The 230,686-nt window shown below is 54.4% G+C and carries 211 protein-coding genes, 1 tRNA gene, 3 rRNA genes, 1 other RNA gene, 3 pseudogenes and 1 other annotated feature (2 of these 220 cut by a window edge); of the genes and pseudogenes, 101 read left to right on the top strand and 118 right to left on the bottom strand.

Features of this window, described 5'->3' with window-relative positions; genetic code table 11:
* Together guaA and guaB are read right to left on the bottom strand one after the other, a co-directional pair.
* Positions 1–1,337, bottom strand: partial view of a glutamine-hydrolyzing GMP synthase gene (guaA, locus tag ENTCL_RS06230; RefSeq protein WP_013365266.1) — the 5' portion only. The gene continues 241 nt to the left of window position 1, outside the view; only the first 1,337 of its 1,578 coding nucleotides appear in the window; it begins with the start codon at positions 1,335–1,337; the stop codon falls past the left edge of the window.
* Between the two features lie 68 nt (positions 1,338–1,405).
* Positions 1,406–2,872 (bottom strand): IMP dehydrogenase, encoded by a 1,467-nt coding sequence (gene guaB / locus ENTCL_RS06225; protein WP_013365265.1) that lies wholly within the window; start codon positions 2,870–2,872, stop codon positions 1,406–1,408.
* Between the two features lie 161 nt (positions 2,873–3,033).
* Here guaB and xseA point away from each other — a divergent pair, with 161 nt between their 5' ends.
* On the top strand, positions 3,034–4,407 hold the full coding sequence (gene xseA, locus ENTCL_RS06220; protein WP_013365264.1) for an exodeoxyribonuclease VII large subunit: 1,374 nt from the start codon (positions 3,034–3,036) through the stop codon (positions 4,405–4,407).
* On the opposite strand, the gene ENTCL_RS06215 is transcribed toward xseA, so the two are convergent.
* From ENTCL_RS06215 to yihU, 9 genes are all read right to left on the bottom strand, one after another.
* On the bottom strand, positions 4,404–4,619 hold the full coding sequence (locus ENTCL_RS06215) for a zinc ribbon domain-containing protein (protein ID WP_013365263.1): 216 nt from the start codon (positions 4,617–4,619) through the stop codon (positions 4,404–4,406). The two genes, xseA and ENTCL_RS06215, sit on opposite strands and share 4 nt — an antisense overlap.
* Before the next feature lie 51 nt (positions 4,620–4,670).
* Positions 4,671–5,705, bottom strand: coding sequence for a Gfo/Idh/MocA family oxidoreductase (locus ENTCL_RS06210; protein WP_013365262.1), 1,035 nt, complete (start codon positions 5,703–5,705; stop codon positions 4,671–4,673).
* Between the two features lie 63 nt (positions 5,706–5,768).
* On the bottom strand, positions 5,769–7,322 hold the full coding sequence (locus tag ENTCL_RS06205; protein ID WP_013365261.1) for a peptide MFS transporter: 1,554 nt from the start codon (positions 7,320–7,322) through the stop codon (positions 5,769–5,771).
* A 361-nt stretch (positions 7,323–7,683) separates the two neighbouring features.
* Positions 7,684–8,571, bottom strand: coding sequence for an aldose epimerase family protein (locus ENTCL_RS06200; protein ID WP_013365260.1), 888 nt, complete (start codon positions 8,569–8,571; stop codon positions 7,684–7,686).
* The gene (locus ENTCL_RS06195) at positions 8,561–9,928 is read right to left on the bottom strand and encodes an MFS transporter (protein ID WP_013365259.1); all 1,368 of its coding nucleotides are present in this window, start codon (positions 9,926–9,928) and stop codon (positions 8,561–8,563) included. Before ENTCL_RS06195 ends, ENTCL_RS06200 begins: the two co-directional genes overlap by 11 nt.
* A gap of 101 nt (positions 9,929–10,029) precedes the next feature.
* Complete coding sequence (locus ENTCL_RS06190) at positions 10,030–11,460, bottom strand: MFS transporter (RefSeq protein WP_013365258.1); 1,431 nt, start codon at positions 11,458–11,460, stop codon at positions 10,030–10,032.
* Positions 11,461–11,528: 68 nt separating this feature from the next.
* A complete protein-coding gene (locus tag ENTCL_RS06185; RefSeq protein ID WP_013365257.1) occupies positions 11,529–12,539 on the bottom strand; it encodes a zinc-dependent alcohol dehydrogenase in 1,011 nt (336 codons plus the stop codon).
* 25 nt (positions 12,540–12,564) lie between these two features.
* Positions 12,565–13,443, bottom strand: coding sequence for an aldolase (locus ENTCL_RS06180; RefSeq protein ID WP_013365256.1), 879 nt, complete (start codon positions 13,441–13,443; stop codon positions 12,565–12,567).
* Positions 13,444–13,474: 31 nt separating this feature from the next.
* Positions 13,475–14,359 (bottom strand): sulfolactaldehyde 3-reductase, encoded by an 885-nt coding sequence (yihU, locus tag ENTCL_RS06175; protein ID WP_013365255.1) that lies wholly within the window; start codon positions 14,357–14,359, stop codon positions 13,475–13,477.
* Positions 14,360–14,529: 170 nt separating this feature from the next.
* On the opposite strand from yihU, the gene ENTCL_RS06170 reads away from it, so the two are divergent.
* Together ENTCL_RS06170 and ENTCL_RS06165 are read left to right on the top strand one after the other, a co-directional pair.
* The gene (locus ENTCL_RS06170; RefSeq protein ID WP_013365254.1) at positions 14,530–15,426 is read left to right on the top strand and encodes a sugar kinase; all 897 of its coding nucleotides are present in this window, start codon (positions 14,530–14,532) and stop codon (positions 15,424–15,426) included.
* A gap of 37 nt (positions 15,427–15,463) precedes the next feature.
* Entirely contained in the window at positions 15,464–16,240 is a 777-nt protein-coding gene (locus ENTCL_RS06165) for a DeoR/GlpR family DNA-binding transcription regulator (protein WP_013365253.1), read from the top strand.
* Positions 16,241–16,594: 354 nt separating this feature from the next.
* On the opposite strand, the gene der is transcribed toward ENTCL_RS06165, so the two are convergent.
* The 10 genes from der to ENTCL_RS06115 form a co-directional block, all read right to left on the bottom strand.
* The gene (gene der / locus ENTCL_RS06160) at positions 16,595–18,073 is read right to left on the bottom strand and encodes a ribosome biogenesis GTPase Der (protein WP_013365252.1); all 1,479 of its coding nucleotides are present in this window, start codon (positions 18,071–18,073) and stop codon (positions 16,595–16,597) included.
* Between the two features lie 85 nt (positions 18,074–18,158).
* Positions 18,159–19,337: an outer membrane protein assembly factor BamB gene (gene bamB, locus ENTCL_RS06155; protein ID WP_013365251.1), complete on the bottom strand. Its 1,179-nt coding sequence runs from the start codon at positions 19,335–19,337 to the stop codon at positions 18,159–18,161.
* Between the two features lie 10 nt (positions 19,338–19,347).
* Positions 19,348–19,968 carry a YfgM family protein gene (locus tag ENTCL_RS06150; RefSeq protein ID WP_013365250.1) on the bottom strand — a complete coding sequence of 207 codons (621 nt, stop codon included), beginning with the start codon at positions 19,966–19,968 and terminating at the stop codon, positions 19,348–19,350.
* Between the two features lie 33 nt (positions 19,969–20,001).
* Positions 20,002–21,276 (bottom strand): histidine--tRNA ligase, encoded by a 1,275-nt coding sequence (gene hisS / locus ENTCL_RS06145; RefSeq protein ID WP_013365249.1) that lies wholly within the window; start codon positions 21,274–21,276, stop codon positions 20,002–20,004.
* A gap of 94 nt (positions 21,277–21,370) precedes the next feature.
* Positions 21,371–22,492 carry a flavodoxin-dependent (E)-4-hydroxy-3-methylbut-2-enyl-diphosphate synthase gene (ispG, locus tag ENTCL_RS06140; protein ID WP_013365248.1) on the bottom strand — a complete coding sequence of 374 codons (1,122 nt, stop codon included), beginning with the start codon at positions 22,490–22,492 and terminating at the stop codon, positions 21,371–21,373.
* 26 nt (positions 22,493–22,518) lie between these two features.
* A complete protein-coding gene (gene rodZ / locus ENTCL_RS06135; RefSeq protein ID WP_013365247.1) occupies positions 22,519–23,535 on the bottom strand; it encodes a cytoskeleton protein RodZ in 1,017 nt (338 codons plus the stop codon).
* Between the two features lie 268 nt (positions 23,536–23,803).
* The gene (rlmN, locus tag ENTCL_RS06130) at positions 23,804–24,970 is read right to left on the bottom strand and encodes a dual-specificity RNA methyltransferase RlmN (protein ID WP_013365246.1); all 1,167 of its coding nucleotides are present in this window, start codon (positions 24,968–24,970) and stop codon (positions 23,804–23,806) included.
* Positions 24,971–25,147: 177 nt separating this feature from the next.
* The gene (ndk, locus tag ENTCL_RS06125; RefSeq protein WP_013365245.1) at positions 25,148–25,579 is read right to left on the bottom strand and encodes a nucleoside-diphosphate kinase; all 432 of its coding nucleotides are present in this window, start codon (positions 25,577–25,579) and stop codon (positions 25,148–25,150) included.
* A gap of 158 nt (positions 25,580–25,737) precedes the next feature.
* Complete coding sequence (pbpC, locus tag ENTCL_RS06120) at positions 25,738–28,062, bottom strand: peptidoglycan glycosyltransferase PbpC (protein ID WP_013365244.1); 2,325 nt, start codon at positions 28,060–28,062, stop codon at positions 25,738–25,740.
* Positions 28,063–33,015 carry an alpha-2-macroglobulin family protein gene (locus ENTCL_RS06115; protein WP_013365243.1) on the bottom strand — a complete coding sequence of 1,651 codons (4,953 nt, stop codon included), beginning with the start codon at positions 33,013–33,015 and terminating at the stop codon, positions 28,063–28,065.
* Positions 33,016–33,195: 180 nt separating this feature from the next.
* Between ENTCL_RS06115 and sseA the strand changes: the two genes are divergently transcribed.
* On the top strand, positions 33,196–34,041 hold the full coding sequence (sseA, locus tag ENTCL_RS06110; RefSeq protein WP_013365242.1) for a 3-mercaptopyruvate sulfurtransferase: 846 nt from the start codon (positions 33,196–33,198) through the stop codon (positions 34,039–34,041).
* A 35-nt stretch (positions 34,042–34,076) separates the two neighbouring features.
* On the opposite strand, the gene sseB is transcribed toward sseA, so the two are convergent.
* The 11 genes from sseB to trmJ form a co-directional block, all read right to left on the bottom strand.
* Positions 34,077–34,853 (bottom strand): enhanced serine sensitivity protein SseB, encoded by a 777-nt coding sequence (sseB, locus tag ENTCL_RS06105; RefSeq protein ID WP_013365241.1) that lies wholly within the window; start codon positions 34,851–34,853, stop codon positions 34,077–34,079.
* A gap of 98 nt (positions 34,854–34,951) precedes the next feature.
* On the bottom strand, positions 34,952–36,238 hold the full coding sequence (pepB, locus tag ENTCL_RS06100; protein ID WP_013365240.1) for an aminopeptidase PepB: 1,287 nt from the start codon (positions 36,236–36,238) through the stop codon (positions 34,952–34,954).
* A gap of 53 nt (positions 36,239–36,291) precedes the next feature.
* Positions 36,292–36,492 (bottom strand): Fe-S cluster assembly protein IscX, encoded by a 201-nt coding sequence (gene iscX / locus ENTCL_RS06095; protein ID WP_013365239.1) that lies wholly within the window; start codon positions 36,490–36,492, stop codon positions 36,292–36,294.
* Positions 36,493–36,503: 11 nt separating this feature from the next.
* Positions 36,504–36,839: an ISC system 2Fe-2S type ferredoxin gene (gene fdx / locus ENTCL_RS06090; protein WP_013365238.1), complete on the bottom strand. Its 336-nt coding sequence runs from the start codon at positions 36,837–36,839 to the stop codon at positions 36,504–36,506.
* Between the two features lies 1 nt (position 36,840).
* Positions 36,841–38,691: a Fe-S protein assembly chaperone HscA gene (gene hscA / locus ENTCL_RS06085; RefSeq protein WP_013365237.1), complete on the bottom strand. Its 1,851-nt coding sequence runs from the start codon at positions 38,689–38,691 to the stop codon at positions 36,841–36,843.
* Between the two features lie 14 nt (positions 38,692–38,705).
* The gene (gene hscB / locus ENTCL_RS06080) at positions 38,706–39,221 is read right to left on the bottom strand and encodes a co-chaperone HscB (protein ID WP_013365236.1); all 516 of its coding nucleotides are present in this window, start codon (positions 39,219–39,221) and stop codon (positions 38,706–38,708) included.
* Positions 39,222–39,299: 78 nt separating this feature from the next.
* Positions 39,300–39,623: an iron-sulfur cluster assembly protein IscA gene (gene iscA, locus ENTCL_RS06075; protein WP_013365235.1), complete on the bottom strand. Its 324-nt coding sequence runs from the start codon at positions 39,621–39,623 to the stop codon at positions 39,300–39,302.
* A 16-nt stretch (positions 39,624–39,639) separates the two neighbouring features.
* The gene (gene iscU, locus ENTCL_RS06070) at positions 39,640–40,026 is read right to left on the bottom strand and encodes a Fe-S cluster assembly scaffold IscU (RefSeq protein ID WP_013365234.1); all 387 of its coding nucleotides are present in this window, start codon (positions 40,024–40,026) and stop codon (positions 39,640–39,642) included.
* A 26-nt stretch (positions 40,027–40,052) separates the two neighbouring features.
* Entirely contained in the window at positions 40,053–41,267 is a 1,215-nt protein-coding gene (gene iscS / locus ENTCL_RS06065) for a cysteine desulfurase (RefSeq protein WP_013365233.1), read from the bottom strand.
* 115 nt (positions 41,268–41,382) lie between these two features.
* Positions 41,383–41,874 (bottom strand): Fe-S cluster assembly transcriptional regulator IscR, encoded by a 492-nt coding sequence (iscR, locus tag ENTCL_RS06060; RefSeq protein WP_013365232.1) that lies wholly within the window; start codon positions 41,872–41,874, stop codon positions 41,383–41,385.
* 232 nt (positions 41,875–42,106) lie between these two features.
* On the bottom strand, positions 42,107–42,835 hold the full coding sequence (gene trmJ, locus ENTCL_RS06055) for a tRNA (cytosine(32)/uridine(32)-2'-O)-methyltransferase TrmJ (RefSeq protein WP_013365231.1): 729 nt from the start codon (positions 42,833–42,835) through the stop codon (positions 42,107–42,109).
* A 118-nt stretch (positions 42,836–42,953) separates the two neighbouring features.
* On the opposite strand from trmJ, the gene suhB reads away from it, so the two are divergent.
* The gene (gene suhB / locus ENTCL_RS06050) at positions 42,954–43,757 is read left to right on the top strand and encodes an inositol-1-monophosphatase (RefSeq protein ID WP_013365230.1); all 804 of its coding nucleotides are present in this window, start codon (positions 42,954–42,956) and stop codon (positions 43,755–43,757) included.
* 39 nt (positions 43,758–43,796) lie between these two features.
* Here the strand turns inward: suhB and ENTCL_RS06045 are convergent, their stop codons facing one another.
* Positions 43,797–44,777, bottom strand: coding sequence for a nickel/cobalt transporter (locus tag ENTCL_RS06045; protein WP_013365229.1), 981 nt, complete (start codon positions 44,775–44,777; stop codon positions 43,797–43,799).
* Positions 44,768–45,406 (bottom strand): DUF1007 family protein, encoded by a 639-nt coding sequence (locus ENTCL_RS06040; protein ID WP_013365228.1) that lies wholly within the window; start codon positions 45,404–45,406, stop codon positions 44,768–44,770. Before ENTCL_RS06040 ends, ENTCL_RS06045 begins: the two co-directional genes overlap by 10 nt.
* Positions 45,407–45,529: 123 nt before the next feature.
* Here ENTCL_RS06040 and csiE point away from each other — a divergent pair, with 123 nt between their 5' ends.
* Positions 45,530–46,810, top strand: coding sequence for a stationary phase inducible protein CsiE (gene csiE / locus ENTCL_RS06035; protein WP_013365227.1), 1,281 nt, complete (start codon positions 45,530–45,532; stop codon positions 46,808–46,810).
* Here the strand turns inward: csiE and ENTCL_RS06030 are convergent.
* The 4 genes from ENTCL_RS06030 to ENTCL_RS06015 all read right to left on the bottom strand — a co-directional run bounded on the left by ENTCL_RS06030 (position 46,789) and on the right by ENTCL_RS06015 (position 53,644).
* Complete coding sequence (locus ENTCL_RS06030; protein ID WP_013365226.1) at positions 46,789–47,940, bottom strand: 3-phenylpropionate MFS transporter; 1,152 nt, start codon at positions 47,938–47,940, stop codon at positions 46,789–46,791. The genes csiE and ENTCL_RS06030 overlap by 22 nt on opposite strands.
* Positions 47,941–48,012: 72 nt before the next feature.
* Positions 48,013–48,861 carry an aldose 1-epimerase gene (locus ENTCL_RS06025; RefSeq protein WP_013365225.1) on the bottom strand — a complete coding sequence of 283 codons (849 nt, stop codon included), beginning with the start codon at positions 48,859–48,861 and terminating at the stop codon, positions 48,013–48,015.
* Complete coding sequence (locus tag ENTCL_RS06020) at positions 48,861–50,297, bottom strand: sugar porter family MFS transporter (protein WP_013365224.1); 1,437 nt, start codon at positions 50,295–50,297, stop codon at positions 48,861–48,863. The genes ENTCL_RS06025 and ENTCL_RS06020 overlap by 1 nt, the downstream gene beginning before the upstream one ends.
* A gap of 71 nt (positions 50,298–50,368) precedes the next feature.
* A complete protein-coding gene (locus ENTCL_RS06015; protein ID WP_013365223.1) occupies positions 50,369–53,644 on the bottom strand; it encodes a DUF5107 domain-containing protein in 3,276 nt (1,091 codons plus the stop codon).
* 114 nt (positions 53,645–53,758) lie between these two features.
* Here ENTCL_RS06015 and ENTCL_RS06010 point away from each other — a divergent pair, with 114 nt between their 5' ends.
* The 6 genes from ENTCL_RS06010 (at position 53,759) to ENTCL_RS05985 (ending at position 61,473) form a co-directional block, all read left to right on the top strand.
* Positions 53,759–54,952, top strand: coding sequence for an ROK family transcriptional regulator (locus ENTCL_RS06010; protein WP_013365222.1), 1,194 nt, complete (start codon positions 53,759–53,761; stop codon positions 54,950–54,952).
* Positions 54,953–55,294: 342 nt separating this feature from the next.
* Positions 55,295–56,278, top strand: a complete 984-nt coding sequence (locus ENTCL_RS06005; RefSeq protein ID WP_013365221.1) for an autoinducer 2 ABC transporter substrate-binding protein — start codon at positions 55,295–55,297, stop codon at positions 56,276–56,278.
* A 103-nt stretch (positions 56,279–56,381) separates the two neighbouring features.
* Entirely contained in the window at positions 56,382–57,881 is a 1,500-nt protein-coding gene (locus ENTCL_RS06000; protein ID WP_044611908.1) for a sugar ABC transporter ATP-binding protein, read from the top strand.
* A complete protein-coding gene (locus ENTCL_RS05995; RefSeq protein WP_013365219.1) occupies positions 57,874–58,863 on the top strand; it encodes an ABC transporter permease in 990 nt (329 codons plus the stop codon). Before ENTCL_RS06000 ends, ENTCL_RS05995 begins: the two co-directional genes overlap by 8 nt.
* A 1-nt stretch (position 58,864) precedes the next feature.
* Positions 58,865–59,818 carry an ABC transporter permease gene (locus ENTCL_RS05990; RefSeq protein ID WP_013365218.1) on the top strand — a complete coding sequence of 318 codons (954 nt, stop codon included), beginning with the start codon at positions 58,865–58,867 and terminating at the stop codon, positions 59,816–59,818.
* A gap of 17 nt (positions 59,819–59,835) precedes the next feature.
* On the top strand, positions 59,836–61,473 hold the full coding sequence (locus ENTCL_RS05985; protein WP_013365217.1) for an FGGY-family carbohydrate kinase: 1,638 nt from the start codon (positions 59,836–59,838) through the stop codon (positions 61,471–61,473).
* A 95-nt stretch (positions 61,474–61,568) separates the two neighbouring features.
* Here the strand turns inward: ENTCL_RS05985 and ENTCL_RS05980 are convergent, their stop codons facing one another.
* Complete coding sequence (locus tag ENTCL_RS05980; protein ID WP_013365216.1) at positions 61,569–62,063, bottom strand: DUF2569 domain-containing protein; 495 nt, start codon at positions 62,061–62,063, stop codon at positions 61,569–61,571.
* A gap of 221 nt (positions 62,064–62,284) precedes the next feature.
* Between ENTCL_RS05980 and ENTCL_RS05975 the strand changes: the two genes are divergently transcribed.
* Positions 62,285–62,752 (top strand): DoxX family protein, encoded by a 468-nt coding sequence (locus ENTCL_RS05975; RefSeq protein ID WP_071841380.1) that lies wholly within the window; start codon positions 62,285–62,287, stop codon positions 62,750–62,752.
* A gap of 50 nt (positions 62,753–62,802) precedes the next feature.
* Here the strand turns inward: ENTCL_RS05975 and glyA are convergent, their stop codons facing one another.
* Positions 62,803–64,056 carry a serine hydroxymethyltransferase gene (gene glyA / locus ENTCL_RS05970; RefSeq protein WP_013365214.1) on the bottom strand — a complete coding sequence of 418 codons (1,254 nt, stop codon included), beginning with the start codon at positions 64,054–64,056 and terminating at the stop codon, positions 62,803–62,805.
* Positions 64,057–64,370: 314 nt separating this feature from the next.
* Here glyA and hmpA point away from each other — a divergent pair, with 314 nt between their 5' ends.
* The 5 genes from hmpA (at position 64,371) to dtpD (ending at position 72,745) form a co-directional block, all read left to right on the top strand.
* Positions 64,371–65,561: an NO-inducible flavohemoprotein gene (gene hmpA / locus ENTCL_RS05965; protein ID WP_013365213.1), complete on the top strand. Its 1,191-nt coding sequence runs from the start codon at positions 64,371–64,373 to the stop codon at positions 65,559–65,561.
* A 188-nt stretch (positions 65,562–65,749) separates the two neighbouring features.
* Positions 65,750–67,288 carry a lysine decarboxylation/transport transcriptional activator CadC gene (gene cadC, locus ENTCL_RS05960; protein WP_013365212.1) on the top strand — a complete coding sequence of 513 codons (1,539 nt, stop codon included), beginning with the start codon at positions 65,750–65,752 and terminating at the stop codon, positions 67,286–67,288.
* Between the two features lie 364 nt (positions 67,289–67,652).
* Positions 67,653–68,990 carry a cadaverine/lysine antiporter gene (gene cadB / locus ENTCL_RS05955; RefSeq protein WP_013365211.1) on the top strand — a complete coding sequence of 446 codons (1,338 nt, stop codon included), beginning with the start codon at positions 67,653–67,655 and terminating at the stop codon, positions 68,988–68,990.
* Positions 68,991–69,071: 81 nt separating this feature from the next.
* Entirely contained in the window at positions 69,072–71,216 is a 2,145-nt protein-coding gene (gene cadA / locus ENTCL_RS05950; RefSeq protein ID WP_013365210.1) for a lysine decarboxylase CadA, read from the top strand.
* A gap of 62 nt (positions 71,217–71,278) precedes the next feature.
* The gene (dtpD, locus tag ENTCL_RS05945; protein ID WP_013365209.1) at positions 71,279–72,745 is read left to right on the top strand and encodes a dipeptide permease DtpD; all 1,467 of its coding nucleotides are present in this window, start codon (positions 71,279–71,281) and stop codon (positions 72,743–72,745) included.
* 60 nt (positions 72,746–72,805) lie between these two features.
* On the opposite strand, the gene glnB is transcribed toward dtpD, so the two are convergent.
* The 5 genes from glnB to purL all read right to left on the bottom strand — a co-directional run bounded on the left by glnB (position 72,806) and on the right by purL (position 81,251).
* Positions 72,806–73,144, bottom strand: a complete 339-nt coding sequence (gene glnB / locus ENTCL_RS05940) for a nitrogen regulatory protein P-II (protein WP_003860685.1) — start codon at positions 73,142–73,144, stop codon at positions 72,806–72,808.
* Between the two features lie 67 nt (positions 73,145–73,211).
* The gene (gene glrR, locus ENTCL_RS05935; RefSeq protein WP_157865578.1) at positions 73,212–74,546 is read right to left on the bottom strand and encodes a two-component system response regulator GlrR; all 1,335 of its coding nucleotides are present in this window, start codon (positions 74,544–74,546) and stop codon (positions 73,212–73,214) included.
* A complete protein-coding gene (gene qseG, locus ENTCL_RS05930) occupies positions 74,546–75,247 on the bottom strand; it encodes a two-component system QseEF-associated lipoprotein QseG (RefSeq protein ID WP_275248997.1) in 702 nt (233 codons plus the stop codon). Before qseG ends, glrR begins: the two co-directional genes overlap by 1 nt.
* A 17-nt stretch (positions 75,248–75,264) precedes the next feature.
* Positions 75,265–76,701 carry a two component system sensor histidine kinase QseE/GlrK gene (gene qseE / locus ENTCL_RS05925; protein ID WP_013365206.1) on the bottom strand — a complete coding sequence of 479 codons (1,437 nt, stop codon included), beginning with the start codon at positions 76,699–76,701 and terminating at the stop codon, positions 75,265–75,267.
* 662 nt (positions 76,702–77,363) lie between these two features.
* A complete protein-coding gene (purL, locus tag ENTCL_RS05920; RefSeq protein WP_013365205.1) occupies positions 77,364–81,251 on the bottom strand; it encodes a phosphoribosylformylglycinamidine synthase in 3,888 nt (1,295 codons plus the stop codon).
* A 256-nt stretch (positions 81,252–81,507) separates the two neighbouring features.
* On the opposite strand from purL, the gene mltF reads away from it, so the two are divergent.
* A complete protein-coding gene (gene mltF / locus ENTCL_RS05915; protein ID WP_013365204.1) occupies positions 81,508–83,058 on the top strand; it encodes a membrane-bound lytic murein transglycosylase MltF in 1,551 nt (516 codons plus the stop codon).
* Here mltF and tadA read toward each other — a convergent pair.
* Together tadA and yfhb are read right to left on the bottom strand one after the other, a co-directional pair.
* Positions 83,055–83,585, bottom strand: coding sequence for a tRNA adenosine(34) deaminase TadA (gene tadA / locus ENTCL_RS05910; RefSeq protein ID WP_044611907.1), 531 nt, complete (start codon positions 83,583–83,585; stop codon positions 83,055–83,057). The genes mltF and tadA overlap by 4 nt on opposite strands.
* Before the next feature lie 19 nt (positions 83,586–83,604).
* Positions 83,605–84,267, bottom strand: a complete 663-nt coding sequence (gene yfhb, locus ENTCL_RS05905) for a phosphatidylglycerophosphatase C (RefSeq protein ID WP_044611906.1) — start codon at positions 84,265–84,267, stop codon at positions 83,605–83,607.
* Between the two features lie 246 nt (positions 84,268–84,513).
* On the opposite strand from yfhb, the gene ENTCL_RS05900 reads away from it, so the two are divergent.
* Together ENTCL_RS05900 and ENTCL_RS05895 are read left to right on the top strand one after the other, a co-directional pair.
* Positions 84,514–85,362 (top strand): MurR/RpiR family transcriptional regulator, encoded by an 849-nt coding sequence (locus ENTCL_RS05900; RefSeq protein WP_013365201.1) that lies wholly within the window; start codon positions 84,514–84,516, stop codon positions 85,360–85,362.
* A 56-nt stretch (positions 85,363–85,418) separates the two neighbouring features.
* Positions 85,419–85,679: a YfhL family 4Fe-4S dicluster ferredoxin gene (locus ENTCL_RS05895; protein WP_013365200.1), complete on the top strand. Its 261-nt coding sequence runs from the start codon at positions 85,419–85,421 to the stop codon at positions 85,677–85,679.
* Here the strand turns inward: ENTCL_RS05895 and acpS are convergent.
* The 12 genes from acpS to rseD all read right to left on the bottom strand — a co-directional run bounded on the left by acpS (position 85,676) and on the right by rseD (position 95,062).
* Complete coding sequence (acpS, locus tag ENTCL_RS05890) at positions 85,676–86,056, bottom strand: holo-ACP synthase (protein ID WP_013365199.1); 381 nt, start codon at positions 86,054–86,056, stop codon at positions 85,676–85,678. The genes ENTCL_RS05895 and acpS overlap by 4 nt on opposite strands.
* Positions 86,056–86,787 carry a pyridoxine 5'-phosphate synthase gene (gene pdxJ / locus ENTCL_RS05885; protein ID WP_013365198.1) on the bottom strand — a complete coding sequence of 244 codons (732 nt, stop codon included), beginning with the start codon at positions 86,785–86,787 and terminating at the stop codon, positions 86,056–86,058. Before pdxJ ends, acpS begins: the two co-directional genes overlap by 1 nt.
* A gap of 11 nt (positions 86,788–86,798) precedes the next feature.
* On the bottom strand, positions 86,799–87,527 hold the full coding sequence (recO, locus tag ENTCL_RS05880) for a DNA repair protein RecO (protein WP_013365197.1): 729 nt from the start codon (positions 87,525–87,527) through the stop codon (positions 86,799–86,801).
* A gap of 10 nt (positions 87,528–87,537) precedes the next feature.
* The gene (era, locus tag ENTCL_RS05875; protein ID WP_013365196.1) at positions 87,538–88,443 is read right to left on the bottom strand and encodes a GTPase Era; all 906 of its coding nucleotides are present in this window, start codon (positions 88,441–88,443) and stop codon (positions 87,538–87,540) included.
* Positions 88,440–89,120, bottom strand: a complete 681-nt coding sequence (gene rnc, locus ENTCL_RS05870; RefSeq protein ID WP_013365195.1) for a ribonuclease III — start codon at positions 89,118–89,120, stop codon at positions 88,440–88,442. Before rnc ends, era begins: the two co-directional genes overlap by 4 nt.
* Positions 89,121–89,343: 223 nt before the next feature.
* Positions 89,344–90,318 (bottom strand): signal peptidase I, encoded by a 975-nt coding sequence (lepB, locus tag ENTCL_RS05865; RefSeq protein WP_013365194.1) that lies wholly within the window; start codon positions 90,316–90,318, stop codon positions 89,344–89,346.
* Positions 90,319–90,334: 16 nt separating this feature from the next.
* Entirely contained in the window at positions 90,335–92,134 is a 1,800-nt protein-coding gene (gene lepA, locus ENTCL_RS05860) for a translation elongation factor 4 (protein WP_013365193.1), read from the bottom strand.
* A gap of 185 nt (positions 92,135–92,319) precedes the next feature.
* Positions 92,320–92,799: a SoxR-reducing system protein RseC gene (gene rseC / locus ENTCL_RS05855; protein ID WP_013365192.1), complete on the bottom strand. Its 480-nt coding sequence runs from the start codon at positions 92,797–92,799 to the stop codon at positions 92,320–92,322.
* Positions 92,796–93,749 (bottom strand): sigma-E factor regulatory protein RseB, encoded by a 954-nt coding sequence (rseB, locus tag ENTCL_RS05850; RefSeq protein WP_013365191.1) that lies wholly within the window; start codon positions 93,747–93,749, stop codon positions 92,796–92,798. The genes rseC and rseB overlap by 4 nt, the downstream gene beginning before the upstream one ends.
* On the bottom strand, positions 93,749–94,399 hold the full coding sequence (gene rseA / locus ENTCL_RS05845; protein ID WP_013365190.1) for an anti-sigma-E factor RseA: 651 nt from the start codon (positions 94,397–94,399) through the stop codon (positions 93,749–93,751). Before rseA ends, rseB begins: the two co-directional genes overlap by 1 nt.
* 31 nt (positions 94,400–94,430) lie before the next feature.
* Positions 94,431–95,006, bottom strand: a complete 576-nt coding sequence (gene rpoE / locus ENTCL_RS05840; protein WP_006176728.1) for an RNA polymerase sigma factor RpoE — start codon at positions 95,004–95,006, stop codon at positions 94,431–94,433.
* Positions 95,003–95,062: a rpoE leader peptide RseD gene (gene rseD / locus ENTCL_RS23595; RefSeq protein ID WP_237325151.1), complete on the bottom strand. Its 60-nt coding sequence runs from the start codon at positions 95,060–95,062 to the stop codon at positions 95,003–95,005. Before rseD ends, rpoE begins: the two co-directional genes overlap by 4 nt.
* Positions 95,063–95,428: 366 nt before the next feature.
* Between rseD and nadB the strand changes: the two genes are divergently transcribed.
* Positions 95,429–97,048 carry an L-aspartate oxidase gene (gene nadB / locus ENTCL_RS05835; protein WP_044612074.1) on the top strand — a complete coding sequence of 540 codons (1,620 nt, stop codon included), beginning with the start codon at positions 95,429–95,431 and terminating at the stop codon, positions 97,046–97,048.
* Here nadB and trmN read toward each other — a convergent pair.
* Entirely contained in the window at positions 97,033–97,770 is a 738-nt protein-coding gene (gene trmN / locus ENTCL_RS05830; RefSeq protein ID WP_013365188.1) for a tRNA(1)(Val) (adenine(37)-N(6))-methyltransferase TrmN, read from the bottom strand. The genes nadB and trmN overlap by 16 nt on opposite strands.
* Positions 97,771–97,901: 131 nt before the next feature.
* Between trmN and srmB the strand changes: the two genes are divergently transcribed.
* Positions 97,902–99,236 carry an ATP-dependent RNA helicase SrmB gene (srmB, locus tag ENTCL_RS05825; protein ID WP_013365187.1) on the top strand — a complete coding sequence of 445 codons (1,335 nt, stop codon included), beginning with the start codon at positions 97,902–97,904 and terminating at the stop codon, positions 99,234–99,236.
* 26 nt (positions 99,237–99,262) lie between these two features.
* Here srmB and ENTCL_RS05820 read toward each other — a convergent pair whose 3' ends face one another.
* Entirely contained in the window at positions 99,263–100,147 is an 885-nt protein-coding gene (locus ENTCL_RS05820; protein WP_013365186.1) for a LysR family transcriptional regulator, read from the bottom strand.
* A 104-nt stretch (positions 100,148–100,251) separates the two neighbouring features.
* Here ENTCL_RS05820 and eamB point away from each other — a divergent pair, with 104 nt between their 5' ends.
* Entirely contained in the window at positions 100,252–100,839 is a 588-nt protein-coding gene (gene eamB / locus ENTCL_RS05815) for a cysteine/O-acetylserine transporter (protein ID WP_013365185.1), read from the top strand.
* 109 nt (positions 100,840–100,948) lie between these two features.
* On the opposite strand, the gene grcA is transcribed toward eamB, so the two are convergent.
* The gene (gene grcA, locus ENTCL_RS05810; RefSeq protein WP_013365184.1) at positions 100,949–101,332 is read right to left on the bottom strand and encodes an autonomous glycyl radical cofactor GrcA; all 384 of its coding nucleotides are present in this window, start codon (positions 101,330–101,332) and stop codon (positions 100,949–100,951) included.
* Between the two features lie 318 nt (positions 101,333–101,650).
* On the opposite strand from grcA, the gene ung reads away from it, so the two are divergent.
* Complete coding sequence (gene ung, locus ENTCL_RS05805; RefSeq protein ID WP_013365183.1) at positions 101,651–102,340, top strand: uracil-DNA glycosylase; 690 nt, start codon at positions 101,651–101,653, stop codon at positions 102,338–102,340.
* 31 nt (positions 102,341–102,371) lie between these two features.
* On the opposite strand, the gene ENTCL_RS05800 is transcribed toward ung, so the two are convergent.
* Together ENTCL_RS05800 and ENTCL_RS05795 are read right to left on the bottom strand one after the other, a co-directional pair.
* Positions 102,372–103,706 carry an IS4 family transposase gene (locus tag ENTCL_RS05800; protein WP_013364229.1) on the bottom strand — a complete coding sequence of 445 codons (1,335 nt, stop codon included), beginning with the start codon at positions 103,704–103,706 and terminating at the stop codon, positions 102,372–102,374.
* Between the two features lie 107 nt (positions 103,707–103,813).
* Positions 103,814–104,872, bottom strand: a complete 1,059-nt coding sequence (locus tag ENTCL_RS05795) for a tRNA/rRNA methyltransferase (protein ID WP_013365182.1) — start codon at positions 104,870–104,872, stop codon at positions 103,814–103,816.
* Positions 104,873–105,076: 204 nt separating this feature from the next.
* On the opposite strand from ENTCL_RS05795, the gene trxC reads away from it, so the two are divergent.
* From trxC to ENTCL_RS05770, 5 genes are all read left to right on the top strand, one after another.
* Entirely contained in the window at positions 105,077–105,505 is a 429-nt protein-coding gene (trxC, locus tag ENTCL_RS05790; RefSeq protein ID WP_013365181.1) for a thioredoxin TrxC, read from the top strand.
* A 69-nt stretch (positions 105,506–105,574) separates the two neighbouring features.
* The gene (gene tapT / locus ENTCL_RS05785) at positions 105,575–106,273 is read left to right on the top strand and encodes a tRNA-uridine aminocarboxypropyltransferase (protein ID WP_044611905.1); all 699 of its coding nucleotides are present in this window, start codon (positions 105,575–105,577) and stop codon (positions 106,271–106,273) included.
* 35 nt (positions 106,274–106,308) lie between these two features.
* On the top strand, positions 106,309–108,957 hold the full coding sequence (locus ENTCL_RS05780; protein WP_013365179.1) for a bifunctional acetate--CoA ligase family protein/GNAT family N-acetyltransferase: 2,649 nt from the start codon (positions 106,309–106,311) through the stop codon (positions 108,955–108,957).
* Between the two features lie 125 nt (positions 108,958–109,082).
* Complete coding sequence (gene pssA / locus ENTCL_RS05775) at positions 109,083–110,438, top strand: CDP-diacylglycerol--serine O-phosphatidyltransferase (protein ID WP_013365178.1); 1,356 nt, start codon at positions 109,083–109,085, stop codon at positions 110,436–110,438.
* A 44-nt stretch (positions 110,439–110,482) separates the two neighbouring features.
* On the top strand, positions 110,483–110,803 hold the full coding sequence (locus ENTCL_RS05770; protein WP_013365177.1) for a YfiM family lipoprotein: 321 nt from the start codon (positions 110,483–110,485) through the stop codon (positions 110,801–110,803).
* A gap of 3 nt (positions 110,804–110,806) precedes the next feature.
* On the opposite strand, the gene ENTCL_RS05765 is transcribed toward ENTCL_RS05770, so the two are convergent.
* The 8 genes from ENTCL_RS05765 to rluD all read right to left on the bottom strand — a co-directional run bounded on the left by ENTCL_RS05765 (position 110,807) and on the right by rluD (position 122,227).
* Positions 110,807–112,105, bottom strand: coding sequence for an MFS family transporter (locus tag ENTCL_RS05765; RefSeq protein WP_013365176.1), 1,299 nt, complete (start codon positions 112,103–112,105; stop codon positions 110,807–110,809).
* Between the two features lie 266 nt (positions 112,106–112,371).
* Positions 112,372–112,487: ribosomal RNA gene (rrf, locus tag ENTCL_RS05760) — 5S ribosomal RNA — on the bottom strand.
* A 65-nt stretch (positions 112,488–112,552) separates the two neighbouring features.
* Positions 112,553–115,455 (bottom strand): 23S ribosomal RNA (locus ENTCL_RS05755).
* 194 nt (positions 115,456–115,649) lie between these two features.
* Positions 115,650–115,725 (bottom strand) — tRNA-Glu (locus tag ENTCL_RS05750).
* A gap of 86 nt (positions 115,726–115,811) precedes the next feature.
* A 16S ribosomal RNA gene (locus ENTCL_RS05745) occupies positions 115,812–117,351 on the bottom strand.
* The 16S, 23S and 5S rRNA genes sit together here with 1 tRNA gene alongside, the layout of an rRNA operon.
* Before the next feature lie 465 nt (positions 117,352–117,816).
* Positions 117,817–120,390 carry an ATP-dependent chaperone ClpB gene (clpB, locus tag ENTCL_RS05740; RefSeq protein WP_013365175.1) on the bottom strand — a complete coding sequence of 858 codons (2,574 nt, stop codon included), beginning with the start codon at positions 120,388–120,390 and terminating at the stop codon, positions 117,817–117,819.
* A 128-nt stretch (positions 120,391–120,518) separates the two neighbouring features.
* Positions 120,519–121,250 carry a purine nucleoside phosphorylase YfiH gene (gene yfiH, locus ENTCL_RS05735; RefSeq protein ID WP_013365174.1) on the bottom strand — a complete coding sequence of 244 codons (732 nt, stop codon included), beginning with the start codon at positions 121,248–121,250 and terminating at the stop codon, positions 120,519–120,521.
* Positions 121,247–122,227: a 23S rRNA pseudouridine(1911/1915/1917) synthase RluD gene (gene rluD, locus ENTCL_RS05730; protein ID WP_013365173.1), complete on the bottom strand. Its 981-nt coding sequence runs from the start codon at positions 122,225–122,227 to the stop codon at positions 121,247–121,249. The genes yfiH and rluD overlap by 4 nt, the downstream gene beginning before the upstream one ends.
* Before the next feature lie 130 nt (positions 122,228–122,357).
* On the opposite strand from rluD, the gene bamD reads away from it, so the two are divergent.
* The 4 genes from bamD to pheA all read left to right on the top strand — a co-directional run bounded on the left by bamD (position 122,358) and on the right by pheA (position 125,119).
* Positions 122,358–123,095 carry an outer membrane protein assembly factor BamD gene (bamD, locus tag ENTCL_RS05725; RefSeq protein ID WP_013365172.1) on the top strand — a complete coding sequence of 246 codons (738 nt, stop codon included), beginning with the start codon at positions 122,358–122,360 and terminating at the stop codon, positions 123,093–123,095.
* Positions 123,096–123,373: 278 nt separating this feature from the next.
* Positions 123,374–123,706 (top strand): ribosome-associated translation inhibitor RaiA, encoded by a 333-nt coding sequence (gene raiA, locus ENTCL_RS05720; protein WP_013365171.1) that lies wholly within the window; start codon positions 123,374–123,376, stop codon positions 123,704–123,706.
* A 104-nt stretch (positions 123,707–123,810) separates the two neighbouring features.
* Positions 123,811–123,936 (top strand) — a sequence feature (Phe leader region).
* A complete protein-coding gene (gene pheL, locus ENTCL_RS23590; protein ID WP_121497579.1) occupies positions 123,812–123,859 on the top strand; it encodes a pheA operon leader peptide PheL in 48 nt (15 codons plus the stop codon). It overlaps the preceding feature by 48 nt.
* A gap of 22 nt (positions 123,937–123,958) precedes the next feature.
* Positions 123,959–125,119 carry a bifunctional chorismate mutase/prephenate dehydratase gene (pheA, locus tag ENTCL_RS05715; protein WP_013365170.1) on the top strand — a complete coding sequence of 387 codons (1,161 nt, stop codon included), beginning with the start codon at positions 123,959–123,961 and terminating at the stop codon, positions 125,117–125,119.
* Between the two features lie 101 nt (positions 125,120–125,220).
* Here pheA and tyrA read toward each other — a convergent pair whose 3' ends face one another.
* Both tyrA and aroF read right to left on the bottom strand, forming a co-directional pair.
* Complete coding sequence (gene tyrA / locus ENTCL_RS05710) at positions 125,221–126,342, bottom strand: bifunctional chorismate mutase/prephenate dehydrogenase (protein WP_013365169.1); 1,122 nt, start codon at positions 126,340–126,342, stop codon at positions 125,221–125,223.
* Between the two features lie 10 nt (positions 126,343–126,352).
* On the bottom strand, positions 126,353–127,423 hold the full coding sequence (gene aroF / locus ENTCL_RS05705) for a 3-deoxy-7-phosphoheptulonate synthase AroF (RefSeq protein ID WP_013365168.1): 1,071 nt from the start codon (positions 127,421–127,423) through the stop codon (positions 126,353–126,355).
* Between the two features lie 346 nt (positions 127,424–127,769).
* Between aroF and yfiR the strand changes: the two genes are divergently transcribed.
* Genes yfiR through ENTCL_RS05695 form a run of 3 tightly spaced genes read left to right on the top strand, consistent with a single transcriptional unit; the run spans position 127,770 to position 130,076 of the window.
* Positions 127,770–128,363, top strand: a complete 594-nt coding sequence (gene yfiR / locus ENTCL_RS22730) for a regulatory sequestration protein YfiR (RefSeq protein ID WP_013365167.1) — start codon at positions 127,770–127,772, stop codon at positions 128,361–128,363.
* On the top strand, positions 128,356–129,576 hold the full coding sequence (dgcN, locus tag ENTCL_RS05700) for a diguanylate cyclase DgcN/YfiN (RefSeq protein ID WP_013365166.1): 1,221 nt from the start codon (positions 128,356–128,358) through the stop codon (positions 129,574–129,576). Before yfiR ends, dgcN begins: the two co-directional genes overlap by 8 nt.
* A gap of 17 nt (positions 129,577–129,593) precedes the next feature.
* Positions 129,594–130,076, top strand: a complete 483-nt coding sequence (locus ENTCL_RS05695) for an OmpA family protein (protein WP_013365165.1) — start codon at positions 129,594–129,596, stop codon at positions 130,074–130,076.
* Positions 130,077–130,083: 7 nt separating this feature from the next.
* Here the strand turns inward: ENTCL_RS05695 and ENTCL_RS05690 are convergent, their stop codons facing one another.
* From ENTCL_RS05690 to ENTCL_RS05680, 3 genes are all read right to left on the bottom strand, one after another.
* The gene (locus ENTCL_RS05690) at positions 130,084–131,448 is read right to left on the bottom strand and encodes a PepSY-associated TM helix domain-containing protein (RefSeq protein WP_013365164.1); all 1,365 of its coding nucleotides are present in this window, start codon (positions 131,446–131,448) and stop codon (positions 130,084–130,086) included.
* Positions 131,449–131,501: 53 nt separating this feature from the next.
* A complete protein-coding gene (locus tag ENTCL_RS05685) occupies positions 131,502–131,855 on the bottom strand; it encodes a DUF2946 domain-containing protein (protein ID WP_044612073.1) in 354 nt (117 codons plus the stop codon).
* Between the two features lie 187 nt (positions 131,856–132,042).
* Positions 132,043–132,894 (bottom strand): phage repressor protein CI, encoded by an 852-nt coding sequence (locus ENTCL_RS05680; protein WP_013365162.1) that lies wholly within the window; start codon positions 132,892–132,894, stop codon positions 132,043–132,045.
* A 271-nt stretch (positions 132,895–133,165) separates the two neighbouring features.
* Here ENTCL_RS05680 and ENTCL_RS05675 point away from each other — a divergent pair, with 271 nt between their 5' ends.
* From ENTCL_RS05675 to ENTCL_RS22715, 17 genes and pseudogenes are all read left to right on the top strand, one after another.
* Complete coding sequence (locus ENTCL_RS05675) at positions 133,166–133,501, top strand: DUF5347 family protein (protein WP_013365161.1); 336 nt, start codon at positions 133,166–133,168, stop codon at positions 133,499–133,501.
* A gap of 66 nt (positions 133,502–133,567) precedes the next feature.
* Positions 133,568–133,783, top strand: coding sequence for a DUF2732 family protein (locus ENTCL_RS05670; RefSeq protein WP_013365160.1), 216 nt, complete (start codon positions 133,568–133,570; stop codon positions 133,781–133,783).
* Positions 133,783–134,007: a TraR/DksA family transcriptional regulator gene (locus ENTCL_RS22725; protein ID WP_013365159.1), complete on the top strand. Its 225-nt coding sequence runs from the start codon at positions 133,783–133,785 to the stop codon at positions 134,005–134,007. The genes ENTCL_RS05670 and ENTCL_RS22725 overlap by 1 nt, the downstream gene beginning before the upstream one ends.
* Positions 134,004–135,977 carry a replication endonuclease gene (locus ENTCL_RS05660; RefSeq protein WP_013365158.1) on the top strand — a complete coding sequence of 658 codons (1,974 nt, stop codon included), beginning with the start codon at positions 134,004–134,006 and terminating at the stop codon, positions 135,975–135,977. Before ENTCL_RS22725 ends, ENTCL_RS05660 begins: the two co-directional genes overlap by 4 nt.
* A 103-nt stretch (positions 135,978–136,080) precedes the next feature.
* Positions 136,081–136,263, top strand: coding sequence for a hypothetical protein (locus ENTCL_RS05655; RefSeq protein WP_013365157.1), 183 nt, complete (start codon positions 136,081–136,083; stop codon positions 136,261–136,263).
* 156 nt (positions 136,264–136,419) lie between these two features.
* A complete protein-coding gene (locus ENTCL_RS05650) occupies positions 136,420–136,623 on the top strand; it encodes a tail protein X (RefSeq protein WP_013365156.1) in 204 nt (67 codons plus the stop codon).
* The gene (locus tag ENTCL_RS05645) at positions 136,614–136,820 is read left to right on the top strand and encodes an HP1 family phage holin (RefSeq protein ID WP_013365155.1); all 207 of its coding nucleotides are present in this window, start codon (positions 136,614–136,616) and stop codon (positions 136,818–136,820) included. The genes ENTCL_RS05650 and ENTCL_RS05645 overlap by 10 nt, the downstream gene beginning before the upstream one ends.
* The gene (locus ENTCL_RS05640; protein ID WP_013365154.1) at positions 136,817–137,323 is read left to right on the top strand and encodes a lysozyme; all 507 of its coding nucleotides are present in this window, start codon (positions 136,817–136,819) and stop codon (positions 137,321–137,323) included. Before ENTCL_RS05645 ends, ENTCL_RS05640 begins: the two co-directional genes overlap by 4 nt.
* A pseudogene (locus tag ENTCL_RS05635) lies at positions 137,323–137,667 on the top strand (Rz-like lysis system protein LysB); the annotation flags it as partial. The gene ENTCL_RS05640 and the pseudogene ENTCL_RS05635, both read left to right, overlap by 1 nt.
* On the top strand, positions 137,591–137,860 hold the full coding sequence (lysC, locus tag ENTCL_RS23945; RefSeq protein ID WP_237325062.1) for an Rz1-like lysis system protein LysC: 270 nt from the start codon (positions 137,591–137,593) through the stop codon (positions 137,858–137,860). The pseudogene ENTCL_RS05635 and the gene lysC, both read left to right, overlap by 77 nt.
* The gene (locus tag ENTCL_RS05630) at positions 137,844–138,311 is read left to right on the top strand and encodes a phage tail protein (protein ID WP_013365151.1); all 468 of its coding nucleotides are present in this window, start codon (positions 137,844–137,846) and stop codon (positions 138,309–138,311) included. The genes lysC and ENTCL_RS05630 overlap by 17 nt, the downstream gene beginning before the upstream one ends.
* Positions 138,312–138,397: 86 nt before the next feature.
* On the top strand, positions 138,398–139,033 hold the full coding sequence (locus ENTCL_RS05625) for a phage baseplate assembly protein V (protein ID WP_013365150.1): 636 nt from the start codon (positions 138,398–138,400) through the stop codon (positions 139,031–139,033).
* Positions 139,030–139,377 carry a GPW/gp25 family protein gene (locus tag ENTCL_RS05620; protein WP_013365149.1) on the top strand — a complete coding sequence of 116 codons (348 nt, stop codon included), beginning with the start codon at positions 139,030–139,032 and terminating at the stop codon, positions 139,375–139,377. Before ENTCL_RS05625 ends, ENTCL_RS05620 begins: the two co-directional genes overlap by 4 nt.
* A 3-nt stretch (positions 139,378–139,380) precedes the next feature.
* The gene (locus ENTCL_RS05615; RefSeq protein WP_013365148.1) at positions 139,381–140,289 is read left to right on the top strand and encodes a baseplate assembly protein; all 909 of its coding nucleotides are present in this window, start codon (positions 139,381–139,383) and stop codon (positions 140,287–140,289) included.
* Positions 140,282–140,893, top strand: a complete 612-nt coding sequence (locus ENTCL_RS05610; RefSeq protein WP_013365147.1) for a phage tail protein I — start codon at positions 140,282–140,284, stop codon at positions 140,891–140,893. The genes ENTCL_RS05615 and ENTCL_RS05610 overlap by 8 nt, the downstream gene beginning before the upstream one ends.
* Positions 140,890–141,906, top strand: coding sequence for a phage tail protein (locus ENTCL_RS23435; RefSeq protein WP_013365146.1), 1,017 nt, complete (start codon positions 140,890–140,892; stop codon positions 141,904–141,906). The genes ENTCL_RS05610 and ENTCL_RS23435 overlap by 4 nt, the downstream gene beginning before the upstream one ends.
* Positions 141,907–141,908: 2 nt before the next feature.
* Positions 141,909–142,343, top strand: a complete 435-nt coding sequence (locus tag ENTCL_RS22715) for a tail fiber assembly protein (protein ID WP_013365145.1) — start codon at positions 141,909–141,911, stop codon at positions 142,341–142,343.
* Here ENTCL_RS22715 and ENTCL_RS05595 read toward each other — a convergent pair.
* Both ENTCL_RS05595 and ENTCL_RS22710 read right to left on the bottom strand, forming a co-directional pair.
* Entirely contained in the window at positions 142,315–142,917 is a 603-nt protein-coding gene (locus ENTCL_RS05595) for a tail fiber assembly protein (RefSeq protein WP_013365144.1), read from the bottom strand. The two genes, ENTCL_RS22715 and ENTCL_RS05595, sit on opposite strands and share 29 nt — an antisense overlap.
* Positions 142,917–143,324, bottom strand: a complete 408-nt coding sequence (locus tag ENTCL_RS22710) for a phage tail protein (RefSeq protein WP_238981795.1) — start codon at positions 143,322–143,324, stop codon at positions 142,917–142,919. Before ENTCL_RS22710 ends, ENTCL_RS05595 begins: the two co-directional genes overlap by 1 nt.
* 88 nt (positions 143,325–143,412) lie before the next feature.
* Here ENTCL_RS22710 and ENTCL_RS05585 point away from each other — a divergent pair, with 88 nt between their 5' ends.
* The 9 genes from ENTCL_RS05585 (at position 143,413) to ENTCL_RS05550 (ending at position 149,727) form a co-directional block, all read left to right on the top strand.
* Positions 143,413–144,006: a recombinase family protein gene (locus tag ENTCL_RS05585; protein WP_013365142.1), complete on the top strand. Its 594-nt coding sequence runs from the start codon at positions 143,413–143,415 to the stop codon at positions 144,004–144,006.
* Between the two features lie 58 nt (positions 144,007–144,064).
* Entirely contained in the window at positions 144,065–145,255 is a 1,191-nt protein-coding gene (locus ENTCL_RS05580; RefSeq protein ID WP_013365141.1) for a phage tail sheath protein, read from the top strand.
* A gap of 12 nt (positions 145,256–145,267) precedes the next feature.
* Entirely contained in the window at positions 145,268–145,786 is a 519-nt protein-coding gene (locus tag ENTCL_RS05575) for a phage major tail tube protein (protein ID WP_013365140.1), read from the top strand.
* Positions 145,787–145,841: 55 nt separating this feature from the next.
* Positions 145,842–146,123: a phage tail assembly protein gene (locus tag ENTCL_RS05570; RefSeq protein ID WP_013365139.1), complete on the top strand. Its 282-nt coding sequence runs from the start codon at positions 145,842–145,844 to the stop codon at positions 146,121–146,123.
* A gap of 32 nt (positions 146,124–146,155) precedes the next feature.
* Positions 146,156–146,275 (top strand): GpE family phage tail protein, encoded by a 120-nt coding sequence (locus tag ENTCL_RS22705; RefSeq protein WP_013365138.1) that lies wholly within the window; start codon positions 146,156–146,158, stop codon positions 146,273–146,275.
* Complete coding sequence (locus ENTCL_RS22380; RefSeq protein ID WP_013365137.1) at positions 146,268–147,902, top strand: hypothetical protein; 1,635 nt, start codon at positions 146,268–146,270, stop codon at positions 147,900–147,902. Before ENTCL_RS22705 ends, ENTCL_RS22380 begins: the two co-directional genes overlap by 8 nt.
* Before the next feature lie 18 nt (positions 147,903–147,920).
* Positions 147,921–148,388 (top strand): phage tail protein, encoded by a 468-nt coding sequence (locus ENTCL_RS05560; RefSeq protein ID WP_013365136.1) that lies wholly within the window; start codon positions 147,921–147,923, stop codon positions 148,386–148,388.
* Positions 148,388–149,464 carry a phage late control D family protein gene (locus ENTCL_RS05555; protein WP_013365135.1) on the top strand — a complete coding sequence of 359 codons (1,077 nt, stop codon included), beginning with the start codon at positions 148,388–148,390 and terminating at the stop codon, positions 149,462–149,464. Before ENTCL_RS05560 ends, ENTCL_RS05555 begins: the two co-directional genes overlap by 1 nt.
* Before the next feature lie 74 nt (positions 149,465–149,538).
* A complete protein-coding gene (locus tag ENTCL_RS05550; RefSeq protein ID WP_044612070.1) occupies positions 149,539–149,727 on the top strand; it encodes an ogr/Delta-like zinc finger family protein in 189 nt (62 codons plus the stop codon).
* A gap of 114 nt (positions 149,728–149,841) precedes the next feature.
* Here ENTCL_RS05550 and rplS read toward each other — a convergent pair whose 3' ends face one another.
* The 5 genes from rplS to ffh form a co-directional block, all read right to left on the bottom strand.
* Positions 149,842–150,189, bottom strand: a complete 348-nt coding sequence (rplS, locus tag ENTCL_RS05545) for a 50S ribosomal protein L19 (RefSeq protein ID WP_006178051.1) — start codon at positions 150,187–150,189, stop codon at positions 149,842–149,844.
* A gap of 40 nt (positions 150,190–150,229) precedes the next feature.
* Positions 150,230–150,997, bottom strand: a complete 768-nt coding sequence (trmD, locus tag ENTCL_RS05540) for a tRNA (guanosine(37)-N1)-methyltransferase TrmD (RefSeq protein WP_013365133.1) — start codon at positions 150,995–150,997, stop codon at positions 150,230–150,232.
* 45 nt (positions 150,998–151,042) lie between these two features.
* Positions 151,043–151,591, bottom strand: coding sequence for a ribosome maturation factor RimM (gene rimM / locus ENTCL_RS05535; protein ID WP_013365132.1), 549 nt, complete (start codon positions 151,589–151,591; stop codon positions 151,043–151,045).
* A gap of 18 nt (positions 151,592–151,609) precedes the next feature.
* Positions 151,610–151,858 carry a 30S ribosomal protein S16 gene (gene rpsP, locus ENTCL_RS05530; protein ID WP_013365131.1) on the bottom strand — a complete coding sequence of 83 codons (249 nt, stop codon included), beginning with the start codon at positions 151,856–151,858 and terminating at the stop codon, positions 151,610–151,612.
* Positions 151,859–151,973: 115 nt separating this feature from the next.
* Positions 151,974–153,335: a signal recognition particle protein gene (ffh, locus tag ENTCL_RS05525; RefSeq protein ID WP_013365130.1), complete on the bottom strand. Its 1,362-nt coding sequence runs from the start codon at positions 153,333–153,335 to the stop codon at positions 151,974–151,976.
* Positions 153,336–153,499: 164 nt separating this feature from the next.
* Here ffh and ENTCL_RS05520 point away from each other — a divergent pair, with 164 nt between their 5' ends.
* Together ENTCL_RS05520 and ENTCL_RS05515 are read left to right on the top strand one after the other, a co-directional pair.
* Positions 153,500–154,291, top strand: a complete 792-nt coding sequence (locus ENTCL_RS05520) for a cytochrome C assembly family protein (RefSeq protein ID WP_013365129.1) — start codon at positions 153,500–153,502, stop codon at positions 154,289–154,291.
* Between the two features lie 18 nt (positions 154,292–154,309).
* Positions 154,310–155,596 (top strand): HlyC/CorC family transporter, encoded by a 1,287-nt coding sequence (locus ENTCL_RS05515; RefSeq protein ID WP_013365128.1) that lies wholly within the window; start codon positions 154,310–154,312, stop codon positions 155,594–155,596.
* Positions 155,597–155,647: 51 nt separating this feature from the next.
* Here ENTCL_RS05515 and grpE read toward each other — a convergent pair whose 3' ends face one another.
* Positions 155,648–156,241, bottom strand: a complete 594-nt coding sequence (grpE, locus tag ENTCL_RS05510) for a nucleotide exchange factor GrpE (protein ID WP_013365127.1) — start codon at positions 156,239–156,241, stop codon at positions 155,648–155,650.
* Between the two features lie 122 nt (positions 156,242–156,363).
* On the opposite strand from grpE, the gene nadK reads away from it, so the two are divergent.
* The 3 genes from nadK (at position 156,364) to bamE (ending at position 159,480) form a co-directional block, all read left to right on the top strand.
* The gene (gene nadK / locus ENTCL_RS05505) at positions 156,364–157,242 is read left to right on the top strand and encodes an NAD(+) kinase (RefSeq protein WP_013365125.1); all 879 of its coding nucleotides are present in this window, start codon (positions 156,364–156,366) and stop codon (positions 157,240–157,242) included.
* Between the two features lie 85 nt (positions 157,243–157,327).
* Entirely contained in the window at positions 157,328–158,989 is a 1,662-nt protein-coding gene (gene recN, locus ENTCL_RS05500) for a DNA repair protein RecN (protein WP_013365124.1), read from the top strand.
* Positions 158,990–159,138: 149 nt separating this feature from the next.
* Positions 159,139–159,480, top strand: a complete 342-nt coding sequence (gene bamE / locus ENTCL_RS05495) for an outer membrane protein assembly factor BamE (protein WP_013365123.1) — start codon at positions 159,139–159,141, stop codon at positions 159,478–159,480.
* A 41-nt stretch (positions 159,481–159,521) separates the two neighbouring features.
* On the opposite strand, the gene ENTCL_RS05490 is transcribed toward bamE, so the two are convergent.
* Together ENTCL_RS05490 and ENTCL_RS05485 are read right to left on the bottom strand one after the other, a co-directional pair.
* The gene (locus ENTCL_RS05490; protein WP_013365122.1) at positions 159,522–159,809 is read right to left on the bottom strand and encodes an RnfH family protein; all 288 of its coding nucleotides are present in this window, start codon (positions 159,807–159,809) and stop codon (positions 159,522–159,524) included.
* Positions 159,799–160,236, bottom strand: coding sequence for a type II toxin-antitoxin system RatA family toxin (locus ENTCL_RS05485; protein ID WP_013365121.1), 438 nt, complete (start codon positions 160,234–160,236; stop codon positions 159,799–159,801). The genes ENTCL_RS05490 and ENTCL_RS05485 overlap by 11 nt, the downstream gene beginning before the upstream one ends.
* Before the next feature lie 148 nt (positions 160,237–160,384).
* Here ENTCL_RS05485 and smpB point away from each other — a divergent pair, with 148 nt between their 5' ends.
* The 3 genes from smpB (at position 160,385) to ENTCL_RS05475 (ending at position 162,838) form a co-directional block, all read left to right on the top strand.
* Entirely contained in the window at positions 160,385–160,867 is a 483-nt protein-coding gene (smpB, locus tag ENTCL_RS05480) for an SsrA-binding protein SmpB (RefSeq protein ID WP_013365120.1), read from the top strand.
* A gap of 162 nt (positions 160,868–161,029) precedes the next feature.
* Positions 161,030–161,392, top strand: a transfer-messenger RNA (tmRNA) gene (ssrA, locus tag ENTCL_RS22700).
* Positions 161,393–161,596: 204 nt separating this feature from the next.
* Positions 161,597–162,838 (top strand): integrase, encoded by a 1,242-nt coding sequence (locus ENTCL_RS05475; protein ID WP_013365119.1) that lies wholly within the window; start codon positions 161,597–161,599, stop codon positions 162,836–162,838.
* A 63-nt stretch (positions 162,839–162,901) separates the two neighbouring features.
* Here ENTCL_RS05475 and ENTCL_RS05470 read toward each other — a convergent pair whose 3' ends face one another.
* Positions 162,902–163,783 carry a hypothetical protein gene (locus tag ENTCL_RS05470; protein ID WP_013365118.1) on the bottom strand — a complete coding sequence of 294 codons (882 nt, stop codon included), beginning with the start codon at positions 163,781–163,783 and terminating at the stop codon, positions 162,902–162,904.
* Positions 163,784–163,908: 125 nt separating this feature from the next.
* Here ENTCL_RS05470 and ENTCL_RS22695 point away from each other — a divergent pair, with 125 nt between their 5' ends.
* From ENTCL_RS22695 to ENTCL_RS05460, 3 genes are all read left to right on the top strand, one after another.
* Positions 163,909–164,121 carry an AlpA family transcriptional regulator gene (locus ENTCL_RS22695; protein ID WP_013365117.1) on the top strand — a complete coding sequence of 71 codons (213 nt, stop codon included), beginning with the start codon at positions 163,909–163,911 and terminating at the stop codon, positions 164,119–164,121.
* Between the two features lie 26 nt (positions 164,122–164,147).
* Positions 164,148–165,662, top strand: coding sequence for a YfjI family protein (locus ENTCL_RS05465; protein WP_013365116.1), 1,515 nt, complete (start codon positions 164,148–164,150; stop codon positions 165,660–165,662).
* A gap of 242 nt (positions 165,663–165,904) precedes the next feature.
* Positions 165,905–166,603, top strand: a complete 699-nt coding sequence (locus tag ENTCL_RS05460; RefSeq protein WP_013365115.1) for an inovirus Gp2 family protein — start codon at positions 165,905–165,907, stop codon at positions 166,601–166,603.
* 320 nt (positions 166,604–166,923) lie between these two features.
* Here the strand turns inward: ENTCL_RS05460 and ENTCL_RS23585 are convergent.
* Positions 166,924–167,156, bottom strand: a pseudogene (locus ENTCL_RS23585) (IS3 family transposase); the annotation flags it as partial.
* 350 nt (positions 167,157–167,506) lie between these two features.
* On the opposite strand from ENTCL_RS23585, the gene ENTCL_RS22685 reads away from it, so the two are divergent.
* Together ENTCL_RS22685 and ENTCL_RS22680 are read left to right on the top strand one after the other, a co-directional pair.
* Positions 167,507–169,306: a hypothetical protein gene (locus ENTCL_RS22685; RefSeq protein WP_013365114.1), complete on the top strand. Its 1,800-nt coding sequence runs from the start codon at positions 167,507–167,509 to the stop codon at positions 169,304–169,306.
* Between the two features lie 138 nt (positions 169,307–169,444).
* Positions 169,445–169,777 (top strand): annotated as a pseudogene (locus ENTCL_RS22680) (tyrosine-type recombinase/integrase); the annotation flags it as partial.
* Between the two features lie 178 nt (positions 169,778–169,955).
* On the opposite strand, the gene ENTCL_RS05455 reads toward ENTCL_RS22680, so the two are convergent.
* From ENTCL_RS05455 to ENTCL_RS05430, 6 genes are all read right to left on the bottom strand, one after another.
* Positions 169,956–172,742 (bottom strand): hypothetical protein, encoded by a 2,787-nt coding sequence (locus tag ENTCL_RS05455; protein WP_013365113.1) that lies wholly within the window; start codon positions 172,740–172,742, stop codon positions 169,956–169,958.
* A 5-nt stretch (positions 172,743–172,747) separates the two neighbouring features.
* Entirely contained in the window at positions 172,748–173,068 is a 321-nt protein-coding gene (gapS6a, locus tag ENTCL_RS05450) for a GapS6a family protein (RefSeq protein WP_013365112.1), read from the bottom strand.
* 386 nt (positions 173,069–173,454) lie between these two features.
* On the bottom strand, positions 173,455–173,937 hold the full coding sequence (locus tag ENTCL_RS05445) for a hypothetical protein (RefSeq protein ID WP_013365111.1): 483 nt from the start codon (positions 173,935–173,937) through the stop codon (positions 173,455–173,457).
* Between the two features lie 14 nt (positions 173,938–173,951).
* A complete protein-coding gene (locus ENTCL_RS05440) occupies positions 173,952–174,407 on the bottom strand; it encodes a hypothetical protein (protein ID WP_013365110.1) in 456 nt (151 codons plus the stop codon).
* Between the two features lie 15 nt (positions 174,408–174,422).
* Positions 174,423–175,193, bottom strand: coding sequence for a hypothetical protein (locus ENTCL_RS05435; RefSeq protein ID WP_013365109.1), 771 nt, complete (start codon positions 175,191–175,193; stop codon positions 174,423–174,425).
* A gap of 940 nt (positions 175,194–176,133) precedes the next feature.
* Positions 176,134–176,475, bottom strand: coding sequence for a hypothetical protein (locus tag ENTCL_RS05430; protein ID WP_013365108.1), 342 nt, complete (start codon positions 176,473–176,475; stop codon positions 176,134–176,136).
* A gap of 490 nt (positions 176,476–176,965) precedes the next feature.
* On the opposite strand from ENTCL_RS05430, the gene ENTCL_RS05420 reads away from it, so the two are divergent.
* The 4 genes from ENTCL_RS05420 (at position 176,966) to ENTCL_RS05405 (ending at position 184,930) form a co-directional block, all read left to right on the top strand.
* A protein-coding gene (locus tag ENTCL_RS05420) for an IS3 family transposase (protein WP_157865528.1) occupies positions 176,966–178,074 on the top strand; the annotation gives its coding sequence in 2 pieces (ribosomal slippage) (positions 176,966–177,227 and positions 177,227–178,074; 1,110 coding nt in all).
* Between the two features lie 874 nt (positions 178,075–178,948).
* On the top strand, positions 178,949–181,714 hold the full coding sequence (locus ENTCL_RS05415) for a class I SAM-dependent DNA methyltransferase (protein ID WP_013365105.1): 2,766 nt from the start codon (positions 178,949–178,951) through the stop codon (positions 181,712–181,714).
* Positions 181,714–183,759: a DEAD/DEAH box helicase gene (locus ENTCL_RS05410; RefSeq protein ID WP_013365104.1), complete on the top strand. Its 2,046-nt coding sequence runs from the start codon at positions 181,714–181,716 to the stop codon at positions 183,757–183,759. The genes ENTCL_RS05415 and ENTCL_RS05410 overlap by 1 nt, the downstream gene beginning before the upstream one ends.
* Entirely contained in the window at positions 183,752–184,930 is a 1,179-nt protein-coding gene (locus ENTCL_RS05405) for a GIY-YIG nuclease family protein (protein ID WP_013365103.1), read from the top strand. Before ENTCL_RS05410 ends, ENTCL_RS05405 begins: the two co-directional genes overlap by 8 nt.
* A gap of 333 nt (positions 184,931–185,263) precedes the next feature.
* Here the strand turns inward: ENTCL_RS05405 and ENTCL_RS05400 are convergent, their stop codons facing one another.
* A complete protein-coding gene (locus ENTCL_RS05400) occupies positions 185,264–186,349 on the bottom strand; it encodes a Shedu anti-phage system protein SduA domain-containing protein (RefSeq protein WP_013365102.1) in 1,086 nt (361 codons plus the stop codon).
* A gap of 879 nt (positions 186,350–187,228) precedes the next feature.
* Here ENTCL_RS05400 and ENTCL_RS22675 point away from each other — a divergent pair.
* On the top strand, positions 187,229–188,314 hold the full coding sequence (locus ENTCL_RS22675) for an ImmA/IrrE family metallo-endopeptidase (protein WP_013365100.1): 1,086 nt from the start codon (positions 187,229–187,231) through the stop codon (positions 188,312–188,314).
* 11 nt (positions 188,315–188,325) lie between these two features.
* Here ENTCL_RS22675 and ENTCL_RS05395 read toward each other — a convergent pair whose 3' ends face one another.
* The 4 genes from ENTCL_RS05395 to ENTCL_RS05380 all read right to left on the bottom strand — a co-directional run bounded on the left by ENTCL_RS05395 (position 188,326) and on the right by ENTCL_RS05380 (position 191,888).
* Positions 188,326–189,255: an alpha-glutamyl/putrescinyl thymine pyrophosphorylase clade 3 protein gene (locus ENTCL_RS05395; protein ID WP_013365099.1), complete on the bottom strand. Its 930-nt coding sequence runs from the start codon at positions 189,253–189,255 to the stop codon at positions 188,326–188,328.
* Positions 189,245–191,026: a thymidylate synthase gene (locus ENTCL_RS22375; protein WP_013365098.1), complete on the bottom strand. Its 1,782-nt coding sequence runs from the start codon at positions 191,024–191,026 to the stop codon at positions 189,245–189,247. The genes ENTCL_RS05395 and ENTCL_RS22375 overlap by 11 nt, the downstream gene beginning before the upstream one ends.
* Positions 191,027–191,417: 391 nt before the next feature.
* Entirely contained in the window at positions 191,418–191,648 is a 231-nt protein-coding gene (locus ENTCL_RS05385; RefSeq protein ID WP_013365097.1) for a helix-turn-helix domain-containing protein, read from the bottom strand.
* A 51-nt stretch (positions 191,649–191,699) separates the two neighbouring features.
* Entirely contained in the window at positions 191,700–191,888 is a 189-nt protein-coding gene (locus ENTCL_RS05380; RefSeq protein WP_420805093.1) for a helix-turn-helix domain-containing protein, read from the bottom strand.
* 171 nt (positions 191,889–192,059) lie between these two features.
* On the opposite strand from ENTCL_RS05380, the gene ENTCL_RS05375 reads away from it, so the two are divergent.
* From ENTCL_RS05375 to ENTCL_RS05360, 4 genes are all read left to right on the top strand, one after another.
* Positions 192,060–192,308: a helix-turn-helix domain-containing protein gene (locus tag ENTCL_RS05375; protein ID WP_013365095.1), complete on the top strand. Its 249-nt coding sequence runs from the start codon at positions 192,060–192,062 to the stop codon at positions 192,306–192,308.
* A 331-nt stretch (positions 192,309–192,639) separates the two neighbouring features.
* Positions 192,640–193,866, top strand: a complete 1,227-nt coding sequence (locus tag ENTCL_RS05370) for a trans-sulfuration enzyme family protein (protein ID WP_013365094.1) — start codon at positions 192,640–192,642, stop codon at positions 193,864–193,866.
* The gene (nhaC, locus tag ENTCL_RS05365) at positions 193,866–195,305 is read left to right on the top strand and encodes a Na+/H+ antiporter NhaC (RefSeq protein ID WP_013365093.1); all 1,440 of its coding nucleotides are present in this window, start codon (positions 193,866–193,868) and stop codon (positions 195,303–195,305) included. The genes ENTCL_RS05370 and nhaC overlap by 1 nt, the downstream gene beginning before the upstream one ends.
* Positions 195,306–195,537: 232 nt before the next feature.
* A complete protein-coding gene (locus ENTCL_RS05360; RefSeq protein WP_013365092.1) occupies positions 195,538–196,746 on the top strand; it encodes an IS256 family transposase in 1,209 nt (402 codons plus the stop codon).
* Positions 196,747–196,805: 59 nt separating this feature from the next.
* On the opposite strand, the gene ENTCL_RS23580 is transcribed toward ENTCL_RS05360, so the two are convergent.
* From ENTCL_RS23580 to ENTCL_RS05305, 13 genes are all read right to left on the bottom strand, one after another.
* The gene (locus ENTCL_RS23580; RefSeq protein ID WP_157865527.1) at positions 196,806–197,279 is read right to left on the bottom strand and encodes a hypothetical protein; all 474 of its coding nucleotides are present in this window, start codon (positions 197,277–197,279) and stop codon (positions 196,806–196,808) included.
* 219 nt (positions 197,280–197,498) lie between these two features.
* On the bottom strand, positions 197,499–197,681 hold the full coding sequence (locus ENTCL_RS23575; protein WP_157865526.1) for a hypothetical protein: 183 nt from the start codon (positions 197,679–197,681) through the stop codon (positions 197,499–197,501).
* Between the two features lie 409 nt (positions 197,682–198,090).
* Complete coding sequence (locus ENTCL_RS05350; protein ID WP_013365090.1) at positions 198,091–198,759, bottom strand: EAL domain-containing protein; 669 nt, start codon at positions 198,757–198,759, stop codon at positions 198,091–198,093.
* Between the two features lie 84 nt (positions 198,760–198,843).
* A complete protein-coding gene (locus ENTCL_RS05345; protein WP_013365089.1) occupies positions 198,844–199,857 on the bottom strand; it encodes a fimbrial protein in 1,014 nt (337 codons plus the stop codon).
* 13 nt (positions 199,858–199,870) lie between these two features.
* On the bottom strand, positions 199,871–202,372 hold the full coding sequence (locus ENTCL_RS05340) for a fimbria/pilus outer membrane usher protein (protein WP_013365088.1): 2,502 nt from the start codon (positions 202,370–202,372) through the stop codon (positions 199,871–199,873).
* An 11-nt stretch (positions 202,373–202,383) separates the two neighbouring features.
* Positions 202,384–203,061 (bottom strand): fimbrial biogenesis chaperone, encoded by a 678-nt coding sequence (locus ENTCL_RS05335; protein WP_013365087.1) that lies wholly within the window; start codon positions 203,059–203,061, stop codon positions 202,384–202,386.
* Positions 203,062–203,108: 47 nt separating this feature from the next.
* Positions 203,109–203,624 carry a fimbrial protein gene (locus ENTCL_RS05330; protein WP_044611900.1) on the bottom strand — a complete coding sequence of 172 codons (516 nt, stop codon included), beginning with the start codon at positions 203,622–203,624 and terminating at the stop codon, positions 203,109–203,111.
* A gap of 111 nt (positions 203,625–203,735) precedes the next feature.
* Positions 203,736–204,260 carry a helix-turn-helix transcriptional regulator gene (locus ENTCL_RS05325; protein WP_013365085.1) on the bottom strand — a complete coding sequence of 175 codons (525 nt, stop codon included), beginning with the start codon at positions 204,258–204,260 and terminating at the stop codon, positions 203,736–203,738.
* Between the two features lie 459 nt (positions 204,261–204,719).
* A complete protein-coding gene (locus ENTCL_RS05320) occupies positions 204,720–207,905 on the bottom strand; it encodes a response regulator (RefSeq protein ID WP_013365084.1) in 3,186 nt (1,061 codons plus the stop codon).
* On the bottom strand, positions 207,905–208,534 hold the full coding sequence (gene evgA, locus ENTCL_RS05315) for an acid-sensing system DNA-binding response regulator EvgA (RefSeq protein ID WP_013365083.1): 630 nt from the start codon (positions 208,532–208,534) through the stop codon (positions 207,905–207,907). Before evgA ends, ENTCL_RS05320 begins: the two co-directional genes overlap by 1 nt.
* A gap of 147 nt (positions 208,535–208,681) precedes the next feature.
* On the bottom strand, positions 208,682–208,768 hold the full coding sequence (mgtU, locus tag ENTCL_RS24100) for a magnesium transporter protection protein MgtU (protein ID WP_418112726.1): 87 nt from the start codon (positions 208,766–208,768) through the stop codon (positions 208,682–208,684).
* Positions 208,769–208,786: 18 nt separating this feature from the next.
* On the bottom strand, positions 208,787–211,519 hold the full coding sequence (gene mgtA / locus ENTCL_RS05310) for a magnesium-translocating P-type ATPase (RefSeq protein ID WP_013365082.1): 2,733 nt from the start codon (positions 211,517–211,519) through the stop codon (positions 208,787–208,789).
* A 156-nt stretch (positions 211,520–211,675) separates the two neighbouring features.
* Positions 211,676–212,371, bottom strand: a complete 696-nt coding sequence (locus ENTCL_RS05305; RefSeq protein ID WP_044611899.1) for an MgtC family protein — start codon at positions 212,369–212,371, stop codon at positions 211,676–211,678.
* A 467-nt stretch (positions 212,372–212,838) separates the two neighbouring features.
* Here ENTCL_RS05305 and ENTCL_RS05300 point away from each other — a divergent pair, with 467 nt between their 5' ends.
* Both ENTCL_RS05300 and ENTCL_RS05295 read left to right on the top strand, forming a co-directional pair.
* Positions 212,839–213,069 carry a (4Fe-4S)-binding protein gene (locus ENTCL_RS05300; RefSeq protein ID WP_044611898.1) on the top strand — a complete coding sequence of 77 codons (231 nt, stop codon included), beginning with the start codon at positions 212,839–212,841 and terminating at the stop codon, positions 213,067–213,069.
* 17 nt (positions 213,070–213,086) lie between these two features.
* Positions 213,087–213,359: a GNAT family N-acetyltransferase gene (locus ENTCL_RS05295; RefSeq protein ID WP_013365079.1), complete on the top strand. Its 273-nt coding sequence runs from the start codon at positions 213,087–213,089 to the stop codon at positions 213,357–213,359.
* 116 nt (positions 213,360–213,475) lie between these two features.
* Here the strand turns inward: ENTCL_RS05295 and hdeB are convergent, their stop codons facing one another.
* The gene (hdeB, locus tag ENTCL_RS05290; RefSeq protein WP_044612065.1) at positions 213,476–213,793 is read right to left on the bottom strand and encodes an acid-activated periplasmic chaperone HdeB; all 318 of its coding nucleotides are present in this window, start codon (positions 213,791–213,793) and stop codon (positions 213,476–213,478) included.
* 229 nt (positions 213,794–214,022) lie between these two features.
* Here hdeB and ENTCL_RS05285 point away from each other — a divergent pair, with 229 nt between their 5' ends.
* Positions 214,023–214,667 carry a LysE family transporter gene (locus ENTCL_RS05285; RefSeq protein ID WP_420805089.1) on the top strand — a complete coding sequence of 215 codons (645 nt, stop codon included), beginning with the start codon at positions 214,023–214,025 and terminating at the stop codon, positions 214,665–214,667.
* Positions 214,668–214,721: 54 nt separating this feature from the next.
* Here the strand turns inward: ENTCL_RS05285 and ENTCL_RS22670 are convergent, their stop codons facing one another.
* Both ENTCL_RS22670 and stpA read right to left on the bottom strand, forming a co-directional pair.
* On the bottom strand, positions 214,722–214,880 hold the full coding sequence (locus tag ENTCL_RS22670) for a YqaE/Pmp3 family membrane protein (protein WP_013365076.1): 159 nt from the start codon (positions 214,878–214,880) through the stop codon (positions 214,722–214,724).
* A 146-nt stretch (positions 214,881–215,026) separates the two neighbouring features.
* Entirely contained in the window at positions 215,027–215,428 is a 402-nt protein-coding gene (gene stpA / locus ENTCL_RS05275) for a DNA-binding protein StpA (RefSeq protein WP_013365075.1), read from the bottom strand.
* A 659-nt stretch (positions 215,429–216,087) separates the two neighbouring features.
* Here stpA and alaE point away from each other — a divergent pair.
* Positions 216,088–216,525 carry an L-alanine exporter AlaE gene (gene alaE / locus ENTCL_RS05270; protein ID WP_013365074.1) on the top strand — a complete coding sequence of 146 codons (438 nt, stop codon included), beginning with the start codon at positions 216,088–216,090 and terminating at the stop codon, positions 216,523–216,525.
* A 33-nt stretch (positions 216,526–216,558) separates the two neighbouring features.
* Here alaE and ENTCL_RS05265 read toward each other — a convergent pair whose 3' ends face one another.
* A complete protein-coding gene (locus tag ENTCL_RS05265; protein WP_013365073.1) occupies positions 216,559–216,903 on the bottom strand; it encodes a DUF2002 family protein in 345 nt (114 codons plus the stop codon).
* Between the two features lie 227 nt (positions 216,904–217,130).
* On the bottom strand, positions 217,131–218,483 hold the full coding sequence (gene pdxR / locus ENTCL_RS05260) for a MocR-like pyridoxine biosynthesis transcription factor PdxR (protein WP_013365072.1): 1,353 nt from the start codon (positions 218,481–218,483) through the stop codon (positions 217,131–217,133).
* Between the two features lie 85 nt (positions 218,484–218,568).
* Here pdxR and ENTCL_RS05255 point away from each other — a divergent pair, with 85 nt between their 5' ends.
* The 12 genes from ENTCL_RS05255 to emrB all read left to right on the top strand — a co-directional run.
* Complete coding sequence (locus ENTCL_RS05255) at positions 218,569–219,000, top strand: carboxymuconolactone decarboxylase family protein (protein WP_013365071.1); 432 nt, start codon at positions 218,569–218,571, stop codon at positions 218,998–219,000.
* A gap of 179 nt (positions 219,001–219,179) precedes the next feature.
* On the top strand, positions 219,180–219,419 hold the full coding sequence (gene nrdH / locus ENTCL_RS05250; protein ID WP_013365070.1) for a glutaredoxin-like protein NrdH: 240 nt from the start codon (positions 219,180–219,182) through the stop codon (positions 219,417–219,419).
* Positions 219,416–219,826, top strand: coding sequence for a class Ib ribonucleoside-diphosphate reductase assembly flavoprotein NrdI (gene nrdI, locus ENTCL_RS05245; RefSeq protein ID WP_013365069.1), 411 nt, complete (start codon positions 219,416–219,418; stop codon positions 219,824–219,826). Before nrdH ends, nrdI begins: the two co-directional genes overlap by 4 nt.
* Positions 219,799–221,943, top strand: a complete 2,145-nt coding sequence (gene nrdE, locus ENTCL_RS05240) for a class 1b ribonucleoside-diphosphate reductase subunit alpha (protein ID WP_013365068.1) — start codon at positions 219,799–219,801, stop codon at positions 221,941–221,943. The genes nrdI and nrdE overlap by 28 nt, the downstream gene beginning before the upstream one ends.
* 9 nt (positions 221,944–221,952) lie before the next feature.
* A complete protein-coding gene (gene nrdF / locus ENTCL_RS05235; RefSeq protein ID WP_013365067.1) occupies positions 221,953–222,915 on the top strand; it encodes a class 1b ribonucleoside-diphosphate reductase subunit beta in 963 nt (320 codons plus the stop codon).
* A 357-nt stretch (positions 222,916–223,272) separates the two neighbouring features.
* The gene (gene proV, locus ENTCL_RS05230) at positions 223,273–224,475 is read left to right on the top strand and encodes a glycine betaine/L-proline ABC transporter ATP-binding protein ProV (RefSeq protein ID WP_013365066.1); all 1,203 of its coding nucleotides are present in this window, start codon (positions 223,273–223,275) and stop codon (positions 224,473–224,475) included.
* A complete protein-coding gene (gene proW / locus ENTCL_RS05225; RefSeq protein WP_013365065.1) occupies positions 224,468–225,532 on the top strand; it encodes a glycine betaine/L-proline ABC transporter permease ProW in 1,065 nt (354 codons plus the stop codon). Before proV ends, proW begins: the two co-directional genes overlap by 8 nt.
* 68 nt (positions 225,533–225,600) lie before the next feature.
* Positions 225,601–226,596 (top strand): glycine betaine/L-proline ABC transporter substrate-binding protein ProX, encoded by a 996-nt coding sequence (gene proX, locus ENTCL_RS05220; protein ID WP_013365064.1) that lies wholly within the window; start codon positions 225,601–225,603, stop codon positions 226,594–226,596.
* 148 nt (positions 226,597–226,744) lie between these two features.
* A complete protein-coding gene (locus ENTCL_RS05215; protein ID WP_013365063.1) occupies positions 226,745–227,929 on the top strand; it encodes an MFS transporter in 1,185 nt (394 codons plus the stop codon).
* A 278-nt stretch (positions 227,930–228,207) separates the two neighbouring features.
* Positions 228,208–228,738, top strand: a complete 531-nt coding sequence (mprA, locus tag ENTCL_RS05205) for a transcriptional repressor MprA (RefSeq protein ID WP_013365062.1) — start codon at positions 228,208–228,210, stop codon at positions 228,736–228,738.
* Between the two features lie 127 nt (positions 228,739–228,865).
* Positions 228,866–230,038, top strand: coding sequence for a multidrug efflux MFS transporter periplasmic adaptor subunit EmrA (emrA, locus tag ENTCL_RS05200; RefSeq protein WP_013365061.1), 1,173 nt, complete (start codon positions 228,866–228,868; stop codon positions 230,036–230,038).
* 15 nt (positions 230,039–230,053) lie between these two features.
* Positions 230,054–230,686, top strand: partial view of a multidrug efflux MFS transporter permease subunit EmrB gene (gene emrB, locus ENTCL_RS05195; protein ID WP_013365060.1) — the 5' portion only. Its footprint extends 915 nt past the window's final position; 633 of the gene's 1,548 nt are visible here — the first part of the coding sequence; its start codon is at positions 230,054–230,056; the stop codon falls past the right edge of the window.

Genomic DNA, 230,686 nt, shown 5'->3' with positions numbered 1-230,686 from the left:
TGGCTTACTTTGTTGTACAGGTCAGCTTTGTGCAGCTCTTCGATGAAGATAGCGTCCGCACGACGCAGCAGGTCGCAGTACTCTTTCTTCACTTCGCCCAGCACGCGCACGCCCAGACCTGGCCCCGGGAACGGGTGACGGTACAGCATGTCGTACGGCAGACCCAGCTCCAGACCAATCTTACGCACTTCGTCTTTGAACAGCTCGCGCAGCGGTTCGACCAGCCCCATCTTCATCTCTTTCGGCAGGCCGCCCACGTTGTGGTGAGATTTGATGACGTGCGCTTTACCGGTGGCGGAGGCCGCGGATTCAATAACGTCAGGGTAGATAGTGCCCTGCGCCAGCCATTTCACGTCTTCCAGCTTCAGCGCTTCTTCGTCGAACACTTCAACGAACACGCGGCCAATGATTTTACGTTTGGCTTCTGGATCGTTTTCACCCGCCAGCGCGTCGAGGAAGCGCTTCTCGCCTTCCACGTGAACGATGTTCAGACCGAAGTGGTCGCCGAACATGTCCATCACCTGCTGGGCTTCGTTCAGGCGCAGCAGACCGTTGTCGACGAAGACGCAGGTCAGGTTTTTACCGATAGCGCGGTGCAGCAGCATCGCGGTCACGGAGGAGTCAACGCCGCCGGACAGGCCGAGGATCACCTTATCATCGCCAACCTGCTGGCGGATGCGCTCAACGGCGTCGTCGATGATTTTAGCCGGAGTCCACAGGGCTTCACACTGGCAGATGTCGCGCACGAAGCGCTCCAGCATGCGCATACCCTGACGGGTGTGGGTCACTTCCGGGTGGAACTGCACGCCGTAGAAGCGTTTTTCTTCATTCGCCATAATGGCGTACGGGCAGGTTTCGGTGCTGGCAACGGTTACGAAGCCCGCCGGGATGGCGGTCACCTTATCGCCGTGGCTCATCCACACGTCCAGCAGCGGTTTGCCGTCTGCGGTCAGCGCGTCTTCGATACCGCGAATCAGGGCGCTGTCGGTTTTCACTTCAACCTGCGCGTAGCCGAACTCACGCTCGTTAGAGCCTTCTACGTGGCCGCCCAGCTGCATCGCCATGGTCTGCATGCCGTAGCAGACGCCGAATACCGGCACGCCAGCGTCAAACACGTACTGCGGCGCGCGCGGGCTGTTGTCTTCGGTGGTGCTTTCCGGGCCGCCGGAAAGAATGATGCCGCTTGGGTTGAATTCGCGAATCTGTGCTTCCGTAACATCCCAGGCCCACAGCTCGCAGTACACGCCAAGCTCACGCACGCGACGCGCTACCAGCTGGGTATACTGAGAGCCGAAATCCAGGATGAGGATACGATGTTTATGAATATTTTCCGTCATTGACGCTAATTCCGAGGCAAGTGAAACAGATTAAATAAATCGCCCGACGCGAGGTCGGGCGAAGAAAATCAGGATCCCAGACGGTAGTTCGGGGACTCTTTGGTGATGGTCACGTCGTGAACGTGGCTTTCCTGAATGCCCGCACCGCTGATGCGTACAAACTCCGCCTGTGTACGCAGCAGGTCAATGGTACCACAGCCGGTCAGCCCCATACAGGAGCGCAGGCCGCCCATCTGCTGATGGATAATCTCTTTCAGGCGGCCTTTATAGGCGACGCGGCCTTCGATACCTTCCGGCACCAGCTTGTCGGCGGCGTTATCGGTCTGGAAGTAACGGTCGGAGGAGCCTTTGGACATCGCGCCCAGAGAACCCATACCGCGGTAAGATTTGTAAGAACGGCCCTGGTAGAGTTCGATTTCGCCCGGGGATTCTTCAGTACCGGCCAGCATGGAGCCAACCATCACGGCAGCGGCGCCTGCGGCGATTGCTTTAGCGATGTCGCCGGAGAAGCGGATACCGCCGTCGGCGATTACCGGAATACCGGTACCTTCCAGCGCTTCAACCGCGTCGGAAACGGCGGTGATCTGCGGAACGCCCACGCCGGTCACGATGCGGGTGGTACAGATGGAGCCAGGGCCGATGCCGACTTTCACCGCGCTACAGCCCGCTTCAGCCAGCGCGCGAGCGCCGGCGCCGGTCGCCACGTTGCCGCCGATGATCTGCAGGTCAGGGTATTTCGCACGGGTTTCGCGAATGCGCTGCAGCACGCCTTCGGAGTGGCCGTGAGAGGAGTCGATCAGCAGCACGTCAACGCCTGCCGCCACCAGCGCGTCAACGCGCTCTTCGTTGCCCGCACCGGCGCCAACCGCCGCACCGACGCGCAGACGGCCATGCTCGTCCTTACAGGCGTTCGGTTTACGTTCTGCTTTCTGGAAGTCTTTTACGGTGATCATGCCGCGCAGATGGAAGCTGCCGTCAACGACCAGCGCTTTCTCAACGCGTTTTTCGTGCATTTTCGCGAAGACCACTTCGCGGGCTTCACCTTCGCGAACGGTGACCAGACGCTCTTTCGGGGTCATGTAGACGCTGACCGGCTGGTTCAGGTCGGTCACGAAGCGCACGTCGCGGCCGGTAATGATACCGACCAGCTCGTTGCCTTCGGTCACTACCGGGTAACCGGCAAAACCGTTGCGCTCGGTCAGCTCTTTCACTTCGCGCAGGGTGGTGGTCGGCAGCACGGTCTGCGGGTCAGTCACCACGCCGGACTCATGCTTTTTCACGCGCTTCACTTCTGCAGCCTGGCGCTCGATAGACATGTTTTTGTGGATAAAGCCAATGCCGCCTTCCTGTGCCAGGGCAATAGCCAGGCGCGCTTCGGTCACGGTGTCCATTGCCGCAGAGAGCATAGGAATGTTCAGGCGAATGGTTTTCGTCAACTGCGTGCTGAGATCGGCAGTATTCGGCAGAACGGTGGAGTGAGCGGGAACGAGGAGGACGTCGTCAAACGTCAGTGCTTCTTTAGCGATACGTAACATGGGCAATATCTCTGACCTGGGGGTAGTTAAATATTGCCGTGGCATTATACAGAGCGTAATCGGTTGCATCCACACTTTTTTGCAAATAATGCTTGCGCTTGTTCCTCAGCGGGTTATATTCGACTGAATAACCTGCTGATTTAGAATTTGATCTCGCTCACATGTTACCCTCTCAATCCCCCTCAATCTTTACCGTCAGCCGCCTTAATCAAACGGTTCGTTTGCTGCTTGAGCAGGAAATGGGACAGGTCTGGATCAGCGGAGAGATCTCTAACTTCACGCAGCCGTCATCCGGCCACTGGTACTTTACGCTTAAAGACGATAATGCCCAGGTCCGCTGCGCGATGTTTCGCAACAGCAACCGCCGGGTGACGTTTCGTCCGCAGCACGGCCAGCAGGTGCTGGTTCGCGCCAATATCACCCTGTATGAGCCGCGCGGCGACTACCAGATTATCGTCGAAAGCATGCAGCCTGCGGGCGAAGGCCTGCTGCAGCAGAAATATGAGCAGCTAAAAGCACAACTCTCGCAAGAGGGGTTGTTCGACCAGCAGTGCAAACAACCGCTGCCCTCGCCGGCCCGCTGCGTCGGGGTGATTACCTCCAAAACTGGCGCGGCGCTGCACGATATTTTGCACGTACTGAAGCGCCGCGACCCTTCCCTGCCGATTATTATCTACCCAACCGCCGTGCAGGGTGACGATGCGCCGGGGCAGATTGTGCGCGCCATTGAGCTGGCGAACGCGCGCCAGGAGTGCGACGTGCTTATCGTCGGGCGCGGCGGCGGATCGCTTGAAGACCTGTGGAGCTTTAACGACGAGCGCGTGGCGCGGGCGATATTCGCAAGCCTCATCCCCGTGGTGAGCGCCGTCGGCCACGAAACGGACGTAACCATTGCCGATTTCGTGGCGGATTTACGCGCGCCGACGCCATCGGCCGCAGCAGAAGTGGTGAGCCGCAATCAGCTGGAGCTGTTGCGCCAGCTGCAGAACGGACAGCAGCGGCTGGAGATGGCGATGGATTATTTCCTCGCCAACCGCACCCGCCGCTTTACCCAGCTTCACCATCGCCTGCAGCAGCAGCATCCGCAGCTGCGTCTGGCGCGCCAGCAAACGGTGCTGGAACGCCTGCGCCAGCGGATGTCCTTCGCGCTCGATAACCAGCTCAGGCGTGCCGGCCAGCGCCAGCAGCGCATCACCCAGCGCCTTAATCAGCAAAACCCGCAGCCGCGCATTCATCGCGCGCAGACACGCATTCAGCAGCTGGAATACCGTCTGGTGGAAAACGCGCGCGCCCGTCTGAGCGCCACCCGCGAGCGGTTTGGCAACGCCGTCACCCATCTGGAGGCGGTCAGCCCGCTGTCCACGCTGGCGCGCGGCTATAGCGTGACCACCGCGATGGACGGTAATGTGCTGAAACAAACCAAACAGGTGAAAGCCGGCGATCTGCTCACCACCCGCCTGTCCGACGGCTGGGTGGAAAGCGAAGTGAAAGGTGTGACGACGGCGAAAAAAACGCGCCGGAAAAAACCGGTTTAAACCGGTACGAACTCGACACGTTTTTTAGAGATTAAACCATGGCCGTGCTGGCAGAAATAATCCACCGCGCCGCACGCTTTTAACACCTGGAGCGGCTTGTGGCACTCCGGGCAGCGGGCTTCCAGCGGAATATCTTTATTGCAGCGATCGCAGTGCGCCACACCGTTTTGCGGTTCCAGCTCCGCATGGCAATCCGGGCAGGTTATCGACATGGTGACTCCTTTACAGAAAATTCATACTGTACTGATGTTAACACGATGCGCTCAATGAGGGCCACGCAGCTGTTGCTGTAGGCGCAGCAGGCATTCAATCTCTTCAAGCCGGCGCAGCGTCGTGCGCGCTACCTCCTGCGGATCGCGTTCAAACAGGCTTTTCGCGCCCAAAATGTGTTCCGCCAGGCAGTGCTCGTAAATCGTTCCTGGAATGCTCCAGCGTTCAGTATCGTCGCCATTCATCAGCGCCAGCACGTCTTCTGCGCCGCGCCGATCGTGGCTGATGATGCGCCCATCGCGCAGATAGAGCCGTAACCCTTTCTGGCCGCCTGACGGGCCTGCATATTTGTTGAGCCAGATATCCACCGGCACGCCGCTGATATGCCCCTGAAGATGCGCTTCCCCCTCCGCGGTGGTCAGATCGCCTGTGGCGATATCGCGCCCCAGCCGGTCTTTGGCGCTCATCAGCCGCAGGGCCATATCATCACTCCCGCCAAGATAGCGTAGCGTTTCGCGCAGCATCGCCAGCACGTGGGTGCCAATATCCACAATCACGCCATCAGGATGACGGAACGTACGCGTATCCGGCTCGCCGGTGGCGAAATTGAGCGCTATCGGTTCCCCGGCCGCGTTAAACCCGCTCGGCTCCTGAAGGAATCCTTCGATTCTGACGATGTCGGAAACGTTGCCGATCGGCACATGCTGTACCGCCCCGAGACGCGCCATCCAGTGATCGAGCGCCAGCACGCGAGAGGCGACGCCGGGCATCGCCAGCCAGGTTTTCAGTTTTGCAATTTGGGCAAGCGTGGCGACTATCGGTTTTTCGACCACAATACGCGGGACAGGCGCGCGCAGAACCTGTTCAAGCACCTCCAGATGATGCAGGGATCCGGTGGTAATAAACAGGGTATCAAGGGGCTCAGAGAGAAGTTCAGCAAGCGTCGCGCAGCGCGTTACGCCTGCAGGCCGCCTGGCGGGCTGGAGATCAAAACCGAAACAGCGTAGCGAATCGCCAAACAGATGACGTAATGCGGGCAGGTATGCCGTTTCAACGACGGCGCCAAGCCCGATAAACCCTAACTGCATATTCCCTCCTCGTGTCGTAAAACGCCGGGACATCACGCATGCCCCGGCCGAGTCGGGTTGCTATCAGGCGCTTGTTACCGGCTTTTGCTCAGTTTTGGTTTGCGCATTTTCCAGCATACGGCGAACCGGAACAATGAGGACAATCAGTACCGCCGCACAAATCAGCAGCGCGACGGAGCAACGCGCGAAGAGATCCGGCAGCATATTGAGCTGATCGGCTTTCACATGGCCGCCGATCAGACCCGCCGCCAGGTTACCCAGCGCGCTGGCGCAGAACCACAGGCCCATCATCTGACCGCGCATTCTTTCCGGCGCCAGCAGCGTCATGGTCGCCAGGCCAATCGGGCTCAGGCACAGCTCGCCAAGCGTCAGCATCAGGATACTGCCCACCAGCCATAGCGGCGATACGCCCGCTCCGCCATTGTGCAGCACGTTCTGCGCGGCCAGCATCATCAGGCCAAAGCCCGCTGCAGCGCACAAAATGCCGATGACGAACTTAGTAATGCTGCCCGGACGAATATTCATGCTCGCCAGCTTCGGCCATGCCCAGCTGAAGACCGGCGCCAGCAGGATGATAAACAGCGCGTTGACCGACTGGAACCACACCGCGGGGATTTCAAAATCACCGATCATGCGGTTCGTATAGTCGTTGGCGAACAGGTTAAACGACGTCGGTTTTTGCTCAAATGCCGACCAGAAGAAGGCGGCGGATACCAGCAGAATAAAGCAGACCAGCAGCCTGGCGCGCTCTTTTCGCGTCAGGCCCGCAAACGCGAACAGCCAGATAAAATAGAGGGCGACGGACGCCGCAATGACGTAAACCAGCACGCTGGCCACCGCCACCGGGTTAATCACAATCACGCCCTGGGCTATCAGCGTAATAATAACCGCGACCCCAACCGCCAGCGCCAGCAGCCAGCCGCCAACGCCGTTTTTCTTCGCAATCGGGCTGTTCCAGGTGGAGTCGAGGCCGACTTCGCGGTCATAGCGCTTCATCGCCGGTACGGCAAACAGGCGGAAGATGACCAGCGCCACCAGCATCCCGATACCGCCGATACCAAAGCCCCAGTGCCAGCCGTGCGTTTTAATCAGCCAGCCGGAGATAAGCGGCGCGATAAACGACCCCATGTTGATGCCCATATAAAACAGCGAAAAACCGCCATCGCGACGCGCATCGCCTTTTTTATACAGCGTCCCCACCATGACCGAGATACAGGTCTTGAACAGACCAGAGCCGAGCACAATAAACATCAGGCCGATAAAGAACAGGTTGTTCCCCATCACCGCAGAAAGCGCAATCGACAGGTGGCCGAGCGCTATCAGAATCGAGCCGTACCAGACCGCTTTCTGCTGACCGAGCCAGTTATCCGCCAGCCAGCCGCCCGGCAGCGCGGCAAGATACATCGCGCCGGCAAAAATACCGACGATCGCCGACGCGTTTTCGCGCGCCAGCCCCATGCCGCCGTCGTACACGGTGGCCGCCATAAACAGGATCAGCAGCGGGCGAATGCCGTAAAACGAGAATCGCTCCCACATTTCGGTGAAAAACAGCGAGCCAAGGGGATAAGGATGACCGAAGAAAGTTCGGCTTTCTTTTTGATTTACAGAGGATTGCATAATTCTCCCGAAAAAGTATGTCGTCGTGCCTGTGAGCACCGCGATGTACGCCGGTCAGTGATGTACCTGACCGATTTTTTACATACGGCGAAATGTTATTTAACTATTTGATAACTTAGCACCAGTATTGTCTAGTACCAGGAGGGAGACTTTAAGATGAAAATTCGACAATTGTCTACTTTCTTAGATTTAAACGTGGTCCAAAAGGAATAGTGATTGACATCGCGCGCAGACGGCAGAGGTCCGCTGCGGGCAAAAAAAAGCCCGCGTCAGGCGCGGGCTTCAGGGGCGATTAGCAAACGTTATTTGCTTTTGTTTGTTAAAACAACACGTCGAAAACTCAACGCATTAATATCCCCATTCACTCCGCATTTTCGGCAATGAAGGTCCAGAAACTTTCAATAACCAGAGGCTTTTCCGGGTGAACAAACTGCGGAGTTTTGTTAATTGCATTTGGTGCCTGAGTCATCGGGTTGACACAAGTGGCATCCGGTTGCTTGTCAAAAATCACCAGACTCTGCGAACCTGAAGTCATCTCCATGCGTAATCGGCCTGGCCAACTCAACGTGGCATGAATACCCTGCTCAAAACCAAAGCAGTCATCCCACGGACCGGGTTGCGGCGATACTCTGTTCCCTGACGGTAATTCATCGTTGCCTGCTTCTTCCTGCCAGTCAGGGGAAAAAGAAACCCGTAGCTCATTTCCCTGGCCCAATTTTTTGTTGAACCAGGGATGCCAGCCCGCCGACGCAGGAAAACTGTCTCCAATCGCATGAATTTCAAGCCTGAGCGCAACCGTATTCTCCGCCAGGGCGATCGTCTGCAGGATCTCACATTTCCAGGGCCAGGGTGCACCTGGATGGCAGCGCAATATCAATGTCTCAGATGTCTGGCTAACAATATCCCATGATGAATAACACGCCATTCCATGCAGTGCATGAGGTGGCTTATTGGCAGGCAGGATATAAGTTTCATCTCCCACTCGCAGGGTGGAATACCCTAATCTTCCTACCCAAGGAACCATCGGAAAACAGCCATACTGAAAAGCACGGCGTTCGGAATGCCACTGCCTGAGTACCTCGGCCCCAAACGCCTGCAAGGATGTTATCCTCGCTCCATCCTGAGGCACGACGCAGAGTTTTATCTGTTCATTTTCAAGCATCACAGGTATTCCCGTCGGCCCCGGCCAGGGAGTATCAAAAGCCTGCATTAATGCCCGTTGATGTTTATCATTTCCTTTATCGCTCATGAGGTTGTTTCCTTGTATCGAATCCAGAATCAGTGAATGTACTTACAACGTTTTCGTTGAGATGTTGTGGCTTAATCAACCAAGTGCAGGTAAAGGAAAGGACAGAGATCACCAGTAAAAAACTTGCTACGTACCCCGGTTTCCCATCGCCAAGTGCCAGCAGGCTGGAGGCAATTAATGGGCTTAATCCCCCCAGAATGGCTGATAATTGGTAAGCAAAGGAAAGGCCGGTATAGCGGACGCTTGTACCGAACATACGTGCAAACATCGTTGGCTGAACGGCAAACATCATGGTTGGACCAAGGCTATAACCCAGAGTCATACTGCACCAGATAATCAGCGTGCTTTTTGTTCCCAATAACATGAAAAATGGGAAAGCGAAAAGTACGCAAAAACCAGCACCTATCAGGTAAATAAGTCGTTGCCCAAAGCGGTCGGAAAGCCATCCCATCAGCGGACAGCACAACGTCCCAACTACCGACGCAATGAGCATCCCTGTCAATGGTATATCTCTGGACAAGGCCAATTGGCTAGATATATACACAATACCAAACGCGTTGATGATATTAGATGAGACGCTTTCAGCCAGTCTGGCTCCTGTGGCTAAAAGAATATTGCGCGGGTGTTTACGAAATAGCTCAATTAATGGCAGCGATGCTTTTTCCTGGGATTTAGACTGCTGGCGTTTTCTGAAATCCAACGTTTCTTCGGTGTGCAAACGAATAAACATACCGACGATCAACATCACTGCAGATAACCAAAATGGAATACGCCATCCCCACGAAAGAAACTGTTCCTGAGTGAGGAAGTAATCGCAAAGCGTAAAAACCCCCGTTGCCAGCATAATGCCAACAGATGCAGCCATTTGGGGTAAAGATCCAAGGAACCCGCGTTTTTCCTCCGGTGCGGATTCGATGGTCATCAGAGCAGCGCCTCCGTATTCACCTCCTAGTCCAAACCCCTGAATCAGGCGAAGTAACATCAACAACAAAGGAGCCCAAATGCCAATGTCCTTGTATACAGGAAGAAATCCTATTAAAAATGTTGATGTTCCTATAATACCCAGCGTCCAGATAAGCGTTATTTTTCGACCAACCTTATCGCCAAAATGACCGAACACAATCCCCCCCAACGGGCGGGATAAAAAACCTACACCAAACGTTGCGAAAGAGGCAATTAAACCAATTAAGGGGTCGCTGTCAGGAAAAAATAAAGGCGCAAAAACAAGGCCCGCAGCAGTACCAAAAATAAAAAAGTCATACCATTCAAGTAGCGCGCCAGCAAAACTTCCAATTACTACACGGCGCATTGCTTTACCAGATAATCCTTTGCTCGGTTCACGTAATCTTTCAGACATAATTTCCTCTCCGCTACGGCGAGAAATCTGTAGTGCGGGCACCACAAATAATAGAAAGTCGCGTTCGATGGCGCACCGGTGCATACCGGTACGCGATTATTTTATTTTTCCAACTCTGCCAGAACCTGAGCATCCTCAGCATCCACATTCACACTAAGCGGCTCCCACTTGATTAATACACAGGTCAGGAATCCCAGGAACGGTATGATTGCCAGCCAATAGAATGCGTCTGTTTTCAGTGCTCCCCACAACATAGGCCAGAAAATCAGCCCCGCGATAGCACCTGTACGCATAATGGCGCGAGCAAATCCCACCCCAGTAGGACGAATTACGGGTGGATACGACAGCGTCGCAATAGTCATACCTAACCCACCAGGCCCCGCAGAGTGGAAAAAGATGATAGCGCCCAGCAGCCCCAAAGAAAGCCATGGATTCGTCGTCGATAACATACCCAACGCAACTAATGCCAGCGAGACAACGGCAAAACCATACATCGACTGCAGTCGAGTGCCGAAGCGTTGAAGGATCAGCGACCCTATCAGCCCACCAGAGATACCGCACAGCGCATTCACTACAGCTGAACCTGCCAGCGCACCAGTCAATCCACCGCTCAATATACCTGCCAACGTCAGCGGCAGATAAAGGCCAACCGCGTTGTACTGCCATGCCTGCATAGTGGCAACAACACAACCAAGGATGGTACGTTTACGATACCGGCTGTTGAACAAGATCCTGTAGCCACCTCGTAGCTCATTTTCTTGTTTTTCTGACACCTGTGCTGTCGATTGTTCCTCCACCCTTGCATGGACACCGTAGCGTTTTTTCAGGATTCGGCAGGCTTCATCATCATAGCGTCCCACCCGTGCAGCCCACATCGCAGACTCACCGATAAAGAAGTAGCGCAGGATCATAATAATGACGGCGAACAACGAACCGATAAAGATCCCGTAACGCCAGAGCTGCTCTTCTGAAATACCCGCAAACAGAAGAGGCAACAGAACCAGATATACGACCGTTGTTGATACATACCAGGCCATCTGCCAGAGATTAACGGATGTGCCTGTTTTTTTTGATGCTGAACCGCGCAGCTCCGCCACCGCATTTGTCGCCAGAGGGAAATCGATCCCCAATCCAAATCCCATAATGACGCGACATACCAATACCCACCAGATGTTCGGCGCAACGGACACTAATGCAGCCCCCAGGGTGCAAAGCGTCATCCCGATCAAAAAAGCGCGTCGCTGACCGAAGCGATTGATAACATAGTTTGACAATAGTCCGCCGATTAGCGCGGCGACTAGCACAGAGGCATTGACTGTCGCAGCAAGTCCGGGAGATATGCCAAACTGAGCTGCTATGTATTTATTCCCAAACCCGACCATCGCGGCCTGATAGGCATCAATCAGAATGCCACCCAGAGCGATAAGGATAACGCCTATATTAGCATGCACTGCTGAGTTTTTATTAACAATATCAATTACATCCTGAGGTCTACCGATAGTATAAAGTGCAGGGTTCGAGAAATGACTCATCACTGTATCCCTTTTTAGAGTTGTAGAGCGGCGCTGCATTTCACAGCGCCGGACAGAGGTAAGGACAATCAGGCATCAGCAAACTGCAGTAACACTTTTATTGAGTCATTCTCCTGAGCCCGCTCAAAGGCCCTGGCGGCCTCGCTAACGGGATACAAATCAGTCACCAGATCGCTGGAATCAAAACGACCATCAGCTAACCACTCAATCACCGCATCGAAATCCTCTGGCAGATACATACCGGAACTGAGCAAGTCGCGTTCAAATCGCTGCATCATGGGCAGCGGAATCTCACGTGGACCACTCGGTACCCCCATACAAACGATGGTTCCACCCGCAATCACCCGCGTGCAGGCTTCAGTTAGCGTGCTCTGTGCGGCGACAACATCAATAGCGCCGGTAAATCGGGCATCATTATCCAGTTCACCAGGAGCGTAAACGTCTGCAGCCCCCAGTTTTAGCGCCAGCGCCCGCTTCGCCCCGTCAGGTTCAATGACAGTAATTTTGCCTGCTCCCATGATGCGGAGCGCCTGCACAATGGAAAGCCCGATGGTCCCAGCGCCAATAACCAGCACACTCTCCATGGCAGTTTCCGGCATTCTGCTGACACAATGACGCGCGCAGGCCGCTGGCTCAGCAAATGCCAGCACTTTTAACGGCAGTGAAGGCGGCGCAACATGACAGTTACGTGCAGGAACAACGTGCAAAGAGCGAGCAAAACCTGGAGCGCGAAAACCAGCTACCTGTGGAGGTTCGCAGAGATTAAAGCGCCCTGCTTTACAGGCGCGGCATTCCATACAGGCCATGGTAGGATCGACAACCACATGATCCCCGACGTTCACCGTTGTCACCTCACTGCCCACCTCTATAATCCGTGCGGCAATTTCGTGCCCCGGCACCACAGGTGGTTTAGCAAATGGGTGTTTGCCTTGTAGTACATGTAAATCAGAACCACAAATACCGTAAAAAACCGGCGCAATACGTACTTCATGAGGCTTAAGTGCCTGGCGTGGCTGCTCTATGCACTGGGTCGTCACTTTCCCAATGTCAGAAAATAAAACTTGTGTAACCTTGTCCATTTTTATTCTCCAGCGACGTTCGAAATTAGCGTTGAGACATACACTCATCGACAATATCTGCCAGCTTCTGCAGCCGGGGGACTGATACTTCACGCAGTACAGTGTCTGGATCCTGCGCGCCGATCACTGATGCCCAGATAGCACGTCCAGCCAGGAAGCCTGACGCTCCTCCCATCATCGCAAGACGCACGGCGCGGCCAAAATTGTCAGCTTCAACTCCCGTTGAAAGAATGACCCATGGCATTTTTATTTGCGTGCTCAGCTTTTTACAGGCCTCAATAACGGTTTGGTCGTCCCCTTTGCCGAACAGCGGCATTTCAGCTTTATAGAGGTCCGCACCGGTACTACCTAATTCAGTTGCTGCAGCGACAATTGCGGCCTCACGATCGAACGACAGCCCACGGCGAGGAGGTCTGACAACGGGTTCAATGATGCTCACCAACCCCGCGCTACGACAGCGTTCAACATACTTCTCAACCATTGCCAGTCGTTCCTCTGCGGGTTCGTCTTCACGCCACAGCACCAGCAGCTTCATCGCCTTACCACCCATAGCGCGGATGGCATGTGGGTCGACCGACATATCGATTTCCACACTGTCGACCGGTACGCCATTACCAGCATAAAAATAATCTGCAGAGGCGATAAGCCCGCAGGATTCAGCCGCCGCGCCCTGTTCAACAATTTGATCAAAACAGAATTGCTTGTCAGCCAGTACTGCCGATGCATAGGGTGAAAGAATACGGGTTGCGGCAACTTTAAAATCTGTGAGCACACGGTCCGAAACAGGTTTCTGCTGACCTGCGGCGACAAACATCTGTCGCATAGCTTCACGCTGATCAACTGCCAGCATGGCGAAGCCACCGTTAGGACGAGAAATATCTTTAAGGGTATAAGGGGAAGTCATAATTACTCCTGTCATTGTCGATTTTTGTACATCAATTAAATAACCCAGCCTGCTGGCGCATTTGTGTTAGCAATGCACTCCAGTCCTGACGACCACGCCCGCTGATGCTGGCTGAGTGATAATAGGTTTCTGCTACCTGCCCCATGCCTAATGGAACTCCGGTTTGTTTTGCAACATCGACGGCGATTCGCAGATCTTTCAGCGCCAGATCCACCATAAAAGCTGGGGAAAGGTCGCCTTTTAAAACCTTACCGGGCCACGTTGTCGTAAAGTGGCCTTTACCTGCGGCGGTACCGCTCATCACCTTGATTGCTACCGCTAAATCCAGGCCCAGTGATTCGCAGAGTACTGCGGCTTCAGAAGAAAGCGCATTCAGCGCAATACTCATATAGTTGTTGATGAGTTTGACGCGGATTCCCATCCCTGGCCCACCGGCCGCAATCAGCTCAGACCCCATACACATCAATACAGGACGGGCCCGTTCGACGAGCTCGGGTGTGCCTCCTGCTAAAATCAGCAACGTACCGTCTTTTGCGTTATCAGACGTTCTACCTACGGGGGCATCCATCATCGCAATGCCTTTTTCCTGCATGTCATGAATCAAAGCATCTGTTTGCAACGGGTGAATAGTGGACATATCAATGACGAGTGCGTCCGGCGACAGTGTGTGGACTGCACCGTCCTCACCTAACAAAACCTGCCTGACAATGTCCCCATTTGGCAGCATAGTAATGACGATGTCCGCGTCTGAAGCGGCATCCTTTGGGGTTTGTGCAGGGGTGGCGCCTTTCTCTACAAGCTCCGCTACTGCATCCTGATTAATGTCAAAAACACATAAACGATACCCTTTCAGCAGCAGATTACTGGCCATTGGGCTGCCCATTTGGCCGAGTCCAAGAAAGGCGATATTTGTCATGATTGGCTCCTGCGATTTATGACCAAAAAGTTACATTCATAGAGTAATCACCGTCTTTTTTGATCATATTTGTAATTTAAAGTCAAAAACAAGACACATGTCACTAATTGGATCATTTATGTAATTAAAATGAACACAAGCTGACTTAATCAATAAAGGAATAGACAGATATGACCAGAATTGCATGCGTGGGAATTGCCGTTCACGACCGGATTTACTCAGTCGATACCCTGCCGACAGGGGGAGGAAAATATCAGGCCAGCCGCTATATGGAGGTGGGTGGAGGCCCGGCATCTACTGCTGCTGTGGCTATCGCGCGACTCGGAGGAGTGGTCGATTTTATAGGTCGCGTGGGTGATGATGATTGCGGCAATAAACTCATTGCCGAACTTCAACGATGGGGAGTCAATACACAATGGTGTCGTCAGTATCCTAACGCGCGTTCATCACAGGCAACCATTATCGTGGACAAGGAGGGCGAGCGCGCCATCGTTAACTACCCCAGCCCAGATTTACCTGTCGATGCCCAATGGCTGGAGGCGGTGGATTTTTCGGAATATGACATCGTTCTGGCAGATGTACGCTGGCATGAAGGTACGCTTAAAGCCTTCAGCATGGCGCGTGAAGCACGTATTCCGACGCTTCTGGATGCCGACGTAACCACTCAGGACATTACACCGCTGGTGGCTCTCGCCGATCACGCTGTTTTCTCAGCTCCCGGGCTCAGACTTATGACGGCGACATCCGATAGTCGCGATGGCCTTCAGCAGGCCGCAACGTGTACTGAAGGAAAGGTTTATGTCACGCAAGGACATGAAGGAGCGCTGTGGATGGACGATGAACATTTTTGTCATTTTCCAGCGTTTTCGGTTAATGTTATCGATACAACCGGTGCCGGAGATGTTTTCCATGGTGCAATGGCCCTGGGAATTGCCGAAAAAATGACGACAGAACAGGCTATTCGCTTTGCCAGTGCCGTAGCAGCATTAAAATGCACTCAGCCCGGTGGACGCGCCGGAATTCCCGACCGTGAGCATACTGAATCATTTTTGTCATTTTTTCGGTAATATCAGCGGTATTTTACCGAGACTAACAGGAGAGTTCATGAGCATCATCGAACTGACTGGTAATCCGAGACACGATCTGCTCGTTCAGTACATTGCTGAGCGTGGCTACATGAATATTGAAGAGCTCGCACAGTTGCTTGATGTATCAACACAGACTGTGCGACGTGATATTCGTAAACTCAGCGAGCAAGGATTAATCACGCGCCATCATGGTGGCGCAGGTCGGGTTTCCAAAGGGATAAACACATCGTTAGAACAACGTGAGATGTTCCTGGCCCAGGAAAAATGCGCAATGGCAGAGGCCATCGTCGATTATCTCCCTGAACACTGTACCGTATTCATTACGGTTGGTACGACTGTCGAGGCTGTTGCGCGTGCCTTACTGGAACGAAAAGATCTGCGGATTATCACCAATAGTCTTCGTGTTGCTCATATTCTTTATAAAAATCCAGAACTAGAAGTCATGGTGCCAGGTGGAACACTGCGATCGCACAATGGCAGTATTGTCGGCCCGGGTGTCGTCAGTTTTATTGAAGGGTTCAGGGCAGATTATCTTATCACCAGTATTGGTGCGATAGACAAGGACGGTACGTTGCTCGAATTCGATGTTAATGAAGCGATAGTAGCGAAAAGTATGATTGCTCATGCACGCCATACGTTGCTTGTTTCTGACCACACCAAATTTGATGCATCAGCGGCAGTCTCTATTGGTAATGCGCGCGAAGTGACGGCATTCTTTATGGATACCCAGCCACCAGCGTCATTCACTCAATTACTTGCTCAAGAAAAGGTTGAACTCATTATTGCCGAATAAGCCAGATGCCTTCTGAAATTCGAAATCAATAATTCCTATCCCGTTTAACCGTGGTCAAGATGCAAGGCATGGGCAATATTTGCCTGTGCCTGCTGTTATTCGCCTTCATACAGACAGGATATCGGAAAAGACTATCCCAATGAGTTTAACATCGAATCAGTCATAAGATTTACTGCATACGACGACTATCCCGCTCCCTGTGTACGCGCGCCTCTTCTCTACCAGAAAAACACCACCTGCCTTTGAGAACTGATCCAATGACGTCAAAAGGAACAATGGGTCACTAATAACAAAAAAGCCCGACGCAATGCGGGCTTCAGGCTTTTATGAACGCAGATGATGTTCAGTGAATAATCACTTGCTTTTCTTAATGTGTTTAATCAAACGCTTACGCTTACGCATCTGGTTCGGCGTCAGGGTGTTTCGCTTGTTGGCGAACGGGTTATCCCCTTCCTTGAACTGAATGCGAATCGGCGTACCCATGACGTCCAGCGATTTGCGGAAGTAGTTCATCAGGTAGCGTTTGTAGGAGTCCGGCAGGTCTTTCACCTGGTTGCCGTGAATAACCACGATCGGCGGATTATAGCCACCGGCGTGGGCATATTTCAGCTTCACGCGACGGCCGCGCACCAGCGGCGGCTGGTGATCTTCTGCCGCCATGTTCATGATGCGGGTCAGCATTGCGGTGCTGACGCGGCGGGTGGAGCTGTCGTAGGCTTCACGAACGGATTCGAACAGGTTGCCTACGCCGCTGCCGTGCAGCGCCGAAATGAAGTGCACGCGGGCGAAATCGATAAAGCCCAGACGGTAGTCGAGGGTCTCTTTGACCTGCTCCTTCACTTCCTGGCTCAGACCGTCCCACTTGTTGACCACGATAACCAGCGAGCGGCCGCTGTTAAGGATAAAGCCGAGCAGGGAGAGATCCTGGTCGGAAATGCCTTCGCGGGCATCAATAACCAGCAGCACCACGTTGGCGTCTTCAATCGCCTGCAGGGTTTTGATTACGGAGAATTTTTCCACCACATCGGTGATTTTTCCGCGCTTGCGCACCCCGGCGGTGTCGATAAGTACGTACTCACGTTCATCGCGCTCCATCGGAATATAGATGCTGTCGCGCGTGGTGCCCGGCATGTCGTACACCACAACGCGATCTTCGCCGAGGATACGGTTAGTTAGCGTTGACTTACCTACGTTCGGACGGCCAACGATGGCGAGCTTGATCGGCAAATCCTGTGGATTGAAATCGTCCTCCGGCTCTTCAGCCTCTTCGCCGTTTTCATCAGCCTCAAACTGCGCCCAGTATTCAGCGTCTTCATCCACTTCTTCCGCCGGGTCGACGTCTTCCATCCACGGCAGCAGCACGTGCTCCAGCAGGCTGGTGACGCCGCGGCCGTGGGAAGCGGCGATCGGATAGATCTCGCCCAGGCCCAGCGACCAGAAGTCGGAAACCGCCTGATCGGGATCGATACCGTCGGTTTTGTTCGCCACCAGGAAGGTTGGCTTTTCACGGGCGCGCAGATGTTTGGCGATCGCTTCATCCGCCGGCATCAGGCCCGCGCGCGCATCGACCATAAACAGCACCACGTCGGCTTCTTCAATCGCCAGCAGCGACTGCTCCGCCATACGGGTTTCCACGCCCTCTTCGGTGCCATCGATACCGCCGGTATCGATACAGATGAACTCGCGGCCTTCCACTTCAGCACGACCGTACTTACGGTCACGAGTCAGACCCGGAAAATCCGCGACCAGCGCATCTCGGGTGCGCGTCAGACGGTTAAACAGCGTGGATTTTCCTACGTTTGGGCGCCCGACAAGCGCGACCACAGGTACCATGATAAAAACCTCTTAAAAACGTAAAACAGGAAAACGGCCCCTGTAGCAGACAGGAGCCGTTTAAATTAATGCACGACCGCCGTTATTAACGCGTAATCGAATACAGCGTGCCGTCTTTCGCCTGAATCAGCAGTCGACCGTCGGCCACAACCGGATCGGTCTGGAAGCCGGAGCTGTCCACTTCCTGCTGGGCCACAAAGCGGCCATCCTGCGGGTTGAGCCAGTGCATATAGCCTTCGCTATCGCCAACCACCAGGCTTCCATTATACAACACCGGAGACGTCAGCAGACGGTGCAGCAGATCGCTTTGCGTCCACAGCGTTACGCCGCCGTCGGTAGAGAGCGCCAGAATGCGGTCATTTTGATCCACCAGGTAGATACGGTTGCCGTCGATGACGAAATCATTCACCGAACCAAGCTCGCGCTTCCACATAATCTGGCCGCTACGCAGATCCAGCGCCGTCAGGTTGCCGTTATAGGCCAGCGCGTACACCACGCCGTTAACCACGACGGGCGTCGTATCCACATCGCTCAGACGATCGATTTCGGTCGGGCCGGTGGCCTGAGAAATACGCTGCTGCCAAATCATCTGGCCCTGCTGCATCAGCACTGCGCTGACGCGGCCGTTGTCGCCGCCCACAATCGCAGCGCCATAGGCCACCGCCGGTGCGGATTCGCCGCGCAGGGACAGCGATGGCATGTCCAGGTTAACCGTCCACTTCACCGCGCCGTCGCTTTCGTTCAGCGCCTGCAGCTGTCCGTTGCCGGTATGAACCAGCACCATACCGTCGCTCACCACCGGACGAGATACCGCTTCGCCGGCGACGCGGGTCTGCCAGGCGACAGAGCCGTCGCTGGTATTCAGCGCGTAAACCTGCGCCTTCTCAGAGCCGACGTACACGTGGCCGCCGGAAACCGTCAGGCCGCCGGACAGCAGCGCCGGAAGGTGCGAGAACCAGCCGTCTTTTTCCGCCAGGTTCACGGACCAGACTTCTTTACCGCTGTCCGCGTTTAACGCCTTCACGGTGCCTTTACGATCGGCGGCATACACCACGCTATCGGCAAACGTCGGGTGCAGGTTGGAATAGAAATCGCCAATACCGCTACCGACGGAGGTGCTCCATGCGGTAGACGGAGTAAACTGGTTTTCCACCTTCGGCAGCGGAGACATTTTGACCACATCTTCTTCGCTGTTAAACAGTGAACAACCGCTCAATAACGTAACAGAAAGCAGTCCTGGCAAAAGTAATTTACGCAGTTGCATCGGGTCCCTCTCAGATGGACAAATTATTCATTTTCATGCGCATCATTTCGCTGAGTGCTGGCGAAGCATCGCTTTTCACACCCGCTTCCCAGGCGGCGCGAGCCCCCTGCTTATCGCCTTTACTCAACAGAATTTCGCCGCGTAAATCTGCAACGATCGCCGTCCAGCCTTCCCCTTTAATACCTTCAAGGGTTTTCAGCGCGGCGTCAGGTTGTTTCATCTGCAGCTGAACGCGGGCAAGACGCATGTTGATAACGGATTTAAGGTTATCGTCAGATGCGGCCGCCAGCCCCTGCTGCAGCTGTTTTTCGGCATTTTCCAGCTGGTTCTTATCAACGAACTGCTGTGCCAGTTCCAGCGACGCGAATGCGCCGTAGGTATTTTTTTCAGCGGCGGCGAATTTTTCCGCCGCGCTCAGCGCGTCAGGTTTGCCGCTGCTCAGCGAAGAAACCGACTGCTCATAGGCCAGAGAAGCGTCTCTGGCGTTATTTTCCTGATGCGACGTCCAGTAACGCCAGCCCACCAGCGCACCTACCCCCAGGATCACACCTACCGCCAGTGCTATGCCGTTCTCCGAAAAGAAACGCTTGATGGCATCGACCTGATCGTTTTCGTTACTGTAGATTTCCACGCAATCCTTCTCCTGAATATAATATTCGGGCAATTAACCCAGCAGTGTGCGCAAATGCGCGGCAACGCTATCCTGCGCTACGGTCGTCTGCTCGCCAGAGCGCAAATCTTTCACCACCACGGAGCGCTCGGCAATTTCTGATTCACCCAGCACCAGTGCGACGCGAGCGCCCCACTTATCGGCACGGGCGAACTGCTTCTTAAAGTTACCGCCGCCGTGGTTGGTCATCAGCTTGACGCCCGGCAGTTGGTCGCGCACGTCTTCCGCCAGACGCATTGCGGCGGACTGCGTGTCGTTACCAGCGGCAACCAGGTATATATCGACAACAGGATCGGCTTTAAATTCCGGGTTAACTGCCTGAACCAGCAAAACTAATCGCTCAAGGCCCATCGCAAAGCCAACGGCTGGCGCCGCGCGGCCGCCCAGCTGCTCCACCAGGCCGTCATAGCGACCGCCCGCACAGACCGTCCCCTGCGAGCCCAGGCTGTTGGTGACCCACTCGAACACGGTACGGTTGTAGTAGTCAAGGCCGCGCACCAGGCGCTGGTTGACAGTATACGCGATGCCCGCCGCGTCAAGCAGCGCGCAGAGACCGGAAAAATGTTCGCGAGAATCGTCGTCCAGATAATCGCCCAGCGCCGGCGCGTTATCCAGCAGCGCCTGCACGTCCGGGTTTTTGGAATCCAGCACGCGCAGCGGGTTAGTGTACATGCGGCGTTTGCAGTCTTCGTCGAGCTTGTCTTTGAACTGCTCAAGATACGCCACCAGCGCTTCACGGTAGTTCGCGCGGGCTTCCAGAGAACCAATCGAATTCAGCTCAAGGCTGACGTGCTCAGAGATGCCGAGCGCGCGCCACCAGCGGGCGGTCAGCATAATCAGCTCGGCGTCAATATCCGGCCCCTGCAGGCCAAACACTTCGCAACCCAGCTGATGGAACTGACGATAGCGCCCTTTCTGCGGACGCTCGTGGCGGAACATCGGGCCGATGTACCACAGACGCTGTTCCTGATTGTACAGAAGACCATGCTCAATGCCGGCGCGTACGCAGCCCGCAGTCCCTTCCGGACGCAGCGTCAGGCTGTCGCCGTTGCGGTCCTCAAAGGTATACATCTCTTTTTCAACCACGTCGGTGACTTCACCGATCGCGCGTTTGAATAACGGGGTCTGCTCTACAATCGGTAAACGGATTTCGCTGTAACCGTAGCTGCCGAGCACCTCTTTCAGCGTGCCTTCAATGCGCTGCCAGAGAGCGGTTTCGCCCGGCAGATAATCGTTCATGCCGCGGATGGCTTGAATGTTTTTTGCCACGTTTATTCTCTTTATATATACAAAAATGAACCCAGACGCTTAGGTAGCGCCGCGGGTTCAATCATACACGGGAAGCGTATCGCTTCCCAACACGTTATTTTGCGTCAACCTGCTGAACGTCTATCCGGCGCGCTTCATCAAGCATGCTTGCTTTTGCGCGGATGCGGGCCTCCAGCTGGCTGATCATATCGTCGTTATCCAGCCGGTCTTTACGCACGCCGTCTTCATACAGGCCGCTTTTCTTATTGCCGCCCGTTACGCCCAGCGTCGACACCAGCGCTTCGCCAGGCCCATTCACCACGCAGCCGATAATGGACACGTCCATCGGCGTGATAATGTCTTCCAGACGCTGCTCCAGCGCATTCACGGTGCCGATAACGTCGAACTCCTGGCGCGAACAGGTCGGACAGGCGATGAAGTTGATCCCGCGGGAACGAATACGCAGCGACTTCAGGATATCGAAACCGACCTTGATCTCTTCCACAGGATCGGCCGCCAGCGAAATACGCAGCGTATCGCCGATCCCTTCGGACAGCAGCAGGCCGAGGCCGATCGCCGATTTCACCGCGCCCGCCCGGGCGCCGCCGGCTTCGGTGATCCCCAGATGGAGCGGCTGATCGATCTGCTTCGCCAGCAGGCGATACGATTCAACCGCGAGGAATACATCCGACGCTTTTACGCTGACTTTAAACTGAGAGAAGTTCAGACGATCGAGATGATCGACGTGGCGCATGGCGGATTCGAGCAGCGCCTGCGGCGTCGGCTCGCCGTACTTTTCCTGCAGATCTTTTTCCAGCGACCCGGCGTTTACGCCGATGCGGATCGGAATGTTTTTATCGCGCGCGCAGTCGACAACCTGGCGAATACGCTCTTCGCTGCCGATATTGCCCGGGTTGATGCGCAGGCAGTCAACGCCGTATTCCGCCACTTTCAGGGCGATACGGTAGTCGAAATGGATGTCCGCCACCAGCGGAACGCTGACCTGCTGCTTGATAAGCTTAAAGGCTTCCGCCGCATCCATCGTCGGTACGGAAACACGTACGATATCCGCCCCGACGCGCTCCAGCGCTTTAATTTGGTTAACCGTCGCCTCCACATCGGTGGTGCGCGTATTGGTCATAGACTGTACGGCGATGGGAGCCCCATCGCCAACAGGCACGTTCCCAACGTAAATACGTGTCGATTTTCTACGTTGAATGGGGGCCTGGTTATGCATGAAAAATCTCCCGCGTTACGCGTTTATCACTGTGCCGGAGAAGCTTCGGCATTCAGCGTGAAACGCGCAACCTGGTTAGTTCTGATAAAGCGGCTCAAATCGACCGGTTTACCCTGGAACTGAATCTGTACCGCCGCCGGCGCGCCAATCTTAAGCTTATACGGCGCCTGGCCGGCTAAGTTAAGCGTACCGCCTTTGCGCTGCAGGCCGCTGAACAGCTTTTTGCCCGTTGCGTCAGAGACTTCCAGCCAGCAGTCGGCGTTAAAGTTCATCACCAGCGCGTTAGGGTCTGCCGCCGGAGAAGTGATGCCCGCCTGGCTGGTCGGCAGCGGCGCGCCGTTGGCCGCAGCAGCGGCCGGTGCGGTCGGCGCCGGATCGACGTTCGCCTGAGACGGCGCAACCACAGCGCCGGCCTGCGCGTTTGCCGCCGGGGCTGGCGCCGCATTGGCTTGCGCCGTCGCGGCAGGCGCAGCATCCGCTGAGGTAGCCTGCGGCGCAGCGGCATTTGCATCCGGCGCCTGGCTCTGGGCGGCGCTGGTGTCCAGCGGCACGTTCTGGCTGCTGCCGCTGTCGTTAGTGTTCAGCTCGGCGCTTGACTGATCGGCCATGCTGGTGATCTCTTCCTGCTGCGCTTTGTGGTTTTGCCACCACCAGGCGCCGGTCAGGCCAACCACCACAAACAGCACCAGCCAGGTGAAGCTCATCAGCCAGCCATCGCGTTTTTTACGGCGTTTACCTAAGGCGAAGGTCTGCATCGGCGCAACTTTGGCGGCCTTAACCGGCGCCTGTTTCGCCATCATCGGCAGCAGCTCTTCCTCCGGAATATGGACAAGGCGTGCATAGGAGCGGATATAGCCACGCAGGAACGTTGAGGCGAGGTCGGCAGGGGCCTTATCGTCTTCAATATCGCGAACCGTGGAAACCTTCAGGCATAAGCGTTCAGCGACGGCTTGCTGGCTGAGTCCGAGTTGTTCACGGGCATTACGCAGGCGCGTTCCCGTGGTCTGTGCTGCTTGTGAGTCTTGAGTGGCTTCAGTATTCATTCGCTACAGCTGCTGGTACGTAAATTTAAGGTTCTGGTGTCGGAAACCCGCACCCCGAAACATCTGCTCGGTAAACGTAAGATAAACAGTATAAGACTGCCAGGTGAGCGATGACAAACCCCGCGCCCGACCTGTTTTTTACCCCGCTACATACTGCCTCAATCATGGCGGAAACGCACCGTAATTATTAACCGCATCAGTACGTTTCGCCTACTCCTTAAACATATTACCTGCCGCGCGCCATCCCGGACGCGCGGACTACGGTTTATCAGACCGCCTTGACGGCGATCGGTTCACCCTGCATACGCTTACGCATTGTGCGCTTGGTACGGTCGATAACATCGCCGGCCAGCTGACCGCAGGCGGCGTCAATGTCGTCGCCGCGGGTTTTACGCACAATGGTGGTGAAACCGTAATTCATCAATACCTTCGAGAAACGGTCGATACGGCTGTTGGAGCTGCGGCCATACGGCGCGCCCGGGAACGGGTTCCACGGAATCAGGTTGATCTTGCACGGCGTATCTTTCAGCAGTTCCGCCAGCTGATGCGCGTGCTCGGTACCGTCGTTCACATGGTCCAGCATGACGTATTCAATCGTCACGCGTCCCTGGTTGGCGTTCGATTTTTCCAGATAGCGACGCACGGCCGCCAGGAAGGTCTCAATATTGTACTTTTTGTTGATCGGTACAATTTCATCGCGAATTTCATCGTTCGGCGCGTGCAGGGAAATCGCCAGCGCGACGTCAATCATATCGCCAAGCTTATCCAGCGCCGGAACAACGCCGGAGGTGGAGAGCGTGACGCGGCGCTTCGACAGACCGAAACCGAAATCATCCAGCATGATTTCCATCGCCGGAACCACGTTAGTCAGGTTCAGCAGCGGCTCGCCCATCCCCATCATCACCACGTTGGTGATCGGGCGCTGACCGGTGACTTTCGCCGCGCCGATAATTTTCGCTGCGCGCCACACCTGGCCGATAATTTCCGACACGCGCAGGTTACGGTTAAAGCCCTGCTGCGCGGTCGAACAGAATTTGCACTCCAGCGCGCAGCCCACCTGGGAAGAGACGCACAGCGTGGCGCGATCGTCTTCCGGGATGTATACGGTTTCAACGCGCTGATCGCCCACCGCAATCGCCCATTTGATGGTGCCGTCGGAGGAGCGCTGCTCTTCCACGACGTCCGGCGCGCGAATTTCGGCGACCTCTTTCAGTTTACCGCGCAGCACTTTGTTGATGTCAGTCATCTCATCAAAGTTATCGCAGCAGTAGTGATACATCCATTTCATCACCTGATCGGCGCGAAACGGCTTCTCGCCGAGATTATGGAAAAACTCGCGCAGCTGCTGACGGTTTAAATCCAGCAGGTTAATTTTGGCATCTTTATTCGGTACCGTCAGAGCGGCGTTATCAGGCGTGACAATTTGTTCAGACATAATCTATTCCGGCCTCGTTATTACACGTTATGGCCCCTGGAGGGTTGAAAAAGAAACGCCCCGGTGAGCATCTGCTCGTCCGGGGGCGTGGCATTGTACAAATTCTGCTGCACAGATGCCACGCCTGCACGCGGCATTTGCTAAATAAAGTGTAAACCTAATTACACTTGTGCGCGATTAGCGGGTGCGCGGGCACACTTCGCCTTCGCCGAAGAAGTAGGCGATTTCGCGTTCAGCGGATTCAACGGAATCAGAACCGTGGGTGCCGTTTTCGGTCAGGCTGTCGGCATAGTCTGCGCGCAGGGTGCCTGCCAGCGCGTTGGCCGGGTTGGTGGCGCCGAGGATTTCGCGATGACGACGGACGGCATCTTCACCTTCCAGCACGGTGACAACGATAGGACCAGAAGTCATGAAGCCAACCAGACCGTCGAAGAACGGCTTGCCCTGGTGCTCGGCGTAGAAGCCAGCCGCTTTCTCAGACGTCAGGTGCAGCATTTTGGTGCCAACGATTTTCAGCCCTGCGGTTTCGAAACGCGCAAAGATATTGCCGATAACGTTTTTTGCCACCGCGTTTGGTTTAATGATGGAAAAAGTACGTTCGATAGCCATGTTTACCTCTGTATGATGTTCTGTGTAGCGCTTACGCGGTTTAGGTTGTGGCGCGGATTATAATGACCCACACGCGGTTTGCCTATGGACATAGATAACATTTTTTTAAAATAAGATGAGTTTCAGCAACACTTATCGTCTCTGCGCCAAAACGCGTCTTATTGCAGGGTAAAGCTGGCGGTCGCCACCTGCCCTGCCTCATCCATCACCACCAGCTGATATTCGCCGGGCTGCTCCAGCGATAGCGTCGTCGCGGCTCCGCGGCTTTCCGTCGGCTCGCCGTTGACAAACCACCAGCGTCGTCCCTCTCCCCCGGTGGTCTGCAGCGCCAGCGCGGCGCGATTTTCGCCCGGCAGGCGTTTGATGACCGCGCCATCGCGCACGCCGGAGAGCGTCAGCGGAATAAGATCCTGCTGGTGCAGCGGCGGACAGGTCGTCGACGCCGGAGGCAGCCTGGCTGCGCGCCGCTCGCTGACGGGCAGCCAGGGTTCCAGCGGCAGCGGCCAGACGTCGAGCGTTGACGCTTTCGCGCCCGGACAATCGGCGGCGACGCGCGCCCCTTTTTCATCCAGCCAGACCGGGAAGCGGATCCCCCGACTCCCCTCCTGATCGGGTAACAATAGCGTCGGCGGCTGGCTGTCGTCCAGCAGCCATGTCGATAAACGGCGGCGGCAGTTGCTGTCGCCTGCAGGAAGCGCCTGGCCGCCCGGCCAGCAGACGGTCGCGGCGCTCACCGAAGGGGGACGCGGGTCCGTCGGCAGCCCGTTTTTTACGCTCGCCGCCCGCGCCAGCAGCAGATTGCTGACCTGATTGAGCAGCGGTATCGCGCTGATAAAGCCAAACTGCCCCACCACCGGCGTACCGTCCGGCCTGCCGGTCCAGATGCCGATAACATAGCGGGCGTTAACGCCGATGGCCCAGGCATCGCGATAGCCGTAGCTGGTGCCGGTTTTCCACGCCAGCGGCACCGTCTGCGGCAGCGAGGCGTCCGGCAGCGGCTGTTCTTCTCCGGCAAGAATGCGGCGAACGATCCACGCGCTGCCGGGCGACAGCAGCGGTCGCTCAATGAGCGGATCGCTCGCCAGCATGCGCAGCCGCCCGGCTTTCCCCTGGCGGGCGAAAGCGCTGTAGGCCGCGGCGATATCCGCCAGACGCGCCCCCGCGCCGCCGAGGATCAGCGACAGGTTCGGCTCCGCGCCGTTGGGCAACAGCAGCGGCAGCCCGGCGTTGCGCAGGCGAGCGGCAAACTGCTTTGGTCCATAGGCTTCCAGAACCTGCACCGCCGGTAGGTTTAGCGAGCGCACCAGCGCGTCGCTCATGCTCACCGGGCCGTGAAAGCCGCTGTCGAAGTTGCCCGGGCGGTAGTCGCTAAAACGCCGCGGTACGTCCTGCAGCAGCGACGCCGGATGGATCAGCCCATCATCCATCGCCAGGCCATAGATAAACGGCTTCAGCACCGATCCCGGCGATCGCACGGCGGTGACCATATCGACATGGCCGAACCGGCTGTCGTCGGTAATGTCCACCGACCCCACCCAGCCGCGCACCTTCATCGACGTATGATCGATAACGATCATCGCCAGCGAGCTGCGCGGCGGCAGGCGGGATTTCCAGTTCAGCGCCAGCTCTTCCAGCTGACGCTGCAGCGCGGCATCAAGGGTGGTGACCACCTTTTCATCCCGGCTGCTGGCCAGCATTTTGCGGGAAAACAGCGGCGCCAGCTGCGGCATCTGCCGCGGGAACAGCCACACCGGCTCCTCCCGCGCCTCATCGACCTGCCGCGCCGACCAGATGCCCTGAGTCTGCATCCGCTGCAGCACTTTGTCCCGCGCGGCCTGCGCCCGCAGCGGCCAGCGGTCGGGACGCAGACGGCTCGGCGCCTGCGGCAGCACGGCCAGCAGCGCGGCTTCGGAATAGCTCAGCCGCGCGGGCGGTTTGCCGAGATACGCCCAGCTCGCCGCCCCAACGCCCTGCAGCGTGCCGCCAAACGGCGCCCGGTTGAGGTACAGCGTCAGGATCTGGCGCTTATCGAGGTGCCATTCCAGCTGCAGCGCGCGCCACAGCTGGCGGAACTTACCGCCAAAGGTACGGGGATGAGGGTCGAGCAGGCGCGCCACCTGCATCGTCAGGGTGCTGCCGCCGGAGATAACCCGCCCGGCGCGCAGATCCTGCCAGGCGGCCCGCATCACCGACAGCGGATTAACGCCGGGATGATCCCAGAACCAGCGGTCTTCGTACTGAATGAGCGCCTGTAAATAGCGCGGCGAAACGTCGTCAATAGCGACCGGATAGCGCCAGATCCCTTCGGCGTCGGCAAACCGCCACAGCGGCGTGCCGTCCTCGGCCACCACCACCCGGGCAGGCGCAACCTCTTTGAGCGGCAGCGGCCACAGGCGGTCAGCCGCCAGCACCGCCAGCCAGAGCAATACGAGCGCTCCCGCCAGCCGCAGCCAGCGGGAAGTTTTCAGGCGCCGAAAACGCATTTACGGCACGACGATCAGCGGGCCGCTGGCCGCACCCGTCGCCCGCCACTGCGGCACGTACATCGACTCCACCTGCGGCACCGGCACCTGATAAGCGCCCGGCGTCACCGCGCGCGCCAGATACACCAGCGTTACCGGCTGGTAAGGGCTGACGGCCACGGCGGCGACAAAGCGATCGTCGCGAAACTCGATGTGCTGAATATCCGCCTGCTGCATCTGACTAAGCAGGTTCTGCACCTCGCTGCCGTTCTCCTGCAGGCTGGCGCTGCTGTTCGCCAGGTTCTGGTTTTCCAGCTCAAGCCCGGCGGGCAGCAAATCAACCACCAGCGCATCCGGCACGTTCTGGTTCGCTTTAACCTGCAGATGAACCAGCACCAGCTCGCCGCTGCGCAGCGCGGAGAGCGATTTCGGCTGCCCGTCAGCGCCAAGGTACTGGCGCTCAATCTGCAGCACATTGCTGGCGGACGGCGGAGCTGACGCCGGATAGCCGCTGCTGTCCAGACGCAGCCACAGCGGCTGCGTGCCGGTATTCGTCACCTTCAGCGACGCCAGCTGGTCAGCATCCAGCGTGCGCCACTGCGCCTTATCGCCGTGCAGCGGCGCCGCGTCCAGCGAGGTCTGCGCCTGCCAGTCGCCCGGCAGGTCCTGCAGCCCTTTCGCCGCAAGGAACAGGGCGTTCATCTCCTGGGTGGAAAGCCAGCGCTCGCCGAAGGCCTGCTGCGACAACGTGTTCAGCAGCGCGTTCTGCGCCTCCGGCAGCAGTTTATTCTCTTCAAGCAGGCTCAGCATCAGCGCGTTATCGCGAAGCTGGCTGCCGTAATCCGCCATCCACTGGTTTTTATCCTGGCGCGCGGTGGTCAGCGCCAGCTGCAGCGCCTGAGCGCTGCGCGGCGCATCGCCCATGGCCTTCAGCGCCAGGCCGAGCTGCAGCAGCGGCAGCCCGGCTTTGGCCTGCGCGTGACGCTCCCAGATTTCGCGCAGCGCGCCGAGCGGCGCCTTCTGCTGACGCGCCAGCACCAGCGCGGCATAAGACTGCACGGCAAAGCGGCTGGCCTGGGCGTCGTCGCTGTAGCGAATGGTCATCAGCCCCGGTTCCTGCAGGTAGCGCAGCAGGCGGTTATTGCCCTTCGCCAGCGCTTCAGCCGGTACGCTGTAGCCCTGCTCGCCGGCGCGGACGAGGAAGTCCATCACGTAGGCCGTCAGCCAGTACTCTTCCGGCCCCTCTTTATCCCACAGCGCAAAACCGCCGTCGTCGCGCTGCATCTGCAGCAGGCGGGAGATACCCAGATCGACCGCCGCCCGACGTTTGTCGTCGCTGTCGCCGACGATGCCGAGGGATTTCAGCTGCGCGGCATTGGTGTACAGCGACGGGAACAGGCCGCTTGCGGTCTGCTCAAGGCAGCCGTACGGGTAAGCCTTCAGCTCGCGGATGTAGCGCGAGAGGTTCAGCGGCGGTTTACCGCTGAACAGCAGCTGCCCCTGCAGCGTCGCCGGTGAGAAACCCGTCACCTGCTCAGCGGGCGCCGTCCAGCTTTCGCCAGGCTGTAGCGCCGCGCCGGAATTCACCGTCTGCGCCGGGAATGCCGGGCGCACGCCGAGCGTCCACTGCTTATGGAACGGCGCAAAGGTTTCGCCCGGCAGGGCCAGGCCATCAACGGTGGCCTCCACCCGGCCATCGCCAAAGCCTTCCGCCGCGCTGACCGGTACGAACAGCGTCATGCGGGCGCCAGGCGCCAGGTTTACCGGCTGCGGCTGCGCGCTCTCCAGCGACAGCAGCCCGCTGGCGGCAAGCTTCACGCTCAGCGTCTGCGGTTTGTCCGTCAGGTTGGTCAAATCCAGCGTCAGGCGCGTCGTATCGCCACCGGCGATGAAACGCGGCATATTCAGCTCGGCAATCACCGGCGCGGCAACCACCACTTTGCTGTCGCTGCTGCCAAAATCCTCTGCGGTCCACGCCTGCGCCATCACCCGCAGCTCGCCGTTAAAATCGCCGATCGGCAGGGTGACCGTTCCCTCGCCGTTGTCATCAAGCTGCACCGGCTGCGCCTGCTCGGCGATAATCGTCACGTGGTTGACCGGCGGTTTGCCGCCGCGCTTGAGCTCGTCGCCATCGCCGCCGAAACGCAGGTTCGCCAGACGCCCCTGTCCTTCAATCACCTGACCGTAGATATCATAGATATCCGCGCCGTAGCGCTTCTGGCCGAAAAACGCGTTCCACGGATCCGGCGTGGCGTAATCGGTAATGTTCAGCACGCCGCTGTCGACGGCGGAGACCAGCACGTTAACCTGCTTCGGCGCCGGTCCCTCTTTGGCGCTGGCTTTCACCTTCACCGTCAGCGGCTGGTTCGGACGCATTTTCACCGGCGCGTCGAGCGTAAGGTTCAGGCGGCGGTTTTCATCGCCGAGCGGCAGATGCAGCAGCCCGACCGCGCGCTTCGGCGTTGCGGATTTGGACTTATCCCCCGGACGGATCACCAGCGTGCTGAGGTAAAGATCGTGGCGGTTCCAGCTTTTATCGACCGGAATGGCGAGATCCATCCCTTCGGCGGGAACGTCTATCTCCTGCCACCACAGCGGCCCTTCGCTGGACTCCACCATCGCATAGCCTTTACCGGCCGCCGGTGCGGCGATATGCAACCTGATGGTCTCTCCCGGTTTGTACGCCGGTTTATCGAGCTTCATGGTGACGCGGTCAGGACGCGCCGCGCCGCTGCCGTCGCTGTTATCCTGCCAGCTGTACCCGGCCCAGAAGCGGACGCTGCTGAGGGTATCGTCCGGCGCTTTCACCTCCAGGCGGTAGGAGCCCCACTCTACCGGGAAGCTGACCTTACCGGTTTCATCGGCTTTCAGATCCAGCGACTGTTCGCCCTCCACCAGATCCTTTTGATCGAACTGCGACTGCCAGCCGTCGCTGTCAGACCAGTTCCAGTAGTAGTCGCGGCGCTCGCGGATCAGGCGCACCTGCAGCCCGGAGACCGCCTTTTTCTGTCCGCTGGCATCGGCATAGACGATGTCGAAACCGGCATTGCTGTTTTCATCCACCATCGGCTGATTCACGGTGGTGTCGGTACGGTAGTCATACACCGCTTTGCTGGCGAACGCCGGACGGATGCCCGGCAGCGTTTCGGCAGGCCAGATAGCCTGCTCAACGCGGCGGGTGACGGGACGGCCCCCGGACTCCAGCAGGCTGGCCTGCAAAATCACCTGCAGCGGCGAATGGGTCTCCTGCCACTGGCTCTGCGTTTCCACCTGCCCGCGGCCTTTGTCGTCGAGCGTCAGTTGCACCTCATCCAGGGTGCGGGACAGGTTGTCTTCGGCGATATCGCCAAACTGGAATCCCGGCAGCGCGGCGACCGCGTCACGCAGCGGACGCAGGAACAGTTTCCCCTGCAGCGCATTGCCGCTGGCAGGCGCTCCGTAGAGGTAGTAGCCCGCGACGTCAAAGCGAACGTCGGCATCCGGCGCCACCGGCAGCTTCTGCGGCGTCAGGCTGAGCGCCATCCGCTCCGGCATAAAATCCTCGACGTGGAAATCCCACTCGCGCTTCTGGTTGTCGCCCGCGCTGGCGCGAATATGCCACATGCCGGTCGCCGCGCCGCTGTCAAGCGGGTAAGTAAACGCGTACAGACCGTTCACCGCCTGGCTCATGACCGTCCGGATAACCTGCCCGTCAGGCTGCACCACCTCCAGCTTCACCGGCTGGTCGGCCAGCGGCTTGCCGTCGCTGTCGCGCAGCAGGCCGTTGAGGATAACCGTCTCGCCGGGGCGGTAGAGGTCGCGCGGGCCGAACATGAAGAACTGCTTGCTGTAGCCCGGCGCGCCCGCAATGTCGAACTCCGCCAGATCCAGCGCCGGAAGCTTGAGGTCAAGCAGCGTGGTCTGCCCGTCTTTACGCGCCAGCAGCAGCGCCGCCTCTTTATCCGTCTGCAGGGTCACGTGCCCCTGGGCGTCGCTGTTCGCCTGCGCCAGCACCTGCCCCTTGTCGTTCAGCAGCTGGACGTCGATAGCGGACTGCGCGGCGCCGTTTTCGAGGCTTTGGGTGAACACGTCAAGGCGGTTACGGTAGCGGTGCGCCGAAACGCCGATGTCGCTGAGGGTAAACAGGGTCGCGGCGTTGCTGTAGCTGTAGTGCCCGGCCTGATTCATGACCGCCACATACACCCCGGCCTGCTGCAGCGGTTTGATGTCGCTGAGCGGCAGCAACAGCTTTTCGCGGGTATTGCGCTGCGGGTTGAGATCGAAGCGCCCGGTATAGACCAGGTCCGCCATTTTCAGCAGCTCGTCCGACTCCCAGTTGGTCAACGCGCTGCGGTACTCCCACTGGCTGACGAACGCCGCGAGGGATTCCGGCTTAATGCGAAAGAAGTTGATATCCACATTGTTGACGTTAAGGGCCATCACCGGCAGCCCGGCCACCACCTTGCCCGGCAGCAGCGAACCGCGGCTGGCAAAGCCTACGCTGGGGGCAATATCGCGGGTCGTGAAGGTTTTCTCCACGCTCTGGCCAAGGGTCGCTTTATTCACCGCCGCCAGTTCCGGATCGACGGTAAGCACCAGATTGCGCTTCGGTTCAAGGTGGCGCAAACGTAGCTCTTTCAGGTTCGGGGCAATTTCCCAGGCGCCATCGACTTTGCCGCTCTTTTTATCCACCAGGTGGACGCGGCGCGAGAAGTCCTGATTCGGGTCCAGCGGAATGGAAAAAGTGAGTACCAGCGTGGCGGCGCCGTCAAGCTGCACCTCGGAGGCGTCAAGCAAAGTCAGCGCTTTGCCCTGACTTTGCTGCGCCAGCTTTTCCAGCTGCGCGCTGTCGGGCTTCGCCGGCGCTTTTGCCTGCGACGTCGGAGCCGAATCAGCCTTCCCGGCGGTCTGTGGTTTATCATTATTATCACAGCCGACGAGCGAGAATGTGGCGACAAGCGCCAGCGTCAGCGCCGCTAAACGGAACGGTTTCATCCTTATAACCCCTGGGCCCGGTGAGCCTGCTATTTGCGTCAACACAGTATTATGCGGAATGTCTGATTTTACCAACAGGCTTAAAAGTCTGATTTTGATTGCAACTCTGAAAGAGGACACCTTGTCCACTCAGGCAAAAACGCCGACAATCCGATTCACAACAGGTAAAGGGAGGCAACCATGACCACCGCTTATTTTGTCGCCGCCGACTGGCTGGCGGAACATATTGATGACCCTGAAGTGCAGATTATCGATGCGCGGATGGCGCCGGCCGGACAGGAGCACCTTCGCGATATGGCCGCGGAATATCGCGACGGTCATCTGCCCGATGCGGTGTTTTTCGATATTGAAGCCCTGTCCGATCACACCAGTCCGCTGCCGCATATGATGCCGCGTCCGGAGGCCTTCGCCGTCGCCATGCGAGAGCTCGGCGTCAACCACGACCGGCACCTGGTGGTGTATGACGAGGGCAACCTGTTTTCCGCCCCGCGCGCCTGGTGGATGCTGCGCACCTTCGGCGTGGAAAACGTCTCCATTCTGGCGGGCGGCCTGGCGGGCTGGAAGCGCGACGAGCTGCCGCTGCAGCAGGGGAACGTCGCCCTGGCGGAAGGGGATTTCGAGGTGAAATTCAACGCCGACGCCGTCAGGCGGCTGACCGACGTGCTGGTAGCCAGCCACGAAAACAGCGCGCAGCTGGTCGACGCCCGTCCGGCGGCGCGTTTTAACGCCGAAGCCGACGAGCCGCGTCCGGGGCTCAGGCGCGGACATATCCCCGGCGCCCGCAACGTCCCATGGAGCGATCTGGTCATTAACGGCGAGCTGAAAACCACCGACGAGCTGGAGGATATCTTCCGCCGTCAGGGCGTGGCGCTGGATAAACCGATTATCGTCAGCTGCGGTTCCGGGGTGACCGCGTCGGTCGTGGCGCTGGCGCTGGCCACGCTTGAGGCTGAAGATGTGACGCTGTATGACGGCTCCTGGAGCGAATGGGGCGCGCGCGGCGATCTCCCCATTGAACCGGCCTGATACGAACAGGGGCGACATCGTGTCGCCCCTGCTGTTTAAATGATGCGGTTGGTTTTGAAATCGCGCAGAAAGCCGCCCCAGCGGCGCTCGTAAAACGGCGCGATATGCTCGGTGATAAAGTGGCTGATACCCTTTTCCCCTTTCACTACCCGGCAGATATCAATCGGTTCGTCGCCCGGCAGCGTGTCGGTCGCCACGCTGCCCGCCGCCTGGATTATCTCCTCAATCTCACCGTCCGCCTCAATGCCGATCAGCAGAACCGGTGTCTCCTCCTGACGCTCTTTGACAGAGCACAGGAAAGCGCGCTTCACCGGCTTGAGGGTTTTAAACAGCGTGGTCAGGGAGTCAATCATCTGCGCGGGCGGCTGCGCCACTTCGGAAAGCAGCAGCGTTTCGCCGCCCTCCAGCACCTCCTGCGTGCTGAGCGGGTTGCCCTCGTCGCCGATCAGGTGGCTGATTTCGCGCGGCGTAAACTCTTTGCCTGTCGGAAGTTTGGCGTTGAGGAACAGCGTCTCGCCCAGCGTCATTTCAAACAGGGTGCGCACCGGCATCGCCACAAACGCCTGCTCGTCCTCTACGGCTTCCTGCAGGGCCGCCAGCGAGGTAAAAAACGGGATAACCGAGGTGCCGTCGTCTTTTTCCCAGTGCTGCAGATCCAGCGCGCTGTCGTCGACAACCTGCTCGCCTTCGGCGGCGGTTCCCGGTACCCAGACGGTGGATTCCAGCAGCGTGCGGAAAAATGCCGGACGGTGCGCGGGCTCCGTCGCCGCCTTTTCCAGCAGAGTCTCTAATTCGTTTTTGGTTTCTGACATAGTTTGGCTACTTCAAGATAAAGCCGGGTGGCGCTACGCTTACCCGGCCTACAAAACCCGTAGGCCCGTGCAAGCGCAGCGCCGCCGGGCAAAGACAATTACTCTGCGGTCAGCAGGTTCGCAATCGTACGCACGCCAAGCCCGGTCGCACCGGCGGCCCACTGCTCAACCGCCGCTTTGCGATAGGCCGCGGAGCAGTCGATGTGCAGCCAGCCCTGCTGATAGTTCTCAACGAAGTGAGAAAGGAAACCGGCCGCGGTGCTGGCGCCCGCCGGGAAGGCGGCGCTGGCGGTGTTGTTCAGCTCGGCAAAGTTCGACGGCAGCTGGTTGCGGTGGAATTCCGCCAGCGGCAGGCGCCAGAACGGCTCGTTTTCCGCCGCCGCGCTCGCCATCAGGCGGGACGCCAGCGCATCGTCAAAGCTGAACAGCGCGTGGTAGTCGTTACCCAGCGCGGTTTTCGCCGCGCCGGTCAGGGTCGCGGCGTCAATGATGAACTGCGGCTTCTGCGCGGAGGCGTCAATCAGACCATCGGCCAGCACCAGGCGGCCTTCCGCGTCGGTGTTCATCACCTCGACGTTTTTGCCGTTACGGTAGCGGATAATGTCGCCAAGCTTGAAGGCGTTGCCGCTGACCATGTTGTCGGCGCAGCAGAGGTACATCTTGACGCGCTTATTGAGGCCGCGGGTAATGGCAAACGCCAGCGCGCCGGTCACCAGCGCCGCGCCGCCCATGTCGGACTTCATGGAGTCCATGAACGCGCTCTGCTTGAGGCTGTAGCCGCCGGAGTCAAAAGTGATGCCTTTCCCCACCAGGCAGGCGTACACCGGCGCATTGGCGTCGCCGGTCGGGTTGTAGTCGAGCGCCAGCAGCACCGGCGGGCGCTCTGAACCACGTCCCACGGTGTGAATGCCGAGGTAGTTCTGCTCGCGCAGGTCTTCGCCTTTGGTGATGCGGTAATGCACCTTGTCGCAGGCGACACCGCACAGCAGATCGACCGCGCGCTGCGCCAGCTGCTCCGGCCCCAGCTCTTCGGCCGGCGCGTTGATGGTGTCGCGCACCCAGTCGATGATGGCAAGGCGGTTTTCCAGCTCTGTTTGCTGCGCCGCGTCGAGGTCAGCCCAGTCGACTTTACGGGTGCCTTTCGGGCCTTTATAGCCGGCCCAGAACGCCCAGCTGCGATCGGTATCCCAGCCTTCGCCGCAGAGGGAGACATGCTTGATCCCCAGGCCGTCGACTTTACGCGCGGCGCGCTGAATCAGCCCCAGGTCGTCTTTGCCGTTCAGGTGCAGGGTGATGCCGTCGGTATTCACGCTCCAGGTGGCTTTTTCGCCCCAGCGCGCATCGGCAGGCTCGGTAGAGAGCGTAATCTTCATCGCTTCGGTCATTTTATTTATCCTTATTAGCAAACGGGCCGCCTGAAGGCAGCCCGCTAAGTGATTTACTCTGCTTCATCTAACCAGACTAACAGAATCGCCTCCAGAATTTTTTCATTGGATGCGTTTGGATCGTCCTCAAAATCCTCCAGATCGCAAATCCACTGATGCATATCGGTGAATCGCACGGTCTTAGGATCGAGATCCGGGAAAGCGTCGTACAGCGCCTCGCCGATTTCCCGGCTGTCAGTCCACTTCAGTCCCATACTAACCTCTGTTAATGCTCGCGCGCATGGTTGATTGTGTAACGCGGAATTTCGACCACCAGATCTTCGTCGGTCACGCGCGCCTGGCAGCCTAAACGGCTTTCCGGCTCCAGCCCCCACGCTTTGTCCAGCATGTCGTCTTCGTCTTCCGTACTTTCCGCCAGGGAGTCAAACCCTTCGCGCACGATGCAGTGACAGGTGGTGCAGGCGCAGGATTTCTCGCAGGCGTGCTCAATCTCAATGCCGTTGCGCAGCGCAACGTCGAGGATGGTTTCACCGGTATTCGCTTCCAGCACAGCGCCATCCGGACACAGGTCCTGATGAGGCAGAAAAACAATCTTTGGCATATTAAACCTCGTCCACGGACTGGCCTTTCAGCGCCATACGAACGGACTGGTCCATTCGGCGTGCGGCAAAGTCCTGGGTTTGTGTGTCGATATTTTTAATCGCTTCTTTAATGGCTTCCGGGTCATTTCCCGCGGCGGCGGCCTGCAGGCGCGCGGCCGCGTCGTCAATCGCCTGACGCTCGTCGGCGTTGAGCAGCGCGGCATCTGCCGCCAGCGCGCCGTGCAGGCTTTCCAGCACGCGCGCCGCTTCCACTTTTTGCTCGGCGAGCATACGCGCCTGCACGTCCTGCTCGGCGTAGCTCATCGAGTCCTGAATCATGCTGGCGATTTCGCCATCGGTCAGGCCATAGGAAGGCTTCACCTGAATTGAGGCCTCAACGCCGGTGGATTTCTCCATCGCCGTCACGCTCAGCAGGCCGTCGGCATCCACCTGGAAGGTAACGCGAATATGCGCCCCGCCCGCGGGCATCGCCGGAATACCGCGCAGCGCAAAGCGCGCCAGCGAACGGCAGTCCTGCACCAGCTCGCGCTCGCCCTGCATCACGTGGATGGACATCGCGGTCTGGCCGTCTTTAAAGGTGGTGAACTCCTGCGCGCGGGCCACCGGGATGGTGGTATTGCGCGGAATGACCTTCTCCACCAGGCCGCCCATGGTTTCCAGCCCCAGAGAGAGCGGGATAACGTCGAGCAGCAGCATTTCGCTGTCCGGCTTGTTGCCGACCAGAATATCCGCCTGAATCGCCGCGCCGATAGCGACCACTTTGTCCGGGTCGATGGAGGTCAGCGGCGTACGGCCAAAGAATTCGCCGACGCGTTCGCGCACCAGCGGCACGCGCGTAGAGCCGCCGACCATCACCACGTCGATGACCTCTTCGGCCTCAACGCCCGCATCTTTCAGCGCGCGGCGACAGGAGAGCAGCGTACGCTTGACCAGCGGAGCAATGAGCGCGTCAAACTGGCTGCGGGTAATTTTCCCCCGCCAGCCGGCGATATCGACCGTCACCGCATCCGCATCGCTAAGCGCGATTTTCGCCGCGATGGCGGCATCAAGCAGTTCACGCTGCAGACGCGCGTCGCTGCGGTCAGCTATCCCCACCTGCTCGCGAACGTAATCCGCCAGCAGGTGGTCAAAATCGTCGCCGCCGAGCGCGGAGTCGCCGCCGGTGGCCAGCACCTCGAACACGCCGCGGCTCAGGCGCAGAATCGAGATATCAAAGGTGCCGCCGCCGAGATCGTAAACGGCAATCACCCCTTCCTGCCCGGAGTCGAGACCGTAGGCAATCGCCGCCGCCGTCGGCTCGTTAAGCAGGCGCAGCACGTGCAGCCCCGCCAGGCGCGCCGCGTCTTTGGTGCCCTGACGCTGAGCATCGTCAAAATAGGCCGGAACGGTGATGACCACGCCGTCAAGCTCGCCTGCCAGCGCTTCGGTCGCGCGGGCGGCCAGCGCCTTCAGGATGTCGGCGGAGATACGTACCGGGTTAAGCAGACCCGCGGCGGTCGCCAGCATCGGCAGACCGTTAACGCTTTCCTGCAGCTGGTACGGCAGGTGCGGGTAGCGCGCCTGCACATCGGCCAGCGAGCGGCCCATCAGGCGCTTCACGGAGCTGATGGTATTGGCCGGATCCTGCGCGGCGGTGGCGCGCGCGTCGTAGCCCACGATGTGGCCCTGGGCCTGATAATGAACCACGGATGGCAACAGATGGCGCCCCTGGTTATCAGGCAGCGTTTCGGCCTGACCGCTACGCACGGTCGCGACCAGAGAATTGGTGGTGCCTAAATCAATGCCTGCGGCCAGACGACGCTGGTGCGGCGCGGCGCTCATGCCAGGCTCACTAATTTGTAATAAGGCCATAATTGCTTCCGAAATTAAAAATCGAGCAGCTTTTCTTCGAGTTGTTCTGCAGAGCTACGCAGTTTATCGAGAAAACGCAGTTTGCGCACGGTATCCGCCGCCGCGTTCCACGCCTCATTATTCAATTGCTCGACCATCAGCTGATGGCGCGCGTCGAACATCGTTTTCACGCGCTGGATAAAGGCGGTAAGACGCGCCTCGTCCTGCGCTTTCTCGATGTCCTCAAGCTCTTCGCGAAGCGTCAGCTGCTCCATCAGAAATGCGGTGTCGCGTACCGTGTGCTGCTCGCTTGCCAGGTCAAAGCCATGCAGCGACAGCAGGTATTCTGCGCGGGTAAGCGGATGACGCAACGTCTGCCACGCCTGGTTGATGGTCGCTGATTGCTGTACCGCGGCCAGCTGCTCCGCCTGCGTGCCGCTGGCGAATCTGTCCGGGTGGAATTGCCGTTGCAGATCCTGGAAACGGGCCGCCAGAGCCTGGGTATCAATCGGGTAATGGGCAGGTAACCCAAAAAGGGTGAAGTAATCCATAACAATTCCAGGGATAGCCAGTTAAAGCAAACCCCACGCACAGCTTATCTGCGGTGGGGTCTCTTGGGTGATACGCGATTAAACGTTGAAGCTTTCGCCGCAGCCGCACTCATCTTTGACGTTCGGGTTGGTAAATTTAAACCCTTCGTTAAGGCCTTCTTTTACGAAGTCCAGCTGAGTGCCGTTGAGAAACTGCAGGCTTTTGCCATCGACCACCACCTTCACGCCTTTGTCTTCGAACACGGTATCTTCATCAGCCGGCTCGTCAACAAACTCCAGTACGTAGGCCATACCAGAACAGCCGGAGGTACGCACGCCTAAACGCAGGCCAAAACCTTTACCTCGGTTGGCCAGGAAGGTGCTTACTCGCGCGGCAGCGCTGTCGCTAAGGGTAATCGACATAACAACCTCAACTTAATTATTTTGCTTCACGTTTGCTTTTATAGTCCGCAATAGCGGCTTTGATCGCGTCTTCTGCCAGAATCGAGCAGTGAATCTTCACCGGCGGCAGTTCGAGTTCTTCAGCAATATCGGTGTTCTTGATAGCCTGCGCTTCGTCCAGCGATTTGCCCTTCACCCATTCGGTGACCAGCGAGCTGGAGGCGATAGCGGAACCGCAACCGTAGGTCTTAAAGCGCGCGTCTTCAATGATACCTTCATTGTTGACTTTAATCTGCAACTTCATGACGTCGCCGCATGCCGGCGCGCCGACCATCCCGCTGCCGACGTTTTCGTCGCTGTTGTCAAACGAACCGACGTTGCGCGGATTCTCGTAATGATCGATAACTTTTTCGCTGTATGCCATGGTGAATTCTCCTTATTGGGTACCGATTAGTGATGTGACCATTCGATGGTGTTCAGGTCCACGCCCTGCTTGAACATGTCCCACAGCGGAGAGAGTTCACGCAGACGACCGATGGATTTCTGCACCAGTGCGATGGTGTAATCAATCTCTTCTTCGGTAGTAAAACGACCTAAAGAGAAACGGATTGAGCTGTGCGCCAGCTCGTCATTCATCCCCAGCGCGCGCAGCACGTAGGACGGCTCCAGGCTTGCGGAGGTACAGGCGGAACCGGAAGAAACGGCCAGGTCTTTCAGCGCCATGATCAGCGACTCGCCTTCAACATAGTTGAAGCTGACGTTGAGAATATTCGGCGCGCCCTGCTCCAGAGAGCCGTTCAGGTAGACTTCTTCGATATCTTTGATGCCGTCCCACAGACGGTTACGCAGACCGCGCAGACGCGCCATCTCGGTATCCATCTCTTCTTTCGCGATGCGGTAGGCTTCGCCCATGCCGACGATCTGGTGAACAGGCAGCGTACCGGAACGCATGCCGCGCTCGTGACCGCCGCCGTGCATCTGCGCTTCGATACGGATACGCGGTTTGCGACGCACGTACAGCGCGCCGATGCCTTTCGGGCCGTAGATTTTGTGGCCGGAGAAGGACATCAGATCCACTTTCAGCTGGCTCAGATCGATAGGCAGTTTGCCCACGCTCTGGGTGGCGTCAACGTGGAAAATGATGCCGCGCGCACGGCACATTTCGCCGATGGTCGCGATATCCTGCACCACGCCGATTTCGTTGTTCACGTGCATGATGGAGACCAGGATGGTGTCGTCACGCATCGCGGCTTCGAGCTCTTTGAGATCGATAATGCCGTTGCGCTGCGGCGCCAGGTAGGTCACTTCAAACCCTTCGCGCTCCAGCTGGCGGCAGGTATCCAGCACCGCTTTGTGCTCGGTTTTGCTGGTGATGATGTGCTTGCCTTTTTTCTGATAGAAGTTGGCAGCGCCTTTAATCGCCAGGTTGTCGGATTCGGTCGCGCCAGAGGTAAAGACGATTTCGCGCGGGTCGGCACCGACCAGCTCGGCAATCTGATTGCGGGCGATATCGACCGCCTCTTCAGCCTGCCAGCCGAAACGGTGAGAGCGGGAGGCCGGGTTACCAAAGGTTCCGTCCAGCGTCAAAAACTGCATCATTTTCTCGGCAACACGCGGGTCCACCGGCGTGGTTGCGGAGTAATCGAGATAGACTGGTAATTTCATTGCTCTTTAAACTCCGTACATCACTCAATGCAAGGAATCAGGCAACCGGCTTGATGTACGACCGAGTACACAGGGCGCTGATTGCCCTGGCCTGATTCTGAAATCTTTATCGTTATTACGCGCGCAGTTTGACGTCAATGGCGTCCTGCGTACGGGTGCTGCGATGTGAATCATGCGCATGCTGACGGCCGGAGACATCCAGCACTTCCTGGTTATTGACCAGTTCACCTAAGGTGATATTGTTCAAAAAGCCGGTCAGACGATCGCTCAGATCGCGCCACAGCGCGTGGGTCAGGCACTTATCGCCGCCCTGACAGCCGCCTTTACCCTGACAACGGGTGGCGTCAACGGATTCGTCTACCGCGCTGATGACTTCGCCAACGGCGATGCTGCCGGCATCTTTGCCCAGCAGGTAGCCGCCGCCCGGGCCGCGTACGCTGGAAACCAGGCCATTTTTGCGAAGTCGAGAGAACAGCTGTTCCAGATAGGAAAGAGAAATTCCCTGACGCTCTGAAATATCTGCCAACGGAACCGGGCCCGCTTCGGAGTTGAGCGCAACGTCCAGCATCGCGGTCACGGCATAACGCCCTTTAGATGTCAGTCTCATGTCTTACTTAACCTCAAACTCGCCCCTGCCCGGGGTTGTTATTAAAATGGGGGTATTGCATAGCAGGGGCAAGTCTGACATTCCTGACTAAATTGGTCAACTATTTACTTGACTGTTTTAGTCAGGTATTTAACCTTCTGTGCCGTTTTTTGTCGGGTGGCGCTGCGCTTACCTGACCTACAAAACCGTAGGCCCGTGCAAGCGAAGCTCCGCCGGGCAACGACGCGCACAATTACTCTTTATTCTTCTGCTCAATCGACGCCAGAATGCCGCGCAGGATGTTCAGCTCCTGGCTTTCCGGCCGGGCGCGGGTGAACAGGCGGCGCAGCTTGTTCATCACCTGGCCGGGATGGTTAGCGCGGATAAAGCCGGTTGCGAGCAGCGTCTGCTCCAGATGGCCGTAAAAGCGCTCGAGGTCGTCCACCAGCGGATACGGCGTCTCTTCGTGCTCCGCCTTATCGCCGTTCTCCTGCGCCGCCAGCCACGCCATACGAACCTCATAGGCGATAACCTGAACCGCCATCGCCAGGTTCAGCGAGCTGTACTCCGGATTGGCGGCGATCGCCACGTGGTAGTTGCACTTCTGCAGCTCATCGTTGGTCAGACCGACGCGCTCGCGGCCAAAGACCAGCGCCACCGGGGCATGTTCAGCTTCCGCAACGCTTTTCAGCCCGCACTCGCGCGGGTCGAGCATCGGCCACGGCAGGGTGCGTGAGCGGGCGCTGGTGCCAACGACCAGGCTGCAGCCCGCCAGCGCGTCATCCAGGGTATCGACGATCTGCGCGTTGCCGATAACGTCGCTGGCGCCAGCCGCGAGCGCGATGGCCTGCGAGTCCGGTTTCACCAGCGGATTCACCAGCCACAGATTGGTTAAGCCCATGGTTTTCATTGCGCGGGCGACAGAGCCCATATTGCCGGTATGCGAGGTTTCGACCAGCACGATTCGAATATTTTGCAGCATAGTTTTTCTGTGTCTGAAGAATATTCGGCCATATTACCATAAACGGAAGACAGATTCCGATCCCGCTGCTATACTCTGCGCCGTTTTCCCGTTCTTTAACATCCAGTGAGAGAGACCGATGCATCCGATGCTGAACATCGCCGTGCGCGCAGCGCGCAAGGCGGGTAATTTAATTGCCAAACACTACGAAACTCCAGATACCGTAGAAACCAGCCAGAAAGGCAGCAATGATTTTGTGACCAACGTCGATAAAGCCGCAGAAGCCGTTATTATCGAAACCATTCGCAAATCTTACCCACAGCACACTATTATCACCGAAGAAAGCGGTGAACACACAGGTGAAGATCAGGATGTTCAATGGGTTATCGATCCACTGGATGGCACTACCAACTTCGTAAAACGTCTGCCGCACTTCTCCGTATCCATCGCCGTACGCATTAAAGGCCGTACTGAAGTTGCCGTAGTTTACGATCCGATGCGCAACGAACTGTTCACCGCTACCCGCGGCCAGGGCGCACAGCTCAACGGTTACCGCCTGCGCGGCAGCAACGCCCGCGATCTGGACGGCACCATTCTGGCGACCGGCTTCCCGTTCAAAGCCAAGCAGCACGCCACCTCCTACATGAATATCCTCGGCAAAATGTATACCGAGTGCGCCGACTTCCGCCGCACCGGCTCTGCTGCGCTGGACCTGGCCTACGTTGCCGCTGGCCGCGTTGACGGCTACTTCGAAATCGGCCTGAAGCCGTGGGATTTCGCCGCAGGCGAACTGATCGCCCGCGAAGCAGGCGCGCTGGTCTGCGATTTCACCGGCGGTCACAACTACATGATGACGGGCAACCTCGTTGCCGGTAACCCGCGCGTAGTGAAAGCCATGCTGGCGAACATGCGCGACGAACTGAGCGACGCGCTGAAGCGTTAATCTCAGTAATGCCCGGTGGCGCTAACGCCACCGGCAAAATCAAAACGGCCTCATCCCTCTTCCCACGGGCACCGCGCTCACCCACATTATCACCGCTGCAACCACTAATATCACACCGCCGGCCAGCGCCAGCGTCGTCCAGCCAATCTGCCGCCACAGCGCGGGCGCTTTATGACCGCTCATCCGTACCGCTATCCGACGAAAGCTGTGCACCAGCAGCGCCAGCGATGAAATCGTCAGCGAGGTGCCTGCCGCCATCGCCAGCGCCGACGCCACACCCCAGGCAAAAACGCCGATCACCTTACTGAACAGCAGCACCATAATGGCGCCGGAACACGGACGCATGCCCATCGACAGAACAATCATCAGCCGGGCGCGCCAGTCGCTATCCGACGTCATCTGCTGCGGATCCGGCATATGCTGGTGCCCACAGCCGCAGCTGGCGTGGTGAACATGATGGGGAGTGAAGGCGATAAAGGTAGGTTTGCGCAGCAGGAGACGCAGCTTTTTTAGCGCCCGCCAGCAGAGCATCAGCCCAAGCAGGCCCACCAGCGCATAGCTGCCCTTCTCCAGCCAGAAGCTGCTGAGATGCAGCTCCCGCGCGGGCAGCGCCAGCAGGCTCAGTACGATAACGGTCAGGCCGATCGCCACCAGCCCCTGCAGCAGGGAGGCGGCAAGGGTCAGCCCGATGCTGGCCTTAAGCCTGGAGGGATGGGTCGCAAGCCAGGTGGCGATCACCACTTTGCCATGCCCTGGCCCTAAGGCGTGCAGCACGCCGTATACAAAGCTGAATATGAGCAGAGACCCGCCCGCTCTGGCCGGGTTTTGCGCCACCGCCTGCAGCAGGCCGCTCATCTGCTGATTCACCTCCCGCTGCCAGAGAATGCTTTTCAGCATCACCTGCGGCCAGAGATGCCACAGCCACGCGCCGCCCGCCAGCACGGCCAGCAAAAACAGCGCCAGCGGCCAGAGGTGCGCCCAGCGCGGCGAACGGCGGGATACCGGAGTCATTAAGGACATTGCAACGTCACCTGCTGTGCGAATTGTTTCCCGAGATCCATATCCTCCGGCGGCGCGTCGGCTTTATCCAGCGACAGCGCGTAGGCGGTGAGATCCTGGCCTGGCTTTGGCGTATGCACCTTCACCTGGCACCCGGCGGGCATTCCCGCGGCGAGGGAAACGTCGGCGTCCTTGTCGTAATGCATATCGACAAAATAGGTCGGGTCGAAGGTTGCGAACTGGTAGCGCTGCCCGGCCAGCGGCTGCGGCGTCGCCAGCGGCAACGTAAAGGTCAGCACCGCCTTATGGCCCTCGCGGGAAAGCCCATAGGCAGGGGGCAGATTGTTGAACTTCACCTTCTCTTCGCCGTGCCAGACTTCGCTGAAGTAGTGCTGGCCGAGCACGTTCGCCATCACTTCCGCCGCCAGCTTCTTCCATACTTCATCGCCCGGCTTTGCGTTACCGGCGTCGTACAGCAGGTCGGCAGAGGTGATTTCATCCATCGTCCAGCGCATCTTGATCGCCGTAAGCATCCCGTTTTCAGCCACCAGCTGGCTTTGCAGGGCGATAAAACTGTGCGGATGCGCCGCCGCGTTCCACGATAAAACCATGCAAAAAGCCGTCGTCGCGCTCAGTTTCACTCTCTTCATCGCTTCCTCAGTGAAAAATTCTGTGACCTTCCCCAGCATTCCTTACGCAAAGATGGCTCCACCCGCTTTCGCATCCGCATCCTTTGGCTATTCTTATCGAAAATCGCCACTGGACTCTGACAGATGATGACCCTGAGTGAACCGCCATCTGTGCTTTCCAGTCCACAGCGCCGCTGTCAGATCCTGCTGATGCTGTTTCTGCCAGGGCAGTCCGTGACGCAAGAATACATTGCTCGGGCCAATAACGTCGATGACGAGATGGCCCGGATGGATATTGCCGAGACGCGCCATGAGGTACAGCGCTATCACCGACTCAACATCGTGAAGCAGGCAGACGGCAGCTACAGGATTGAAGGCACCATACTTGATCAGCGCTTATGCCTGCTGCACTGGCTGCGCCGCGCCCTGCGCCTGTGCCCGCAGTTTATTGCGCACCAGTTTACCCCGGTGCTTAAAACGCAGCTTAAACAGTCGTCCATTTCGCGAATACTGTATGACGACACCAATCTGTATGCGCTCGTCAACCGCTGCGCGCGCAGCCTTCACCGGCAGTTCGACGGCCGGGACGTCGCCTTCCTGCGGCTCTATCTGCAGTATTGCCTGCTGCAGCAGACCCCGCAAAACGCGCCGCAGTTTACGGTGCTGCAGCGCCGCTGGGCGCAGGCCAGCGCCGAGTTTCAGGTCGTGGCCGATATTGTGCGCCACTGGCAGCGGCGCACGCTGCAAACGCCGCATCCGGACGAGCATCTGTTCCTTGCGCTGCTGTTTATGATGCTAAAAGTACCGGACCCGTACCGCGACCAGCATATTCAGGATATCCGCCTGACGCGCACCATCAATCAGCTGATCGACCGCTTTCAGCTGCTCTCAGGCCGTCAGTTCGCCGACCGCCAGGGGCTGCGCAACCAGCTGTATGTGCACCTGGCGCAGGCGATGAACCGCAGTCTTTACGGCGTGGGAATAGACAACACCCTGCCAGACGAAATTCATCGGCTGTACCCCCGGCTGATGCGCACCACGCAGGATGCCATGGCCGGATTCGAGGCCGACCACGCGCTGCGCTTTTCGATGGAGGAGATGGGGCTGATTGCGGTGATTTTTGGCGCCTGGCTGATGCAGGAAGACTCTCTGCATGAGAAGCAGGTGGTGCTGCTGACGGGAGACGATCCCGACCACGAGCAGCAGATAGAGCAGCAGCTGCGCGAGCTGACGCTGCTGCCGATCAGCATCAAATATCAGACGCTGCGCGAGTTTCAGCAGGACGGCGCGCCGAAGGGCGTATCGCTGGTCGTCACGCCCTACTCGACCTCATTGCCGCTGTTCTCCCCGCCGATTATTCACGCCGGGGAGCGGCTGAGCGACAACCAGTGCCAGCACATTTGTCAGATGCTGGAGGCCGGCTGAGCGGCCACCTTAGGCCGCAGCACCATCGCAGGCAGCGCCACCAGCGCCATCACCCAGAATACGCCGTGCCCCAGGTACTGATAGAGGAAACCGGCAAACACGGTCATCACCGCGATGCTGCCGCCCATGGCGACCGCAGAGTACACCGCCTGCAGGCGGATAACCTCGCTGCCCTGGCGTGCGGCGATATAGCGCATTGCCGCCAGATGGCAGACGGTGAAGGTGCCGCAGTGCAGGATCTGCGCCACGATAAGCCACGGCAGTTCCGTGGTCCAGCCCATGATTCCCCAGCGAACAACGCCGCAGACCGCGGACAGCAGCAGCAGATCCCTGGCGCTGAAGCGGCGAAACACCTTTTTGCTGGCGGCAAAGATAATGACCTCCGCCACCACGCCGAGCGACCACAGGTAGCCCACCGCCGACGCCGAATAGCCCGCCCCCTGCCAGTAGATGGCGCTGAAGCCATAGTAGGCGGCATGCGCCCCCTGCAGCAGACAGACGCAGGCAAGAAAACGCCAGCTTTGCCGCACCAGCGTCGCCCATGCCTGCCAGCCCGTCGACGCCTGGTGGCGGGACTCTCCCTGCGGCATTACCGACGGGCGCAGCAGCATGCCGAGCAGCATGGACGCCACGCCGAGACTCAACAGCAGCAGTATTACGTGATAATCAAACAGGCTGACCAGTTTCCCCGTCAGCGCGGAGCCGATAACAAAAGCAATCGACCCCCACAGCCGCACCCGGCCATAGTCCATGGTTATCTGCTTTTGCCAGGTATTGGCCAGCGCATCGGTCAGCGGCACCAGCGGCGAGAAGAACAGGTTGAAGCCCACCATCACCACCATCAGCCAGGCGACCGAGGTCCCGGCCCAGAAAGCGAGGATAAACAGCAGCGTCAACAGCGCCAGCACCCGCAGCGCGGTAATCAGCCGGGAGGGGTCGCTGACCCGCGGGGCGATCAGCAGGCTGCCCAGAAAACGGGCCACCAGCCCTGCCCCCAGCAGGATGCCGATCGTTTCCGGCGTCAGCCCTAACCCTTTGAGCCAGACGCTCCAGAAAGGCAGGAAAATGCCGTAGCTAAAGAAATAGGTGAAATAACTGAGCGCCAGCCAGCGCGTTGAAAACAAAACCATGACATCCTCCCAAATGGTGGCGATAGTCTGGCGACAAACGCGTCGGCTGGCAAGTGGCCAATTAACAAGGAATTAACACGAATCTGCGGCAGAATTGACCGCAATCGTCATCGACAGGCTCGTTTCCTCCCCCTGCTGCAGCAGCACCAGCCCCGGCTGCCCCGGCATGCGGTGGGCGTTCACCGGGTGGCTCTGCGGCTCCAGGCACAAAAATGACTGACCGCACATTCTAAAAAGCATTAACCACTGAGCTTGCGACATAAGTGTGACTTCCATCTCATTATTTCGCACAAATGCGCGGCCGCTCCACCCCGAGTAACAGATGTTCAGCCATTCGTCCCGCCCGAATTGCCCGGCGCTGAAATCGACATGCGCCGGTAGAGTTTCCTGCCACGCCTGCGGTAAATGCCGCTCCCCTTCTGGCCAGTAGCCGCTGGCGCAGAACTGCGCCGTGCTGTGCGCATCGAAATAAAACCAGGGATGGAAACCCAGCCCGTACAGCATCGGCGCCGGAGCGCAATGCGTGAGCGTCAGCCGGGCATGAAGCGCGCTGTCGATCAGCGCGTAACTCAGCTGCGCCCGATAGTCGAACCCGCAATCATCATGGCTGCTAAGCGTCATCACGCAGGCGGTTTCGCTGCAAGACTCCACCTGCCAGGCCTTAAGCCAGCCGTCGCCGTGAAGAAAGAAATCGCTGTCCCGGGGGCTTGCCGGTAGCGCAATGGTACGCCCATGCAGCGAAAAGCGGTTCTCCGCGACCCGGTTCGCCAGCGGAAGCATAGGAAACAACGCGCTCATCCCCGTCGGGTCCTGCAGCACCGGCCGCTGATGCGTCAGCGAATACAGCCGCTGCACGACGCCGCCCTGCGGATCAACGCGCATCCGCAAATGCGCGTTTTCCAGTGTAAACACCGCCGCCATCAGCGGGCCTGCTCGCGCCCGACGCCGCGTGCGGCGGTATGCTGCTGCGCCAGCTGCGCTTCCAGCGCCTCCAGGGTGACGCCTTTGGTTTCCGGTACATTACGCAGAATATAGACATACCCGGCCGCGCAGATAACGCCATACAGCAGGAAACTCCCTGCCGCGCCCAGCCCGGCGTTAAGCAGCGGGAAGGTGTAGGTCAGCAGGAAACAGGCGATCCACAGCGCCAGCGTCCCCAGCGACATCGCCAGACCGCGCACCCGGTTAGGGAAAATCTCGGACAGCAGCACCCAGGTCACCGGCGCCAGCGTCAGCGCATAGATGGCGATAGCCGCCAGCACCAGCAGCAGTACCGGCCAGCCCATGATGCCCAACGCATAGGCGCCTGCAATCAGCACATAGATGATAGTCAGGCCGAAAGCGCCCAGCAGCATCAGCTTGCGACGCCCCAGTTTGTCCACCAGCGGCAGTGCGGCGATAGTAAAGACCAGGTTGATAATGCCGGTCGCCACGATGGATTTGAGCGTCCCGTTGATGTCGAATCCGGCAGAGGCGAAGATCTCCTGCGCATAGTTGAAAATAACGTTGATCCCGCACCACTGCTGGAACACCGCCAGTACCATGCCGATGATGACGATCGGCTTCACCTGCGGCGCCAGCAGCGCGGAGTACGACACCTTATGGTTGTCTTTCTCCAGCGTCTGGGCGATTTCCTGTAAGGTCCGATCGGCATAGTCGGCAGACCCTACCCGCGCAAGCGTGGCGCGGGCGCGCTCCGGTTTTCCGGCCTTCATCAGCCAGCGGGGCGACTCCGGCACAAAGAACATCAGCACCAGGAACGCCAGCGCAGGCGCCAGCTCGGCGCCAAACATCCAGCGCCACCCCGTTTGCCCGTTCCAGGTATCAAGAATCATCTGCTGCGTCGCGCCGCCGGGCACCGGGTCGGCGATCATCAGGTTCACCAGTTGCGCCGCCAGTACGCCGATAACGATAGTCAGCTGGTTTACCGCCACAAAGCGGCCGCGCTTTTCCGCCGGACTCACCTCCGCGATATACAGCGGGCTTAGCGCCGAGGCCAGGCCGATCCCCACGCCGCCCACAATGCGATAGACCACAAACATATCAAAGCTGCTGGCAAGCGCCGTTCCCCATGCGGAGGCGCTGAATAAGATAGCAGAGAGGATCAGTGGCAGCTTGCGCCCTAAGCGATCGGCGCACCAGCCGGAAATCAGGGCGCCGAACACGCAGCCTGCCAGCGCGGAGCTCATCGCCCAGCCGGACTGCGCCGGATCGGTAATAGAGAAATACGCTTCATAAAACGGCTTCGCGCCGCCGATCACCACCCAGTCATAACCAAACAATAAACCACCGCAGGCGGCGACCAGACAGATAGTCCAGACGTAGCCCATTTTGAGATGTGTCTGCGCGTTATTCATAATGATTCCTCTTTAAGGGAAACGCAGGGAACAGTAGGTTGTGGGCGGAGTCTTGTCCGCCCGTTCAGGTTTCAGGCAAACAAACCGCTTTCCAGCGCATGACGGATAAGGTGCGCTTTATCATGGGCCGGGTTGATCGTCAGTAGCTGCTGCATGGCCTGCGACGAGGCGGCAAGCTCGCCAAGCCCCAGGCGGCCCAGCGCCTCGATAAACAGGCAGTGCTGCTGGTGATGCTGCGCGGCGGGCGTGTCGAGCACCACCAGATCCGGCAGCGACACCGCGAAGAAATCGGCCTCGGGAACGTCATCGCGGTGATGGGCGACCCAGCTCAGGAAGCTGTGAAAATGGCGTTCCGCTGCCTGCGCATTGCCGCTGGCGCGCAGCGCCATCCCCTGCCAGAAGAGATAATCGGCCGGCTGGTCGTTATAGTAGCGCCCGGCGGCAAGCGTTGAGCCGCCGAGGGCCGCCCGCTGGAAGTACGCCTGAGCCTGCGCGGCGTCGCCGGTTTGCGTCGCGCAATAGCCAAGCAGATACCAGATATCGTTATCCGTCTGCCCCGGCAGGCGTCCCTCGCCCAGGTTGTGCGGGTAGCGCAGCGCATCCTCCAGCAGCTGCGTCGCGAGCGTGAACTCGCCGCGGGCGATAGCCTGCAAAGCGCGGTGCTGCTGGTTAAGCAGATACTGTCCCGTCACCTTGCCTTCACCGCCCTCCCACGGATGAAACTCGCGGGACTGCAGGATCTGCGCGGCGTCGTCATAGCGGCCCAGGCTGTTCCACAGGCTTAACAGCTCAGCGGTCAGATCGTCGCGCCTGAGGGCAACGTCGCGGCGGGATTCCAGCACGCTGAGCCGGGCGCAGATGTCTGTTGCCGTTAATTTCTTAAGATAATCCAGCTCAAAGAGGAAGCGGGCATTGTCCGGCTCGGCGTCAACCGCGCTTTGCAGGCTTGCTAACGCCGCGCGCGCGTCGTGCTGCTTATTCCAGGCATAAATCCCCAACAGGCGGTGCGCAGGCGCATAGTCCGGTACCTGCGCTAAGGTTTCGCGCCAGCAGGAGACCGCCTCGTCATAGCGACGCTTGCTGTACCAGAAGCAGCCGAGCAGGTAGACGGCAAAGGCGCTGTCGCCCAGAGTTTGCAGCATCTGCACTTCATCGAGCGTATTCGGGAAGCGCACCCGCCGGGCATGACAGCGCTCTGCTGCCGCCACCAGCGCCTGACGCGCAGCCGCATCCTTTGACAGCGAAGCTCGCCATAGCAGCGGCAGCGCTTCCTGGCTGTCGAGCAGCATAAGCATTTTTTCCGCCGCCTCGCGCTGCCCGATGGAGAGAAGCCAGCCGGCCAGCAGGCTGGCGTTGATACCCCGCTGTCCGGTCACCTGCAGCAGCGCTTCTTGCGACGCGTCATCCTGAGCAATTACCCAGCGGGCGCAGTGCAGCGCATAGCTGAGCGGATACTGTTCAAGGCTGCGGCGGATAAAATCCAGCGCTTCGTGTTCACGGCCGCACTGAGCAAGCGCCAGCGCCTTGAGCCCCATCGCCTGATGGTTACCGGCATTCGCCTGCAGGCTGGTGTTCACCTTCTCCAGCGCATCCGCAGCATCTCCCCGCTTCATCGCCAGCCGGGCCAGCGCCCCGAACGCCGCGTCGCGGCAGTTGCCGCTCCAGGACGCTTTGTAGTAGCAGTCCCAGGCGCCATCGTCGTCGCCCTGGCGCTCCAGCGCCGTTGCCAGCAGCATACTGGCTTCGCCGTCGCGCGGATTCTTATTGAACCGGTGAGCGCGCACCAGCGCGGCGCGCGCGCGCTGCTCCGACTGCGCCCAGTCCGCGCCGTTGAGCGCCAGCGTGCCCAGCGCGACGTTATTGCGATAATCATGCGGATCGAGCTCAACAGCGCGGCGATAGTAGTCGGCCGCATAGCGGCTGGCATGGTTGTACTGCTCCAGATGCTGGCCGATAAAATAGAGCTCGTCGCTGTTGGTGATGTTCTCCGGCATCGCCGGTGCGGTCGCGGGCTCAGGCAGCGGCGTCTCCTGCGCCAGATGCTCCTGATAGCGCAGCAGCATCTGGCCCGCCGCCGATGTCACCGTCATGGTCAGCCGCTGCGGGCAGCCGTCCGGCAGCGCCTGCTGCCAGCTCTCGCCGGGCTTCAGCGTCAGGCGGGTTTCAAAAATCACCAGCCCATCGGCGCTCAGCTCAATGGCAATATCATCCAGCGGCGCGATGGCGTAAAGCCCCAGTTGCAGCTGCTGCGCATCGCGCACCAGCTTTATCGCCATCCGGGTGTTCGCGTTTTGCACCATTCCCAGCTCGCTGTAGGGCAGGAAATTCTGCACAAAAATTTTCTCCTCAAAGGGAGCAAGCCAGGTAAAGTCAGGCTGGTTGTCGGTGAAGACGCCGGTCATGAGCTCAATATAAGGGCCGTTCTCATCGGTCAGGTTTCTGTCCCAGGCCTGGCCAAAATCGCCGTAGCCCCAGCTCCACTGTTTTTTACCCGGCGAGACGTGGTGATCGGCTACGTGCAGCAGACCGCCTCTTTCTGCATGGTGATACGCGCCGACAAAATCGTAAGCCGATTTTTCCGCCATATACGAGGTGGGCACCGGCACGTTTTTATACCGGGAGATGTCGACACCCGCCGAGTAGTCGACTTTGTAGTAAGTCCCTGTGGCAATCGGAAACGCGGAGACGTCGCGTTTGCCGTGATCGAATACCGCGGTCACGTCCGGCGGAAAAACGCTTTGATGCGCATCGCCCCCTTTCACCGCGGGGTTCGCCCACCACAGGAAGTGACGCGGCGTGGCGTTGCCGTTAAACACTTTGCCGGTTATCTCGATCAGCGCGCGGTCAGGGTAAAGGGTAAACCCGGTCATCACCTGCAGGCCGCGCATCGGCTCCGCCTCCCCCATCCAGACGGTTTGCGCGCCGTTCTCGTTTTCCTGAATCGTAAAGTCAACCGGCATAAAGGTTGTCGGACGATGGTGCTGCGGCCAGTTGAACTCGATGCCGCCGGAAATCCACGGCCCCAGCAGCCCGACCAGCGCCGGCTTCACCACTTCGTTGTAGTAAACGAAATCCCGCTGCTTCACTTTGTCATAAGCGCGGTGGATACGTCCCCCCAGCGCTGGCAGCAGCATGATACGAATGAAGTCGTTTTCCATCCATATCGCCTGGTAGTCGCGCATCTCGCGCTCGCCGGTCAGCGTGTCGATAACGCCATAGGGATAGACGGCGCCGGACGATCCCTGATAAACGCGCTTTTCAAGGAACATGGGATTGAGATCTTCAGCGCCCGTCGTCCACGTCGGTAATGAGACTGTTTCCTGCCAGACCTTAACTGAACCGTACATACCGCTCTCCACTAAATGAAGTAAAGTAAAAAAATGGAATACGGTGAGTTTATATTGCTGATTAGCTGCTAAAATGCGCAATGTTCACGCAATACAGTTAAGGGAGTTAAGTATATGTTGCGACCTGGTCTCAATAACGCGCGGGTTCGCGAGGCGAATAAAGCGATTTTTCTCTCGCACCTGTGGCGAGAAAAACAGCTGAGCAAATCGCAGCTCGCGCAGCTTACCGGTTTGTCGATTCCGGCGGTCAGCAATATTCTCGAAGAGCTGCTTGATGAAGGACGCATCAGCCACTCAGCTGAAAAAATGAGCTCGCGCGGACTCAACAGCGGCAGCTATCAGGTACCCGGGCACGGCCCGTGGACGCTGTGTATGACGGTCTCCCCGACCAGCATTGAGTGCCAGCTGGCCGATGCCCGGCTGCTGGCCGTTGGCGAACATCAGCGCGTCGCCGTTGACGCTCCGTCTCCCGCAGCGCTGTTAAAAGCCATTGCCGACTGCTGGCGACGCTATAATCAGCGTTACCCGACCCAGCACATCAATCTGGCGCTGGGTGTTCATGGACAGGTAGATCCGGTCACCGGCGTGTCGCAAACCATGCCCCAGGCGCGCTGGAAGGCGCCGGTCGAGATGAAGTATCTGCTGGAAGAGGCGCTGGGAGTACAGGTCAGGCTGGATAACGACTGCGTCATGCTGGCGCTGGCGGAAAAATGGCAGAATCGCGCGGCGCAGCAGGATTTTTGCGTGATCAACGTCGACTACGGCATTGGCTCCTCGTTCGTCATAAACGATCAGATCTATCGCGGCAGCCTGTACGGCAGCGGACAGATTGGGCATACCATCGTCAACCCGGATGGTACAGCCTGCGACTGCGGCCGCTACGGCTGCCTCGAAACGGTTGCCTCCCTGAGCGCGCTGAAAAAGCAGGCCAGAGTGTGGCTCAAAACGCAGCCCGGCGCAGAGCTGTCGCCGGAGCAGCTGACGACCCAGGCGCTTATCCGCGCCTGGGAGGAAGGCGACGTTCGTGTTCAGGCGTGGGTTGAAAACGCCGCAAACGCCATCGGTCTGAGCCTGTACAACTTTCTGAATATCCTGAATATCAACCAGATATGGTTGTACGGACGCAGCTGCGCCTTCGGGGACAGCTGGCTCAGCACCATCATCCGGCAAACGGGCTTTAACCCCTTTGACCGGGATGACGGCCCGCGGGCGAAAGCCACCCACATCGGTTTCGGAACCCTGAATCGCGCACAGCAGATTCTGGGCATCGGCTACCTGTATGTGGAATCGCAGCTGAACGAACGGTAATCCCCTGGCCGGAATGCCGTCGTCGCTTTGCTCGATTCAGTTCACAAAATAGAAACATTTTTAGCGGCGACGACTCCCGATGGGCGAAATATAGCGCCGTTGCAACCGTCAAATGATAATTAAATGTTAAATCAAAGTTTCATAACTCTTGATTTGCAACATTATAGACCTTACAAAAAGTACAACAATAATAAAAATTAACCGTTATTTAACACTAATTTATCCAGATAATCACACCGTTGGGCATTTATCACATTTTTTCAAACTGCGATTCTTCCCCTCTTCCCTTCGTTGATAACCTTCTCCCCGTGACATGCCTCTGTCTTCCCAAAAGGTACAACGATGAAATTCAAACTCGCATTACTCAGCGCAACTCTGGTTTCTGCATGCATGTTGTCCGGTACATCCTTTGCGGCGGAAAAGTATGAAATCGCAGTGGTGGCGAAAGTCACCGGAATTCCCTGGTTTAACCGTATGGAAGTCGGCGTCAACGACGCCGCGAAAAAGCTCGACGTCAACGCCTATCAGACCGGGCCTTCTACCCCGGATCCTGCCCAGCAGGTGAAGGTTATTGAAGATCTGATCGCCAAGAACGTTAACGCAATTATCGTGGTGCCAAACGACGCGAAAGTGCTGGAGCCGGTGCTGAAAAAAGCGCGCGATAAGGGCATCGTCGTGTTGACCCACGAATCCCCGGATCAGCAAATCGGTCAGTGGGATATCGAAACTATCGATAGCCAAAAATACGCGCAGGCCAACGTTGATGAGCTGGCGAAGGATATGGGCGGCAAAGGCGGTTACGCCATTTATGTTGGCTCCTTAACCGTGCCGCTGCACAACGCGTGGGCTGATGCCGCCATCAAGTACCAGAAAGAAAAGTATCCGGATATGTTTGAAGTCACCTCGCGCCTGCCGGTGGCGGAAAGCATCGATAAGTCCTATTCCACAACGCTTGATCTGATGAAAACCTATCCGCAAATGAAAGGGATCATCGGCTTTGGCTCTCTGGGCCCCATTGGCGCAGGCCAGGCGGTGCAGAAAAAACGCGCTAAGGATAAAGTCGCCGTCGTCGGCATCGCCATGCCGGGTCAGGCAGCGCCTTACCTGATGCGCGGCGATATCAAAAAAGCGCTGCTGTGGGATCCGAAAGATGCCGGCTACGCGCTGGTGACGGTCGCCGACCAGCTGCTGAAGGGCAAAGCCGTAACGCCCGATCTGACTATTGACGGTTTAGGGAAAGCCGATGTCGACATGGATAAGAAAGTGATCCGCTTTAACAAGATCCTCGAAGTCACGAAAGACAACGCACAATCGCTCGGTTTCTAAGGCCCTCAGCCAACACCAGGGAACCACAATGCCGGCCGTCTGGCCGGCAATATCGCTAAGACGCACAGTCGCGCCCTTCGGGGCGCTCGCAGGGGTATTGTCCATGACAGACACCACCGCATTTATCACTCTTGAGAATATCAGCAAACAATTCCCGGGCGTGCTGGCGCTGGATAACGTGAACCTGACGCTAAAAAAAGGGGAGGTCCACTGTCTGGCGGGGCAGAACGGCTGCGGTAAAAGCACCATTATAAAAGTGATCTCCGGCGTCTATCAGCCGGAGAAAGGGGCGCAGATTCAGCTCGACGGTAAGCTGTTCCACCATCTGACGCCGCAGCTCTCCGCCCATTACGGTATTCAGGTTATCTACCAGGATCTTTCGCTATTTCCTAACTTCAGCGTGGCGGAGAACATTGCCGTCAACCGCTACCTGCCGGGCGGGGATATCTGGGTCCGCCGCGGCGCCATGAAGCAGCAGGCGCTGGCGGCGATGAAGCGCATCGGCGTGACCATCGATCCGGATAAAAAAGTGGAAAAACTGTCGATTGCCGACCGCCAGCTGGTCGCTATTTGCCGCGCTATCGCCGCGGACGCCCGGCTGGTTATCATGGATGAGCCGACCGCTTCGTTGACCCGCCAGGAGGTTAACGGCCTGCTGCGGGTGGTCAACGAGCTGAAAACCGCAGGCATTTGCGTGGTCTTCGTCAGCCACCGCCTCGACGAGGTAATGGAGGTGGCGGACCGCATCAGCGTCATGCGCGACGGTAAACTCGTCGGCACCTTTCCGGCCCAGGCGCTCGACAGCCACGAGCTGGCCTTCCAGATGACCGGACAGCGTTTTCACTACAGCCCGCTGGCCGAAAAACCGCCGGTGGAAAGCACGCCGATGCTGGAGCTGCGCAACCTCAGCCGCAAGGGAAAATACCGCAACATCAGCCTGTCGCTTAATCGCGGCGAAATTGTGTCGATCGTCGGTCTGCTGGGCGCCGGACGCACCGAGCTGTGCCTGAGCCTGTTCGGTATGACGCATCCGGAAAGCGGCGATATCCGCATTAACGGCGAGCGGGTGACGTTTCGCAACAACCATGACGCTATCCGGCGCGGTATCGGCTACGTCTCGGAGGACCGCCTGACCCAGGGGCTTATCATGGAACAGTCTATCTACGATAACACCATCGTCACGGTGTTCGATAAGCTCCATACCCGCAGCGGCCTGCTCGACCATGATAAAGCGCAAACGCTGGTCGCCGACCTGATTCGCGAGCTGAACATTAAGGTCTCCGATCCGCAGCTGCCGGTAAAAACCCTGTCCGGCGGCAACGCCCAGCGCATTGCCATCGCCAAGTGGGTGGCGACGCATCCGCGGATACTGATTCTCGACTCCCCGACCGTCGGCGTCGATATCGCCAATAAAGAAGGTATTTATCAGATAGCCCGCAGCCTCGCGGAACAGGGGATGGCGGTGCTGATGATCTGCGATGAAATCCCGGAAGCGTATTACAACAGCCACCGAGTGCTGGTGATGCGCCGCGGCGAGCTGGTCGCGGAGTTTAATCCCCATCGCTGTAGCGAAGCGGAGATTGCTGAGGTGGTCAATGAATAACGTACGTCTCTCCCGTCTGGTCGGGCAACATGAATTCTGGCTGGGGCTGCTGGTGGTCGCGCTGGCGGTTGGCCTGAGCGTGGGAACCGACGAGTTTCTTTCGCTCGGCAACCTGACGGACGTCGCCACCAGCTATGCCATCCTCGGCATTCTCGCCTGCGGGCTGTTCGTGGTGCTGATTTCCGGCGGTATCGATATCTCCTTTCCGGCGATGACGGCGATCGCCCAGTACGTGATGGCAAGCTGGGTCATCGCCCACGGCGGCAACTTCGCGCTGGCGCTGGCTATCGCCATCGCAGTCGGGCTGCTGCTCGGGCTGCTCAACGGCTTTCTGGTTTACTGGCTGCGCGTTCCGGCAATTATCATCACCATCGCCACCCTGAACGTCTACTACGGGCTGCTGGTGTACGCCACGAAAGGCACCTGGCTGTACGGCTTTCCGGACTGGTTCATGGCCGGCATCAACTGGTTCTCCTTCACCGCGGCGGACGGCTACGACTACGGCCTGACCCTGCCGCTGCTGTGCCTGGCGGGCACCATCCTCTTTACCGCCGTACTGATGAACCGCACCCGCCTTGGCCGACAAATTTACGCCATGGGCGGAAACCGCGATGCGGCGTCGCGCCTGGGGCTGAACCTGCTGAAGCTGCATTTTTACGTCTACGGCTACATGGGCATTCTTGCCGGTATCGCCGCCGTGGTGCAGGCGCAGATAACCCAGTCGGTGGCGCCCAACTCGCTGCTCGGTTTCGAGCTGACGGTGCTGGCGGCGGTGGTGCTCGGCGGCACCAGCATGAGCGGCGGGCGCGGTACGCTTATCGGCACCCTGCTCGGCGTTGTCCTGCTGGCCTTTTTGCAAAACGGCCTGACGCTGCTCGGCGTCTCCTCTTACTGGCACACCGTCTTCAGCGGCGCCATTATCCTGGTCAGCATCAGCGCCACGGCCTGGAACGAAAAACGCAAACTCGCAAGGGAGCTTTGAGATGAACGCGTTCGCAAGACTCTTACCTGGAGATGCCATCATCCGCCTGCAGTGCGTGATTATTATCGTGGTGGCCGTCGTCTTTTCGGCGCTGCTGGGCAGCCGTTTTTTCAGCATCGCCAACTTCCAGTCTATCGGATCGCAGCTGCCGATCCTCGGCATGCTGGCGCTGGGCATGGGGATCACCATGCTGACCGGGGGCATTAACCTGTCGATTATCGCGGGCGCCAACGCCTGTTCGCTGGTGATGGCGGCGGTGATCGTCAGCCATCCCGATAACCCCCTCTTTCTGCTGCTGGCGCTGCTGGCTGGCGCAGCGGTAGCGGTGGCGATCGGCACGCTGAACGGCGCGCTGATCGCCTGGGTCGGCGTATCGCCGATCCTCGCCACCCTCGGCACCATGACGCTGATCTCGGGTCTCAATATTTTGCTCTCCAACGGGACGGTGATCTCCGGCTTCCCGGCGGCTATTCAGTATCTCGGTAACGCGACGATAGCGGGCATTCCGGTCGCCCTGCTGCTCTTTTTGCTGGTGGCGGCACTGCTGTGGGTGCTGCTTGAACACACCACGCTCGGGCGCAGCCTGTATCTCGTCGGCTCGAATGAGCAGGCCACGCGCTACAGCGGCGTCAACACCGTACGGGTGCAAATTTCCGTCTACGTCATCTCCGCGCTGCTCGGCTGGGTGGCGGCCATACTGATGATGGCGAAATTCAACTCGGCGAAAGCGGGATACGGCGAATCGTATCTGCTGGTCACCATTCTGGCCTCCGTTCTCGGCGGTATTAACCCGGACGGCGGCTTTGGGCGCATCGTCGGCCTGGTGCTGGCGCTTATTGTGCTGCAAATGCTGGAAAGCGGCTTTAATTTGCTGGGGATCAGCAGCTATTTGACCATGGCGCTGTGGGGCGCGGTGCTGATCCTCTTTATCGCATTACAGAATCGTAAAGCCTGATTTCAGGAGAAAAAATTATGGCGAGTTACTTCATTGGTGTGGATGTAGGAACCGGAAGCGCCCGTGCAGGCGTGTTTGACCTGAGCGGCAGAATGGTCGGCCAGGCCAGCCGGGCGATTGAGATTTACCGCCCGCAGGCCGATTTCGTTGAGCAGTCGTCGGATAACATCTGGCAGGCAGTCTGCAACGCCGTACGCGATGCGGTCAACCAGGCCGACATCAACCCGATTCAGGTGAAAGGGCTGGGTTTTGACGCCACCTGTTCGCTGGTGGTGCTGGATAAAGAGGGCAAACCGCTGACCATCAGCCCGTCCGGGCGCAGCGAACAGAACATCATTGTGTGGATGGATCACCGCGCCATCACCCAGGCCGAGCGCATCAACGCCCTGCATCACCGGGTGCTGGACTACGTCGGCGGGATCATTTCCCCGGAAATGCAGACCCCGAAACTGCTGTGGCTGAAACAGCATATGCCGAACACCTGGGCAAACGCCGGCTACTATTTCGACCTGCCGGACTTCCTCACCTGGCGCGCCACGGGCGACGATACCCGCTCGCTGTGCTCCACCGTCTGTAAGTGGACCTACATGGGCCACGAGGATAAATGGGATGCCAGCTATTTCCGCCAGATTGGGCTTGAGGATTTACTCGACCACGACGCGGAGAAAATCGGCCGCTATGTGAAAACCATGGGCGAACCGCTCGGCCACGGCCTCACGCAGCGCGCCGCCAGCGAAATGGGGCTTATTCCGGGAACCGCGGTCAGCGTGTCGATTATTGACGCCCATGCCGGTACCCTCGGCACGCTGGGCGCCAGCGGCGTCTCCGGCGAGGTAGCGGATTTCGACCGTAGGATAGCGCTCATCGGCGGCACCTCAACGGGGCATATGGCCATCTCGAAGCAGGCGCGCTTTATTGGCGGCGTGTGGGGTCCCTACTATTCGGCGGTGCTGCCGGACTACTGGCTTAACGAAGGCGGGCAGTCGGCCACCGGCGCGCTTATCGACCATATCATTCAGTCGCATCCCTGCTATGAAACCCTGCTTGCGCAGGCGAAAAGCCAGGGACAGACCATTTATGAAGTGTTGAACGCGCTGCTGCGTAAAATGGCCGGAGAGCCGGAGAATATCGCCTTCCTGACCCGCGATATCCATATTCTCCCCTACTTCCACGGCAACCGTTCGCCGCGGGCGAACCCGACCCTGACCGGCGCTATAACCGGCCTGAAGCTGTCGCGCACCCCGGAAGATATGGCGCTGCAGTATCTGGCGACTATTCAGGCGATTGCGCTGGGCACCCGCCATATTATCGAGACCATGAACCAGAGCGGCTACACCATCGATACCGTGATGGCGAGCGGCGGCGGCACCAAAAACCCGGTCTTCGTCCAGGAGCACGCCAACGCTACCGGCTGCGCGATGCTTCTGCCGGAGGAGAGCGAGGCGATGCTGCTCGGCGGCGCGATGATGGGCACCGTCGCGGCGGGCGTGTTCGACACCTTCCCGGAAGCGATGTCGTCCATGAGCCGTATCGGCAAAACGGTGACGCCGCAGACCAACAGCATCAAGCGGTACTATGACCGTAAGTATCAGGTGTTCCACGAAATGTATCAGGATCACATGAAATACCGGCAGCTGATGCAGGAGGATGCATGAGTCGTGGATGGTTGCGGGTTGGGAGCATCCGCTAAACGCTGCGCGATGAGTGATAAAAAGGCTTCTCAACGGAAGCCTTTTTATAGTGCGCGGGCCTAACGGCAAAATACCGTATTGATTCGCCGGGAGTAGAGGAAATAAGGGATCCAGACGGCCGCGCCAATCACCGGGAACAGCGCGTTGCGGATGTCGTTGCCGTCGATATATGCGCCATACAACCACGCCGGAACCACGACAAAATAGAGCATATAGGCCACGCCCAGCAGATAGTATGCGACCAGCACTTTGCGAATGCCCTTCTTGCGCCGGAAGAAATACCAGCTGGCGGTCAGCGTCATCACCGCATCAATCAGCATCACCGCGACGCCGCCGATGGCATACCAGCTAATTATCCCGGTTTGCCGCAGAAAGTTAATAATGGCGCCAATGAAGGCATAAAACCCGTACGGGATACACAGGATATTGATAATCAATCCCGCCGCCGGTAAATACAGCAAACCGTTAATTTTTTGCTTATCGAGCGTTTCACAGCTGTCGCACAGTCCGGACTCTTTATTAGCCTCTTGTTGCCGACAATTTATACACTGCATATCTGTTCCCTTGCCAATATAAAAGAGGCGATCTTACACACCGCCGCTGACGTATGCAGGAGGCCGCGAAATAAAAAAATAATGTCACGCCGCCGGGAACTCCTCCTGCCGCCTGCAGCATAAATTGCAGAGAATTTACCTTTATGAATGATATTTACGCGAATCCCAACGCCTTCAGGCCGTTGATGCGCGGTTGACAAGAGAAATGGCGAGACGGGGGATTGTGTATTAACGTTATGTTATCTCTCTCACAAAAAGAGCCTGCTATGAACGCTATCCGCTATTTCGAGTTTGGACAATCGCGCCATCTGATGCTGCTGATCGCCCGCATTTTGATCGTTGTGCTGTTTATTATTTTTGGCATTCCGAAAATGACCAGCTTTAGCGGGACCGTGCAGTATATGACCTCGCTTGGCGCGCCCGCGCCGATGCTCGCCGCGATCGTCGCCGTCGTGATGGAGGTGCCGGCCGCTATCCTGATTGCGCTTGGCTTCTTCACCCGTCCTCTGGCGGTCATTTTTGTTTTCTATACGCTGGGCACGGCCTTCATCGGCCACGCGTTCTGGCACATGAGCGGGAATGACGTTATCCCGAATATGATTAACTTCTACAAAAACATCAGTATTGCCGGCGGGTTCATTCTGCTGGCGATAACCGGCCCCGGCGCAATATCGCTCGATCGCCGATAAAGACAAAAAAGGCCGCATCAGCGGCCTTTTTTATCGCGACTCAGCGCAGATTATGCGTAAACCGGGAAACGGGCGCAGATATCCAGCACTTTCCCTTTGATGCGCTCAATAGTGGCTTCATCGTTGATGTTGTCCAGCACATCGCACATCCAGCCCGCCAGCTCTTTGACTTCCGCTTCTTTAAAGCCGCGGCGAGTCACCGCCGGAGAACCGATACGGATACCGGAGGTCACGAACGGGCTCTTCGGATCGTTCGGCACGCTGTTTTTGTTCACGGTGATGTTGGCGCGGCCCAGGGCAGCGTCAGCTTCTTTACCGGTCAGGTTCTTATCAACCAGATCCAGCAGGAACAGGTGGTTTTCAGTGCCGCCAGACACCACTTTGTAGCCGCGGTTCAGGAACACTTCCACCATCGCTTTGGCGTTTTTCGCTACCTGCTGCTGGTAAACTTTAAACTCTGGCTCCATCGCTTCCTTCAGCGCGACCGCTTTCGCCGCGATAACGTGCATCAGAGGGCCGCCCTGAGCGCTAGGGAAAACGGCAGAGTTCAGTTTTTTGTACAGCTCTTCGTCGCCGCCTTTCGCCAGGATCAGGCCGCCGCGCGGACCCGCCAGGGTTTTATGGGTGGTGGTGGTGACAACGTGAGCATGCGGAACCGGGTTCGGGTAAACGTCTGCGGCGATCAGGCCTGCGACGTGCGCCATGTCAACGAACAGGTATGCGCCGATGCTGTCGGCGATTTCGCGCATTTTTGCCCAGTCAACGATACCGGAGTAAGCAGAGAAGCCGCCGATGATCATCTTCGGTTTGTGGGTCTGCGCCTGCTTCGCCATGTCTTCGTAGTCAATTTTACCGGACTCATCGATACCGTAAGGGATGATGTTGTACAGCTTGCCGGAGAAGTTAACCGGGGAACCGTGAGTCAGGTGGCCGCCCTGCGCCAGGTTCATACCCAGAACGGTGTCGCCCGGCTGCAGCAGCGCGGTGTAAACCGCGAAGTTAGCCTGAGAGCCAGAGTGCGGCTGCACGTTGGCATAGTCTGCGCCAAACAGCGCTTTGGCGCGGTCAATCGCCAGCTGCTCAACGATATCCACATATTCGCAGCCGCCGTAGTAGCGCTTGCCCGGGTAACCTTCAGCATATTTGTTGGTCAGCTGAGAACCCTGCGCCTGCATTACGCGCGGGCTGGTGTAGTTCTCGGAGGCGATCAGTTCAATGTGCTCTTCCTGACGTACTTTTTCCTGCTCCATAGCCTGCCACAGTTCGGCATCATAATCGGCAATGTTCATTTCACGCTTTAACATCCGCATCTCCTGACTCAGCTAACAGTAAAATTTTTAAGCCCTGATGGACAACGGCCAACAGTATAACTGATTAGTTCTGCGATAACAGGTCTTGACAAACGAATTTACGCAATCGTTTTCGTCCAGTCAGCACAAGGGGTTGAGGAATCAGCGCCTTGCCATTTTCAACGGATTTCTTTTCAGGTTTGTGATGCAAATAATTCATGTTGCAACGAACATCATGCAAAGCGACAAAGAACCATTTACAACGCAGGGGTATTTTCATAAGATGCATTTAAAATACATCATTATGATAACACTGGAAGGAAGTTGCTATGCTTGACGCCCAAACCATCGCCACCGTAAAAGCCACGATCCCCCTGCTGGTCGAAACCGGTCCTAAACTCACCGCCCATTTCTACGATCGCATGTTTACGCATAACCCGGAGCTCAAAGAGATTTTCAACATGAGCAACCAGCGTAATGGCGACCAGCGCGAAGCGCTGTTCAATGCCATCGCGGCCTACGCCAGCAATATTGAAAACCTGGCGGCCCTGCTGCCTGCGGTAGAGAAAATCGCGCAGAAACACACCAGCTTCCAGATCAAACCCGAGCAGTACGGCATCGTCGGCGGCCACCTGCTGGCGACGCTTGACGAGATGTTCAGCCCGGGCCAGGAGGTACTGGATGCCTGGGGCAAAGCCTACGGCGTGCTGGCGAACGTGTTCATCAACCGTGAAGCGCAGATCTACAGCGACAACGCGGGCAAAACCGGCGGCTGGGAAGGCACCCGCGCGTTTCGCATCACCGACAAAACCCCGCGCAGCGCCCTTATCACCAGCTTTGAGTTTGAGCCGGTAGACGGCGGCAGCGTGGCCGACTATCAGCCGGGCCAGTACCTCGGCGTCTGGCTGAAGCCCGCAGGGTTCACGCATCAGGAAATCCGTCAGTACTCCCTGACCCGCAAACCCAACGGCAAAGGCTATCGCATCGCGGTTAAACGCGAAGACGGCGGCCAGGTTTCTAACTGGCTGCATAACGACGCGCGCGTTGGCGATATCGTTCAGCTGGCCGCCCCGGCGGGCGACTTCTTTATGGCCGTTGACGCTGATACCCCGGTGACGCTGATTTCCGCGGGCGTTGGTCAGACCCCGATGCTGGCGATGCTCGATACGCTGTCCAGAGCCGGTCATACCGCCGAGGTCAACTGGTTCCATGCGGCGGAAAATGGCGATGTCCACGCGTTTGCCGGGGAGGTCAGCGCCCTCGGCGAAACGCTACCGCGCTTCACCTCCCATACCTGGTATCGCCAGCCGACGGCGGACGACCGCGCTCACGCGCGCTTTGACAGCGAAGGGCTAATGGCGCTCAGCCAGTACGAAGGGCGGTTCAGCGCGCCGGGCATGCAGTTTTATCTGTGCGGCCCGGTCGCCTTCATGCAGTTCGCCGCCAGACAACTGCTGGCGTTAGGCGTAACGTCAGAGAACATTCATTACGAATGCTTTGGCCCGCATAAGGTCCTGTAACTCCCCCTCTTCATTTATATACCGGGCAGCATCATCCTGAGGCTGCCCGCGCTATCGCCGCATTTTTACCCGCTTTCACGCCGCAAAACCCGCCGATAACGCCAAAGGCCATGGACCTTGTCAAAAAAATGCGGGGAGGAATTGTGTTATGATTGCGGTTTTCCCGATTTGTCTTGGGCTTCTTTTTTATGCAACAACCTGTTGTACTCATTGGCGAGTGGCTGGTTACACCGTCCATAAATCAAATTAGCCGTCAGGGACGCCAGCTAACGCTTGAACCTCGTTTAATCGATCTTCTGGTCTATTTCGCCCATCACCCGGATGAAGTGCTGAGCCGTGACGAGCTTATTGACAACGTCTGGACGCGCAACGTGGTGACCAGCCACGTCGTCACACAGAGCATTTCCGAACTGCGTAAGTCGCTGAAAGACGGCGACGACAGCAGCCCGGAATACATTGTCACGGTGCCAAAACGCGGCTACAAGCTGACGGCGACGGTGATATGGTGCAGCGAAGAAGGCGTAGAGCTGACGTCGACGCCGCCAACGCCGGTTCTTCCTTTACCTGAAGCGCCGCCGCCTGGCGCCGCGCTGCCGGCAGCGGCATACGCGCCGGCCGCGGAAGCGCCGGGCCAGAAGCCGGAAAAACGCAAGCGCATCGCGACCTTTTGGGTTTGGTGCCTGTTCCTGCTGGCGTTAGGCACCTGCGTGGCGCTGGTCGCTCTTTCAACCATCAGCTCGCACCCGCCGGTCACCAAGACCCGGCTGCTGCTGAACCCGCGCGATATCGATATCCGCCTGATGAACGGCAACTCGTGCAACAACTGGGCGTCGCAGCGTTCCTACGCGGTGGGGCTGGGCAGCCTTATCACCACCTCGCTGAACACCTTTTCCACCTTTATGGTGCATGACAAAACCAACTACAACATCAATGAGCCCAGCAGCTCAGGGAAAACGCTGACCATTGAGTTCGTCAATCAGCGCCACTACCGCGCACAGCAGTGTTTTATGTCGGTACAGCTGGTGGATAATGCCGATGGTTCGGTGATGCTCGATAAGCGCTACTTCATTACTAACGACAACCAGCTGTCAATTCAGAACGACCTGATGAACAGCCTGTCGGAGTCGTTGACGCAGCCGTGGCCGGAGCGCATGCAGGCGATGCTAAAGCAGTTTCAACCGTTGCAAAGCATGTCGCTGTCGCACTTCTACGAGGCGCATCAGCTGCTGATGAATGGCGATGTCGATTCATTAGGTAAAGCCAGCAGCATTCTCGACGGCATTATTAAGCAGTCTCCGGAGTTTACCTATGCCTGGGCGGAAAAGGCGCTGGTAGATGTATTACGCCACTCCCAGCAGCCGCTTGACGATAAACAGCTGGCGGATCTGTATGCGGAAGTTAACCGGGTCAGTGAAATGCCGGGAATTAAAGCGACATCGGTATTTTACCAAATAAAAACAATCGACCTGTTAGGCAAAGGTAATGTCAACGGGGCCTACGATGCCATTAATACCGGTATCGACCTGGAAATGTCGTGGCTGAATTATGTACTGCTGGGTAAAGTCCACGAGATGAAGGGTGAGAACCGACTGGCTGCAGATGCTTACATAACGGCGTTCAATTTACGACCAGGTGAGAATACGCTGTACTGGATTGAAAACGGCGTCTTCCAGACCTCCGTCACTCGCGTGGTTCCATATCTCGACAACTTCCTCTCTTCAGAATAAGTAAAACCTCATCATGCCCAGTCCTTCGGGCATGATGAGGTTAAATTTATGTTTCTCATAAACCCCCGTAATGTTATTTATTTTTAACCTGCCAGCGCTGCAATTCAACACATCATTAACGTCATTATACATTCGTAAATCACTGTAAATAAAAGATGTTTATCTTTTTATGATGTCAACATGCCATGTTTATATGTTAATAGAAAAACCTCAAGACATCATTTGTCTGATGTTTGCCGTTATTTCACTTTATCTTTAGGACTTCTCCCATCCAGATCATTAATCTTGTTGGCAGTCGGTCGGATCAATAAATGGTTCTGCATCATGATCTGCACCTCCAAATAATACTCAGGAGAAACAAAACATGAGTTCTGCCAAAAAGATCGGGCTATTTGCCTGTACCGGCGTAGTCGCCGGTAATATGATGGGGAGCGGGATTGCATTATTACCTGCAAACCTCGCCAGCATCGGTGGTATTGCCATCTGGGGCTGGGTAATCTCTATTATTGGTGCGATGTCTCTGGCTTATGTTTATGCCCGACTGGCAACCAAAAACCCACAACAGGGCGGCCCTATCGCCTATGCCGGGGAATTATCTCCAGCATTCGGTTTCCAGACCGGCGTACTTTATTATCATGCAAACTGGATTGGTAACCTGGCAATCGGGATTACCGCAGTATCTTACCTGTCTACCTTCTTCCCAATTTTAAATAACCCGATTCCGGCCGGTATCGCCTGTATCGCCATCGTGTGGATATTCACCTTTGTGAATATGCTCGGCGGAACCTGGGTAAGCCGCCTGACGACTATCGGTCTGGTGCTGGTGCTTATCCCTGTCGTGATGACCGCGGTCATCGGCTGGCACTGGTTTGACGTTGCTACCTACCAGGCTAACTGGAACACCTCATCCACGACTGACACTCACGCGGTAGTGAAGAGTATCCTGCTCTGCCTGTGGGCCTTCGTCGGCGTTGAATCCGCAGCGGTCAGCACCGGTATGGTGAAAAACCCGAAACGTACCGTACCGCTGGCAACGATGCTGGGTACCGCTATGGCGGGTATCGTCTATATCGCCGCAACTCAGGTTATCGCCGGGATGTTCCCTGCATCTCAGATGGCGGCCTCCGGCGCACCGTTCGCCGTCAGCGCCTCAACGATGCTCGGCGGCTGGGCTGCGCCAGTGGTTTCCGCTTTCACCGCGTTTGCCTGCCTGACCTCTCTGGGTTCCTGGATGATGCTGGTTGGCCAGGCGGGTGTTCGCGCCGCTAACGATGGCAACTTCCCGAAAGTGTACGGTGAGCTCGACGACAACGGCATTCCGAAAAAAGGCCTGCTGCTGGCTGGCTTCAAAATGACCGGTCTGATGATCATCATCACCATCATGAACTCCAGCGGTGGTAAAGCCTCTGACCTGTTCGGTGAGCTGACCGGTATCGCCGTACTGCTGACCATGCTGCCGTACTTCTACTCCTGCGTAGACCTGATTCGCTTCGAAGGCGTCAACGCCCGCAACATGATTAGCCTGATTTGCTCCGTACTGGGCTGCGCGTTCTGCTTCATCGCGCTGATGGGCGCAAGCTCCTTCGAGCTGGCCGGCACCTTCATCGTCAGCCTGGTCATCCTGATGTTCTACGGCCGTAAAATGCACCAGCGTCAGCACAGCAATGACGCCGCCGAACGCGACACCGCAGACGCCCTTTAATTTCTAACCCTTTTCTCTGTGCTCCTCCTGCACCTGTCACACCGTGACGGGAGGGGCCTTTCTACACCTGGAGATACGACTATGAACGTTATCGCAATCATGAATCACATGGGTGTCTACTTTAAAGAAGAACCTATCCGTGAACTGCACCGCGCCCTTGAGCGTCTGGACTTTCGCATTGTTTACCCGAACGACCGCGAAGACTTACTCAAGCTGATTGAAAATAACTCCCGCCTGTGCGGCGTTATCTTCGACTGGGATAAATACAACCTCGAACTGTGCGAAGAAATCAGCAAACTGAACGAATACATGCCGCAGTATGCTTTCGCCAACGCCTACTCTACGCTCGACGTCAGCCTCAATGACCTGCGCATGCAGGTACGCTTCTTCGAATATGCACTGGGCGCAGCAGACGATATCGCAGCTAAAATCAAGCAGAACACCGACGAATATATCGACACCATTCTGCCGCCGCTGACCAAGGCGCTGTTCAAATACGTTCGCGAAGGCAAATACACCTTCTGTACTCCAGGCCACATGGGCGGTACCGCGTTCCAGAAAAGCCCGGTAGGCAGCATTTTCTACGACTTCTTTGGCCCGAACACCATGAAGTCCGATATCTCCATCTCCGTGTCCGAACTGGGCTCCCTGCTCGACCACAGCGGTCCGCATAAAGAAGCCGAAGAGTACATCGCCCGCGTCTTCAACGCTGAACGCAGCTACATGGTGACCAACGGTACGTCTACCGCGAACAAAATCGTCGGTATGTATTCCGCTCCGGCAGGCAGCACCGTTCTTATCGACCGTAACTGCCACAAATCGCTGACCCATCTGATGATGATGAGCGACATTACGCCGATTTACTTCCGTCCGACCCGTAACGCCTACGGCATCCTCGGCGGTATTCCGCAGAGCGAGTTCCAGCACGCGACCATCGCCAAACGCGTCAAAGAGACGCCGAATGCGACCTGGCCGGTACACGCGGTTATCACCAACTCCACCTATGACGGCCTGCTGTACAACACCGATTTCATCAAAAACACGCTGGATGTGAAATCCATCCACTTTGACTCCGCCTGGGTGCCTTACACCAACTTCTCGCCGATTTACGAAGGTAAATGCGGTATGAGCGGCGGCCGTGTGGAAGGGAAAGTGATTTATGAAACCCAGTCCACCCATAAACTGCTGGCGGCGTTCTCTCAGGCTTCCATGATCCACGTTAAAGGCGACGTCAACGAAGAGACCTTTAACGAAGCCTACATGATGCACACCACCACCTCTCCGCATTACGGTATCGTGGCATCCACCGAAACCGCAGCGGCGATGATGAAGGGTAATGCCGGTAAGCGTCTGATTGACGGTTCTATCGAGCGCGCTATCAAGTTCCGTAAAGAGATCAAACGCCTGAAAGGCGAATCCGACGGCTGGTTCTTCGACGTATGGCAGCCGGAACATATCGATGGCCCGGAATGCTGGCCGCTGCGTTCTGACAGCGCATGGCACGGTTTCAAAAACATCGATAACGAGCACATGTATCTCGACCCGATCAAGGTCACTATTCTGACCCCGGGGATGCAGAAAGACGGCACCATGAGCGGCTTCGGTATTCCGGCCAGCATCGTGGCGAAATACCTCGACGAGCACGGTATCGTGGTCGAGAAAACCGGTCCGTACAACCTGCTGTTCCTGTTCAGCATCGGTATCGACAAAACCAAAGCGCTGAGCCTGCTGCGCGCGCTGACCGACTTCAAACGCGCGTTCGACCTGAACCTGCGCGTGAAAAACATGCTGCCGTCGCTGTATCGCGAAGACCCTGAATTCTATGAAGACATGCGTATTCAGGACCTTGCGCAGAACATCCACAAGCTGATTGAGCATCACAACCTGCCGGACCTGATGTTCCGCGCCTTCGAAGTGCTGCCGGCCATGGTCATGACCCCGTACACCGCGTTCCAGAAAGAGCTGCACGGTCAGACTGAAGAAGTCTATCTCGAAGAGATGGTTGGCCGCGTCAACGCCAACATGATCCTGCCGTATCCTCCGGGAGTTCCGCTGGTGATGCCGGGCGAAATGATCACCGAAGAAAGCCGTCCGGTACTGGAGTTCCTGCAGATGCTGTGCGAAATCGGCGCTCACTACCCGGGCTTCGAAACCGATATCCACGGCGCATACCGTCAGGCGGATGGTCGTTACACCGTTAAGGTGCTGAAAGAAAACACCAAATAAGTTGAAGCATCAAAGGGAAGTGGCTTGCCACTTCCCTTTTTTCACGCCGTTCAGGAGATGATATGAAAACACCCTCACAACCGCGCGCGATTTATTACATCGTGGCGATTCAAATCTGGGAATACTTCAGCTTTTACGGCATGCGTGCCCTCCTCATCCTCTATCTCACCCACCAGCTCGGCTTCGATGACAGTCACGCCATCAGCCTGTTCAGCGCCTACGCCTCACTGGTTTACGTTACCCCTATTCTCGGCGGCTGGCTTGCCGACCGCCTGCTCGGCAACCGCACGGCGGTCATAGCCGGGGCGCTGCTGATGACGCTTGGCCATGTGGTACTGGGCGTCGAATCCGATTCAACCTGGAGCTTGTACGCCGCGCTGGCGATCATCATCTGCGGTTACGGCCTGTTTAAATCCAACATCAGCTGCCTGCTGGGCGAACTGTACGCCCCTGATGATAGCCGCCGCGACGGCGGCTTTTCGCTGCTGTACGCCGCAGGCAACGTCGGCTCGATCGCGGCGCCGATAGCCTGCGGGCTGGCGGCCCAGTGGTACGGCTGGCACGTCGGCTTTGCCCTGGCGGGCGTCGGTATGTTTATCGGGCTGCTGATCTTCTTAAGCGGCCGCCAGCACTTTCGCCATACGCGCGGCGTGGATAAACCGGCGCTGCGGGCGGTGAAGTTTGCGCTCCCCACCTGGGGATGGCTGCTGGTGATGCTCTGTGTGGCGCCGGTGTTCTTTACGCTGCTGCTGGAAAATGACTGGGCGGGCTATCTGCTGGCGGTGGTTTGCGTCTTCGCCGCGCAGATGGTCGCACGTATTATGATGAGAAATCCGGAGCACCGCCGCGCGCTGTGGCAAATCGTTCTGCTGATGCTGACCGGTACGCTGTTTTGGGTGCTGGCCCAACAGGGCGGCAGCTCGATTAGCCTGTTTATCGACCACTTTGTGAACCGTCACCTGCTGGATATCGAGGTGCCCACCGCGCTGTTCCAGTCCGTCAACGCCGTGGCGGTCATGGCGGCTGGCGTGGCGCTGGCCTGGCTTGTGCGACCGGAGGGCAGCGTACGTTCGGCGCTGCGGGTGTGGCTAAAGTTTGCTTTCGGTCTGGCGCTGATGGGCGGCGGGTTTATGCTGCTGGCGCTGAACGCGCGGCGCGGCGAGCTGCACGACCAGGCGTCGATGGGCATGATGGTCGCCGGACTGGCGCTGATGGGCTTTGCCGAGCTGTTTATCGACCCGGTAGCGATGGCGCAAATAACGCGGCTCAATATGCCGGGCGTCACCGGCGTGCTGACCGGTATCTACATGCTGGCGACGGGCGCGGTCGCCAACTGGCTGGCGGGCGTCGTGGCGCAACGCACAACCGAATCACAGATTAGCGAAACGGCGATTGCCGCCTATGGGCACTTTTTCTCACAAATGGGGGAATGGACGCTGGGCGTGGTGGTCGCGATTGTCGCGGTGATTATCGTCAGACGGATGCTGAGCAGTACGGCCGTTTGCCTGCCTGAAACACCGCAAGATTAAGGCGTTTTTCGCTGCCCGGACGCGGGCAGCGAGAACATCTCCCTGCGGCGAGGGAGAGCGTCAAATTGCCGCGTCGTCTTCTTCGCCGGTACGGATACGAATCACGCGCGCCACGTCGAACACAAAAATCTTACCGTCGCCGATTTTACCCGTCTGCGCCGTACGGATGATGGTATCCACGCAGGTATCCACGATATCGTCGGAAACCACGATTTCAATCTTCACCTTCGGCAGAAAATCCACCATGTATTCCGCACCGCGATACAGCTCGGTGTGGCCTTTCTGACGGCCAAAACCTTTCACTTCCGTTACCGTCATCCCGGTGATGCCGACTTCCGCCAGCGCTTCACGCACATCATCGAGTTTGAAGGGTTTAATAATCGCATCAATCTTTTTCATGGTGTCCTGTCTTTTTAAACGCGTAACCGGTTGCTCTGCGTATCATAACGTCGGGCAAGTCGCGGTGCTACTCTTTAAAATCATTCGCATCCAGCTCATGGCGCGACAGCAGCTTGTAAAACTCGGTGCGGTTGCGCCCGGCCATGCGCGCGGCGTGGGTGACGTTGCCGCGGGTTATCTGCAAAAGCTTACGCAGGTAGTTCAGCTCAAATTGGTTGCGGGCGTCAACGAAGGTCGGCAGCGCCGTGTTCTCCCCTTCCAGCGCCTGTTCCACCAGCGCATCGCTAATCACCGGCGAGGTGGTCAGCGCCACGCACTGTTCGATAACGTTTACCAGCTGGCGCACGTTGCCCGGCCAGCTTGCGGTCATCAGCCGCTTCATGGCATCGGTGGAAAACGCGCGCACGAACGGCTTGTGCCGATCGGAGGCCTGCCGCAGCAGGTGGTTCGCCAGCAGCGGAATATCTTCGGTACGCTCGGCAAGCGAGGGGATCTTCAGGCTGACCACGTTCAGGCGATAGAAGAGATCTTCGCGAAATTCGCCGCGCGCCATCGCTTTCGGCAAATCCCGGTGGGTGGCGGAAATGATGCGCACGTTAATGTCGATATCGCGGTTACTGCCCAGCGGGCGCACCTTGCGCTCCTGCAGTACGCGCAGCAGCTTCACCTGCAGCGACAGGGGCATATCGCCGATCTCATCCAGAAACAGCGTGCCGCCCTCCGCGGCCTGAAACAGCCCTTCCCGGCTGCTGACCGCGCCGGTAAACGCGCCGCGAGAGTGGCCAAACAGTTCGGACTCCAGCAGCTGTTCCGGCAGCGCGCCGCAGTTAATGGCGATAAAAGGCGACGAATGACGCGGGCTGGCGTTATGGATGGCCTGCGCGAAAATCTCCTTCCCGGTGCCGCTCTGGCCGTGGATCAGGACGCTGACGTCCGATTGCGACACCATTCTCGCCTGCTCCAGCACCCGCAGCATAACGGGGCTGCGGGTGACAATCGACTCGCGCCAGCGATCGTCCGTCGCCGCCGCCGTATGCGCCAGCGCCTCGTCGATGGCCTTATACAGCGCATCTTTATCAACGGGTTTGGTCAGAAAGCTGAACACGCCCTGCTGCGTCGCGGCGACCGCGTCGGGAATCGATCCATGGGCGGTCAGAATGATCACCGGCATTCCCGGCTGCCGCTTCTGGATCTCGGCGAACAGCTGCAGGCCGTCCATCTCGTCCATCCGCAGATCGCTTATCACCAGGTCGACCTTTTCCCGCGCCAGGACGCGCAGGCCCTCATGGCCGCTTTCCGCCGTCGCCACGGTGAACCCTTCGCTGGCCAGGCGCAGGCCGAGGAGCTTAAGCAGGCCGGGGTCGTCATCCACCAGCAGCAGATGCGCGGGCTTGCGTCCGATCATGGCTTCACCTCGTCGGCGGATGCGGCCTGACCTGCCTCAGAGGCGGTATGGCTGCTGGACGGCTTACGGCTGGAGAGCTGGCGTTCTATGTCCGTCAGGCTTTCCAGCTTGCGGGTGGTCAGATCGAGCTGGTTGCGCAGGTGCTGCTGCTGCTGGCGCAACGTGTCCAGTTCGCCGTCCGTTGACTGCTGGAGCTTGCTGTAGCGTGAGCGCTCATCCGACAGCTGCAGCTGCAGCGCCTGGCCGTCGCGCCAGAGCTGGTACAGCGGCCGCACCTGGGCCGGCATCTGCGGGCTGAAGGTATCCAGACGAGCCATCATCTCCCGGCGCTCGACGGGGGTGATTTTGGCATTCGCGAGCAAAATGCCGCGGCGGAAGGCATCCTGCCAGCGCTCTTCATCGTGCGCGCGGGCTTCGCTGCGCAGCAGCTCCGGCGACAGGCGCTGGGCGCAGTCCATGCCGCGCAACCAGTAAAGCGGATTTTTTTCCGTAACCTCGCCATGCAAGGCCCAGACGTCCGCACAGTCGGTCGAGAGGAAATCAGCGACCTGCTGCTGCGGTAGTTGTTCTTCACTGCTGTGCGCCTGTCCCGGTAACGCTGATGAAGAACAGCCGGCCATCAGCAGGCAGCACGCGCTCATCAGTATGCGGCAACGCCGCGCGGACCGGGAAAAAAATGCGATCGGACTATGGGACATATTCACCAGACGTCGTTTCATTTTGTGGGTTTATCCGCTGTGATAGCAGGTAATTCAATGCGAAAACAGACATTGCCGGATGGGCTATCAACCAGGCGCAGCTCCCCTTTCATTCGCCGTACGCAGTCGCGGGCAATGCTTAGCCCCAGACCGCTGCCTTTTACCGCGCCCTTACGTTGGTGGCTACCCTGATAAAACGGCTCGAAAATTAAGGTTTTTTCCGCATCGGGAATGGGCGTGCCGCTGTTGGCGACCTCGATCCACACCCTGCTATCCTGCAGGCGGCTATGGATATAAATGTTACCGGATTCAGCGCCATAGTGCACCGCGTTGGAATAGAGATTGTCCAGCGCGCTCATCAGCAGCATGGGTTCTGCCTGACAAAACGCCGCATCCAGCCTAATGCCAGTATGCATCATTTTAGCGCGCGACGGTAAACTGTTTGCCGAGATAACCATCTCCACCAGAGGCGCAATTTCAACGGTTTCCAGCTCGATTGCGGTATCCGCCAGCTTGCGGTTGTAGTCCAGAAGCTGCTCGATAAGCTTTTGCAGATTGCGGCTGCTGCCATCGAGAATGGACACCACCTCCTTCTGCTCCGGCGTCAGCGGGCCAACGACCTCGTCGGCCAGCAGTTCCGTGCCTTCGCGCATGCTGGCGAGCGGGGTTTTAAGCTCGTGGGAAAGATGGCGTAAAAACTGGTGCCGCTGCGATTCCAGCCATGAGAGACGCTCGCTCAGCCAGATGATGCGCTGGCCGACCGAACGCAGCTCGCGGGGGCCGGTAAACATCACGGCGCTGCCGATGGATTTCCCTTCGCCAAGGCGGTTTATCATCCGCTCAATGCCCTTCACCGGGCCGATAATCATCCGGGTAAACAGCAGCACCAGGGTCAGGCTGACCAGGAACAGCACCAGCGCCTGCCAACCGAAAAAGCGCCCGCGTTCGGCAATCTCCTGCTGAAGCTGCTGCCCGCGGGAGAAGACGACCGCCCGCGTTGCCTGCACCATCTCGCTGTTTGCCGCGGCAAACGCGTCCAGATTCGCCGCCGAGGCTGCTTCCGGGGCGCTGTTTTTACAGCGCAGCTGCGTTAGCGCGTCCAGATCGTTACGTAGCGCCTGGTACAGCTTGTCATCCGGCAAAACGCCCGCATGGGCGTCCAGCATGTCGCTGTAGCGCTTGCGCTGCCCCTGATACACCGTCGCAAGCGTGGCATCATCCAGCACGCAGTACTGGCGGTAGCTGCGCTCCATCTCGACCGCGGCGTTGATCATCGCCTCGCTGCGTCTGGCATCGATCAGGGTCGTCTGGTTGGTCATCGCCGCCTGGGCGCTTAAGGCGTTGAGGCTTTGCCACGCCTGCCAGGCCAGCACCAGCAGCGGGATCAGGATCAGCAGAAACGACAGCATGACCAGCTGACGCAGCGAGCGGGGAAAAAGAGACCAGCGTTTCAAAGGGTTCGTCTCAACATGAGGACTTTCAGGAATGCTAACTGAGGACGTGGCGCAGAGCTACTCAAAATCATTCACGCTGCATCAAGGCGGCAAACCTGTGAAGTCCCCGGGAGCACAGGTAACTATGTGACTGGGGCGAGCAGGTGAAGCCAACGCAGAGGCAGCGCGAAGGATGAAGAGTATACAACAAAGCCGGGTAAAAACCCGGCTTTGTGATGGAATAAGGCGGTGCCTAACTCAACGTTTCGCCCGAAGTTTGATATAGCTATGCTGATATCAGAATGCTGGACGGCAGGCACCTGTTTGTGCGTCATTCGAATTTTATGTAGCGCGTCCCGAAGGGGCTGACATAATCAGGTGAATGAGCCACTGCCAATTATTATGCAGCATCTATGCCACAATAAAAAGAAATTATTTAATGCAATGATAAATAACGATTTTCATGTTTATTTTTAGATTATGCGGCTGGGCGAATTTTTAGCAGAGTGTCGCCAAATGACAACACCTTCTCATGTGAAATAATAAATTCAATAATATCAAATAAATAAATGTCGCCATTTGGCGACACTCAATTTCCCCTGTGTCGCGTTTTCCCGACACGTTTTTCCTGCGGGCAAAAAAAAACCCTTCGCGATAGCGAAGGGTTTTATCCGGTAACTGGTTTAGCCCAGCTGTTTACGGGCATTGCGGAAGATACGCATCCACGGACCGTCTTCGCCCCAGTTTTCCGGGTGCCACGAGTTGGCCACGGTGCGGAACACGCGCTCCGGGTGCGGCATCATGATGGTCACGCGTCCGCTTTCGTTGGTCACGGCGGTGATCCCGTTCGGCGAACCGTTCGGGTTAGCCGGATAAGACTGCGTCACCTTGCCGAAGTTATCGACATAGCGCAGCGCCACCAGCCCCTCGTTTTCAAGCTTCGCCAGGTGCGCGGCATCGCGGACTTCAACGCGCCCTTCGCCGTGCGATACGGCGACAGGCATCTGCGATCCCACCATTCCCTGCAGCAGCAGCGACGGGCTCTGGGTGACTTCGACCAGGCTGAAGCGGGCTTCGAAACGATCCGAATGGTTGCGGACGAAACGCGGCCACAGGCTGCTGCCAGGGATCAGCTCGCGCAGGTTCGACATCATCTGGCAACCGTTGCAGACCCCCAGCGCCAGCGTCTGCGGACGGTGGAAGAAGGCCTCAAACTCATCGCGTACGCGATCGTTGAACAGAATGGACTTCGCCCACCCTTCGCCCGCGCCCAGCACATCGCCGTAGGAGAAACCGCCGCACGCCACCAGCGACTGGAACGCCTCAAGCCCACGACGCCCCGCCAGCAGGTCGCTCATATGAACGTCAATCGCGTCAAACCCCGCGCGGTGGAAGGCGGCCGCCATCTCGACGTGCGAGTTCACACCCTGCTCGCGCAGAATCGCCACCTTCGGACGCGCCCCTTTGGCGATGTAAGGCGCCGCCACGTCGTCATTCAGGTCGAACGTCAGCTTCACGTTCAGGCCCGGGTCGTTATCGTGCGCTTTCGCCTGGTGCTCCTGGTCGGCGCACTCCGGGTTGTCACGCAGGCGCTGCATCTGCCAGGTAGTTTCCGCCCACCAGACGCGCAGGGTCGTGCGGCTTTCGCTAAACACCGGATGCCCGCCGGCGGTGATGGTGAAGCGATCCCCGGCCACGGCTTTACCCAGATAGTGCACGCAGTCGGCCAGGCCGTGAGAGGCCAGCAGGGATTCCACCGCCTCGCGATCCTGCGCGCGCACCTGAATCACCCCGCCCAGCTCTTCGTTAAACAGCGCCGCCAGATGGTCGTCGCCCAGCGCAGCGATGTTGACCTCAACGCCGCAGTGGCCGGTAAACGCCATCTCAGCAAGCAGAGTCAGCAGGCCGCCGTCGGAACGGTCATGCCAGGCCAGCAGCTTACGCTGTGCGACCAGCGCCTGCATCGCGTCGTAGAAGCCTTTCAGCTGCTCAACGCTGCGAACGTCGGCAGGCTTATCGCCAAGCTGGCGGTACACCTGAGCAAGCGCCGTTGCGCCCAGCGCGTTGTGACCTTTGCCAAGGTCGATCAGCAGCAGGGCGTTATCCTCGGTAGAGAGCTGCGGCGTCACGGTGCCGCGCACGTCCTCAACGCGGGCAAACGCGGAAATCACCAGCGACAGCGGCGAGGTCATCTCGCGCTGCTCGCTGCCTTCCTGCCAGCGGGTTTTCATCGACATCGAGTCTTTACCCACCGGAATGGTCAGCCCCAGCGCCGGACAAAGCTCTTCGCCCACGGCTTTCACCGCGGCGTACAGGCCCGCATCCTCGCCAGGATGACCGGCCGCGGCCATCCAGTTCGCCGACAGCTTGATGCGCTTGATATCGCCAATCTGCGTACCGGCGATGTTGGTCAACGCTTCGCCGACCGCCAGACGCGCGGAGGCGGCAAAGTCCAGCAGCGCGACCGGCGCGCGTTCGCCTATCGCCATCGCTTCACCGTAGTAGCTGTCGAGGCTGGCGGTAGTCACCGCACAGTTCGCCACCGGCACCTGCCACGGGCCGACCATCTGGTCACGCGCCACCATGCCGGTCACGGTACGGTCGCCGATGGTGACGAGGAAGGTTTTCTCCGCCACCGTCGGCAGATGCAGCACGCGCTTCACGGCATCGGCAATGCTGATACCGTGGCGATCCAGCGCCTCGCCTTTCGCGGTTAAGGTCGACACATCGCGGGTCATCTTCGGCGTTTTGCCGAGCAGGACGTCCAGCGGCAGATCGATGGGCTGGTCATCAAAATGGGTATCGTGCAGGCTGAGGTGCTTCTCTTCTGTCGCCTCGCCGATCACCGCGTACGGCGCGCGTTCGCGGCGGCACAGGGCATCGAACAGCGGCAGCTGCTCCGGCGCGACGGCCAGAACATAGCGTTCCTGTGACTCGTTACACCAGATTTCCAGCGGGCTCATTCCCGGCTCGTCGCTCAGAATATCGCGCAGCTCAAAGCGCCCGCCGCGGCCGCCGTCGCTCACCAGCTCCGGCATAGCGTTCGACAAACCGCCCGCGCCAACGTCGTGGATAAACAGAATCGGGTTCTCTTCGCCCATCTGCCAGCAGCGGTCAATCACTTCCTGGCAGCGGCGCTCCATCTCCGGGTTGTCGCGCTGTACGGAGGCGAAATCCAGATCCGCATCGGACTGGCCGGACGCCATCGACGACGCCGCGCCGCCGCCCAGGCCGATATTCATCGCCGGGCCGCCCAGCACAATCAGCTTCGCGCCGACCGTTATCTCGCCCTTCTGCACGTGGTCGGCGCGGATGTTGCCAATACCGCCGGCCAGCATAATCGGCTTGTGGTAGCCGCGAAGCTCTTCGCCGTTGTGGCTATTGACCTTCTCTTCATAGGTACGGAAGTAGCCGTTCAGCGCAGGACGGCCAAATTCGTTGTTAAACGCCGCGCCACCGAGCGGGCCATCGGTCATGATGTCGAGCGCGTTAACGATGCGATCCGGTTTACCGAAATCTTCTTCCCACGGCTGCTCGAAGCCTGGAATGCGCAGGTTCGAAACCGAGAAACCGACCAGGCCCGCTTTCGGCTTGGCGCCGCGCCCGGTAGCCCCTTCGTCGCGAATTTCGCCGCCGGAGCCGGTCGCCGCCCCCGGCCACGGAGAAATCGCCGTCGGGTGGTTGTGGGTTTCAACCTTCATCAGGATATGTACCGGCTCCTGATGGAAATCGTATCGGCTGGCGTCGCTATCGGCGAAGAAACGCCCGACGCTCGATCCTTCCATGACGGCAGCGTTATCTTTGTACGCTGACAGCACGTGTTCCGGCGTAGTTTCGAAGGTGTTCTTGATCATTTTGAACAGCGACTTCGGCTGCTGCTCGCCGTCAATCACCCAGTCGGCGTTGAAAATCTTATGGCGGCAGTGCTCGGAGTTCGCCTGGGCGAACATATACAGTTCGATATCGTTCGGGTTGCGTTTAAGGGTCGTGAACGCATCGAGAAGATAGTCAATCTCGTCATCCGCCAGCGCAAGGCCGAGGCGCAGGTTGGCGTCGGCCAGCGCCTGACGTCCCTGCCCCAGCACGTCGACGCTGGAGACCGGCGTCGGCTGGTGATGGGCAAAGAGTTTTTCCGCCTCCTGCAGAGCGCCGAATACGCATTCCATCATGCGATCGTGGAGCGCAGCGGCAACCTCATGCCACTGCGCCTGCGTCAGGGTCGGCGCGTCGATATAGTACGCCACGCCGCGCTCAATGCGGCTTATCTGCGTCAGTGCGCAGTTGTGGGCGATATCGGTAGCTTTTGAAGACCAGGGGGAGATGGTGCCAGGGCGGGGGGTGACGAGCAGCAGTTTTCCGGCGGGAGTGTGGCTTTGCAGCACCGGGCCATACTGCAGCAAACGCGCCAGACGGGCATGCTCATCGTCTGAGAGCGGAGCGTTCAGCTCGGCAAAGTGCACATACTCGGCGTAAATATTGCTGACCGGAAGGTGGGCTGCCTGAAAACGTGCCAGCAGTTTGGTAATACGAAATGCAGACAGTGCAGGCGAACCACGCAGAATTTCCATCATAAGTCTCTCGTCTTCTGGGTTTCAGTTTGCGCAATGGCGGAAAACGGGCGTCATTATAGTGAATCCTGAGCGCCGACGAAACCGTTTGCGTCGAAATAAAATCACCCGCCCCTTTTATCAATCGATGTGACTAACCTCACTAATCAGTTGCCAATTGGCGGAATGTTAAGCAAAATGCCGCTCAACTCATCCAAACGTCGTACTTTAATATGGTAATTGCTGGCTGAACCTGCCTGGAACACAGAGAATTAACTAATTGAAAAAATTAAAGATTAATTATCTGTTTATCGGCATAGTCACCCTGCTATTGGCAGCGGCGTTATGGCCCTCTATTCCCTGGTTTAGTAAACCAGAGAACCGTATCGCCGCGATTCAGGCGAGCGGCGAGCTGCGCGTCAGCACCATCGCCACGCCGCTGACCTTTACCAATATCAATGAAAAAGATTATGGCCTGGACTATGAGCTGGCGCAGCAGTTTGCCAACTACCTCGGCGTTAAGCTGAAGGTGACCGTACGCCAGAACATCAGCCAGCTGTTTGACGACCTCGATCGCGGCGATGCCGATATGCTGGCCGCAGGCCTGGTCTATAACAGCGAGCGCGTTAAGCGCTATCAGTCAGGCCCGACGTACTATTCCGTCTCCCAGCAGCTGGTCTATCGCAAAGGCAGCTTCCGGCCGCGCTCGCTGGCGGACGTTACGCAGCAGCAGCTGGTCATCGCGCCGGGACACGTCGCCATTAACGACCTGCAGGCGCTGAAAGCGAAAAAATACCCAAAGCTTGCCTGGACCGTGGATGACAAACGCAGCAGCGCCGAGCTAATGGAGGCGGTGCTGGAAGGCAAGCTCGAGTACACCATCGCCGACTCCGTGGCGATAAGCCTCTTTCAGCGCGTCCACCCGGAGCTGGCGGTAGCGCTGGATATCACCGACGAGCAGCCGGTCACCTGGTTCAGCCTGAAAGACGATGACAACACCCTGCCTGCGGCGATGCTCGACTTCTTCAATAACATTAATGAGGACGGCACCCTCGCCCGCGTGGAGGAGAAGTACCTGGGGCACGGCGATGACTTCGACTACGTCGACACCCGTACCTTTCTGCGCGCCATCGACAGCGTGCTGCCCGATCTGCAGCCATTGTTCCAGAAGTATGCTACCGAAATAGACTGGCACCTGCTGGCGGCTATCTCCTGGCAGGAATCGCACTGGGATCCGCAGGCGACCTCCCCGACCGGCGTGCGCGGGCTGATGATGCTGACCAAAAACACCGCCCAAAGCCTGGGGCTGACCGACCGCACCGACGCCGAGCAAAGCGTCAGCGGTGGCATGCGCTACCTGCAGGACATGATGGGCAAAGTGCCGGATACGATCCCCAAAGACGAGCGCATCTGGTTTGCGCTGGCGGCCTACAACATGGGCTATGCCCACATGCTGGACGCCCGCGCCCTGACGGCGAAACAAAAGGGCGACCCGGACAGCTGGGCCGACGTGAAGCAGCGCCTGCCGCTGCTGAGCCAGAAGCCGTATTACAGCAAGCTGACCTACGGCTATGCGCGCGGGCATGAGGCTTATGCTTATGTGGAAAATATTCGTAAGTACCAGATAAGCCTCGTGGGCTATCTGGTCGAAAAAGAGAAGAAAGTGGCGAAGGCGATAGAAATCGCCCAGGACTATCCCGCCGTCAGCCCGAACGAGCTGAACCGCAATAACTTTGGCATGCTGCCGTTTCTTTCGCTATCGCCGGACGAAAGCTCCGGCCAGATAGAAGTGAAGGCGCCGAATATGCTGGTTGACGCCCGGCGCCGTTAGGGCTGCTCGGGACGTTTTTGCGCCTTGATTTGCGCCCGGCGCGCCCGAAAGAAATCGCTCAGCATGGCGGAGCACTCCCCCGCAAGCACGCCTTCGGTGACCTCGACCCGGTGGTTCATTCCCGGATGATGCAGCACGTCCATCAGCGACCCTGCCGCGCCGGTTTTGGCGTCGCGCGCGCCGAACACCACGCGCCCAATGCGGCTGTGCACCATCGCCCCCGCGCACATGACGCAGGGCTCAAGGGTAACGTACAGCGTGGTATCGATAAGCCGGTAGTTTTGCAGCACCAGCCCGCCCTGGCGCAGCGCCATGATCTCCGCATGGGCGGTAGGATCGTGGCGGCCAATCGGTCGGTTCCAGCCTTCGCCAATCACCTGGTTTTGATACACCAGCACCGCGCCGACCGGGACCTCCCCTTCATCCCAGGCCCGCTGAGCGAGCCCCAGCGCATGGCGCATCCAGTATTCATGGTTCAGTTCAATAGCGGACACAGCGGTCACTCCGGCAGAAAAAGCGGGGCGCATTATACATAGCAGCGATACTTTATACCCTAAATAATTCCAGCTGCCGCAGCTCTCCCTGCGGCGTCACCCGCCAGCGATGCTGGCAGAAATAGAGCAGCGGATTGTCCTGATCGCTGTCGCTATAGCCGCTGTACAGCTGCAAAGGGGCGCCCAGCTTTTTTTCCAGCTGCGCGACTTTTTCGTGCCCCAGACAGCGCAGCGTCAGCACCCAGCCGCCGTAACGGCGCGACATCTGGCTGGCGATAAGATTGACCTGCGACAGCCAGGCGGCGTCGGAATAGACCTGCTCCACCAGCGACTGCGGAGATCCGGTAATGAGCCAGACGTCAGCATCCGCACAGCTAAGGTAGTGCGTCAGGCGCTGATGTACGGCGGGAAACTCGGTGACGCTGTCGCGAAAACGCGCCACAAAGCGGGCCTCCCGCGCCCTGAGCGCCGACTCAGAGTGACCAAAGGTGGCGCCCCACAGCAGCAGGCTCATCGGCCAACGCGCCGCGCGCCCGTTGATGAGCAGCCCCATAGCAATAGCCGGCGACAGCAGCAGCACCAGCAGCGCATTCGGCAGCGAGCGTCGGACAAGATAGCGCAGGAAAGCGCCGAAAAGATCCTGCTGATGCAGCGTGCCATCAAGATCAAAAAAAACCACCCGACGCCTGTTACCCACTCTCGCGCTCCGCTTCATTATCATGACGGTGTCATCGTTATTGCTGATAAATAGCCTATCAGATAGCACCTCACATTTGTTAAAACGTTCGGCAATGTGTCTTTAACTCTCCATAATGAGGGCGTATCCTGTTGATAAAAATAATGAATCGCTTAACTTTTCGCCGATATTTTCCCCTGCGGCCGCATTGTTAAGTACGATAATCCTCTATAATCGAATAAAAAATTCTGGCAGTCGGCCGACCCCTGGTCCTCTGGAGAGCAAATGAACTGTTTAATCCGCATCCGCCAGCGCTACCCGGGGCTTGCGCAGAGCGATAAAAAACTGGCCGATTTTATTCTGGCGCAGCCCGATGAGGCGCGCCATCTCAGCTCGCAGCAGCTGGCAAGCGAGGCGGGCGTAAGCCAGTCAAGCGTGGTGAAGTTCGCCCAAAAAATGGGATTCAAAGGGTTTCCGGCGCTCAAGCTGGCGCTAAGCGAAGCGCTGGCGAGTAACCCGAACCCGCACTCGATGCCGGTACACAACCAGATCCGCGGCGACGATCCGCTGCGTCTGGTCGGCGAGAAGCTTATCAAAGACAATATCGCCGCGATGCATGCCTCGCTCGATGTAAACAGCGAGGATAAGCTGCTGGAGAGCGTGACGCTTTTGCGCAACGCCCGGCGCATTATCATCACCGGCATCGGCGCCTCCGGCCTGGTGGCGCGTAATTTTAGCTGGAAGCTGATGAAAATCGGCTTTAACGCCGTGGCGGAGCAGGACATGCATGCGCTGCTGGCGACCGTGCAGGCGATGGCGCAGGACGATCTGCTGCTGGCTATCTCCTACTCCGGCGAGCGGCGCGAGATCAACCTCGCGGCGGATGAAGCGCTGCGCGTCGGCGGGAAGATCCTGGCGATCACCGGCTTTTCGCCCAACGCGCTGCAGCAGCGGGCCTCGCACTGCCTGTATACCATTGCCGAGGAGCAGGCGACCCGCAGTGCGGCTATCTCGTCCACCAGCGCGCAGATGATGCTGACGGATCTTCTGTTTATGGGGCTGGTGCAGCAGGATCTGGAGAATGCGCCGGACCGTATTCGCCACAGCGAGGCGCTGGTGAAAAAACTGGTCTGAACAGAGAATGAGCGTATAATGCCCGCCCTGTTTGTGTTGTTTCTGAGAGTTTCCTGATGGCGCTGTTAATCACCAAAAAATGCATCAACTGCGATATGTGCGAGCCGGAATGCCCGAACGAGGCGATTTCAATGGGCGACAGCATTTATCAGATTAACAGCGACCGCTGCACGGAGTGCATCGGCCATTACGACACCCCGACCTGCCAGAAGGTATGCCCGATCCCGAATACCATTATTAAGGATCCGGCGCATGCGGAAAACGAAGAACAGCTGTGGGACAAGTTCGTCCTGCTGCATCACGCCGATAAGCTTTAGCTCTCCACAATCACCGTAGCGCAGGCATAGTGGCGCTCGTCGGCAAGCGTGACGTGAATATGCGTTACGCCCAAACGCTGCGCCAGGCTCTCCGCTTCGCCCCACAAACGCAGCTTCGGCTTGCCCAGCGCGTCGTTGTAAACCTCAAACTGATTGAACGCCAGGCCGTTGCGAATGCCAGTGCCCAGCGCCTTTGCCGCGGCTTCTTTGACCGCAAAGCGTTTTGCCAGAAAGCGCACCGGCTGCTGGTGCGCCTCCCAGATGAGCCACTCGTTATCGCTTAGCACCCGTCGCGCAAGGCGATCGCCGCTGCGGGCGATCACCGCTTCGACGCGGGCGATTTCAACGATGTCGGTGCCCAGACCAAGAATGGCCATTACCCGCGCGCTTCCAGCATCAGGCGCTTCATCTCAGCAACCGCCTCTTTCAGGCCGCTCATCACCGCGCGGCCGATAATCGCATGGCCGATGTTCAGCTCATGCATTTCCGGCAGCGCGGCAATAGCTTTGACGTTATGGTAGGTCAGGCCGTGACCGGCATTTACCTTCAGCCCCAGGCTTGCGGCGTAGGTTGCGGCTCTGGCGATACGCGCCAGCTCCTTAGCCTGCGCGTCTTCCGTTTCGGCATCGGCATAGCAGCCGGTATGGATTTCGATATACGGGGCGCCTACTTCGGCTGCGGCTTTGATCTGCTCGTCATCGGCATCGATAAACAGCGATACCTGAATACCGGCATCCGCCAGGCGTTTGCAGGCGTCGCGCATTTTATCGCGCTGGCCGGCCACGTCCAGACCGCCCTCGGTGGTCACTTCCTGACGCTTCTCCGGCACCAGGCAGCAGAAATGCGGTTTGGTTTCACAGGCGATAGCCAGCATCTCTTCGGTGACCGCCATCTCCAGGTTCATGCGGGTATCGAGCGTCTGGCGCAAAATGCGCACATCGCGATCGGTAATATGGCGGCGATCTTCGCGTAAATGCACGGTGATACCGTCTGCGCCGGCCTGCTCGGCGATAAACGCCGCCTGCACCGGGTCAGGATACGCCGTTCCGCGCGCGTTACGTAAAGTAGCAATGTGGTCAATGTTGACGCCTAACAGTAATTCAGCCATGACAATCCTCGTTAATCATTATTCGTTTTCACTGCGCATTTTGGCATAAATTGCCGGAACAGCTCCCGGCTCTTTAACGGTTTGCCCCCAAGATACGGCTTTAGCGCCATACGGGTAAAGCGTTTCGCGGCGCGCAATGTATCAACATCCGGAAATTCTCGCGCATCAAGCGCTTTTAACTGCCGCCCGGTAAAGGTGCTGTTATCGATCACGACGCTTGCGATAAACCCTTTTTCCTCACGGTAGCGGTAGGTCATGCCGTCATCGACCTCTTCGCCGCTGCCGGCGCAGTGCAGAAAATCGACGCCGTAGCCCAGGTGGCCGAGTAGCGCGAGTTCAAAACGCCGGAGCGCCGGTTCAGGGGAACGGGTAGCGCCAGCAAGCGCCTGAATACAGTGCAGATAATCAAAAAAGAGTTCAGAGAAGCGGGTCTCATGTTCGAGAACGCGGGAGATAAGCTCATTAACATAGAGGCCGCTGTACAGCGTGATGCCGCTGAGCGGCAGCGCCAGCGAGACCGCCTCCGCGCTGCGCAACGTTTTAACGTCGCCGCGCCCGCCAAAGCGGACCAACAGGGGGGTAAAAGGCTGCAGGGCGCCTTTCAGATTAGAACGTTTGGCGCGTGCGCCTTTGGCGACAAGGCGCACGCGGCCCGACTCTTCCGTGAAGACGTCCAGCATCAGGCTGGTTTCGCTCCAGGGGCGACTATGCAGGACGAAAGCGCGCTGCCAGCCCTCCATGAGCGTTTACTCAGAGATCGTCAACGTAACCGAGACTGCGCAGCGCGCGCTCGTCGTCGGCCCAGCCGGATTTCACTTTCACCCACAGCTCCAGGTGAACCGGGGCTTCGAACATCTCCTGCATATCCTTACGGGCTTCAATACCGATGGTTTTGATCTTGGCGCCTTTGTTGCCGATGACCATCTTTTTCTGCCCTTCGCGCTCAACGAGGATAAGCCCGTTGATGTCGTAGCCGCCGCGCTCGTTAGTCACGAAGCGCTCGATCTCAACGGTCACGGAGTACGGCAGCTCGGCGCCGAGGAAACGCATTAGCTTCTCGCGGATAATTTCAGACGCCATAAAGCGCTGCGAGCGGTCGGTAATGTAGTCTTCCGGGAAGTGGTGGATCGCCTCCGGCAGATGCTTGCGCACGATGCCCGCGATGGTATCGACGTTCATTCCGGTTTCCGCGGAAATCGGCACGATATCGAGGAAATTCATCTGGCTTGCCAGGAACTGCAGGTGCGGCAGCAGATCCGCTTTTTCCTGCACGTTATCCACTTTGTTCACCGCAAGGATCACCGGCGCTTTGCCTTCGCGCAGCTTGTTGAGCACCATTTCGTCATCCGGCGTCCAGCGGGTGCCTTCCACAACGAAAATCACCAGCTCAACGTCGCCGATGGAGCTGCTCGCCGCTTTGTTCATCAGGCGGTTGATCGCGCGTTTTTCTTCCATATGCAGGCCCGGAGTATCGACATAAATCGCCTGATACTCGCCCTCGGTATGGATGCCGACGATACGGTGACGCGTGGTCTGCGCTTTACGGGAGGTGATCGAAATCTTCTGCCCAAGCAGTTTATTCAGCAGGGTGGATTTGCCAACGTTCGGTCGTCCGACGATGGCGATAAATCCGCAATAGGTTTTGTTGTCGCTCATTCCAGCTCCAGTTTTTTCAGCGCCTGTTCGGCGGCAGCCTGCTCCGCCTTACGACGGCTGGAACCCGTGCCAACCACCGGTTCACTCAGGCCACTGACCTGGCAGTGGATAGTAAATTCCTGATCGTGGGCTTCGCCACGAACCTGCACCACCAGATAAGACGGCAGCGGCAGGTGGCGGCCCTGTAAATATTCCTGCAAACGGGTTTTCGGATCTTTTTGCTTATCGCCCGGGCTAATTTCATCCAGTCGGCTCTGATACCAGGAAAGGATCAGCTGCTCAACGGTCTGAATATCGCTGTCGAGGAATACGCCGCCAATCAGCGCCTCGACGGTATCCGCGAGGATAGACTCGCGACGAAAACCGCCGCTTTTCAGCTCACCCGGCCCCAGACGCAGGCACTCGCCCAGCTCAAACTCACGGGCGATTTCCGCCAGCGTATTGCCGCGGACAAGCGTAGCGCGCATGCGGCTCATATCGCCCTCGTCAACGCGCGGAAAACGGTGATACAGCGCGTTGGCGATGACGTAACTTAAAATGGAGTCGCCGAGAAACTCCAGACGCTCGTTGTGTTTGCTACTGGCACTGCGATGAGTTAATGCCTGCTGCAGCAACTCCTGATGATGAAAAGTGTAGCCCAGCTTACGTTGAAGCCGATTAATTACGATGGGGTTCATGCGTTACCAATAAAATGAATGCGTCAAAAATTCAGCACACGAAACCGACCTGAAATAACCAACGCGGTTTCGTGTGCCGTGGCTCCCGAGCGGGCGCCAACCTAAAACTTCGGGGGGATATTCTATACGCAACGGGGGGGGATGTCGTTAGTCTGAAGGAATTTATATTCTAAATATTTCATGCCGCCGCATATTGGCGGCGGCATGAACAAAAAACGCGAAATTAATGGATGCCGCCGATACGATTTAAACGTACGCCGGTCGGCCATTCGCCTTCCTGTTTTTCAAAGCTCATCCAGATACCGACCGCTTTACCCACCAGGTTCGCTTCCGGGACAAAGCCCCAGTAGCGGCTGTCGGCGCTGTTGTCGCGGTTGTCGCCCATCATGAAGTAGTGACCCGGCGGTACCACCCAGGTCGCCAGCGGCTGGCCCGGCTGCTGGTAATACATCCCCAGCTGATCCTGCGCGATAGGCACCGTCAGAATGCGGTGAGTTACGTCGCCCAGCGTCTCTTTACGCTCCGTCAGACGTACGCCGTTTTCTTTGCGCTCGCCCTTCGGCAGCTGCCAGAAACCGCTGGTCGCTTCGCCGCCGTTACGACGGGCGAACGTCTGGACGAAATCGCTCGGCTCAACGTTTGAGTAGGTCACCGGCAGCGCGCTGCCGCAGGACTGGCCTGAACTGCAGCCCGGCTGAATGGTCAGCTCTTTCGCCACCGGATCGTAGGTAACCTTATCCCCGGGAACGCCAATCGCGCGCTTAATATAGTCCAGGCGCGGATCTTCAGGATATTTGAACACGACGATATCGCCGCGTTTCGGATGACCCGTTTCGATTAACGTCTTCTGATAAATAGGATCTTTAATTCCGTAGGCATATTTCTCCACCAGAATAAAATCCCCGATCAGCAGCGTCGGCATCATCGAGCCGGAAGGAATCTGAAACGGCTCATAGATAAACGAGCGCACCACCAGCACGATCGCCAGCACCGGGAATACCGATGCCCCGGTTTCCAGCCAGCCCGGCTTCGGACCGACCTTCTTCAGGGTCTTAGGATCAAGCGAATCACCCGTCGCCGCCTGCGCGGCGGCCTGACGTTCACGGCGTTTTGGCGCAAAAATAAACTTATCCAGGCACCATAAGACGCCCGTCACCAGGGTAGCAATGACCAGGATCAGGGCAAACATGTTCGCCATGCCAACTCCTTAAAGGTTATTTACTGTCTTTACCGACATGCAGAATGGCGAGGAACGCTTCCTGCGGCAGTTCAACGTTACCGACCTGCTTCATACGTTTCTTACCTTCTTTCTGCTTCTGCAGCAGTTTTTTCTTACGGCTGACGTCGCCGCCATAGCATTTTGCCAGAACGTTTTTACGCAGCTGTTTCACCGTTGAACGGGCGATAATGTGGTTGCCGATGGCCGCCTGAATCGCGATATCGAACTGCTGGCGCGGGATCAGCTCTTTCATCTTCTCCACCAGCTCGCGGCCGCGGTATGGCGCATTATCGTTGTGGGTGATCAGCGCCAGCGCATCGACGCGTTCGCCGTTGATCAGCACATCCACGCGCACCATGTTGGACGCCTGGAAACGCTTGAAGTTGTAGTCCAGAGACGCATAGCCGCGCGAGGTCGACTTCAGACGATCGAAGAAGTCGAGCACCACTTCCGCCATCGGGATTTCGTAAGTCAGCGCCACCTGGTTGCCGTGGTAGACCATGTTGGTCTGAACGCCGCGTTTCTCAATACACAGGGTAATCACGTTGCCGAGGAACGCCTGCGGCAGCAGCATATGACATTCGGCGATCGGCTCACGCAGTTCCTGAATGTTATTCAGCGGCGGCAGCTTGGACGGGCTGTCAACGTAGATAACCTCTTTCGAGGTGGTTTCAACTTCGTAGACTACCGTCGGCGCGGTGGTGATCAGGTCGAGATCGTATTCACGCTCCAGACGCTCCTGAATGATCTCCATATGCAGCAGGCCGAGGAAGCCGCAGCGGAAGCCGAAGCCCAGCGCCGTAGAGCTTTCCGGCTCGTAGAACAGAGAGGCATCGTTCAGGCTCAGTTTGCCCAGCGCATCGCGGAAGTTTTCATAGTCATCGGAGCTGACCGGGAACAGACCCGCGTAAACCTGCGGCTTCACTTTTTTGAAGCCCGGCAGCGCTTTCTCCGCCGGATTACGCGCGCCGGTCAGGGTATCGCCCACCGGCGCGCCGAGGATGTCCTTAATCGCGCAAACCAGCCAGCCTACCTCGCCGCATTTCAGCTCGGTGCGGTCAACCTGTTTCGGGGTAAAGATACCGAGACGGTCGGCGTTATACACCTGGCCGGTGCTCATCACCTTAATTTTGTCGCCTTTACGCATGGTGCCGTTTTTAATACGCACCAGCGAGACAACGCCAAGGTAGTTATCGAACCAGGAGTCGATGATCAGCGCCTGCAGCGGCGCGTCCGGATCGCCTTCCGGCGGCGGAATATCGCGCACCAGACGCTCCAGCACGTCGGGCACACCAACGCCGGTTTTCGCCGAGCAGCGCACGGCATCATGGGCGTCGATGCCGACGATATCTTCAATCTCATCCGCCACGCGCTCAGGGTCGGCCGCAGGCAGGTCGATCTTGTTGAGAACCGGCACCACTTCCAGGTCCATTTCCATCGCGGTGTAGCAGTTCGCCAGCGTTTGCGCTTCTACGCCCTGCCCGGCATCAACCACCAGCAGCGCGCCTTCGCAGGCCGCCAGGGAACGAGACACTTCATACGAGAAGTCAACGTGGCCCGGGGTATCGATAAAGTTCAGCTGGTAGGTCTCACCGTCGGCGGCCTTGTAATCCAGCGTCACGCTTTGCGCTTTGATAGTGATGCCGCGTTCGCGTTCCAGATCCATAGAATCAAGAACCTGGGCTTCCATTTCACGATCAGAAAGGCCACCGCAAATCTGGATAATACGGTCAGACAGCGTCGACTTACCGTGGTCGATGTGAGCAATGATCGAAAAGTTACGTATATTCTTCATATTAGAGTTAATTATGCCTTACGAATTCCTGGAGGCCGCTGTTCTGCGCCTGACGTATTGATCGTTCGAAAACGCCGCATTCTACACTACATCTCCGTCACCAGGAAATGCTCTTCCGGCAAGCATAGCGGTTAGCAGAAAGGAGATCTCGCGGCAGATGTAAATAAAGATAAAAGCCAGTGAATTCACTGGCCCATTTCAGAAGAAGCGGTATCGATGCGCAGCAGTTCGGGCGGTAGGCCAACGCTTAAAATTGTCGGCTGCAGGGCGTCACGCGCCGCCAGCTTCGGCGACAGGCCGCGGGCAATGAGAAAACCGCCGACGCCGCCGAGCAGCGCGCCGGTCAGCGCCGCCAGATCGCTGCCGAAGCAGAGCTGGAACAGCGCAGCGACGGTGAAAAGCCCCAGCAGCGGCGTCATGTAAACCAGCAGCGCGGAGGTCAGCAGGCTGCCTTCGCCAATGCCAAGCTCCACTTTTTGCCCGGCGACTAACGGCTGCGCGCTTGGCACACTGATGGTGTGCTGGGTTTGCGGTCCGAGCTTGTTAAGCACCCGGCTGCCGCAGCCCGCGCGGGAAGCGCAGCTGCTGCAGGAAGCTTTCACGTCGCAGCTTACCTGCGCTAAGCCGTCATGCCAGGAGATGACGGTTGCCCACTCTTTGATCATGGCGAAATTCCAGGCTTAATGCTGTCGGCAATGCGCTTCGCCGTCTGCGGCGGCAGCTCGCCGACGATGGTGATTTCCGCGTTATCGCGCACCGTGGTGCTCACGGTACGACGGCCGGTGCGCAGCATCTGTTCGCTGCTGGTCGGCGTGGCGCGGCTAATATTCACCGAGAAGCTGAACAACCCGTCGGAATAGAGCTTGGACTCCACCGGCGAATCGATGGTCGGCAGCGTACGGCGGCTCTCCGCCACCTCGACGAACCCCTGCGGCAGCCAGGCGGGCGCCCAGCTGAACTTCGCTTTATCGCCGGACGGTACGGAGAGCTGCGGCGGCAGGCTGGCTTTCGCCAGGTTCTGCATGTAGTCGCTCACCTGCGCTGTGACGGAAAACGAAATCACGCGGAACTGCTCCAGCGTTTCGCCATCGCGATCCAGCAGGTCAACGCGCATCGGCAACTTGGTTTCCGCATCCAGCCAGACGATATAGCTGTAGCGCGTGCCGTCTCTCGCCACCACGCGAATAACCTCACACAGCCGATCCGCAATGCGGGTGCGGCCAACGGAGATGAAATCATAGTACGGCGAGAGGCGCTTAAAATCGGTATAAATAAGCGAAGGCAGCGAGTCGACAATGTAATCGCCGTTGAGCGTGAAGGGATCGAGACCAGGCTCAAAATAGCTGATTTCGCTACCGCGTTGCACAACTTCACGTCGCGGTCCGTCCATCTGCAGCAGCTGCGCCAGCGCCTGGTTATTCAGACGCGCGTGACGATAGCGTAACGACTCTACGCCCTGCTTGTTGATGCTGATGAAGGACAGCTCGTAGTTGAGAGACTGGCTTGCCATATTCATCTCCTGCAACAACGCCCCGGACGATACATCTGCCGAGGCGTTAGCGGAGAAGAACAGGCTACCAGCCACAAGGGACATGGCACACCAAAGTTGCTTCATTACTGCGATTGCGTTCCTAACGTTTGATATCCTGGCACCTGGACCGCAGCCTGCTGGGTCTGTGCCTGTTCAAACTGAAGCTGTTCGGAGTGCAGACGACGCTGCAATTCGTAGTCCTGCAACATTGCGTTGATGCGACGACGCTGCTCCTGCACCTGCTGCTGCTGACCGGTTCCGGCGTTAGCATCTGCAGGCACCCCCAGGCTTACCGGGCTAGCTTTGCCCATCATCGGCAGGGTGTTAAACACCGGCGCCTCTGGCTGCTGGGAAGTTTCAGATCGTCCATTATAGTGCTGGACGCCCACGATGACTGCAAGTGAAACACAAGCCGCAACACCCATTTGGGTTAATGAACTCGCCCATGGACGAACTTTGTTCCAGAATGGCATTTTTTGCCACTGGTGCGGCGCTGGCTGGGCTTCAGGGATGAGCGGCGTTGCCTGGCGAACAGGTTCGTTCGCGATGGCCGCCATCACGCTTGCTGAGATATCAAAGTGCAGAGTTTCTGCCGTATCCCCGCGCATAGTATCGCGGATGAGATGGTAGCTCTCCCACGTTTTTTGCATTTCAGTGGAATGAGTAAGCTCGTTGAGCAGCTCACTATCCAGCGTTTCCCCATCCATTAAAGCGGAAAGTTTTTCTTTCTGCATGCCTAATACCTTTTCCAGTATTCCGCCATCGTCAACGCCTGATTAGCGGTTGAACTTTATTATCAATAGCTTCCCGCGCACGGAAGATACGTGAACGTACCGTACCCACCGGACAATCCATGATAGCGGCTATCTCTTCATAGCTCAGGCCATCCAGCTCCCGCAACGTAATAGCCATGCGTAAATCTTCCGGAAGCGACTCGATGGTACGGAAAACTATTTGTCTCAGTTCTTCTGACAACATTAAGTTCTCAGGGTTCGAAATTTCTTTCAGTGCGCCGCCACTTTCGAAGTTTTCTGCGTCGATGGCATCCACATCGCTGGATGGCGGACGTCGCCCTTGAGCAACCAGATAATTCTTCGCCGTGTTGACGGCGATACGGTACAGCCAGGTATAGAAAGCACTATCCCCCCGGAAAGAATCCAGCGCACGATAGGCCTTTATAAAAGACTCTTGCACCACGTCAGGTACATCGCCCGACGGCACATAGCGGGAAACCAGGCTCGCCACCTTATGCTGATAACGCACTACCAGCAGGTTAAACGCCTTCTGATCTCCCTTCTGGACCCGTTCGACAAGGACCTGATCCGTTAACTGCTCGCTCATCCGAGGTAATGTCTCCTCAAACCAAATTCCCATGCGTAATCAGAACGCCACTCCATCACTGCACTATGAGCAAGCACGAGGTTAGAGTGCGCGGTTGCCTTAAAGTTCAGTTACGCTTTTACTTTTTGCTAATCACAGTAGACCGTTCATTATCACTCATTATAAGTCTACCAATACTTAATGAAGAGTCAGGTGCGCAAATAGACGTCTGAAATCAACCAGCAGAGTAACGTAACACAGGCTTTTTTTCATCATAAAATCTGAAGCTAACGATCTGCTTCGCAATTATTTTCTTACCTTTACAGTTCTTCCGTCGCCGCCCCTCTGTTTAGCAAGCTCAACGCACAAGAAAAAATTGCGTGCTGTTCGTCGCTTTATGGTGCTATGCTGAACAAACACTGTTTAGTAAATTAAACAACATGCTGAATACAACTCCCGATCTCTCTTGTGATGTCCTCATCGTCGGCAGCGGTGCTGCTGGTTTATCCCTTGCGCTGCGCCTCGCTGAGCACCATTCGGTGATCGTACTCAGCAAAGGCCCCGTCAGCGAAGGATCGACGTTTTATGCCCAGGGCGGTATCGCCGCGGTGTTTGATGAAACCGACAGCATTGAGTCCCATGTTGAAGACACCCTGGTCGCCGGCGCCGGCATCTGCGATCGCCATGCGGTCTCCTTTGTCGCCAGCAACGCCCGCCACTGCGTGCAGTGGCTTATCGATCAGGGCGTGCTGTTTGACACCCAGGTACAGGCCAACGGCGAAGAGAGCTACCACTTAACCCGCGAGGGCGGACACAGCCATCGCCGGATCCTGCACGCCGCCGACGCAACCGGTAAAGAGGTGGAAACCACGCTGGTCAGCAAAGCGCTGAGCCACCCTAACATTCGGGTGATTGAGCGCAGCAACGCGGTGGACTTGATCGTCTCCGACAAGATTGGCCTGCCCGGCACCCGCCGCGTGGTCGGGGCGTGGATCTGGAATCGCAATAAAGAAACCGTGGAAACCTGCCAGGCGAAGTCCGTCGTGCTGGCTACCGGCGGCGCATCCAAGGTTTACCAGTACACCACCAACCCGGATATCTCCTCCGGGGACGGCATCGCCATGGCCTGGCGCGCTGGCTGCCGGGTCGCAAACCTGGAGTTTAATCAGTTTCACCCGACGGCCCTGTATCACCCGCAGGCGCGCAACTTTTTACTCACCGAGGCGCTGCGCGGCGAAGGCGCGCTGCTCAAGCGCCCTGATGGCTCGCGCTTTATGCCGGATTTTGACGAACGCGCAGAGCTTGCGCCGCGCGATATCGTCGCCCGCGCGATCGATCATGAGATGAAGCGTCTCGGCGCCGACTGCATGTATCTCGATATCAGCCACAAGCCGGAAGCGTTTGTGCGCCAGCACTTCCCAATGATCTACGAGAAGCTGCTGGGGCTGGGCATCGACCTGACCAAAGAGCCGGTACCCATTGTCCCGGCGGCGCACTACACCTGCGGCGGCGTGATGGTCGATGACTTTGGCCGTACCGACGTCGATGGGCTGTATGCGATTGGCGAAGTCAGCTATACCGGTCTGCACGGCGCCAACCGTATGGCGTCGAACTCGCTGCTCGAGTGTCTGGTCTACGGCTGGTCGGCGGCAGAAGATATCAGTAAGCGGATGCCGTATGCCCGCGCGGTCAACGCGCTGCCGGCCTGGGACGAAAGCCGCGTGGAAAACTCAGATGAGCTGGTGGTTATCCAGCACAACTGGCACGAGCTGCGGCTGTTCATGTGGGACTATGTCGGTATCGTGCGCACCACCAAGCGTCTTGAACGCGCGCTGCGCCGTATCACCCTGCTACAGCAGGAGCTCGACGAGTACTACTCCCGTTTCCGGGTATCCAACAACCTGCTGGAGCTGCGTAACCTGGTGCAGGTCGCAGAGCTTATCGTCCGCTGCGCCATGATGCGTAAAGAGAGCCGCGGGCTGCACTATACGCTGGACTATCCGCAGCTGGCGGAGCGCTCCGGCCCGTCGGTGCTGTCGCCGCTGGCTCACATAAATAAATAGAAGGCCTGGGTCAGCGCGGCGTACCCTTCGGAATACTGCTGCTCTGGCCCACGAATCACCAGCCGGTCCATAAAGCACTCGCCCACCGCGGGAGAAAATGCCAGCAGAACGCGGTGCGGCAGGCGCAGCTCGGTTTCGGCGACGTCCGTACGCAGCCGCAGATGCCAGCCCATCGCCAGCGCCTGCTCGGTAAAGCTATTGCCAATGTTCTCCGGCAGCACTACGCAGAAAAAACCCTCTTCGGTTATCGCATCGGCGGCGCAGGCCAGCAGCGCGGTATGATCCAGCGACGTGGTGTAACGCGCCTGCTCACGCTGCGGCGTGGCGCACTCCACGCCCTGCTCATAATAAGGCGGATTGCTGACGATAAGATCGTAGCGGCTGTTCTGCCCGGCAATCCAGTCCCGGACATCTGCCTGATGGACAGCGATCCGCTGCGCCCACGGCGACTCCTGAACGTTTTCTGCCGCCTGAGCCGCCGCGTCGACATCAAGCTCAACGGCATCCAGCGTCACCGATGCTTCCGTACGCTGCGCCAGCATCAGCGCCAGCAGACCGCTTCCCGTACCGATATCGAGGATCCGGTTTACGCGCGCGATGGGCGCCCACGCCCCGAGCAAAATACCGTCAGTGCCCACTTTCATCGCGCAGCGATCGTGCGCGACAAAAAACTGCTTAAACGTAAATCCATTGCGGCGAAGCACGGATTTAGAGTGAATCATAGTCAACAACCTTTCTGGAAATACCAACTGAGCGTTGGGTTATGCACAATACCTGAGAACAGATAGCCATACAAACAGATGAAGATTACAGCCGTAACGTCTATAATCAGCGGCCCACACAGAGGTAGATCATGACTGTAACGACTTTTTCCGAACTCGAACTCGACGAAAGCCTGCTGGACGCCCTCCAGGATAAAGGCTTCACACGCCCAACCGCCATTCAGGCTGCTGCCATTCCGCCTGCGCTCGAAGGCCGTGATGTACTCGGTTCTGCGCCGACAGGCACCGGTAAAACGGCGGCATACCTGCTGCCAGCGTTGCAGCACCTGCTCGATTTTCCGCGTAAAAAATCCGGGCCGCCGCGCATCCTGATTCTGACGCCGACCCGCGAGCTGGCGATGCAGGTCGCCGATCACGCCCGCGAGCTGGCGAAACATACGCACCTCGACATCGCGACGATCACCGGCGGCGTCGCCTATATGAACCACGCCGAAGTGTTCAGCGAAAACCAGGATATCGTAGTGGCGACGACGGGGCGTCTGCTGCAGTACATTAAAGAAGAAAACTTCGACTGCCGCGCCGTCGAAACACTGATCCTGGATGAAGCGGATCGTATGCTGGATCTGGGCTTTGCCCAGGATATCGAGCACATCTCCGGGGAGACCCGCTGGCGCAAACAAACCATGCTGTTCTCCGCAACGCTGGAAGGCGATGCGATTAAAGATTTCGCCGAGCGCCTGCTGGAGGATCCGGTAGAGGTTTCCGCCACGCCGTCGACTCGCGAGCGCAAAAAAATCCACCAGTGGTACTACCGCGCGGATAACTTCGAGCACAAGCTTGAGCTGCTCAAGCACCTGCTGAAGCAGGATGACGTCACCCGCTCCATCGTCTTTGTGCGCAAGCGCGAGCGCGTGCACGAAATGGCCGAACTGCTGCGCGCGGCCGGGATCAATAACTGCTATCTGGAAGGCGAGATGGCGCAGGCAAAACGCGTCGAAGGCATCAAGCGCCTGACCGACGGTCGCGTCAATGTGCTGATCGCTACCGACGTTGCGGCCCGCGGCATTGATATTCCCGACGTCAGCCACGTCTTTAACTTTGACATGCCGCGCAGCGGAGACACCTACCTGCACCGTATCGGCCGTACCGGTCGCGCAGGACGTAAAGGCACGGCGATTTCGCTGGTGGAAGCGCACGACCATCTGCTGCTGATGAAAATCGGCCGCTACATCGAAGAGCCGCTGAAGCCCCGCGTGATCGACGAGTTGCGCCCGGTCACCCGCCCACCGAGCGAGAAAATGACCGGCAAACCGTCGAAAAAAGCGCTCGCTAAACGCGAAGAGAAGCGGAAAGAAAAAGAGAAAGAAAAACCGCGCGTGAAGCAGCGCCATCGCGATACCAAAAACATTGGTAAACGCCGCAAACCGAGCGCCGCGAAGGTGGAGTCATCGGGTTCAGAAGAGTAAAACGACGCCGGGTTCGCCCGGCGTTTTTATTTCCCCGCAGCGCAGCACTCCTCGACGCACGTCATAAATACCCGCATCGCCGGGCTGACCACCTTCCCGGCATGATGTGCGCACAGCGCGGTAATCGACAGCGGCGGATCGCTAAACGGCAGCTCGACCAGGGTACCGTCCTGCAGTTCGCGCGTAACGGTAAAACGCGGTAAAAAGCTCACGCCCAGATTAGCCGCCACGCACAGCTTGATGCTCTCAATACTCCAGAGCTCAATGGTATTTTCCAGGGTGATTCGCCGCGCCCGAAGCTGGCTTTCAAACAGCTGGCGAAAGATACACTGCGGTTCGTTAATCACGAAGCTCAGCGGAAGATGCTGATCCGTTCGGGTAAAATCTGCGCCCAGCAGCGCGGGAGAGGCCACCAGCGCCAGCGTCTGCTCGCCGATAGCGTTGCACGTCAGCGCCTCGTCGTTGCCTACCCGATAAAATACCCCGAGATCCACCTCATCGTTGAGCAGCGCATCGCGGATAACGTAGCAGTTCAGCGACTGCAGCGACAGGCGCACGCGGGGGGCTTTTTCTTTGAAGCGCTGGAGCACCTGCGGCATTTTATAGGCCAGCAGCGTCTCGCCTGTCGCCACGCGCAGCTCGCCCTCCGGTTCGCTATTTTGCTGCGCCGCCTGACGAATCGATGCCATCACCCGGGTCAGTTCGTGCACGTGCGGCATCAGCTTTTTACCGCTTTCGGTCAGGCACATCCGTCGGCCGATCTTCTCAAACAGCTGCAGGGAGAGCTCCTGTTCCAGTTGCTGAATATGGAACGTCACGGTGGATTGCGTACAGCAGAGCTTGTTGGCGGCGCGAACAAACGAGCCCTCTTCCACCACCGTTTTCAGGGTTATGAAACGGCGCAAATCCATCCTGCCTCCAATACATCGAAACTATCGAATTCAGAATTAAAAAACATTCAATTTTTTAAATCCTCTGTATCGGCTACTGTCTGCCAAAACAGAGGAGAAGACAAGTGACCACCACCCTTTTTAGCGCTTTCTGGACCTATACGCTGATTACCGCGTTGACCCCTGGGCCAAACAATATCCTCGCGCTCAGCACTGTGACCTCGCACGGCCTGCGCCAGAGCTCGCGCGTGCTGGCAGGAATGAGCCTCGGATTTTTGATTATTATGCTGCTCTGCGCGGGCATCGCGTTTTCACTGGCGACCCTCGACCCGGCGCTGATCCATATCCTCAGTTGGGCAGGCGCCGCGTATATTCTGTGGCTTGCGCTGCGTATTGCGACAAGCCCGCCGACGGATGCCGCCGTTCAGTCCCGGCCCGTCAGCTTCTGGGCGAGCTTTGGCCTGCAGTTTGTGAACGTCAAAATCATGCTTTACGGTATTACCGCGCTGTCGACCTTCGTCCTGCCCCACACCCGGGAGCTGGTTTGGGTGGTCGGCATCAGTGTGCTGCTGGCGGCGATCGGGTCGTTGGGTAATTTGTGCTGGGCGCTGGCCGGACATCTTTTTCAACGGCTGTTTCGCCGCTACGGCCGGGAGCTGAACATAATTCTGGCGCTGCTGCTGGTGTACTGCGCGGTGCGGATTTTCTACTAGCCTGCTGACACGCATAAAAAAACGGAGAATGCCCTGGGCATTCTCCGCGATACGCTATCGGGTTACTGCGCGATATTCCCGATACCTTATATTTCCCACCCCTGAGAAATTACAGGCTTTCGGTAAACGTACGGGCAATAACGTCGCGCTGCTGCTCTGGCGTCAGAGAGTTGAAACGCACCGCATAACCGGAAACGCGGATGGTCAGCTGCGGGTATTTTTCCGGGTGTTTAACCGCATCTTCCAGTGTTTCGCGACGCAGCACGTTAACGTTCAGGTGCTGACCGCCTTCCACACGCACTTCCGGCTTCACGTCTACCGGAATTTCACGGTATTCGATGTCGCCCAGCTTGCTGACTGCGACAACCTGATCTTCAGTGAAACCGCCTTTTGCGCACAGGCAACGAGCTTCGCCTTTCTCGCTGTCCAGCAGCCAGAATGAGTTCAGCAGGTCGTCGTTGGCAGCTTTAGTAATCTGGATACCAGTAATCATTTGATGCCTCCCTTGGGCTCTGTATATTCGTTTTTAACTGACCGGGTCCTGGCCAATTGGTAAAACCATTGTTGCTTGAGTGTATATATATCAGTCGCACACCCTTGATTCATTGATTTAAATCAATAAAAACCACACCACCATGATGGTTATGTGCTGATTTTATTGTTTCAGATCAATTTATTCGCCACCAATCGAACAAAAATCATTGTAAACATTCAACTTTTTTTGCATAAACCGGAAAAAGCGCGGATCGAAATTTTGTTCTCCACAAAGAAGCCGTTAAGCTATGGCCATGACTATTCGCAGGAGAGCGAGATGACCACTCCGTTAACATGGCATGACGTCCTGGCCGGTGAAAAACAGCAGCCCTACTTTCTTAATACGCTGACCACGGTCGCCAACGAGCGCCAGTCCGGCATCACGGTGTATCCGCCGCAAAAGGATGTATTTAACGCCTTTCGCTACACCGAACTTGGCGACGTCAAGGTCGTTATCCTCGGACAAGATCCCTACCACGGCCCGGGCCAGGCGCACGGGCTGGCGTTTTCCGTACGGCCAGGCATCGCCACGCCGCCGTCGCTGCTCAATATGTATAAAGAGCTGGAGGGAACCATCCCCGGCTTTAGCCGCCCGCCGCACGGGTATCTGGAAAGCTGGGCGCGTCAGGGGGTACTGCTGCTCAATACCGTACTGACCGTGAGAGCAGGCCAGGCGCATTCGCATGCCAGCCTCGGCTGGGAAACGTTTACCGACAAAGTTATCAGCCTGATTAATGAACACCGGCAAGGGGTGGTGTTTTTACTCTGGGGATCGCATGCGCAGAAAAAAGGGGCGATTATTGATCGTCAGCGTCATCACGTGCTGAAGGCGCCGCACCCGTCACCGCTGTCGGCGCACCGCGGCTTTTTCGGCTGCAACCACTTTGTGCTGGCGAACCAGTGGCTGGCGGAACAGGGCGAAGCGCCCATTGACTGGATGCCGGTGCTACCGGCCGAAAGCGAGTAAAAAAAATGCCAGCGTTGCGCTGTAATGCCAGTCAGTTAAGCGACTGACTGGCTGTTTTTCTCCAGGTTTTACTGTATTTCTGGGGCCTTTCTTTTACTGTTCGCGGGAAGGCTCTTTCCCTTCTTATCGGTAATTTCACCAACTGTCCCATGCTTTCAAGATCACGCATCAGCTCCGGGATACGACCTGGCGAAGCGCCCTGCAGAGTCATCAGCATTCGCATCACCATTCCACATGATTCTGAGAAGCTTAGCTGATTCGGCCAGTATCCCTTCAGGCTTCCCGCCATTTTAATCATCTGATATCTCACAAGATTATAGGCCAGTAACACTCCCCAGAGCTCCTGTTCTACAAGCTCTGGCTTTTTACTTCTCAGCGTCAGTCTGCTCAGTTGCATCGTCTGTTTTATCTCCCTGTAACCCAGTTCGATTTCCCACCGATGGCCGTACAGGTCTGCCATCTCACCGCCCGGGAAGCGCATTGCATCCGTCATTGACGTCAGCAGATGGCAGACTTTTCCTTTACGAGTGAACGTCAGCAGTCGCGCTGTTATTTCTTCACCCAGCTCCGGCCATTTTTTCCGTGCCTGCGGGCTGGTTTTCAGCGTGACCAGGTGATCGCCTTTACCCAGCTTTCTCTCCTCTTCATACTGTGCTCCCTTTTTCAGCGGGATCATCCAGTGCCGGTGTTCTCCCGCCAGGCTCCAGGCGTTCAGCAGACCCAGCGAGTAATAACCTTTATCCATCAAAGTCAGTGTGTTATCACCTGTCTGAGATATCAGCTGCTCTGCGAGTGCATTTTCGCTCTCTTTCATTGTGCCAAAGGCTGCAGCCGTGAGCAGATGGCTGGTCAGCTCCATCTGGCAGACCATTTTTACCTGCGGATAGAGTCCCGGTTTTCCGCCGTGTGTCTGACGCGGGAAGGCTGTATCATTTTCCGGCGTATCCTGTGTTCGCCAGACCACGCCATCCACGGCCAGCAGCGTCAGGCCGCACCAGTGTGGATGTGCCGTGGCTCCATGCCAGAGTTGTGCGGTTTGGGTGAATACACGGCGAACGGCCTCACTCCCCAGACGCTGGCGGGCCTGAATAACGGCACTGGGGGCGACGAAAGGACGGTCGCCCGGCAGCATGATATCCAGGCGATTAACAATCTGGTGAAGAGGCTCCTTACGCTCAAGCGCCATACCGACAATACACCAGACCATCATTTCCAGCGGCAGGCGGCGCTTGCGCAGGGTGACTGTGCCGGACTCAGCAAGGCAACGTGAGATAAGTTCAGGGTCGAGATAATCCCCTAAAGAAGTCAGTGGGTTACGCAAAGAATCGTAACGGGAAACAAGATCAAGAGCCTGTCCAATGTGCATAAAAAAATCCGGAAACGGGTGAGCATTTCCGGATTCTTACACAGCCACTGGATCGGTCAACCGATCCTTAACTGATCGGCATTACAGCGTTGCGCTGGCATTTTTCATCAGGCCTTATTCTGACGCCACCATTCGGCCAGCAGTACGCCGGTCGCAACGGAGACGTTAAGGCTTTCAACGTTGCCGGTCCCGTTAATTGACACGCTCAGGTCAGCGCTGGACAGCGCGGCATCGGACAGGCCATCACGTTCCTGGCCTAGCACCAGCACCATTTTACGCGGCAGCGTCGCTTTAAACAGCGGCGTACCTTCATGGCTGGAGGTCGTCACTATGGTGTAGCCCGCGCTGCGGAACTGCTCGATGGCCTCCAGCACGCTGTCGCCCGTGATCGGCTGTACGTGCTCAGCGCCGCCTTCCGCGGTGCGAATAGCCGCACCGGACTCCAGCAGCGCGGCATCCTGCAGCAGCACGCCTTTCACGCCGAAGTGCGCGCAGCTGCGCATCATTGCGCCGAGGTTATGCGGGTTACCCACGTCTTCCAGCGCCAGAACGCAGTCGTCGGCGTCGGCCTGGCTGACCCACTGCTGTACGGTTGTGCCGTTACGCTTTTTGATCAGGAAACAAACGCCGCCGTGGTGCTCGGTGCCTGACGCTTTCGTCAGCTCCGCGTCGTCCACCACGTGGTACGCCTTGCGGTTTGCCGCCATCCAGCGCAGCGCTTCTTTAAAGCGCGGCGTGACGCTCTGGATAAACCAGGCGCGCACGATACACTCCGGACGGCTCTGGAACAGGGCCTGACAGGCGTTTTCACCGTAGACGCGGGTCTCTTCGGCGCGCTGACGACGCAGCACTTCCGGGTCAATAAAGCTTTTACCGCTGATGCCGCCGTGATCCGCTTTAACCGGCGCTTCTTCGCCAGGTGCGCGCGATACCGTGCGCCACGGGGAAGCATCGCGATCGCGACCGCGTTCACCGCCAGGCGCAGAGCGGCGCTCCTGGCCAGGTTTACCCTCGCGGGAAGGACGACGACCACCTTCAGTGCGGGACGTGCTGCGTCCACCGCCTTTACCGGTACGCGGGTTGTGCGTGCGTTTATCCGAGTCGTCATCACTGCGGACATACATCACTTTGACCTTGCCGCTTTTGTTTTTCAGTTCGTCGTTCATTTCATTCTCCACCTGCGCTGCGCGAAGCGCGAAGATTACCCGATGTGCCAGCGCTTCGCCATGATTTCATACCAAAGACGGTGACTATTATATTCATTGAATAAACCAGATTGTTGTTTAACGCGCTCTCATCGATAATACGTAACATTAAAGAAACATTCCGGCGACACCGCCGACCATCCCCCGCTTACCCAGAGGTTAGTTATGAATACCGTTTGTGCCAATTGTCAGGCGCTCAATCGCATCCCGGACTCACGTATTAACGATGATGCGGCAAAGTGTGGACGCTGCGGTCATGCGCTATTTGATGGTGAAGTGGTTAACGCCACGGACGCCACGCTGGATAAATTACTGAAAGACGATTTACCGGTGGTCGTTGATTTCTGGGCGCCATGGTGCGGTCCCTGCCGTAGCTTCGCCCCCATTTTCGAGGACGTTGCCGAAGAGCGCAGCGGTAAAATGCGCTTTGTGAAGGTGAATACGGAGGCTGAGCAGGCGCTGAGCGCACGTTTTCGCATCCGCAGCATCCCGACCATTATGATGTTCAAAAACGGCGAGGTGGTTGACATGCTTAACGGCGCCGTTCCGAAAGCGCCGTTCGACAGCTGGCTGAACGACGCGACCCGCTCCTGACCCGGAGGGGCACAGCTTGTGCCCCACCGCCGCCTCTGCGACAATGGCGTTTTTTCCGTACGACTCCCCATGACTGAAAACGCTGTCCTTCGCCTGCGCGCCGAACGCCTGGCTCGCGCCACACGCCCGTTTCTTGCGCGCGGCAACCGCATCCGCCGCTGTCAGCGCTGCCTGCTGCCGCTCAAGCTTTGCCTTTGCGATACCCTTTCTCCGGGCCATGCGCAAAGCCGGTTCTGTCTGGTGATGTTTGATACCGAGCCGATGAAACCCAGCAATACGGGGCGCCTGATCGCCGATATTCTGCCTAATACCGAGGCGTTTCAATGGTCGCGCACCGAGCCGCCGCAGGCGCTCCTTGAGCTGGTGCAGAATCCGGATTATCAGCCGCTGGTGGTGTTTCCGGCCTCCTACGCGGGGGCGGAACGCCAGGTAGTAACCGCGCCGCCGACGGGTAAACCGCCGCTGTTCATTATGCTCGACGGCACCTGGACGGAGGCGCGAAAAATGTTCCGTAAAAGCCCGTACCTCGATAATCTGCCGGTTATCTCTGTGGATTTATCCCGCGTCTCGGCCTATCACCTGCGTGAAGTTCACGCCGAAGGCCAGTATTGCACGGCGGAAGTCGCGATCGCGCTGCTGGATCTGGCGGGCGACACCGGGGCCGCGGGCGCACTTGGCGAGCACTTCCAGCGCTTTCGCACCCGTTATCTGGCAGGAAAAACCCAGCATTCGGGGAGCATCACAGCAGAGCAGGCAGAAAACGTTTAAAATCATTCGGTCACTTGTGTCTGAGGGAGACCGCAATGAGCCAACGGGGACTGGAAGCGTTACTGAGGCCTAAGTCGATAGCCGTAATCGGCGCATCAATGAAGCCGCAGCGCGCGGGCTATCTGATGATGCGCAATTTACTGGGCGGCGGTTTCAATGGGCCGGTGCTGCCGGTCACCCCCACCTGGAAGGCGGTACTTGGCGTACTGGCATGGCCCACTATCGAAAGTCTGCCTTTTACTCCCGATCTCGCCGTCATCTGCACCCACGCCAGACGCAACCTCGAACTGCTGCAGGCGCTGGGCGAAAAAGGCTGTAAAACCTGCATTATTCTTTCCGCCCCGCCGGAGCAGAATGCCGACCTGCTGGCCTGCGCCGGACGCTACCAGATGCGCCTGCTTGGCCCGAACAGCCTCGGGCTGCTTGCCCCCTGGCAGGGGCTGAACGCGAGCTTCTCCCCGGTGCCGATACGCCGCGGCAAGCTGGCCTTCATTTCGCAATCTGCGGCGGTGTCCAATACGATCCTCGACTGGGCCCAGCAGCGCGAAATGGGGTTTTCGTACTTTATCGCGCTCGGCGATAGCCTGGATATCGATGTTGACGATCTGCTCGACTATCTTGCCCGCGACAGTAAAACCAGCGCCATCCTGCTTTATCTGGAGCATCTGACCGACGCCCGTCATTTTGTCTCCTCCGCGCGCAGCGCCTCACGCAATAAGCCGATTCTGGTGATTAAAAGCGGCCGCAGCCCGGCAGCCCAGCGCCTGCTGCACGTCAACGCCGGAATGGACCCGGCCTGGGACGCCGCCATCCAGCGCGCGGGGCTGCTGCGGGTGCAGGATACGCACGAGCTGTTCTCCGCGGTTGAAACCTTAAGCCATATGCGCCCGCTGCGCGGCGAGCGTTTGATGATTGTCAGCAACGGCGCGGCGCCTGCGGCGCTGGCCCTTGATGAACTATGGTTGCGCAACGGCAAGCTGGCGACGCTCAGCGAAGAGACGGTTGCTGCGCTGCGTCAGGCGCTACCGGCAAGCGTCGAAGCGGCAAACCCGCTCGATCTGCGCGATGACGCCAGCTGCGAGCACTACCAGAAAACGCTGAACATTCTGCTCGACAGCCAGGACTATGACGCCCTGCTGATTATCCACTCGCCGAGCGCCGCCGCGCCCGGAACCGAGAGCGCCCAGGCGCTGATCGAGACCCTGAGCCAGCACCCGCGCGGCAAATATGTGACTATCCTGACCAACTGGTGCGGCGAATTCTCCTCGCAGGAGGCCCGTCGGCTTTTCAGCGATGCCGGCATCCCTACCTACCGGACGCCGGAAGGCACGATTACCGCCTTTATGCACATGGTGGAATACCGCCGCAACCAGAAGCAGCTGCGGGAAACGCCTGCCCTGCCGGTTAATCTGACGGCAAATGCCAGCGATGCCCATCAGCTTCTCCAGCAGGCTATTGCCGACGGCGCGACGTCGCTGGATACGCATGAGGTTCAGCCCGTTCTGCAGGCCTATGGCTTACATACCCTTCCGACCTGGATTGCCGCCGACAGCGCGGAAGCCGTCCATATCGCCGAGCAAATTGGCTACCCGGTCGCGCTGAAGCTGCGTTCGCCGGATATTCCGCACAAATCGGAAGTTCAGGGGGTGATGCTCTATTTACGCACCGCCGCTGAAGTTCAGCGGGCGGCGGACGCCATTTTCGATCGCGTGAAAATGGCCTGGCCGCAGGCGCGGATCCACGGGCTGCTGGTGCAGAGCATGGCGAACCGCGCCGGGGCGCAGGAGCTGAGAGTGGTGGTGGAGCACGACCCGCTCTTCGGCCCGCTTATCATGCTCGGTGAAGGCGGCGTTGAGTGGCGAGCGGAAGAACAGGCGGCGGTGGCATTGCCGCCGCTGAACATGAACCTGGCCCGCTATCTGGTGATTCAGGCGATTAAAGGGAAGAAAATACGCGGGCGCAGCGCGCTCCGCCCGCTGGATATCGCCGGACTCAGCCAGCTTCTGGTACAGGTATCGAACCTGATTGTCGACTGTCCGGAGATTCAGCGGCTGGATATCCATCCTCTTCTGGCGTCCGGCAATGAGTTTACCGCCCTCGACGTTACGCTGGATATCGCCCCTTTTAGCGGCGATAGCGCAAGCCGCCTGGCGATTCGCCCCTACCCGCAGCAGTTTGAAGAGTGGGTTGTGATGAAAAACGGCGATCGCTGCCTGTTTCGCCCAATTCTTCCTGAAGATGAGCCGCTGCTTCAGCAGTTTATTGCGCAGGTCACAAAAGAAGATCTTTATTACCGTTACTTTAGTGAAATCAATGAATTTACCCATGACGACTTAGCTAACATGACGCAGATCGACTACGATCGTGAAATGGCGTTTGTTGCTGTGCTTTCGTCGGCTACTGGCAGCGAGATCCTCGGCGTTACCCGCGCGATTTCCGATCCGGATAACGTTGATGCGGAGTTTGCGGTGCTGGTGCGTTCCGATCTAAAAGGACTGGGGCTGGGCAGACGTTTATTGGAAAAGCTGATTAATTACACCCGAGAGCACGGATTGCTGCGCCTGAACGGCATCACGATGCCTAACAACCAGGGCATGATTGCGCTGGCGCGAAAACTGGGTTTTGAGGTTGATATTCAGCTGGAAGACGGGATTGTCGGACTGACGCTTAAGCTGTCAGAGTAGATATTCTGCGTATAAGCTGCTGGAAATGTTGACCACTTTAGCGGGTAGTAATGGTATTATTGCTCGCTTATGTCGTCTGCATGGTACAGAAGACCCTTGATTAAACAGAGAAGAAACGCACTGTGATGTTGTCAAAATTTAAGCGTAACAAGCATCAACAACACCTTGCTCAACTACCTAAGCTTTCTCAGTCAGTTGATGATGTCGAGTTCTTTTATGCTCCCGCAGATTTCCGGGAAGCACTGTTGGCCAAAATCGCCAGCGCCACGCGCCGCATCTGTATCGTCGCCCTTTACCTCGAGCAGGACGACGGCGGTAAAGGTATTTTGCAGGCGCTGTATGACGCCAAGCGTCAGCGCCCCGAGCTTGACGTGCGCGTGCTGGTCGACTGGCATCGCGCACAGCGCGGGCGTATTGGCGCCGCAGCGTCGAATACCAATGCCGACTGGTACTGCCGCGTCGCGCAGGAAAACCCGGATGTGCATGTCCCCGTCTATGGCGTGCCGGTAAATACCCGTGAAGCGCTGGGCGTGCTGCATTTCAAAGGCTTCATCGTTGATGACAGCGTCCTCTACAGCGGCGCCAGCCTGAACGATGTTTATCTGCATCAGCACGACAAATACCGCTACGACCGCTACCAGTGCATTCGCAATCCGCAGATGGCCGATATCATGTTCAACTGGGCAGACAGGAACCTGGTGCACGGTCGCGGCGTCAATCGCCTCGACAGCTGCGACCGTCCGAAGAGCCCGGAAATCAAAAATGATATCCGCCAGTTTCGCCAGGAGTTGCGCGATACCAGCTATCATTTCCAGGGCGATGCCGATAACGAACAGCTTGCGGTGACGCCGCTGGTCGGGCTCGGAAAAACCAGCGTACTGAATAAAACGATTGCAAACCTTATGCCCAGCACTGAGCATAAGCTGACCATCTGTACCCCCTACTTCAACCTGCCAGCCGTTCTGGTCCGCTGCATCATTGATTTACTGCGCCAGGGGAAAAAGGTGGAGATCATCGTTGGCGATAAAACCGCTAATGATTTCTACATCCCGGAAGACGAGCCGTTTAAAATAATCGGCGCTCTGCCGTATCTGTACGAGATAAACCTGCGCCGTTTCCTGAGCCGTCTGCAGTACTACGTCAATACGGACCAGCTGGTTGTCCGCCTGTGGAAGGATGATGACAACACCTATCATCTCAAAGGAATGTGGGTGGATAACGAGTGGATCCTGCTGACCGGCAATAACCTCAACCCACGCGCATGGCGGCTGGATCTGGAGAACGCGATTCTCATCCACGACCCGCAGCATCAGCTGCGCGAATGCCGCGAGAAAGAGCTGGCACTTATCCGTACGCATACCACGGTGGTGAAGCATTACCGGGACCTGCAAAGCATTTCAGATTATCCGGTGAAAGTCCGCAAGCTTATCCGCCGTCTTCGCCGGATCCGCATCGATAAGCTTATCAGCCGTATTCTGTAATCCGAAGCCCCGCAGACGCCGGGGCTTTTTTATGGGGTTTTACCATGCGTTTACTGCTTTTACTGGCATCTGCGTCATTGTGCGGCTGTAGCCATACGGCCAATGACGCATGGACCGGGCAGGATAAGGCGCAGCACTTTATCGCTTCCGCCATACTTTCCGCCGCCGGTAATGAGTATGCGCAGCATCAGGGGCTCAGCCGCGACCGCAGCGCGGCGTACGGATTCATGTTTTCCGTAAGCCTTGGCGCCGGAAAAGAGCTGTGGGACAGCCGTCCGTCCGGTAGCGGCTGGAGCTGGAAAGATTTTGCATGGGACATTGCTGGCGCCACAACCGGTTACGCGGTGTGGCAGCTGGCGCGCTGACCGCTACAGACGCAGCCCACCGCCTTTACGATGCAGCCTGAGCGACACCATAAACGCCAGCGCCCCCATCAGCGAGACGTACCAGAAAAAGAGGTGTTCACTACCGACCGACTTCAGCGACAGCGCAACATACTCTGCTGAACCGCCAAAGAGCGCATTCGCCACGGCATAAGATAGCCCGACGCCCAGCGCCCGCACTTTCGCCGGAAACATTTCGGCTTTCATCAATCCGCTGACGGAGGTGTAAAAACTCACGATCAGCAGCGCGCACATCACCAGTAAAAACGCCATCAGTGGGGATGAGACATGCTGCAAGGCGGTTAACAGCGGCACGGTAAAGAGCGTGGCCAGCACGCCGAAGCAGAGTATTGAGGTTCTGCGGCCTATCTTATCCGACAGCGCGCCAAAAAGCGGTTGTACCAGCATATAGGCCAGTAACGCAGCGGTCATCACCACGCTGGCGGTATTGGCGCTCATCCCCGTCGTATTCACCAGATATTTCTGCATATAGGTGGTAAACGTGTAAAAGCAGAGTGAGCCGCCCGCGGTAAAACCCAGTACCAGTAAAAATGCCCGGCGCTCGCGCCATAGCCCCTTAAAAGACCCCGCCTCACGCAGCACCCGATTTTCCTGTAGCGAGGTTTCATCCAGCCGATGACGAAGCCAGAGCGCAACAACGGCGAGCGCCGCGCCGAGCGCAAACGGGATCCGCCAGCCCCATGCGTGTAATGCTTCGCTGCTTAACGACTGCTGTAATATCACTACCGCCAGTAATGCCAGCAGTTGACCACTGATGAGCGTGACGTACTGAAACGAGGCAAAGAATCCTTTGCGCCCTGCTGGCGCCGCTTCGCTCATATAGGTCGCGATGGCGCCATATTCCCCGCCGACAGAAAGCCCCTGAAGCATTCTTGCCAGCAACAGCAGCGCCGGAGCCCAGGTACCGATGGCGGCGTATCCGGGCAAACAGGCAATGGCCAGCGATCCCAGACACATCATATACACCGAGATAATCATTGAGAGCTTACGGCCATGGCGATCGGCGATGCGTCCGAACAGCCAGGCGCCGATTGGGCGCATCAGAAAGCCGGCAGCAAATATCCCGGCACTGTGCAGCATCTGGGTGGTTGTATTCCCGGCAGGAAAAAAGAGAGGCGCAAAATAGAGCGAGCAGAAGGAGTAGACGTAGAAGTCGAACCATTCCACCAGATTTCCGGATGACGCTCCCACAATCGCCCATATGCGACGGCCAGTATCGCCACCGGTACGCGACTCGCGCGTGGCGATAGTGTTTTCAGCCATTACCATCGTACTCCAGCCCGATCCGCCGCAGGCGCTTACGCTCTACAGCAAGGCATTCAATCAGTAAATGTTATTTATTTGTTATAACCAAAAGCGTGTCGGATAGCACGCTTTTTATTAGCGCGATCACAAACTGAGATATAACGTAGAGGGACTGACGGTGCGACCCGTTTTTGTCCGGTGATGCTGCACTTACCGGATTTACGGATCAAAAGACAAAAACGCAAAAAGCCCATCCGTCAGGATGGGCTCTTCACTTGATTGATGCCTGGCAGTTCCCTACTCTCACATGGGGAGACCCCACACTACCATCGGCGCTACGGCGTTTCACTTCTGAGTTCGGCATGGGGTCAGGTGGGACCACCGCGCTGTTGCCGCCAGGCAAATTCTGTTATCTGTATCAGGCTGAAAATCGTCTCAAATCCGCCAAAACATCTTCGGCGTTGTAAGGTTAAGCCTCACGGTTCATTAGTACCGGTTAGCTCAACGCATCGCTGCGCTTACACACCCGGCCTATCAACGTCGTCGTCTTCAACGTTCCTTCAGGAGACTTAAAGTCTCAGGGAGAACTCATCTCGGGGCAAGTTTCGTGCTTAGATGCTTTCAGCACTTATCTCTTCCGCATTTAGCTACCGGGCAATGCCATTGGCATGACAACCCGAACACCAGTGATGCGTCCACTCCGGTCCTCTCGTACTAGGAGCAGCCCCCCTCAATTCTCCAGCGCCCACGGCAGATAGGGACCGAACTGTCTCACGACGTTCTAAACCCAGCTCGCGTACCACTTTAAATGGCGAACAGCCATACCCTTGGGACCTACTTCAGCCCCAGGATGTGATGAGCCGACATCGAGGTGCCAAACACCGCCGTCGATATGAACTCTTGGGCGGTATCAGCCTGTTATCCCCGGAGTACCTTTTATCCGTTGAGCGATGGCCCTTCCATTCAGAACCACCGGATCACTATGACCTGCTTTCGCACCTGCTCGCGCCGTCACGCTCGCAGTCAAGCTGGCTTATGCCATTGCACTAACCTCCTGATGTCCGACCAGGATTAGCCAACCTTCGTGCTCCTCCGTTACTCTTTGGGAGGAGACCGCCCCAGTCAAACTACCCACCAGACACTGTCCGCAACCCGGATCACGGGTCCACGTTAGAACATCAAACATTAAAGGGTGGTATTTCAAGGTTGGCTCCATGCAGACTGGCGTCCACACTTCAAAGCCTCCCACCTATCCTACACATCAAGGCTCAATGTTCAGTGTCAAGCTATAGTAAAGGTTCACGGGGTCTTTCCGTCTTGCCGCGGGTACACTGCATCTTCACAGCGAGTTCAATTTCACTGAGTCTCGGGTGGAGACAGCCTGGCCATCATTACGCCATTCGTGCAGGTCGGAACTTACCCGACAAGGAATTTCGCTACCTTAGGACCGTTATAGTTACGGCCGCCGTTTACCGGGGCTTCGATCAAGAGCTTCTCCTTACGGATAACCCCATCAATTAACCTTCCGGCACCGGGCAGGCGTCACACCGTATACGTCCACTTTCGTGTTTGCACAGTGCTGTGTTTTTAATAAACAGTTGCAGCCAGCTGGTATCTTCGACTGATTTCAGCTCCACCCGCAGGGGCTTCACCTACATATCAGCGTGCCTTCTCCCGAAGTTACGGCACCATTTTGCCTAGTTCCTTCACCCGAGTTCTCTCAAGCGCCTTGGTATTCTCTACCTGACCACCTGTGTCGGTTTGGGGTACGATTTCGTGTTACCTGATGCTTAGAGGCTTTTCCTGGAAGCAGGGCATCTGTCACTTCAGCACCGTAGTGCCTCGTCATCACGCCTCAGTGTTGAAGTGCTCCGGATTTGCCTGGAACACACACCTACACGCTTAAACCGGGACGACCGTCGCCCGGATGACATAGCCTTCTCCGTCCCCCTTCGCAGTAACACCAAGTACAGGAATATTAACCTGTTTCCCATCGACTACGCCTTTCGGCCTCGCCTTAGGGGTCGACTCACCCTGCCCCGATTAACGTTGGACAGGAACCCTTGGTCTTCCGGCGAGCGGGCTTTTCACCCGCTTTATCGTTACTTATGTCAGCATTCGCACTTCTGATACCTCCAGCAACCCTCACAGGCCACCTTCAACGGCTTACAGAACGCTCCCCTACCCAACAACACATAGTGTCGCTGCCGCAGCTTCGGTGCATGGTTTAGCCCCGTTACATCTTCCGCGCAGGCCGACTCGACCAGTGAGCTATTACGCTTTCTTTAAATGATGGCTGCTTCTAAGCCAACATCCTGGCTGTCTGTGCCTTCCCACATCGTTTCCCACTTAACCATGACTTTGGGACCTTAGCTGGCGGTCTGGGTTGTTTCCCTCTTCACGACGGACGTTAGCACCCGCCGTGTGTCTCCCGTGATAACATTCTTCGGTATTCGCAGTTTGCATCGGGTTGGTAAGTCGGGATGACCCCCTAGCCGAAACAGTGCTCTACCCCCGAAGATGAATTCACGAGGCGCTACCTAAATAGCTTTCGGGGAGAACCAGCTATCTCCCGGTTTGATTGGCCTTTCACCCCCAGCCACAAGTCATCCGCTAATTTTTCAACATTAGTCGGTTCGGTCCTCCAGTTAGTGTTACCCAACCTTCAACCTGCCCATGGCTAGATCACCGGGTTTCGGGTCTATACCCTGCAACTTAACGCCCAGTTAAGACTCGGTTTCCCTTCGGCTCCCCTATTCGGTTAACCTTGCTACAGAATATAAGTCGCTGACCCATTATACAAAAGGTACGCAGTCACCCCATTAAGAGGCTCCCACTGCTTGTACGTACACGGTTTCAGGTTCTTTTTCACTCCCCTCGCCGGGGTTCTTTTCGCCTTTCCCTCACGGTACTGGTTCACTATCGGTCAGTCAGGAGTATTTAGCCTTGGAGGATGGTCCCCCCATATTCAGACAGGATACCACGTGTCCCGCCCTACTCTTCGAGTTCACAACGTGTGCATTTTCGTGTACGGGGCTGTCACCCTGTATCGCCGGACTTTCCAGACCGTTCCACTAACACACGCGCTGATTCAGACTCTGGGCTCCTCCCCGTTCGCTCGCCGCTACTGGGGGAATCTCGGTTGATTTCTTTTCCTCGGGGTACTTAGATGTTTCAGTTCCCCCGGTTCGCCTCATTAACCTATGGATTCAGTTAATGATAGTGTGACGGATCACACTGGGTTTCCCCATTCGGACATCGCCGGGTCAAAGGTTCATATCACCTCGCCGGCGCTTTTCGCAGATTAGCACGTCCTTCATCGCCTCTGACTGCCAGGGCATCCACCGTGTACGCTTAGTCGCTTAACCTCACAACCCGAAGATGTTTCTTTCGATTCATCACCGGTTTGCGATAATTTGAGAGACTCGAACACACCATTAAAGATGTGTCGTTTCAATTTTCAGCTTGATCCAGATTTTTAAAGAGCAAATATCTCAAACGTGACTCGGAAGTCAGTTTTGAGATACTGAGGCAGGCGACTTTCACTCACACAACCAGCAAGTGGCGTCCCCTAGGGGATTCGAACCCCTGTTACCGCCGTGAAAGGGCGGTGTCCTGGGCCTCTAGACGAAGGGGACACTGAAGTCTGCTTCGGCAAGACGCCTTGCTTTTTACTTTTCATCAGACAATCTGTGTGAGCACTACAAAGGCAGGTTCTTTAAGGTAAGGAGGTGATCCAACCGCAGGTTCCCCTACGGTTACCTTGTTACGACTTCACCCCAGTCATGAATCACAAAGTGGTAAGCGCCCTCCCGAAGGTTAAGCTACCTACTTCTTTTGCAACCCACTCCCATGGTGTGACGGGCGGTGTGTACAAGGCCCGGGAACGTATTCACCGTGACATTCTGATTCACGATTACTAGCGATTCCGACTTCATGGAGTCGAGTTGCAGACTCCAATCCGGACTACGACATACTTTATGAGGTCCGCTTGCTCTCGCGAGGTCGCTTCTCTTTGTATATGCCATTGTAGCACGTGTGTAGCCCTGGTCGTAAGGGCCATGATGACTTGACGTCATCCCCACCTTCCTCCAGTTTATCACTGGCAGTCTCCTTTGAGTTCCCGGCCTAACCGCTGGCAACAAAGGATAAGGGTTGCGCTCGTTGCGGGACTTAACCCAACATTTCACAACACGAGCTGACGACAGCCATGCAGCACCTGTCTCACGGTTCCCGAAGGCACTAAGGCATCTCTGCCGAATTCCGTGGATGTCAAGACCAGGTAAGGTTCTTCGCGTTGCATCGAATTAAACCACATGCTCCACCGCTTGTGCGGGCCCCCGTCAATTCATTTGAGTTTTAACCTTGCGGCCGTACTCCCCAGGCGGTCTATTTAACGCGTTAGCTCCGGAAGCCACTCCTCAAGGGAACAACCTCCAAATAGACATCGTTTACGGCGTGGACTACCAGGGTATCTAATCCTGTTTGCTCCCCACGCTTTCGCACCTGAGCGTCAGTCTTCGTCCAGGGGGCCGCCTTCGCCACCGGTATTCCTCCAGATCTCTACGCATTTCACCGCTACACCTGGAATTCTACCCCCCTCTACGAGACTCAAGCCTGCCAGTTTCGAATGCAGTTCCCAGGTTGAGCCCGGGGATTTCACATCCGACTTGACAGACCGCCTGCGTGCGCTTTACGCCCAGTAATTCCGATTAACGCTTGCACCCTCCGTATTACCGCGGCTGCTGGCACGGAGTTAGCCGGTGCTTCTTCTGCGAGTAACGTCAATCACTGTGGTTATTAACCACAGTGCCTTCCTCCTCGCTGAAAGTACTTTACAACCCGAAGGCCTTCTTCATACACGCGGCATGGCTGCATCAGGCTTGCGCCCATTGTGCAATATTCCCCACTGCTGCCTCCCGTAGGAGTCTGGACCGTGTCTCAGTTCCAGTGTGGCTGGTCATCCTCTCAGACCAGCTAGGGATCGTCGCCTAGGTGAGCCGTTACCCCACCTACTAGCTAATCCCATCTGGGCACATCTGATGGCATGAGGCCCGAAGGTCCCCCACTTTGGTCTTGCGACGTTATGCGGTATTAGCTACCGTTTCCAGTAGTTATCCCCCTCCATCAGGCAGTTTCCCAGACATTACTCACCCGTCCGCCACTCGTCACCCGAGAGCAAGCTCTCTGTGCTACCGTTCGACTTGCATGTGTTAGGCCTGCCGCCAGCGTTCAATCTGAGCCATGATCAAACTCTTCAATTTAAAAGTTTGATGCTCTTAGAATTAAACTTCGTAATGAATTACGTGTTCACTCCAGAGACTTGGTATTCATTTAGTGTCCGAGGACATTAAGAATCCATGTCACTTTGAGTGCCCACACAGATTGTCTGATAAATTGTTAAAGAGCAGTGCCGCGCTGTTTTTCGCTGCGGCGCGGGGTGTGCATATTACGCTTTCCCGCTTCAGAGTCAAGCATTTATTTTTGCTTTTCTCTGTGGTGTTCCCGCTGGCTTTCGCCGGATAACCCCGCTGACCCGGCGGCCTGTATGCCGTTGTTCCGTGTCAGTGGAGGCGCATTATAGGGAGTAATTCTGAAGTGACAAGAGGAAATTTCAAAAAACCTTTCGTTCGTTCACTTTTCAGGCAAACATCAGCGCGAAGCGCCATTTCTGCCTGGTTTTTAAACAAAAACGAGCCCCTGAGGGCCCGTTTTATTCGTTTTGTGACTTACTGCACTGCGACAATGTGTTCGTCTTTGACGACCAGCTGCACGGCTTTGCCCGGAACCAGCTCACCTGACAGGATTTGCTGCGCCAGCGGGTTTTCGATCTGCTGCTGAATAGCACGCTTCAGCGGACGCGCGCCATACACCGGATCGTAACCATTTTCGCTCAGCAGCTTCAGCGCCTCGTCAGAGATATGCACCTCATAGCCACGCTCTTCCAGACGCTTATACAGCCGCTGCAGTTGGATCTGCGCGATAGACGCGATGTGTTTCTCACCCAGCGGATGGAACACAACGACTTCATCGATACGGTTAATAAACTCCGGACGGAAGCTGTGGCTGACAACGCCCAGCACCAGATCCTTCATATGGCCATAGTCCAGCTCGCCGAAACGCTCCTGAATCAGATCGGAGCCCAGGTTCGAGGTCATGATAACCACCGTGTTGCGGAAATCGACCGTTCTCCCCTGCCCGTCCGTCAGACGACCATCGTCAAGCACCTGCAGCAGAATGTTGAACACATCCGGGTGCGCTTTTTCCACTTCATCCAGCAGGATGACGGAATAAGGGCGACGACGTACCGCCTCCGTCAGGTAACCGCCTTCTTCATAGCCGACGTATCCCGGAGGCGCCCCGACCAGCCGGGACACGGAGTGTTTCTCCATAAACTCGGACATGTCGATACGCACCATCGCGTCGTCGCTGTCGAACATAAAGTTAGCCAGTGCTTTGCACAGCTCGGTTTTACCGACGCCGGTTGGCCCCAGGAACAGAAATGAACCAATCGGGCGATTAGGATCGGACAACCCGGCGCGGCTACGACGAATGGCGTTAGAGACCGCCTCGACGGCTTCGTTCTGCCCAATCACGCGGCTGTGCAGCTCCTGCTCCATACGCAGCAGTTTTTCACGCTCGCCCTCCAGCATTCTGGCAACCGGAATACCGGTCCAGCGCGCCAGCACTTCGGCAATTTCCGCGTCGGTTACTTTATTACGCAGCAGACGCATGGTCTTGCCCTCAGACTGCGTAGCGGCGGCAAGCTGCTTCTCCAGCTCAGGAATTTTACCGTACTGCAGCTCGGACATCCGCGCCAGGTCACCCACGCGACGCGCCTGCTCAATAGCGATTTTCGCCTGCTCCAGCTCGGCCTTGATGGTCTGCGTTCCGGAGAGTGACGCTTTTTCAGCTTTCCACTCTTCTTCTAACGCCGAATACTGGCGCTCTTTGTCGTCCAGCTCTTCATTCAGCATATCCAGACGTTTACGGCTGGCTTCATCAGACTCTTTTTTCAGCGCCTGTTGCTCCAGCTTGAGCTGGATAATCCGGCGGTCGAGCCTGTCCAGTTCTTCCGGTTTCGAGTCAATCTGCATACGGATGCTGGACGCCGCCTCATCAATAAGATCAATGGCTTTATCCGGCAGCTGGCGATCGGCAATATAGCGATGCGACAGCGTCGCCGCCGCCACGATGGCCGGATCGGTAATCTGCACATGGTGGTGCAGCTCATAGCGCTCTTTCAGACCACGCAGAATGGCGATGGTATCTTCGACCGAAGGCTCGGCGACAAACACTTTCTGGAAACGACGCTCCAGCGCCGCATCTTTTTCAATGTACTGACGATACTCGTCCAGCGTCGTTGCGCCCACGCAGTGCAGCTCGCCGCGCGCCAGAGCAGGCTTCAGCATGTTGCCTGCGTCCATTGCGCCATCGGCTTTACCGGCGCCGACCATGGTATGCAATTCATCAATAAACAGGATGACGTTGCCTTCCTGCTTCGCCAGATCGTTGAGCACGCCTTTTAAACGTTCTTCAAACTCGCCGCGGTATTTCGCCCCGGCCACCAGCGAGCCCATATCCAGCGACAGCACCCGACGGCCTTTCAGCCCTTCCGGCACTTCGCCGTTAACGATACGCTGCGCCAGACCTTCCACGATGGCAGTTTTACCGACTCCCGGCTCGCCAATCAGCACCGGGTTGTTTTTAGTACGGCGCTGCAACACCTGGATAGTACGACGAATTTCCTCATCACGGCCGATCACCGGGTCAAGTTTGCCCTGCTCGGCACGCTCGGTCAGATCGACCGTATATTTTTTCAACGCCTGACGCTGGTCTTCAGCACCCTGATCGTTCACGCTGTCACCTCCGCGCATTTGTTCGATCGCCTGGGTCACGTTGGCAGCTGTTGCTCCGGCGGATTTTAAAAGGTCGGTCAGCGTGCCGCGTGATTCAAGCGCCGCCAGAATGAAGAGCTCTGACGAAATAAAGTTGTCCCCACGTTTTTGCGCCAGCTTGTCGCAAAGATTCAGTACGCGGACCAGATCCTGCGACGGCTGCACGTCGCCGCCGGTGCCTTCCACCTGCGGTAAACGGCTCAGCGCCTGATCGATGGCGGTGCGCAACTGGCCGGCATTAATGCCAGCAGAGGTTAATAAAGGACGTACCGATCCCCCTTCCTGATTCAGCAAGGCGCTCATTAAATGAAGAGGTTCGATGAACTGGTTGTCGTGCCCAAGTGCGAGCGACTGGGCATCGGCAAGAGCAAGCTGGAATTTGTTAGTAAGACGATCCAGACGCATAACTCCTCCCATAACAGGTCAAATTTGCTACTGGAGATTAAATGAGGTCATCCCTCAATTATTCAAGGTTAAAGACCTGAACTATGCGAAAAATAAGTTTGCCTTCTGGATCGTCTTGATTCTTTAGGTTATATCAGCCAAATGAAACTTGCCATACGCCCGGTGCTCTTGTCGCGTCGATAAGAGAAAAAATCATCCTTTTCACGTAGCGTACAGCGCTCACCGCCAAAAACCTGCGTGACCCCGGCGCGCGCCAGGCGCTGCCGTGCAAGCTGATAAATATCCGCATAGTATTTTTCGCCCACAGGACGAAACGCGCTATCCGCACGTTCATCTTTCGTCATGAAGGCATCGCGAACTTCCGGCCCAACTTCAAACGCGTCAGGACCGATTGCCGGGCCGAGCCAGGCAAGAAGGTTATCCGGACGGTCGCTGAAGCAGGCAATGGTCTCCTCCAGCACGCCATCGCAGAGTCCGCGCCAGCCGGCATGCGCCGCCGCCACTTCCGTACCGGCCTTATTGCAAAACAGCACCGGCAGGCAGTCCGCCGTCATCACCGCGCAGACCTGGCCGGGAATATTGCTGTAGGACGCATCCGCCCGTTTTGACGCGTACTCGCCTCCGGTGAGGCGCAACACCGCTTTGCCATGCACCTGCTCGAGCCAGACCGGGCGCGACGGCAGTTCCGCCGCCGCATAAAAACGGCGACGGTTTTCTTCGACATGCGCCAGGTCATCGCCGCAGTGGGCCCCGAGGTTCAGGGAATCCCAGGGCGCTAAACTCACACCACCAACGCGCGTAGAGCTACAGGCCGCTACACCTTTCGGCACAGGCCACTGCGGAACGATTACCTTTGTCATAGCCAGTCAACATCATCCTTATGGGCTTCAAAATCGGCACGCATCGCGTCAATCAGATCCACCATATCCTGAGGAATTGGCGCATGCCACTCCATCTCAATGCCGCTGATCGGGTGATACAGGCGGAGCATGGTCGCATGCAGCGCCTGGCGGTCGAACTTGCGCAGTGCCGTAATAAATTCGTCAGAAGCGCCCTTCGGCGGGCGCGGACGGCCGCCGTACAGCTGATCGCCCACCAGCGGATGGGTAATGTGCGCCATATGCACGCGGATTTGGTGCGTGCGCCCGGTTTCCAGACGCAGGCGCAAACGCGTGTGCACACGGAAATGCTCCATAATGCGGTAATGCGTTACCGCCGGTTTCCCCATCGGATGCACTGACATATGGGTGCGTTTCGTCGGGTGACGGCTGATAGGCTGCTCCACGGTGCCGCCTGCGGTCATATGGCCGATAGCCACCGCTTCGTACTCGCGGGTGATTTCGCGCAGCTGCAGCGACTCCACCAGACGCGTTTGCGCCGGGACCGTTTTGGCGACCACCATCAGGCCGGTGGTGTCTTTATCCAGGCGGTGGACGATGCCCGCGCGCGGTACGTCAGCGATCGGCGGATAATAGTGCAGCAGCGCGTTCAGCACCGTGCCGTCCGGGTTACCGGCGCCTGGGTGAACCACCAGATCGCGCGGCTTGTTGATAACGATGATATCGTCATCTTCATAGACGATGTTCAGCGGGATATCCTGCGCTTCGAAGCGCACGTCTTCCTCGATTTCAGCGTTGATGGCGACATTTTCTCCCCCCAACACTTTCTCTTTCGGCTTATCACACATCTTGCCATTCACCAGCACGCGCTGGTCGAGGATCCATTCTTTTATGCGCGAACGCGAATAATCCGGGAACAATTCGGCCAAAGCTTGATCTAAGCGTTGACCAAGTTGGTTTTCGGACACCGTTGCGGTGAGTTGTACTCGTTGTGCCATATACAGCTTCTTCGTTAACGTTGGGTTTTACGGCTTTGCCGTTTAATATAGTGTGCTATTGTAGCTGGTCTTAATCGGGAGCAGGAACGATAATCTCCCGCATAAACATTCTGAGGAAAGTCAAAACGTCATGACGCGCATGAAATACCTGGTGGCTGCCGCCACACTGAGCCTGGCTTTGGCGGGTTGCTCCGGTTCAAAGGAAGAGGTGCCAGATAACCCGCCAAATGAAATTTACGCGACTGCTCAACAAAAACTGCAGGACGGTAACTGGAAACAGGCGATAACGCAACTGGAAGCGCTGGATAACCGCTATCCGTTTGGCCCTTACTCCCAGCAGGTTCAGCTGGATCTGATTTATGCGTATTACAAAAATGCCGACCTGCCGCTGGCTCAGGCCGCCATCGATCGTTTTATGCGTCTGAACCCGACGCATCCGAATATTGATTACGTTATCTATATGCGCGGTCTGACGAACATGGCGCTGGATGACAGCGCCCTGCAAGGCTTCTTCGGCGTCGATCGCTCCGACCGCGATCCGCAGCACGCCCGCGATGCGTTTAACGACTTCACCAAACTGGTGCGCGGCTACCCGCAAAGCCAGTACGCCACCGATGCCTACAAACGCATGGTGTTCCTGAAAGATCGTCTGGCGAAGTATGAGCTTTCCGTCGTGGATTACTACACCGACCGCGGCGCATGGGTTGCCGTTGTCAACCGCGTAGAAGGCATGCTGCGTGATTATCCGGATACCCAGGCAACGCGCGATGCCCTGCCGAAAATGGAAAACGCATATCGCCAGATGCAGATGAACGCGCAGGCGGACAAAGTGGCGAAAATCATCGCCGCGAACGGTAGCAAGACCTGATGCACCGACCACTCTGAATGAAAAAATGGCAGCCGCGATGGCTGCCATTTTTTTAGCATAATTTATGTTCCGCTGAACCGGTTTAGCGGTGAGTTAACTTATCAACTATGACCGCCTTTCCCCACTTCCTCAAGTAAAAGATCGCCTGTTCCTGTCCTGTCTCACAAAACATGTTCATTGACAAAAAGTGACAAAATAACGTGATGCAAATCACACATTTTGACATTAGGAACGGTATGCTGGAATCACCAAGACGGGAAAGACAAGAGGTAAAATTTATGACAATGAACATTACCAGTAAACAAATGGAAATTACTCCGGCAATCCGCCAGCATGTCGCAGACCGTCTCGCCAAACTGGATAAGTGGCAAACGCATTTGATTAACCCACATATCATTCTGTCTAAAGAACCGCAGGGCTTTATCGCCGATGCCACTATCAATACGCCGAACGGCCACCTGGTCGCCAGCGCACGACATGAAGATATGTACGTCGCAATTAACGAATTGATCAACAAGCTGGAAAGGCAGCTCAATAAAGTGCAACACAAAGGGGAAGCACGTCGCGCCGACGCATCGGTGAAAGACGTCAACTTCGTTGAACAAGAGTAATCCTTAACAACTGTGTTTAGTCAACGCGCCTTCGGGCGCGTTTTTTATTGACAGCGTGAAAACAGTACGGTTACTTTAACGACATCAACAGCCAGAGAATCTCTGATGAAACTGCTCCCGTTTTTCTTCGCATTCTTTTTTACCTTCCCCTGAACGGGAGGCGATTCGTCATGTGATAAAGAATGCGAAGACGAACAATAAGGCCTCCCACTCCGGGGGGCCTTTTTTATTGATAACAAGAAAGGCAACATTATGACTGCGGAAAACCCGTTACTGGCGCTGCGTGAAAAGATAAGCACGCTGGATGAAAAACTGCTGACGCTGCTTGCCGAGCGTCGCGAGCTGGCTGTTGAAGTCGGTAAGGCAAAACTCACCTCTCATCGCCCGGTGCGCGATATTGACCGCGAGCGCGATCTGCTGGAACGCCTGATTACGCTTGGCAAAGCGCACCACCTTGATGCCCATTACATCACCCGCCTGTTCCAGCTGATTATCGAAGACTCCGTTCTCACTCAGCAGGCGCTGTTGCAGCAGCATCTGAATAAAATCAACCCACACTCCGCCCGCGTCGCCTTTCTCGGCCCTAAAGGTTCTTACTCCCATCTGGCGGCGCGCCAGTATGCCGCCCGTCATTTCGAGCAGTTTATCGAAAGCGGGTGTACAAAATTCGCCGATATCTTCAACCAGGTGGAGACCGGCCAGGCCGATTACGCGGTAGTGCCAATTGAAAACACCAGCTCCGGCGCCATCAACGACGTTTACGACCTGCTGCAGCACACCAGCCTGTCCATCGTCGGCGAAATGACGGTGCCAATCGATCACTGCGTGCTGGTTTCCGGCTCGACCGACCTCAACAGCATCGACACGGTGTACAGCCATCCACAGCCGTTCCAGCAGTGCAGCCAGTTCCTCAACCGCTACCCGCACTGGAAAATTGAGTACACGGAGAGCACCTCCGCGGCGATGGAAAAGGTCGCGCAGGCAAACTCGCCGCGCGTCGCGGCGCTGGGTAGCGAAGCCGGCGGCGCGCTGTACGGATTGCAGGTGCTGGAGCGCAACCTCGCCAACCAGCAGCAGAACATTACCCGCTTTGTGGTGCTGGCGCGTAAGGCCATCAACGTGTCCGATCAGGTTCCGGCGAAGACCACGCTGCTTATCGCCACCGGGCAACAGGCCGGTGCGCTGGTTGAGGCGCTGCTGGTCCTGCGCAACCATAAGCTCATCATGACCAAACTGGAATCGCGCCCGATTTACGGCAACCCGTGGGAAGAGATGTTCTATCTGGATATCCAGGCCAACCTGGAGTCAGAGGCAATGCAGAAGGCGCTGAAGGAGCTGGGCGACATTACCCGCTCCATGAAGGTACTCGGCTGCTATCCGAGCGAAAACGTGGTGCCCGTCGACCCGAGCTGACGTTCAGTAATGCCGGATGGCGCCAGGCGTATCCGGCCTACAGTTCATACAATTTTTGTAGGCCTGATAAGACGCGCCGGGGCTGCCATCAGGCAGCCTGCTTATTGCCGGCTGTCGTTCGCCTGGCGCAGCAGCGTACGGCTTTCGCTCTGAAAACGCTGAGCATAATCGCCAAACCAGTGCTCAACCTTACGGAAACTGTCGATAAACGCCTGCTTGTCACCCTGCTCCAGCAGGCCGATCGCCTCGCCAAAACGGGTGTAGTAGCGTTTGATCAGCGCCAGATTGCTTTGCGATGACATAATAATGTCGGCGTACAGCTGCGGATCCTGGGCAAACAGACGGCCGACCATCGCCAGCTCAAGGCGATAGATGGGCGACGAGAGCGCCAGCAGCTGTTCAAGCTGCACATTTTCTTCCGCCAGGTGCAGACCGTAGGCGAAGGTCGCAAAGTGGCGCAGCGCCTGGATAAACGCCATGTTCTGATCGTGCTCCACCGCGCTGATGCGGTGCAGACGCGCGCCCCAGACCTGAATCTGCTCAAGGAACCACTGGTACGCCTCCGGCTGACGGCCGTCGCAGTACACCACCACCTGCTTGGCCAGGCTGCCGCTGTCCGGCCCGAACATCGGATGCAGACCCAGCACTGGCCCACTGTGCGCCGCCAGCATCGCCTGCAGCGGCCCCGCCTTCACCGACGCAAGATCGACCAGAATGCAGTCTGCCGGCAGCGCCGGCAGCCGCGCAATGGTCTGCTCGGTGACATGAATCGGCACGCTGACGATAACCATCCCGGCATCAGCCACCAGCTCCTCAGCGCGCCCCCAGTCCTCTTTCTCGAGGATCCGCACCTGATAGCCGGAGAGCGTCAGCATCTTTTCAAACAGACGCCCCATTTGCCCGCCGCCGCCAACGATGACGACCGGGCGCAGCTGCGGATACAGGGTTTTGAAGCCCTTATCATTTTCGCTGGAGTAGGACTCACGCATTACCCGGCGCAGCACGTCTTCAATAAGGTCAGGCGGTACGCCAAGCGATTCCGCTTCAGCGCGGCGCGACGCCAGCATAGAGGCCTCACGCTCGGGAACGTAAATGGGCAAGCCGTACCTGCTTTTCACCTCGCCCACTTCGGCAACCAGCTCCAGACGGCGCGCCAACAGCCCCAGCAGCGCCTTGTCCACCTCATCAATTTGATCGCGTAGCGCGGTCAGTTCAGCAACCATAACAATCCTCTTAAGCCAGACGAGCCGCCAGATTGCTGCGCAGATCTTTATCAATTTCGCGCAGCAGCGCATCGGTGGATTCCCAGCTGATGCAGGCATCCGTCACCGACACACCGTATTTCATATCACAACGCGGCTGCTCAGAAGACTGATTGCCCTCATGAATATTACTTTCGATCATCAGACCGATAATCGACCGGTTGCCATCTTTGATCTGCGCGACAACGGACTCCGCCACTGCGGGCTGACGGCGGTAATCTTTATTGGAGTTACCATGGCTGCAATCTACCATCAGCGATGGCTTCAGTCCTGCCTGCTCCATCTCTTTTTCGCACTGCGCAACATCTGCCGGGCTGTAGTTCGGCGCTTTGCCGCCGCGCAGGATCACGTGACCGTCCGGGTTGCCCTGGGTCTGCAGCAGACACACCTGCCCGGCCTGATTGATACCGACAAAACGGTGCGGCATCGCCGCGGCGCGCATGGCGTTAATTGCCGTCGCCAGACTGCCGTCGGTGCCGTTCTTAAAACCTACCGGCATCGACAGGCCAGACGCCATTTCGCGATGGGTCTGCGACTCCGTCGTACGCGCGCCGATGGCGGACCAGCTGAACAGATCGCCCAGGTACTGCGGGCTGTTCGGATCCAGCGCTTCCGTCGCCAGCGGCAGCCCCATGCTGACCAGCTCAACCAGCAGACGACGCGCAATCTTCAGGCCAGCCTCAACGTCAAACGAGCCATCCATGTGCGGATCGTTAATCAGCCCCTTCCAGCCGACGGTGGTACGGGGTTTTTCAAAATAGACGCGCATTACCAGATAGAGGCTATCGCTGACCTCTGCGGCAAGGGTTTTAAACCGACGAGCGTATTCAATCGCAGCTTCCGGATCGTGGATGGAGCAAGGGCCGCACACCACCAGCAGACGCGGATCGCGGCCAGCGATGATGTCAGAAATCGTTTGGCGGGATTGCGCAATCTGCGCTTCCTCGGCGGCGCTCAGCGGAAATTCCGCTTTCAGCTGTTCCGGAGTAATAAGAATTTGTTCGTCGGCGATATGTACGTTATTCAGCGCGTCTTTTTGCATGATTACTTACCTGTATAGCTCGTTTGCGATAGTGTTTTCCTCAGTGAGGGTGCACTTACGATACCACACAAAGTAAAGATATCAATCCACAATACGTAAACTTTTCGTTACACAAGGCCATTTTTCATCATTTAAAGCCCAGCTAGAGTGTAACGATAAAATTACACACACCGTTTCTGCTTTGCGCCGCAAGGCGAGAATCAGCGCACAGCAACACCTTACGTAGCACTCGTTCGGAAATATCCAAAATTAACGCGACTCAGCGAAAATCAGTAGATAACGTCCTGTAATTTAATTTAAGTTGCGCTTAAATCATAAATAGCTCTAATGACTGATAACGAGAAAAATGATATCCTGCTGCGTAATAATCCGAATTTTTAACGCTCTGAATGCATGGCGGACTCAGGTGAACACCCGGCGAAAACTATTGTGTCCACTCCTGCTGGCCCCCGTATTGTGGACCACGGGCGCCCCGCTTTACGCAGCAACGCCTTCTGAGACGGATAAATCTGTTCGCGCTATTGTGTCCGGGATAATCAGCTATACCCGATGGCCGACAAGCCTCACAACGCCTCCCAGGCTCTGTATATTTTCCTCATCACGCTACGTCAGCGTATTAAGTTCAGGAGATATCAGCCCAACGCCCTGGCAGGCGGTCGTTGTCAGCACCGAACAGGAGGCGCTGAATGCAAACTGTAATGCCATTTATTTTGGCAGTGAGTCACCGGAAGAACAGCAGAAAATAACCCAGCGTTATCAACCCCGAGCACTACTTTCTATTGCTGAACAAAATCCGCAATGCATTGTGGGTAGCGCATTTTGTCTGGCGATTAATTCAGAACGGGTCAAGTTCTCAGTGAATCTCGACGCGCTTTCTCGTAGCGGCGTCAGGGTAAACCCCGATGTATTGATGCTTGCCCGGAATAAAAAGCATGAATAAGGATCTTTCCTCCATACAGCGCCCGACGTTTAAACGCACGTTGCGGCGAATCAGCATGGTAAGCATCGTCATCACCATGACGCTTATCTGGCTGCTGCTGTGCGTGGTTTCCGTCGTGACGTTAAAGCAATACGCGCAAAAGAACCTGGAGCTGACGGGCGCCACCATGAGCACCAGCCTCGAAGCCGCGCTGGTATTTGGCGATGAAGCCGCCGCTGCCGATACGCTTGCCACGCTTGGCAAACAGGGGCAATACTCCCTCGCCGAAGTCTATGACAAGAATAATAACCTCTTCGCCCGCTGGTCCTTCAACACGGATAAAAATAGCGAGCAGTTTAATAAGCTGGTGAGCCACTGGCTGTTCCCACAGCCGGTGATGCAGCCCGTGATGCATAATAAAATCGTCATCGGCCAGATAAAGCTCACGGCCCGCGACAGCCTGATCAGCCATTTTATCTGGACATCGCTTGCGGTATTAACGGCCTGTATTTTGATTGCCTCCGCCATTGCGATGATTATTTCCCGCCACCTGCATTATGACGTGGTGACGGCACTGCAGAATATTACCGACGTCGCGCACGATGTTCGGACCAACCGCAACTTTTCCCGCCGGGTTTCTCAGGAGCGGATTGAAGAATTCCAGCAGTTTGCCCAGGATTTCAACAGCCTGCTTGATGAAATGGAGGAATGGCAGCGTACGCTGCAGGCGACCAACGCTCAGCTTCTGCGGACCGCGATGCACGATCCGCTGACGGGGCTGCCTAACCGCGCCTCGTTCCGCGCCGCCATTACCGCGCTGATGAAAAATAAAAACTCGCGCACGCATTCTGCGCTACTGTTCCTTGACGGTGACAACTTTAAGCATATCAACGACACTTGGGGACATGCGGCAGGCGATAGCGTGCTGACAGAAACCGCCAACCGGCTGATCGAATTCGGCGGTAAACGCCATATGGCATTTCGTCTTGGAGGTGATGAGTTTGCCGTAATACTGAATGACATTGACAATGAATATCAGGTGCAGCGTATTTGCGCCGCTCTTACACAGCAATTTGTTCGTCTTTTCGACATGCATAACGGCCATTTAGCCCCCTTCTCACTGAGCGTCGGCTACGCGCTAACCTGTGAGCATGATACGGTCGAAAGCCTGCTGGAACGGGCCGATCGGAACATGTATGTCATGAAGAATAAGCGAGCAGAATTTCCCTCATAAAATATAAGGAATTCACTATGCTTAAGCGTTTTATTGCTCCCGTGCTGTTGGCCGTTTTTTTTCTGACGGGCTGCCAGGCGCCACAGGGAAAATTTTCCCCGGAACAGGTGGCCGCAATGAAATCACTGGGATTTAGCGAAAGTGAAGGAGACTGGTCTTTAGGGCTGTCGGACAAAATTCTGTTCAGCACTAATGACTATCAGCTGAATACGCAAAGCCGTCAGCAGATTGCCGCTATGGCATCCCGCCTGGCAGCGACCGGCATCACCCACGCGCGTATGGATGGCCATACCGATAACTACGGCGAAGACAGCTATAACGAAGCGCTGTCGCTCAAGCGCGCCGACCGGGTGGCCGACGCCTGGGCGGAAGGCGCCCGTATCCCGCGCGGCAACCTGACCACGCAGGGTCTTGGTAAAAAATACCCGGTGGCCAGTAATGCAACCGCGCAGGGCCGCTCGGAAAACCGTCGCGTGACGATTGTCATCAGCGAGCCCTGAGACAGCCTTATTCCGCGACGGTCTCGCGAACCGCTGCGCTGGACATCCGCCAGCGCAGCACATCCACGGCGACGAACAGCAGCAGGCTTCCACCCAGTACCGGCATCGCCAGCCCCAGCAGAACCGCCATCAGCAGCACTCCGCCCTTACCCGCCGCCGACAGCAGCAGCCAGCTCTGCGTCAGCGTGAACAGCGGATTTTGCGCGCCCGCCGCGGGCCTGCGCCGCCACCACAGCCGATACCCGATAACGATCGTCACGCACAGCGCCACGCCGAAGGCGATAAGCAGCAGCTGATTCGCCAGCCCGAACAGAATGCCCATATGAAAATCAACGCCCCAGCGGGTGAGCTTCGCCATCAGCGGGAAATCAGCAAAGCGGGTGCGATCGATAACCTGCATCCGGCTGTCGTCGATAGCGACCGCATCCACCTGCGTCGGCCAGCGCCTGTCGATTTCCGTCACCGTCCATGCCCTGTCGCGGTCTTTCGGCGGGCGGATCTCCAGACGATCCGCCGACAGCCCGGCATGCCGCGCCGCAGCCAGCACCTCATCATAGCGGTTCAGCGGCATCGACATCCCCATCACCATACCGTCATGGCGGCTCTGGTGCTCCGCATGCGGGTCCGGGTTCGCACTCTGGGCATGGAGCCGGGTGTTGACCTGCGGCGTCAGCCAGCCAAATGCCGCGCGCAGTGCATCCACGTTGCTGCCCGCCCACTGTGACCAGGTAAGCCCGGTGGCCGAGAACAGCAGCATTCCGCCCAGCAGGCACCAGCCCAGCGTCGAATGAAGGCGACGATCGTTCTGCTGACGGTTACGGATACGCCGCTTCGGCCGCGTGAAGAACCACAGGACAATGCCGCCGATTGCCGCCGCCCACATCCAGGAAGCGGCCAGCTCGCTGTACAGACGGCCCGCATCGCCCAGCAGCAGCGAACGGTGCGCATAGTCAATCCACTGGCGCAGCGGCAGAATGCCGCTGGTGCCGTACACGGTCATATCCCCTTTCACCGCGAGAGTCACCGGGTCGATAAACAGCGCCCGGCTTTCTGACTCGCCGAGGGCCGGATCGCTGAACATCACCCGGGTTGTCTCACCAGGCGTTAACGCCGGACGAACCGCAAAAACCGGAGCGTGCCCGCCGATCGCCCGTCGGGCCACCGCTATCTGTTCAGCGAGCGGAAGCCGCTCGCCCTGGGGTTCTGCGGTCAGCGCCTGACGATAGATCAGGTTTTCAATTTGTGGCGTGGCAACATACAGCGTACCGGTCAGCGCCGCGATGAAGATAAACGGTCCGGCGCAGAGGCCAATATAGAAATGGAGGCGTCGCAGCAGGTTAACCCATGCCGCGCGCGGGGTGCAGGTGGTCATACTTTTCCTTAATAAAAAGCAAAAAAGATCTGTTGCGCTTAAGCGCACTTTTTTTATTCGCAGGTAAAAGCAGACCGCCGCGGCGGCGCGCGGGTCTCAGGGTACAGCCAGGGGAAGAAAAATCGGTGCTGAACGGTAATACGCGCAGGCGTCGTTCGCACCGGCAACAGCAGCGCGCACACCAGCAATACCAGCGCCAGCAGCACGCCAGGCACATGGGCAAGCAGCACGCAGTAGCCGCAGGCTTCCGCGCTGTCGACCGGCATCAGCACCGGTTTTTGCGAAGCGTGATGCGACGCCTTCATCATCGGCATATCGTGGTGCATGCCGGGCATCGCCGCCATCGGGTCTTGTTGCAGGGAAACGGAAATTAACGGCGCAACCAGAATCAGCGCAACGGCAAACATCGCGAGCCATACCGCGCGGCGTAGACTGTTTGTACGTTGAAAAATTGCGACCGACACGCCCCCTCCTGAAGTGGGGGCATTGTAAATGATTTATATCAAAACCGTTAACAATTGCGGCGTAAAACATGAAAAAAGGGCCGGCCTTTCGGCAACGCAGAACAGGTGCGTTACCCTGCCTGACCTTTGGTTATACATGCTTCTCCAGCGTCAGCGTAACCAGACCAGAGGGGACAATATCAGATACATTACATTCGAAATCTGCGGCGGTATTCGTGAGACGCACTTTTCCGCCTGGCAGGCGGACGACATCAAAGATATCGAATACCTCATCAATACTGATAAGCCAGCGGCCATTGCTCATCTTCTGCGTCGTTGTATCGACCAGCCACGCGGCATTCAGCCCCTGAACAAAGATAAGCCCGACGGTTGAAGAAGGCGCCAGGGAAGCATCCAGCATCCACTCACCGGCGGCCTTAAGCTCGCCAGATTCCAGCCGAAACTTCGTCACTGCCAATGCGGAAGGGCAAGGAGAAGATGACACAGCAGCACCGTCAAACATGTCGCCTTTACCTGTCGCCAGCCAGCGTAAAGAAACCCCCGTATCAAGGGCGCAGGCCACAACGACATCGCCGGGAAAGAATTCGCGCCGGACCCAGGTGCTGATTGTTCCAGAGGAAATGTCCAGCAGATCGCCGAGCTCCTTTTGCATCTGGAAGCCATAAGCCTCCAGGATACGGCGCAGAACGGGACGCCCTCCGGTGGAAAGGATCTCTTCATAGAGCGATTTTCCATGCAGCTCCTCTGCGGCCAGCGATTTTGCATTTGCAAACTCGCCTTTCACCAGCCAGTTGAGACTGACCTCCGTATCCAGCACGCACTTCACAATCGCTTTATAAGGAATACTGTCACGCTGCAACCATGTGCTGATGTTGTTCGCAGGTACATCTAACGCCTCAGCGAGCGCCTTTTGGCTGGTGACTCCATAGGCCGCACTGATCCGTTCAATAATCGCTTGCGCATTCAAGTTTTCTTCGAGCATGGACACCACTAAATCAAAAAAGCGATTTACAAGATCGCATTTGTGAATTATATTGCTCTACATAAATCACCATGTGAGCAGTACAAATTAACTCAATTTACCGGAGATATTGAGGGATGAGCGAGACAAAAGCAACGCTATTGCGCAATTTATGTAAGTCTAAAATGCGAATCCGCACATTCATGCAGGCCGTATAAACCTCCTGCCAGAATGCCAGGCGCATCAATACACGAACAAGATTCGATTATGCAAACTGAACGCGAGGTTTAGCATGGCGATACTCTATTCTCCCACGGCAGAACTCAGCGTGGGTAAGCGGACAGAAGGGTTAAACCGGATCGCAGAAATCCGCATGCAGCACTGGGGAGATGACGGAAAAGCATTACAACGATTTATCGACGACATGCGTGACAGGCGGGATCCTTTAAGTACGGAAAACCGCCGGGCGCTATCCGCCCTTTTTTTTCTGGCAAATATTCCGTCTTCTCGTCACGAACTCGCGCTGAACGAGCTCACCGCCCAGGAAAAGCGCGCACTTATACAGGCAATGAATCAATGCCGCGCCATGGTGAGCCTGTTTCCTAAACGGCTGACCATGCCTTTATAAACCCGCAAATTATGCAATGGCGTCAACCCGCCGGGCATCCTTTTGCCCTAATTCAGGAGATTACAGATGACCCAATTATCATCGTATAGCGATGAACACATTGCCATGCAGCTGATTGAACTCAGAAATATAGAGCGCACGCGTCTGTCGCGAGCGTTCTGTCAGCGTTTATCTTCACTGGCAGCCCATATTACATGCCTGCAACTCTCAGCAATAGAAGCCACCGCGCTTCTGGAAGAGGAGGCGGAAAGGATCCGTACTGAAAATGAGGAGTGCTGCTGATGGGCGATACAATGGATCAAGCACAGTTATACGAACTTGAAGAACGCGAGCGCCAAATTCGGCATGCGCGCCGGGCTCATCTTGCGCCAGGCCGTTTAACCTGTGAAGACTGCGATACACCAATTCCCGAAGCCCGACGAATTGCGATTCCAGGCGTAACGCTATGTGTTCATTGCCAGAACCTGCTGGAGCTGAAAAACCGGCATTATCGGAGACCAGCATGACCACGGCTCGCTTCGCCTTTCCATGGAATGCGCCGCGTCAGGCTATCACGTTTCCCGAACTGACATGGCAAGAGCAATACAGCCGCCAGCGTCAATATGCAGCCCTGACAGAAGCGCAGCAGGCGATCGCCCTGCTTCCGGAATGCCTCAAAAGGGAGGTTTACCAGCACGCCGACTGGCTGGAATCACGCTATGGCGCGACGCGTGCCCGCGCCTTTTACTTATTCTTTGTGAAAAAAACACTGCCGCGTATCGCCTTAGTGACCCAGCAGTGGCATATTCCGGCGCTCATGCGCCGGGTATCAGGCGCGGTATTTCATGCCCGCTTTGACGGTCAGACGCAGCGGTTTATCGCCGACAGGTTGGTTAACTTAGTTACACGCTACAACCAGCTACCCGATATGGCAAAAGCCGATGTAGACCTGCTCTCTGACGATATTGCCCACTTTATTCGTTCCGAACTCGCTCACTGTGATACCCCGGACGCCAGCGATCTAAAAACGCTTCATACCTGGTATATGCAGGCTGGCGCTCTCTGTCAGCAATTCAATATCACGCCGCCGCGCTGGCAACAGGTAAACCGGAAAATCGTGGATAAAGATCAAATGGCTCCCGCCGTTATGCGCATGTTCAATGAAGGCTGGTGGCGCATGCATTTACGACGTATTGCCGCGCAGTGGCGGGAGCATCTTTTTATCGCCCTGGGACGCGTCAGTCAACATGTTCACACCTATGCCAGCAAAAACTGCCAGCGGGACTGGCGTGAGCAAAAGCGGCGCACGCGCGAATTCCTGAAAGGAATGGAGCTGGAAGATGAAGAGGGTAATCGAATAAACCTTATCGACAAGCACGACGGCTCGCTGGCCAACCCAGCGATTCGTCGCTGCGAGCTGATGAGACGTATTCGAGGATTCGAAACGATCTGCGACACGCTGGGCTACGTGGCAGAATTTTACACACTGACGGCGCCAGCAAAGTTTCACGCCACGCTAAGAACCGGTCATTTCAATCCAAAATGGCGCGGCGCCAGCCCAACAGAAACACAACGCTGGTTTAACCGTTTATGGGCCTGCATTCGGGCGAAGCTGCATCGGGATAATCGACGGATTTTCGGTATCCGTGTCGCTGAGCCGCATCACGACGGTACACCACACTGGCATATGCTGATATTTATGCATCCGCATGACAAAGCGCACATCCGCCAGGTTTTCGAAGAGTATGCCTGCCAGGAAGAACAGCAGGAACTGACTCGTAGAAATACACGCTTCCACGCAGAGGAGATCGACCCTAAAAAAGGAAGCGCCACCGGCTATATCGCAAAATACATCTCCAAAAATATCGATGGGTATGCGCTTGATAATGAGGTGGATAAGGAGAACGGTAAACCGCTAAAAGAAACCGCCATTGCCGTATCTGCATGGGCGGCGCGCTGGCATATCCGTCAGTTTCAGTTTATCGGCGGCGCGCCGGTGACCGTATATCGGGAACTGCGGCGTCTTAGGGATAACGAGACGGCCAGAGGTCTTAGTATTGAATTCGCCGATGTACATCATGCCGCCGATAACGGCGACTGGGCGGACTATGTCAACGCCCAGGGGGGCCCCTTCGTTAGACGAGACGATCTTCAGGTGCGCACCCTCTACCTCCCCCAGCCGCAGTTTAATCGCTTTGGCGAAAGAATCGTTTCAATTCGGGGCGTCTATGATTCACAGATCGGCGCCGGTTCGCCCATTATTACCCGGACAAAACGGTGGAAAATCGTACCGCGCCTCGTTCGCTCAGAGGAACACACCTCGCCAGACGCGGCCTGTACGTCTTGGAGTTCTGTCAATAACTGTACGGCAAATGAAATACCATCACCCGCATGGGATTTTTCAATCCCCCTCAATCGCCGACAACGACAAAAATTAACATCCTGGCTGCGCCGTACCTGTTCCCCAGGCGGGTCACGCCCCCATTTCTCAACGTAACCCTCTGCTGAGAAATGATTATTCATCTTTTAATTTTTCCTTCACATCAGCAAATCACATGTGATACTGTATGGATATACAGTGATTATATGGAGAGAGATTCATGGTTGGAGAACAGTTCAACCGAACGCAGCACAGATGGGCGTGCGTGCAATTTATCGCGGAGGTCTCTTTGATCGCGAATTGCAAACCCTCAGACCTCAAGCTCGCATTGAGTCTCATCGCCGATCTGGCCAACAGTGAAAACGACGAACCGGACAACACCCTCTTTTATCCGGCGGAATAACCACACTGCATCCATATCCCCCTGACACTGTTGTGTCAGGGATAACCCACCCCGAACTCATCGCTTCCTCCAGGCTTCCGCAGGACACTATCTCCACCCGCATTTCCACCCATGACGAAACCCACGTTTCGCCACCAACACCGCGAGCTAAAACCTATGCAAGTCATTGCACAACAGGGGGATACCCTCGATGCCATCTGCCTTCGTTACTACGGACGTACGGAAGGTGCTGTTGAATCGGTGCTCATCGCCAATCCGCGACTGGCTGAATCCGGTCCTGTCTTGCCCCACGGCACCATGATTGAACTCCCCGAAGTCAACTCATCCCCCACCGTCAGGAGCATCAATCTATGGGATTAACCATCGATAAAATCAGCACTTTTATCACCTACTGGCTGTCTGTCTTGCTGGCTTTTTTTGGTGCGCAAACGCCGGAAAAACTGGCGTTACTGGTGGGAAGCCTCTGCGCCATTTTCACTGCGCTGGTGAACTTCTGGTATCGGCGCAAAACCTGGCGCTTTCTTGCGGCGACATGCCAGGAGAAACGAGACGCATGAGCACAATGATCAAACGCTGCAGCGTCGCCGCCATACTCGCGCTGGCCGCGCTGCTGCCCGATTATCATCTGTTACGCACATCACCTGACGGGCTCGCCCTGCTCGCCGATCTGGAAGGATGCCGTTTACGCCCCTACCAGTGCAGCGCCGGCGTCTGGACCTCAGGCATTGGGCATACGGCGGGCGTATCGCCCGCGCGCGATATTAGCGAGCGCGAAGCCGCACATAACCTGATCGATGACGTTATCAAGGTTGAACAACGCCTGAACGCCTGCACACCCGCAGAGATCCCCCAGCCAGTGTATGACGCGCTGGTCAGTTTCGCCTTCAATGTTGGCGCCAGCGCGGCTTGCGCATCTACCCTGGCGTACTTCGTCAATCAACGGCAATGGCGCAATGCCTGCGACCAGCTTCCCCGCTGGGTATTTATCAACGGCATAAAGAGCCAGGGCCTTGAGAACCGCCGGCAGCGTGAGCGGGCCTATTGTCTGAGGGGCGTGTGATGCGAGTTCTGGCCATATTACTGATGATAGTAACAAGCGTGCTGCTGTTCGTGGGCCATGAAAATCGCGTCCTACGACAATCATTCGACAAAGCTAACCTCGTCGCCCACGAGCAAAAAGCAACGATTACAGCGCTCACTGCTCAACGGGCTGTTTTGGCAAAGCAGAATCGGCAAAACGACGCTCTGCAGCAAGCATGGCGGCAAAAGCTGAGCGATATCGAAGAACGCGCGTTCCGGCAAGAGCAAACCATATCGAGGCTCCTTAATGAAAATGCAGAATTTCGCAGCTGGTACGTCTCTGCTCTTCCTGATGCTGTCCGTCGGGTGCACCAGCGGGCCGCCTGCGCCTCAGCCAACCATTGTGAGCCTGCGTTGTCCGCAGGTCAGCCTGTGCCCAATGCCCGCCAGCTCCCCCGAGACTAACGGCGATTTGAGCACCGACATCAGACAGCTGGAGCGGGCGCTTGCACGCTGTGCGCTTCAGGTTGAAATCATTAAACAGTGTCAGGAGACCTCTTATGCAGAAACCCCTTAGCTTACGTAGCGCCTTGCTCAAGGCGATTCCATCGTTGAGCGCTAACCCAGATAGTCTTTCATTGCTCGTCCACAATGGCTATATCGCATCGACCCTTGCCGCCTCGCTCTCCTTCGAAAAGCGCTATCCATTGACCATAGCGGTAAATAATTTTACCGACGATCTCAACACCCTGCTGGTGCCGGTACTGGCATGGTGTCGGGATAACCAGCCCGACATTATGTCCGGCCCCGCAGAAACAACGCAGGGTTTCACCTGGCAGATGCAAAACAACGCGGATGGCAGCTTCAACGTCACCCTCACGCTTGCGCTTACCGAACGTACCCAGGTATGGGAAGAGGAGCAGCAGCTGCATGCGAAAGATCTGCCGGAGCCTCTGCCGGCGGCGCCCGTCTCTCGCCCGATGGAGCTGTACATCAATGGCGAACTGGTCAGCCGATGGGAGGAATAGCCTTTTGAACTCACACGTTGTTGTGTGGACTACCGTCCAATGCCATTCGATTGCTCCCATTCACTCCTGACGGCATCCTTTTCTCTATGAACATACATACCCAAATTCAGGATCTTGCCCGAGCCATGCGTAATAGCATCCGCACCGGGATTATTAAAGAACTCGACCTCTCCCGGGGACGTTGCCGTGTGCAAACCAGCGGTTTATTGACCGACTGGCTGCCGTGGATAACCCACCGGGCCGGGCAGGCGCGTAGCTGGTGGGCGCCTTCCGTCGACGAACAGGTTCTCGTGCTAGCCGTCGGCGGCGAGCTACACACCGCATTCGTACTACCGGGTATTTTTTCAGATGATGCCCCGGCGCCATCCTCATCGGCACAGGCACTTCACATCGTCTTCCCGGATGGAGCCATTGTGGAATACGACCCCCAATCCAGTGCGCTGAAGGTCACCGGAATAAAAACCGCACAACTCAATGCCACGGAGTCCGCCGCCGTCACGGCTCCCGAGATTACCGTCAAGGCCACGACCCGCATCACCCTGGATACGCCAGAGGTCATATGCACCCAAAAACTTATCGCCGGAACACTGGAGATCCAGCAAGGCGGAAAAATGAGCGGCGATATTGAGCACCATGGCGGTTCGTTAAGTTCGAACGGTAAGGTCCTCCATACCCACAGGCACCCGGGCGACAGCGGCGGCACCACAGGAGCACCACTATGACACTACGTTACATCGGGATGGATCGTGGCAATGGATTGACGATCGGCGATACCAGACATATCAGCCAGAGCGTAAGCGACATTCTGCGTACCCCCATCGGTTCCCGGGTGATGCGGCGGAATTACGGCTCGCTGCTGTCTGAGCTGATAGACCAGCCGCAAACGCCGGCGTTAGAACTGCAAATTATGGTGGCCTGCTATATGGCGGTCCTACAGTGGGAACCCCGCGTCACCCTGAACACTGTGACGACAGAGCGCCACTTCGATGGGCGCATGGTCGTCAATCTCGAAGGACAGTTCCGTGACACCGGCGAATCGCTTTCGTTAACCCTACCAGTGAGATAAACCATGCCGATTATTGACCTGAGCCAGCTACCTGCCCCAAATGTGGTGGAAGAGCTTAATTTTGAAAACATTCTTGCTGAACGCAAGGCGACGCTGGTTTCGCTGTATCCGGAAGATCAGCAGGAGGCTATTGCCCGAACGCTGACCTTAGAGTCAGAACCGCTCGTAAAACTGCTTGAGGAAAATGCATATCGCGAACTCCTGCTGCGCCAGCGAGTCAACGAAGCCGCCCGGGCGGTCATGCTGGCATATGCGACACAGCAGGATCTCGACGTCATTGCAGCCAACAACAATACGCAACGACTGGTTATTACGCCTGCAGACAATACCATTTTCCCGCCATTACCTGCGGTAATGGAGTCGGATAGCGACCTGAGATTACGTACTCAGCAGGCATTTGAAGGGCTAAGCGTTGCAGGGCCAGTCGCAGCTTATGAATATCACGGCCGCAGCGCTGACGGGCGTGTGGCTGATATTTCGGTCATTAGCCCCAGCCCAGCAGCCGTGACTGTCAATGTGTTGTCCAGAGAAGGCGATGGTACCGCCAGCGCTGAATTGTTGAGTAAGGTTGAGGACAAACTCAGTGCGGAAAACGTAAGACCCGTCGGCGACCGGGTGACCGTTCAAAGCGCGGAAATCGTGCCCTATTCGATTGACGCAACTATCTACTTTTATCCAGGCCCTGAAGCTGAGCCGATTCGACAAGCCGCGCAAACGCAACTTGCGTCCTACGTCAACGCCCAGCACAGGCTCGGCAGAGATATTCGCCAGTCCGCGATTTATGCAGCTCTGCATGTCGAAGGTGTGCAGCGTGTAGAACTGACGGCCCCTGCCTCCGACATTATCCTGGACAAGCATCAAGCCTCTTATTGCACACAATATACCATCGCATCAGGAGGGACGGATGAGTAATGACCGCCTGTTGCCCGTGGGTTCATCGGTACTGGAAGTTGCTTGCGCAAGCGCTACGGCTGAAATAACCGACCTTCCTGTTCCCGTGCGCCAGCTTTGGGACGCACAGTCCTGCCCGGTGAACCTGCTGCCGTATCTGGCCTGGACAATGTCCGTCGATCGCTGGGATGAACGCTGGTCAGAGTTTACTAAGCGCAATGTCATTGCCAGCGCATTTTTCGTTCACCAGCACAAAGGCACTATCAGCGCCCTCCGCCGTGCGGTAGAGCCGCTCGGCTTCCTCATCGATATTAAGGAATGGTGGCAACTCGATGAGGCTCCAGGTACGTTCCGTCTGATTGTCGATGTCAGAGAAAACGGCATCACCGACGAGATGTATCAAGAGCTCGAGCGCCTGATTGATGATGCAAAACCTGCCAGCCGCCATCTTACCGGTCTTGCACTAAACCTGAGCACAGTCGGTTCTTTTTTTGCTGGCTCAGGCTGCTATCTGGGTGATTCATTGACAATTTTCCCCTATTTCCCCGAGGTGGTTGTCACTAATGGATCATTTTTTACGGCTTCGGCCGTTCATGTCATCGACAATCTGAGAGTGAGCGCATGACGACAAAGTACTATGCAATTCTGACCAACCAGGGGGCGGCGAGGTTAGCTAACGCGGCCGCATTGGGAACTAAACTAAATTTAACGCAAATGGCCGTGGGTGACGCAAACGGCATATTCCCGACTCCCGACCCAGCACAAACTAAACTGATCAATCAGAAGCGTATTGCGCCACTGAATATGCTTTCCATTGACCCTAATAATCCAGATCAGATTATTGCCGAGCAGGTTATCCCCGAAAATGAAGGTGGTTTCTGGATCCGAGAAATTGGTCTCTATGACGATGAAGGGGTGTTAATTGCTGTCGCAAATAGCCCAGAAACGTATAAACCTCAGCTGCAGGAAGGAAGCGGTCGTACGCAAACTCTCCGCATGATTCTCGTGGTATCTAACACCGCAACCATAACGTTAAAAGTAGATCCGTCAGTTGTTTTAGCAACGCGGCAGTACGTTGACGATCGCGTCATTGAAGTCAAGCAGTACACCGACAGCGTCATGAAAAAACACGTCGATGCAATCAATCCACACCCACAATATCCACTCATAGCAAATGCTCTGAAGGAAATGGTTGATGCGGGATTGGTTAACGAGGTTCTCAAAAACCTTGGTTTGGGAGAGGCGGCAAAACAGGGCGTTGCGACGGCGGCGCAGATGCAGTCCGGGACTGCAACTAACCTGCTGCCATCGGTGGCGGCAGTGATGAGCCTATTCAGCAAACGCGTATTTTCTACAAATGATTTTGTTCGCATACCGGATGTACCGGGTGGGCTGATTATCCAGTATTTATCGCTGGGGAATACTGCTGGTAACTCAGATAACGTCCCCGTCACATGGCCCGTTCCGTTCACCCAGGCTTGTCGCTGCATCCTCGTGCAGGACACGGGTACATCGGCTTCAGCAATTACTCAATGGAAAGTGAAATCTCGCTCCACGACGGGCTGCTTTTTAATGACACTGGGTTCTACTGATTCCGCCGCGAATTATACCGCCGACATTTTTGTTATGGGTTATTAACGATGACAACTGCATATTTCTGTCCTTCCATACTGTCCTTCATTCCTGTGGAATGGAAATCTGATGGCACCTATAGCGAAGATACCTGGCCTGATGATGCCGTGCTGGCGACTGACGAGGAGGTTGCTACGTACTGGAAGAAAACGCCACCATCTAGGCAAATGCTGGGGAGAGTCGCAGGTCGCCCCACGTGGGTTGATTTGCCTGCACCAACGTATGATGAAATGGTTGCCGCAGCGGAGCGGCAACGGCAGGTACTGATAGATAAAGCTATGCAGTCAATCGGCGTCATCCAGTTGAAGTTGCAGGCCGGGCGAAAACTCACTCCGGCCGAAACGATAAAGCTGAATGCTACGCTGGACTATATCGATGTGGTGACGGCGACAGATACCAGCATCGCGCCGGACATTAACTGGCCTGAGCGCCCGGCGGTGTAGGCCATTCAATAGCGGGAGCTTTTGAGGTATCGATACGCATCAACAGTACCCGATATTTTTTCCATTCTGCCAGCGCGGCGGTTTCCTCCGCCGTTGCTATCCTCGTATCAACCGCGTCTTGACGCCAGGCTATCGCGTTATCGGCATTCGTGCGCAGCGCTGTTTTCTGCTGCTCTGCTGCTGCCATGTCTGCAGCATATTGCGCGGCTGTATCCGTCACCCACGAGTTACCATCCCACACATCATACGGTGTCGACGGTGCTCCCCCTGTGAATCCCTCTTTTATCTCCCCGATGTAGCCAACCATTGAAGCGCTGCCATCAGCCGTTGACCAGACGGTTTCGCCCCGATGGTCTGCAACATATTCCCACCCTTCAGGACTCCTGCACACGGCGAAACCGCTTTTAGCATCTACTGGTGTTTCGGTGCAGGAGTTAGCGGGAATACCAACGCCTACCGCAAGAAACTCCACTGTCGACGACAGATACTCACGTGTTTCACGGTCGTAGTTATAGACTGTTATATTACCGGCTTTTGCGGCAATTCCACTTTTATCCAGCGTTGCCTTCTCCATTATGCAGCCCTCACGATGTAGTTAAATGCAATGTTACGTGGACGGGTTTCTGACGACGCCCGGGCGGCATTAACCCCTGCTGTAGTCCCCCAAGTAGCATCATCAATTGAAAATACTGATGATTGCGATCCCCTGTCATTATCGCCACCTGGGTAGATTGTATAGTACTGGTGCGTATGGTCCTGGAGTGCGTCTCCCTGCCATTGCCCGATCGCCCTGTTGGTATCCACACCACGACCATCATCCCATCCACGGATAAACTCACCACGTAGATCAGGTAATTTGAGCGCTGGATAGGCCAGTGCCAGTTTCGGATATTGCGATGCAGTAAAGGCAGCTCCGTTGCATTTCAGCCAGCCAACAGGCGCCGTTGCTACCGGCCACGGAACAGGTACGCCAACCGACAAAGCGGAACCCTCTCCCAAACCAACCTTTTAGAAAATGCAGTTATTGCGCGCAAATGGCATGATCGCGGCTTTTCAGGAGAGATAAAAAATGCTTATTGGCTACGTACGCGTATCAACAAATGACCAAAATACCGCTTTACAGCGAAATGCTCTTGAGAGCGCAGGTTGTGAACAGATTTTTGAAGATAAAATGAGCGGAAAGTCTGCGGACAGGCCGGGATTAAAACGAGCGCTTAAGCAAATAAATGATGGCGATACGTTAGTCGTCTGGAAATTAGACAGGCTTGGACGCAGCATGCGCCATCTCATCAGCCTGACGGAAGAATTGCGCCAGCGAGGGGTTAATTTTCGCAGTTTAACTGACAGCATAGACACCTCAACGCCAATGGGTCGCTTCTTCTTTCACGTCATGGGCGCTCTCGCGGAAATGGAGCGTGAGCTCATTATTGAGCGAACGCGTGCAGGGTTAGAGGTGGCGCGCTCGCAAGGACGCATCGGCGGCAGAAGGCCAAAGCTGACTGCCGAGGAATGGGCGCAGGCCGGAAGACTGATTGCCGCCGGTGAATCCCGTCAGCGCGTGGCGCTGATTTTTGACGTCGGGCTCTCGACGCTCTACAAAAAATTCCCGGCATCAAATAGCGACCCGCTGTTGTGCCACACTCCGACCAACTCCGATAAATAGTCTTTTATATCAACTCGCCGGAAAATCACTCTCACCCCAACACCACGGAGTAAATTGGATGAGTGACTACCATCATGGCGTTCAGGTTGTCGAAATTAACGACGGCACCCGCGTCATCTCTACTGTATCAACCGCGATTATTGGTATGGTTTGTACCGCCAACGACGCAGACGCTTCAGCCTTCCCGCTGAACGTGCCTGTGTTAATCACAAACGTGCAAAGCGCTATTTCGAAAGCAGGCACGAAAGGAACCCTGTCAACGTCCCTGCAGGCGATTGCTGACCAGGCCAAACCGGTTATCGTCGTTGTACGCGTCGAAGAAAGCACTGGCGACGATAAAGAAGCGGCATTTGCCAAGACCGTCTCCAACATTATCGGCACCACCGATGAGAACGGAAACTATACCGGCCTGAAGGCGCTGCTCACTGCGGAAGCGGTAACCGGCGTGAAGCCACGGATTCTGGGCGTTCCCGGTCTGGATACCCAGCAGGTGGCAACCGCTCTGGCGCCTGTCTGTCAGAAACTGCGCGCTTTCGGCTACATCAGCGCCTGGCAGTGTAAAACGCTGTCCGAGGCAATTACCTATCGTGAAAACTTCAGCCAACGCGAACTTATGCTCATTTGGCCGGATTTTCTGGCCTGGGATACGCTCAACAATACGACTGCGACAGCCTTCGCCACTGCGCGAGCGCTTGGCCTGCGCGCCTTTATTGATCAGAGCGTCGGCTGGCATAAAACCCTGTCCAACGTTGGCGTAAATGGCGTTACCGGCATCAGCGCTTCGGTCTTTTGGGATCTTCAGGAACCTGGCACCGATGCTGATTTGCTCAATAACGCGGGCATCACCACCCTGGTACGAAAAGACGGTTTCCGCTTCTGGGGCAACCGCACCTGCGCCGACGATCCGCTGTTCCAGTTTGAAAACTATACCCGTACCGCGCAGGTCATTGCCGATACCATGGCGGAAGCGCATATGTGGGCGATCGATAAGCCGATTACGGCAACCCTGATTCGCGACATTATTGATGGGATCAATGCCAAATTCCGCGAACTGAAAACCAGCGGTTATATCGTCGACGCCACCTGCTGGTTCGATGAAGAGGCTAACGATGCAGAAACGCTGAAGGCCGGAAAACTCTATATCGACTACGACTACACGCCGGTTCCGCCGCTGGAAAACCTGACCTTACGCCAGCGGATTACCGACAAATATCTGGCGAATCTGGTCTCCTCAGTTAACAGCAAATAAGGAACTCAACGGATGGCAATGCCGCGTAAATTGAAATTAATGAACGTGTTTCTCAACGGTTACAGCTACCAGGGAGTGGCCAAGTCTATCACCCTGCCAAAGCTGACCCGCAAGATCGAAAACTATCGTGGCGCGGGGATGAACGGTAGCGCGCCAATTGATATGGGGCTGGACGACGACGCCCTGGCCATGGAATGGTCACTCGGCGGATTCCCCGATGCGGTGATTTGGGAAATGTACTCCGCAACCGGGATGGATGCTGTACCTATTCGTTTTGCAGGCTCTTATCAGCGTGACGACACCGGCGATACCGTCGCTGTTGAAGTCATGATGCGTGGCCGTCAGAAAGAAATCGACACTGGCGAAAACAAACCTGGCGAAGACACCGAAGCAAAAATCTCTGTCGTCTGCACCTACTTCAAGCTGACCATCGATGGCGCCGAGCTGGTTGAAATCGACACGATCAATATGGTCGAAAAAATCAACGGCGTCGATCGCCTTGAGCAGCATCGACGCAATATCGGCCTTTAACCCCTCCCGGCCAGCCTCGCTGGCCGGAATCTCCCTGTACTGAAGGAACTCCAGCATGACCACTTATACTGATGACGTAGTTACCCTTGATAAACCCCTGAAACGCGGCGAACAGCAGATTGAGACTATCACCCTGCTGAAGCCCACTGCCGGCACCCTGCGCGGCGTAAGTCTTGCCTCGGTTGCCAATGCTGAAGTCGATGCTCTCATCAAAGTTCTGCCGCGAATGACCTCCCCTTCGCTGACTGAGCAGGAGGTTGCCGCGCTGGAATTACCCGATCTGGTCGCCCTGGCTGGCAAGGTGGTTGGTTTTTTGTCACCGATGTCGACGTCGTAACGTTTCCTGAAAAGTTATCAGTTGATGACCTGATGGCGGATATTGCAGCGATTTTTCACTGGCCGCCATCAGAGCTCTATCCAATGAGTCTGACCGAACTCATCATCTGGCGCGAAAAAGCGCTACAGCGAAGCGGACATATAAATGAGTAACAGCAACCCGATTCAGATGCTACTCAGCGCAGTTGGCAGAGCTAAACAGCCGTTCAAATCCTTATCGGCTGCCGGAAGCCCACTGTCTGAAGAAATAGCCGCAACCCAACGTCAGCTGGAGGCGCTAAACCGCAGCGTCTCGCGGATCGAGGCGTTCCGTACAACCCAGGAACAGCTGATGTTGACCGGACAGCAGCTTATTAACGCCAGAATCGAGACACAGAATCTGGCCATTGCGTTTAAAAAACTCGAGCAGCCGACGCACATTCAGGCGCAAGCCTTTAGTGCAGCACGCGGCAGCGTTAATGCGCTGACGGAGCGGCAAATCCGTTTGCGGCTCGCCTTACAGCACCATCGCCAGGCGCTGACACATGCAGGTATTAATACTCAGAATCTGGCGGGCGATGAACAACAGCTGCAGGGCAATATTCGCCAAACAACCCACCATCTGACGCAGCAGCAGGCGCAGGAGAAAGCCAACACGCGGCAACAGAAATTAGCGCAGATTAAGCAGCGCTTTCACAGCACCCAGGCCATCGCCGGTAATGTAAAAGCGGTGGGAATGGGCGGAATACGCGGCGCCAGTACGATGGTAAAAGGTGCAATGACGCTACTAAAACCCGGCTATCAGGCCGCAGAACAGAGCGCCGCCGCAGGCAATCCCCCCCAGGCAGCACAGTCGGCCGGCGCAGGAAGTCTGGGAAGCGATATTGATAAGCTCAACGCGGCCTGGCAGACGCTTAGCACGAATCTGTTTGTTCAACAGGAATCGTCGTTGCGCAAGCTGGTGCAAACGGCAACGGAATACCTGCAAAAACTGGATAGCTGGGGGCAAAAAAACGGCAATCTGGTGCAAACATTAGGCACTATCGCTCTCGTCGCCACGGGCGTCATGGGGGTAGTGGGCGTCATCGGCTATGTCGCCAGTCCCGTTGTTTCTGGAATAAATATGATTATCTCCGCGGCCCAACTTCTTGGCCCGCTGTTTGAGGGGCTTTCTTTTACCGTCGCAGGTCTTTCTTTACCAGCCGCCGCCGTTGTTGCCGCGCTCGTCGGCGCGGCGCTACTGATCCGCAAATACTGGGAGCCGCTTAGCGCTTTCTTTTCTGGGGTATTTGAACCGCTCAGACCCGAATTTGACTGGCTTGGAGAAGTACTGCAGCAGGCCTGGCAGTGGTTCAACAATTTAATCACCCCTATCAAGGCCAGCCAGCAAACGCTCGACAGCTGTCGGAACGCCGGCACTATTTTCGGCCAGGCGCTGGCGGATGCGCTGATGCTTCCCCTGAATATGTTTAACAAATTACGCGCCAGCTTTAGCTGGTTAAATCAAAGTGTTAATTGGGTCAGCCAGCAGTTGGGCTGGGGCAACAGCAGCGCTGGCGACTCAGCGCCCTCTCCGGAAGAGACCCATACGTTAACGGCAACTGGCGATATTCCGAGACAGAGCCAGTTCGCTTACCAGCCAGTTGTCGCCGGTGCTAACCGCACCTTTACCGATAACAGCACACGCAATGTATATGTGACCGTTCAGGGCGATCGGGCCGCGGGTGCGCAAATTGGTCAGCAAGTGGCGGGCTATCTGGATGATCACACATATCGGTCACCTTCGGCATTTATCTATTAACCATCGGGAGGATTAATCATGATGCTTGCTCTGGGCATGTTTGTCTTCGAACGACGCACCCTTCCCTATCACTCCATGCGGCACAGCGCAGAATACGGCTGGGCATCCAACGCTCAGGTGGGTAAACGAAGCGCCTATCAGTTTATTGGTGCGGGAATCGAAGAAATTACCGTTTCGGGCGCATTGTATCCGGAACTTACCGGCGGGCGCATCTCGTTAAGCATGCTACGCCTGATGGCTGAACAGGGTAACGCCTGGCCGCTTATCGGCGGCAATGGCGTAATTTATGGAATGTATGTCATCAAGAATATCGAGGAGACAGGAACCGAGTTTTATTCCGATGGTCAACCCCGCAAAATTGATTTTACCCTGACCCTAACCCGCGTGGATGAATCACTTACCGCCATGTTTGGCAATCTCAAAGATCAGGCTACACGGCTGATGAACGATGCTGCCGATAAGCTGGCAGCCGTGGGGGTAAGTTGATGCTGGACGCCTTAACCAATGGCCTCGCGGGGACGATGACGCCCGATTTTATGCTGCTGGTAGATGAACGCGACGTGACTCATAACTTCGGTCCGCGCCTCATCAGTCTGACGATGACCGACAATCGCGGATATGAAGCGGATACAGTGACCATTAGGCTGAACGATGCCGACGGTCTGATTGAGCTCCCCAGACGAGGCACCGTTATTCGACTCTACCTCGGCTATAAGGGTTTTGCCCTGATCGGCAAAGGCTCCTTCACCGTCGATCAAATCACCCATGCTGGCGCCCCGGATTACGTCGAAATCATCGCCAAAAGCGCCAACTTTCGCGGCGCGATGAATACCGCGCGGGAGCAATCCTGGCATGACACCACGCTTGGCGATATCGCCGAGGCGATAGCTAGTCGTAATAATCTGACCGCTAACGTATTCCCGGCGCTGGCTGCCACCGCAATCGGCCATATCGATCAATCACAGGAGTCCGATATCAGTTTTATCACCCGCGTGGCGCACATCTACGGCGGTGAGGTTTCCGTAAAAAAAGATGTGCTATTGATTGTCAAAGCCGGGAGCGCGCGAATGGGAGGAAGTCAGGCGTTAGAACCAACCCTGATTCACCGCAGCGATGGTCATACGCACAGCTTCACCATTGCCGATCGTGACGCCTACACCGGCGTCATCGCTACCTGGGAAGATACTGCCGATCCCAAAAAACAGCAGCGCAAAATTCATCTGCAGCGGAAATCATCGGCGGATTACACGTCTGGCGATAAGGATAATATTTTTCTGATCGCCAAAAAATGCGGTAGCAAAGAGGAAGCGATTTATGCGGCAAAGGCGGAGTGGGACAGGCTCCAGCGGGAAGCGGCGTCATTCAAAATTACGCTAGCCCAGGCCAGGGTCATGCTGTCGCCTGATACCCCGGTCAGCGTGCGCGGGTTTAAACGCATTATTGATGATCATGCCTGGAATATCACACAGCTTACCCACTCCCTCACCAGCAGCGGGTTTACCACTAGCGTGGAACTTGAACTCCAGGCCTCGGATGTAGAATATGAGATCGCTGAAGACTAAATTGCAAACCATAACTTGCAATTGCAAGTTATAGGTTTATGATTATCCCTGAATCGTTTGAAAGGGGAAGTATGATGATGCATTGTCCTGTTTGTCAGCAGACCGCGCACGCCCGTTCCAGTCGCTATCTGAGCTCAGAAACGAAGGAACGCTACCATCAGTGTCGCAACATTGAGTGTGGCTGTACCTTTGTCACCCACGAGACGCTGGCGCGTTATATTGTAAAACCAGCCCTGGCCGTCCATGAAACGCGCCAGGCGTAGTTCTCTCTAAAAAGCCTGCAGCCGCAGGTTTTTTTATCTCAGAGCCGCGGTATATGAAAAAAGGGCCGGCCTTTCGGCCAGCCCTTTTCAAGCGGGATGTCGCATAAGCGAATCTTAGTTAAGACGCTCTTTGATACGAGCAGACTTACCAGTGCGCTCACGCAGGTAGTACAGTTTAGCTTTACGTACAGCACCACGACGTTTAACAGCAATGCTGTCAACTACCGGAGAGTGAGTCTGGAAGACACGCTCAACGCCTTCGCCGTTGGAAATTTTACGAACAGTGAATGCAGAGTGCAGACCGCGGTTACGAATAGCGATAACCACGCCCTCGAATGCCTGCAGACGTTTTTTGGAACCTTCAACAACCCATACTTTCACTTCCACGGTATCGCCCGGGCGGAAGGAAGGTACGTCCTGCTTCATCTGTTCTTGTTCAATTTGCTTAATAATGTTGCTCATAATTTAATCTCTTATCCTGGGTAAACTGATATTAGGGGCTTTAAGCCATCCCATCATGTTTATGTTGCTGCGACGCGTGTTCAGTTTTGAACTCGGCCAGCAACCTCGATTGCTCTTCAGTCAGAGCCAGGTTTTCCAGAAGTTCAGGTCTTCTCAGCCAGGTACGGCCCAGCGACTGCTTCAGGCGCCAGCGACGTATCTCAGCATGGTTGCCAGACAGTAACACTGCCGGAACCTCCATGCCTTCCAACACTTCAGGGCGGGTATAGTGCGGACAGTCCAGCAACCCATCTGCAAAGGAATCTTCCGTTGCAGAGGCTTCATGGCCCAGCACGCCCGGAATAAACCGGGCGACGGAGTCAATCAGCGTCATCGCCGGTAACTCTCCACCGCTGAGAACGTAATCGCCGATAGACCATTCTTCGTCAATCTCGGTCTGAATTACACGCTCATCTATCCCTTCGTAACGACCGCACACCAGAATCAGTTTCTGACTGGTAGCCAGTTCGCTGACGCCCGCTTGATCAAGCTTGCGTCCCTGAGGCGAAAGATAAATCACCTTTGCACCTTCACCTGCCGCGGCTTTTGCTGCATGAATCGCATCCCGTAAGGGATGCACCATCATTAACATCCCCGGTCCGCCACCGTAAGGACGATCGTCCACGGTACGGTGCCGGTCATGCGCGAAGTCGCGAGGACTCCAGCTGTGGATGCTCAGCAGGCCATTTTTTACTGCCCGGCCAGTTACCCCGTAGTCGGTAATTGCGCGAAACATTTCAGGAAACAGGCTAACTACACCAATAAACACAAGCCAATCCCCATAGTGCCGTCTTTTACCGTTAATCCGGAGGTTTTAAAAACCAGGATCCCAATCTACTTCGATAGTACGCGTAGTGAGATCGACTTTCTTGATAACCTGCCCATCGAGGAACGGAACCAACCGCTCCTTGATACCAAACGCATCTTTCAGGTTTGCCTTGATGACGAGAACGTCATTGGACCCGGTTTCCATCATGTCGATGACTTTACCGAGATCGTAGCCTTCGGTGGTCACTACCTGGCAGCCCATCAGGTCTTTCCAGTAGTAGTCACCCTCTTCCAGCTCCGGCAACTGCGAAGAATCCACGACAATTTCGCAATTGGTCAGCAGATTCGCGGCATCACGATCGTCAACGCCTTTCAGCTTGATGATGATGTCCTGATTGTGGTGGCGCCAGCCTTCCAGCTCAACAGCCTGCCACTGACCCGCCTTCTGGATAAACCAGGGCTGATAGTCAAAAATGCTTTCGGCGTCTTCGGTGGAGGAAAACACTCTGAGCCAACCACGGATACCGTAGCAAGAACCCATTTTTCCGAGAACAATCGGTTCAACGGGCGCTTTCGCGGCGTCTTGCTTGCTCATCATGACCACCGTGACAGATTAAGCTGCTTTGTTTGCTGCTTTGATCAGCGTTGCAACGCGATCGGAAACAGTAGCGCCCAGGCCAACCCAGTGAGCGATACGATCCAGATCCAGACGGGTTTCTTGTTCCGCGCCAGAAGCGATCGGGTTGAAGAAACCAACGCGCTCAATGAAGCGACCGTTGCGTGCATTACGGCTGTCTGCAACGACAACCTGGTAGAACGGACGCTTTTTAGCGCCGTGACGTGCTAAACGAATAGTTACCATAACATCCTCTTGTGTGAATAAAACAACCGGGCCCCATCGAGGAACGGAGCCCGGTGTCATATTAAAAGCCCGAAAATTTTACTCATTTTCGTACGAATTGCAATCTCTAAAGCGATTAGCGCCCCGGAAAGCCCGGCGGCATCATCCCTTTCATTCCGCGCATCATTTTCGCCAGGCCGCCCTTCTTCATTTTCTTCATCATGCGCTGCATGTCGTCGAACTGTTTCAGAAGACGGTTAACGTCCTGTACCTGCATGCCGCAACCGGCGGCAATACGGCGTTTACGGGAGCCTTTGATGATCTCCGGGTTAGCGCGCTCTTTGAGGGTCATCGAGTTGATGATAGCCTCCATACGCACCAGCACTTTGTCATCCATCTGCGCTTTAACGTTGTCCGGAATCTGGCCCATGCCCGGCAGCTTGCCCATCAGGCTCGCCATACCGCCCATATTTTTCATCTGGCGGAGCTGCTCCAGGAAGTCGGTCAGGTCAAAACCGTCGCCCTTCTTCAGTTTAGACGCCAGCTTTTCCGCCTGCGCGCGGTCAACCTTGCTTTCGATATCTTCGATCAGCGACAGCACGTCGCCCATGCCGAGAATACGGGAGGCGATACGGTCCGGGTGGAACGGCTCCAGCGCGTCGGTTTTCTCACCGACGCCGAGGAATTTAATCGGCTTACCGGTGATATGGCGAATCGAGAGCGCCGCGCCGCCGCGGGCGTCGCCGTCAACCTTCGTCAGCACCACGCCGGTGAGCGGCAGCGCTTCGTTAAAGGCTTTCGCGGTATTCGCCGCATCCTGGCCGGTCATGGCGTCGACGACAAACAGGGTCTCTACCGGATTGATGGACGCATGAACCTGTTTGATTTCATCCATCATCGCTTCATCGACGTGCAGACGACCGGCGGTATCCACCAGCAGCACGTCGTAGAATTTCAGCTTCGCCTCTTTCAGCGCCGCGTTAACGATATCGACCGGCTTCTGTGCGACGTCGGACGGGAAGAAATCCACGCCGACCTGCTGCGCCAGCGTTTCCAGCTGTTTGATCGCCGCCGGGCGATAAACGTCGGCGGACACCACCAGCACCTTCTTCTTGTGCTTCTCGCGCAGGAATTTACCGAGCTTACCGACGCTTGTGGTTTTACCCGCACCCTGCAGGCCGGCCATCAGCACGACGGCCGGCGGCTGCGCGGCCAGGTTCAGGCTCTGGTTCTCTTCGCCCATCGCCGCCACCAGCTCGTTGCGGACGATTTTGACGAATTCCTGGCCCGGGGTCAGGCTTTTATTGACTTCATGACCAACCGCTTTCTCTTTAACGCGGTTGATAAAATCGCGCACGACCGGCAGGGCGACATCGGCCTCCAGCAGCGCCATGCGCACTTCGCGCAGCGTTTCTTTAACGTTTTCTTCAGTAAGGCGTCCACGGCCGCTGATGTTGCGCAGCGTACGCGATAAACGATCGGTTAAATTATCAAACATTGTCTCTCGCCTGAGGTGGAAACGGTGGTCGCCATCGCGACACATAGACAGAAATTTGCCGCAGTATAACACGACACCATGCGAGTTGTGATGCAACGGTTGGAGCAGACGTCACGTAACGTTATACTGATTCTCTTTCATAACACGCCGACGTCGACATCTTTATGCCTGTTTTTGCCCTGCTCGCGCTTGTCGCCTACTCCATCAGCCTCGCGCTGATCATTCCCGGCCTGCTGCAAAAAAACAGCGGCTGGCGGCGCATGGCTATTTTATCCGCCGTCATCGCGCTCATCTGCCACGCCTTCGCGCTCGAGGCGCGCATCCTGCCGGGCGGCGAAAACGGACAAAACCTGAGCCTGCTCAACGTCGGCTCGCTGGTCAGCCTGATGATTTGTACGGTAATGACCATCGTTGCGTCGCGCAACCGCGGCTGGCTGCTGCTGCCGATTGTCTACGCCTTTGCGCTGATAAACCTGGCGCTGGCCACCTTTATGCCCAATGAGTTCATCACGCACCTTGAGGCGACGCCCGGCATGATGGTGCATATCGGCCTGTCGCTCTTCGCCTACGCGACGCTCATCATCGCCGCGCTCTACGCGCTGCAGCTGGCGTGGATAGACTATCAGCTGAAAAACAAAAAGCTGGCCTTCAGTAGCGAAATGCCGCCGCTGATGAGCATTGAACGCAAGATGTTTCATATCACCCAGGTCGGCGTCGTACTGCTGACGCTGACGCTGTGTACCGGCCTGTTTTATATGCATAACCTGTTCAGCACGGAAAATATCGACAAGGCCGTCCTTTCTATTGTCGCGTGGTTTGTCTATATCGTGTTGTTATGGGGCCACTATCATGAAGGCTGGCGCGGGCGCCGCGTCGTCTGGTTTAACGTGGCCGGCGCCGGCATTCTGACGCTGGCCTATTTTGGCAGCCGCGTTCTGCAGCAGTTCGTAGGCTAAGCACTAAAGGAATCTCAGTTGGAACATATCTCTACCACTACGCTGATCGTCACGCTGATCATCATGGTGGTCATTTCCGCTTATTTCTCCGGTTCGGAAACCGGCATGATGACGCTCAATCGCTACCGCCTGCGTCATATGGCAAAGCAGGGCAACAGTTCGGCAAAACGCGTCGAAAAGCTGCTGCGTAAGCCCGATCGCCTCATTAGCCTTGTGCTTATCGGCAACAACCTCGTCAATATTCTGGCCTCGGCGCTGGGCACTATCGTCGGGATGCGTCTGTACGGCGATGCGGGCGTCGCAATCGCCACCGGCGTGCTGACGTTCGTGGTGCTGGTGTTCGCGGAGGTCCTGCCAAAAACCATCGCCGCGCTGTATCCCGAAAAGGTGGCCTATCCCAGCAGCTTCCTGCTCGCGCCGCTGCAGGTGTTAATGATGCCGCTGGTCTGGCTGCTCAACACCATCACCCGCATTCTGATGCGCATGATGGGTATCCGGACCGATGCCGCGATGAGCGCGGCGTTAAGCAAAGATGAGCTGCGCACCATCGTTAACGAATCGCGCTCGCAGATCTCGCGGCGCAATCAGGACATGCTGCTGTCGGTGCTGGATCTGGAAAAGGTCAGCGTTGACGACATCATGGTGCCGCGCAACGAAATTGTCGGCATTGACATCAACGACGACTGGAAATCGATTGTCCGCCAGCTGACGCATTCGCCCCATGGCCGCATTGTGCTGTACCGCGATTCTCTGGACGACGCCATCAGCATGCTGCGCGTGCGCGAGGCTTACCGCCTGATGACCGAGAAAAATGAGTTCACCAAAGAGGTAATGCTGCGCGCCGCCGACGAAATCTATTTCGTGCCGGAAGGCACCCCGCTCAGCACGCAACTGGTCAAATTCCAGCGCAATAAGAAGAAAGTCGGCCTGGTGGTCGATGAATACGGCGATATTCAGGGGCTGGTCACCGTGGAGGACATCCTTGAAGAGATCGTCGGCGATTTCACCACCTCGATGTCGCCTTCGCTGGCGGAGGAGGTAACCCCGCAGAACGACGGTTCGGTGATTATCGACGGCAGCGCCAACGTGCGCGAGCTGAATAAGGCCTTCAACTGGCACCTGCCGGAGGATGACGCCCGTACGATTAACGGCATCATTCTGGAAGCGCTGGAGGAAATTCCCGCCATCGGCACGCGCGTGCGCATCAACCACTACGACATCGATATTCTTGATGTGCAGGAGAATATGATTAAGCAGGTGAAAGTGGTGCCGGTAAAATCGCTGCGGGAAAGCGTGGCGGAATAACAAAAAACCCCCTCCGCGACGGAGGGGGTTTGCATACGGCGAACGGTAATATCAGCCTTTGGCTTTCGCGACAGACACCATCGCGGCGCGAATCGTGCGCCCGTTCAGGGTATAGCCCTTCTGCATCACCATCAGGACATTGCCCGGCGCCACGTCGTCAGACTCAACCATGGCAATCGCCTGATGCACGTTCGGATCCATCGGCACATTGATGTCGCCCACGACTTCCACGCCAAACTTACGCACCACGTCGAGCATCGACTTCAGCGTCAGCTCAATACCTTCCACCATCGGCGTCAGGTCCGGGTTTGATTTATCAGCCACTTCCAGTGCGCGATCCAGGCTGTCGATAACCGGCAGAAGTTCGTTCACAAACTTCTCCAGCGCAAATTTATGCGCCTTTTCGACATCCAGTTCAGTACGACGACGCAGGTTTTCCATCTCTGCCTTAACGCGCAGGACGCCGTCGCGCTCGCGGTTCTGGGCCTCGACGAGCTGAGCTTCCAGATTCGCAATTTTTTCATCGCGCGGATCCACCTGCTCAGCAGAAGCTCCAGGCTCTACCGCCTCAACCTCTTCGTGCTGGTCCTTGATAGTTTCTTCCGGGGCTTGCCCCTCAGGCGTTTTCTGTTCTTTACTACTCATGAATTTCTCCGCGTTTTTTCGTATTCATCTCGCTGACTTCGCTTATTATGGGGATCGGTTTGCGGGTTTCAAGGGAAGCCGCCACATTGTCATCATTCATTCGGCACAAGGACCTCCAGAAAATGAACAATCATTTCAAGTGTATCGGTATTGTCGGCCATCCCCGTCACCCTACCGCGCTCACCACACATGAAATGCTTTATCGCTGGCTGTGCTCCAAAGGCTACACGGTAATGGTGGAGCAACAGATCGCCCACGAGCTACAGCTCAAAAACGTCGCAACCGGCACGCTGGCGGAAATCGGCCAGCAGGCGGACCTCGCGGTGGTGGTCGGCGGCGACGGCAATATGCTCGGCGCCGCGCGCACGCTGGCGCGCTACGACATCAAGGTTATCGGCATCAACCGCGGCAATCTGGGCTTTCTGACCGACCTCGACCCGGATAACGCGCACCAGCAGCTCGCGGACGTACTCGAAGGCCACTACATTGCGGAAAAACGCTTCCTGCTGGAGGCGCAGGTGTGCCAGCAGGACTGCCAGAAGCGCATCAGTACCGCCATCAACGAAGTGGTGCTCCACCCCGGCAAAGTGGCGCATATGATTGAATTTGAAGTCTACATTGACGAAGTGTTTGCCTTTTCCCAGCGCTCTGACGGGCTGATTATCTCAACGCCGACCGGCTCTACCGCCTACTCGCTGTCGGCGGGCGGCCCGATTCTGACGCCGTCGCTGGACGCCATCACCCTGGTGCCGATGTTCCCGCATACCCTTTCGGCGCGTCCGCTGGTCATCAACAGCAGCAGTACGATTCGCCTGCGCTTTTCGCACCGCCGCAGCGATCTTGAGATCAGCTGCGACAGCCAGATAGCGCTGCCGATTCAGGAAGGTGAAGACGTTTTAATCCGCCGCTGCGACTACCATCTCAACCTGATTCACCCCAAAGACTATAGCTATTTCAACACATTAAGCTCTAAACTCGGCTGGTCGAAAAAATTGTTCTGATTTCAGATATGGCGCTTTACTGTATAAAAAACCAGTTTATACTGTACGTAAACACAGTTATGGTTTTTCATACAGGAAGACAACAATGCTGGCACAACTGACCATCAGCAATTTTGCAATCGTACGTGAGCTGGAAATCGATTTTCACAGCGGCATGACGGCCATCACCGGGGAGACCGGGGCGGGCAAATCTATTGCCATTGATGCGCTCGGGCTGTGCCTCGGCGGCCGGGCGGAAGGCGACATGGTGCGGGCAGGCGCCACGCGAGCCGATCTCTGCGCCCGCTTCTCCCTGAAGGATACCCCTGCCGCGCAGCGCTGGCTTGAAGCCAACCAGTTGGAGGACGGTCGTGAGTGTTTACTTCGCCGGGTCATCAGCAGCGACGGGCGCTCGCGCGGTTTCATCAACGGCACTGCCGTACCGCTGTCGCAGCTGCGCGAGCTTGGGCAACTGCTCATCCAGATTCACGGCCAGCACGCCCACCAGCTGTTAACCCGTCCCGAACATCAGAAAACCCTGCTGGATGGCTATGCGGGTGAGTATGCGCTTACTCAGCGCATGGCGGAGCATTACCGCCTGTGGCATCAAAGCTGCCGCGATCTGGCGCAGCATCAGCAGCTGAGCCAGGAGCGCGCCGCGCGCGCCGCGCTGCTGCAGTACCAGCTAAAAGAGCTTAACGAGTTCAGCCCGCAGCCGGGCGAGTTCGAGCAGATAGACGAAGAGTACAAGCGTCTCGCCAACAGCGGGCAGCTGCTCTCTACCAGCCAGCACGCCCTTACCCTGCTCGCCGACGGCGAAGAGGCCAATCTGCAAAGCCAGCTGTATTCGGCGCGCCAGCTGGTGAGCGAACTGGCGGGAATGGATGCCAGGCTCTCCGGCGTGCTGGATATGCTGGAAGAGGCCGCCATTCAGCTGAGCGAGGCCAGCGACGAGCTGCGTCACTACTGCGACCGCCTCGACCTCGATCCGAACCGCCTGTACGAGCTTGAACAGCGCATTTCCCGCCAGATTTCGCTGGCGCGCAAGCATCATATCAGCCCGGAAGAGCTGCCGGCGTTTCACCAGTCGCTGCTTGATGAGCAGCAGCAGCTCGACGCCCAGGCCGACACCCTGGAGACATTGAGCGCCACGGTGCAGCAGCACCATCAGCTGGCGCTGGAGACCGCGCAGCAGCTGCACGCATCGCGCTGCGCCTGCGCCGCAGAGCTGGCGCAGCTTATCACCGACAGTATGCACTCACTGTCGATGCCGCACGGTCTGTTCACCATCGACGTCAGCTTTGAAGCGTGCCACCTGACGGCCGAAGGCGCGGATCGCATTGAGTTTCGCGTCACCACCAACCCGGGGCAGCCGCTACAGCCGATTGCCAAAGTCGCCTCCGGCGGCGAGCTCTCCCGTATCGCGCTGGCGATTCAGGTGATCACCGCCCGTAAAATGGAAACCCCGGCGCTGATTTTCGATGAGGTGGACGTCGGCATCAGCGGTCCGACCGCCGCCGTGGTTGGCCGCCTGCTGCGCGAGCTGGGCGAGTCAACGCAGGTGATGTGCGTGACGCACCTGCCGCAGGTCGCGGGCTGTGGTCATCACCACTTCTTCGTCAGCAAAGAAACCGACGGCGAGATGACCGAAACGCACATGCAGCCGCTGGATAAACGCGCCCGTTTACAGGAGCTGGCACGCCTGCTGGGCGGTAGCGAAGTCACCCGAAATACGCTGGCAAACGCGAAAGAGTTGCTGGCCGCATAAACTTTTTCGGTAACGCAGGGTCATAGAGAACGATAAAAAACGCCGTAAGACCAAACGTCAGAGGTTTTAAAGTGGTGAAAGGTCTATTATCATCGGCATATTACAAATGAGCCGCGTACTGCTCGGGCCCGAAAAGGAATCAAATCACTATGCGCTGTAAAATGCTGACTGCTGCCGCAGCGGTTCTTCTGATGTTGACCGCAGGCTGTTCCACTCTGGAACGAGTGGTTTACCGTCCCGACATCAACCAGGGTAACTATCTGGCACCAAACGATGTTGCTAAAATTCGTGTCGGCATGACGCAACAGCAGGTTGCCTATGCTCTGGGCACCCCGATGATGTCCGATCCGTTCGGTACCAACACCTGGTTCTACGTCTTCCGCCAGCAGCCGGGTCATGAAAAAGCGACCCAGCAGACGCTGACGCTGACCTTTAACAGCAGCGGCGTGCTGACCAATATCGACAACAAGCCGGCGCTGACCAATCAGTAAGCCCGCGACGGACGTAAAAAAAGCGCTCTCTGAGCGCTTTTTTATTTTCCGGCTTTCTCGGCCCGCTGGCGGCGGAGCGCTTTCGGGTCGGCAATCAGCGGGCGATAGATCTCCACCCGGTCACCGTCCTGCACCTCGTCCTGCAGCTTTACCGGACGGCTATAGATCCCCACCTTATTCCTGTCGAGCGAGATATCGGTACGCAGCGTCAGCAGCCCGCTGGCGATAATCGCCTGCTCAACCGTACTTCCCGCGTCCAGCGTCACCTTTTGCAGATACTGTTTTTCCGGCAACGCATAGGCCACCTCGACGGTGATTTTAGCCGACACTGTAGACCTCTCGGGCGCGGGAGGTAAACGCCTGCACCATGTTCGACGCCAGCTCTTTAAAGATTTTGCCGAACGCCAGCTCGATAAGCTTGTTAGTGAACTCAAAGTCGAGATGAAACTCGATTTTGCAGGCGTCCGCGCTCAGCGGCGTAAACTTCCAGGCACCGATCAGCGTCTTAAACGGCCCGTCGACCAGGTGCATTAAAATACTCTGGTTGCTGGTTAAGGTATTACGGGTCGTGAACGTCTTGCTGATGCCCGCCTTTGAGACGTCAACCGCGGCCGTCATTTGCGTTGGCCCGGCTTCCAGGACGCGGCTACCGGTACAGCCCGGTAAAAAGGCAGGATACGACTTCACATCGTTCACGAGTTGATACATTTGCTGCGCGCTATAGGGCACCAGCGCAGTACGGCTAATCTGAGGCATAGCAATTCCCACTCTCTTACACGGCGCAAATAATATCATTTATTGCCTGTTAAAAAAAACGCCAGGCCATAACTCGTGCTAAGATACCGCATTGCGCCTCGCGGGAAGGCTTGAGGCAATGAACAGATAAAGATGACTTCAGGATATTATGACCAAGAAAAAAGCCCACAAACCTGGATCAGCCACCATTGCGCTGAATAAACGCGCCCGTCACGAATACTTTATCGAAGACGAATTCGAAGCCGGCCTCTCGCTACAGGGCTGGGAAGTAAAGTCCCTGCGTGCCGGTAAAGCCAACATCGGCGACAGCTACGTTATCCTGAAAGACGGCGAAGCGTACCTGTTCGGCGCCAACTTTACGCCGCTGGCGGTGGCGTCCTCGCACTACGTCTGCGACCCAACGCGCACCCGCAAGCTGCTGCTGAACCAGCGCGAGCTCGACACCCTGTACGGGCGCGTTAACCGCGAAGGTTATACCGTCGTCGCGCTGTCGCTGTACTGGAAGAACGCCTGGTGCAAGGTGAAAATCGGCGTGGCGAAGGGTAAGAAACAGCATGACAAGCGCTCCGACGTGAAAGAGCGCGAATGGCAGCTGGATAAAGCCCGCATCATGAAAAACGCGGGCCGCTAACCCGCGCGGCTCTCGCCTGCATCGCGGGTAAGAGCCGGTTCCCCCTCCCTCAGCACCTCTTTCATCTTATTCAGCAGTTTAATTCGATAATCATCGGGCATCTCACCCTTGCAGGGGCTGGCATCGCGAGTCACAAAAGTGTTATACTTACGCTAACACTAAGGGGCTGATTCTGGATTCGACGGGATTTGCGAAACCCAAGGTGCATGCCGAGGGGCGGTTGGCCTCGTAAAAAGCCGCAAAAAATAGTCGCAAACGACGAAAACTACGCTTTAGCAGCTTAATAACCTGCTCTGAGCCCTCTCTCCCTAGCTTCCGCTCTTAAGACGGGGATCAAAGAGAGGTCAAACCCAAAAGAGATCGCGTGGAGGCCCTGCCTGGGGTTGAAGCGTTAAAACTAATCAGGCTAGTCTGGTAGTGGCGTGTCTGTCCGCAGGTGCCAGGCGAATGTAAAGACTGACTAAGCATGTAGTGCCAAGGATGTAGAAATTTCGGACGCGGGTTCAACTCCCGCCAGCTCCACCAAAATTCTCCATCGGTGATTACCAGAGTCATCCGATGAAGTCCTAAGAGCCCGCATGGCGCAAGCCCTGCGGGCTTTTTTGTGTCCTCAATTTGTCCCGCGAAGTCCGAAGAGAACTAATTGAATCCGAACCTTTTAGGCACCTTGTTAGGCACCTCATAAAGCTTTATTGTTTTTGAGGTGCCTAAAACTATGGAAACCCGGCAATGGCAAGACAAACCAAACCTCTATCCGTTAAAGAAATCGAATCTGCTAAACCCAAGGAAGCGGACTACGTTCTCTATGATGGCGATGGCCTTGAGCTACTTATCAAATCCAGCGGGAGTAAAATCTGGCAGTTTCGCTACATTCGTCCTGTCACCAAGAAACGAGCGAAGAAGAGCATAGGCCCCTACCCGTCAGTTACGCTTGCCGATGCTCGAAGCTATCGGACAGAATCCCGTTCTCTCCTGGCGAAACAAATCGATCCACAGGAACATCAGCAAGAACAGCTTCGCAGTTCGCTAGAAGCCAAAACCAATTCTTTCCAGCTCGTAGCGGAACGTTGGTGGAATGTGAAGAAAGCTAGTGTGACAGAGGACTATGCGGAAGATATCTGGCGCTCACTTGAGAGAGATGTCTTCCCAGCAATCGGTGATATCAGTGTCACTGAGATTAAGGCTCATACTCTGGTTAAAGCAGTGCAGCCAGTTCAGGCCAGAGGTGCATTAGAGACTGTTCGCCGCCTTTGTCAGCGTATTAACGAAGTCATGATTTATGCGCAAAACACGGGCCTGATTGATGCGGTTCCCAGCGTAAACATCGGGAAAGCATTCGAGAAACCTCAGAAGAAAAACATGCCAAGCATCCGCCCGGATCAACTTCCACAATTGATGCAGACTATGCGTACGGCAAGTATTAGCCTGTCCACGCGCTGCCTATTCATGTGGCAGCTTCTCACCATTACCCGCCCTGCCGAAGCTGCTGAGGCTCGATGGGATGAGATCGATTTCAATGCTAGCGAATGGAAAATTCCTGCTGCTCGAATGAAGATGAACCGGGACCATACGGTTCCATTGTCAGATGAAGCAATTGCGATACTGGAGATGATGAAGCCGTTAAGTGGAAGTCGAGAATTTATCTTTCCCAGCCACATCAAGACAAATCAGCCGATGAACAGTCAAACCGTTAACGCATCGCTGAAACGCGCAGGTTTTGGTGGGGTGCTCGTTTCACACGGTTTGCGATCTATTGCCAGTACAGCTCTCAACGAGCAAGGTTTTCCGCCTGATGTGATTGAGGCTGCATTGGCCCACGTGGATAAGAATGAGGTTCGCCGTGCTTATAACCGCAGCGATTACCTGGAACAGCGTCGCCCGATGATGCAATGGTGGGCTGACTTCGTTATGGCTGCTGAGCACGGAAGTATGATTGGAAATGGCATTCGAGGTATAAGGCTTGTCGGCTAGTACACGAATAAGCGCTTAAAAGGGAGCGCTTATTCTTATTATCCAAATTCACATAAAAGATTACTACACCTGACCAGTTCTTTTTTTTCTGCTTACAGTGTCCTCGAAAGCCTGCTTCACACTTTCAACATTTGTAGACCACGATTTTAAAATAGTATCGGCTAAGGCTTCCTGACTGGTAGTTGGCATTCGATATTTTTTATCGTGCTTATTAACATTCAATTTTGACTCCTCTATAAATAACCACAAAGGTTCAATGAGAACATTCACCGCCGCAGCTTTACTTCTCCATCTTTCTTCAGGAGCCAAATCATTTATAAGTTCCACTAGTTTTTCCTGAATAGGACGATACATTTCAGATTTTTTTATCCCACCTTTTCTTCCTGATCTATTCCTGGTAGATAAAAGTTTAGTTTGTTTATCTACAGAGATCTTATACCAAACCATCCCCATGCTTTTATCAAATAACTCAGATGCTTTTTTAAATGCTTCAAATGCAACATCCTCATTGTCTGATATAACTAATTCACCCCATTTATAGCACTTCTGTGCATACTTAAGGTGAAATTTAAAAAGTTCATCCATAGAGATATATTCAGGGATAATGACAGCAACATTATCTCTCAGAAGTTCAGCCTCCAATGTACTCCAATAACGTTCAATAAGCCTAGCTAACTCGATGCTTTTCTCATTTGTTGGAAAGTCCTTATGAGAGTCATTGTACCTATGCTCCTTCAAATAAGATGATGAATACAATAATATTCCGGGACCAAACTTCTTGGAGTTCCAGACCCGCTCTTTCATCATAGTCAACTCAGCCTGCATGCCTGTATGTTTTTCATCCAGAATTTGGGCATACATGCTCCATTCACAGTCTTTCATCTCACTGGAGAGAGTACTGCGTTTTCGACTAATTTCTTCACTAAAAATTTTAATAGAAAACATTTATCCCCACAATATCAACAAGTTAAACCTGTTAAAAATAAACCTTTGCTAGCCGTATTTTTTCGAAGAATCCTTGCAGCTATTCTTTGCTGGAACCAAACTGAGCTAATAAGAGGCAAACTAGTATGAACACTTCATCAGCAGTCAGGATACTCCGCTTACCTGCTGTTATCCATAAAACAGGTATCTCGCGAGCTACAATTTATGACTGGTTGAACCCGAGGTCGCCACGATATGATCCAACTTTTCCGAAGAAAAGAAAGCTTGGAACACAATCAGTTGGATGGCTTGAATCAGAAATTGATGAATGGTTGTTACATCGTAGTCTTATTAATTAATTCTAAAGAGGAGTTAGATAGGATGTATGTCTAAAAAAAACAGTTCAACGCAAAATAAAGAACTTTGTCTGGAGTTTCAGGCGCTACCCGCTTTTGCACAACGATTAACAAGTTATATACATTTTAAAACTGAAGCTTCTGCTGAGCTTATTTTCACCGTATTACTTGGAGTAATGGCGTATGCCAGCCAGGATAAATTTGATGTTCAGATTAAGAATGGGAAAACTTTTACATCACTTTATCTTCTATTTTTAGCAAGATCAGGTAGTAGAAAATCAACCGTATTCAGGCTGTTGATGGAGCCAATCCATCGGCTGGAAAAAGAGCTGAAAGATGATTTTCTGTTAAAGGAGAAATTTTATGAGCTTAAGTTAATTTCTTGGGAAACCGAGTTAAAAGAGCTTAAAAAGCAATATAGCAAAGCTATTCGTCAGAAGACTTATGTAAGAGAAGCGCTTGAGGCGTTGGAGGAGTGCCAAAGAAGAAAGCCAGAAGTTCCAGCAAGGAAGTATCTTACTAAAAACGATACGACAAGTGAGGGGCTTAGAAAGGTATTAGCGCTGGGCTCTCCGTCGTTGCTCCTCGGCTCTGATGAAGCCGGAGGGTTATTTGACGGTAATCTTTTCCGCAATACACCAGTACTCAACTCTCTTTGGGGAGAAGGGAAGATTGCAGACAGCAGGGCTTCACGTGACAACTATGATGTTGATGATGCGCGGCTAAGCATGCTGCTGATGGTGCAACCTAGTTTGTTTGATTGCTTTCTTGATAAACAGGGAAGAAAGGCAAAGGGTTCAGGGTGGTTAGCTCGTTTATTACATATTGACATGGAGCAGCTCCCTGAACTGTGCGATATCCCTAATGCCTGTTCATGGTCTGATGAGCCTGGACTTGAAGGATTTTTCACTATTCTCACTAAGCACTTGCAGGATGGTATGAGGCGTAGAGAAAAAAATGAAGAACGCATCTGTGTTACTTTTTCTTCGGAGGCAGAAGCCGTCTGGAACTCCCAGAGTGAAAACATTCAGGAAAAAATAAAAAAAGGAGGAGAGCTGCAGCATTATGATGATTTTGGTGCTCGATTTATGGAGCATGCTTCGAGAATTGCAGCAGTAATGCAAGTATTTATTACACCTGATTCACGAATAATTACTAAGGATGTATTTATGTCAGCTTTGAAAATAACACAATGGTTTATGAATCATTTTATCTCTAAGGTTGAATCTACCCGAGAGCCTACAGATGCTGAAAAACTATTGACGTATCTTGAGGATAATCTTGTCAATAACGGTTCTTACGAATTTAGGAGGAATGACCTTATCAAAAAAGGTCCATATCCATTGAGGCGGTCAGAACGGCTAATGCCTGCTTTGAATAAACTTGAAGATGAAGAGTTTGTTCAATTATTCGAAAGAGGTGGGGTTAATTATGTCAAGTTCACCAAGTCGAAAATGGAGGTTAGAGAAATGGCTGATAAAACAAATACTCCTCTTTTACACTCTGGATCACTTGCGATGAGTAAGCTTCCTATACCTGAATAACTTCAGAGTAAATTAACTTTTTCTTATTAATGTTTTTTGACCCTAATGCTAGTAATGCTGCGGTTTCAGTCTAATTTATTAAGAGGGTGGTGAATATATTTTAGCTGGTATATGTAATATATCTCTTTGTCTAATTCTATATCAGTGGTAACTCCTCTGCAGGAGTTATATCCAACATCACATGGGTAGCGTGAGGGCTACCCATTATCCAATGATTAATATTTACAAGATTAAGGATTATTATGGAATCAAAATATTCACTTACCAACGAAGAAATTGATGACTTGGTAGAAATAGCCTCCAAAAAGTATAGATCACCTATCGACCGCGATATTCTTAACCCACTACTTAACATGGTCTACGGCACAGTGGAGCAGCATAAACGGATACTGGTTATTCGTACTGATCTGAGATTTGCCCAGTCCCATGTACCGGGAGAGCCTGATCTACCCCTGTGCTTCCAGCGCGATGATGCGCAGGCAATAACTCGCTCCTTCGAGTCACTGAAAAGCCAGCTACGGGCAGATCATAACCGGTCCAGGAGACCGGGTAATCCGACGTTACCTTCTTATGGGTGGTGTAGGGAACGTGACACAAGCGTACATCCCCATTATCACCTGATGTTGCTATTCAATAGAGATATCTATGGGTATCTGGGTAATTACCAGGAACTCGATGCCGCTAACATGGCTATTCGGATACAGAAAGCCTGGTGCAGTGCTATAGGGCTTGCTCATGAAGATTACGCGACATTAGCTGAATTCCCACCAAATGCTGTTTACAGGTTTAGCAGATTCGATGCTTTGGATCGTAACCCAGTTTACTGGAGTTTCCTGATTCGGCTGGCATATCTGGCGAAAACCAGAACAAAGGATGTTCACAGCGGTTACCGCAACTTTGGCACAAGTCAGTGTCCACGCTTAGGCGGATTAGCCAGCTAACAACACTCTGGGTGAGGTATTTATCCTCACCCTGTCAATTAACATAATTGATACGTTTCGCGGTAAAAAATTCGATAAAGTGTCTCGGTACCCTGCTACAACCTGCTACAACCTGCTACAACCTGCTACATGTAGCAGCTGTAGCAGCCTTCAGAGGTCGGAATATTCATTTTGAGTTGAGAATGAGGCCATCTAACTCGACCCGCCTGAATGTCCATGTTTGCTGACCGTTTTGTAATCTTAACAACGTACATTGCGACTGGTTGGTGAAGTGGACATTACTGACCAGCCCCCAGAATTAGATACAACCTTCAGTCCAAAATGTCGATTTTTATCGCCAGTGCCTCACGGTTAAAATCCCCCACCACATTGAAGGTTCTGAGCGTCTGCCACAGACCAGCGCATCGTGCATGAAAAAGTTGGACCAGCCCTAGTTCAGAGATTCCGGTATTGTCAGCGGCACTAAATTACGCATCGGCAGATGTTGTTTTCCTATGCGATGAGAATTCAGTTTCAGATGGCAATAAATCCGTTGTACACGTCTATGATTCCAAGCGCCTCTAGATTTTTGGCTTTCCCTATTGTTATTATCATGATTGGGGACTATGCATTTGATTGTTATATATTAATGTATTCTATTACCATCCTTTTCCCATGATTTTTCGGAATTACAGCTATTCCTGTTTACACCTATTTTGTATTACGAGACAAAAAGAAAAGAATAAAATGGTAATTTCATTCTCTAATTGATAGGTATTACTGATTATGCTATCGACATTGATAGCTTTTTTAACCATTTTTGATAGTACGAAACTACTATTTAAAGCAGGCATACTTTTTCACAAAACCCACTATAATTAACCGCTTATATAATTTTTACACTCTACAATTAAGGTCACAGCAATGATAGATCAATTAGTATTAACTAAAAATGCACAGTTTTATGTGCTGAAGGATGATTTAAATGAGACTATCGAAAACATTATTAATAAAATATTAAGCGAGTCATGTTTAAATATTGATGAAAATGAAGGTAAAATCATTGATGTGACACGAAGTGAAGGTGTTCTTATGGATGAGAATATACCATATATCTACTCCATTCTTGTTTTCCCTACGCTAAAAGATGTTTATTTTTTTGATAGTGATGAGTTTGATACCAAGTATCAAGATCGTATATATGCATACATTATTATATTTGAATTTGATAAACATTTTGCAATAGTCAAGAAAAGCTGCTCTAATATATCTGATTGCGTTGATAAATACTTCCAATTATTTTCCGGAAGTGCCATTACTAATACTTTCAATGATTCAGATGTCGCTTATCAAAAAATATCACTCCGTAATATGACTGTATCAGACAAAGCTATTAGAAGTCGTTCCTACGAAGCAGCAGATCTGAAAGGAACATTTTCAACACACGCAGCAGGGAGGTCTATACCATCTTTTATAAAATATCGTCATGGCACAACAATAAAAACTATATCAGGAACTGGACGTCTTGTTGAATCAAGTCATCGAGTTTCATTTGACCATATTGCATCGTGGGTGCATCAACAATTAATTTTAATAAAAAATGGCGGGCACGACAAGGCTTTTTTAGATGCCTTTGCAAAGGCTAAAGACCTCAAGGAAGTAATAAAAAGTGGGGTTGCTCCTAATGCTATATTAATTGAGAGTTCATCTTTATACGATCATCTAAAAGAAAATAAGTTAAGTATTAAATATCCATCTACTGTTAATGGAACAAAAACTCAGACTACTTTGACTGACAAACAAGAGCAAAACCTTCTTCGTTACCTCGAACGGGTTTTTCCAATTAATTCTCAGGGTAAAATAATTTGTGCATTAGGCAATGCTCGTATAAATGTAAATAAAACAATTACATTTGATTCGAGTTTTTTGAGAACGCTTAAAGTTCATGTTGGCGGTCAAGATATAACATTGCAAAACTACATAATGAAGAATGGATTCTATAGTGTTACTTTTACAGATCATAAGTTCATGTACTACCTTGGAAACTGTTTTGAAGACGTCTCTGGAGTTTCAGAGATCGAAGCAATACTAAAAATGCTCCACCCTATAAACGGAATGACCAATGTATCAAGCGAGAAAGGAGTGTTCAAAAGTAACAGTGTCAACTTTTCTAGAAATTCTATGTTCAATTTAGTCGAGCATGTTCACAGGAAAGATAATTATATATTCTGTGATGATTTAGGTACTGAATGGGCTGATCATATTACATTTAATGCAAAAGATTCTTGTATCAATTTCATCCATTCTAAGCATGGACTTAAAAGTACATCAGCCAGCAACCTTCATGATATCGTTGGGCAAGCTATCAAAAACTTAGGGTATATGAACTCCAGTGTAGATGATTTTAATAGCAAAGCCACGAGTACATTTTCACAGTTTTATAAAGCTAATAAATGTCTCACTAAAATTAGTAGGACAAGAAAAGGAAATTTAGCCAACTTTCAAAACTATTTGAATGCATTATTTACTGACTACAAACTACATCGAAAATGTATTATAAGCTGTTCATTTATTTCAGAGGGTACAATTAGAACTGAACTCCTCAAAATTAAACAAGGACAAAAAGTTGGGGGACATATTATTCAGCTTCTTTGGATATTGTCATCCTTCTCTCATGCTGCGAGAGATGCTTCGGTGATCCCAATTATTTACTGTGCAAATTAAAAGATAAAGACAAGGATAAAGCTGTCCTTGTCTTGTTTAATGAGTTTCATTTTATAGTTTGTGAATGAACTGACTTCCTCGTTATTCAAGGCATAGCGATGTAAGTAATGCCTTGCGAACTTCATTTTTCACTCATAAGGGACAAGAGAAGCTGTTGCTGCATTAATAAAGCTTGGCAATTTGCATAGTAAAGACTTCTTGTTTCGGTCTCGAGTCGGAACTAACCGGCACATATCAACCCGGCAATGCAACCGAATTCTTCATGGGGGGGTAGAAAAGCCTAGTCTCGAAGATTCGCTTTACAGCACACATTCCATAAGAAGAACAAAACCTTACCTAATCTACAAGAAAACCAAGAATCTCCGGGTGATCCAACTTCTGTTGGGCCATAAGAAACAGGAAAGCACAGTCCGTTATCTGGGCATTGAAGTCGATGATGCGTTAGAGACCTCTGAGTCGATTGAAGTCTAAGGTTATCAGGGCTGCAACAGCAGCCCTGTGCCAGAAGCGGACGGTCAAGTGTAACTCGCTTTTACACCGAAACGAATCGGAATTGGCAACAGTGTAACCAGTTACTTCGAATCCTTGTGAGCGAAAATTTATTCTCAGCTAAAGTATTTCTCCGAAGTTACAAGCGCTACACTAAAAATCAACAATCGTTGTTTTTACTATGTTGTTCTATTATCGACTCTGCTTCCGCTTGATATCCATCAGCTAACTCTCGAAGAGTTCTACCAAATCGATGAAAGCCTAGCAGTTCTATTTCATCAGACTTAGTGCGATATTTTTGGGCTAATTCCAATTCCGGTTTGCCTTCTGGGTCAACGAAGTGGACACCACGCGAATTTCTTATCGCGATCTTATAACCAGTACGCACCTTTTCAAGTTCACGCCTATTCAAAAATTCAGCAAGTTCAGGAAGTATCCAATTTTCGTCATTTGCAGGACTAAAAATTAATACGTTTCCAATTATTTGATAAGCAATTTCTAAATGCCCTGACTCTTCACATTCTGTTTGAACTAAATTAAACCAGTTATTAAACGCATTGACATCAAATTTACCCTCTGCATCTATACCCGGAATCTTACTCCACTCATCAAGTAGATAGCGTGAGTTTTTGGCAATATTTTTTTCGCTTTCAGATAGTTCGTTCTTTTCTTTTTGAAATTTTGACCGATACGCGTATCGAATGATCTCACAAAAAAAACCTGGTTCATTTGCAAGTTTTTTCTCTAAAACTTGAGGCTGTAACGAATCATTAGCGCCCCTATTAATTATAGGTAGGTATGCCCATTCAATTTTCACCAAGTCATCATCTGAAACAGTATCATCATTTTGAAGATATTGAACAAGTTCGTTAAATGAGTGAATATCAAACCGCTTAACATCTTCTGTAGTTTTAATAGATTGTAATAGAGCAACTGCAACTTTGCTGCTATCAACTACCTTATCGATATGCAGAATTCGAGATAAACAATCAATTGCTGATACTGGACGGTCTACTTTAATCAAGCAATCTACTGCAAAATAAATTTCTTCCGTTGAATCACAGTGATATGCGTTAGCAATGGTATTTTTCCAATACTCATAAGGGAAATCATCAAATGATGTTTTCAACATATCCCATGTTTCTTTTTTAAACGGTAATAAAAGAAAAAAACCAACTTTTTCTGGAATATTCCAGTTATTAACAGCAGCCAATACCCATGAATTTCCTTCCTTGAAATTCTTGGCCCGTACATAGCCAGAAGCAAGAGAATGTTCCTCTTTAATATCGCTAAGAATAAGTTTTTTTAGTATATCCAAAGGGATCTCTAGATTTTCTGTAACAAGACTGTTGCCAACAATATCAGGCCTTTCAATACCCCGCGAAAATTCTAAGACTCCTTCAATGCCATTAACGGTATATATTTCAGATATTGACTGACCTCGTTTTTTTGCCAATATTTCTTCTTGGGCTCGCCAGTCCCCATTTTCATCAAATAAGTCATAACTTCTTTGACCAAAAAGTCGTTTGCTATAAAGCATAGGATCTTCTGGTTTTAAGGCTGTAGAAACATCTTTAATTTTTTTATTTTGCTCTGGTTGTATTGCCCAATGAGCATCTGAAAATCTTTTGTGTTTGTTATAGACCTTTAAGCATTTTTCCCATAACTCTAATTTTAATTCGTCACTATCTGATTTTTTAGAAAAGTCATATAACAGTTTAATTGCATCATCGAATTTTAACGGTGCTAAACTGTCAATGTTTTCAACTAAATCAACAAGCCTTAATGAAGATTTACTTGCCAATTCGATTGTTAATTGGCTATATATTTCAATCTGAGCCCGGTACTCATCACTAGATGGCTCTTTGTTAAAGCCGTTAGGAATAAAATTCCTAAAAGTTGGTATATGTGTACCAGAGGTTGTTCTCATATCATTGGGTAGCAACTGAACTAAAACACGCCATGCTGTATCGGGATACTCCCTTTCCAAGGCTTTAAAAGCAGCAATACGCCTATCTATATCGGCTGTAGTATGAGGACGCCATGGTAACAATATGTCGATAATCGAATTAAGTGGCCTGTTAGCCCAGTTGCCACCAGGGTCATGGCTATCCAGTTCCCCTAATATTACTAAAGAGCGGGATAAATACTCAGGTGCCCAAGCTAATCCTTCAATAGCCCATAGCAGTCCCGTCATATAATTCCGACCTGAAATCCCACCGACACCTTCCTGTGCAAAAAGTGAATCGAACGGTTTGTCTTGATGAGATACAGCCCTTTCTACTTCGTCGATAAAACAATCAGGAGCGCTTTCTGCAAGCATAATTTGAATATCTTGCGTACTAGCCCATAATTGCCAACTAGAGGCAGAAAACACCTCTTTAACCACACTTGAGGCGCAGTATTGTCCTTTATACTTTGAGCAGTTGGTAAGTAACTCTTGCTTTGTTGCAACTAATGCCAGACCTTCGGATAACCCTCTCCTTATTAATCGACTGTGTGGCAAAACCTTCCCATAAATTGCTGCTGCATAACGCTCTTCAGGTGCCAGTTCAAACTGTGGGTCGATAGTTTTAAAAACGGATGTAGCAACCGCCTGAAATAAATCTAAATGATTATCGAATAATCTTGATGATACCGTTTGGAATGCTTGTGTTCTATCTTTAAAACTCCAAGAGCCTCGCTCATGAATCAAGGGACTATCTTGCATTCCTTCAATTATTCTTAATTTTTTGATCCAACTTTCATACGATTCATCAATAAGTCTTGTAATTACCTCAATATCACCATCATTTTTTTCATCCCAGCAACCAACTAAAACAGCAACTGCTAACTCAGTCGCCAAATCAACATTGTCAATATTATATATAGTTAAGTCACCAGCAACATTATGGCCTGTTCCAGTATGATTTTGACTAACTGAACTACCGCTATAAGAGTTATCCATAGACACTACCTCGTAATTTTATTTCCACCAACATTATCACCAGTACCATAATGGTTTTGCATAATAACAGTAGTATTGTTAGGTTTTATAGACGAGAGTATTTGTTGAATTTCACCACTATCCAATAGTTTTCTTTCAATTGCTTTTTCGCTCATTTCATCGTTTAAAGACAGTTTTTCAATTTCTTCCGCCAAAGCGGGAGCTACGGCCTCATCAATAACCCAACCTTTTAACTTTTCTTTTATTGAAGTTGCAGTAATCGAAACTTGGTGTTTGAGCATGTCATAAACAAAGCCAGAAAGTATTGCAGAAGATAAAAACTCCATGAAATTTTTCCCTTAATGTTAGGAAGTTACTAATAAGATACATTTTAAATCGAAGAAAGCTATTTTTCCACGTATATTTATTGTCTAATAACAAGATAGTTCGACTGTCTGCTGTTAGCTCCATGCAGACCTTATGATGTTGGCTTCAGTCCGCTCCGTGCCAGGAGCAGACGTTCAGGTGCTGATTTTTTGGCATGTTTGCGCGCTCTTAGAACTTGTAGGTTTTTCTGTCCATTGCTGGCGTTTCGCTAACTGCAGCTGAGCGGTCATCTGAATAACTGCTGGCATAATCCGGAATCAATGCGCCGATGCGGTCGCTGAACTGCTGGAAAACACCCCCGTTAACATTTACGCACTATCTGGATACAAAGTTTACTCTGTCCAGCTCACTTCTTAACGAGTCCGTCGGCTAACTGCTTTACATAACAGTAAAGTTGATCCCCACTATCAGTCGCGTTATCGATGCAAAAATCTTCCTCTTTAAAGGTAAGAAACTCGTCTTTTTTTACATCTCTCAGCAGGGTAGCTATCGAACCATATTTATCTTCAATTAACACCCTGTTATTGTAATCGGCAAACTGGTTCCTCGTCAGGTCGATATAATAATCATCATACTTAACCACTACGTGAGTCTTTATATATTTATTAATTTCATGTGAACATGAAAATCGTATAATCCACGCTGGGTAGCCATGTTCAGTTAGATATCTCGCCAGGAAGTTACTTGCCAGGTCGCAACTCCCGCTAGGGAAGCCATTCAGTTCTTGATGCCATCTCGGCATAAAGAAACACGCATGGGAATGTGTATCCGAAGCCATTACCAGAGCATTCCGGAAGGCATGAATGATTGTTTTAATTTCTCGTTCCATTTTCACCTGCAAGCTCAATTTAAATAGTCATCATAACGTTTTAACGGAGGTATATCTAAAGACAGTATTCTTCCACGGTTAACAATATAAGTGTCCGGATAAAAATCAGCCAGCACTGTGAAATCATATTGTTTACAGAATGCCAGAAGATGTGGATTTTTTACATCCTCAATAACCACATCGCTCCACGGATTAGATTCACAGCATAGTTTCAGAAATGATTTAAACCAGCCCCTATGCTGTATCTCTTCAGGAAGCTGAACATTGTGAATGGTCAGGCAGTCGCCGTCGTACAGGTTTGAACTCTGCCGCAGCACGACGATAATGCCATGCTCTTCAATCTGTACCCCAGCACGGTGCTCCTTCATATCGCAGTTGTAATGCTTTGCTCTGTTGAGCCAGGCAAGAAGCTGCAGCTCCGTGGAAGGGGATTCAGCGGCTAGCCATTTCATATAACTTACTCTGTCCATCCTGCCCTCAATAAGTCAAAGTGGTGTTCGTGAGGCTCCCGGAGGAAGCGGAACTTCGTAACTGCCATGCGCGATTTCATATCGCCGGATGAATGCGGAAACCTGCCTGTCGAGTTGTTCAAACAGCGTGATTAGGTCAGTGATCAGGGCCGCCACGAACCCATCATCAATTATGATTCTGTTCCGGATCAACCTGATGTTTTTTTTAATTTTGCAGTATCCGTCAATATGCGAAAGCCGGTCAGCGCGGTGATTTTCTATTTCACCTTCGGAGTGAACTAAAACGTGCCGTATTTGCTCCACTTTAAGCATATCTTCCCACAGTTCCCACAAGGTGCTCCCCTGATTGATATTAAAACTGGCTTCACGCCGAAGAAACTGGCGGTAACGCTTTATGCTTATTTCCTTTAAGTATTTGTCACTCACATCCAGCGGAAGCAGTTTGTTTATCTCCGTGCACAAAGTCTTTATCTGGTGTTCAAAAAAATTATAAAGCGCGATAACCATAGACTTTCGATGCATCGCTGGGTAAATGTCACCAAACTCCTGAAATTCCCGACTGTAACTGCTGATAATATCCTCATGATGAATTTCATCATTATTTTTCAAATGTTGAGAAACTTCATCAGAAATCATTCTGTCACTTTGTTTTATATTGCTTTCTGCATATTGATTATATGCTGAGTAATCAAAAAGATCTGACTTAGTGAAATGACAGATATGGCAGAGTGTTGTGCCAAAAAAATCTATAATATTGGGGTAACAAAATTCACTATCTGGTTCCATACGCATCCTTCATCGCATGTGACAGTTTTGACAGAGCCGGGAGCACTGCCGGAGCCTGTCTAATCATAATTCGCACCCGAACTGGACGTACAGCGCTTTGTGTCCAGGTAGCGGGAAAATGAAGAAAGGACAGTCTGCCAGAAGTTCTGCGACCGCACCGGCGCACCGGGCGCAGAGTATGCCAGCAGATTTCAGACTGGCCGCGCAGCTGCGATGGCGCATCTGTCAGCAGGACGAAAAGTACTGAATGGTAGCGGCCAAACGGTGGTTTGAAAATGACCGGGCGACACGGTATTACGGGACTTTTACAGTACTGATAATGAGGAAATGTATATGTATCAGCTTATAAAACTATATGGCGGGCAGATGGCCCCAAATCCATCCGAATACCGGATTTTGTTTCAGGGCAAGTATCTCGCCGCCATATGGATTTACGCTTAGAGCAACAACGCTACAAGCCATTGATAAATAATAGTTATTTTACAAACCTCACACTCTGAAATGCCGGGTGCGAGGTTTGGCCAAGATGGCCGATATTCGGGTGTTTTGCTCTGATATCGACGAAATAAGACAGGCGTGGCGGGGTTTTTTCTGCGATTCCTGGGAAAAAAATGAATAAAAACAGTGAAAGTACTGAATGGTAGCGGCCAAACGGTACATAAAATGTCCGGGCGACACGGTATTACGGGACTTTTACAGTACTGGTTATGTGTAAAGATGCCAGCTGCGGGCCGTGTTCACCGGCGCATCGAGCGTAAAGTATGCCAGCAGATTTCAGGCTGGCCGCGCAGCTGCAGCTTGCGGAATGCCAGCACTGGACAGAATCACTGCACCGTCCAGGCCGGTGCGGCTGAGGACCTGCCTGCAGCGGTATGAACTGGCGCCCCTTCATGCCGTGGCCGGAGAGACCTAGATGTCGCTTGTGTGCCAACAGCGGACGTTAAGTGTTAGTTGACGGATCGTACTCCCACTGTGATTCGTCCCTGTAAATCGTACCATCATCATCCATTACCTGGGCATTGAGGTGTCTTGCAATCCTCAACATCTTTCTGTACAGGTATGTATCTGGCCATTTGGTATAAATATTTCCTGCGCTCCAGTCAAGCCATGAGTCTTCGTACGACGAGGGACCTGACCACAAGACGTGGTAATCGCCGTTTATAATATATTTGCTTAATTCATTATCGTTATTAATGTAGTTAAGCCATTCATCAGCAGTTATCTGCGCATCATCATTATCTGCCCAAAATTTAGCTCTCGTTATGTGAAATTCAACACCCATGGCATCTCCTAAACGCTGTAATAGTCTTCGCAAACTAGCATAGTGGTTTATTAATCAACGGGGAGCAGGTCATGGTTTATTGCTGAAGGCCATTCTTTTGATTGCCAAAACATCAACATTAGCGATACCAGCCTTGAACTGATATCGGCAGTACCCGACCTCAATAAGGAGTCGATGAGCTCTGTTGTTTCCATCGGTTATAAACCTCCTTGCACAGGTTGAAGACCTCTAGGCCTCCTTCCATGATGTTAATAATAAAGTCCTGCACAGGACGAGCATCAATATTCTCGCTTTGCGCGATAATTTTTTCGTCCTGATACTGCCTTGCATTTACTAGCTTTGCGTCATCCAGTAACGGAAAATTAGCTATGTGAACAGCGGGATGAAATAGCAGGCAGCTTTGTACGAAAATGACCCTGACCCGAAATCCTGTGCCATTCAGAAACAGAATTCCGGCATGATCTACACTCCCTGAACGGAGGTGGTGCCGATGAAAAAATCACGATTCACCGAAGAGCAGATTGTTTTTGCCCTGAAACAGGCTGAACTGGGGACGTCCGTGCCGGACGTCTGTCGCAAACTGGGTATTTCCGATGCCACGTTTTATACGTGGCGCAAGAAATACGGTGGCATTTCGCCCTCTGAGCTGAAGCACATGCGCCAGCTTGAGGAAGAGAACCTCAGGCTGAAGAAGCTGGTTGCCGATCTGAGCCTCGACAAGGCCATGCTGCAGGATGTTCTGGCAAAAAAGAACTGACGCTGGCACGCCTGCGCGAATGGGTCCGGGACCTGCAGGCACGCTACGGGGCCAGCGAGCGGCAGGTCTGCTTTGCGCTACGGATCAGCCGCAGCTCTTTCCGCTACCGTTCTGTGGCGGCAGACGACAGCGCGCTCCGCCTTCGTATCAGGGAGATCACCGAAACCCGGGTCCACTATGGCTACCGCAGGGTTCACGTTATGCTCAGGCGGGAGGGCTGGCGCGATAATCATAAACGCATTTACCGGCTCTACCGCGAGCAGGGGCTGTCCCTGCGTCTCAAGCGTCCGCGTCGGAATAAATCGGCCCAGCGGCGACAGCCCCAGCCTCAGGGGCTGTATCCGAATCATGTCTGGGGCATGGATTTTGTTTCTGACGCCCTGTTTGACGGGCGTCGGTTACGCCTGCTGACGGTCATTGACCTCTACACGCGCGAAAGTCTGGGGATCTGCGTGGGCCAGAATCTGCGCTCAACGGAGGTTGCCGAAATGCTGAACAGTATTGCGCTCAAACGCCCCTTGCCGCAGTTACTGAAAACCGATAACGGCTCTGAATTTGCAGGGAAAATGCTGGACAAATGGGTGTATGAACGAGGGATCCGAATAGACTTCTCACGGCCGGGAACACCGACGGACAATGCCACGGTGGAGTCGTTCAACGGCAGGCTGCGACAGGAATGTCTGAACGAGAACTGGTTCATGTCCCTGGAGGACGCACGGTGCAAAATCGAGGCCTGGCGCATACACTATAATCAGAGGCGTCCCCATTCTGCGCTGGGATGGATGACCCCGTCCGAATTTGCAGAAAAATCTGTCGGTTGCCAGAATATGCAGCCAACATGAAGCCGGTTATTCCTGATTATGACTGGAGCATATTCGGGGTCAGGATCAGAAGCCGGTTATTCCTGATTATGACTGGAGCATATTCGGGGTCAGGATCAACCAACTGACATTACTAACTGAAGGTTGTATCTAATCCTGGGGGCAGGTCACAGGGGGACTGGCTGATGAAGTACTAATTTCGATTGAACAATATCTGGTCTGACAATCAGTTGTCAGACCCTGTTGTGCTATCAATCGTTATATTAAAGAAATCAGGTATTAATACTGCGTATTAATAGCCATTATAAACCCCTCCCCCGTGAGGTCCCTCCCCTTACGGGTTCACCATAATATATATCTTATTATTTCAGTTCGTGAGTGCTGTAGCTCAGTGCCTGACTGCTGCTAGCTCTAAGTTCAGCCGATGGATGGTGACAACTTGGTTAGATATCCACACTGTGGTTAGAACAAGGAATGCTCCTGAGTTGTATGTTCAAGACTTGTATCATTGTTTCTTTAGTTCGCCAGAGTGCAAGTCAGTCACATTCGATACCAATGAAATATTCTGGTACAACTTTTAGATATTCTAAGAACACAAAAAAAATAGAGGAAGTAACTTCTAAGATACTACCTCATATATCATGAGATTTGCTTTCCTATGATGTCATGGCAGTTTGTACTTTTTTTGAAGTTTTATCTAATCGACAATACTCGCTCTAAACAGGTCACAGTGCTTCGCGAAGCATTGAGTAGAGGGCCGAATCCGCTACAGAGCCGGATTCAATTCTGTTAAACTTCTTGCCAAAAATTTCCAAGAAAACGCAGGACAAGACATGAGTTCAATGCAGAATGAGAGTAGCCAAGCGGCTATGCCACTATGGAGAAGTGTACGTCAATGAACGCCATAGAAATTGAACAAGCCATTACTGACCTTGCTGAGCAGCCTTTTGATTTTATTGAGTTTCCGTACCAATTTCTTGAAGCTTTTGGCAATAAGTCGACGACCATTAAGCGCCTAAGAGCGGGAACTTCGAACAAGTCTGACCTCGGTGGAGTACTTCAGACAAACAACATTCATCTCCTAACCTGCGAAACAGGTAAGGTAACGCAGGCGCTAGCAGCTCTCAAAGCTAGTCCGGTAACAGCCAAGGCCAAAGCAAAATTCGTCCTTGCTACTGACGGTTTTTACTTAGAAGCTGAAGACCTGACAAGCGGCGAGACTGTGGCCTGTGCCTTCAAAGATTTTCCTGATCACTTCGGCTTCTTCCTACCCCTGGCGGGTATTAGCACCGTCCGTCAGATTAGCGAGAATGCCTTTGACATACGTGCAACTAGCCGTCTGAACCGATTATATGTCGAGTTATTGAAAGAAAATCCCATCTGGGGTACAGCTGAGCGTAGCCACGACATGAATAAGTTTATGGCGCGGCTTATCTTCTGTTTTTTTGCTGAAGATACTGACATTTTCGTCGGTAAGGGCCGCTTCACTGAAACTATTGAGCAAATGAGCTTGAGAGATTCGTCGAATACTCACGAAGTCATTGCCATCCTGTTCCGTACCATGAATACCAACCGTAAAGAGAGAGCGGCCGCAGGAATTCCGCGCTGGGCTGACGAGTTTCCTTATGTTAACGGACGCTTGTTCTCGGGAAACGATGATGTGCCACGGTTTAGTAAGATTGCGCGCTCCTACCTCCTACATGTGGGTAGCCTTGACTGGACCAAGATTAATCCGGACATCTTTGGTTCGATGATTCAGGCAATTGCGGAAGACGAAGAGCGAGGTGAGCTGGGAATGCATTACACCAGCGTTCCCAATATTTTGAAAGTGCTTAATCCTCTTTTTCTTGATGATTTACGTACGAAGCTGGAAGAGGCTGACGACAATGCGAGGGCCTTACTTAACTTACGAAAGCGTATTGCTAGAATAAGGATTTTCGATCCAGCCTGCGGTTCGGGCAATTTCTTAGTCATTGCCTACAAAGAAATGCGTGCTATCGAAGCGGAAATCAATCGGCGTCGCGACGAGCCGGATCGAAAGTCGGAGATACCAATCACCAACTTTCGGGGCATAGAGCTGCGTGATTTCCCGGCAGAGATTGCTCGCCTCGCACTAGTCATTGCCGAATATCAGTGCGATGTGCTTTATCGTGGGCAGAGGTTGGCTTTAGCTGAGTTCCTGCCTCTTAGATACGATAATTGGATTACGTGCGATAATGCTCTTCGACTCGATTGGTTAAGTTTGATGGATGTAGGTGGTTCAGGTGTGAAGCTGGTTTCGGATAACCTTCTTCAGTCACCGCTCAATCAAGCCGAGATCGACTTCGAGAACGAAGGCGGCGAAACATATATTTGCGGAAATCCTCCTTATGTAGGTAGTTCAAAGCAGTCGGCGGCTCAAAAAAGCGATATCCAGAAACTTTTTGAGGCTAGTAATATAAAATACAAAAATCTCGACTATATTTCGGGCTGGTTCTGGCTTGCGTCGAAGTTTTGTAAGGACGTCAATGGCGCGGCAGCTTTTGTAACGACTAATTCAATCTGTCAAGGTGAGCAAGTCAACTTACTGTGGCCGACGCTTCTTAATAAGAACATGGAAATATACTTCGCACATACATCTTTTAAGTGGAGTAACTTAGCGAAGAATAAAGCAGGGGTTACGTGCGTAATTGTGGGCATTCGCGCAATAAAGCCTGGCAGTAAATTTATTTACTTTGATAATATCCGGAAAGAGGTGACTCGAATTAATCCTTACCTCTTGGAGTTTGCGGATGTCTTTATCCCTAGACATAGTGAGTCCATTTCGTCTCTACCCAAGATGCTAAAAGGAAATCAACCTACTGATGGAGGTAACTTAATCCTCGCACCTTGGGAGAAGCGTGATCTACTTCGAAGAAATCCAGAGGCGGAAATTTACCTTCGAAAATTATATGGCTCTAAGGAACTCATTGACGGAGTGGACAGATACTGCATCTGGATTGAAGATTACGAACTGAAAGATGCCAGGAGCATAACCGAAATATCTCGCCGTTTGGGGGGGGTCACCCAAGCTCGCCTTCAAAGCCCAGCACAATCTACTCGCAAACGAGCAAATGATGCACACCGCTTTATTCAAATTCAGGATTATGGAAAACGTGCCATGGTTGTTCCAGAAGTATCGTCAGAGAAAAGGGAATATATTCCCTGTGGCATTCTTGATGAAGAAAGCATTGCTACCAATAAATTATTTGCTGTATATGAGCCAGACCTTTACGTATTTGCTCTTTGTTCGTCCAAACTTCATCGGGTTTGGGTAGAAGCAGTATGTGGAAAACTAGAAGAACGAATAAGTTATTCCAATGTGCTTGGCTATAATACATTTCCCGTACCGGAGTTGACAGAAAAGAATAAGGCTGATCTAACCCGTTGTGCAGAGGATATCCTTTTGGCGCGGGAACATCACTTTCCCGCGACTATTGCAGATCTCTACGACCAGGAGAAGATGCCTCCTGACCTGCGTATGGCGCACGAACGTAATGACGAAGTGCTGGAACGCATCTACATCGGCCGGCGTTTCAAGAATAATACTGAGCGGCTGGAAAAGCTGTTTGACCTCTATACCAAAATGACCTCTTCGACTGCATCTGCAAAGAGCAAAAAGCGCATGATGGGAGCTAACTAATGAGCGGCAAGAAAAAACCTGTACCGTCTGTTTCCGTTAAATATGCCCGGCATGGTGCATCTACCAAGGCTAATGTGCTTGGGATGCGGCCTATGCAAGAGCGGGCCTATGAGAAACGCGGAGAACAATACCTCCTCATCAAGTCGCCGCCTGCTTCCGGTAAGAGTCGAGCGCTGATGTTCATCGCGCTCGATAAACTCGAAAACCAAGGGATCAAGCAGGCAATCATCGTCGTGCCAGAGAAATCCATCGGCTCTAGCTTCAACAATGAACTGCTGTCGCACTATGGCTTCTGGGCTGATTGGCAGGTCGAACCTAAATGGAACTTGTGTAACGCACCGGGTAACGACAACGGCGGTAAGGTGAAATCTCTCGGTGCTTTTCTTGAAAGTAGCGACAAGGTACTGGTTTGCACACATGCAACCTTTCGCTTCGCGGTCGATACTTATGGCGTTGAAGCGTTTGACAACCGCCTGATTGCTGTTGATGAATTCCACCATGTTTCAGCCAACCCGGATAACAAGCTCGGTCAGCATCTGGGACAGTTCATCGAGCGGGACAAGACACACATCGTCGCCATGACAGGATCCTACTTTCGAGGTGATGCGGAAGCCGTTTTAGCACCACAGGATGAATCCAAGTTCGATACTGTCACCTATACCTACTACGAACAGCTCAACGGTTACGAGTACCTCAAACAACTCGACATCGGTTACTTCTTCTACAGTGACTCTTACGTCGATGACATCCTCAATGTTCTCGATCCTGCACAGAAGACCATTATCCACATTCCGAACGTCAATTCACGTGAGAGCACGAAGGATAAGATCAAGGAGGTCGAGCACATTCTTGGTGAGCTTGGAGATTGGCAAGGAGCAGACCCTATGACTGGTTTTCAACTAGTCAAATGCCTTGATGGCCGAGTGTTGCGTATCGCTGACTTAGTGGACCCAACAAGCCAAGGCAAGATTCAGGAAAGTCTCCGTGCTGTAGATATGAAGACAGACCGCAATTATGTGGACATCATTATTGCACTCGGTATGGCGAAGGAAGGTTTTGACTGGATCTGGTGTGAACATGCACTGACTGTTGGCTACCGTGCCAGCTTAACTGAGATCGTACAGATCATCGGTCGCGCCACTCGTGATGCGCCGGGTAAAACCAACGCGAGATTTACTAACCTGATCGCCGAGCCGGACGCTGTAGAGGGCGCAGTCACCGAGGCCGTCAATGATACCTTAAAAGCCATTGCGGCAAGCCTGCTGATGGAGCAGGTATTGGCTCCGCGCTTCGAGTTCAAGCCCAAGAATCCAGAAAGCGGCCCGACTACAGGTTTTGACTATGGTGATGGAGGGTATGACCCGGATAGCTGTAATATTGGTGTTAATGAGCAGACAGGGACGTATCAAATTGAGATTAAGGGACTTACCGAGCCCAAAAGCAAAGAGGCTGCACGCATCTGTCAGGAAGATTTAAACGAAGTGATCGCGGCCTTCGTGCAGGACAAGCCAGCCCTCGAACGAGGTCTGTTCGATGAAGAGCTGATTCCCGAAGAATTAACTCAGGTTCGTATGGGTAAGATCATCAAAGAAAAGTATCCTGAACTTGACGCTGAAGATCAGGAGGCTGTCCGTCAGCACGCTATCGCCGCCCTTAACCTCACGCAGCAGGCCAAGCAGCTTGTCACCGGAGAGAACGATGGGACGCTTAATACTGCTCTTATTGACGGAGTGCGTCGCTTTGCGATGGACGTACGCGATTTAGACATAGATCTTATCGACCGCATCAACCCCTTCGGTGAAGCCTATGCCATCCTTGCTAAGGCGATGAGCGAAGATAGTTTGAAGCAGGTCGCGGCGGCCATCTCCGCCAAGCGCACCTCTATTACGCCTGAAGATGCTAAAGTGATCGCCAAGCGTGCCGCTGAATTCAAGCGTGAACGTGAGCGACTTCCATCGTTAACTTCGTCGGATGCCTGGGAAAAACACCTTGCCGAAGGCGCAGCCGCGTTTATGCGTTTCAGGGCGGAGGGGCGTTATGAGTAATTCTGATTTAGACGATTTGGCGGCCGAACTTGCCGAGTTTGCACCACCTGAGAAGAAAAAAGGATACTCAGCCAGCGAGGAGCGTGTCATAGCCAGTTTTGAGGAAATTCAACGCTTCGTTAAGCAACATGGGCGTACTCCGCAACATGGTGAAGATCGCGATATCTTCGAGCGTTTATATGCCGTGCGGCTCGACCGTCTACGTCGCCTCACTAGCTGGCATGCTTTGCTTACGCCGATAGATAAGCAGGGCCTCTTAGCTGGGGAAGGCGTCGTAGCGGAGTTAGCGGACGCAATTATTGACCTCGATGATTTGGCTGCCGAACTGGCGGATGTTACCAGCGAGGAAGACATAACAGTCTTACGTCATGTTCGTACCAGCACCGAAAAGCGTGCTGCAAAAGGGATCGCGGATCGCAAGCCGTGTGAGGACTTTGATACGTTTAAGCCGCTATTTGAGCAAGTGCGCAGCGATCTGAGTTCAGGGTTAAGGGTGACTCGACCATTTGGACAGTATGCAACTATTGAAGTGGGTCATTGGTTCATCCTAGATGGTCAAACAGCTTATGTATCTGAGGAAGGAACAGAGTTCGACTCGCCACAGGGTAAGAAGGATGCTCGGCTGCGTGTCATTTTCTCAAATGGTACGGAAAGTAATCTTCTTCGACTATCACTGGTTCGTGCTTTGTACAAAGACGAAACAGCACGCCGAATTACCGATCCAGACATGGGACCCTTGTTCAGCGATTCTCTAGAAGAGAGCGATCTAGAAAGTGGCACCATTTATGTGTTGCGCTCGTTATCTGAAAATCCTTATGTGGCCGAGCATCGCGATGTCATTCACAAGATTGGTGTGACCGGCGGCAAGGTAGAGACGCGCATAGCCAACGCTGAACACGATTCCACCTATTTATTGGCGAAGGTCGAGGTGGTCGCTTCATACAAGCTCGCAGGTATCAACCGCACGCGGATGGAAAACCTTTTTCACAGGCTGTTCGCACCCGCACGACTTAACATCACCATTCACGACCGTTTCGGCCATCCTGTTCAGCCCGAGGAATGGTTCCTCGTTCCGTTGTTCGTCATCGACGAGGCGGTTAAACGTATCAAGGATGGTAGCATCATTGAGTATATCTATGACCCCATGTGTGCAAAGCTGGTGAAAATATAAGGCCAGAAAGTACCCTGGCCATAAACCTAAGTGTCAGGGAACAGAAAGGCATTATAAGGCTAAAGATGACTCGGTTCGAGTCGTCTTTCATCCTCATAGAAGCCGCTACGGTGCGTCAGTCCAACTATAGGGCAGGATCGTCTACTGGGGTGGGGTCAGTCCAACTATAGGGCAGGATCGTCTACCGGGGCGGGGTCAGTCCACCTTAAGTTTCTTTTCGTCCATAATTTGCCTGTCTCCGTTGTTGGAGTGAACATATCAAAAACAGGCAATTACACAATTTTAATTACAGTCTCCCGGTAGAATATGTATCAAAAAAACAGCCAGTACTATTTATAAGAGTTCTGTTCTATGTATAATATTTGCCTGAAGTGTTCGCGCTTTTGCCAACAAGTCATCAAAAGTAACAACTTCAATCGAATTGCTATTCTTATTAAAACGGCGAAGTTTATCCTCTTGTTCTTTATTGAGGGTGGTACGAACACCAATAACTAACATTCCTGACGGTGAGGAAATTCCTGGAAGTTTTTTCTGTGCATATGAGATATTTTGCTCAATCCATTCTATAAAATCAATAACTTGTCCGAATGCATGAGTAAATGTGTGAGTAAAGTTATTTGACTTGGTAAAAATACAATCGGTAGGTTTTTCTATTTCAACTGCAATATAATCTCCAGTTAATGTTTCCAGTACATAGTCCGTAATAAACTCATTACCCAGTTTATGCTTACTAATAAGTTTACTGGCAAGTGGATTTAGAAAAGCAGGATTTTCGGTGAAGAATTTTTGATATTCCTCCTCTCGGAACTCGGAGGAAATTAGCTCACCCAACTGGTTAATTTTTCTATCTGATACTCTAAGGGTTGAGTTTGAAAATATATTAAAAACCACCTTTTTAAAACTACTAGAAGACTCTAATTCATACATAGAGTAAAATTGAACATGGTGCAGTAGATTTATTAGTCTATAAAAAGAATCCGAATCAGCTCTACAGTCATCTAAGAAAGCCCAGAAAACACTCTTTGCAGCAGTTCTAACATCTTCAATAATTGGTTTAGAAAGTACAGCACTTTCTTCGGTGAGCTCATACATGAATTTTGCATGCTCTCCCTCACTTGCTTGCAAAAGACTAGAAAGTATCGCCATCGAATATATATGTCCAGGAGCAGTAGGAAGAACTTCAGCAATTTTATCTATACCAATTACTCCCTTATAAATTAATGCTCGGCAAGCCAAATAAGGGATTATATGCTTTTCATACGTTCCAGCATCTCGTATCTCCAAATACTGTTGCAGCTTCAAAATTGAAGCTGCACTATCTTCAAGTGCTAACTTCTCAAATGTATTAACTAAACTCTGCATATAAGTTGACATCTCATCGAGCACCTTTTTGGTTCCACACTCAGTTAAGTAGTACATTTCTAACTCTATTACTTGCTAGTTTTTGAACTAGACTTGTTACACTTTAAAAAATTTGATAGGTATAATGTTACAATGAGGGTATCAGACTAGATGATTGCACACAAACTCATACGTAACCGGTTTTTCAAAACAGTTCAGCGTATGAAGCTATCGTTTACGACGCACCATTTCCTTTTCCACTCCTTACCCTCTCGTGTTTTTATAGGTATAGTTGAGATCTGACCAACAGTTTATCTTACTTACAAGCCCAGACTTGAGAACGACGCTTTTACCTCAAAACTTTGCAGATCGCTTCTGTATCCAGAAATCGTAGATTTTTATCAGAAACGTCAATCGATTACAGCCACGGCGGAGAGATCCAAGCAGCCTCCCTTTAATATCGTATTTGTAACCCTCCGTGCGAAAAAATAAAAGTGTTTAAAGTTGACACTATTCAAAATAGTTGCTTTAAAAAAAATGAACATTCCGGTATCCTAACTAGGTTCACATCCTATTCAAGATATACATAAACTTCAATATTATCATCGACATAGGGATTTTTACGGGATAAATGGCGATTATATTATCTTATGATAGTGAAAAAATCCGGAACCTCTGTACTAAAGAGGTAATAGCTTGGCAAAGTTTGCCTAGGGACGTAGTCAAGACCCTGATCAACAGGCTAGCGGACTTACGTGCAGTATCTAGTCTCAATGATTTGCTCGTAGGTAATCCCAGAGAAACCAATGCACTTCCCCCAGGTGAGTATATAATAGATCTATGTAACGGTTATTCTCTAATTTTCAGTTCGTCTCATCCAACAACGCCACTACTTTCTACAGGTGCTGTCGATTGGTCAAAAGTTAGCCGAATTAAAATTCTTGGGATCGAAAAGTTATGAGCACAAGCACAAACTACACTCCTACTTGGATAAGTTCTCCAGGAGAGACAATTTCCGACATATTGATTGAAAGAAAAATATCAATCGATGAATTAAAAAATCTTTTGGATATGTCTGAATTTAAGATAACACAATTAATTACTGGAAAGTTACTCATTAATGAATATATAGCAGAACGTTTATCTAACGTTCTTGGTGCATCTCAATCATTTTGGCTAGAACGCGATAAACAATATCGTGAAGCATTACAACATATTAATATGGAGTTAGACTCTGCCCAAAACTCATGGTTAGAAAATTTACCTACCGGAGATATGCAAAAACAGGAATGGCTTCCAAAGACAATATATAAATTCCAGAAGTTTTTATATTGCCTTGATTTTTTCGGAGTCCAAAGCATTTCTGAATGGGAGCTAAAATATAGAAATTTTCATTCATCCGTTGCATTTAAATCCTCACAAAGCTTTAGTTCTACTCAAGGTTCCCTTGATGTGTGGATTAGACAAGGTGAAATAGCATCAAAAAATATAAAATGCGCCTCATGGAATAAAGATGCATTCATCAGCCTATTACCCGAAATTCGTTTATTAACAAGAAAGAAATCACCTTCAGATTTCTTACCTAAAATACAAGAAATTTGTGCTACATGTGGTGTTGCCGTAGTTATAGTTAAGGCACCAAATGGTTGCCGAGCTAGTGGAGCTACAAAATTTATAGCGAAAAATAAGGCAATGATAATACTTAGTTTTCGCCATCTTTCAGATGATCATTTCTGGTTTACATTTTTTCACGAGATGGGTCATTTAATATTACACGACAGTAACCTAATATTTATTGATGATGACTCACTTAATATAAACTCTCTGTTAGAAGATGAAGCAAATGAATTTGCTCAAAACACTTTGGTTCCAAGAGAGTATGAACAGGAACTATATAGAATATCCAATAATGGAAAAGAAATATTATACTTTGCTCGAAGAATAGGTATAGCCCCTGGAATAGTTGTCGGACAGTTGCAAAAAAAATCAATAATACCTTATAACCACCTGAATAACTTAAAAACAAAGTTCAAGTGGTCATAAGCTAATCTATATCAGCCCCTAAATCTAATAAATTTATTGGGGCTTTTTTGCCAATTACACAATGAATCTTCAATTACTTGCATACCTACATTTAAGTACAGATCCAGCTCAGCAATCCATTTCTCTAATTGCTCAGAACTAAATACATCTAAAGTTGTCCCTCCAAATAATAGGTTAGCCCCCCTTTTAGGTCCAGTAGCTTCTGACATATACGTGGAATCGGCCTCAATGTCTGTTATACTAAGTTTTTCAAGCATTGTAAGAAAATCAAACTTAGCTGTTCTGCCAAACCTCAAAACTTTATCCATAGATTTATATAAAGCTCTAAATCTTTCTTTTTTGTTGGGATAGTCTTTTTCAAAACGAAAGAGCATTGTTTTATGGTCACCAAATAGTCTTACCCAATCAATATAACTTTGAATAATTGCACCATTCCAATTTTTTCTTGCAGGATTTAAAGATTCATATTTTCTGTGATTACCAAAAGCACCTTGAGATGCGAGCTGAAAATGATTAAATATCAACCACTGCATGAAATCATTAGGATAGGTTATTACATTATCCCAGGCCCAAACAAAACCACTCCCTAATGACCCATAAACTCCTTTCACTAAACTCCATTTGTATTTAGAATGTTTACCAAAATGGATTGCAAGAAAAGTTAGCCAACATGCTTCATCAATATTTCCATTTTTCTTCATTATAACAGCAGCTTTTATTGGATCGAACATATTACTATTTGGATTAGCTCTCTCGACACTCATATCCTGATTATCTATAATTCTTACGAAGTCAACCCTTCTTTTACTTTCAACTATTTGGCCTAATAATGATTCTAAGTTATCTTCATGCCTTATACCTCTTAATTCTCTTTCTGTATTACTGTACTCAATAAGTTTATTTCTTATTCTATCAGCAAATACACGATCATTATAATTCATGGTTTAATGTCATCCAATAGTTATTAAATCTTTTCTTTATTTCTTCTTTCACAAGATTAGACACACCAAAACTACTTTGAACATTATGATTGAATCCATATATATATATATCCCTACCTATATCAACACCTGATATATTACTTAATTTCCCCGTATACTCAAACCCTTTAATATCATTTCCAGACTTTCTTTTCAAACTCAGAGAGGATACACCGTTCTCACAGATCTCTATATTAGATATTAACTTTAAATGTTCAACAACAGTTCTACCATTTAATAAAAGCAATTTTATCTTTGAGTTTTTTATGATAACCCCCAGAGATGATGATATTTTTTTTAATAATACTTCTCGTTGATATCCACTTAAATAAGACCATTTTTTATAAGTGGCAAATGGGACTAAATCTAAATGACAGGCATTACTTTCTTTTCCATAATAACTAAAACCAGATTGAGATAATAAGTTATCTAATGGTTTAAACCACCTATCATATGGATTTCTTTCAAAATATAGATCACAGGACTCTATAATCATATCTAGAGTTTGATCATCTATGGTATTCCAGTCATTTAAAAATAGTGATTTTAGTGTATGGAAACGTCTCAAATCGGACTCAAGTTCATTCCCCTGTGAATCTAAAAATTCATTATTGCTAGGATTTAAGCCTAGAGTTGCAACTATTGCTGTAGAGATTTTACCAAATGCTGGAATAGGGCTGCCATTTAAAATAACTCCTGAAGATATGAGATCCTTATCCTTGAGAGATCTAACTAGCATACGCGTAATCGTGCGGTAACCATCTAAGTCATAATCAGCAGGACCTTCTTTAATTACATCTTCTCTCTGCTTTATATACACTTTAAAAGCACTACTATTTATTCTATCCATAATAGAATTAATTACTTTATGATCTTTTTTATACTTTCTAGCATTGAAATAGAGCAACATTAAAGCTATATCTTTCCAATAGTCATTTAGTTCTAATTTATCAATATCAATGTCGATATTATTTCTGATCTCATTTTCTTTTTTTAAAAGAATATTTAAATTGTTTTCAACATTATCCTTTGGCATTGATGGCATTTCAATTACTTCCTGCCAACCTTCATTTATATAACCTTGAGCTTTAATCCTATGCTCATCATATAGATGTAAACTACCTACAAAATGCTTATAATCACCTAAGTCACATCCTAGAATTGAAGCTGCATATTCTTGGATCATAGTGAAGGCAAAGACATCATGGGGAAAACCAAGAAAAACATCATTAGAACGCATATTTACAATCAACGAAAGCTTGTTATTCCTCAAAATAAACTGTAACGTACAAGTGCATGGAATATCTTTGTGCTTCTCTTTCAAATCATCTGAATGAAATATTTGAATTATTGCTTGCCGAGAGTCTTTCTTTTCCCGAAGTAATTGGATTACTCTCATAAACTGATTATCATTACCAAAAATCCTCGGACCATAACCGCCGTAAATCGTTTTATTATCGTCGGAAAAACAATTATACTTTGGAATATAGTAACGAATGAATTCCAAATCATGTAAACCAGACATGTACCACAATAATTCTCCAAGAGCACTAAAAACCTTACCCTTTCCTTCCGTACGACTTAGCCTAGCCCTTGGGTTATTTATTTTTATTAATACACCTGTTATTTCTGTCGCCTTACCTTTTGAAGGGTGTATGTTACTTTTTCTGGATAGGAGTTTGTTATATAATTTATTTAAAACATCATCAATGCTCTCTCCTCGTATATACATATCAAAACCTTAATCCGTTAAATGAAAATATTTATGTCTTGAGGTTAACATATCTTTTAAATTTAAAAAAGCTTCATGAATACATTTGCAGATGTAGATCACAGTCAATTATATTTCATCTTTAAGTATAGTCGCACCTCCCAAATAAGCACTACTCAATCACCTACTCCTATGACCTGCTCCCCACTCATGAATACATCATGATGTTAGTAATGCTTCCGTTAGTTGTGAGGAGCATTGTAGATGTCCGCTCCTTGCTCAAAACAGTCATAAATATGAAAGATATTGCAGGCCGATTTTCGCCAAAAGACGGACTGTCAACAAATGAGGGTACTCGTGAGGTTGGTAGCCAAGTACCCAGAGTCGCTGCAAACAAAGTCGCAACTAACAGTTAAACCAATCTTTCAAAGCTGAATAATTCTTTAATATCCATACCCAACCCTTTTGCCAAAACGCCTATTACTTCAAGGGTTGGGTTCCTTACTCCTCGCTCAATACCGCTCACATAAGTACGGTCAAGTCCACACTTATCCGCGAATGCTTCCTGAGACAGGCCGGACTGAAGCCTGAGTTTTTTGAGATGTGCGCCAAACTGCGCCTGGATGCTGGATGAATTTTTCATCCAGATAAAATGAACTTCCGTTGCCTATCAGACCACGGACTATAAGTCACATCAGGGTGCTTCGTTGTCAGCATGTGCACCATCGGCAAACATAAACAAATGGCTGAGATCCATCTCTAGTCCATCCGAAATCGCACAAATGACAATAAGTGTAGGATTCCGTACTCCGCGCTCAATTCCACTCATATATGTGCGATCGATGCCGCATTTATCGGCGAATGCTTCCTGGGACAGCCCCATATCAAGGCGTAGCGTCCTGATTCTTTCACCCAGTATCTTTTTGATTGATCCCGTATTTTTCATCAGACCAGCATCAATCTTTGTTGATTATTGTTCCACGGACTATGAGTCACATAAAATGCGTGCTAGCATGAATTTGTGACTTATAGTCAACAATAAAAGGTAAACGGAATGACCAAACATGACTGGCACCCCGCCGACATCATTGCCGCTCTGCACAAGCGCGGCACCAGCATGGCGAAGCTCTCGCGGCAGGCAGGGCTGGCCTCGTCAACGCTGGCGAACGTGCTGACGCGTCCGTGGCCAAAAGGCGAATGGCTGATTGCCGCCGCCCTGGACAGGCACCCGTCGGATATCTGGCCCGGTCGCTACCGCAACTGCCGCGACACCCGTTTACCCCGTAACCAGCTTCACCGTTAAAACATAACCCCGTAACTCCGGGGCATCACGCCCCGCGCCGTGAGTGACAGGACGCATTAATCAACGCCATCTGACAGGAGAGTTGTTTATGCCCACTGAGCCACACCCGTCCTTCGCCCTGCCGGGCCGCATAAGGCAGGCCTCCCTTCCGGCGGTTCTTCGCCTCCGGGCCGTGAAAACCGGGCCACCCGCCCCCCGTCCAGTACGCGGCAGACCATAGCTGCCTGACCGCCCGTCTCTGACATACCCGATACATGCGGACCAACACGGCCCGCAAAGGCCACCCTGTGTGTTTTTCAGGCGCACAGGGCCACTCACCAGGAAATTTAATATGGAAATCAGTAAGATGTTACTCAGCAACGATGACGTTGCCGCCGACGATAATCTGGCCTGCTCCGGGCTGGACGAACCGCATGAATTGTATTTTGGCGCGGTCAGTCCGCCGGTTATCCAGACCAGCCTGTTTGTGCAGAAAAATTACCAGGCCTACTGCGATGATATGCTCCATGAGGCCGAGCGCTTTATCTATTCCCGGGGGTTAAACCCCACGGTGCAGATGGTGGAGCAGAAGCTGGCGAAACTTGAGCGCGGTGAGGCCTGCCGCTGCTTCGCCTCCGGGATGGGCGCCATCAGCGCGGTGCTGATGGCGAACCTGAACGCTCGCGATCACATTATTCTGGTGAACAACGTCTACGGCCCGGCCATGGCGCTGGTCCGGCAGATGGCGGAAAAATTCGGCATAACATACGATGTAGTGCTGGACGGCAACCTGGACAGCATCGCCCGTAAAATCACCCCCGACACCCGGATGATTTACGCCGAATCCCCCGGCACAATGACCATGAACGTTGTCGATCTGGCCGCCATCGCCCGGCTTGCCAGGGCGCACAATATCACCAGCGCCATCGACAACACCTGGGCCACCCCGCTGTTCCAGAAGCCGCTGACGCTCGGCTTCGATATCGTCATTCACTCCTGCACCAAATACCTCGGCGGCCACAGCGATTTAATCGCCGGGGCGGTGATCACCTCGCAGCAACGGATGGCGGCTATCCGCGACTTCTCCCACCAGCTGCTGGGCGCGGTGCTGTCGCCGTTCGCCGCCTGGCTGCTGCTGCGCGGGCTGCGCACCCTGCCGGTGCGGATGCCGCGCCATCAGGAGAATGCGCTGCGGGTGATTGAATACCTGGCCACCCGCCCGGAGGTGGAAAACATCCGTCATCCCTGTCTGGCAACCCCGGAGCAGCAGGCGATTATCCGCCAGCAGATGTCCGGCTTCTCTGGCCTCTTCTCCTTCGAAATCCGCGGCGGGCATTTTGCGACGGTGAAGCGGTTTATCGACGCCTGCCGGATATTCAAAGTCGGCTGCAGCTGGGGCGGCTATGAAAGCCTGATTATCTCCCCCAACCGGGGCTATAACGAAGCGGGGCTTGCCGCTGACCATATCGCCCCCGGTCTGATTCGCCTGTCCGTCGGCCAGGAAAGCCCGGCGCTGCTGACTGACGACCAGGACACGGCCTTCGCCGCCATCGCGGGCATGCATAAAGGAGAGGCATAATGGCTGCACGCAACGCGCCGTCCTTCGGCTCCGCAATTGGTCTGCTGGTGGTGATATTTATTATTTTTGCCGCCGGTATTGGCCTGCTGAATTATCCGGTTGAGTTCACGTTACTCTGCATCACCATCGTCACCTGCTTCTACGCCCGCTACTACGGCGGTAGCTGGAGCGAAGTGATGACCTCGCTGGTCGGAAAAATTAAGGATGCGGTGCCCGCCATTCTGATTCTGCTGTCCATCGGGATGCTGATTGGCTGCTGGATGGTCTCCGGCACCATTCCGCTGATGGTGTACTACGGGCTGGCGGCCATCAACCCGGCGTACCTGTATCTGACCGCCTTCCTGGTCACGGTCTGTATCTCCACCTTCACCGGCACCTCATGGGGAACAGCGGGTACCATTGGCGTGGCGCTGATGGCGGTCGCGTCGGCCATGGACGTTTCGCTGCCGGTCACGGCGGGCGCGGTGATATCAGGCGCGTATTTTGGCGATAAGCTCTCGCCGCTGTCCGACACCACCAACATGGCTGCTATCGCCGCCGGGGCCGACCTGTACCAGAGCATCCGCAATATGCTCTATACCGCGCTGCCCGCTTTCGCCGTGGCCTGTGCAGGGTTTTACGCCCTCGGCAGCCGGCTCCACGACGGCACCGGCGCGCAGATGGAGGCGATTGCGGTGATGAAAGACGCGCTGTCGCAGCTGTTCTGGCTCAACCCGCTGCTGCTCTGCCCGGCGCTGCTGGTGTTTGTCGGGGCCGTCAAGAAGTGGGACTCGACGATCGTACTGGTGGCCTCGGCCCTGTCCGGCATCGTGCTGGCGGTGCTGTTTCAGGAGATTACGCTTGCCGACATCATCAGCGCCGCCATCAACGGCTTTACATCTGAGATGCTGCCCGGCCTGCACGGGATGGCGCTGGATGAAGCGACGGGACGCAACATTAACGTGCTGCTGAACCGGGGCGGCATGTACTCCATGACCGGCCCAATTGTGGTGATGCTATGCGCATTTATGTTCGCCTCGGCGCTGGATGTCTCGGGCGCGCTGGCGGTCATCCTGAGGCGCCTGGTGAAGATGCTTAACACCGTCACGCGCACCCTGCTGGCGACCATGTTCACCAGTTCAGTGCTGGTAGCCTGCACCGGTAACGCGGTTATCAGCTTCTTTATCGTCAAGAGCATGTACGACCCCTGCTATAAGGAGAAAAACCTGCATATGGTCAACATGTCGCGGGCGATGGAGTCCGGGGCCACGCTGCTGGAAGGGTTGTTTCCGTGGACGATATCCGGGATGTTTATGGCGAAAACGCTCGGCGTGGCGACGCTCGACTATGCGCCGTATGTGCTGTTTAACCTGTCGTGCCTGATGATGGCCATCATCTTTGCCATCATTCCCCGCTGGACACGTTTTGGCACCCGGTATGAAACGGCGCCGGGGTCATGACCCTAACTCCTTCATGACGTGAAGAGAAGTTCCGCAAAGTCTGAAAATCTGAAGCTTCAGGCACCTCATAAAGCATGATTGCTTTTGAGGTGCCATAACATTATGGCAACCGGGCAATGGGCAGATGTTATAAGCACCACCACGAGTCAATCCTTTGGGAGGAGACTGTAATTAAAATTGTGTAATTGCCTGTTTTTGATATGTTCCTCCCAACTACGGAGACAGGCAAATTATGGACGAGAAGAAGCTTAAAGCCCTCGCGGCTGAACTGGCTAAAGGTCTTAAAACCGAAGCTGACCTCAACGCATTTTCCCGCATGCTGACGAAGTTAACCGTCGAAACGGCGCTGAATGCTGAACTGACCGACCACCTCGGGTATGAGAAAAACGCGCCGAAAACCGGCACCAATACCCGCAATGGCTACTCTTCCAAAACGCTGCTGTGCGACGACGGTGAAATCGAGCTGAACACGCCGCGCGACCGTGAAAACACCTTTGAGCCGCAGCTAATCAAGAAAAACCAGACGCGTATCACGCAGATGGACAGCCAGATTTTGTCCCTGTATGCCAGAGGCATGACCGCTCGGGAAATCGTCGCTACGTTCAAAGAGATGTACGACGCGGATGTGTCACCTGCGCTGATTTCAAAAGTCACCGATGCCGTTAAAGAACAGGTCGCCGAATGGCAGAACCGCCAGCTGGATGCACTCTATCCCATTGTTTATATGGACTGTATCGTCGTAAAGGTTCGTCAGAACGGCAGCGTGATAAACAAAGCGGTGTTCCTGACGCTGGGCATCAATACCGAAGGCCGGAAAGAGCTTCTGGGGATGTGGCTGGCTGAAAACGAAGGCGCAAAGTTCTGGCTGAACGTGCTGACGGAACTTAAAAATCGCGGCCTTCAGGACATCCTGATTGCCTGCGTGGACGGTCTGAAGGGCTTCCCGGATGCGATAAACAGCGTCTATCCGCAGACTCACATCCAGCTGTGCATCATCCATATGGTGCGCAACAGCCTGAAATATGTGGCGTGGAAAGACTATAAAGCTGTCACCAGCGGGCTGAAAACGGTGTATCAGGCCCCGACAGAAGAAGCGGCGCTGATGGAGCTGGATAGCTTCGCGGATGCCTGGGACGATAAATACCCGCAGATCAGTAAAAGCTGGCGCGCGCACTGGGAAAACCTCAATATGTTCTTCAACTATCCGCCCGATATCCGCAAGGCCATCTACACGACGAATGCCATCGAGTCGCTGAACAGCGTGATCCGCGCAGCCATCAAGAAGCGCAAGGTGTTCCCGACAGACGACTCGGTGCGAAAAGTTATATATCTGGCTATCAAAGAGGCGTCAAAAAAATGGAGTATGCCGATCCAGAACTGGCGGCTGGCAATGAGTCGCTTTATTATCGAGTTCGGTGACCGCCTGAGCGATCACCTTTAATGAGTGGGCAGTTACACAGAATTATTTACAGGGTCTTTGGGAGCAGGTCGCACTCTTTATTAACGCTTACTCTGATCTTTGTTGCGGTCGTGTTGGCGTTTACTCTGATCTTTGTTTCTGTCATGATTTCGTTTGCTCTGATCCTGGTTACGATCATGATTTCGTTTAACCTGGTCTTTGTTGCGATTATCCTGACGGCTGTCGTGGTTTCCATCAATATTTTCCAGACGCTCACCGTTATTGCCATTCCACTTCGGCGCATTATCTATACGATTCTCACGGCTTGCCTCATGTATATCGTGATGCGTTTCCCGACTTTTTTCACGAATTTCATGGCGTTCATCGATATTGGAGTTGTCGCCAATACCCGTATTATTGTCTACACGATATTCACGGGTGCCTTCACGCACATCGTGTTTTCCTTCCCGTACCGACTCACGAATATCATGGCGCTGTTCAAAACTGGCCGTTTCAGCAAACGCTGACATGCTACACGTGAGAGTAAAAAGGCCAATAAAATTAATCAGTTTCATACTCAGTCCTATAAGATTCTCTACGTTACGGAGATCGGATATGGCGATGCGATTTTTCTCGTATCATAGATACTTCGTGAGTTTTGATCACAATATTATTTATATAATTAAAAATTTAACCTTTCTTTTTATAGCGTATAAACTTGCTTTATCTTTTTTATTTAAAAGATGCTTATCAATTCATGCTGGTGTTATTTTCAATAAATAAGAGCATTCCTATTAAATAACCATAACAATGACGCAAATCCCTGATTTAGCACCGAGCTGCTTTTGGGTCAGGGTCAAACCGTCGCGCTCGCCATGCTGGCGACCATGTTCACCGGTTCGGTGCTGGTGGCCTACACCGGTAACACGGTTATCAGCTTCTTTTTGGCACCCGATATGAAACGGTGCCGGTGTCATTACCCTCCATGCCGTTGCGCGGAAAGCCCTACGGGCTTTTTGTACCCGCTGCGTGTCCCGCAAAATCTGAAGCTTCAGGCGCCTCTGTTTTTCAGGCCCACTAAGTAAATCGCATCCGCCAAATTTAGGAAAGCGGACTACGTTCTCGATGATGGCGATGGCCCTGAGCTACTCATCAGTTACCCTTGCCAATGCCCGGAGCTACCGGGTAAAGCTCTACACTTCTCTGGAGAAAAGAATTGATGCACAGGAGCATCTGCAAGAACAACTGAGCCGTCCACTTGCCCCCAAAACCAATAGCTGCCAAACGTTAGTAGAATATGAAGAAAGGCAGCGTGACCGAGGGCTACACAGGAAATATCTGACGATCTATTGAACGGTACAAAAAAGTAAATAGTACAACTATCAGCTATAAATCACATATTAAAGCTGGCCAAAAATAGCCTTGCACCAGGTTTACTTTATGTCCCCTTAAAAAATTGACATGTTCGATAGATTCAACTCCTTCAATAATAAAACGATGCTCTGGTAAAGCTAAAAGCTGTCGGGGGATTTTTTTTGACTCATAAAAAGACCAAAATGACTTCTTATCTACCTTTATATTAAATCCTAAATCGGCCCACTTTTTCAAAGAAAAAAATCGTGAAGTTGTAACATCGTCCAGCCATATTTGTACGCTTGCCCCCGACGCCATTAATCTGTTTCTTCCTAAGATGATTTGCTGGATACACTCCTTTGACTCAAAATCCAATTCAATTTCAACATTAACCACCATATTTTTTTTAACTCTCGCCAGAGAGCATATGATCTCATCATCCAGCAGTAACGCAACCGGAGCATTAACAAATAATTGATTTGCAGTAATTTTATTTTCAATAAGAGCCTGGAGAAAATAATCAATCTGGGCAAAAAAAACCTTTTTCAATTCCTCAATAGCAAGGTTCCTGAAAAATACTTCATTATCAACCGGGGAGTCACATGAGCGGCAAAGAATTTCATAACCAATTACTTCCCCAATAGAATTATCGACCACCGGCTCTAAAATAAAATTAAAAAAACCACGTCCTATTTTTATCACGTTAAAATTATTTCCTTCAAAAGAATATTTTTATATTTGTATCAGGATAAAATCATCCATATAACAGCGTCATCATCACTATAATTACTGATAACTCATGGTAAAAGTTAATACACCATTGGCTGAACCGGTAGTGATCGAGTCACCTGTCTGATAATACCTGGCCTGCAGCGGAACCGAAAAGCTCCCCCCCGCAGACGAAGAACCTACAGGAAAATTAGTCCCTAGCGTTAAAGGCTGGTTATTATAAAGTAATTGGATCCCGACACCTGTCGCCGCATTCGCATTACTGATTATATTAATCACTCCTTTAGTCGCATCATAGATATTACCCTCCATTTTCACACTAACCTGAGTACCTGCATTGCAGGTCATTGGCAGAGTGAAGGATTGTGTATGCACATTTCCTGGCGTAGAATTTTTACCATTAAACTCATTTTTATTTACGTCTTTCATATCCACAGAGATAGACTGTGTCGTCACTTTACAAGCAGGCGTAGTGATCGTAAATGCATTGATATCGACGGTCGCCTCTGGTGACTGCCACAATAACGAATTACTTAACAAAATCAGAGAACCAACCGTTTTTGCCGTTATTGTTCCTGACCCTGTTTCTGATGCAGTCTTATAAAACGTTACCGTAACAGTGCCATTTAGTGTGGGATTTATCATCCCACTGGTATTTTCACAAAGTTTGACCGTATCCACCAGACCACGGATGGTATTACTCCCTGTGACCACTGCAGTTCCTCCTGCACAGTTCGCCGTTGAACCCGATATGGAATATCCGATGCCACTAACCTCCGTTTTATATATCCGACGACTATTAAGCATAGAGTCATATGTTCCAATGCCCTTAACGCCGAAAGTTTGATTAACAATATTTCCCTGGTCAGAATTGTAACAGCTAAACGCATTAATGGTTGGCGTAATTATCTGGGTACCAATGACCGAGCCCACAGGCAGGTCCTGGGAGATCGTAATATTCTGCGGCGACACTGTTGTTATCGTCGTTACCGTATTACATTGCCATGCCAGAGCTGCTTGAGAAAACAATCCCACAGCAGCAAATATTATGATAAATAAAAGTCGATACATATTTCTCTCCGGATCAATGACATTGCTCAGTGATTGTTTGCGGTTTGTCAGAAATCTGCGTTATCTGATAAGTCGCCTGACAACCTCCCCCCGTCCAACTCACTATCGCAGTTCCTTTATCCGGAACGCCGTTAAGCCAGACACGCTTGCGATCGTCAACAATGCCTTCTGGAAGGTTATCGTGGTTTCTAATGCTGACCGTTGCACCAAAGGGAATTTCTTCCCCGGTTAACTGGAGCATGACCTTGTAGCCGGTGACAGTTGGATAATCCGCCAGCGTCAGCGCACCTTTTGTCGGAATAACGGTACGAGTGTCATTCAGAACGTCGGTATTTTTATTGAGTGATGCGGTATCCAAAGACAGATTATTCTTTCGATATGGCGTCACATCGGGCACAACGGCAACACCTTTGCTGTCGGTATAGATACCGCTGTTATTTGCGACTTTCACATCTGCCGCATTGTCGGCTTTCACCAGCGCCATAGTCTCGCCAAGAGGCTGTGTAGCCGAGATGCCATAAGGGTGAACCACCACCCCCCCCATCGCCCCGACAGACATCTGGCGGTTATCACGGGAATAGTTGTAACCAACCTGATACTCCCCATGGCGGCCTTTGTAGTTAACCGAGGCGTTCCCCTGTACATCCGCGCCTTTACTGTTGTAGCCTTGCTGCACGTTCCAGCTCAGGTTTTTATCTTCCAGCGACGAACCTGACAGCCCCACCTGCGACGTCGTGTCGCCTTTTTTATTGGTGTTTCCGGAGACCGTCATCCAGCTATCAGGCAAAAAACGTGACAGCGGGATCTGCATCGTGAATGCGACGATATGATCGTTGTCATTTTGCCAGGGACCGCGGGAATAGCTGTAGTTCAGACCATAGTTAATATTGTTAATACTGGTGTTGTAACCCACATTAATACTGCGCTCGGCATCCCCCCCCCAGTAATCCTGCTGCCAGGCGGAGAGATTTAAATTCCCCCAGAGACCGAGCTTCTGGCTCAACGTAACTTGTGCCTTGCTGCGTTTATTTCGCTCATAACGCCAGCTATTACCTTCCTGCATGCCGTCATAGCCCATCCGATAAACATCCACATCACCATTTGCTTCCTGAAAATCATGAAAGCCGGAAGAGGAATAGCGATATCCCATTAAACTGAATGAGGTACCTGTCGATGCGAAATCTTTGGCATATTGCGCACGAAACGATACCCCTTCGTCCGTTCTTCCAGGCATCGTCGTATGAGCAAAAGTGGTATCAAAAGAGAGAGAGCCAAAATCACCAAACCCCTTCCCTATACCCAGTGCACCAGCGCTGTAATCAGCAGAGAGCAGCATGCCGCCATAGATTGTGCTATCCCACGGCAAGCCGTAACTCATTGTGCTTTGCAAAAACGCTGGTTCTTTGTCCTTATTATTAGCCGCACGATATTTTCCCGCCGCCAGTGCATACTTGAACTGACCTTCACGCTGCATCACCGGCACTGCCGAAAATGGCTGAATAAATTGATGCACAGAGCCATCCGCTTCACGAACCGCCACATCCAAATCTCCGCTGGCGGTGGTCGGATAGAGGTCGTCAATAACAAACGGACCTGGCGGTACATAAGATTGCCAGATAACGTTTCCACCTTGACGAATGGTGACCTGCGCATTGCTCATGGCGATTCCACGTACCACAGGGGCAAAACCTCGCACACTGTCCGGTAACATGGCATCATCCGAATACAGCTGCACGCCACGGAAATTTACGCTGTCGAACACCCCGGCCTGCGTATAACCATCACCGAGGCTGAACTGGCTTTTCAGTGACTTAATATCGCGTTCCAGCGAGGTATTAATCGTGTTCCAACTGTCCGTATTTGCGCTGTTGTTATAGGTTGAGTAATTACGCAACCGCCACGGCCCAACATTAATCCCACTTCGCAGGTTCAAATAGCTGTCATTACTCGATTTGCCGCTACTATGGCTGTTAGCTGCAGAGAAGTTGTAGTTCAGAAACATCATATTCAGCCCATCATCCCATTGCTCCGGCGATACTGTTCCGCGGGGATCCCGCTGCAGGTATTCCTGCGGAATGGAAAGATCCAACCGCATCTCATCAAACAGGAAAGCTATCTGGCTACCTGGGAGAAGTGCGCTGAGATTTTTAATGTTTGTAGCATCCTCCATGGTCATCCATGCAGGTTGCGCATTGCGCTTAATACCCCATTTAATCAGTTCTGCACGCGTCAACGTCGGCGTCAGTCCGCTACCATTATCGATAAATGTAATATCCTGTGCTTCTATATAAACTCCGTTCAGATAGACATCAACGTGATAAATGCCTGGTGCTTGCCCATTTAATTTATTAAAATGAGAAATATCTATACCCTGAGGAGTATTTCCACGAACCTCAACAAAGTCTGGATAGAAATAATCATCCGCTAACACATCAGAGATATTAATGCACAGATAAATAAACAAAGATAACTGAGTTAACTTAGCAAGACCTGGAATGATGTTGACCTGCGGCATAAAACCCTAACCTACATTTTAAATTTATGCTCAGCCGTAATACCTCCGAAGTCATTAATCGCACGCCATGAAACTTCACTACCCGTTACCGCCGACTGAGATAGCGATATCGTTTGAAATGGTAAAACCATTGGAGGTTTTGCTAATTGCTTTCCATTTACCTTAACGTCATAAAGCGACACACTATAAGGCGATGGATTATGAACACTTAACTTTCCACCCTCACGTGAAAACGTTAATTTTTGATATGCCAGTGAGGGATCACCTTTTAATCCTGCCGGGCGGTACAACAGCTTCATCTTACTTTTCACTGCGATCAGCAGTTCATTTTTCGCACCTGGTGATGACGCTGGAATTGCCTTTATGCTCAACCAGTAAACACTCTCTCTGTCTTTAGGTACTGAGTTATTGGTGAGCATTACACGCACCGAATTCTGCGCATGCGGATTCAGCTTAAATAAGGGTGGCGTTGTGGTAAATGCGCTGTCACCGTCATCGCTATTTTCATTTTTACTCACCCACGACTGAATCAGATACGGATTATTATCCGGATTGTTAACGCTGATTGCCGCCTGATTTGCACTACCGTTATAGATAACACGAGTACCACCTATTTCCACACCGCTGATGGCCACAGTAGAGCTAAACAAAACCCCAACCGCCGCTACTCTATATATTTTCTGAAGCATGAATACATCCTGGATTAATTGTTCAGGGCCACGAATGGCCCTGCTTTTTACTGATACGTAACGGTAAATGCGGTTGACGACCTTGCCGATCCAACACCAACGGTTGTACCCGTTGACATATATTTGGCAAAGTAGGTCAGCGTATTATTGACATCTGCTAACAGCGCCACATCAGCTGACGCAGAGCCAATCGGAATGAGTGTAGCGTTATCCTGCTCATAAATTGCCACTCCAACATTCGACGCCGGCTCACCGGTACTCAGCGCTAAAATAGATGGATTGATAGTATTTGTGGTACCGTCAAAACGAATACTGGCGCTGGAAATACTGGCGGGGCAGGATTTCAGCACAATGTTAAAACGTTTGGCTGCTGCTGTCGTGCCAGCACCCCCTGAAAATGCCGAAGCAGAAACAGTTCCAAGATCGACGGCAACTGATGTAGTATCAACAACACATGCAGTTCCGGTGATATTACCGGTAAAATTGATCATGCCATCGGCAGCATTAGCCACCTGCAGCACAGAGAGCGATAAAATCGCAGAGACTAACGATATATTCTTCATATGAAATCCAGTGATTAAGTTAAAATGTTTTATAATAACGCGCTGTAACATTTAGTGATATTTAACAATACCCTCTAGTGAGTAACACTTCAGGCAAATCCAATTCTCTGTTCACAACAGATTATATTCACAAGTATTCCGTTTATATCTTTCTGCCCGAGCAATATTACGGTATAGCGATATACGGTTTTCGGCCTGAAGCTTAAAAATCAAACTGCGGCGGTGGGTATAAAAGGTTTTAACAGTTATCCCCAGGCATTTCCCAATCTCACTCGCATCAAGCCCTTTTTGCATACATGAAAGCACTTCATTTTCACGCAACGAAAGCGTATACCTCACTCGGTATCTAAAACGGGAATCTTTGACAAACAGACAAGATAATATTTCATTTAACCTGCGCCTTTTATCAACAAACATAATATTCTGTATGTGTTTTAGTGCATAGTAGTCCAGATCATTGGTTATAAATGCAATTATCTTCCGACCAGGAAATAAATGCCTTTTAATTTGCAGAAGGTTTGTCGCTTCAACATCTACTATGTAGTAGTTTTCATCAATCAACTCCGACGTTAATAACGCACTGATGCCGACGATAAAAAAGTAATCATCAGAAAAAATGGAATCTGATAAATCCATAAAATTTCCTTTTCGGCATACCCTCTTTGCTTATTTTGTGTCAGAAACACACTTCATGCTCGGTTGTAAAATTTACAGAAAACGACTCCAGATGACACCACAAAAATAATGGATTTTGAATACAATCTTAAAAACGATCGTTTCTTCTAACTTTTCACGACCTAAAGATTAATAATCCATTAACAATCCAAAAATTCAGAATAAAAAACCATTTAAAATCCATTTATGTAAATTTAAGACTATTGCCACAGATAGGCCTGGTTTAATGATCCAAGTCTGTTTGATAGCCAAAACTTGGAATAAACGGAAAAATGGATTTTTCTTAGGAAATATCCCTAGAGCCGTTAACGAAACATGTTCTGTCTAACACAGGGCTCATTTTACCTGGTTAACAGTGGAGCAACATCAGCGACGCCTTATTATTCTGTCAGGTGCCGCCTACAGGCGTAGGACAGGAAGTTATGGAGTAAATTTCTTGATGGCGAGATCCAGCTCGGTAAGTAGGCGTTCGATATGATCAAGTTCAGCAGCAAGGACCGCCGCCGGAATACCGTCAGGCAATTTATTTTCCAGAGATTGCGCAGCATTCATTAACATCTCAACGCCCAGAAGCTGAGCCGTTCCGTTGATACGATGGATATGCTGTTTTACAGTCGAATAGTCTCCTGACTGCGCTTTTTGCCGGGCCAAAACTAAATCACGACGGTTTTCGTCTTGCGCATCTTGCAACGCCCGGAGCATCAACGTTCGATTACCTTGCGCCAATAAAGCGAGGCGTTCGATATCGAAGGTAGTATCACCTGTATCGTAATAGTCTGAAAGTAATTGTGAAATTTGCGATAATGTGATCGGCTTGAAAAGACAAGCATTCATGCCTGCCGCGAGACTTCGGTCGCGCTCATGTTCCTGAGCCGTCGCCGTCAGTCCCCAGATGGTGAGTTCAGGATCGAACCTTCGTATCTGTCGAGTCAGTTCAATTCCGTTCATTACCGGCATATTAAAATCGGTAATCAGCAAATCATAATGACCTTGCTGTATATAGCGTAATGCTGCGGCTCCATTATCAACCTCATCCGCAGCAATACCCAGCATGGCAAGCTGGCGTTTTAACAGCAATCGGCTGGAGGGATGATCGTCAGCAATTAGCACCCGCAGCTCCCCCCGAATAACCGAAGGAATAGACGTAGATTGCGCAGGTACGGGAATGGCTTCAAATGACGTCAGTACCGGCAAATTCAGCGTCACGGTAGTTCCCTGGTTTATTGCGCTTTGCAGTACGATTGTTCCGGCCATTTGTGTTACCAGGGCCCGACTGATTGCCAGACCCAGGCCAGAACCGCTATGCTGCTCCCCAACCGTCCCCTGACTAAAAGCCGTGAATAGTCGCTTTTGTTCCTCAGCACTAATACCGGGACCGGAATCACTCACGGAAAGCACCAGCGTATCGCGAAGCTTCATTGACGAAACCAGGACATGTCCCTGTGAAGTAAATTTTACCGCATTACCAATAAGGTTAGTGAGTACCTGGCCCAACAGCTGCGGATCGAGTCGCATTGTTTCCTTCGAATCTAAACGCGAGTCATAACGCAGCTCGATCCCTTTTTGCGCAGCCAACGCGCTAAACAGAGACATCTTCTCCATGACCAAAGTATCCGGATATACCCATTGCGGAACCACTTCCAACAGACCAGACTCAATTTTTTCCAGATCAAGAATCTCGCCGATCAGCTTTAGCAATGAACGTGATGCCTGAGCCGCCTGATCAATCGATGCTTTATCTTCCGGAGTGAAATGTGCGGGGGACAATTGCAGGAGTTCCAGAAATCCCATAATAGCGCTGACCGGAGTACGAATCTCATGGCTCATATGTGAGAGAAATGCTCTTTTCTCCTCATTTGCCTGCTGCGCTTTATTTCGCTCAACCTCCAGTAAACGCTGAGAACGTTTTCTTATTTGGACGTCCCTCACCAGATAAATTGCCCACAGCAACATGCTCAACACCAGCAACACGGCCAGCATTGTCACCAGGTAGAAAGGCTTATTATACAGTTCCCAGGTATCTATTTTGACATCAGGTAAACGGATCCATTTGCTGACAATCTGCAAAATTTCTTTGTGTGGAATATCATCCAGCGCTTTATCAAGGATCTGTCGCAGCTCCGGTTCGGATCGAGGAACGGCAAAACTAATGGCCGCCGGGTCTTCTCCCGGAATTGAGAACCAGGTGAGCCGGTCAGGATAATAATGTTCAGTCAGGTAGCGGGCGGTAAGTTGGTTCGAAATTGCAGCATCCACTTTTTCAGTCGCGACAAGATTTAACGCCACACTGGAGTTATCCACCTCTTCCCACTGAATGCCCGGATAGCGGGCTTTTAACCGGACCAGCAACGTATGATCGGCGCTAATTGCAATCCGTTTTCCCGCCCGCAGCATTGTCTCCTGCGCACTCCCTTTTCTGACAACGGTGACAAATTGCGTCGTGATAAACGGGTGGGTGAAGGAGAGATAATTTTCACGGCTCAAATCGTAGGTTGCTGCCTGTACAATATGCCAGTTATCTTTTTTCATTTCAGAAACCATGTGCTCATTCGATTTGACGACAACGGTTTCAAATTGTATACCGGTTTGCAGACTAACCAGATTAAGGATATCCCCCACTACACCGCGTATTTCCTGGTTACTGTCTACCATCGTGTACGGCGCGAACCACGGGTTAATAATCACCCGCAACGTTTTATGATTTTTAAGCCACAGCTTTTCACGCGGAGTCAGCTTCAACGGTTCAATCAGAAATGACAAATTACCTTTATCGATCATCGACTGAGCAATTTGCCCATGTATATTCTCATCAATCCCCCCAATTGTGTTATTCACAATCGACAGCAGGCGCTTCCCGGTAGGTAAAAATAAAAAAACGCTGGTTTTCTGCGGCGCAGGCCAGTATTTAACCGTACTGAGCGCCTGGCTAAACTCCTGGGACAGCCAGGTACTGGTTGTCAGCGAGTCTCCAAAGAACCAGGCGTTTTCACCGTTAGCAACAGAACTCAGCGCCTCCTGATAGCTGGGGTAATTGGCGATCTCCGCATTGGGGAATGATTGATGAATAAAATCATCATCCGGGTAGTGATTGACAATAGCAATACGAGTACTTTGCGCACTGTGCAGCGGCGCCATAACATTGGTCAGCGACGTCACCAGGTTTGGCCAGGAGTACACCAGCGGCTGTGAGGACTGAAGACCATCATCCGTAAAAGGGTGGCTGTCGAGTCCGGTTAATACCATGTCTACTTTGCCCGCTTTTAGCGCGCTAATCGCATCCGCCTCGCTGCGGTATGCCATAACGTTGATACGAATACTCAGCGAATGTTGAATCAGTGCAAGATAATCGGCATTCATCCCCCGATAGCGCCCCGTGAGAGTTGTCTGAACGAGGGGGGCTTGTTCCGGTTGATAAACCGCGACATTAAGCCTCTTTTTCTGCTGCAACCAGCGCTTATCATCCTCGGTCAAAAATACGGGTACCGGCGTGATATAGTTGTAGCCTGACAGCTCAAGTTCAACCGGAGCATCATCTCGCGCATCAGCGCGCCATCCGATTATCGACAACAGCATAAGCGCTATCGCAAGCCATCGCCTCATCATCATCAGGTCAGCTTATTTTGATGGGCAAATGAGAGCAGCTCAATTAGCGATTTGCAGCCTAACTTATCCATTAACCGGGTTTTGTAGGTACTGACCGTTTTGCCGCTGATATGCATGACATCGCCAATCTGAGTATTATCAAGCCCGTTTAGCACATAGCTCATGACCTTCATCTCTTGTGTAGAAAGCGATTCCAGACGTTGTGCATCCGTGAGCGTTGCCGACGACTCCTCCGGAAAAAATGGGAAGTAGCTGTAGCCAGCTTGCGCGGCATTGATAGCAGCAAGAATATTCTCCATTCCCTGTTTCTTACTGATGAACGCGTTAGCGCCTGCTTGCGCGCAACGTTTACTGTAGTAACGATCGTTTTTAGCTGAGACGACGATTAATATTCCAGAGAACTGCTGCGATCTGAGCTTCTCGACCAGTTCCACGCCATTGATGCCGGGTATTTCGACATCTACAATGACAATATCTACTGTATTTTTTGTCAATGCTCTTAATGTCGTCATCCCATCCTCATACTCGCTGACCACCGTAATCCGCTGTTTTTCAAGTACACCGCGAATGGCGACGCGCGCCAGGGGATGATCATCGACAATGATTGCTGTGCGGGCCTCAAACTCACTCATATCCCACCTGAAAACTGTCATCCGAAAGACACTATAATATTAGGGATAATAGCCCAAACGATACGGCAGGATAATGAATATATGATAAATATTATAATCAGCCGGAAAGTGAAAAAGGGACGCGCCCTGCGCGTCCCCGCTTCCGGGTTAACGAACAAACACCGTGAGTAAAATAATCAGGACCGCGAAAATAATGACCTGGATGAACACAGGCTCCACGCTACGTTTACGCATACGTCCCTCCCGGCCAGGTCAGAACCACTGACCAAAGCGTTTGATATAAAAGCGCTTCATCCCCTGCGCCACGAGGCAATAGCTCAGAAGCGTCGCCACCAGCCACGGGAAGTAGCTTAGCGGCAGCGGCTCAAGCCCCACCATGGCGCCCAGCGGCGAGAAGGGAATATAGATACCAATGACCATAATGCAGGCGGTGGTGAGCAGCACCGGCAGCGTCGCGCGGCTCTGTATAAACGGGATTTTCTGCGTCCTTAACATGTGTACCACCAGCGTTTGCGACAGCAGCCCCTCAATAAACCAGCCGGACTGGAATAGCGCCTGAGCTTCAACGTGGTTTGCCGCAAAGACGTACCACATCAGCGCAAAGGTAGTGATATCGAAAATGGACGAGGTCGGCCCGATCCACAGCATGAAACGGCCTATGTTTTTGGCGTCCCACTTGCGCGGCTTACGTAAAAACTCTTTATCCATTTTGTCCCATGGCAGCGACAGTTGGGAAATGTCGTACATCAGGTTCTGGATCAGCAGATGAATCGCCAGCATCGGCAGGAACGGGATAAACGCGCTGGCCACCAGTACGGAGAACACGTTGCCGAAGTTGGAGCTGGCGGTCATATTCAGGTACTTGATGATATTCCCGAAGGTCTCGCGGCCTTTGATCACCCCCTCTTCCAGCACCCCAAGATCTTTTTCCAGCAAAATAATATCCGATGACTCTTTGGCAATATCTGCTGCGCTGTCGACGGAAATCCCCACGTCGGCATCGCGCAACGCCGGGGCGTCGTTAATGCCGTCGCCGAGGAAACCGACGGTATGCCCGTTCTTTTGCAGCGCCTTCAGAATGCGGGATTTTTGCAACGGCGTCAGTTTGGCGAACACAGCGCGTTGCTCCACCGCCTGCGCCAGTTCGCTATCCGACATGGCCTCGACTTCCGGGCCGGTCAGAATACCGTGCGGGTCAATCCCCACCTCCAGGCAAATACGGGTAGTGACTATCGGGTTGTCGCCGGTCAGCACCTTTACCGCCACGCCGTTATCGCGCAGCGCGGTAATGGCTTTTTCCGCGCTCTCTTTCGGCGGATCGAGGAACGTCAGCATCCCTTCAATCGTCAGGCCCTGCTCATCGTCGGTGCAAAGCGGCCTCGTGAGGGAGGCATCGTCCAGATGACGCATCGCCACCAGCAGCACGCGGAACCCCTGCGCGTTGTAATCCTGCGTTTTTGCCAGCAGCAGGTCACGGCGCGTCTGGTCCAGCGCCACCACGTTTTCCCCTTCGCGCAGGTGCGTGGCGACCATCAGCATCTCTTCCACCGCGCCTTTGCAGATAAGGCTTCTGCGGCCGTCGCGCACATCTTCCACGGAAACCGACACGCGGCGGCGCACAAAATCGAAGGGCAGCTCATCGAGCTTAACGAACCCCTCCTTAACTCCCGCCGCCAGTCGTCCCTCGCCAAAGCGCAAAATCGCGCGGTCCATCAGGTTGCGGGTGCCGCTCTGGCTGTTGCTGTTGAGCCAGGCCAGCGTCAGCACCCGGCTGCTTTCAGCGCCCGCCGCATCCAGATGATGCTCGAGAATAATGTGGTCCTGGGTCAGGGTGCCGGTTTTATCGGTGCACAGTACGTCCATAGCGCCGAAATTCTGGATAGCGTTCAGCCGCTTGACGATCACTTTACGGCGCGACATGGCGATGGCGCCCTTCGCCAGGTTGGAGCTGACGATCATCGGCAGCATCTCCGGCGTCAGGCCGACGGCGACCGCCAGCGCAAACAGCGAGGCTTCGACCCAGTCGCCTTTGCTGAAGCCGTTGATCAGCAAGACTATCGGCACCATCACCAGCATAAAGCGGATCAGCAGCCAGCTGACGCTGTTCACGCCGCGGTCGAACGCCGTTTGCGTACGTGTACCGACAATGGATTTCGCCAGCGAGCCGAACCAGGTCTGGCCGCCGGTCGCCACCACGACCGCCTGCGCCCTGCCGCTGGTCACGTTGGTGCCCATCAGGCAGATATTGCCCAGCTCCAGCAGGCTTTTGCTGCGATCGGGCGCCGCCAGCTGCTGGCTGTCCTTACCGGAGACGCTCGCCATCACGTCATATTTTTCTACCGGCAGAGATTCGCCGGTGAGAATCGACTGGCTGACGAACAGATCGCGGGACTCCAGCAGCCGGACATCCGCGGGCACCATGTCGCCCGCGGCGAGAAAGATAATGTCGCCCGGCACCAGCTCCTCAACGGCGATTTCCATTTTTAGCGGCTCGTTGCCCTCACCACCGCGACGCAGCACCGTGGCGGTTGTTCTGACCATCGACTTCAGCGCCTGGGCGGCCTTGTTGGTGCGAAACTCCTGCCAGAAACGCAGCAGGCCGCTCAGGCTGACCATGGTCAGAATAATCGTCACCCCCGTCAGGTCAGTTTCTTCACCGCTGCGCAGTGGAAGCCAGAAGTCGGTGAAGAAACTCACGACGGCCAGCGCCATCAGAACGTAAATAAACGGGTTATTGAATGCCTGCAGCAGCTGCACCAGCGCGGGCGGCGCCTGCTCGTGCGCCACCTCGTTGCGGCCATACGCCAGCAGCCGTTCGCGGGCGTCATCGACGTACAGGCCGCGACGATCGCTCTCCAGCCGTGAAAGCGTATGTTCCGGGCTGTTAAACGCTTCCGCTTCAATCGGAAAGCTTTTCTTATTTTGCTTATCATTTTCTGACGTCAGCCGGTTTAATTTCCGGTTTTCTACTTTCATGTCAGTCATGATTTTTCCCCACTTTAAGACGTGTTTATCCCTGCATAAAAAGCTATGCATAATTTTTTATGATATGACTCAGTACGGCGCGTTTATTTTACGCTTATGGGAATCTCCATCATTCCCTCCTTGTTTCAGATAATATTATTTGACGGCCGCAGGGTATCAGTTCCCCACAATGCTCCAGCGCACAGAAGTGATACTTTCATTAACGCCGATTTTACTCATAATAAGGTCGAGCGTTTTCCGGGAATCCGCACCGCTAATAACCTCGGCATGAATCTCTTTATGCCCGGGTTCATCCAGCGACGACGAGCCTAATCCCTGCACGCTCAGAGCAAACTCTTTTGCCACACTTAATAAAAGCTGACGGACCGCGCTTTCATTATCATTCCTGCAGGTAACTTTCAGGACGTAGCGCTTTTCTTCATCCGCCGCCCCGGGATACTGATTAATACGCTGCGCCGCTTCACGCAGTAAAATATTGGCGCACAAAATAATGAGCGTGGCCGCCGCCGCATTCCAGAACTGCCCCAGCCCGCACAGTACGCCGATACCCGCCGAGCACCACAGCGTGGCGGCGGTATTGAGGCCGCGCACGTTCATGCCTTCGCGCATGATGACGCCAGCGCCAAGAAAGCCAATGCCGGAGACTATCTGGGCGGCAATACGGCCGGGGCTGTCAGGCGATGCCGACATGGAGCTAAGAATAAAGACCGCCGCGCCGGTGGCGACCAGCGCATTTGTCCGCAGCCCCGCCATACGTTGACGCCATTGTCTTTCGGCGCCGATCAGCGCCCCCAGCAGCATCGCCGCCAGTAAATTTGAGATATAAGGAAACATCAGCATATGTTCCTCCATTTTTTCTGGAAGAATAAATACGTGCTGTATTCAGCACACGACAAATTGTCACCTTAAACGGTGATTAACGTCGCGCCGACGGCGGAGGGAATAATGAGTGTTTGAACATGAACATGACGATAAACCTCGCGATACGTCGCGTTGTGCAAATTTATCGGGAATGCAATCGTCAATAAGAAGGGATTGCTGCCCGCCAGTTCGGCAAGCAGCGGCAGGAATACGTCGCGTTAGCTTGCCTTGTAAATTAAATAAGGGTGACTGTCCAACGTATTACTCCTGTATGAATTTGTCGTCATTATAGTCAGGCATCGGAGTAAGTAAAGTAAAAAAGGCCAGCCGGAGAGGATTCGTTTAGATTAGCCCGTCGCGGCGCAATATCCCTTTTCCGCCCTGGGTTTTCCTTTTTAAACGCCGGGGACGGGGCTATGCTTAACCGGGTAAGAACAATAACCCTCAGAGGCAATGTCGTGGATAAAGAACTTATCGATGCCGGATACCGGCTCTACCGCGGTGAAAAGATAGATATCTATTTCAACACGCAGCTCTGCCAGCACTCGGGGAACTGCGTACGGGGCAGCAGCCAGCTGTTTAACCTCAAGCGCAAGCCGTGGATTGCGACCGACAGCGTCGACCCGCAGACGGTAATGAAGGTGATAGACACCTGCCCCAGCGGCGCGCTGAAGTATCGTCACAAATAATACCTGGTGAGGGAAAAATGGAAATTCTGGAAGGTCACAACCGTTTTTACGTCAATGATGCCGCCGGCAACCCGCTGGCGGAGGTGGTGTTCGTCCCGACGGGCGACCATCTTGCCATCATCGAGCACACCGATGTCGACGTCAGCCTGAAGGGCCAGGGCGTGGGTAAACAGCTGGTGGCGAAAGTCGTGGAGAAGATGCGTAAGGAAAACCGCAAAATCATCCCGCTATGCCCCTTTGCGAAGCACGAGTTCGACACAACGCCCGCCTACGCGGATATCCGCGCCTAGCGCCGGACGAACGCGCCCCCTCGCAGGCGAGGGGGCGTGAGCCTGACGGTCGCCAGGCGTCTGGTAAACCAGATGCTAAAAATAGGGGGGACTATTTTTAGCAACCGTCAGCATGGCTATTTTTTTAATTCTTTTTTCACTTCATCTTTAATATTCTTCAGCGGACTTTGCGGGTTCTTTTTGCAAAGTTCGATGGTCAGCGGAACCGCCGTCGTCTCGGTTTCATGGAAATCCACGTAGTCGCCGCCTTTAAAATCTTCGTCTTCATTCAGCATCCAGAACGCGACAGGCGCCATGGTCTGCGGGTTGAGGTCGATGAACTCCTGGCAGTTCATGTTCTTAGGGGTGACGTCCTTAGAGACGGCGCTGACGCTGGCGGTAGCCAGCACGGCTGCGGCAAAAATACCTGCCGTAGACAGGGTAAATTTGTTAATCATAATACACTCCATAAACACATAATAAGGCTATGCAAAATACCACCGGCACCACTGAATATGTCGGACGGGCAGATAATACATCGCCAGAAAATAAATGGAGGGGGTTTGCCTGAAAATAGCCATTTGTCATATTTTGCGGCGCTCATTTTTATATTTTCCGGCTGTGATGCTTCTCGCAGCATGGCGAAAGCGCAGCCCGTATTCTGGTAGCTGATAACCTGCGTGGATGATTTTGCCTATGGAACCGCTGCACGCCATCGTCCTGACGGTGGGCCTGTTCGTCCTCACCTTTTTCAACCCCGGCGCAAACCTGTTTGTCGTGGTGCAAACCAGTCTGGCTTCCGGGCGACGGGCGGGCGCGCTGACCGGCCTCGGCGTGGCGCTGGGGGATACGTTTTACTCCGGGTTAGGCCTGTTCGGCATGGCGACGCTCATCACCCAGTGCGAAGGGCTTTTTTCGATCATAAAGATAGTCGGCGGCGGCTATCTGCTGTGGTTCGCAATAAAAAGCATGAAGCGCCAGCCTTCGCCGCAGTCCTCCGCGCTGCTGCAGCCCATTGCCGCGCCGTGGCACGTATTTTTACGCAGCGGCCTGCTGACCTGCCTGTCGAATCCGCAGACCGTGCTGTTTTTTATCAGTATCTTTTCCGTCACGCTCAGCGCCGCCACACCGACATGGGCCAAGCTGCTGGCGTGGTGCGGAATTGTGCTGAGTTCGGTCATCTGGCGGCTCTTTCTCAGCCAGGCCTTCTCGCTGCCCGCCGTGCGCCGCGGCTACGCCCGGGTTCAGCGTATCGCCAGCCGGGCGATCGGCGCGGTGATCGGCGTTTTCGCGCTGAAGCTGATTTACGAAGGGGTGATGCGCAGGTAACCGGAAGGGTAATCACAGCAGCGGGGCGGCCAGCGCCGCCCCGTTTGCGTTAAATCAGTCGCGGGTTTGTACCCAGAATGCGTGAATCAGTCCAGGAATATAACCAAGCAGCGTCAGAATGATGTTAATAATGAACGCCCAGCCAAACCCTTTGCCCAGCAGAACACCCAGCGGCGGGATCAGAATAGTAAAAACAATGCGCCAGAAACCCATATACACTCCACACAAACAGCCAATGAAAAAAAAGAGACCTCTCTCTAAGCATTTCTATTATGCGTCAGCATGGTTGGGTTGTCCGGTGCGTTTACCCTGTTTTACATGTTTTTAACAAATACTCACATCCCTCACCGCAAAACGAATTAGATTAAAAAATCATTCAGCGATTTGCCGCCAGCCAGCGCCTGTGCGATGGGTTTTGGCGTTCTGCCCTGTCCGGTCCAGGTTTTCATTTCGCCGTTCACATCGGTGTAGCGATATTTCGCCGGACGCGGCGCCCGTTTTTTCACCCCGTCACAGACGCCCGGCGCGGTGGTGAAAAGATCCTGCACGGAGATACCTTCCGCCTGCATCGCCTCAAGCCAGGTGGAGATTTTTTCCTGCTTCTGCGCCTGACTCTGGCGATGCTCCTGCGCCTGCGCACGTTTTTCTTCAGTGACGACCCTGACCTTTTCCAGCATTTCGTCAAGAACGTCAATGGAGAATTCCCGTGACATCGCGCGTAATAAGCGCATGTTATTCAATTTATTTAACATGAGTGACATATATTATTTAAATCCTTTGAGGTGTTGGCAAAAGCAAACTACAGCGCCGAGTGTATTATATTTGTCATGCAGACTCCAGCCACCAGAGTACATCATGGCTAATTTCAACATTATTCTGATTATATTTAATAATAATGGACGACAGTTTTATATATATAAAAGGATGAATACCTTTGTATGACCTGAATACCGTTTCAGCGCCTCAGCGATATTATTTGTACGCGAATGCGCCGCAGCCTAGCGGACCTTACAGCCAGTTTTACATAACCACCCATATTAATCGCATAAAAAATCACTGGCTGATTTAGCATCATTATCCAGACTAGTGTTACATCCTGGTTAAAAACACCGTTTGTGACAGGAATCTCAATACCGCGCCTCAGTAACCGCTGACGCTCTCCGGCAGAAAAAAACAGACACAGCATAATCCATTGATTCATAAATATAAATGAGCCGGCAGCAACAAAAATAGCGCCGCGAGTAAAAAACGAACGATTGCAGAGTATTTTATCGACAAAAAGCCATTAAATAAAAATATTTAGCTAGTTGTTAGTTTTATTATAGATAGATACGCTATACACACAAAGTCAGACAACCCATTACTCTGACAGAACGCAATCTTAGCCGATACTTCGCCACTTTTTTCGAGGATCAGACCCATGTTCTCTGCGCAGTCACGCCTGCGTCATGCGGCAGCAGATACGTTCGCGATGGTGGTTTACTGTTCCGTCGTGAACATGCTGATTGAAGTTTTTCTCTCCGGGATGAGCTTTGAGCAGTCGCTTTCTTCGCGTCTGGTGGCGATCCCGGTCAACATACTCATTGCATGGCCGTACGGTTTTTATCGCGACTGGGTAATGCGCCGCGCTCTGCGCATCAGCCCGTCGAAATGGATGAAGAACCTGGCCGACGTGCTGGCCTATGTCACCTTCCAGTCGCCGGTATATGTCGTGATCCTGCTGTCGGTAGGCGCCGACTGGCACCAGATCGCCGCGGCGGTGAGTTCGAATATCGTGGTATCGATGATGATGGGCGCCGTCTACGGCTATTTTCTCGATTACTGCCGCCGCCTGTTTCGGGTCAGCCAGTACGCCTGAATGCTGACGACTGGCATTACGCCAGTCGTCAACTTATTGCCCGTCGCCGAACAACCCATTCAGAAAACGCTCCAGCGCCACTCGCGAACTGAACCCGTGCGGAATACCGTAATGCTCCCGGGCATCACCGCCTAAATAAAGCGGAAACTGCAGGTAGTGATCGCAGGTTTTGATATCCGAAGCGGGTTCCGCCAGCGAAAAACTTCGCTCTTTTAACGCCGGATGAATGATAAGCGCCGTCCTGCCCATACGCGCTTCACGATTGACATAAACATAATTGTCGCCACGCCGATAACCATACGTTTTTTGCGTTACGGCATCCATCGTAAAGCCAACTTTTTCAAGAACGCGCGCCACCTCATCGGGTCGTAAATACATAATCATTCCTCGTTATCTTCTACTGCCACGCCACCTTACCGTATTCAGCATTAACGCCGCTTTCAGAAAAATCCATAAAGCGTCCATGGCGGCGTGATTTACTTCAGACATTTTCCGTTGGGCCGTCGGCGAATATTGGCGAAATTCTGAATTCCCTCTAATACTGTTACTGATAGTGAAGATAATAAATACGCGTCAGCCCCTGCAGGCTTCGGTTTGCAGGGGCATTATTTTATCGCCCGCGCCAGCAGCTGTACCTGTTGCTGCGCCTGCTCTTCGCTCATGATGTTGGTAAAGCTCATCAGCAGCCCTCCCGCGCCACGCGAGGTCAGCCGCCAGTCGCTCAGCGCCTGGACCGCAAGCCCGGCCTCGCGCGCTCGCGCCGCCTGGACGCTGTCGTTACCGTCAACCGCCGCCAGCAGCTGAATGCCGCCCTGCTGCGCCACAACGCGAAATCCCTGCGCGCTGAGCGCCTGCTCAAGCCAGTGCCGCCGCTGGGCGTAGCGCTGACGCATACGTTTAAGGTGCCGCCAGAAGTGCCCCTCGCGGATAAAATCGCTCAGCGTTAGCTGCCAGAGCAGCGGTACGCTACAGGCCGTGAGCGCCGCCTGCTCGCGAAAAGCGGGCACCAGCGGCAGCGGCACCACCAGCCAGGCGGCGCGCAGCGAGGGAAACAGGGACTTGCTGAACGTACCGGCGTAGATCACCCGCTGCGGCGCATCGAGACTTTTTATCGGCGGCAGCGGTTTTCCCTGGTAGCGAAACTCGCTGTCGTAATCATCCTCAATAATCCAGGCATCGCGATGCGCCGCCCAGTCGAGCAGCTGTCTGCGCCTTGCAAGCGACAGCGCCACGCCCAACGGGCTTTGATGAGCGGGCGTCAGCAGAGCAAAACGGGCCTCCGGCGCCTCGCGGATGGCGGCCTCGACGTCCAGCCCCTCCTCGTCCACCGCGGCCGGATAAAACCTCACGCCGTGGCGGGCAATCACCGGGCGAATCAGCGGGAAGCCGGGGTCCTCCAGCCACATGATGTCGCCGGGCTTTGCCAGCGTCTGCAAAATCATCGTCATTGAGGCCGCATACCCGGGGGTGATAAAGATCTGCTCCGGCCGACACTCGATGCTGCGGGAGAAGTGCAGATACCCGGCGATGGCGCTGCGCAGCTCACCTTCTCCGCATACGTCGCCCAGCGCGAGCGCAAAGCGCGTTTGCGTACGCAGCCGCCGCCCCATGACCCGCGCCCACAGCGCGCGCGGGAACAGATCCAGCGCCGGTAACCCGAGCTGAAACGGCTGAGGATGCGGCTGCTCGCCGCCAAACCAGGTTGCCGGGGCGACGGGCGCCGCAGGCGCCAGACGATCGCTGACAAACGTCCCGGCTTGCCCCCGCCGCTCCAGCCATCCCTGCGCCACCAGCTCGCCGTAGGCGGCCTCAACGGTCGCCCGGGACACACCGAGCTCCTGGGCGTACACGCGGCTTGCCGGTAGCCGTTTGCCCGGCGCCAGCTCGCCGGACTCAATCGCCGCCTTCAGCCGCCGGGCTATCTGCCGGTAGCGCGGGCCTGCATTCGCTTCATTCATGGTCTGCTTTTTCCACGCAAAGATGGCTCTCTTTAGCAGTCCATTATAGTGCTACATTTTGCGCATCTTAAGAGGAGAGTAAGCCATGACCACATTACGTCAGCCCTATTACGAGTTGAGCCCGGAAGTCTATAACGCCTTTGGCCAGGCCAAGAAGGCGCTGGAAAAAAGCGAACTGGATCTGACGCTTATCGAACTGGTTTACCTGCGGGTATCGCAGATAAACGGCTGCGCCTTCTGCCTTGAAATGCATAGCAAAGCGCTGCGCAAACGCGGCGTCGACCCGCTGAAGCTGGATGCTCTGGCAGGCTGGCGCGTCAGCCACCAGTTCAGCGAGCGCGAGCGCGTGGCGCTGGCCTGGGCGGAGGAGTTAACCGATATCGCGCGTACCCGCGCCGAGGATGCGGTCTATCAGCCGCTGGAGGAACATTTCACCCCGCGCGAGATTAGCGACCTGACGTTCGCCATCAGCCTGATGAACGCTTTTAACCGCCTCGCCGTCAGCATGCGCATGTAATTGCCTGCAAAATCCCCCCGCCCCATTGCGCCTTGCGATGGGGCTACTTCGAAAATAAATACCATATATTGTATGGTTGATGTTTTATAAATCTACATCTAGTATTTCCGTTATCACTACCCGCACTTACCGACGCTCGCTTTTGCGCCGTTTTGTCACCATGAACGGAAATACAAATCATGCGTATTACTATTTACACTCGAGATAACTGCCTGCAGTGCCACGCCACAAAGCGGGCGATGGACAGCCGCGGCTTCACCTTCGACACCGTCAATCTCGACCAGCATCCTGAAGCGGCGGAAGCCCTGCGCGCCGAAGGGTTCCGCCAGCTGCCGGTGGTGATCGCCGGCGAGCACCGCTGGTCAGGCTTTCGTCCCGACATGATTAACCGTCTGCCTCCTGATGCCGCCTGCGCATGACCACCCTCGTCTATTTCTCCAGCAGCTCCGAAAACACGCACCGCTTTATGCAGCGTCTGGGGCTACCCGCGGTGCGCATTCCGCTCAACGGGCGCGAGCGTATCCGGGTCGATGAGCCCTATATCCTGGTGGTGCCGAGCTACGGCGGCGGGGGGACGGCAGGCGCGGTTCCCCGCCAGGTGATTCATTTTTTAAATGACCCGCACAACCGTCAGCGCATTCGCGGCGTCATTGCGGCGGGCAACCGGAACTTTGGCGACGCCTATGGCCGCGCCGGAGACGTCATCGCGCAAAAATGCGGCGTGCCGTATCTCTACCGCTTCGAGCTGATGGGCACCCGGCGCGATATCGACAATGTGCGAAAAGGAGTGAACGAATTTTGGCAACCACCACCGCAGAACGCGTGATGCAAAACACGACGGATTACCACGCGCTGAACGCCATGCTGAACCTGTACGATGCGTCAGGCCGCATTCAGTTCAGCAAGGACCGCGACGCCGTCGCGGCATTCATGAGCGCCCACGTCCAGCCGAACTCGGCCATCTTCGCCTCCGCGCAGGAGCGGCTCGACTGGCTGGTTGCCGGGGGGTATTACGACGAGGCGGTGCTTACGCGCTACGAACAGGCATTCGTCACCGACCTTTTCGCCTGCGCCAGCGCGTACGGCTTCCAGTTTCAGACCTTCCTCGGCGCCTGGAAGTTTTACACCAGCTATACGCTGAAAACCTTCGACGGCAAACGCTATCTGGAGCATTTCCCCGATCGGGTGGTAATGGTGGCCCTGACGCTGGCTCAGGGCGATGAAGCGCTGGCGCGCCAGTTAACCGATGAAATGCTCAGCGGTCGCTTTCAGCCCGCCACGCCGACCTTCCTGAACTGCGGCAAAATGCAGCGCGGCGAGCTGGTCTCCTGTTTTCTGCTGCGCATCGAAGACAATATGGAGTCGATCGGCCGGGCGGTGAATTCCGCGCTGCAGCTGTCAAAACGCGGCGGCGGCGTGGCGTTTTTGCTGTCGAACCTGCGCGAGGCGGGTGCGCCGATCAAGCGGATTGAAAACCAGTCTTCCGGGGTGATCCCGGTGATGAAAATGCTGGAGGATGCGTTCTCCTACGCCAACCAGCTTGGCGCGCGCCAGGGCGCAGGCGCGGTCTACCTCAACGCTCACCACCCGGACATTCTGCGTTTTCTCGATACCAAACGGGAAAATGCCGATGAGAAAATTCGCATCAAAACGCTGTCGCTGGGGGTGACTATCCCGGACATCACCTTCCGGCTGGCCAGGGAAAATGCCCGGATGGCGCTGTTCTCGCCCTATGACGTTGAACGCCTTTACGGTAAAGCCTTTGGCGATATTGCGGTCACGGAGATGTACGAGCAACTGGTCGCCGACGCGCGGGTGCGTAAAACCTGGATCAGCGCCCGCGAGTTTTTCCAGACGCTGGCCGAGATCCAGTTTGAATCCGGCTACCCCTACATCATGTTTGAAGATACGGTGAACCGCGCAAGCCCGGTGGCCGGACGCATCAACATGAGCAATCTGTGCGCCGAGATCCTGCAGGTCAACAGCGCCTCTGAATTTGATGAAAACCTGGACTACGCCCGCGTCGGGCGCGACATCTCCTGCAACCTCGGTTCGCTGAACATCGCCCATACCATGGACTCCCCGGATTTCGGACGTACCGTGGCAACCGCCGTACGCGCGCTCACGGCGGTGTCGGACATGAGCCACATCCGCGCAGTGCCGTCGATTGAGGCGGGCAACGCGGCCTCGCACGCCATCGGCCTTGGGCAGATGAACCTGCACGGCTATCTGGCGCGGGAAGGTATCGCCTACGGCAGCCCCGAGGCGCTGGAGTTTACCAACCTCTATTTCTGCGCCATCACCTGGCATGCGCTGAATACCTCAATGCTGCTGGCGCGCGAACGCGGCCAAAGCTTTGCCGGTTTCGCGCAGTCGCGCTATGCCAGCGGCGAGTACTTTGCTGCCTATCTGGAGGGCGACTGGCAGCCGAAAACGCAGGTGGTCCGCACGCTGTTTCAGCGCGCCGGGATTACCCTGCCGACGCGCGACATGTGGCGCCAGCTGCGCGACGCGGTGATGCGCTACGGCATTTATAACCAGAACCTGCAGGCGATTGCGCCCACCGGATCTATCTCCTATATCAACCACGCCACCTCCAGCATTCACCCCGTCGCGTCGAAGATTGAGATCCGCAAGGAGGGCAAAACCGGGCGCGTTTACTACCCGGCGCCGTTTATGACCAACGACAACCTGCACCTCTATCAGGACGCGTACGACATCGGACCGGAGAAAATTATCGATACCTACGCCGAGGCGACAAAGCATGTCGACCAGGGGCTGTCGCTGACGCTGTTCTTCCCGGATACCGCAACGACCCGCGATATCAACAGGGCGCAGATTTACGCCTGGAAGAAAGGGATCAAAACGCTGTACTACATCCGCCTGCGCCAGCTCGCGCTGGAAGGCACGGAAATTGAAGGCTGCGTGTCCTGCGCGCTGTAAGGAGCCATGATGAACCGATTAACACGCGTCAGCGCTATTAACTGGAACAGAATCGAGGACGAGAAGGACCTGGAGGTCTGGAACCGCCTGACCAGCAACTTCTGGCTGCCGGAGAAGATTCCGCTGTCCAATGACATCCCGGCCTGGCAAAGCCTGAGCCACGCCGAGCAGCAGTTGACTATCCGCGTCTTCACCGGCCTGACGCTGCTGGATACCGTACAAAATACCGTCGGCGCGCCGTCGCTGATGCCGGATGCGCTCACGCCTCATGAAGAGGCGGTGCTGTCGAATATCGGCTTTATGGAGGCGGTGCACGCCCGCTCGTACAGCTCGATATTCTCCACGCTTTGCCAGAGCAAAGACGTTGACGCCGCCTATGCCTGGAGCGAAGAAAATGCGCCGCTGCAGCAAAAGGCGCGGACAGTCCTCGGGCACTATGCGGCCGACTGCCCGCTGAAGCGCAAAATCGCCAGCGTCTTTCTTGAGTCGTTCCTCTTTTACTCCGGCTTCTGGCTGCCGATGTACTGGTCCAGCCGCGGCAAGCTGACCAACACCGCCGATCTTATCCGACTGATTATCCGCGATGAGGCGGTTCACGGCTATTACATTGGCTATAAGTATCAGAAAGGGCTAGAAAAAATACCCCCCGCCCGGCGAGAAGCGCTCAGGAATGAGGCCGTGGATTTGCTGATGAATCTGTACGAGAACGAGCTGGCCTACACCGAGGCGCTGTACGCGCAGACCGGCTGGACGGAAGAGGTGAAACGCTTCCTGTGCTACAACGCCAATAAGGCGCTGATGAACCTCGGCTACGAGGCGCTCTTCCCGGCGGAAATGGCGGACGTCAACCCGGCGATCCTCGCCGCGCTGTCGCCCAATGCGGATGAAAACCACGATTTCTTTTCCGGCTCAGGGTCGTCATATGTGATGGGTAAAACGGTCGGGACCCACGACGAGGATTGGGATTTTTAACCCGCCATTTTCTGGCATATATCACCCTGGATCGCTCCCGGATATTTCCCCCGGGAGCGAGCTTTATCACAAAAATAAACAAAAAAAAGTTGCATCGTCATTTATGTGACATATTCCGGCGAATTCTCTCAGTTCTCGTTCAATTCCTGCGCATTGACAAAAAAATATCGACTTCCGCGTATTCGTCCTCAGCCCTTATATCACGGGGGATATCGCCTTAACGCGCTACCGATCATTAGCACAAGGCCGGGAAATTGAGGGTTGTTTCAGAATCTGAGTATGTTAGGGTATAGCCAGTCAATTATTTTCATCAGGTAATATATCGACATAAATAATCAACAGGAAATTTTCTATTGCATGTCAATTAAATTAGAAATCAAAAATTTATATAAAGTATTTGGCGAGCATCCGCAGCGCGCCTTTAAATATATTGAAAAAGGCTTATCCAAAGAGCAAATTCTGGAGAAAACGGGCTTATCGCTTGGCGTCAAAAACGCCAGTCTGGCCATTGAAGAAGGCGAGATATTTGTCATCATGGGATTATCCGGTTCGGGTAAATCAACCCTGGTACGCCTTCTCAATCGCCTGATTGAACCTACCCGCGGACAGGTACTGATTGACGGCGTAGATATCGCCAAAATATCAGATACTGAACTTCGCGAGGTGCGCAGAAAAAAGATTGCTATGGTCTTTCAGTCATTCGCTCTGATGCCGCATATGACGGTACTGGATAATACCGCCTTCGGTATGGAGTTAGCTGGCGTACCGGCACAAGCACGCCAGGAAAAAGCCCTCGATGCGCTACAGCAGGTGGGGCTTGGTAATTACGCGCAGGCCTATCCTGATGAACTCTCCGGCGGTATGCGCCAGCGCGTTGGCCTGGCCCGCGCGTTAGCGATTAATCCGGATATTTTATTAATGGATGAGGCCTTCTCGGCGCTCGATCCCTTAATTCGCAGCGAAATGCAGGATGAACTGGTAAAGCTGCAGGCGAAACATCAGCGCACCATTGTCTTTATTTCCCACGATCTCGACGAAGCCATGCGCATCGGCGACCGTATCGCCATTATGCAAAACGGCGAGGTGATACAAGTCGGCACTCCGGATGAAATTCTCAATAATCCGGCAAATGATTATGTCCGGACCTTCTTCCGCGGTGTGGATATTAGCCAGGTATTCAGCGCCAAAGATATTGCCCGCCGAACTCCGGTGGGTCTTATTCGCAAAACGCCGGGATTTGGCCCGCGCTCGGCCCTCAAACTGCTGCAGGATGAAGACCGGGAGTTTGGTTATGTCATCGAGCGTGGAAATAAGTTTGTGGGCATTGTGTCTATCGACTCCCTGAAGACAGCGCTGGCCGACGGCCAGGGTATCGATACCGCGCTGCTCGACGTCCCGCAGGCCGTTGATGCCCAAACGCCGCTCAGCGAGTTGCTCTCCCACGTCGGCCAGGCGCCTTGCGCCGTGCCGGTCACCGATGAAGAACAACAGTACGTCGGCATCATTTCAAAACGAATGCTGCTGCAGGCTTTAGATCGCGAGGGGGCAACCAATGGCTGATCAATCCAATCCGTGGGTAACCACACCGGCGGCGGACAGCGCCGCGCAAACCGCCGACGCCTGGGGCTCGCCGACGGCAGCGCCGACAGCCAACGGCGGCGCCGACTGGCTTACCAGTGCGCCCGCGCCGCAGGCCGAACACTTCAATATTATGGATCCGTTCCATAAGACGCTGATCCCGCTCGACAGCTGGGTCACCCACGGCATCGACTGGGTGGTGATGCATTTCCGCCCGCTGTTTCAGGGGATCCGCGTGCCGGTGGATTATATTCTCAGCGCCTTTCAGCAGCTGCTGCTCGGCATGCCCGCCCCGGCGGCGATCGTGCTGTTCGCGCTGATCGCCTGGCAAATCGGCGGCGCCGGGATGGGGGTCGCCACGCTGGCGTCGCTTTTCCTGATCGGCGCCATCGGCGCCTGGTCGCAGGCGATGGTGACGCTGGCGCTGGTGCTGACCGCCCTGCTGTTCTGCGTGATCATCGGCCTGCCGCTCGGCATCTGGCTTGCCAGAAGCCCGCGGGCGGCGAAAATTATTCGTCCACTGCTCGACGCGATGCAGACCACCCCGGCGTTTGTCTATCTGGTGCCGATTGTGATGCTGTTTGGCATCGGCAACGTGCCGGGCGTGGTGGTCACCATTATCTTTGCCCTGCCGCCGATCGTGCGCCTGACGATCCTCGGGATTAACCAGGTACCGGCCGATCTTATCGAGGCCTCGCGCTCGTTTGGCGCCAGCCCGCGCCAGATGCTGTTCAAAGTACAGCTGCCGCTGGCGATGCCGACCATTATGGCCGGGGTAAACCAGACGCTGATGCTGGCGCTCTCCATGGTGGTGATCGCCTCGATGATCGCCGTCGGCGGCCTGGGCCAGATGGTGCTGCGCGGCATCGGCCGTCTTGATATGGGCCTTGCCACCATCGGCGGCGTCGGCATCGTCATTCTCGCGATTATTCTCGATCGCCTGACCCAGGCGGTGGGTCGCGACTCCCGCAGCAAAGGGAACCGTCGCTGGTACACCACCGGCCCCGTAGGGCTGTTTACCCGCCCTTTCACTAAGTAACGATGTAGCTCCCCCGGCGGCGACTGTCGCCGGGTCTACAGCGTCCCACCTGAAAATAAGGAACAACGATGCGACATCACCTCATCTTTGCCACCGCGTTTGCCGCCTTTGTCTCTGCAAGCAGCGTCGCGGCTGAGCTGCCTGGTAAAGGCATTACCGTCCAGCCGGTGCAGAGCACCATCTCCGAAGAGACCTTCCAGACGCTGCTGGTCAGCCGCGCGCTGGAGAAGCTGGGCTATACCGTTAACGCGCCGAGCGAAGTAGATTACAACGTCGGCTACACCTCAATTGCCTCTGGCGATGCCACTTTTACCGCCGTGAACTGGCAGCCGCTGCATGACGACATGTACGCCGCCGCGGGCGGGGATAAAAAGTTTTATCGCGAGGGTGTTTTCGTGACCGGCGCGGCGCAGGGCTACCTTATCGATAAGAAAACCGCCGAGAAGTATCACATCGCCAGTATCGACAGGCTCAAGGATCCGCAAATCGCCCGGCTGTTCGACACCAATGGCGACGGCAAAGCGGATCTCACCGGCTGTACGCCTGGCTGGGGCTGCGAAGCGGTCATTAACCACCAGATTGGCGCCTACGGCCTGAGCAACACCGTGGTGCACAACCAGGGCAACTACGCAGCGATGATGGCCGATACCATCACCCGTTATAAAGAAGGCAAACCGGTGCTGTACTACACCTGGACGCCCTACTGGGTAAGCGATGTGCTGAAGCCGGGCAAGGACGTGGTCTGGCTGCAGGTGCCGTTCTCCTCCATGCCAGGCGAGCAGAAGGATATCGATACCAAACTGCCGAACGGCGCCAACTACGGCTTCCCGGTCAACACCATGCATATTGTGGCGAATAAGGCCTGGGCGGAGAAAAACCCGGCGGCGGCGAAGCTGTTCTCGCTGATGAAGCTGCCGATTGCCGATATCAACGCCCAGAACGCGATGATGCATGAAGGCCACGCTTCGCAAGCGGATATCCAGGGTCATGTTGACGGCTGGATCGGCGCCCATCAGCAGCTGTTCGACGGTTGGATCCAGCAGGCGCTGGCGGCACAGAAATAACCCACCTGCCGATGCCCTCTCCTTCGCCGGAGAGGGGATGACGCCTTAACCGCACAAAACAACACGCGACAAATCAACGCCCTTCACAAACCTTCGTTATGATGAGTTTCCGGAAACATAATCACCTGGTAAACGATTCCTGAACACAATGACGAAACACGCTCACGGGCTTAGCCCTTCGCTGATACTGCTGATGTCCGTCGCGACCGGCCTTGCCGTCGCCAGCAACTACTACGCGCAACCGCTGCTCGATACCATCGCGCGCGCCTTTTCCCTCAGCGCCGGACAGGCCGGGTTTATCGTGACCGCCGCCCAGCTCGGCTACGCCGCGGGCCTGCTGTTTCTGGTGCCGCTCGGCGATATGTTTGAACGCCGCGCGCTGATCGTCTTCATGACCCTGCTGGCCGCTGGCGGTATGCTGATCACCGCCAGCAGCCAGTCGCTCGGCGTGATGATCCTCGGCACCGCGCTGACGGGGCTCTTCTCCGTGGTGGCGCAAATTCTGGTGCCGCTGGCGGCCACCCTCGCCACGCCGGATAAGCGCGGTAAAGTGGTCGGCACCATCATGAGCGGGCTGCTGCTGGGGATCCTGCTTGCCCGTACGGTGGCGGGTTTACTCGCCGACCTTGGCGGCTGGCGTACGGTCTACTGGCTGGCGTCGGCGCTGATGGCGCTGATGGCGTTTGCGCTGTGGCGCGGCCTGCCGAAGGTGAAGCAGGAAACCCATCTGAATTACCCGCAGCTGTTGGGATCGGTGTTCAGCCTGTTTATCCATGACCGCCTGCTGCGCACCCGCGCCCTGCTCGGCTGCCTGACCTTCGCCAACTTCAGCATTCTCTGGACGTCAATGGCCTTTCTGCTGGCCGGCGCGCCGTTTCACTTTTCCGAAGGGGTTATCGGCCTGTTCGGCCTGGCGGGCGCGGCGGGGGCGCTCGGCGCGCGTCCGGCGGGCGGGCTGGCGGATAAGGGCAAATCGCACCTCACCACCACCAGCGGCCTGCTGTTGCTGCTGCTCTCCTGGGGCGCCATCTGGTACGGGCAGAGCTCGGTCATCGCCCTGATCGTCGGTATTCTGGTGCTGGATCTGACGGTGCAGGGGGTGCATATCACCAACCAGACGGTGATTTATCGCGTGCAGCCGCAGGCGCGTAACCGCCTGACGGCAGGTTACATGACCAGCTACTTCATCGGCGGAGCCGCAGGCTCGCTGCTGTCGGCATCCGCCTGGCAACATGCGGGGTGGTCCGGCGTTTGCCTCGTGGGCGTAACGATGGCGGCGCTGAACCTGCTGGTCTGGTGGCGTGGCTTCCACCGTCAGGAGGCGGCAGCCTGAATTGCCACCTGGCGATGGCCTCATTATGTGACCGGGGTGTTAAGGCCCCCCTGAGTCTGCTAAGGTTATATCAACTGGTTATCAGAGTGACTGTTTCACAGGGAAATAATTTATATACCGTGATGAAAGCGCCGATAGCCGTTGATTCCACCCTTTTCCGCCAGACAAATTCCGTGCTGGATCAATTGTCCGAACACATGGGTTTGGTTGATTAATTCATTTACTTTATTTGTCACTATCGTTACTATATCGGCTGAAATTAATGAGGTCATGCCCAAATGGATAGTTCGTTTACGCCCATTGAACAAATGCTAAAATTTCGCGCCAGCCGCCATGAGGATTTCCCGTACCAGGAAATTCTTCTGACCCGCCTGTGTATGCACATGCAGGGCAAGCTGCTGGAAAACCGCAATAAAATGCTGAAAGCTCAAGGGATTAACGAGACATTATTTATGGCGTTAATCACGCTGGAGTCTCAGGAAAATCATAGTATTCAGCCGTCAGAGCTGAGCTGTGCGCTGGGGTCCTCGCGGACTAACGCCACGCGAATCGCTGATGAACTTGAAAAACGCGGCTGGATCGAACGTCGCGAAAGCGATAACGATCGCCGCTGCCTGCATCTGCAGTTAACCGATAAAGGCCATCAATTTTTGCGTGAAGTTCTGCCGCCGCAGCATAACTGTCTGCATCAACTCTGGTCATCGCTGACTGCAGAAGAGAAAGATCAACTTGAGCGCATCACCCGTAAGCTTCTTACCCGCCTTGATCGGATGGATGAAGACGGTGCTGTTTTAGAGGCGCTGCGCTAAGCGCCATACTCGCTCAATATCCTGATTACATAACGAAAACTGACGGGCCGGCAGCGAAAAACTGCTGGCCTTTCTGGTGAACAGGTCGGCCCAGCCGATGTGAAATAATAAGATCGTGGAGAAAAACATGAGCGCGAATGCGGAGACCCAAACCCCGCAGCAACCAGCGAACAAGAAGGGCAAACGCAAGGGCGCCCTTCTGCTGCTGACCTTGCTCTTTATTCTTATTGCCGTGGCATATGGGATTTATTGGTTTTTGGTACTGCGTCATTACGAAGAGACCGATGACGCGTACGTGGCAGGGAATCAGGTGCAAATCATGGCGCAGGTGTCAGGCAGCGTGACGAAAGTCTGGGCTGATAACACTGACTATGTGCAAAAAGGCGACGTGCTCGTCAGCCTTGACCCCACCGATGCTAAACAGGCGTTCGAGAAAGCGCAGACGCAGCTGGCCTCCAGCGTCCGTCAGACCCGCCAGCTGATGATCAACAGCAAACAGCTGCAGGCGAATATCGACGTGAAGAAAACTGCGCTCTCGCAGGCGCAAACCGATCTCAACCGCCGTATTCCGCTCGGCACCGCCAACCTGATTGGCCGTGAAGAGCTGCAGCACGCCCGTGACGCCGTTGCCAGCGCGCAGGCGGAGCTGGACGTGGCTATCCAGCAATACAACGCCAACCAGGCGATGGTGCTGGCCACGAAGCTGGAAGAACAGCCGGCGGTGCAGCAGGCCGCCACCGAAGTGCGCAACGCCTGGCTGGCGCTGGAACGTACCAAAATCGTCAGTCCGATGACCGGCTACGTCTCCCGCCGCTCCGTGCAGCCTGGCGCGCAGATAAGCCCGACCACCCCGCTGATGGCCGTGGTTCCGGCGTCAGACCTGTGGGTGGACGCTAACTTTAAAGAAACGCAGCTGGCGCATATGCGTATCGGCCAGCCCGCCACCATCACCAGCGACATCTACGGCGACAGCGTGAAGTACACCGGTAAAGTCGTCGGTCTGGACATGGGTACCGGCAGCGCGTTCTCCCTGCTTCCGGCGCAGAACGCAACCGGCAACTGGATCAAAGTGGTACAACGTTTGCCGGTGCGTATTGAACTGGATGCCAAACAGCTCGCGGAACACCCGCTGCGTATCGGTCTGTCGACCCTGGTTGAGGTAGATACCTCCAACCGCGACGGTCAGATACTGGCAAGCCAGGTGCGCAGCAGCCCGGTTTACGAAAGTAATGCCCGCGAAATCAGCCTCGATCCGGTGAATAAACTGATTAATGGCATCGTCCAGGCGAACGCGAACTAATCCGGGGTGGGCGTAATGCAACAGCAACAACCGCAGAAACCACTGGAAGGTGCGCAGCTGGTCATCATGACCATCGCGCTGTCGCTGGCGACGTTTATGCAGGTGCTGGACTCCACCATCGCTAACGTGGCTATCCCGACGATCGCCGGTAACCTTGGCTCCTCGTTGAGCCAGGGGACCTGGGTGATTACCTCGTTCGGCGTGGCGAACGCCATTTCAATTCCGATTACCGGCTGGCTCGCCAAACGCGTCGGGGAAGTGAAGCTGTTTCTCTGGTCGACGATCGCGTTTGTTATCGCCTCCTGGGCGTGCGGCGTCTCCAACAGCCTGACGATGCTTATCTTCTTTCGCGTGATCCAGGGTATCGTCGCCGGGCCGCTGATCCCGCTCTCCCAGAGCCTGTTACTGAACAACTACCCGCCAGCGAAGCGCTCCGTCGCGCTGGCCCTGTGGTCGATGACGGTGATCGTGGCGCCCATCTGCGGCCCGATCCTCGGCGGGTATATCAGCGACAACTATCACTGGGGCTGGATTTTCTTCATCAACGTGCCGATCGGCGGCGTGGTGGTGCTGATGACGCTGCAAAGCCTGCGCGGGCGCGAAACCCGCACCGAGCAGCGGCGCATTGACGCCATCGGCCTGGCGCTG

Source organism: [Enterobacter] lignolyticus SCF1 (genome assembly GCF_000164865.1).
In the GTDB taxonomy this organism is placed as follows: Bacteria; Pseudomonadota; Gammaproteobacteria; order Enterobacterales; family Enterobacteriaceae; genus Enterobacter_B; species Enterobacter_B lignolyticus.
This window is presented reverse-complemented; position numbering and strand designations above follow the sequence as displayed.

Bases quoted from the DNA above. Each gene is read 5' to 3' on its own strand.
- guaB (WP_013365265.1), bottom strand. From the start codon at position 2,872: ATGTTACGTATCGCTAAAGAAGCACTGACGTTTGACGACGTCCTCCTC.
- xseA (WP_013365264.1), top strand. From the start codon at position 3,034: ATGTTACCCTCTCAATCCCCCTCAATCTTTACCGTCAGCCGCCTTAAT.
- ENTCL_RS06215 (WP_013365263.1), bottom strand. From the start codon at position 4,619: ATGTCGATAACCTGCCCGGATTGCCATGCGGAGCTGGAACCGCAAAAC.
- ENTCL_RS06210 (WP_013365262.1), bottom strand. From the start codon at position 5,705: ATGCAGTTAGGGTTTATCGGGCTTGGCGCCGTCGTTGAAACGGCATAC.
- ENTCL_RS06205 (WP_013365261.1), bottom strand. From the start codon at position 7,322: ATGCAATCCTCTGTAAATCAAAAAGAAAGCCGAACTTTCTTCGGTCAT.
- ENTCL_RS06200 (WP_013365260.1), bottom strand. From the start codon at position 8,571: ATGAGCGATAAAGGAAATGATAAACATCAACGGGCATTAATGCAGGCT.
- ENTCL_RS06195 (WP_013365259.1), bottom strand. From the start codon at position 9,928: ATGTCTGAAAGATTACGTGAACCGAGCAAAGGATTATCTGGTAAAGCA.
- ENTCL_RS06190 (WP_013365258.1), bottom strand. From the start codon at position 11,460: ATGAGTCATTTCTCGAACCCTGCACTTTATACTATCGGTAGACCTCAG.
- ENTCL_RS06185 (WP_013365257.1), bottom strand. From the start codon at position 12,539: ATGGACAAGGTTACACAAGTTTTATTTTCTGACATTGGGAAAGTGACG.
- ENTCL_RS06180 (WP_013365256.1), bottom strand. From the start codon at position 13,443: ATGACTTCCCCTTATACCCTTAAAGATATTTCTCGTCCTAACGGTGGC.
- yihU (WP_013365255.1), bottom strand. From the start codon at position 14,359: ATGACAAATATCGCCTTTCTTGGACTCGGCCAAATGGGCAGCCCAATG.
- ENTCL_RS06170 (WP_013365254.1), top strand. From the start codon at position 14,530: ATGACCAGAATTGCATGCGTGGGAATTGCCGTTCACGACCGGATTTAC.
- ENTCL_RS06165 (WP_013365253.1), top strand. From the start codon at position 15,464: ATGAGCATCATCGAACTGACTGGTAATCCGAGACACGATCTGCTCGTT.
- der (WP_013365252.1), bottom strand. From the start codon at position 18,073: ATGGTACCTGTGGTCGCGCTTGTCGGGCGCCCAAACGTAGGAAAATCC.
- bamB (WP_013365251.1), bottom strand. From the start codon at position 19,337: ATGCAACTGCGTAAATTACTTTTGCCAGGACTGCTTTCTGTTACGTTA.
- ispG (WP_013365248.1), bottom strand. From the start codon at position 22,492: ATGCATAACCAGGCCCCCATTCAACGTAGAAAATCGACACGTATTTAC.
- rodZ (WP_013365247.1), bottom strand. From the start codon at position 23,535: ATGAATACTGAAGCCACTCAAGACTCACAAGCAGCACAGACCACGGGA.
- rlmN (WP_013365246.1), bottom strand. From the start codon at position 24,970: ATGTCTGAACAAATTGTCACGCCTGATAACGCCGCTCTGACGGTACCG.
- ndk (WP_013365245.1), bottom strand. From the start codon at position 25,579: ATGGCTATCGAACGTACTTTTTCCATCATTAAACCAAACGCGGTGGCA.
- pbpC (WP_013365244.1), bottom strand. From the start codon at position 28,062: ATGCGTTTTCGGCGCCTGAAAACTTCCCGCTGGCTGCGGCTGGCGGGA.
- ENTCL_RS06115 (WP_013365243.1), bottom strand. From the start codon at position 33,015: ATGAAACCGTTCCGTTTAGCGGCGCTGACGCTGGCGCTTGTCGCCACA.
- sseA (WP_013365242.1), top strand. From the start codon at position 33,196: ATGACCACCGCTTATTTTGTCGCCGCCGACTGGCTGGCGGAACATATT.
- sseB (WP_013365241.1), bottom strand. From the start codon at position 34,853: ATGTCAGAAACCAAAAACGAATTAGAGACTCTGCTGGAAAAGGCGGCG.
- pepB (WP_013365240.1), bottom strand. From the start codon at position 36,238: ATGACCGAAGCGATGAAGATTACGCTCTCTACCGAGCCTGCCGATGCG.
- iscX (WP_013365239.1), bottom strand. From the start codon at position 36,492: ATGGGACTGAAGTGGACTGACAGCCGGGAAATCGGCGAGGCGCTGTAC.
- fdx (WP_013365238.1), bottom strand. From the start codon at position 36,839: ATGCCAAAGATTGTTTTTCTGCCTCATCAGGACCTGTGTCCGGATGGC.
- hscA (WP_013365237.1), bottom strand. From the start codon at position 38,691: ATGGCCTTATTACAAATTAGTGAGCCTGGCATGAGCGCCGCGCCGCAC.
- hscB (WP_013365236.1), bottom strand. From the start codon at position 39,221: ATGGATTACTTCACCCTTTTTGGGTTACCTGCCCATTACCCGATTGAT.
- iscA (WP_013365235.1), bottom strand. From the start codon at position 39,623: ATGTCGATTACCCTTAGCGACAGCGCTGCCGCGCGAGTAAGCACCTTC.
- iscU (WP_013365234.1), bottom strand. From the start codon at position 40,026: ATGGCATACAGCGAAAAAGTTATCGATCATTACGAGAATCCGCGCAAC.
- iscS (WP_013365233.1), bottom strand. From the start codon at position 41,267: ATGAAATTACCAGTCTATCTCGATTACTCCGCAACCACGCCGGTGGAC.
- iscR (WP_013365232.1), bottom strand. From the start codon at position 41,874: ATGAGACTGACATCTAAAGGGCGTTATGCCGTGACCGCGATGCTGGAC.
- trmJ (WP_013365231.1), bottom strand. From the start codon at position 42,835: ATGCTGCAAAATATTCGAATCGTGCTGGTCGAAACCTCGCATACCGGC.
- suhB (WP_013365230.1), top strand. From the start codon at position 42,954: ATGCATCCGATGCTGAACATCGCCGTGCGCGCAGCGCGCAAGGCGGGT.
- ENTCL_RS06045 (WP_013365229.1), bottom strand. From the start codon at position 44,777: ATGTCCTTAATGACTCCGGTATCCCGCCGTTCGCCGCGCTGGGCGCAC.
- ENTCL_RS06040 (WP_013365228.1), bottom strand. From the start codon at position 45,406: ATGAAGAGAGTGAAACTGAGCGCGACGACGGCTTTTTGCATGGTTTTA.
- csiE (WP_013365227.1), top strand. From the start codon at position 45,530: ATGATGACCCTGAGTGAACCGCCATCTGTGCTTTCCAGTCCACAGCGC.
- ENTCL_RS06030 (WP_013365226.1), bottom strand. From the start codon at position 47,940: ATGGTTTTGTTTTCAACGCGCTGGCTGGCGCTCAGTTATTTCACCTAT.
- ENTCL_RS06025 (WP_013365225.1), bottom strand. From the start codon at position 48,861: ATGGCGGCGGTGTTTACACTGGAAAACGCGCATTTGCGGATGCGCGTT.
- ENTCL_RS06020 (WP_013365224.1), bottom strand. From the start codon at position 50,297: ATGAATAACGCGCAGACACATCTCAAAATGGGCTACGTCTGGACTATC.
- ENTCL_RS06015 (WP_013365223.1), bottom strand. From the start codon at position 53,644: ATGTACGGTTCAGTTAAGGTCTGGCAGGAAACAGTCTCATTACCGACG.
- ENTCL_RS06010 (WP_013365222.1), top strand. From the start codon at position 53,759: ATGTTGCGACCTGGTCTCAATAACGCGCGGGTTCGCGAGGCGAATAAA.
- ENTCL_RS06005 (WP_013365221.1), top strand. From the start codon at position 55,295: ATGAAATTCAAACTCGCATTACTCAGCGCAACTCTGGTTTCTGCATGC.
- ENTCL_RS06000 (WP_044611908.1), top strand. From the start codon at position 56,382: ATGACAGACACCACCGCATTTATCACTCTTGAGAATATCAGCAAACAA.
- ENTCL_RS05995 (WP_013365219.1), top strand. From the start codon at position 57,874: ATGAATAACGTACGTCTCTCCCGTCTGGTCGGGCAACATGAATTCTGG.
- ENTCL_RS05990 (WP_013365218.1), top strand. From the start codon at position 58,865: ATGAACGCGTTCGCAAGACTCTTACCTGGAGATGCCATCATCCGCCTG.
- ENTCL_RS05985 (WP_013365217.1), top strand. From the start codon at position 59,836: ATGGCGAGTTACTTCATTGGTGTGGATGTAGGAACCGGAAGCGCCCGT.
- ENTCL_RS05980 (WP_013365216.1), bottom strand. From the start codon at position 62,063: ATGCAGTGTATAAATTGTCGGCAACAAGAGGCTAATAAAGAGTCCGGA.
- glyA (WP_013365214.1), bottom strand. From the start codon at position 64,056: ATGTTAAAGCGTGAAATGAACATTGCCGATTATGATGCCGAACTGTGG.
- hmpA (WP_013365213.1), top strand. From the start codon at position 64,371: ATGCTTGACGCCCAAACCATCGCCACCGTAAAAGCCACGATCCCCCTG.
- cadC (WP_013365212.1), top strand. From the start codon at position 65,750: ATGCAACAACCTGTTGTACTCATTGGCGAGTGGCTGGTTACACCGTCC.
- cadB (WP_013365211.1), top strand. From the start codon at position 67,653: ATGAGTTCTGCCAAAAAGATCGGGCTATTTGCCTGTACCGGCGTAGTC.
- cadA (WP_013365210.1), top strand. From the start codon at position 69,072: ATGAACGTTATCGCAATCATGAATCACATGGGTGTCTACTTTAAAGAA.
- dtpD (WP_013365209.1), top strand. From the start codon at position 71,279: ATGAAAACACCCTCACAACCGCGCGCGATTTATTACATCGTGGCGATT.
- glnB (WP_003860685.1), bottom strand. From the start codon at position 73,144: ATGAAAAAGATTGATGCGATTATTAAACCCTTCAAACTCGATGATGTG.
- qseG (WP_275248997.1), bottom strand. From the start codon at position 75,247: ATGTCCCATAGTCCGATCGCATTTTTTTCCCGGTCCGCGCGGCGTTGC.
- purL (WP_013365205.1), bottom strand. From the start codon at position 81,251: ATGATGGAAATTCTGCGTGGTTCGCCTGCACTGTCTGCATTTCGTATT.
- tadA (WP_044611907.1), bottom strand. From the start codon at position 83,585: ATGCGCCCCGCTTTTTCTGCCGGAGTGACCGCTGTGTCCGCTATTGAA.
- yfhb (WP_044611906.1), bottom strand. From the start codon at position 84,267: ATGAAGCGGAGCGCGAGAGTGGGTAACAGGCGTCGGGTGGTTTTTTTT.
- ENTCL_RS05900 (WP_013365201.1), top strand. From the start codon at position 84,514: ATGAACTGTTTAATCCGCATCCGCCAGCGCTACCCGGGGCTTGCGCAG.
- ENTCL_RS05895 (WP_013365200.1), top strand. From the start codon at position 85,419: ATGGCGCTGTTAATCACCAAAAAATGCATCAACTGCGATATGTGCGAG.
- acpS (WP_013365199.1), bottom strand. From the start codon at position 86,056: ATGGCCATTCTTGGTCTGGGCACCGACATCGTTGAAATCGCCCGCGTC.
- pdxJ (WP_013365198.1), bottom strand. From the start codon at position 86,787: ATGGCTGAATTACTGTTAGGCGTCAACATTGACCACATTGCTACTTTA.
- recO (WP_013365197.1), bottom strand. From the start codon at position 87,527: ATGGAGGGCTGGCAGCGCGCTTTCGTCCTGCATAGTCGCCCCTGGAGC.
- era (WP_013365196.1), bottom strand. From the start codon at position 88,443: ATGAGCGACAACAAAACCTATTGCGGATTTATCGCCATCGTCGGACGA.
- rnc (WP_013365195.1), bottom strand. From the start codon at position 89,120: ATGAACCCCATCGTAATTAATCGGCTTCAACGTAAGCTGGGCTACACT.
- lepB (WP_013365194.1), bottom strand. From the start codon at position 90,318: ATGGCGAACATGTTTGCCCTGATCCTGGTCATTGCTACCCTGGTGACG.
- lepA (WP_013365193.1), bottom strand. From the start codon at position 92,134: ATGAAGAATATACGTAACTTTTCGATCATTGCTCACATCGACCACGGT.
- rseC (WP_013365192.1), bottom strand. From the start codon at position 92,799: ATGATCAAAGAGTGGGCAACCGTCATCTCCTGGCATGACGGCTTAGCG.
- rseB (WP_013365191.1), bottom strand. From the start codon at position 93,749: ATGAAGCAACTTTGGTGTGCCATGTCCCTTGTGGCTGGTAGCCTGTTC.
- rseA (WP_013365190.1), bottom strand. From the start codon at position 94,399: ATGCAGAAAGAAAAACTTTCCGCTTTAATGGATGGGGAAACGCTGGAT.
- rpoE (WP_006176728.1), bottom strand. From the start codon at position 95,006: ATGAGCGAGCAGTTAACGGATCAGGTCCTTGTCGAACGGGTCCAGAAG.
- trmN (WP_013365188.1), bottom strand. From the start codon at position 97,770: ATGATTCACTCTAAATCCGTGCTTCGCCGCAATGGATTTACGTTTAAG.
- srmB (WP_013365187.1), top strand. From the start codon at position 97,902: ATGACTGTAACGACTTTTTCCGAACTCGAACTCGACGAAAGCCTGCTG.
- ENTCL_RS05820 (WP_013365186.1), bottom strand. From the start codon at position 100,147: ATGGATTTGCGCCGTTTCATAACCCTGAAAACGGTGGTGGAAGAGGGC.
- grcA (WP_013365184.1), bottom strand. From the start codon at position 101,332: ATGATTACTGGTATCCAGATTACTAAAGCTGCCAACGACGACCTGCTG.
- ung (WP_013365183.1), top strand. From the start codon at position 101,651: ATGACCACTCCGTTAACATGGCATGACGTCCTGGCCGGTGAAAAACAG.
- ENTCL_RS05800 (WP_013364229.1), bottom strand. From the start codon at position 103,706: ATGCACATTGGACAGGCTCTTGATCTTGTTTCCCGTTACGATTCTTTG.
- ENTCL_RS05795 (WP_013365182.1), bottom strand. From the start codon at position 104,872: ATGAACGACGAACTGAAAAACAAAAGCGGCAAGGTCAAAGTGATGTAT.
- trxC (WP_013365181.1), top strand. From the start codon at position 105,077: ATGAATACCGTTTGTGCCAATTGTCAGGCGCTCAATCGCATCCCGGAC.
- tapT (WP_044611905.1), top strand. From the start codon at position 105,575: ATGACTGAAAACGCTGTCCTTCGCCTGCGCGCCGAACGCCTGGCTCGC.
- ENTCL_RS05780 (WP_013365179.1), top strand. From the start codon at position 106,309: ATGAGCCAACGGGGACTGGAAGCGTTACTGAGGCCTAAGTCGATAGCC.
- pssA (WP_013365178.1), top strand. From the start codon at position 109,083: ATGTTGTCAAAATTTAAGCGTAACAAGCATCAACAACACCTTGCTCAA.
- ENTCL_RS05770 (WP_013365177.1), top strand. From the start codon at position 110,483: ATGCGTTTACTGCTTTTACTGGCATCTGCGTCATTGTGCGGCTGTAGC.
- ENTCL_RS05765 (WP_013365176.1), bottom strand. From the start codon at position 112,105: ATGGCTGAAAACACTATCGCCACGCGCGAGTCGCGTACCGGTGGCGAT.
- clpB (WP_013365175.1), bottom strand. From the start codon at position 120,390: ATGCGTCTGGATCGTCTTACTAACAAATTCCAGCTTGCTCTTGCCGAT.
- yfiH (WP_013365174.1), bottom strand. From the start codon at position 121,250: ATGACAAAGGTAATCGTTCCGCAGTGGCCTGTGCCGAAAGGTGTAGCG.
- rluD (WP_013365173.1), bottom strand. From the start codon at position 122,227: ATGGCACAACGAGTACAACTCACCGCAACGGTGTCCGAAAACCAACTT.
- bamD (WP_013365172.1), top strand. From the start codon at position 122,358: ATGACGCGCATGAAATACCTGGTGGCTGCCGCCACACTGAGCCTGGCT.
- raiA (WP_013365171.1), top strand. From the start codon at position 123,374: ATGACAATGAACATTACCAGTAAACAAATGGAAATTACTCCGGCAATC.
- pheA (WP_013365170.1), top strand. From the start codon at position 123,959: ATGACTGCGGAAAACCCGTTACTGGCGCTGCGTGAAAAGATAAGCACG.
- tyrA (WP_013365169.1), bottom strand. From the start codon at position 126,342: ATGGTTGCTGAACTGACCGCGCTACGCGATCAAATTGATGAGGTGGAC.
- aroF (WP_013365168.1), bottom strand. From the start codon at position 127,423: ATGCAAAAAGACGCGCTGAATAACGTACATATCGCCGACGAACAAATT.
- yfiR (WP_013365167.1), top strand. From the start codon at position 127,770: ATGATATCCTGCTGCGTAATAATCCGAATTTTTAACGCTCTGAATGCA.
- dgcN (WP_013365166.1), top strand. From the start codon at position 128,356: ATGAATAAGGATCTTTCCTCCATACAGCGCCCGACGTTTAAACGCACG.
- ENTCL_RS05695 (WP_013365165.1), top strand. From the start codon at position 129,594: ATGCTTAAGCGTTTTATTGCTCCCGTGCTGTTGGCCGTTTTTTTTCTG.
- ENTCL_RS05690 (WP_013365164.1), bottom strand. From the start codon at position 131,448: ATGACCACCTGCACCCCGCGCGCGGCATGGGTTAACCTGCTGCGACGC.
- ENTCL_RS05685 (WP_044612073.1), bottom strand. From the start codon at position 131,855: ATGTTTGCCGTTGCGCTGATTCTGGTTGCGCCGTTAATTTCCGTTTCC.
- ENTCL_RS05680 (WP_013365162.1), bottom strand. From the start codon at position 132,894: ATGCTCGAAGAAAACTTGAATGCGCAAGCGATTATTGAACGGATCAGT.
- ENTCL_RS05675 (WP_013365161.1), top strand. From the start codon at position 133,166: ATGGCGATACTCTATTCTCCCACGGCAGAACTCAGCGTGGGTAAGCGG.
- ENTCL_RS05670 (WP_013365160.1), top strand. From the start codon at position 133,568: ATGACCCAATTATCATCGTATAGCGATGAACACATTGCCATGCAGCTG.
- ENTCL_RS22725 (WP_013365159.1), top strand. From the start codon at position 133,783: ATGGGCGATACAATGGATCAAGCACAGTTATACGAACTTGAAGAACGC.
- ENTCL_RS05660 (WP_013365158.1), top strand. From the start codon at position 134,004: ATGACCACGGCTCGCTTCGCCTTTCCATGGAATGCGCCGCGTCAGGCT.
- ENTCL_RS05655 (WP_013365157.1), top strand. From the start codon at position 136,081: ATGGTTGGAGAACAGTTCAACCGAACGCAGCACAGATGGGCGTGCGTG.
- ENTCL_RS05650 (WP_013365156.1), top strand. From the start codon at position 136,420: ATGCAAGTCATTGCACAACAGGGGGATACCCTCGATGCCATCTGCCTT.
- ENTCL_RS05645 (WP_013365155.1), top strand. From the start codon at position 136,614: ATGGGATTAACCATCGATAAAATCAGCACTTTTATCACCTACTGGCTG.
- ENTCL_RS05640 (WP_013365154.1), top strand. From the start codon at position 136,817: ATGAGCACAATGATCAAACGCTGCAGCGTCGCCGCCATACTCGCGCTG.
- lysC (WP_237325062.1), top strand. From the start codon at position 137,591: ATGAAAATGCAGAATTTCGCAGCTGGTACGTCTCTGCTCTTCCTGATG.
- ENTCL_RS05630 (WP_013365151.1), top strand. From the start codon at position 137,844: ATGCAGAAACCCCTTAGCTTACGTAGCGCCTTGCTCAAGGCGATTCCA.
- ENTCL_RS05625 (WP_013365150.1), top strand. From the start codon at position 138,398: ATGAACATACATACCCAAATTCAGGATCTTGCCCGAGCCATGCGTAAT.
- ENTCL_RS05620 (WP_013365149.1), top strand. From the start codon at position 139,030: ATGACACTACGTTACATCGGGATGGATCGTGGCAATGGATTGACGATC.
- ENTCL_RS05615 (WP_013365148.1), top strand. From the start codon at position 139,381: ATGCCGATTATTGACCTGAGCCAGCTACCTGCCCCAAATGTGGTGGAA.
- ENTCL_RS05610 (WP_013365147.1), top strand. From the start codon at position 140,282: ATGAGTAATGACCGCCTGTTGCCCGTGGGTTCATCGGTACTGGAAGTT.
- ENTCL_RS23435 (WP_013365146.1), top strand. From the start codon at position 140,890: ATGACGACAAAGTACTATGCAATTCTGACCAACCAGGGGGCGGCGAGG.
- ENTCL_RS22715 (WP_013365145.1), top strand. From the start codon at position 141,909: ATGACAACTGCATATTTCTGTCCTTCCATACTGTCCTTCATTCCTGTG.
- ENTCL_RS05595 (WP_013365144.1), bottom strand. From the start codon at position 142,917: ATGGAGAAGGCAACGCTGGATAAAAGTGGAATTGCCGCAAAAGCCGGT.
- ENTCL_RS05585 (WP_013365142.1), top strand. From the start codon at position 143,413: ATGCTTATTGGCTACGTACGCGTATCAACAAATGACCAAAATACCGCT.
- ENTCL_RS05580 (WP_013365141.1), top strand. From the start codon at position 144,065: ATGAGTGACTACCATCATGGCGTTCAGGTTGTCGAAATTAACGACGGC.
- ENTCL_RS05575 (WP_013365140.1), top strand. From the start codon at position 145,268: ATGGCAATGCCGCGTAAATTGAAATTAATGAACGTGTTTCTCAACGGT.
- ENTCL_RS05570 (WP_013365139.1), top strand. From the start codon at position 145,842: ATGACCACTTATACTGATGACGTAGTTACCCTTGATAAACCCCTGAAA.
- ENTCL_RS22705 (WP_013365138.1), top strand. From the start codon at position 146,156: ATGGCGGATATTGCAGCGATTTTTCACTGGCCGCCATCAGAGCTCTAT.
- ENTCL_RS22380 (WP_013365137.1), top strand. From the start codon at position 146,268: ATGAGTAACAGCAACCCGATTCAGATGCTACTCAGCGCAGTTGGCAGA.
- ENTCL_RS05560 (WP_013365136.1), top strand. From the start codon at position 147,921: ATGATGCTTGCTCTGGGCATGTTTGTCTTCGAACGACGCACCCTTCCC.
- ENTCL_RS05555 (WP_013365135.1), top strand. From the start codon at position 148,388: ATGCTGGACGCCTTAACCAATGGCCTCGCGGGGACGATGACGCCCGAT.
- ENTCL_RS05550 (WP_044612070.1), top strand. From the start codon at position 149,539: ATGATGCATTGTCCTGTTTGTCAGCAGACCGCGCACGCCCGTTCCAGT.
- rplS (WP_006178051.1), bottom strand. From the start codon at position 150,189: ATGAGCAACATTATTAAGCAAATTGAACAAGAACAGATGAAGCAGGAC.
- rimM (WP_013365132.1), bottom strand. From the start codon at position 151,591: ATGAGCAAGCAAGACGCCGCGAAAGCGCCCGTTGAACCGATTGTTCTC.
- rpsP (WP_013365131.1), bottom strand. From the start codon at position 151,858: ATGGTAACTATTCGTTTAGCACGTCACGGCGCTAAAAAGCGTCCGTTC.
- ffh (WP_013365130.1), bottom strand. From the start codon at position 153,335: ATGTTTGATAATTTAACCGATCGTTTATCGCGTACGCTGCGCAACATC.
- ENTCL_RS05520 (WP_013365129.1), top strand. From the start codon at position 153,500: ATGCCTGTTTTTGCCCTGCTCGCGCTTGTCGCCTACTCCATCAGCCTC.
- grpE (WP_013365127.1), bottom strand. From the start codon at position 156,241: ATGAGTAGTAAAGAACAGAAAACGCCTGAGGGGCAAGCCCCGGAAGAA.
- nadK (WP_013365125.1), top strand. From the start codon at position 156,364: ATGAACAATCATTTCAAGTGTATCGGTATTGTCGGCCATCCCCGTCAC.
- recN (WP_013365124.1), top strand. From the start codon at position 157,328: ATGCTGGCACAACTGACCATCAGCAATTTTGCAATCGTACGTGAGCTG.
- bamE (WP_013365123.1), top strand. From the start codon at position 159,139: ATGCGCTGTAAAATGCTGACTGCTGCCGCAGCGGTTCTTCTGATGTTG.
- ENTCL_RS05485 (WP_013365121.1), bottom strand. From the start codon at position 160,236: ATGCCTCAGATTAGCCGTACTGCGCTGGTGCCCTATAGCGCGCAGCAA.
- smpB (WP_013365120.1), top strand. From the start codon at position 160,385: ATGACCAAGAAAAAAGCCCACAAACCTGGATCAGCCACCATTGCGCTG.
- ENTCL_RS05475 (WP_013365119.1), top strand. From the start codon at position 161,597: ATGGCAAGACAAACCAAACCTCTATCCGTTAAAGAAATCGAATCTGCT.
- ENTCL_RS05470 (WP_013365118.1), bottom strand. From the start codon at position 163,783: ATGTTTTCTATTAAAATTTTTAGTGAAGAAATTAGTCGAAAACGCAGT.
- ENTCL_RS22695 (WP_013365117.1), top strand. From the start codon at position 163,909: ATGAACACTTCATCAGCAGTCAGGATACTCCGCTTACCTGCTGTTATC.
- ENTCL_RS05465 (WP_013365116.1), top strand. From the start codon at position 164,148: ATGTCTAAAAAAAACAGTTCAACGCAAAATAAAGAACTTTGTCTGGAG.
- ENTCL_RS05460 (WP_013365115.1), top strand. From the start codon at position 165,905: ATGGAATCAAAATATTCACTTACCAACGAAGAAATTGATGACTTGGTA.
- ENTCL_RS22685 (WP_013365114.1), top strand. From the start codon at position 167,507: ATGATAGATCAATTAGTATTAACTAAAAATGCACAGTTTTATGTGCTG.
- ENTCL_RS05455 (WP_013365113.1), bottom strand. From the start codon at position 172,742: ATGGATAACTCTTATAGCGGTAGTTCAGTTAGTCAAAATCATACTGGA.
- gapS6a (WP_013365112.1), bottom strand. From the start codon at position 173,068: ATGGAGTTTTTATCTTCTGCAATACTTTCTGGCTTTGTTTATGACATG.
- ENTCL_RS05445 (WP_013365111.1), bottom strand. From the start codon at position 173,937: ATGGAACGAGAAATTAAAACAATCATTCATGCCTTCCGGAATGCTCTG.
- ENTCL_RS05440 (WP_013365110.1), bottom strand. From the start codon at position 174,407: ATGGACAGAGTAAGTTATATGAAATGGCTAGCCGCTGAATCCCCTTCC.
- ENTCL_RS05435 (WP_013365109.1), bottom strand. From the start codon at position 175,193: ATGGAACCAGATAGTGAATTTTGTTACCCCAATATTATAGATTTTTTT.
- ENTCL_RS05430 (WP_013365108.1), bottom strand. From the start codon at position 176,475: ATGGGTGTTGAATTTCACATAACGAGAGCTAAATTTTGGGCAGATAAT.
- ENTCL_RS05415 (WP_013365105.1), top strand. From the start codon at position 178,949: ATGAACGCCATAGAAATTGAACAAGCCATTACTGACCTTGCTGAGCAG.
- ENTCL_RS05410 (WP_013365104.1), top strand. From the start codon at position 181,714: ATGAGCGGCAAGAAAAAACCTGTACCGTCTGTTTCCGTTAAATATGCC.
- ENTCL_RS05405 (WP_013365103.1), top strand. From the start codon at position 183,752: ATGAGTAATTCTGATTTAGACGATTTGGCGGCCGAACTTGCCGAGTTT.
- ENTCL_RS05400 (WP_013365102.1), bottom strand. From the start codon at position 186,349: ATGTACTACTTAACTGAGTGTGGAACCAAAAAGGTGCTCGATGAGATG.
- ENTCL_RS22675 (WP_013365100.1), top strand. From the start codon at position 187,229: ATGAGCACAAGCACAAACTACACTCCTACTTGGATAAGTTCTCCAGGA.
- ENTCL_RS05395 (WP_013365099.1), bottom strand. From the start codon at position 189,255: ATGAATTATAATGATCGTGTATTTGCTGATAGAATAAGAAATAAACTT.
- ENTCL_RS22375 (WP_013365098.1), bottom strand. From the start codon at position 191,026: ATGTATATACGAGGAGAGAGCATTGATGATGTTTTAAATAAATTATAT.
- ENTCL_RS05385 (WP_013365097.1), bottom strand. From the start codon at position 191,648: ATGAAAAATTCATCCAGCATCCAGGCGCAGTTTGGCGCACATCTCAAA.
- ENTCL_RS05380 (WP_420805093.1), bottom strand. From the start codon at position 191,888: ATGGGGCTGTCCCAGGAAGCATTCGCCGATAAATGCGGCATCGATCGC.
- ENTCL_RS05375 (WP_013365095.1), top strand. From the start codon at position 192,060: ATGACCAAACATGACTGGCACCCCGCCGACATCATTGCCGCTCTGCAC.
- ENTCL_RS05370 (WP_013365094.1), top strand. From the start codon at position 192,640: ATGGAAATCAGTAAGATGTTACTCAGCAACGATGACGTTGCCGCCGAC.
- nhaC (WP_013365093.1), top strand. From the start codon at position 193,866: ATGGCTGCACGCAACGCGCCGTCCTTCGGCTCCGCAATTGGTCTGCTG.
- ENTCL_RS05360 (WP_013365092.1), top strand. From the start codon at position 195,538: ATGGACGAGAAGAAGCTTAAAGCCCTCGCGGCTGAACTGGCTAAAGGT.
- ENTCL_RS23580 (WP_157865527.1), bottom strand. From the start codon at position 197,279: ATGAAACTGATTAATTTTATTGGCCTTTTTACTCTCACGTGTAGCATG.
- ENTCL_RS23575 (WP_157865526.1), bottom strand. From the start codon at position 197,681: ATGACACCGGCACCGTTTCATATCGGGTGCCAAAAAGAAGCTGATAAC.
- ENTCL_RS05345 (WP_013365089.1), bottom strand. From the start codon at position 199,857: ATGTATCGACTTTTATTTATCATAATATTTGCTGCTGTGGGATTGTTT.
- ENTCL_RS05340 (WP_013365088.1), bottom strand. From the start codon at position 202,372: ATGCCGCAGGTCAACATCATTCCAGGTCTTGCTAAGTTAACTCAGTTA.
- ENTCL_RS05335 (WP_013365087.1), bottom strand. From the start codon at position 203,061: ATGCTTCAGAAAATATATAGAGTAGCGGCGGTTGGGGTTTTGTTTAGC.
- ENTCL_RS05330 (WP_044611900.1), bottom strand. From the start codon at position 203,624: ATGAAGAATATATCGTTAGTCTCTGCGATTTTATCGCTCTCTGTGCTG.
- ENTCL_RS05325 (WP_013365085.1), bottom strand. From the start codon at position 204,260: ATGGATTTATCAGATTCCATTTTTTCTGATGATTACTTTTTTATCGTC.
- ENTCL_RS05320 (WP_013365084.1), bottom strand. From the start codon at position 207,905: ATGATGATGAGGCGATGGCTTGCGATAGCGCTTATGCTGTTGTCGATA.
- evgA (WP_013365083.1), bottom strand. From the start codon at position 208,534: ATGAGTGAGTTTGAGGCCCGCACAGCAATCATTGTCGATGATCATCCC.
- mgtU (WP_418112726.1), bottom strand. From the start codon at position 208,768: ATGCGTAAACGTAGCGTGGAGCCTGTGTTCATCCAGGTCATTATTTTC.
- mgtA (WP_013365082.1), bottom strand. From the start codon at position 211,519: ATGACTGACATGAAAGTAGAAAACCGGAAATTAAACCGGCTGACGTCA.
- ENTCL_RS05305 (WP_044611899.1), bottom strand. From the start codon at position 212,371: ATGGAGGAACATATGCTGATGTTTCCTTATATCTCAAATTTACTGGCG.
- ENTCL_RS05295 (WP_013365079.1), top strand. From the start codon at position 213,087: ATGGAAATTCTGGAAGGTCACAACCGTTTTTACGTCAATGATGCCGCC.
- ENTCL_RS05285 (WP_420805089.1), top strand. From the start codon at position 214,023: ATGATTTTGCCTATGGAACCGCTGCACGCCATCGTCCTGACGGTGGGC.
- ENTCL_RS22670 (WP_013365076.1), bottom strand. From the start codon at position 214,880: ATGGGTTTCTGGCGCATTGTTTTTACTATTCTGATCCCGCCGCTGGGT.
- stpA (WP_013365075.1), bottom strand. From the start codon at position 215,428: ATGTCACTCATGTTAAATAAATTGAATAACATGCGCTTATTACGCGCG.
- alaE (WP_013365074.1), top strand. From the start codon at position 216,088: ATGTTCTCTGCGCAGTCACGCCTGCGTCATGCGGCAGCAGATACGTTC.
- ENTCL_RS05265 (WP_013365073.1), bottom strand. From the start codon at position 216,903: ATGTATTTACGACCCGATGAGGTGGCGCGCGTTCTTGAAAAAGTTGGC.
- pdxR (WP_013365072.1), bottom strand. From the start codon at position 218,483: ATGAATGAAGCGAATGCAGGCCCGCGCTACCGGCAGATAGCCCGGCGG.
- ENTCL_RS05255 (WP_013365071.1), top strand. From the start codon at position 218,569: ATGACCACATTACGTCAGCCCTATTACGAGTTGAGCCCGGAAGTCTAT.
- nrdH (WP_013365070.1), top strand. From the start codon at position 219,180: ATGCGTATTACTATTTACACTCGAGATAACTGCCTGCAGTGCCACGCC.
- nrdI (WP_013365069.1), top strand. From the start codon at position 219,416: ATGACCACCCTCGTCTATTTCTCCAGCAGCTCCGAAAACACGCACCGC.
- nrdF (WP_013365067.1), top strand. From the start codon at position 221,953: ATGAACCGATTAACACGCGTCAGCGCTATTAACTGGAACAGAATCGAG.
- proV (WP_013365066.1), top strand. From the start codon at position 223,273: ATGTCAATTAAATTAGAAATCAAAAATTTATATAAAGTATTTGGCGAG.
- proW (WP_013365065.1), top strand. From the start codon at position 224,468: ATGGCTGATCAATCCAATCCGTGGGTAACCACACCGGCGGCGGACAGC.
- proX (WP_013365064.1), top strand. From the start codon at position 225,601: ATGCGACATCACCTCATCTTTGCCACCGCGTTTGCCGCCTTTGTCTCT.
- ENTCL_RS05215 (WP_013365063.1), top strand. From the start codon at position 226,745: ATGACGAAACACGCTCACGGGCTTAGCCCTTCGCTGATACTGCTGATG.
- mprA (WP_013365062.1), top strand. From the start codon at position 228,208: ATGGATAGTTCGTTTACGCCCATTGAACAAATGCTAAAATTTCGCGCC.
- emrA (WP_013365061.1), top strand. From the start codon at position 228,866: ATGAGCGCGAATGCGGAGACCCAAACCCCGCAGCAACCAGCGAACAAG.